The sequence below is a fragment of the Atopobiaceae bacterium genome, from assembly GCA_022483015.1.
Taxonomy (GTDB): Bacteria; Actinomycetota; Coriobacteriia; order Coriobacteriales; family Atopobiaceae; genus JALCUE01.
Genome location: JAKVOB010000001.1, coordinates 1,266,210 through 1,496,895 on the forward strand (window position 1 = coordinate 1,266,210; position 230,686 = coordinate 1,496,895).

The window sequence follows — 230,686 nt, forward strand, 5'->3', positions numbered from 1 at the left end:
AGACGCTTGCCAGTGCCCTTCTGCGCCGCGAGGGCGGCCGTGAGCTGGTCTTGCGTTATGGCTCCTGCGTCGACGAGCAGGTCGCCGAGACGTGTGTGCTTCATGGCGTGTCTCCTACAATCGTGATGTGTCTGAGGGCGTGTAGGTGTAGGTGTAGCTCTTGGTGAGCGTGGGGTCGACCGTGCTCGCGATGGTGAACGTGACCTTGACCGTGTCGGGTGCCGTGCCGTCGACGGCGGTGGAGGGTGAGAACTCCAACTTGGCTGAGGTGACCTGGCACTCGGTATAGGCGCCGGCGTTCAGGAGGTCGCAGGTGACCTCCTTGCCCGTGGAGAGGCTGATCCCCTTGAGGGCGAGCACGCTCACGGTGCGCGTGGTGCCGTCCTCCTCGGTGACCGAGACGTCATGGGTCGTGAGGTCGGGGTCGACGAGCGTCTGGCCCAGGAAGTCCATCCGGTACGAGGGCTCGCCGTCGTAGGTCATGCCCTTGGCGAAGTGGGCGGGGTCCTGGATCGAGGCGTCGAGGGAGTCTGCGAGCGAGGTGGACTCCGAGATGAACGACGACTCGCGGAAGACGTGCATACCGACGTTCACACCTGCGACGACCACCGAGGTGAGCATGACCACGATGAGCAGCGCCGCCAGGGACTCGATGAGGGTGAAGCCCGCATGCGCGCGTGCGCGAAGACGGGGCCGTGCGCCCGTGTGCGTTCCTCTCGAGTCCATGGTGCCGCCCCCTCTCGTATGGTCCGTCCTAGTTGGCCTCGTACCCAACGACGTCGCTTCCACCATAGAAGGTGGCCGAATGGTCGTCCGAGCCGAGCCTCACGGTGCCGGTCGTGCCGGTGCCGCTCAGCGACTCGGCCGCGGCGCGCTCGTCGGAGCGGGCGGTCGCTGCCTGCTTTGCCTGGCGGTCTATGGTGATGGCCGAGGTGGTGGCCGTGAGCAGCAGGGTCACCGAGAGGGTCACCACGAGGATGCCCACGAGGGTCTCCACGATCGACTCTCCCGAGGTATGGGCCAAGCGAAGTGCCAGACGACGTATCGTCGCGTGTAGGCGTGTCATGACGTCACCCCCCAGGTCACGGTGTACGGATAGGAGATGACGCTCCAGGTGCCGGTGGCAGGGTCCACGGTGATGCCGGTCTCGCTCGTGGCGCTTATCGTCTGCGAGAGGGAGTAGGCATAGTCAGACGTGTCGACGAGCGCGGTGCTCAAGGTGATGTTGTAGCGCTCGTCCATGCGATAGGTCACGCGGGCGGTGGGCAGTGCCTCGCCGCTGTTGGGGTTGGTCCCGGTGACGTCGAGGTAGATCGAGCCGTCGGTGCCTGCGCCCGAGGTGTTGAGCTTCACGGCACTGGCCAGCAGCTCCACCTTCTTGGTGGCGTCGGACTCGGTGCCGGTGCAGGGGACCTTGCTGGTGCCCTCCCCGCAGGTGAAGGTGCAGGTGCCGTCCTGCGCCACGCTCATCTCGAGGGTGGAGAGGTCTGGGTCGATGGCTGTGGTGCTGCCGGTCGCCTTCACGAAGGTGTCGTGCGCAAGTCGCGAGGCGGACGAGACGGCCTGGTAGGCCTGGGTGTCATCGGAGCGTTGGCTGCTGCGCTCGGCCGTGGCCGAGGCGAGGTTCACGATGACGGCGGCGATCATGGTGCAGATGAGCATGAACACGAGGGCGATGATGATCGAGGCACCTCGCTCGTCCGCGAGGCGCCGGCCCACCCGTGCGTGTATGTCATGGAGGCGCATCACAGCGTGAACCAATCCGTCGTGGCCGAGAAGGAAGACGCGTTGTAATAGTAGTACGTGCTCTCCTTGATGTAGACGCTCACGGTGCCGACTGCATAGTGCTTGGTGGCTGCGTCGTAGACGAGCACGCGGGCGGGTGTAGTCACGGCGGCGGGATAGGTGGGAAGTTTCGCGCCACAGATGACGAGGAAGTTGTCGCTGGTGGAGTTCGGTGTGGTTCCGAAGAGTGGGCCATCCGGATAGAGGTCGCTCGTCGAGTAGGTGTTCTTGGCAATGTAGACGCTGAACGAGAAGGCGCTGGGGTCATATCCGCGATCCGCAAGGCTCTGTTGGAGCCACAAGGTGGCATTGGCGTTGCCTCCCTTGGCGGGAGCCTCCGAGTCACAGTAGCGGTCGTTGTCCATCTTCTTGCTGTTGTCCTTGCAGTGGTTATTGACGTACTGCCAGAATGACGTGCATTTCGTGCCGTTGACCGTGCGGTCTGCCAGACTCGTGTCTGAGAGCATGGGATTCTGGCCGGAGACATCGCTTGCAGGCACGGCTGCATAGGTGGCCTTGTAGACGAGGGAGCCGGTAGCGTCCGTGGTCGCGTCGCCCCAGCCCTCGAAGAGGTGATAGGTGGTGCCGAGCGTGCCGGTGGTGGCGTAGTCGGCCAGGTGGTCGGCTGCGTTCTGCGAGGCGGCACCCGATATGGTGGTGAAGAGGGCCCTGGCCTGTGAGGCGGTCAGCGTCGTGCTGGGGGAGATGACGGTGCTCGCCAGGGCCTTCCCGTCGTCGCGGACCCAGCTGACCTGGCGGGGCCAGTTGCCGTAGTGCTCGCCCAGGCCGCAGGTGTCGGCGAACGGGAAGGTGGAACCCTTGAGCGAGGCGGCGTAGGGGTGGCTGTTGCTGGCGCTGATGCCGCCCGTGGCGAGCTGTGCCCAGGTGGAGGAGGTCGGGTTGTTCGCGGCCGTGAGCGTGTCGTTGTAGCCTGTGGCGGCGAGGTAGGTGCAGTTGGACAGACTGGCATAGCTGCTCTTGCTACCCACGAAGCCGCCATTGGTCGCACGGACGGTGCCATCGGCATCGAGTACCTGCCCGTAGCTCATGGAGTCAGAGACGGTGTAGTTCGACAGGGCCCCTACGAAGCCACCTGTGTTGGAGGTGCCATAGGTATCCCCTGTGGCATAGCACGACGAGACTGAGAAGTAGCTGCTCGAGCCAATCAAGCCTCCGACGTTGGCATAGCCCTGGACCGAGCCGGAGGCATAGCAGCTCGTGGCGCCGCCACTGGAGGCTGATCCTATGAGACCACCGAAGAACGAGGTGCTGGTCGTGATTCCTGCGTAGGGCATCACGTCATCGGCGGAGAAGCAACGGGTGAGGCTTGTATAGCTTGCTGCGCTACCTATGAGCCCACCTACATGGGAGGAACCCGTGACGACGGGTGCTGCGTCATCGATGTTCGAGGACGTGGCTACACCATATGCAGAGCAGTCCGTGAGCGTCGTCGAGGAGCTGTCACCTATGAGTCCGCCGGCCCGCTGCTTGGTGGCGCTGACGTCTACCCCTGCCGAACAATTCCGTATCGTCAGGGTGCTGGCGCTTCCGATGAGCCCTCCCACATAGTTCATGCCTGTCACTGGGAAGGAACCGTAACGATAGAGCCCGTCTGAGTCGGTCTTTGTGACGCCAACGGAGCAGTCGCTGAAGGTTATTCTCTCTGCCTCTCCTGCAAGCCCGCCGACGTAGTCACCTGTGGCTGCGGTGGATGTGTCGGTGACGGTGCAGGTGGCGACAGAGCCTGCGGAGCCGTCAATTCGGCCGAGCATACCTCCTGTGTAGGTCGTGCCTGAGACGGATGTGTCTGCAACCGAGCAGGTATCAAGCTCTACGCTGCAGTAGCCGATGAGGCCGGCAGTGTAGTAGCCGCTGCCTGTGACTGTGGAGCCCTTGACGGAGCAGCGGGTAAGATTTCCTCCGCTGCTCTCGACCTTGCCTACGAGGCCACCGGCATAGGCATAGGACCTCGAGGTTCCCGTGACGGTCATCCCCGTGACCGAGGAGTCTGTGGGGCTCTTGGCCGCATCACCTGCGAGGCCGCCCACATAGGACAGGCCAGTGGTGGACCCACCTGAGACGGTGCAGTTGGCAACCTTGTCTGCAGAGCTGGTGATGCGTCCGGCGATACCCCCGACGTAGGTGTAGCCAGAGGTGGAGACGTCGGTGCTCGAGCAACCGGTGAGCGTTACCTCCGAGTCACCTACGACGCCGCCGACATAGGAGGAGGTGCCCTTGACCGTGAGACCCGAGACAGAGCAACCAGAGATGGTGGAGGCCGAGGTGGTGACGCGGCCTGCGATGCCAGCGACGTCACCATATCCTGAGACGGTCAGGTTGGTGGCAGAGCAGTTCAGCAGAGAACCGCTGGTATAGCCGACGAGGCCGCCGACATAGGTATAGGAGCTGTTCACGCTTCCGCCGGTGACCGAGCAGGACTCGATGGTGCCGCCGCGGCTGTCCGCGCTGCCTACGAGGGCGCCCGTGTTATAGGCACCGTAGACCGTGGGGTTCACCAGCGTGACGCCCTTGAAGCCGATCCTGGCTGTCTTGAACAGGCCCGTGTAGCTGGCAGGAGAGGCGGGATTGCCGATAGGCATGTTTCTAATCGAGGTACCAGCCTCGGCCGTGAAGGTGTTGGAGCTGCTGCTGTCGAGGTTGCTCTCGAGCGTGATCGGGTCGAAGTACCCCTTGCCTGTGGTCCCGGAGGAGGGGTCGGTGTAGGAGCCCGAGAGTGGGTTCACGGCCTTGCCGTCGACGCGGCTCTGGACCGAGACGGATGATGGGTCGAGGCTGCTCCAGTCCCAGTCGATGGTACCCGTCTGGGTCACGGAGGAATAGTTGGTATAGCCCCAGAGCATCGTGGACGTGCCGCTGCGCAGGTTGTCGAGGTGACGGAGGGCCGATACCGCGACCGAAGAGCCCGCGTTGGTGGCGTTGTCGAAGAGCGAGTTGCAGGTCATGTCGCTCGACTCGCGGGTGTCACCGTCGTAGGTCACGGTCACCTTGACGGTGAGGTCGGTCCCCGGTGCGATCGAAGCGCCTGATCCGCTGCCGTTGCGCTGGTAGAGGTCAGAGAAGCTCATCCCGTCGCGCAGGCTGTCGAGCACGAGGTCGCACTCGTTGGTGCCGATGCCGCTTATCTTGTCGGAGCCGAGGTCCGTGCCGGACCAGGTGTGCGTCCAGGTGGTGGTGCCCCAGCTGGTGTTCTCGCCCGAGACCGTCATCGTGATGGAGAGCTTGGTCAGGTCGAGCTTGGTCGTGTCGATGCCCGAGACGCTCGCGTAGAGCTCCTCGCCGTTCACGACCGAGAAGGACACGCTGTCGAGCGGGCCAGCAGGCTCGGAGGGCCAGTTGCCGTAGTGCGAGCCGAGCCCGCAGGTATCTGCGAACGGGAAGGCCTGGCCCTTGAGCGAGGCGGCGTAGGGATGGCTGTCATCGGCGGTGATGGGGGCGTCCGCGGTGAGGGTGGCCCAGCTCGAGCCGGAGGGGTTGCCCGCGGCCGTGAGCGTGTCGTTGTAGCCCTTGCCGGTCAGGTAGGTGCAGCCAGAGATAGTGGCGGCATTGCTCTTGGTGCCGACGAGGCCACCGTTGGCAGTGCTCACGGTGCCGTCGACAGCGAGTACCTTGCCATAGGAGATGGAGTCGGTGATGGGGGACTGCGCTCTGCCGATGAGGCCGCCTACTTCGGATGCCCCATAGACGTCACCGGTGGCGTAGCAGGATGAGACGCTTCCGTATCCGTAGAGCCAGCCGATGAGCCCACCGACATGGGCTCCACCGCTTACTGTGCCCGAGGCATAGCAGTTGGTGAAGATGGTGTTGCCGCCCTGGTAGTAGAGGGCACGTCCGACGAGGCCACCATAGAACTCGTTGCTTGTGCTGCCGTTCTTGTTGGCCACATTCTCTGCGGCGAAGCAGTCGGTGATATGACCGTCATATTGGATGGTTCCGATGAGCCCTCCCACGCCTTGGTTACCCTCGACGGTGGGGGTGGCGTCATCAACGGCGTCCGTAGTGGCCGTGCCGTGGGCCGAGCATCGCGTGTACGTGGCCCCGGTGGTGCTGCCTACCAAGCCTCCCACCCAGGTGCTGCCCGAGACGTCGACGCCGGCCGTGCAGTCTATGGCTGTGTTGCTATGGCCGAGGAAGCCCACGAGGCCGCCCACGTTGATGCCGGTGGAGGTCACGGCATAGTCGTCGTAGAGGTAGGTCCCGTTGTCATCGGTCTTGGTCACGGTGCTGGAGCAGTTGGTGAGTGTCGCGCTTGCTCCCTCGTCGATCTGTCCGACGACGCCGCCGACGCTCTGGCCACCTTGGTTGGTGATGGATACGTTGGTGGTCGTGCAGTCGGTGAGGTCGGAGTGCGCCCATCCAGCGATGCCGCCGATGAAGTTGCCAGCAGAGGTGATGGATGAGTCCGAGGCCGAGCAGCCTGTGACAGTACCGGTCTGTATCTGCCCTGCTATGCCACCGACCAATCCCCCCGTTGCGGTGATGGTCGAGTTTGAGATCGAGCAGTCCGTGGCGCTAGAGCGTTGCCAACCGACAAGGCCTCCGACATAGTTGCCCTTTCCGGTTATGGCCGAACTAGCGATGGTGCACCTGGTGAGGGTTGCGTCCGCTTGGGAGGCGTTTCCCAGAAGACCACCAACGGCGGTGGTACCCCCTATGGTCGTATTGGTAATCGAGCAGCCCGTGAATGGGGCTGTCGACCCCGTGTTGACGAGGCCCACGAGCCCACCGGAGCTATCTGCTCCGTTGATGGTCGAGTCAGAGACCGAGCACTTGGTGAACGAGGCCGTGGTACCGCCGGGGACGTTGCCCACGAGCGTGGCGACGTGGCTACTGCCATAGGCCGTCGCCTTCGTGATGGTGACATTGGTGAAGCTAGTTTGGGCTGTCTTGAAGATGCCGACATCAGCAAAGCTCTTCGTCCCGATCACGAGGTTGCTGATGGCGTACGGCTTGTTGGCGTTCGCCGCATCGAGCTGCGTGTAGAAGGACGTGTTGCTCGTGCTGTTGAAGCCGTCTGTCAGTGTGATGGGGGTGAAGTAGCCTATGCCCGCCTTCTGCGTGACGGGGTCGACGAACCCGGCCGAGAGTGGGTTCACCGCCGTGTAGGTGGTGGTGCCTGCCGCTGTGGTGGCGGTGCGGCTCTGCACGGAGACCACGGCCGCGTTCTGGACGTCGGCGCCCGCCGAGTTGGTGGTGCGGTAGGAGTCCCAGTCCCAGTCGATGTCGCCCGACTGGATGACGTGCGCGAAGGCGTTGCCGCTGGCATCGTCCTTCCACCGCACGGAACCGCCGGTGGTGAGCGCCTCCTTGCGCAGGTTGTTGAGGTGACGCAGGTTCGAGATCTGGATGGTGCTGCCGAGCGTGGAATCATAGCTACGCGACCCATAGAGCGAGTTGATGCCCTTGATGCTGCCCCGGTCGACCTTGTTGCCCTGGTAGGTGATGGTGGCATGCACCGTGATGTCGGCGCCAGGCAGGATGGAGGCCCCGGTGTTGCCGGTGGACGTGCCGCCGTCACCCGTGCCCGAGTAGAGGTTGGCGAAGCTCATCTTCGTGCCGCTCGAGTCCGTGCGCATGCTGTCGAGGATGATGTCAAGCTCGTCGGCGTTCGTGCTCCAGGCCCCGGAGCTCTGGAGGTCGGACCCTGTATAGGTCTTCTCCCATGTGGTGGTGCCGCCGGCGGTGTTCTCTCCCGTTATCTCAAGCTCAAGTGAAAGTTGAGATGTGTCGACCTTGGTCGCGTCGAACCCTGTCAGGTGCACATAGAGCTCCTCGGAGTTCACCACGTCCACGGTGAGGTCCTTGAAGGGGCCGCCAAGGCCGTTGGTCGTGTACTGCATGCGGCCGCCGTGGTAGTAGCCGATCTCGGCATCGGAGCGGTCGGTGGTGCCGCCTCGGCAGGAGAGCGCCTCGCAGTCGGCCCAGGTGAGGCCGGTCTTCTCGGAGTAGAAGACACCGTAGACCTCGCCCGTGTAGGGGGAGACCTCCACGACCCAGCTGCCGGTGAGCTTGTTGGTGATGCCCGAGGCATCGTCTCCCAGCAGGGTGTCCTGCATGACCTGGTCGGTCGAGAGCAGGTAGTAGATGGTGGGGGAGTCCGTGGTGTTGTCGCCGGTGGTCCCGGCGGGGTAGTCAGCGGGTACCGTGGTCTCGAGCTGGCCGGTCTTGGCGACCTGCTCGGACACGGAGTCGACGGTGGAGGTGCTCGAATCGACCAGGCGGCCCGACGTGTTGAGGTCGGTGAGGCGGCTCTGGACCGAGAGGTAGATCGACTTGGCCGTGCCGTCGAGCTGGGTCATGTGGAGGCTCTTGGTGAGCTGCCCGAAGGCCGGGCCCACGATGGCGGCCATGATGGCGAGGACCGCAACAGCGCCAAGGAGCTCCATCATCGTGAAGCCCCCGTGGGTGTTACGTCCTATGTCGCGCCTGTGCCTCATCCGTCCGTCCCTCCGGGGTCGGAATCGTCATCGGCCGTGTCTCCTTTAGTTTTACCCATAAGTCGGTCCAAGTCGAGAGGGACGGCCACGGGGTCCTCGCAGATGTCGTCGTCCACGGGGGTCAGCGCCCCGTGTGCCGAGAGGATCATGGTGTCGGTGTAGAGGCGGTAGCGGTTCTTGCCGGCCGTCTTCGCCTCGTAGAGCGCGGCGTCGGCCCGGGCCACGAGGTCGTCGAGCTCGATGTCGGTGTCGTGGGAGCGCACGAGGCCGATGCCGATGCAGCAGTCTATCTGGGGCACGCCCTCGATCCGCAGGCGGTTGACCTTGTCGAGGACGGTCGCGGCCTTGCCGATGGCGTGCGTGGCGTCTCCCACGCCCACCAGGTAGACCACGAACTCGTCGCCGCCGAAGCGCGCGACGATGTCACCCGAGCGGAAGCTGCTCTTGATGCAGGCAGCGACCATCTTCAGGGCCTTGTCGCCGAAGAGGTGGCCGACCGAGTCGTTGATGGTCTTGAAGTTGTCGATGTCGATCATGAGGACGGCGTCCACGCGGGTGGGCCGGCGGCGCTGCAGGGAACGACGCATGAGCTGGAGCCCGGTCTGCTTGTTGAGGAGGCCTGTGAGCCCGTCCGTCTCGGCGATGTGGCGCAGCGCCTCCTGCTCCTCGAACTCGTTGCTGACGTCCTCGGCACGTGCGACCACGCGGGTGACCGCACCTCCCTCGTCGGCCACGCTGATGCTCTTCATGCGGTACCAGCGCCAGCCGCTCCGATGGTAGTCGGCCTGGAAGTTGAACGAGAGCGTACCGGGCGTGACGAGCGAGCGGCTGAGCATGCGCGTGAACAGCGCCAGGCTGTTGGGATGCACCGTGCGCGTGACCCAGCAGCCGTCCGAGCTGTTCAGGGTGCTTTCCGAGAAGTCGTCGATGTTCTCCTCGATGGGGGTCTTGCCCGGCTGCATGTAGTTGACCACCAGGTGGTCAGAGGGCACGTCGAGGTCGAGGGTCACGAGGTCGCTCGACTCGCTGAGGAGGCGATAGCGCTCGAAGAGCCAACGCTCGCGCTGCTTGGCCTCGACCTCCTCGGTGGCATCGACCAACGCGGCATAGCACAGGGTGCGGTCGCCGTCGGGCACGATGCTGGTGTAGACGTCGAGCCAGATGGGGGAGCCGTCCTTGCGCTTGGCGAGGATGCGGTGGCAGGCATGGTCGTACTCCTCGGGCGTGAGGGGTCCGATCGACTCCGTGAGGGTGCCCATGAAGAAGCGGGCGTCTCCCTTGGCCACCGCGTCGTCGTGGTCGACGTGCGTGTAGCCGAGCATCTCGATGCCCACGTCGTTCATGAACAGCGGGTGCGGCTTGTCCGTGATCTCGTAGACGGCGACGCCGAGGGGCACGTTCGAGACGATGTCCTCGAGCCGCCCGTTGGTGTTCTCGAGGGCGAGCCCCGCCTTGGTCTTCTCGTCGACGTCGATGAGGGTCACGACGGTGCGTGCGGGCGAGCCGTCCTCGCCCATGATCTGGGTGCGCTCGATCGTGGTCCACCGGAACGTCCCGTCGGTCATGCGAAGGCGGAGCAGGGTGGAGGGCCTCTGGTCGCCGGCCTTAATGTCGTCGACGAACCGGGCATAGGCCGGGGCGTCGTCGGGATGTATGTAGGAGGCGCCGGTCCTGCTGGCAAAGACGACGTCGGGGTCCACCTGACTTATGGCATAGCGGGAGTAGGCTGCCGATGCCGAGAAGGACCCGGTCGCATGGTTCCACTCGATGACGGCTGCCCCAGTCTGCTCCACGACGATGCGGTACTTCTCGCGGTCCTCGCTCTCGAGCGTGAGGCGGTTGTTGTCGGCGAGGGCGCGCCGGGCCTTGACCTCCTCGGTGATGTTGCGGCTGCAGGCGAGCCAGCGGTCCTCGTCGATCTGGAAGCTCGTCGTGCGGAACCACTCGTCGCGCCCGGCATAGTGCACCGGGTAGTCGACGCTGACGGGCTGGCTCGAGCTCTTCGGCCGTGTAGTGAAGCGCTCGAGCAGCTTGGCGGTCTTCTCGTCGGGGGAGGCGCCCATCCAGGTCTTGACGGCGTTCACGAGGTCATAGCTCGTGCCGATGCTCGAGGGGTTCTGCTTGGCCGCCACTACCGTGGAGGTGCCCTTGGCATAGTCCATCTCTGACACGGAGTCATAGATGGAGAAGACGGTCCTGCTGAAGTCGCGGAACTTGCGCTCGTAGGAGGACTGGCCGAGGTCGGTCGATGCGACACCCGAGCCCATCTCGGTGGCGCAGAGGAGCGTCCCCTCCTGGTGATCGAGCACGACGGGGCAGGCCTGCACGAGCAGCGGACCCGTGGGCGAGGCATCGCTCTGGACGGCGAGGGGGACGGTGGTGCCGAATTTTGTGAGGTCGTCCATCGGACAGACCTCACATGGGGTGGTGCGGCCGAAGAGTGCCTGGTAGCAGATGTCGCCGACGAACACCCCATGCCTCTGCCTCAAGGCCGTGTTGGCGTAGAGCAGGCGGTGGGACTGGGGCTCGACCACGTAGAAGAGGTCGGTGCTGCGGTCGAGCGTCGCCAGGTAGTCCTCGTCGAGCTCCTGGCGCGAGTGCTCCATGTGCTCGTGCACGAGGACCAGCTCGAGCACGAGCGCCGCGAAGTCGAGGCGCGACAGGTCGTCTGCGGTCCAGTCGCGTGCCGACCGGCAGTCGAAGCCTATGCAGCCGCTCGTCTCCTGACCTGTGTGCTGGGGATAGAGCACGTATGCCTGCTCCCCGTGCATGGTGTTGGTGTTCGACTCCCCGTGCCTGTCATGCGAGGCATCGTCGCAGACGATGCGGGCACCCTGGTCTGCAAGGGAGGAGAGCTGCTGGGGGAAGTTCTCCACGGCGCCGGCCGCGCTGACGCTCTGCGGGGTCGGGTCGGCGGTCGGGTCGACCCACTCGTGGATGCTCGAGATGTGCATGGTGGCGGGCACGGCATCGACGATCCAGGCACGCGTGAGACCGAGTTCCTGACCGACCGCCTCGAGGGCATGCGCGAGCATGTCCTCTGCCGTCGCCGAGCGGGCGAAGAGGAGCAGGAGGCGCTCGGCGAGCGAGCGGCTGGGGGTCTCGATGGGAGGCCTCGAGGCCTCGATGCGCGGTGCGTCGGCAAGCGAGGCCGCATCGCTCGCGCAGAGCAGGAAGAGGTCGGGCTTCATGCGCATGATCGTGCTGATGTAGGTCTTGATGCCGCCCTCCGGCAGGATGGTGCGGAAGGTGAGGCAGCGTGCGTCCTCGATGCTGCCGTCGACCACGCCTGCGATGACCTGCCCCAGCTGCTCAGCATCATCGGGATGGACGTAGCGCTCGATCCAGGCGCCGGCATTCCTGCCGAGCGCGAAGGGCTCCCCCATGTCCGCGAGCCCGCTGCTGTCCGACCTGAGGGCGACTGCCGTGTCAGTGACCCAGTTGTATTCGATGAGCTCCTGCAGGCCGTTGAGGGAGGCATCGGGCTTGGCGATCGTGTCGTGCCTGGTCGAGGTGATGTCGGTGAAGACGCACTGGACCACATGGTGCCCGTCGAGCGAGGTCGCGGACTGCATCTGGTTGTGGACCCATCCCATCGAGCCGTCTGCGCGGATCATGCGCTGGTCGAAGGCCACGACGGAGTCCTCGTGGTAGGCCTGCTCCACGCTCTCGCGGAAGAGGTGCGCGTCCTTGCCCATGATCTCTGTGAGGGATTCCGGCATCGCCAGGTGCCGCCTGAGCCAGTCGGCATCCGGCCAGCCGCCCATCTTCCAGGCTGCCTGGTTGCACATGATGAGGTCGAACGCGCCATCCTCGTTGGGGAGGAGCTCGATGATGCCGCAGGGCACGGAGTCGAACATGTGCTCGAGGAAGGTACCCTGGCGCTCGAGCTTGTCGGTCTGCTTCTTGAGTGCCTGCTCGTTGGCCACCTGTTGGTCTATGTCGAGGTAGATGTTCGCGACCTCGGTCGCCCCCTGGCCTGTGTGCGTGGCCCGGCCGGTGATCTGCAGCCACTGCCATCCACCACCCTTGAGCATGTGGCGGCAGCGGACGGTGTGGAGGTGCTCGGGGTCCTTGAGGACCTCCTCGATGTAGGTGGAGAAGGCCTCCTGGTCGTCGGGGTGGAAGGCCTGGGTGATGTCATCCGAGAAGCGCTCCCGGTACTCGTCGGTGGTGAAGCCGAACATGCCTGCGGTCGAGACGCTGAAGAACGTCTCGCTCGTCGTCGTGCCGTCATGGTCGAAGTAGGCGATGCCGCCGGGGAGCGTGGACATCACGAAGGTGAGGTCCTGCGAGAGCTTGGTGTTCTTCTCGAGAAGCACCGTCTGCTCGGTGATGTTGTCTATCGAGAGGTAGTAGATGTGCTGGTTCATGTTGTGCGAGAGGTAGCGGACCCACACGCGGAGCCAGACGGGGTCGCCTCCGGTGCGCAGGGGCATGACCTTGATCTTGCATGCTGCCTGGTCGCCGCTGGCACGGGTGGCTTCGAGCGCGTCCCTGAGGGTGGCGCGGCTCTCGGGCTCGACCGCGCCGAACAGGTGGAGCGCGTGGCCGGCGAACTCGTCCGCGGTGGTGCCCAAGGTCTCGTAGAAGCGGTCGTTGGTGCGGAGCACCTCGAGGTTGTCGCCGTCGTCCTCGACGATGGCCGCCCCGCCCACGAAGCTGTTGAACAGGAGCGTCGACTGGGTGGATGCGTCGAGGAAGTCGGCGGCGCCCTTGATGTCGATCGAGGTGTCGATGGCGGTGGTGCGGTCGATGTCGGGAAGCGTGCGGGGGAGCTTCTCGAAGTCTGCCACCGGGACGGGCTTCGAGAAGAGGAAGCCCTGCATGAGGGTGCAGCCGATGCTCTTGAGGAACTCCGCCTGCTCCTTGGTCTCGACACCCTCGGCCAGGACGCGTGCCTTGAGCCAATGCGCCATGCGCACCACGGAGCCCAGGATGGAGCCGCCGCGACTGCTGGTGTGGCTCTCCATCACGAAGCCGCGGTCGAGCTTGAGGCAGCTCACGCGCACGTCCTTGAGCATGTTGAGCGACGAGAAGCCGCTGCCGAAGTCATCCATCTCCATGGAGAAGCCCCGGTCGTGGAACTCGTTCACGATGCTCACGAGGTGGCCTGGGTCGTCCATGTAGGCGGACTCGGTGATCTCGAGGTGGAGGAGGTCGCGCGGTATCCCGTATTTGTCGGTGAGGTCGCAGATCGTGTCGACGAGGTGCTCGTCGTAGCAGTCGTAGCGCGAGATGTTGACCGAGATGGGCAGGTCGGGCCTGCCCTCGGTGCGCCAACGGGCCAGGAGCATGCAGGTCTGCTCCCACATGTACTTGTCGAGGTGGGTGATGAAGCCGTTGCGCTCGAAGATGGGGATGAAGTCGTTGGGCGGCACGATCCCCTTCTTGGGGTGCTTCCACCTCACGAGCGCCTCGGCGCCGCTCATCTCGCCACGGACGTAGTCGTACTGGGGCTGGAGGTAGACCAGGAACTCCCCGCGGTCGAGGGCGCCGGCCATCTCGCTCACGACCTCCTGCTCGTGGATGAGCCCGGCGCGCATGGAGTCGTCATAAACGGCGTAGCGATGGGAGTAGTCGGACTTGACCGAGCGGAGCGCCAGGAGGGCGCGGTCGCACATGAGCTCGGCGTCGATGTCGACGTCGTCGACCATGTAGATGCCGGCACGCGGCGAGAACGAGAAGGTCGCCTGGTGGGAGGCCAGGCTCTTGGTGACGAGGTTGATGAAGGGCTTGGCATCGAAGTCCTCCGATGGCAGGCAGAAGGCGAAGTTGTCGGCCTCGAGCCTGCCGGCCACGCAGAGCTCCTCGTCGTAGCGGCGCGAGACGATGAGTCCCATGGTGCGCAGGAGCCGGTCGCCCTCGTGGGTGCCGAAGACGTCGTTGTAGACCTTGAAGCGGTCGATGTCCCAGCGCACGATGCAGAAGTGCACGTCGGGATGGGCCCGCACGAGCTCGGTCGTCGACTCATAGAACCCGCTGGCGTTGAGCAGCCCCGTCTTGCCGTCGATGCGCGTGGCCTTGATGCGTCGGGCCTGCTGGGCGAGGCGGGCCTCGTAGAGGCGGTTCTTCTCGGAGACGCGCACGAGCTCCGCGCGGGCGATGGTGTTGCGCACGCGGCGGAGAAGCACCTGCGTGTTGAAGGGCTTGCTCACGAGGTCGGCTGCGCCGAGGTCGAGGGCATGGATCTGGTCGGCCTCGTCCTCGCTCGACGTGATCACGACGACGGGGATGCCGGCGAGCCGCTCGTTGTCCTGCATCTTGGCGAGGACCCCGAATCCGTCGAGTTCGGGCATCATGATGTCGAGAAGCACGCAGGCGACGTCGTCATGGACCTTGAGCTGGTCGAGGACCTCGCGGCCGTTCTTCGCGAGCAGCACGTCATACTCGCTCGAGAAGATCTTCTCGAGCAGGGCACGGTTGGCGAACGTGTCGTCAGCGATGAGGATGGTGCTGCGGTCGGAGGTCCCTGGCATCATGCCCCCTTGTCCTCGGACGCGGCCCTGATGGCGGCGACGGCGCGCCGATAGGCGTCGGCGAAGGCATCGAAGAGCCTGGTCACGTCCGCATCCTGGGGGGTGCGGACCGCACGGGGGCGCAGGAGGTCGGCAAGCTCCGCGGAGGCGAGGTAGAGGTCGTGCATGTCGGTGTTGCCCGAGGAACCCTTGACCTCGTGCACCACCGCGAAGAGGGCGTCGAGGTCGTGGGAGTCATAGGCAGCCTGTGCGCGGTCGAGGGCATCCTCCTTGAGGAACTCGGCGAGGACCTCCTCGTAGAGCGCGGAGTCCCCGAGGAAGCGCTCGACGCCGTGGGCATAGTCGATGCCACCCTGTTCGAGAAGAATCGTGTCCATCGTGGAACCCCCTTGCGCCGCCGTGTGTCCAGGAAGGGCCAACCTCTGGTATGCAAGTCAGATTCTATCCGCGATGGCCCGTCGCAAACATGGCGGGGCCGGTCTTTTGGGGGAGGAGTCCCTTTGGGCTGGTAGACGGTCGGATGGCTTGGGGTGTGAGGGGCATGCGGCCCTGTGCCTGCAGGTGCATGTGGGTGCGGGCGGGTCGTTCCTCTCCACAGATGGGAGGACGCCGCTTGTCTGGGGGCGCATCCGTGCTATCATGACACCCGTTGTGACCGCGAGGTCACTCCCAAGCGGGCCGGAACGCGAGGCCCCACCTGCACGGCGCCATTCGGCTGCTGTCTGGTCAGACAAAGGAACAGCAGCCCCTCAGGGCTCCTCCTCGACTCTTGCCGGATGTCTGCCATGTGCGACGTCCGGTTTTTTCATGCGGCGCGAAGGCGTCGCCGAGAGAGGAAGGTGTCCAAGATAGCAAAGCCCGAAGGTCCCCGTATCAATGGGGAGATCACAGCACGCACCTGCCGCCTGATCGGTGTCGATGGGTCCCAGCTGGGGCTCTTTGGCATCCATGACGCACAGCGCGTGGCCGATGACCAGGACCTCGACCTTGTCGAGATCGCGCCGAACGCAGACCCTCCCGTCTGCAAGGTCATGGACTACGGCAAGTACAGGTACGAGCAGGCTCAGAAGGCCAAGCAGGCCCGCAAGAACCAGGTCAAGGTCGAGATCAAGGAAATGAAGTTCCGACCCAAGATCGACGTCGGTGACTACGAGACCAAGAAGGGCCACGTCCTGCGCTTCCTCAGGAAGGGCGCCCGCGTCAAGGTCACGATCATGTTCCGTGGCCGCGAGATGGCTCATCCCGAGCAGGGTCTGAACGTGCTCGAGCGCCTGGCCAAGGACCTCGAGCCCTATGCAACCGTGGAATCCCAGCCCAAGATGGAGGGTCGCAACATGCACATGCTGATGGCCCCCATAAAGGGTGCCTTCGATGATGAGAAGGCGCCTGAGGGCGAGGACAAGGATACGAAGGAGAACTAGCATGCCCAAGATGAAGACGCACAAGGGTACGGCCAAGCGCTTCCGCCGCACCGGCACCGGCAAGATTATGCGTGCCAAGGCGTTCAAGAGCCACATCCTCACCAAGAAGAGCCCCAAGCGCATCCGTGGCTTCCGCCAGGAGACGACCTTGGCCCATTCCGACGAGAAGGTCATCTCTTCCCGTCTCGGCAAGTAGCGCGCAAGAGCGCCATATCCGCACATTCCTAGGAGTTGATTTCTCATGGCACGAGTCAAGCGCGCAGTCGCAGCTAAGAAGAAGCGTCGCACCGTCGTCGAGCGTTCGAAGGGGTACTACGGCACCAGCTCTCGTACGTATCGCGGCATGAAGGAGCAGGTCCAGCACTCGCTCCAGTACCAGTATCGTGACCGTCGCAACAAGAAGCGCGACATCCGCAAGCTCTGGATCCAGCGCATCAATGCTGCCGCCCGCGTGAACGGCATGAGCTACTCGACCTTCATGCACGGCCTGAAGCTTGCCGGCGTCGAGCTCGACCGCAAGGTCCTCTCGCAGATCGCCTACGAGGACCCCTCGAGCTTCGCCGACCTCGCCAAGGTCGCGCAGAAGGCGGTCGACGAGGCCAAGTAGCCTCCGTCACCAAGGGACGTCATGTCAGGGGGCCGCGCATCGAGAGGTGCGTGGCCCCCTTCTCGTGCGTGGGGTGCCAGGGTCGATACGCGCAGGCAACGCAGGCAGGCGGGCATGTTGCCTGGCGATGGTGACCGGCGGGGCCCGTCAGGTCCGGTGCCAGGGTCGATATGCGCAGGCAACGCAGGTTGGCTGGCACGTTGCCTGGCAATGGTGACCGAGAAGGACGTCCTGGCGGCTAGTTCTTGTCGCCGTGGTCTGAAGGGCTCCCGTGGAGTCGCTCGTGCAGCTCCTCGCGATGCTCCTCCCTGCGCTCCTCGGCCGCGCGCTCCTCGGTCTTGAAGGCCGGGTCGGTGGGCGTCACCAGGACGTCGTCGCCGGTCTTCGGGGTCGTAGTGATGGCGCAGCACCGGCTCGAACAGGTGGAGCTTGAGGGCGAAGCAGGCCGACGCCGCCACGAGGAAGCCGAAGATGGCGATGCGTGGCCAGACCTCGACCTGCGTCATCACCACGGCACCGCCGCAGAGCATGGCCGTCCAGAGGTACATCAGGATGACGGCCTGGCGCTGGTCGAACCCCTCATGGATGAGCCGATGGTGGATGTGGCCCTTGTCGGCCTGGCTCACCGCGATGCCGGCCCGTCGGCGCCTGATGATGGCCGAGAAGGTGTCGATGATGGGGATGCCTGCGATGAGCAGCGGCAATATTATGGTGGTGAGACCGGCCACGCGCGTCACGTTGAGCAGCGAGATGGTGCCGAGCGAGAAGCCCAGCAGGAGCGACCCGGAGTCTCCCAGGAATATCGATGCCGGATGGAAGTTGTAGGGGAGGAACCCGAGCGCGGCCCCGGCCAGGGCGACGGAGAGCGCGGCCGCGTCGAGGCGGCCGGCCATGATGGCGAGCGCGAACATCGTGACGCTCGAGATGGCGGTGATGCCGGTGGCCAGCCCGTCGAGGCCGTCGATGAGGTTGATGATGTTCACGTAGGCCACGAGGTAGACGATCGTGATGGGGTAGGCGAGCCAGCCCAGCACGACCTCGCCCGGGCCGAAGGGGTTCACGATGTTGCCGATGACGAGGCCACCCGAGGTGGCGATGGCGGCGGCCGCGACCTGCCCCAGGAGCTTGGGCAGGGGCTTGAGCTGGATGACGTCATCGATGGCGCCGGTCATGAAGATGACGGCGAACGCCAGGGCGAGCCGATAGTAGTCGATGGTCATGCGCGGCGAGGGCACGAGCACGACCGGCCACCTGAGCTGGGTCGTCCCGTAGTATTGGACGGCGACGGCGGCGATGAGCCCCAGGAAGACGGCGATGCCGCCCATACGGGGGACCGGGTCCTTGTTGATGCGTCGCTTGCTGGGATAGTCGACGGCGTCGAGCCGGATGGCGATGCGCCTGGCGAGGGGGGTGCATGCGCACGACACGGCGAGGGCCGTGCCGAACAGGCATACGTAGGGCACCCACCAGTCCACCAAGGCCTTATCCCTCCAGGAGTCGGATCGGGCACGGGGTGCGACTGCACCGGGGCTGCGACCTCCCTATGATACCCGAAGCTCGGGCTGCGTCGGGGCCGGTCGCACATCGGCCACAAGGATGTGGGTCCTTCTCGTCTGGCGGGTTGACGATGGCCACCGTGCCCTCGGAGGGTAAGCTAGTCCTTAGTGCTTAGTCCTTGCATGCCATGGGCGGCTGGCCCAGCGGGTCAGGCTGCCATGTGAGAGGGAGGAACCATGCTTGATGTCGTGGTGGTGGGCGCTGGCATCTCCGGATGCGCGGTCGCTCGTGAGCTTGCGCGCTCGCAGCTCTCGGTCGAGGTCCTCGAGGCCGGTAACGACGTGGCCTTCGGGGCCTCGCGTACCAACAGCGGCATCGTCCACGGTGGGTTCGACCCCGAGCCTGGGACGGCCAAGGCGGCCTATAACGTGCGCGGCATGCGTCTCATCCCGCATCTCGCCACGGAGCTCGGCTTCAGATATCGCAACAACGGGTCGCTCGTCGTCGCCTTCGATGATGCAGGGCTTGCCACCGTGGACGACCTCGTGGCGCGCGGGCGTCGCAACGGCGTGTACGACGTCTCCGCCATCGGCGCTGCCGAGCTCCGCGAGCTCGAGCCTAACGTGAATCCCGCCGCGCGAGGTGCGCTCCTCTGCGGTTGCTCGGGCATCTGTGACCCCTTCGGGATGTGCGTCGCCTTTGCCGAGAATGCCGTCACCAACGGCGTGCGCTTCCGGTTCGACGCGCCCGTGGCAAGCGTCGCGCGTCGTGCGGGCACGAGCGCCACTGCCGGGTGGGACGTCACCCTCGAGGGGGGCGAGGTCATCTCGGCGCGTGCGGTCGTGAACGCTGCGGGGGTCTTCGCCTGCGACCTCCATAACCAGGTCTCGGCGGACAAGCTCGAGAGCCGCCCGCGTGCGGGCGAATACGTGCTCCTCAGCCGCGACTCGGGGACGACCTTCTCGCACACGATGTTCAGGACGCCCGGGCCGGCCGGCAAGGGCGTGCTCGTGAGCCCTACGATCGAGGGCAACCTCATCGTCGGCCCCGACGCGGTCGACCGCACCGACCCCCGCGACACCTCGACCAACCCCGATGGGCTTGCCTGGGTCCGCGAGCAGGCGAGCGACCTCTGGCCTGGCTTCAACGGCCGCGACGTCATCGTGAACTTCTGCGGTGTGCGTCCGAGCGGGGCCGACGGTGACTTCGTCATCGGCGAGCCGGCGGACGCGCCGGGGTTCTTCGACATGGCCGCCATAGACTCGCCGGGGCTCACCTCGGCACCTGCCATCGCGCGCGAGGTCGCAAGTGCCGTGGCCGACCTGCTGCATGCGAAGCCCAATGCCTCCTTCGACGGCCATAGGGACCAGCCACTCCGCTTCATCGAGATGAGCGAGCAGGAGCGTGCTCGCGCCATCAAGGCCGACCCCCGCTTCGGCCACATCGTGTGCCGTTGCGAGCAGGTCAGCGAGGCCGAGGTCCTCGCGGCCATACATGCCCCTATCCCCGCGACCACGATCGTCGGCATAAAGCGCAGGTGCAGGGCTGGTACGGGCAAGTGCCAAGGCGGTTTCTGCGAGCCTCTCGTGGCCGAGCTCGTGAGCCGGGAGTGTGGCATTCCTCTAACTCAAGTTCAACTTGAGGGTGAGGGTTCGCAGATTGCACCATATGCGAGAGGGGAGGTGCGCCCATGAGCGCCACACAGGGAGCGAGCGCATCCGCACAGGTACGAGATCGCAAGGCGTCCGAGGTGGACGTGCTCGTGATAGGTGGAGGGGCCGCCGGCACCGCGGCCGCGGCCGCTGCTGCGGCAGCGGGGTCCGACGTCCTTCTCGTCGAACGCGAGGGTCACCTCGGCGGCATCCTCGAACAGTGCATCCACAACGGCTTCGGGCTCCATCGCTTCGGAGAGGAGCTCACCGGGCCCGAGTACGCCGCCCGTGACGTCGACAGGGTCATGGCGTCCGAGCGCGTGCAGGTCCTTCTCGACACGTCCGTGCTCGCGGTGACGCCGCAGAGGCGGCTGGGCGTGCGGCTCTGCGACGTCACGCTGGTAGGTCCTGACATCGGGCAGGTGCACGTGCGGGCCCGCTCGGTGGTCTTCGCGTGCGGTTGTCGCGAGCGCTCTCGTGGGGCCATCAACATCGCCGGCACCAGGCCTGCGGGCGTCTTCACGGCAGGTGCGGCCCAGCGGCTCAGCAACTGCGACGGGGTGCTCGTGGGCAAGCGCGTGGTCATCCTCGGGTCGGGCGACATCGGCCTCATCATGGCGCGCCGCATGACCTGGTCGGGCGCCAAGGTCCTCATGGTGTGCGAGCTTGCGGCCGAGCCGGGGGGCCTGAGGCGCAACATCGCCCAGTGCCTGGATGACTATGACATCCCGCTGCACCTCTCCACCACGGTGACGCGTGTCTTCGGTCACGACCGGCTCAGTGCCGTCGAGCTCGCTGACGTCGACCCGACGACGATGCAGCTCGTGCCGGGCACCAGGCGCCGTGTCGAGTGCGACTGCCTGCTGCTCTCGGTGGGGCTCATCCCCGAGAATGCCATCGCCGACGCCGCCGGCTGCCAGATCGACCGTGCCACGAGCGGTCCGTGCGTGGACGAGCATCTCGAGACGACCTGCCCGGGCGTCTTCGTGTGTGGCAACGAGCTTCACGTCCATGACCTCGTGGACTTCGTCTCGGAGGAGGGCGAGGCCGCGGGCAATGCGGCCGCGGCCTATGCCGCCCGCATCCGAGACGAGCAGGCCGTGGCTGCTGCCACACCGGCCTCGGGTACGCGTGACCTCGAGGCTGCAGCGGAGGTCGAGCCTTCCGGTATCTCCGTACTGCGTGACGAGAACGTTGGCTCGATAACCCCGCAGCGTATCGTCTCGACGGATGATGCCGTGACGCTGAGGCTCAGGGTGAGGAGTAGGGTCAGGGGGGCCGCCATCGAGGTCCGTAGCGGCGGGCATCTCGTGAAGCGGGTCCCGAGGCGGGTGGTCGTGCCGTCCGAGATGCAGACGGTGCGCCTCTCTGCCAAGGACCTCGCGGGCGTGTCCGGCTCGCTCGAGGTGAGCTGCATCTCGGTGCCGGGTGCCGATCGTGCGCCCGCTGCTGGTGCGACTGCACGACCGCCTGTGAAGAAGGCGGCGCCCGCACATGAGGACGGCCTCGACGAGAAGGAGGGTGGCACCCTTGACTGACGAGAAGAACACCACCGCAGAGGCCGATGTGGCCGATGCTATCCCAGATGTCGCAGATGGCCAGGCCGAGACCAGGGAGTTCACCTGCGTGCAGTGCCCCATGGGTTGCCCGCTCACGGTGACGCTCGTCGATGGCAAGGTCACGGGCGTGACGGGCAACACGTGCCCTCGCGGCAAGGCCTATGGCGAGCATGAGGCCGTGGCACCCGAGCGTACGGTGACGTCGCTGGTGGGTGCCGAGGGCAGCACGAGGCCGGTGAGCGTGAAGACGTCGGCACCCGTGCCCAAGGGCCGCATCGGTGACGTCCTCACGGCCATCGAGCACACGGTGGCGCCTGCCAAGGTGGCCATCGGTGACGTGGTGATTACCGACGTCGCCGGTACGGGCGTCGACGTGGTGGTCACGCGTGCGAGCGACTGGGCCGGCGGAGGCCTGTAGATCCGGGGCCTCGGCCCCGGCCCTGCTCACGGGTCACTGTCGCCAGGCAACGTGCCCGCCCGCCTGCGTTGCCTGCCCCGGGTGACCCTGGCACCGGCCTCGGCCCCGCTCGCGGGTCACTGTCGCCAGGCAACGTGCCCGCCCGCCTGCGTTGCCTGCCCCGGGTGACCCTGGCCCCGGCCTCGGTCCCGCTCGCGGGTCACTGTCGCCAGGCAACGTGTCCGCCCGCCTGCGTTGCCTGCCCCGGGTGACCCTGGCTACAGGGCGTGAGGTTCTGATGTTCTTCTCGTCGCGCACTTTAGGGTGCTGCTCCCGTTCTTGAGGCTTCCACCAGGCCTCCTGACACACCTTGTCATCTTTTTGACAGTCCGGTATGACTCCCTGTTGGTTTTCGCTGTCACACTCTGCCTTCATCAACCACCGGGGAGGCGGACGAAGATGAACGCAGACAAGGAGCTCGCACGGCTGTTGCACGAGGCGTGGGGAGAAGAGCGCCTCGCCGTGGCCATGGACAGACGTCTCGGTCGTGCGGTCAGACGACGCGTCTCGCAAGGTCGCCTCGTGATGCCGCTCAGGGGCCTGTTCTATGCGCGCGCGGATTGGGAGCGACTCGGAAGCGTCGAGCGTACGCTGTTCCTTGCTCGCGCGTTCCACGTGGCCTACGGCCCTTCGATGTTCTGCGATGTCACCGCTGCGACTGCGTATGGCATCGAAGTCACGTACAGGCTCCTGGGGGATCTCCATGTGTGCATGAGCAGGACGTCGACCAGGAGCAATCGATGCGGTGTCAGGTTCCATTGCGTGGATGGTGACGACCCATGCGACGTCGACAAGGGCCTTCGCGTGACCTCGCCCGCGCGCACCGTCGTGGACTGCGCGCGCCGCTTGGGGATCCCAGAAGGCGTGGTCATCGCGGACTCGGCCTTGCATAAGGGGATCGTGACACGCGATGAGCTCGACCTTCAGCTGATGAGGATGAGGCGATCCACGGGGATTGGGAATGCCCGCGAGGTCGTCCGACTCTCGAATGGCCTCGCCGAGAGCGGGGGAGAGACGCTCGCCCGGCTTCTCTTCGAGCGGCTTGGGTATGCAGCTCCTGAGCTTCAGGTCGTGGTGACCAGTCCCATGAACGGCGAGACCTATCGGGTGGACTTCTGCTGGACCCTGCCGGACGGCTCGCTGGTACTTGGCGAGCTCGACGGGCATGAGAAGCACGTCAACCCCGACATGACCCATGGGGAGACGCCCGTCGAGGTACTTGAGCGGGAACGTCTGCGCGAGTCGTACCTTACGGCGACGGGTGCACGCGTCATGCGCTTCTCGTATGCGGACCTTCTCGATGAGCGGCATATGAGGACCCTGCTCGATGCGTTCGAGATACCGAGAAGAACGGATTCCTAGCGTCTCGCACCGCAGGATGGGATGGCTTGCATGGCCGTCCGGTGGTCCCGGCCCCACTCGCGGGTCGCTGTCGCCAGGCAACGTGTCTGCCAGCCTGCGTTGCCTGCCCCGGGTGACCCTGGTACCGACCTCGGCCTCGCTCGCGGGTCACTGTCGCCAGGCAACGTGCCTGCCCGCCTGCGTTGCCTGCCCCGGGTGACCCTGGTACCGGCCCCAGCCTGCCGGGCTATCCCCTCTGCCAGCAGGTCCATCCCTTCCATGTTCCCGCTTGGGAGAGGCAAGTCAAGACTGGTTTTGCCAAACGGCGTACGTATAGTTGAGGTGCGGCCCTCGTGGTACAAACTGGGTGAACCGACAAGTATTACTAGGGAGTCCAGATCTCGCACCTAGTACAGGTATCCTCCGTTGCTGAGGAAGCTGGAACGGCCGAGGAGGACACCCACCTTATGAAGGTGGGTTCATTATCGTCTCCACGGGGGCCGCACCGTTCATCGTTGACTTTTTGCGGCCGTCCTGTAAGAATAGCGGCTGCACTAACGCACCTGGGGATGTAGCTCAGCTGGGAGAGCGCGGCGTTCGCAACGCCGAGGCCGAGGGTTCGAACCCCTTCATCTCCACCAGGGAACCTATAGGTCCGGATGCCTCGGCGTCCGGACCTTTTTCTGTGGCCGACGTCGGGCGTCCATCGGACGTCTGCAAGACGGGATCCGGGCGTCCACCATGTAGCCTTCAGGTGGTCGCCAGGAGGGGCCGCACGGGGCGATTTCTTGTATATGCATCGCATCAAAGGAGCCATCACCATGGTTGAACAGAAATGCAACAACCATCATGACAATATATCCCCAGATCCGCTCGCTCCCGGGATCGTCCCGGCGGTCCCTCGTGGCCCGCGCCCCGACGCGTCCTCGCCTGCCTCCGTCGTGGCCCCGTCCGCACTCGATGCCTGCCGGTTGTGCCCCCGTCGCTGCGGTGCGGCCCGCACCTCGGGCGCGCGGGGGGTCTGCGGCGCGACCTCGACCCTGCGTGTGGCCCGTGCCGCCCTGCACTTCTGGGAGGAGCCTCCCATCTCGGGCGATGCTGGATCGGGCGCCGTGTTCTTCTCGGGCTGCCCCTTGCGTTGCGTCTTCTGCCAGAACCATGACATCTCGTCGGGCGGGTTCGGCCTCGACGTGAGCGTCTCGCGCCTCGCGGCCATCATGCTCGAGCTCGAGGACCAGGGCGCGCTCAACATCAACCTCGTCACACCGCTGCACTATGCGCCGCAGGTCCGCAAGGCCGTGCTCGCCGCGCGCGACGCGGGCCTCGACCTGCCCATAGTCTGCAACACCTCGGGCTATGAGTTGCCCGAGGTCATCCATGCCATGGCCGACGTCGTCGACGTCTGGCTCACCGACTTCAAGTATGCCGACGCGGCCCTCGCCGCACGCCTCTCGGCGGCGCCCGACTATCTGGGCGTGGCGTCCGCGGCCCTCGCGGCCATGTGCTCCTGCGTGGACGAGGCCGGTGGCCGTGCGCTCGACGAGGACGGCCGCATGCTCCGTGGCGTCATCGTGCGTCACCTCGTGCTCCCGGGTCAGGCCGACGACTCGTGCGCCGTGCTCGACCGGGTCTGGGAACTCACGGACGGCGCTGTCGACCTGTCCGTGATGAACCAGTACACCCCCAACGACGACTGTCGTGCGGCGCATGGAGACCTTGCGCGCGCCGTGACGGACGCCGAGTACGAGCGCGTGCTCACCTATGCCGACGACCTGGGGTTCGAGCACGTCTGGTGGCAGCAGGGCGGCACCGTGTCAGAGAGCTTCGTGCCCGAGTTCGACGCGACGGGCGTGGCCGGCCCTGACCTGGGCACCCGCTAGGCAGGTCCCATGCGCCATGGCGTCGGGGCCGTGCCTCCCCGGCCCGTCGAGAAGGCACGACCTGGGCTGGGGGAGGGATGTGCTTCTCGCCTGGTATGGCTTGCGTGGGGCAGGCTGGGTATCATCAATGGCGACATCGACTGATGGGCGGCGCCGCGCCGCCCCGCGAGGAGACGAGACATGGCAGACGAACCTCAGCAGGATGGGTCGCTCACGCCCGAGGAGCGCAGCGAGCTCGAGAACCTCCGTGCCGAGAAGGCCGCGCGCGAGCAGCAGGCGGCTGACGCCGCGGCCCGTGCCGAGCTCGAGCACCTTCGCGCCGAGAAGGCCCGTGACTCCGAGCAGACGGAGCGCGACGAGCGGTCGATGGAGCGCCAGCAGAAGGCGGCCCGTGCGATGGAGCCCGACGACGACCTGCGTATGCCCCTGGCCCAGAAGGTCGTCCTGGCCGTGGCATTCGTGATCCTGGCCGCGGGCATCTACTACATCATCACCAAGTAACCCCTCGATCCTGGCCCCGTGGGTCACTGTCGCCAGGCAACGCCCGTCCCGACCCACGTTGCCTGCCCAGGGTGACCCTGGTAGGCCCCCGGCACGGCCCTGTGGGTCACTGTCGCCAGGCAACGCCCATCCCGACCCACGTTGCCTGCCCAGGGTGACCCTGGCACGGCTGGCCCCGCTGGCCGCATGCCACCCTCGGTCCATGCGTCGCACCTGGTAACGTGCTAACCTTAGCCAGATTGTGCAGCTGGCCACCACACGCACCTACGAGAGGGCGCCACACATGTCTCTCACCGATCGCACCATCCCCACAGATGTCGCGCTCAACACCGACCTCTACGAGCTCACCATGGCCCAGGGCTTCTGGGAGTCCGGCCTCGTCGACACCCAGGCCTGCTTCAACGTCTTCTTCCGCGAGAACCCCTTCGGTGGCGGCTATGCCGTGGCAGCCGGCACCGGCCAGATCGCCGACCTCGTCGAGAACTTCACGTTCGACGCCGACGCCATCACCTACCTTGCCTCCCTCGAGGCCCCCGGTGGCGGCGCCATGTTCAAGCAGGGATTCCTTGACTACCTGTCTGCCTTCCGTGCCGACCTGGACGTGTGGGCCGTGCCCGAGGGCGACGTCGTCTTCCCCCGCGAGCCGCTCGTCCGCGTCACCGGTCCGGCCATCGCCTGCCAGCTCGTCGAGACGGCCCTGCTCAACCTCGTGAACTTCCAGACGCTCGTCGCCACCAAGACCGCCCGGGTGGTCCAGGCGGCCGAGGGCCACATGGTGTCCGACTTCGGCCTGCGTCGTGCCCAGGGCCCGGATGGCGGCCTCGCCGTCGCGCGCGCCTCCTATATCGGCGGTGCCACGTCCACCTCGAACTGCCTCGCCGGCAAGATCTACGGCATCCCGGTCTTCGGCACGCATGCCCACTCCTGGGTCATGGCGTTCCCCACCGAGCTCGAGGCCTTCCGTGCCTTCGCCAAGTCGAGCCCCAAGAACTGCGTCCTTCTCGTCGACACGTACGACGTGCGCCGAGGCCTTGCCAACGCCATCACGGTGGCCCACGAGATGGAGGCTGCCGGCGAGCGCCTCGCGGCCATTCGCATCGACTCGGGCGACCTCGCCAAGCTCTCGAAGCTCGCCCGCAGGATGTTCGACGACGCCGGCCTGCCCTACGTGAAGGTCTCGGTCTCGAACGACCTCGACGAGTACACCATCCAGTCGCTCTTCGCCCAAGGTGCGCCCATCGACTCGTTCGGCGTGGGCACCAAGCTCGCGACGTGCGACCCACAGCCCTCGCTCGGCGGCGTCTACAAGCTCTCGGCCACGCGTGCCGCTGGCGACACCGCATGGACGCCCGTGATCAAGCTCTCCGAGATGTCCTACAAGCGCACCATCCCCGGCGTGCAGCACGTGCTCCGCTACACCGACGAGGCCGGCTGCCCCGTGGGCGACCGCATCGTGGACGACTCCGTCGTCGAGAGGGGATCCACCACCGTGGTGGACGTCCTCGACCCGGTGGCCACGTATGACCTGGCAGGTGCCACCCCGCACGAGCTCATGGTGCAGGTCGTGGCCGCCGGTACCGGCACGCCGACCGGTCACGAGCCGCTCGACGACGCCAAGGCCCGCTGCCGCGACTCCCTCATGCATCTCGACCCTGCGGTGCGCCGCTTCCTGAACCCGCAGATCTACCCGGTGGGCATGGACGAGGGCCTGGCGCGCCTGCGCTCTGACCTTGCCCGAGAGGAACGTGCCAGCTCCGGACGTCCCATGCACGCGTAGCGCCCGTCCCGCCGCGACCCGCTCGCACCCTGCGCGAACGCAGCGCTCCGGTGAGCCTTCCAACCTTACCAAGCCCGATCAACGCCCCGCTTCACCCGAAAGGAAACCCCATGTCCCAGACCATCGAGAACCTCGTCCGTCAGGCCGTCGCCGCCGCCCAGTCGGCAGGGGACCTCCCGGCCTTCGAGGTGACCGACTGCGGTGTCGAGCGCCCTGCCGACACGAGCCATGGCGAGTGGACCTCGACGGTGGCCCTGCGCTCGGCAAAGCTGGCCCACATGGCACCCCATGCCATCGCGGAGGCCGTCTGTGCCCATATGCCTGCCGACCCGGCCATCGACGCGGTCGAGGTGGCGGGTCCTGGCTTCGTGAACTTCCACCTGTCACATGCCGCCACCAACGAGGTCTTCGCCACGGTGCGTGAGCAGGGGATGGACTTCGGCCGCTCCGACGTGGGCCATGGCCAGAAGGTCCAGGTCGAGTTCGTCTCGGCCAACCCGGTGGGTCCCATGCACGTGGGCCACGGGCGCTGGGCGGCCTTGGGTGACTCGCTCGCCCGCGTGATGGAACATGCCAACTACGACGTCGAGCGTGAGTACTACGTCAACGACCATGGCAGCCAGATGGACGTCTTCGGCTCGTCGGTGGGCATGCGCTACCTGCAGCTCGCCCGCCTCATGGCAGACGGGGCCGACCTCGACCACGCGCGCGATGCCCTGGCCGCCGACCGCGAGGCCTACGTGGCCGACGAGGAGGACCTGGCGCCCCAGACCCACCCGCTCATGGACGACTTCATGGCCGAGCTGGGTGGCAACTCCTATGGCGGCACCTACATCATCGACCTCGCCCGCGACTTCATGGCAAGCGACGGCACCCGCTGGGTCGACGTCCCGTCCGAGGAGCGCACGGCCGAGTTCCGCGAGCGCGGCTACCGTGCCATGCTCGCCGACATCAAGGCCACCTGCCACGACGTGCGCTGCGACTTCGACGTGTGGTTCTCGGAGCGCAGCCTCTACCAGAAGGACGACTCCGGCACCAGCCCCGTCGAGCGGGCCTTCGCCAAGCTCGACGCCGAGGGCTACCTCTACAAGAAGGACGGCGCGCTGTGGTTCCGCTCCACGGACTTCGGCGACGACAAGGACCGCGTGCTCGTGAAGGAGAACGGCGACTACACCTACTTCGCGAGCGACGTCGCCTACCACTGGAACAAGTTCCAGCGCGTGGACCACGTGATCGACGTCTGGGGTGCCGACCACCATGGCTATGTGGCCCGCGTCGCGGCCGTCTGCGCGGCCCTCGGTTGCGATGGCGAGTTCGAGGTCCTGCTCGGCCAGCTCGTGAACCTGCTGCGCAACGGCGAGCCGGTGCGCATGTCCAAGCGCAAGGGGACCATGGTGACCTTCCGCGAGCTCATCGACGAGGTGGGTGCTGACGCGGTCCGTTACACGCTCATCTCGAAGTCCGCCAACCAGACGATCGACTTCGACATCGAGGCCGTCAAGCAGGCCTCGAGCGCCAACCCCGTCTACTACGTGCAGTATGCCCATGCCCGCATCTGCTCGATCCTGCGGCGTGCTGCCGGCGTCACGGCCGACGAGGCTGACGATCTGGGCATGGACGAGGTCGCGCACCGCGCTGTCGGCACGGACGTGGACCTGGCCCTGCTCGCGCACCCCACCGAGGCCAACCTGGCGCGCAAGCTCTCGGAGTTCCCCGAGCTCGTCTCGGCCTGCGCCCGTGACCGCGCCCCCTTCAGGCTCACGCACTATGCCGAGGAGCTTGCCAGCGACTTCCATGGCTTCTATACCGAGTGCCAGGTGCTTCCCAGCGAGGGCCGTCCGGTCGAGAGGAACGTCTCGCAGGCGCGCCTCGCGGCATGCGATGCCGTGCGCATCACGCTCGCCCTCACGCTCTCGCTCATCGGTGTCTCCGCCCCGACCCAGATGTGAGGTCCTCCCTCCGCGTGGCCTCGTCCGCGCGGAGGGGAGCGATGGGCCGGCGATGATATGAGTGGTGATTCTCGCATGCATTTAGAAGGCTTTTAGTGTACCTTCTCCTGTGTATGTTTTACTCGGGTCCGTGCCATCATCGGTTCAATCGAGCAACCAAGCCGCTCCTCTCTGTACGCTCGGGGTATCGGTGGGCGAATCGGGCTTTGCGGGGATGCACATGGCCTGCCGCCCCAAGCCATCTCTCCTCGCGCCGAGGGACGGAATTGAAGAGAGCGTTGAAGTATGTGGAGGCAATATGAATCTTAAGGAGTACCTTTCGGTACGTCGTGCATATAACAAGGTCCGTCAGGCGGCGCCGTCGGCGACCCGTCTGACGTTCGAGGAGATGGCGATCCTCTGCCACCTCGATGACCAGGATGCTCCCGTCTGCACCTCAGACATCGCGACCTACCAGTCGGTCCTTCGTCCCACGATGACACATCGCACCAACCACCTGGCCTCCCTCGGCCTCATCAGTCGTGAGGCCGGCACCGAGGACCGGCGCAACGTCTGCTGCTCCATCTCGGCCAAGGGCCGCAAGGCCATGCTCGAGAACCTGGGCGCCACCTGCGACCAGATCCCCCTGGGCCAGCCGCTCTGCCGCGCTGGTGCCGACCGCATGGTCAGGTACTTCGATGCCATGGGTGAGGTGTTCTGTGACGCCGGCGAGCTCATTCTCATCGCCGTCGACTCCTCGGTCGAGCGCGCGTGCACCATCACCGAGCTCCTGAAGGAGCTTGGGCTACTCCAGCCCACGATCTCCATGTCCGTCCATGCCCTCGAGGCGCGCGGCCTGGTGTGCCGCGAGGTCTACAGCGAGACGTCACGTCGGTCGCTCGTGAAGCTCACCGACGAGGGCACGCGTGTCGCGCGGGACTTCGAGGATGAGATCCTTGCCGTGATCGTCCGCCGTCCGCGCGGGACGAGCGAGGTCCAGCGATAGGGCCCCTCGGCCATCCGCCCGCCACACATCTCACCGACCTCACTGCTCCCCGTGCCCTGGTGCGGGGAGCAGTGCTATAGTTACGTGGTCGCCCGGCACATGAGCTCGGGCATAATTCGTGTGATACCTTCACATCCCGCAGATTCCCTCCTATGGGGCCCTATGCCTCAGGAGACTCATGTGAGCGGGCCAATCAGGAGGAACAAGACATGCCAGACAAGACCGACGCAGACGCGTCTGCCGTATCTGCCGAACCCAAGCCCCGCGCACCTCGCAAACGTGCCACGACCACCAGGGCCGCCACCAAGGCCACCCCTGCAAAGTCCGCGGCCAAGAAGGCATCCGTCTCGTCCGAGGACGCGGCTCCTGTCGCAAAGCGTGCGCCTCGCAAGCGGGCCACGGCCGCGAAGGCGGCGTCCGATGCCGACGCAGGCACGCCTGTGACCAAGAGGAAGCCTGCCACGAGGACCAAGGCCGCGTCCGCCACGGCCGAGAAGCCCACGGCAGCGAAGAGGCCTGCTCCCAAGAAGGACCCTGCCGCCGTTGCCGAGTCCGTGCCAGACCAGCCCGTCGCCCCCAAGCGCCGTCCGGGACGTCCCCGCAAGCATCCGCTGCCCGAGCCCGACGCCATGACCAAGGCCACGCAGGAGGCTACGCACGCCACGGCCCAGCCACTGCTCGCACCGAGCGCCACCCTGGCCGAGGCTGACTCGCGTCACACCAGGCATCCGGGTGATCAGGGCCAACAGAACCAGAACAACCAGAACAACCAGAACAACCAGAACAACCAGAACAACCAGAACAACCAGAACAACCAGAACAACCAGAACAACCAGAACAACCAGAACAACCAGAACAACCAGGGTCGCAGGTATCGCAACCACCAGGGCAACAACCAGGGTGGCAACGGCTACAACAACTCCAACCAGGGTCGTAACAACAACGGCTACAACAACGGTGGCAACCAGAACAACAACCACCGCAACAACGGCTATAACAACCAGAACAACAACCAGGGCAACGGACGCCGTCACAACCGTCACAACAACAACCAGAACCAGCCCGCCGCCCCGTCGCTCGCGCGCGAGGAGCTCGAGGCCATGAAGGTGGCCGAGCTTCGCTCCAAGGCTGCCGAGCTCAACGTCCCCTACGTCGGCGTGAAGAAGGCCCCTCTCGTCGAGGCGGTCTATGAGGCCGCCGCGAAGGCCGAGGGCTTCCGCACGGTCCATGGCATCCTCGAGATCGTGAACGATGGCTACGGCTTCGTGCGCACCGGCAACTACATGGCCGGCGACGACGACGCCTTCGTGCCCCAGCAGATGATCAAGCAGCTGGGCCTGCGTGCTGGCGACGACGTCGAGGGCACGGTCCGACCCAGCCGTCCCAACGACAAGTACCCCGCGGTCTCGAAGGTCACGGCCGTCGAGGGGGAGGCACCCGACAACCTCAAGGGCCGTCCGCGCTTCCGTGACCTCACGCCTGTCTATCCGGACGAGTGTCTCGTGATGGAGCATGGCAAGGAGTCCATCACCGGCCGTGCCATCGACCTGGTCTCACCCATCGGCAAGGGCCAGCGTGGCTTGATCGTGAGCCCGCCCAAGGCCGGCAAGACCACCGTGCTCAAGAAGGTCTGCGAGTCCATCGCGGCCAACAATCCCGAGGTGCATCTCATCTGCCTCCTGGTGGACGAGCGCCCCGAGGAGGTCACCGACATGCAGCGCTCCATCCATGGCGACGTGGTGGCCTCCACGTTCGACATGCCTGCCGAGAACCACACGGCGGTCTCGGAGCTCGTGATCGAGCGCGCGAAGCGCCTGGTCGAGAAGGGCCAGGACGTGGTCGTGGTCCTCGACTCCATCACGCGTCTGGCGCGTGCCTACAACCTGGCACAGCCCGCGAGCGGCCGTATCCTCTCGGGCGGCGTCGACGCCTCGGCGCTCTATCCGCCCAAGCGCTTCCTGGGCGCGGCCCGCAACATCGAGAACGGCGGCTCGCTCACCATCCTCGCCAGCGCCCTGGTCGACACTGGCTCAAAGATGGACGAGGTCATCTTCGAGGAGTTCAAGGGCACCGGCAACATGGAGCTCAAGCTCGACCGCGACCTGGCCGACAAGCGCATCTTCCCGGCCATCGACCCGGTGGCCTCGGGCACCCGCAACGAGGAGCTGCTCCTCGACCCGGCGCTGCGCCCGTTCATCTGGGGCATCCGTCGCGTGCTCGCCAACATGAACAACACCGAGCGCGCGGAGGCGTCGCTCATCAAGGGGCTGCGCCAGACCAAGTCCAACGAGGAGTTCCTCATCAGGTCTGCCAAGAAGGCCCAGCAGACGGACTATCCGGACGCCGTCTAAGCGCCGCACCGGCCACGAACGTCAATGAGGAGGGGCGCGGCGGGATGTCTCCCGTCGCGCCCCTCTGCCGTCTCCGGTCGGGTTGCTATGTACGTCCCTAGCTGATGCGTTGCGTGACCCAGTTGCCCACGAAGCGCTGGGTGTCCATGACCATGCGGGTGGGCAGCACCTTGGCGGCCAGGTTCACGAGCTTCATGTCGACCGAGGGGATGCAGGTGTCGAAGCCCAGGACGGCGGCGTGGATGGCCTTCTCGACCACGCGCTGGGGGCTCTCGAAGCCGATCCAGGTCATGTGCGAGAGCGCGTCGGCATCGCCGGGGCGGTCGAGGAACTCGGTGTTCATGAACTTGGGGCAGACGGCCGTGACGTGGATGCCGGCGTCTCCCAGCTCCATGTCGAGCGAGCGGGACAGGTCCAGCACGAAGCGCTTGGAGGCCGAGTAGACGGCGAGTCCCGGCTGGGGCACGAGGGCGGCCACGGAGGCCATGTTGATGATGCGGCTGCCGGCGTGCATGTGGAGCAGGCATCGGTAGCACATCTCCACCACGGCCAGACAGTTGAGCTTGACCATGCCGGCGTTGCCCTTGGCGCCGATGGTGCCGAGGTCCCCGAACTTGCCGAAGCCGGCGGCGTTCACGAGCCATTGCACGTTGATCTCGTCGTCCTCGGCCAAGGCCTCGTCGATGACGTCGAAGGAGGCGCCGTCGGTGAGGTCGAGCGCGAAGGTGCGCACAGGGGTGGTGCACTCGGAGGCGAGGGCCTCCAGGCGGTCGGCACGGCGGGCGATGGCCCAGATCTCGTCGAGCGGACCTCCCGCGCGTGCGTCGAGCTGGCGGCAGAACTCACGGCCGATACCCGAGGAGGCCCCGGTCACGATGGCGATGTTTCTCATGTGCGCTCCAAACAGGCGAACTTGCGGCATGGGTGCCTTTGTCTATGGGTTCCTTCCCAAAAAGGGGACCGACTACCAGCACGCAGGAGGTTTCTTGGCGAGGAGGGGAGTGTTCCTATGGTTCTGTCAAGCGAGGATGACCGCGTCGGACCGGCTCCTCGCGGCATGACTGTCCGGCCCTCCCGCGGGAGGGCATGCGAACCAACCTTGGCACGCCGTGTGGCTATGCCCTGGGGACGTACGGCCTCACGTCCCGCATGACCGCGTAGATGACCTTCACCCGCTTCCTCGCGAGCGCCTTCACGGCGGCCTTGTAGGGCATTCCCCTGTCACGGCACCGCTCGTAGTACTCACGGAAGTAGCCGGAGCTCCTCGTGAGGCTCGAGCACGAGAACACCAGCAGGTTCTTGAGCTGCCTGTTGCCCTGCCTCGATGCGGCCACCGAGTCGAGCGACGTGCCCGACTGCCTGTTCCTAGGCGCAAGGCCGCAGTAGCTCGCGAGGTGGTCGTGGTCGGGGAAGTCCGCGATGTCGACCGTGAGCACGAGCTGCGCCGCCGTCCTGGGGCCGACTCCTGGCACGGTGAGCAGGCAGCGGTAGGTCTCGTCGTCGCCGACCTCGTCCTCTATCAGCGCCGCGAGCGCAGCCACCCCCTCCGTGTCCTCGCGTATCCTCCTCGCGAGCATGGGAATGATGGTGGCCTCGGCCGCGACTTGGGTCTCGGTCGGCCTCGTGGAGAGGGAGAGCGAGCCCCAGAGCCTCCCCGCCGCGTCTGCGGGGGCCTTCGTCGTGCAGGCCCGGTACCTGCGCCGTCCCGCGTCCGCGACCTGCCAGGGCCCGCCGAGGCGCTCCAGCACCGTGACGCACCACGGTGCCGTGGGGTCGAGCTCGCGCTCGAAGGACGGGCACGACTCGAGTAGGAGGGCCCGCAGCCCGTTCACCTGGTGCGTGCGGTCGCGCAGCAGGTCGGACCTCTGGGCCTCGAGCCTCCTGGCGCCCTCGAGCGCGTCCTCCTCTGGGACGGGCAGCAGCGCCTGCGGCACGCTCGTCGGGCTCGGCATCCCCCGGGAACAGCGAGGACGCCCTGTTGGCGGCTATGCCGGGCAGGTAGGCAACGTCCATGCCAGCCGCCCTCGCGCGCCTTATCACCGTCGTCCCGATGTTGCGCCTCTGGTCGACGACCACGAGGGTACGGCCTAGCGCGGCGGCCCTCGCCAAGACGGCGTCCAACTCGGCCTCCAGGTTGTCCGTCGGGACGTTGAACCCGACCATCCCGTCCGACGTGAGCGCGCATGCCCTGTGCGAGAGCTTGCCCACGTCCACGCCGATGAAGACGTCGTACACACCCGATGCGTCCATGATGCTATCCTCCAACCGTGTCGGCTGGTCGGACGCGCGCTTCCCGGACACCCACATTACCGAGCCCAGGCCCCTCGGGGTCGGGCATGTTCCTATCAGTCGCGGCGGCGCGCGGCACCCCGGCGGTGGCAACACCCCCCGGGCCTTCGCGAGAGGCAGGGGACTAGGGCCATCCGTCGGGGGCCGGCCAGCGGCCCCTCTGGGCCACCATGGACTCTAGGCCCAGACACGGGCCAAGGGCTCAAGACGACCGCAGAAGGAACCAACACGGACTGTAATGGGGGTCGGCTCGAAGACCCTGACAGGCATCATCGCCTGAGCCCTCGCGCCGTCCTCGCCGCCTGCCTGCTGGCCTGCTTCGCCCTGCTGCTCGTGGTCAAGTACTCGGGCTTCGCGGTGGATAACCTCAACAAGGTGCTCTCCTACCTTGGGGCCGCCGCCGTCACCAACCCCGTCTCCCTGGTGGCCCCGGTGGGGATCTCGTTCTACACGTTCCAGGCCATGGGCTACGTCATCGATGTCTACCGGGGCACGTCCCCCGCCGAGCGCGACATCGTGCGCTATGCCTGCTATGCGTCGTTCTTCCCCACTATCACGTCCGGCCCCATCCAGCGCTCGACGGTGCTGCTGGCGGACCTGCGCGACGGGTTCCCCACACGCAGGCTCTGGGACTACGACCGCATCGTCTCCGGCCTCGTCACCATCCTCTGGGGCGTCTTCCTCAAGCTCGTCCTGGCGGACCGCCTCGGCATCCTGGTGGACAAGGTCTTCGGCAGCTGGTGGATGTACGGGTCGGTCGAGACCGTCCTGGCCGCCGTGGCCTACTCCTTCCAGATCCTCACCGACTTCGCCGGCTACTCGGAGATCGCCCTGGGGTCGGCCCGCATCCTGGGCTTCGAGCTGCCCGAGAACTTCCACGTGCCCTACCTCGCCACCTCCATCCAGGACTTCTGGCGCAGGTGGCACATCTCGCTGTCCACGTGGTTCCGCGACTACCTCTACTTCCCGCTGGGAGGCAGCAGGTGCTCGGCGGCCAGGCGCTACCTCAACGTGCTCGTGGTCTTCGTGACCTGTGGCATCTGGCATGGCGTTGGCTGGCACTACGTGGTCTGGGGGCTCCTGCATGGTGCGCTCCAGGACATAGGCATAGCCACCAGGCCCGCCAAGGAGAGGCTCTTCGGGCGCATCGGGGCTCGCACTGATACCTCGAGTTGGCACATCGGCAAGGTGCTCGTGACCTTCGCCCTCGTGACCGTCTGCTGGGTCTTCTTCAGGGCCGAGAGTCTGGGCATGGCCGTCCATATGCTGTGGCGCGTGGTCTCGCGCCTGGACCCCTGGGTGCTCTTCGACGGGTCCCTGCTCGAGCTGGGGCTCACCCAGACCGACGTCAACGTGCTCCTCTTCGGCCTGGCGGTGCTCGCTGTGGTGGGCCTCCTGCATGACCGGAGGGACCTCGACTTCGCAGCGCTGCTGGCGCCCCAGTCGATGTGGTTCAGGTGGGCGGTGCTTCTCGTCCTCGTCGTGTGCGTCTTCGTCTTCGGGGAGTACAGGCCCAACGTGACGTCGGCGTCGTTCATCTATGCGGGATTCTAGGAGGGGAGGGGACATGGGGCTTGGACGCAGGTGGAGGAACGCAGGCCGCACGGTCGCCTTCCTGGTGCTGGTCGCGGCGGTGCTCGTGGGGATCAACGGGGTGCTGGCCGTGGCACCGATGGGCGAACGGAATAACGGGCACGAAGCATTGACCTCGCAGACGACCGATTCCGACGTGATGGCATTCGGCTCGTCGCACTGTTGCAATCAGATCGATACGGGTGCCATATGGGACGAGGCAGGTATAGCCTCCTTCGATGACGGTACGCCGGGACAGACCATCATGGACACCTACTACCGGATGAGGGAGGCGTTCTCGTCCCAGGTACCCCGCGTGGCCTTGGTCGATGTCTGCTATGCGAACGAGGCGGTCCAATACACGAGCACGCACTACTTTGATCACATGCTTCGGAACAAGGGCGAGTTGAGTTGGGCCGATCGTTGGGAGTCTCTACAAAGCCAGGCGGGACTGAGCACGTCCAATCGTCTTGATTACCAGCTCCTGTTCCCTGTCTATCACTCCATGGTCGATCAGTTGACATCGTCCTCCTTCCTGCGCTACGGGAGGACCGATAGCGCTACTTGGAAGGGCTACCAGGGAAACTATGGGCCCTCTACTGCATACGACGCTCCAAGCGGTCTGTCTGACGTCCCCTCGTCGACCCTTGATGAGGGCACACTCTACTATTTCGAGCAGATCATCTCGCTTTGTGAGGAGAAGGGTGTCAGCCTCGTTTTCGTGAACGCGCCCCTGCCTACGACTGGTGTGGCACGGCAGGCGAAGATGAATGCGGTCGAGACCCTCGCAGAGACGTACGACATTCCCTTCCTGGACTATGGCACCTCTGGCTGGGACAAGATCGGCATCGACGCTGCAAGTGACTTCGAGAGCACCGCTCATCTGAGGTATGGCGGTGCCGCCAAGTGGTCGCGCTTCCTTGCCTCCTATCTCAGGACGAACTATGACCTGCCGGACCGCAGGGGAGATGCCGCCTACTCGTCCTGGCAGGATGACGCTGACTTCATCCGGCAGAAGGCTTCCGACCAGGATCTGAGGAACGAGCAGTCGCTTGCGGCATCGGTTGCTGCCTCGACGGACACCGACCTCACCACGGCATACGTCCTGCGTGGGAGCTTCCGTGACACGTCCGGCTGGGCATCCGCGCACGACGCGCTCGAGGCAGCCGGCGTCGACGTGGACCAGTACTCGGGGGACTGCTGCTTCGTGGCGAGCGGAGGCAAGGTCGTGTTCTCCTCGGGAGGAAGCTCCTTCGAATGGCATGCCGACGTGGGCTCCTCCACGATCATGGCCAGGAGGTCCTCGGGCGGCGCGGCGAAGCTCTCGCTGCCCTTCAAGGACTACGCATCCGCGGCCAATGGTGTGACCGTGCTCTCGTATGACGGCCTCGCTGACGAGGTTGTGGGCGCCTACTCCTGGACCACGTCGTACGACGAGAAGGCCACGGTCGCGGTGGGGTAGGGGCGTCTCATCCCCCCTCCTCTGTTCCTTTGCCGAAGCATGGCCTTTGGCGACGGTGCCGCCTGTCACAGCCGCTATCCTGAATACCGTATGCATCCACGGAGAAAGGTCTCCCACATGAAGGGCATCATCCTTGCTGGTGGCTCGGGCACGCGCCTGTACCCGCTCACCACCGTGACCTCAAAGCAGCTGCTCCCGGTCTATGACAAGCCCATGATCTACTATCCGCTGTCCTGCCTCATGATGGCGGGCATCCGCGACATCCTGATCATCTCCACCCCGCATGACCTGCCCAACTTCCGCACCCTCCTGGGCGACGGCAGCCGCTTCGGCATCAACCTCTCGTATGCGGAGCAGCCCAGCCCCGACGGTCTCGCACAGGCGTTCATCATCGGCGAGGACTTCATCGCCGGCGAGTCGTGCGCCCTCGTCCTCGGTGACAACATCTTCTATGGCAACGGCCTGCGCACGCAGCTCAAGCAGGCGGTCGCCCGCACCCAGGGCGCAACGGTCTTCGGCTATCACGTCGACGATCCCGAGCGCTACGGCGTGGTGGAGTTCGACGAGCACTTCAACGCCGTCTCCATCGAGGAGAAGCCCGAGCATCCCAAGTCGAACTACGCCGTCACGGGCCTGTACTTCTATGACTCGCGCGTCTGCGAGTTCGCCAAGAGGGTCAAGCCATCCGCTCGCGGCGAGCTCGAGATCACCTCGCTCAACCAGATGTACCTCGAGGAGGGCTCGCTTGACGTGGTCACGCTGGGCCGCGGCTTCGCATGGCTCGACACGGGCACCATGGAGTCGCTCTACGCCGCTGCCGACTTCGTGCGCGCCGTCGAGCTCTCGCAGGCGATGCCCATCTCCGTCCCCGAAGAGATCGCGTTCGAGAACTCGTGGATCACGCGTGATGAGGTCGCCGAGGCGGCCAAGACCTATGGCAAGAGCCCCTATGGCCGTCACCTGGCCGAGGTAGCATCCAACCGCATCGCAGGAGAGGGAGTCGCTCGATGAGCAGCACCACCGCTAACGTCACCACCAACACCGCCAAGCCCGTGAGGCGCCTGCTCATCACGGGCAGCCATGGTCAGCTGGGGACCGAGCTCCAGACCATCATCGCCGCCGGCAAGTCTGACATCGGCCCGATCGACGCGTCGTGGGCCAGCTGCGAGGTCGTGCCCACGGACTACGAGGAGCTCGACATTACCGATTCCGCCGCCGTGGAGGCTTATCTGGCAGCCGGTCACTTCGACGCCTGCGTGAACTGCGCTGCCGCCACCAACGTGGACGGCTGCGAGTCCGACGAGGCCTTCGCCCATAGGCTCAATGCCGAGGCGCCCGGCAACCTCGCCCGCGCCTGTGCCGCCCACGACGTGGTCCTCGTGCACGTCTCCACCGACTACGTGCTCTCGGGCACGGACCCCGAGCCCCAGGACGAGTCGGCCGTCCCTGCCCCCAACACTGCGTACGGCCGTACCAAGCTCGACGGCGAGAAGGCCGTCACCGCTGCGTGCCCGCGCTCGTTCATCTGCCGCACCGCCTGGCTCTATGGTGCCAACGGCAAGAACTTCGTCCGCACGATGGTGGGCCTCGGCCGCACGCACGACGAGGTCACCGTCGTCTCTGACCAGCACGGCAGCCCCACCAACGCCAACGACCTCGCCTACGAGATCCTGGCGCTCCTCGGTACCACCAACTACGGCCTCTACCACGTCACGGCCAAGGGCCAGTGCTCGTGGGCTGACTTCGCCCAGGCCATCATGGACAAGGCCGGCCTCGCCTGCCACGTGAGGCCCTGCACCACCGCCGAGTACGCCGCTCCCGCACCGCGCCCCGCCTGGTCGGTCCTCGACAACCGGCACCTGCGCGAGACCATCGGCGACTCCATGCGTCCCTGGGAGGCCGAGCTCGACTCCTTCCTGGCGCAGAACCTCGACCGGCTGTAGGTTCACTCGCCCGTACCAACCCGTCCCCATATGAGTCCAAGGAGCATCGAAGCATGACAGCACAGCCCATCACGTCCGGTAACTTCACCTTCACGCCCACGTCCATCGCCGGCGTCACCATCGTCGACGCCAAGGCCTACGGCGACCCCCGCGGCTACTTCATGGAGACCTACAAGCGTCCCGACTTCGTGGCTGGTGGCATCACCTGCGACTTCGTCCAGGATAACCAGTCCTCCTCGTCCAAGGGGGTCCTTCGTGGCCTTCACTTCCAGATCGACCATCCGCAGGCCAAGCTCGTCCGCGTCTTCGAGGGCGAGGTCTTCGACGTCGCCGTCGACCTCCGTCCCGGCAGCGAGACCTTCGGCAAGTGGGAGGGCGTCGTCCTCTCTGGTGACAACCACCGCCAGTTCTTCCTCCCGCGCGGCTTCGCCCATGGCTTCTATGTCATGAGCGACTCCGCCGTCTTCGCCTACAAGTGCGACGACGTCTATCACCCCGGCGACGAGGGCGGCCTCATGTGGGACGATGCCACCATCGGCGTCGAGTGGCCCCATATGGACGAGGCACCGCTCCTCTCCGAGAAGGACAAGGTCCATCCGTCGTTCACGGACTGGCGCGCAAGCCAGGGCCTGTAGGGCAGGGACTGCAAGGCGGGATACCGCTGTCCCTGGTCATCTCTCGGCCGCGATGGCGCGAGCCGCCTGCCGATGCATGCTACAGACAGTCGCGAGCGATGATCACTGCGGCCCCGGATGCTGCGGCCACTGCTGCGGTTGCGATGATGCCGGCATTGCCATCGGCAGTGTTTGGCGTCCTGCCTGAGCTGTTTATGGGAATCGCCTCTGCAGCCCCAGCATCCCCGCTGGCGGCGCCTGACGCTGACCCGCCTGGCGTCGACTCACTGGGGCCTCCCGTCTCTGAGGGAACGACAGGGAACACATACCCGCAGAGGGGGCAGGTGCCGCCCTCGCGCGTGCAGGCCTCGCTCTGCTTCATGTCGAGGTCGAGGCAGATGTGCGTATGGGTCCCATCGCCCACGGGCAGGTAGAAGTCCGTATGGGCATGGCTCTGACAGACCATGCGTATCGCCTGGAGGGAGCTCGCGCCCTCTGTATACAGGTACAGGCAGTCAAGCGTCTCTCCGACGACGGGCGTTCCCAGCACGTCTGCGTCGCTCAGGTCGATAAGCCCAGCATCCGTTCGCACGGAGTCGCCGTATACCTCCTCGACCACGAGGCCACGGGCCAGCGTACGTGACGCGGACGCCTCCGGTGCGTCGACCTCCAGGAAGCTCGTGGCCTGCAGCTGGTGGTCTGCCGCCCGGTAATAGACGCGCACGTATGACCCGACGCCGGGGGCGTCGCAGCCGGCGTCGAGCACGAACGTGTAAGAGGTCCCCTCATCCGTGAGGTCGTCGACGACGAACGTCACCCGGTCGCCCTCGACGGCCTGTACGGTGCCGCGGGCGCTGCGGATCCTCTCGGGCGCGTCCGGGATGGTCAGGCTCGAGACCGTATAGGTGAGGAGCCCGTCATCCTCGAGGCTGGAGACGAGGTAGTCAACGGTGATGCCTGCCGTGGCGTCGCACAGGGAGCCGAGGCTTCCCGTCGTGATGGTTGCGTTGTCGCAGGAGAGGTAGCACAGCTGGGCATCATCGTCCCGGCGCAACGTGAACCGAGGTGCGTCGCCGGTCGTGTCCACGCTCACGACCGTACCGGTCGTCGTCCGCCAGAGGAGCCCCTCGACCAGGGCCCGGACGTAGAGGGCGGTCTCGCTCGTGTCCGGGACGCCCGTCACGTCGATGGCGAACTCCTGCACGATGCCCCCGAGCCTGGTCACAAGGTTGGTGAGGCTTGAGCGCTGTGCATCCGTCAGACCCCTATAGAAGGCCCGATGGGTGTCGAGGTCGGCATCCTTGCCGCATACCAGCTCAAAGAGCTGTGCGAGGGCGTCCCTCAAGATCTTCTGGCAGTCGGTCTCCTGGGAGCCGGGCATGAGACGGCTCTTCGTGGTGTTGGTCTCCTTGAAGAAGGTGCGGGCGGCCTCCTGGTAGGTGACGAGTGCGGAGAGCGCTTGGTCAAGCGCGGTACAGCAGGCGTTCCCCGCATCGCCGTAGGTATCGGCCAGGGCCTGCCGCACGGCATCGAGCTGGGGGGTCAACACCTTGGAGACCAGGACGGTGCGCCGGCCTCCCTCGCAGATCCACGAGGTGTCCTCGCTGGTGAGGTAGGTGCGGAACATGACGCGATCGAACCAGTCGCCGACGCCGGTGTAGGTCTGCGGGTCGGGGTTATCCGTCGAGAAGGGGTCGTCCTGTCCCGCCTCATACACGAATGGGTCTCCTGACCAGCCCTTGGCCTGGAAGGCAAGGTCGAGGAAGTCGATGAGGGCACGTGCGGTCTCGCGAAGCCCCAAGGAGTTGAAGTTCCAACAGGTGCTCTGCACGTCGCCAAAGCTGCCGTTGGTGTAGGAGAGTGCATCTTGCAGCGTCCCCGTCTTCGCGACCAGGTCTGTACGCAGGTCTCCCTCGGCGCGGTCCGTGTCGACCGTGGAATACAGGTCGTACGGCTTGTGGTTGTCATCGCCAAAGAGGGAGCTGCTGGTCTGCATGGTGTAGTTCTCGAACGCCATGATGCTGCCAAAGGTGACGGCCCCCTCGGGGTCTTCCGCCGTCTGCTCGTGATAGGCACGGCAGGTGTGTCCCGGGCACCATGAGTCGGCGATGGTATGGCAGATCATGCCCAGGGTCCTCACGCGGAGCTGCCGGGAGGTGAGCCCCTTGGTGGCCAAGGTGCCGGAGTTATAGGGGTCCGCCTCTGCGACGGTGTCGAGCTGGTTCGTGAGCGTGGCGTCGTATTGGTTGTTCGAGTCGAAGATGCTGCGGCATGACGGGTCGCTGGGAGGCTCCCCCGTGCCTAGGGCGTAGGTATATGCCGACTCCAGCCACTGCATGACGAAGTCCTTCGTCTTCTGGGCTCCGTAGTAGGTGGCCCCGTCAGCGTTGGTGAACAGCATCGAATGAAGGAAGCCCACACGGTCGGGGGTGGTGAACTGTATGAGCGACTTGAGCGTCTTTCCTTGGCTGACGGTCTGGTCATAGGTCTGCGACATATGGTCTGCGACGTCATAGGCGCTTTGATAGTCGGGGTCGGTCGTGCCGCGCCAATAGGGGATGCCGCCCCCAAGTTCGGTCGCTGAATACGCAGCAAAATAGTCATATACGTCATTGGCGGGATAGTCATTCCAGAACGCTCCCGTGCGAAGGTACTTCTTGTTCTCCTGGAAGTAGTCCTCCGGCGAGAAGGAGGCCCCAGGATAGCTGTCGTTATAGGGGTTGAGCAACGTGGCGGGCAGCGACCCCTGTGCGTTGGCACGTCGCTGCAGGACGGCGGCATAGGCGGCTTGCGTGATGTCCTCATGGACGGGGTTCTGGCCCAGGAGGTTGGTGGAGGCCCAGGCATGTGCCTCCTCGGCAGGGGAGAGTATGACACCTGCCGCCGCAAGGCCCAGCCCGGCGAGGAATGTCCTCCGACTGAAGGCGATCCGAAGAGAGGGCAGCGATGCGTCGGGGTTGTCCATGGCCTGCTCCTTAGGTCGACATAGTGCCAGGTGTCGATTGCGTCCAAGCATGACGTAAGGTCGGTGCGGGCAATGCAGCATACCGTCAGGCTGAATACTACCACGCAGCAGATCGGCCGTTCTGACCGACGGCCTCCGTTGTCTTCATAGATTTGGTCGCGCCGCGCGCTTCTGCCGTATGCTATATGCAGTAGTGACCATTCATCTGATTCTCAGGGGAGCACATCATGTCGAACAAGACCTACCTCGTGACCGGCGGTGCCGGCTTCATCGGTTCCAACTTCGTGCTCCGCATGCTCGCCGAGCATCCGGACTGCCGCGTGGTGAACGTCGACAAGCTCACCTATGCCGGCAACCTCGAGAACCTCTCCTCGGTCGAGTCCGACCCGCGCTACACCTTCGTGCAGGCCGACATCTGCGACCGCGCGGCCATGGACAAGGTCTTCTCGGACTACGACCCCGACTTCGTGGTCAACTTCGCCGCCGAGAGCCATGTGGACCGCTCGATCTCGAACCCCGAGATCTTCGCCGAGACCAACGTGGGTGGCGCGGTCACCATGCTGAACGCCGCCAAGGCCGCCTGGCAGCTCGATGACGGCTCGTTCAAGGAGGGCAGGCGCTTCCTGCAGGTCTCCACGGACGAGGTCTATGGCACCCTCTCGCTCGACCGACCTGACACGTTCTTCCGTGAGGACACGCCCCTCTCGCCCCACTCGCCCTACTCGGCTTCCAAGGCATCGGCCGACTTCTTCACCCATGCCTACCACGACACCTACGGCATGCCCTGCCTGGTCACGCGCTGCTCCAACAACTACGGCCCGTACCAGTTCCCCGAGAAGCTCATCCCGCTCATGATCAACAACGCCCTGCACCACGAGAAGCTCCCCGTGTACGGCGATGGCCTCAACGTCCGTGACTGGCTCTATGTGGACGACCACTGCAAGGCCATCGACCTCGTGCTGCAGAAGGGCCGGCTGGGGGAGTCCTACAACGTGGGCGGCCACAACGAGATGGCCAACATCGACATCGTCAGGATCATCATCCGCGAGGTCGCCAAGGCCACGGGCGATGCCGCCATCACCGAGGACCTCATCGAGCACGTCACGGACCGCAAGGGCCATGACCGTCGCTATGCCATCGCCCCCGACAAGATCCACTCAGAGCTGGGGTGGCTTCCCGAGACGTGCTTCGCGGATGGCATCGTCAAGACCATCGACTGGTACCTTGCCCACGAGGAGTGGATGGCCCACGTCACGAGTGGTGCCTACCAGGACTACTACACCAGGATGTACGCTGGTAGGTAGTCGTTCCTTCCGTCAGTAACCAGGAGATTGGTCCCATGGCAAACACATCGCGTGGCGGACGCCACTTCGCAAACGACGGTGCGGCCCCTTCGGCCGGCCGTTCGGCGAGTCCATACGCCACATCGCGCGAGACCTCGTCCAGCGCCTATGCCAGCGAGCTCGATCGCGTGAAGTCGCGTGGCCATGGAGGGTCCGAGGTCCGGTTCAAGGAGCCCAAGAGGCGCCATCATGTATGGCCTGTCGTACTCGTGGTCATCCTCGTGCTCCTGGGGGTCGTCGGGTTCTCGGGCCTCCAGCTCTATGAGTCCGTCAAGGTCGTGAAGGCCGACGCCACCGTGGCGATCCAGGACGTCTCCACGATGAAGGACAAGGTCCTGGCCGGCAACACGGACGAGGCACAGACGGCGGCCGATGACATAGTGGCCAAGTCGGCCGAGATGAAGAAGGAGACCTCGGGCGTGCTCTGGGCTCTCGCCGAGCATGTGCCGGTCTATGGCTCTGACGTCAAGGCGGCCCGCGAGCTGGTGGACGTGCTCGATGACGTCGCCCAGAACGCCGTGGCCCCCGTCTCCGACCAGCTTCCGAGCCTCAACGTCAAGAACATCGTGGGCGACGACGGCAGCATCGACGTCGCCTCGTTGCAGGACGTCGCGACGGTGCTGGGGGAGGTAGAGCCGGTCATCTCACGTAACGCCGCGACGGTCGACGCGCTCCCCGAGACCCATGTCGACCAGCTCACGAAGGCCGTGGACAAGGTCAAGGAGCTCTTCCCCAAGGCGGAGTCCCTGCTGAGCTCGGCCAACCAGGTTGCCCCCTACCTACCTCAGATGCTCGGTGGCAATGGCCAGACGCGCACCTACCTCATCGTGGCGCAGAACAACGCCGAGATCCGTGCCACAGGCGGCTTCCCGGGGTCATGGGGAACGCTCAGCGTGACCGACGGAAAGATGACCTTGGGTGACTTCGCCTCCATCCAGACCACGAGCGTTACCGCCGACCAGCAGCCTTCCATCACTGACGAGGAGGAGGCCCTCTTCGGCACGGGTCTGAAGCAGAGCCCCGGCAACTCCAACTACACCCCGGACTTCACGCGTGCCGCCCAGCTCATGAGCGAGTACTGGCAGATTCGGGGTGGCTCCTCCGTCGATGGCGTGGTCGCGATCGACCCGGTGTTCCTCCAGAACGTCCTCAAGCTCGTGGGAGGGTTCACGGCCGCGGACGGCAGCACCGTGGACGGCACCAACGCGGCTCGCGTGCTCCTCTCCGATACCTATTGGAACCTGCCCGTCGACGAGCAGGACGCCTTCTTCGCCTCCGTGGCCGGCCAGTCGTTCAAGCAGTTCTTCTCGAACATCGGGAAGGTGAGCATCAAGAGCCTCGCGACCACGCTCAAGTCCTCGATCTCAGACCATAGGATCCAGGTCTGGATGGCCGACGACACGGAGGAGGCCGCGCTCGAGGGCCTGGGCATCACGGGATCGATCTCCACCGATGTGACGAAGCCGGTGCTCGGCGTGTACCTCGATGACGAGACCTGGTCCAAGATCTGCTGGTATCTCTCGACGACCACCCAGGTGGGCGCTGCGACCGCCAATGCGGACGGCACCAGGTCCTATCAGGTCACGACGACGCTCGCCAACTCGTTCACCACGAACATCGCCTCGACGGCCCCAGCCTATGTCTATGGCTACAACACGCTCAAGCGCGACCGTACCGACATGATCACGCACGTCTACCTCTATGCCCCGGCCGGTGGGTCGATCTCGAACGTCTCGGCCAGTGGAGGGTGGACGTTCACGGAGGGGTCCATCTCGGGCCTCGACGTGTGGTCCTCGCTCGTCCAGACCGAGGGGGGAGACTCGACCACCATCACCTACACCGTGACGACCCCTGCCACGGCAACGACCGACCTCACGGTACGCACCACGCCTGACTGCGAGGCGGCACAGTAGGGCTCTCCGCTCCTGCTGGGGAGGGGTGGGTGCCATGTGCGCTAACCGCGCAACGCTCCCAATCGCTCCATCATGTGCGTCCCGAACGCCCAACTAGCGCTATGATGAGGGGCGTGAGTGGTCCTATGTGTTCCATCGACTATGGAGGTATCACATGCTCGTCAACGCAACCGACATGCTTCAGAAGGCCGAGGCCGGCCATTATGGTGTTGGCGCCTTCAACACCAACAACCTTGAGTGGGCAGACGCCATCCTGAACGCCGCCGAGGAGGAGCAGTCCCCGGTCATCATCCAGTGCACCAGCGGTGCCTCCAAGTGGCAGACCAGCTTCAAGATGGTCTCAGAGATCGTCCACACCCTCGTCGAGACCAAGGGCATCACCGTCCCCGTGGCCATGCACCTCGACCATGGTACCTACGAGGACTGCTTCAAGTGCATCGACGCAGGCTTCACCTCCATCATGTATGACGGCTCTCACGAGGAGAGCTTCCAGATCAACCTCGACCACACCAAGGAGCTCGTGAAGCTTGCCCACAGCAAGGGCATCTCCATCGAGGCCGAGGTCGGCGGCATCGGCGGCACCGAGGACGGCGTCACCGCACAGGGTGAGATCGCCAATCCCGACGAGTGCAAGCAGATCGCGGACCTGGGCGTCGACTTCCTCGCCTGCGGCATCGGCAACATCCACGGCCTGTACCCCGCCAACTGGGCTGGCCTGTCCTTCGACGCCCTCGCAGCCATCAAGGCCAAGACGGGCACCCTGCCCCTCGTGCTCCACGGCGGCACCGGCATCCCCGTCGACCAGGTCAAGAAGGCCATCTCCCTGGGCATCTGCAAGGTCAACGTCAACACCGACCTCCAGGTCGTCTTCGCCGAGGCCACGCGCAAGTACATCGAGTCCGGTGCCGACCAGCAGGGCAAGGGCTATGACCCCCGCAAGCTCATGAAGCCCGGCCGCGAGGCAATCACGACCCGCACCAAGGAGCTCATCGAGGAGTTCGGCTCCAACGGCAAGGGCTGGAACTAGTCGCAAGGTCGCTTCGAGTCAGTCGCTTAATGAGGGGGTCGGCCATATGGCCGGCCCCCTTTGTGTTGAGGAAAACCTGCGAGAGGCCAACCCTGGAGCAACCCTCAAGGCGTATGGAGAGAGCAAGGTCATTCCGTCACATCCCTTACAGGTTATTTGCCAATCGTGCTCGGGGCTGGGTATCATATGCGTATCGGCGTTGGCTCGCCGTTGCCATAACCGCACCCGTATCGAAAGAGAGCCCCGTGAGCCGAACCAACCTCATCCGAGCAACGCTGTTCGCCCTCCTGGCACTTGTCCTGGGGCTGTGCGCCGTACCTCGCGAGGCCTCGGCAGACACGTCCGCAGAGCTGCAGAGCCAGCTCGATGCGGCCAACACCCAGCTCGACACCCTCAATGCCCAGCTCGAGCAGACCAGCGAGCAGGTCAATGACGCCCAGTACCAACTCGACCAGAAGCAGTCCGAGATAGACGCCACGACCACTCAGCTCAACGACACCCAGACGCAGATCGACCAGACCGAGGCCGACATCACCAAGAAGCAGGCCGACCTCGATGCCGCGCAGGAGGTCCTCTCCAAGCGCATCTCGGCGACGTACAAGTCCGGTGGCGAGGACAGCCTGCTCTCCGTCGTGCTGGACTCCTCCAGCCTCGAGGAGCTCATCAACAACGTCTACTATGCCGGCAAGATCAGCCAGTCCGACCAGGACATCATCCAGCAGGTGAAGGACCTCAAGGCCCAGCTGGAGGACCAGAAGGCCCAGCTGGAGGACCAGAAGGCCCAGCAGCAGTCCCTTCTCGACCAACAGAACCAGCAGAAGGCCGACCTCGAGACCCAGAAGGCCGCCCTGGACTCCCAGAAGGCCACCTTCGAGCAGCAGCAGGCCGAGCAGCAGAGCTATGTCAGCAGCCTGAGCCAGCAGGTCCAGGACAAGATCACCGAGGAGCGCGAGGCGGCCGCCGCGGCAGCCCGTGCGCAGGCCCAGTCCTCGTACACCTACACCCCTGGTACCAGCACCTACACGGGCGGGGCCCTCACCGACTCGCAGCGCAGCGCGATCCTCTCGGCAGCCTACTCTCAGCTTGGTGTGAGCTATGTATGGGCTGCGTGCAGTCCCGGGTCCGCCTTCGACTGCTCCGGGTTCACCATGTACTGTTACGGGCAGGCAGGCATCTCGCTGCCTCACAGCTCCAGCGCGCAGCGCAGCATGTTCAACCAGACGTCGATCTCGAACCTGCAGGCTGGTGACCTCGTCTTCTGGACCGGTCACGTGGCCATCTACGCAGGAGACGGCCAGATCATCGAGGCCGTGGAGCCCGTGGTCCACAAGGGCGCCATCTGGGACGGCGGCAGGCTCATCGGCGGCGGGTACCTTGGATAGGAAGAGGGGGAGAGTCCGTTTGGGTCTCTTTGGTGCACAGAGGGTCGACCATGTGACCGGACGCCTCACGAGGGCGCTCGTGGCGGGTGCCGCGTGTGCGGCCCTCGTCTGCGGCGTCATAGGCGTGGCTCCGACCGTCGCCCGGGCTGACGAGACCTCAGACCTCCAGGCCCAGCTCGACACGGCGAGCGCACACCTCGACGACATCTACGCACAGGCCGAGGAGGCCTCGGAGGCGCTCAATGACACCCAGGTGCAGCTCGACCAGACCAACTCAGACATCGAGCAGACGCAGAGCGACATCCAGACCGAGCAGGCCAACCTCTCCTCGGCCCAGTCCACGCTCTCGGATCGTGTGAGGTCGAACTACAAGACCGGCGGCACCAACCTGCTCTCGATCGTCCTTGGCTCCTCAGACTTCACCGACCTCGTCAGCCGCGTCTACTACGCCTCGAAGGTGAGCGAGTCCGATGCCCAGGCCATCCAGCAGGTGCGCGACGCGCAGACCGCGCTCGACGCCAAGCAGGCCGACCTCCAGACGCAGCAGTCGCAGCAGCAGGCCCTGGCCGACCAGCAGCAGTCCGACATGGACACGCTCTCTGCCCAGGCCTCCGAGGCCGAGACCTACGTGAGCAGCCTCAGCCAGGAGGTCCAGGACAAGCTCGCCGAGCAGCAGGCCGCCCAGGCCGCCGCAGCGCAGGCACAGGCCGATGCCGACGCCCAGAGCGCTGCCTCGGCAGCGGCGGAGGCGGGCACCGATGACGCTACCGACGACTCCGGCACCACCGACTCGGGCAGTGATGCGAACGACGGTGGCTCTGACTCCGGTAGCTCGAACTCCGGTAGCTCGAACTCTGGCGGCTCAGGCTCCGGCAGCTCGAACTCGGGCGGCTCGGGCTCCGGCAGCTCCAACTCGGGCGGTGGCTCGGGCAGTTCGAACTCCAGTGCTCGTTCGACTGTGGTCGATGCTGCCTACTCGATGGTCGGCGGTACCTATGTTTATACCGCCTATGACCCATCCTCGAGGACCTTCGACTGCTCCGGCTTGGTCACCTATTGCCTGGCCTGTGCCGGGATCTCTGGTCAGCATTACTCAGGTTGGTATGGTGCGCGCTGCAACGAGTCGATTTCTGAGGCCCAGCCTGGTGATGTGGTGTGGCGTAGTGGCCATGTGGGCATCTACGTCGGGAATGGCAAGACCATCGAGGCCATGAGCCCTTCCATGGGGATCACGTTCGGTAGGCTCTCCTCGTTCTCGGCGGCCTATAGCCCGTACTAATGCCCGCTTGAGCAATCGAGCCCATCCCTTTGATCTGGAGCCTTAGCACATGCAGCGTTGGTCCTCGTTCGGGCGTCTCCTCGGTAGCCACATGGCCTTCATCGCACCGTTCTGCGTGGCTGCGGGCGTCCTGTTCCCGGACGTCTTCGGTGGGCTCGAGACCGTGGTGCCGGCCCTCTTCGCGTTCATGACGTTCCAGGGCTCGCTCAACAACACCTTCCGCCAGGTGGTCGACACCTTCAGGCACCCCGCCCAGCTCCTCGTGATCCTGGGCGTCACGAGCGTCGCCATGCCCGTGGTGGCGCGCCTGCTCGCAGGGCTGCTCTTCGGCAACGACATGAGCCTGGTCACGGGTATCGTGCTCGAGTACTCCATCCCCGTGGCCGTGGTGAGCTTCATGTGGGTCGGCATGTTCGGCGGCAACACCGCCCTGGGCCTCTCGTGCGTCCTCGTCTCGACGGTGATCGCACCTCTCACCATCCCTGCGATGCTCCAGCTGCTCCTGGGCGAGTCCGTCCAGATCGACACGGTGGGCATGATGGTCGACATGCTCTTCATGATCGCCCTGCCGGCGCTTGCCGGCATGCTCGTGAACGACCTCACGCACGGATGGGGGAGCAAGCGCCTCTCGCCGGCCATCTCCCCGGCATGCAAGGTGCTGCTCATGATCATCATCACGGCCAACTCCACCGAGATCTCGGACTACATGCGCAACCTCACCCCGGAGCTCGTCGCCGTGGCGCTCTTCTGCCTCGTCTTCGCGAGCTGCGGGTTCCTCGTGGGCCTGGTGATCGCGAGGGCCTGGCACCTCTCGCTTCCCACCACGGTCACGATGTGCTTCGACTGCGGTCTGCGCAACATCTCGTCAGGTGCCGTCATAGCGGCGGCCTACTTTCCGGGGGAGGCCATGTTCCCCGTGATGATGGGGACCCTCTTCCAGCAGATCCTCGCCGCGACCTTCGGGCAGGGGATGCAGAGGGTCGTGGCCGAGGACCGTGCGCGGACGGACGCCATGGTCGAGAGGGGCCTGTCTGCCTCGGGTCATGACGACGACTGACCATCCCCGGTTGCGTATGCCATGGCACGCCTGGTAGTATCTGACCCATCGCATGCGGATGGCATGCTTGGGCGGTGCCAGGAGGATGGGCCTATGTGCTCAATGGGACGAGGTAAGGCAGGGACGCGCGAGGACTAGCTCGCACGCCCTGTCTGATATGTGGGCGGCCGTGGGTCCTTCTCCCATGGCCTTGCGCCCATAGCCCCGTTTCATCCCCGTTCCTCACCTCCTTGGAGCTCCCGATGTCCCTCATAGCTTCCACGCGCAGCTCCCTGCGTGCCCTCACACCAGCCGAGCGCCGGCTCGTCATCGCCCGCTTCTGCCAGCGTATGGCCGGCGACTCGTCCTATTTCATCGGCATCCTCGGCCTTGCCACCTACACCTTGGCCGCGGATGCCACCCAGGTCTCGATGCTCATGCTCGTGCTCAACACGATGGTCGTCGTGGGCAACCTTGCCGGCGGGGTCATCGTGGACCGCATCGGCCCACGGCGGTGCGCGTTGGCAGCCCTCGCCCTGGGGGTCGTGGTGGCCGTGGGCATCCAGTTCGTGGAGCCCTCCTTCGCGATGATCCTCGTGGTGGCGGTCTTCCTCGGGGGCGCCGTCGGCCTCCAGGAGACGGCCTTCCGGAGCTTCCCTCCCTACCTCGTCGAGGGCGAGGACAAGCTCCATCGCACCAACGGCCTGGTCGAGCTCGCGACCAACGTCTCGGTGGTGGCAGGTCCTGCCATAGGCGGCCTCATCACGATGTTCCTCCCGGTGGTGCGGGTGTTCCTCTTCTACATCGTCGCCTCCGTGGCGGCCATGGCCGTCATCTCTGGCGTGCACGAGCGCTATCAGCCCGTCGTGCAGGAAGAGGAGGGCGAGCCCGGCAACGGCCACTTCATGGCCGACCTCGTCGAGGGCGTCCGCGTGACCTTCTCGAGCAGCTTCCTGCGCACGCTCTTCGTGATGGGCTTCCTGGGCTACTTCGCCTTCGGCGCCTTCGACAGCCTCGAGTCGCTCTACTACCGTGATGTGCTCTGCGTGAGCGCCGACTGGATGGGCTGGCTCACGGCGGTGATGGGGGTGGGCTGCGTGGTCGGCTCGCTCGTGATGCTGCGCCTGCCCGAGCGTGCCCTGAGCCTCAGGAGTGTGGTCGTCGCCCTGTTCGTGGTGGGCACCGGTTGCATGCTCTATGTGGGCACGCCGTGGCTCGCCTGTGCCGTGGCAGGTCAGGCAATCTGTGGCCTGGGCTTCGGTGTCCTGGAGCCGTTGCAGCTCACGCTGGTGCAGCGCGACACGAGCCTCACCCATATGGGGCGCGTGATGGCGACCATGCGCACGGGATTCCAGGGGGCCGGCATCCTGCCCCTTCTCGTGGCGCCGTCGCTTGCCGACGCCTTCGGTGTGCAGGCCGTCCTGTTGGGGGCCTCGACCTTCGTCGCGTGCGTGGCCGTGGGCTTCGGGGCCTGGCTCTGGGCGCGCGGCCGTTGGTCGTGATGACGGTCGATGCTCGCATCGCGGCACCTTCTGGGTGCCCAAAGGGTGCCGGCATGCGAGTGCCGACGGGGGAGCGGTGCCGCGTCACGCCGTGAGGAACCTCTGCGTCAGGTCGAGGCCCATCGACTCCGCCTCGATGCGGGCGACCTCACGGATCGTCGCGGCCGAGAGGAGCTCCTCGCGTGCGATGGGCCGAGAGGGACGCGCGGGCTTGACGCCCCTCCTGCTCGGGGTGGTGCGGGCGGCGACGGCGCTGGTGAGAAGGTCTGCGAACATGGTGGGTTCCTCTCGTCGGGTAGGTCCTCTTCTTGTTGACCCAATGTTCGCAGGACCGCACCGGCGCATCCATCGAAGTGGCTTACGTCTGGCTTACGCCTTCGTCACCCTGGCTTGCGTGACGTGGCATCGGGGCGTCGCCTGCCTATGTCACATGCCTGTGACGGGCGCGGCTCCCAAGCTCTCCTGCGTGGCCCTCTTGCCGTAGAATGGTGCGGATTGCGACGCCGGGCATGTCCCGGCATGTGACATGCCGCCTTGCAGGGCAAACCGTGCGGGCGGCTGATTCCAGAGAGGCAAGGAGGCCCCATGGCGCTCAGCCAAGATGACGTCCGCGGAATCGCGGACTATGCCAGGATCGCCCTATCGGACGACGAGGTCGAGGAGATGACCACGTACCTCAACAGTGCCGTGGACATGCTCGACCCCATCCTCAAGTACGACCTCGAGGGCGTGGAGCCCACCTACCATCCCATCGGTGACCTCTCCAACGTCATGCGTCCCGACGTGGCCGCCCATGGCCTCGACACGGCCGACGCGCTGGCTGCGGCCGCCTCGACGCGCGAGAGGACCTTCCGCGTGCCCTCCATCCTCGGGGACGGGGGTGCTGCCTGATGGCGAACTTCGACCAGCTTCCCGCAGCACGGATCGCCGCCGGCGTGGCCGACGGCAGCTTCACGGCAACCGAGGTCGCCCAGGCCTCGCTCGCCGCCATCGAGGCGCGCGACGGGGACGTCGCGGCCTTCCTCCAGGTGGCACCTGAGCTCGCCCTCGCGGCCGCCAAGGCCACCGACGAGGCCCGGGCTGCCGGCAGGCCCGTGGGCCCGCTCGCAGGCGTCCCCGTGGCCGTGAAGGACAACATGAACCTCAAGGGCACACGCACCACATGTGCCTCCAAGATGCTCGAGGGTTACGAGTCTGCCTATACCGCCACATGCGTCCAGCGCCTCATCGATGCCGGCGCCACCCCCATGGGCAAGGCCAACATGGACGAGTTCGCCTTCGGCTCCTCGACCGAGACGAGCCACTTCCATCGCACCAACAACCCCTGGGACATCGAGCGCGTGCCCGGTGGCTCCTCGGGCGGCAGCGCCGCGTCGGTCGCCTCTGGCGAGGTCACCATCTCACTGGGGTCTGACACCGGCGGCTCGATCCGCCAGCCGGCGAGCCTCTGTGGCGTCGTGGGCATGAAGCCGACCTACGGGGCGGTCTCGCGCTACGGCGTGGTGGCCTTCGGCAGCTCGCTCGACCAGGTCGGGCCCTTCGGGCGTCATGTGGCCGACGTGGCGCTGGCCATGAACGCGCTCGTGGCCGGAGGCCATGACCCGCACGACTGCACGAGCCAGGACGAGCCCGTCGACTTCCTCGAGCACCTCGAGGACGACATCGCCGGTACCAAGGTGGGCATCATCCCCGGCCTCATGGAGGCCGAGGGCCTCACGCCCGAGGTCCGTGCCGCCGTCCACTCCGCGGCCAAGGCCCTCGAGGACCAGGGGGCCGAGCTCGTGGAGGTGGAGCTCCCGCACCTGGACGCCTCCATCGCGGCCTACTACGTCATCGGCCCCTGCGAGGCCTTCTCGAACCTGGCTCGCTTCGACGGGGTGCGCTATGGCTATCAGGAGCCGGGGTGTGCCACCCTGGACGAGCAGAGCTCCAAGAGTCGTGCGGTGGGCTTCGGCCCTGAGTCCAAGCGCCGTCAGCTCCTGGGTGCCTACCTGCTCTCGGCCGGCGTCTACGAGAAGTACTACTACCCGGCCCAGCAGGTCCGTACGCTCATCACGGCTGACTATGCCGCCGCCTACGAGAAGGTCGACGTCATCCTCATGCCCGCGAGCCCGAGGTCGGCCTTCAAGTTCGGCGAGATATCGGACCCGACCGAGATGTACCTCTCGGACATGTTCACCATCTCGAGCAACATCGCCGGCAACGGCAGCATCTCGGTGCCGCTGGGGCTGGGGCGCGACACGCACCTGCCCGTCTCGGCGCAGCTCGTGGGGCCCTCGTTCCAGGACCGTCACCTGCTCACGTTCGCCCGCGCCCTCGAGCGCGGCTTCGACTGCGAGGGCACCGTCGCGCCTGACTTCGCGGGAAGGGGAGGTGACCTGGCATGAGGAAGCTTGCCGACGTGCTCCAGGACTGGGAGGCCGTGATCGGCCTCGAGGTCCACTGCGAGCTCACCACGCTCGAGACCAAGATGTTCTGCTCGTGCCCCAACACGCACGATGCCGAGCCCAACACCAACGTGTGCCCGGTGTGCCTGGGATATCCCGGTGCCCTGCCGGTGCCCAACAAGGCCGCCATCGAGTCCATCGTGAAGGCGGGGCTTGCCACCAACTGCGAGATCCAGAAGCACTCGATGTTCTATCGCAAGCACTACTTCTATCCCGACATGGCCAAGAACTTCCAGACCACGCAGGGCCCGGTCGCCTTCTGCATGTATGGCCACCTCGACCTCGAGGTCTCAGGCGAGGGCGCGGCCGAGCGTCCCGACGACTCGGCCCATGTGGCCAAGGCCGCTGATGGTTCCTACGTCACGCCCGTCCGCATCCTGCGCATCCACATGGAGGAGGACGCCGCCAAGATGAACCACCTCGGTGGCGAGGAGGGGCGCATCACCGCGGCGACCGAGTCGCTCATCGACTACAACCGCTGCGGCACGCCCCTGACCGAGCTCGTGACCGAGCCCGACCTGCGCACTCCCGAGGAGGCTCGCCTCTTCATGGAGAAGCTCCGTCGCATCTATCTGACGCTGGGCATCTCTGACTGTTCGATGGAGCATGGCTCCATGCGCTGCGACGGCAACGTGAGCCTGCGTCGTCGCGGCGAGACCAAGCTGGGGACCAAGACGGAGCTCAAGAACATCAACTCCTTCAAGAGCCTCCATGACGGCCTCGAGTACGAGATCTGCCGTCAGGCGGAGGTCCTCGAGGAGGGTGGCATCGTCTACCAGGAGACGCGTCACTGGGAGCCCTCGCGCAAGCGCACCGTGGTCATGCGCGTGAAGGAGACCGCCGACGACTACCGGCTCTTCCCAGACCCCGACCTCGCCCCCTATGACCTCACTGACGACTTCATCGAGCATTGCCGGGCCGAGCTGCCCGAGCTCCCCGACGCCAAGCGAGACCGCTACATGGACACGTTCGGCCTCAAGGCCGACGATGCCGCGCAGATCGCGGGCGACCCTGACACGGCCGCGTTCTTCGAGGAGGCCATGTCCGCGGTGGGCGCACCCGAGGGGAAGGCCATCAAGAAGGCCGCGAGGACCGTGGCCAACGTCATGGTCAACGACCTCACGGGCTACCTCAACGCCTCGGGCATCGGCATCGCCGAGACCCGCATCACCCCCGCGCAGGTGGCGAGCCTGTCCAAGCTCCTCTCGTCCGATGCCTTGAGCTCGGCCCAGGGCCGCGAGGTATTCGGCCTCATGGCGGAGTCCGGCGAGGACCCCGAGAAGATCGTGGACGCTCGCGGCATGCGTCAGGTGTCCGACACCGCCGCGCTCGAGCCCATCGTGGACGAGGTCCTGGCGCGTTGCACCGAGCAGGTCCAGCAGTATGCCGACGGCAACAAGAAGGTCGTGGGCTTCCTGGTAGGGCAGTGCATGAAGGCCTCGAAGGGCAGCGGCAACCCCAAGCTCTTCAACCAGCTCCTCACGAGCAAGCTCGAGGGATAGTGCGACAGGAGCCACGTCCCCTGTCCGACTGATGAAAGAAGGACGCCCCGCCTGCCTGTGCAGACGGGGCGTCCTGTGCCATGGCGTCCTTCGCTACTTGATGTTCTCGGCGTCGAGGCGCAGCTCGAGGGCCTCCTGGTGGGTGGCCGACGAGAGCGCCGTCTCACGCGTGATGCGCCCGGCCTGGGCAAGGTCGAACAGGCTCTGGTCCATGGTGCGCATGCCCTCGCTGCCCTGAGCTCGCGATGACGGAGTCGATCTGGTAGGTCTTCTCCTCGCGCACGAGGTTGCGCGTGGCCGTGTTGGCGTACATGATCTCGAAGGCAGGGACGATCCCGCCGTCGGTGGTGCGGACGAGCTGCTGGCAGACCACGGCCTGGAGGACCATGGAGAGCTGGATGCGAATCTGGCGCTGCTGCGAGGGCGGGAACGCGTCGACGATGCGGTCGACGGTGGCGCTCGCGCTCGTGGTGTGCAGGGTCGAGAAGACCAGCTGGGCCATCTCGGCTGCCGTGGTCGCGGCACTGATGGTCACGGCGTCGCGCATCTCACCGAGCAGGATCACGTCGGGGGACTCGCGCATGGCCGAGCGCAGGGCTTCCGAGTAGGTGGCCACGTCGGTGGGGACCTCGCGCTGGGTCACGATGCAGGTGCCATGATGGTGCACGTACTCGATGGGGTCCTCCATGGTGATGACATGGCCCTGACGGGTGTGGTTGATGCGGTCGATGAGGCAGGCCAGGGTGGTGGTCTTGCCGGCACCGGCGGGTCCCGTCACGAGCACGAGGCCCTTGGGGAGGTCGGCCACGCGCAGGACCTCCTCGGGGATGCCGAGCTTGGTCGCATCGGGGAGGCCGAACGGGATGATGCGGATCACGCAGCTCCACGAGCCGCGCTGCCGCAGGACGTTGGCACGGAAGCGGCCGACGCCAGCGAGGGCGAACGAGAAGTCCTCGTCATGGTTGCCGTTGGCCTCGAGGCGGGCGAAGTCCTGACCTGCGAGCTCGTAGAGGTCCTGGACGAGCTGGCGGGTGTCGGCCGGGGTGTAGGCCGGGGTGTCGGACCTCACCTGGGTACCGTTCGCGAGGTAGGTGAGAGGAAGGCCTGCCTCGATGAAGATGTCGGAGGCCTTCTCGTCGATCATGTGCTGCAAGAGCTCCTCAAGTTTCATGCTGACTCCTCAGTCATTCGACGAGCCGGACCATAGGGTCCCGCCGCCATCCGTCTGTTCCTGTGCCGTCGTGAGCTTCCATGCCGTGATGTCGTAGTTCGCATCCTCGCCGATCTCCACCTCTACGTCCAAGGTCCTCCCGTGCTCGGTGGAAAACGTCGCCTGCACCCCGTCGTCGGTCACCTGGGCCGTGACGGTCACGCCGTCAGCGGCGTCCTGGGCATCCGCGATGAGGGAGGGGAGGGCCGATGTGGTGGCGGCAAGGGCTGCCGACCTGCTCGTGGTCCCGCTTGCCCTGACCGTGCCGAGCGTCTCGTCGAGGCTCGCCAGGAAGGTCTGCGCGCTCGTCTCGGCAAGGTAACCCTCGGTTGTGGAGGTCTGCTCGCGGGTGGTCATGGCATGCGATGCCTGCACGGTGGTGGTGGTGAGGACGGTCATGACCGCGAGGCTGATGACGATGATGAGGGTGAGCAGGCTGATGGGGCCGACCCTGAGCGAGCGCCGCTCCGTGGTTTCCATGGGTGCCTCCTCGTTGAGGGTCATTGCGCGACGCCCCCGCTCACGTAGCGCGAGGTGGTCAGGTTCCAGGCCTCGCCCGACTCGTCGGTGACCGTGATGTCGGCTTGGTAGAGGGTGCCCTGGTCGGTCTGTTCGGGGGTGACGTCGCAGGTCACCTGGTAGTCACCGCTCTGGGTGGTCCCCTCGGAGCCAGTCGGGTCGGCCGAGAAGGTCTCGGCCTGGTTGGTGGCGAGGTGCATGGCCTCCTCGAGGCGGAGGTCACTTGCCGAGAGGGTGGTCACCCTCACCAGGATCTGGACGAAGATGGCCGAGCATGCGAGGAAGAACCCAAAGAGCACCAGGACCTCGACCAGGAACGCGGCATTGGTGTGGTGCGGGCTCGGGGATGAGACCGGACGGGTCTTCTGATGGTCGAGCGCATCGGAGAGGTTCATCAGCGGTCACTTCCCTCGAGGCTGCGTAGGGCGACGTCGCTCGTGCCGGTGTCCGTCGTGATGCTGAGCAACCCGTTGGAGTACGTGAACGAGAAGGTCGACGACGAGACGAGCTCGGTGGCCTTCGCAGGTGTGTAAGCGCTGCCGGCCAACGCATACTCCTCCACGACCTTGCCGCCGCTCAGGTAGATGCGCGTCTCGTAGGTGCCGGTGTCGAGGTGCTCGAGAAGCACGAGCGAGCGGCCCTCAGGGCCTTGCCCTGCCGCGAGCGCATCGCTGGCATCCGTCGTGCGCACGATGTTGGTGACGAGGTTGTTGGTGAGACGTACGTTCGAGGCCTGGGTGGTGGTGGCGCTCGTGGAGCGGTAGCCGGCGACTGCCATGAAGATCGCAAGGAGGAGGAACACCACGAAGAAGACGAAGATGAGGACCATTCCAAGGTTGCCGTGCTCTGACTCATCCGTGTCGCGGCGGTCTGCGATGGCTTCCATGAGGTCTGCTGAGTGTGTGGTCATCGTGGCACCACCACTATGCTCGGGGTGACGTTGGCTGCGTAGCACTCGTAGGTGACGATGTAGTCGGTGGTGTTGACCTGGAGGCCATAGGCACCCTCGAGGTAGGAGAGCGAGGTGGGGTAGGACCCCTCGACCGCGCAGCATTGCTGTGCGGTGGTGAGAATCGCGTTCCTAAGCGAGGCTGCCCCCTGCTCGCGAGCGGTGTCACGTGCGGCGCGGTAGGCGAAGCCGCAGATGGCCACGATCAACACGACCGCGAGGACGCTCAGGATGGCACCCCTGCGTCGGCGTGAGATCGTCTCTTTGGTGACCTCGTGATACATGGCCCTATCCTATCGAACCCATGATGCCGATGAGCGGCAGCATGACGGATATGAGGGATGCGGCCACGGCCACCGTGAGGCAGGCCGCGAGGACCGGCTCGACCTTGTCGACGGCCTTGTCGATCTGGTTCACCGCGTCGCTGAAGAAGGTGTGTGACAGGCTGTCGAGGACAGCATCGAGGTCGCCCGACCGAGCGCCGAGCTTGACCATGCGGGCATACAGGGGCTCGAAGACGCGGGCCTCCGCGAGGGCCTGGGCGAGGCTGCGCGGGTTGTCGATGTCGATCATCGACGTGTGTGCCTTCTCTACGGAAGCACGCAGCTTGGGATGGGTCACGGTGGCCAGGGCCTTGGTGAGCGCGTCCTCGTCGGCCACGTTGGTGGCGACGTTGGTGGCGAGTGCCATGGTGAAGCGGCTGAGCGCCAGCTGGTAGAGGGCGTCTGCCGTGGGCGGGAAGCGTTCGAACATGCCGATGACCCGCTCGCGTCCGCGCTCTGAGCGGGTCATGAACGAGATGGCGAGTACGAAGATGGTGCATGCGAGGGTCACGCCGAAGGCGATCCAGCCAATCGTGATGGAGAGCTGGACCGAGCCGAACGACCCGCTCGTGAGGCTGCCTGACATGCTGTCGTAGGCGTTCACGAACACCGGGAGGATCCAGCCGACGGTGAAGGCGAGGATGACGCACATGATGCAGAGGAGCGCTGCCGGATAGTTGATGCTTGCCCGGATGCGCTGGAAGATCTTGTCCTCCTCGTCGTAGTAGGCCTCGAGGTCGCGCATGACGTTCTCAAGGCGGCCCGTGGCCTCGCCGATCTGCGTGAGGTCGCAGGCGAAGTCAGGGAAGGCCTTGCTCGCACGCATGGCTTCCGAGAGGTTCTTGCCTGCCGCGACGTCGCGGTACAGGTGGGCGCATATGCCCCCGAATCGGGTGTCCTCGCGGTCCTCGGCAAGCATGTGGCAGGCCTCGTCGGTCTGGACGCCTGCGGAGAGCATGATGGCGATGCTGCCACAGAATGCGCTGACACCGCTGCTTTCGAGCAAGGTAGCTGACATCTCGGTATCCTCGTCCCTCTCGTCGCGTACACGGCGTGAATTCCTCGGTACGTCCCTCAGTAGGTGAACCTGTCCGTATAGGTCTTGCCGTCGCCGACATAGCCGGTGTTGTCCTGCGCTGCCGCGAAGGTGAGGTCCACCCGCGACCACGTGCCATTCTCTATGGTTACCTCGGAGCTGGTCCAACTGCCATCAATGTATACCATTATCCATGCGTGGTAGATATTATTCGGCGAAACGTAGCCTGTGACCACCTTGCATGGTATGCCGAGGCTCCTCAGCATGGCCGCGCCCAGCGACGCGTAGTCGAAGCAGATGCCCTTGCCCGACGAGAGCGTCTCGTCGGGGTCAGGGATGTAGCCGGTGGAGTCTGCGAGCTGTGCGGCCTTGTCGGTGTCGTAGGTGACGTTCTGGGTGATGTAGTCGAACACGTCCCTCACCACGTCCCCCTCGTTCGTGGCGCCTTGCGTCACCTCGGCGGCCTTGGCCACGCAGGCGGAGTCGGCCGAGTAGTCGCAGTAGACGTTGGGCCGTAGGTAGGGCGCGAACTCCGAGGAGAGCGTGACGTCGGTCGTGGTCGCGTTGACCTCGACGTAGTTGTTGCCGCTCGTGTTGCGCATGACACGGAAGGTGTAGGTGCCGTCACCCATGTTGAGGGGGACCTCGATGGGGGTCCCATCCTGGGGAAGGTCGTAGTTGTAGGTCTCGTCACCCGAGGTCACGGTGAACTTGAGGCGGACCGTGCTGGTGGCGGAGGCTCCCACCACGCCATCGGCCACGCTCGAGACGTCGATGAGCGAGTCGTTGGCCGAGACGGCCCCGTCCGCCGAGAAGTCCGTCTCTGAGATGGAGGCAGGCTTGGTCCAGGTGGGGCCAGAGGTCTCCTCCTTGGTGGCGGAGGATCCGCAGGCGGCAAGGACGCATCCCACGCCTGCGACGATGAGTGCGAGGAGCATGAGGCGGAGCGCCCGTGGGGGAGCGTCGTGCCTGCGCCATTCCATGAGCGACCTCCCCTCGCGTCCCTGGGCGGGTGCGGGAGGTGGATTCCTCCCATCGGACCCATGGTAAGGGGTCCGCCTCCCCAGTAAGGCGTTCCTACCCGCTGATGGTGCCGCACACACGGGGAAGGGTACCGCTCGCGGTGGCGTCACCGCGGTTTTTGGTTCTCGGTCGAGTGCGCGTCGCCGCGTGCTATGCTCTGATGCGTCACGAGGGTATAACCAAAACATACCAAGTCATACCAGAAACGAAGCAGGACATGTCAGAGAAGATGACCCCGGTGGTCGCAAAGGTGCTCCCCTCCGAGAAGGAGCGCTTCTACGCCGCGACATCACAGATCGGCACCACACCCTCTAACGCCATTCGCATGTTCATCTCGGCCTTCAACAAGGCCGGTACCTTCCCGTTCGAGATGCTCCCGCCGGATGCGTGCGGTGCGTCGGCAGACGGAAGGGCCCCCGCACGCGAGGCGTGACGGAGGTCCCTGGGAGGTCGTTGACGTGCGAGAGCGGCTAGTGCTTCTCGGGTGCGGCAGGAGACGGTCCTGACCCGTCCTCGACCTTGGTGACGGCCGTGCCGCGACGGTGGCAGGCCACCAGTATGTAGACGCAGCCGACCACGGCCGAGGTGATGGTGCCGGCCAGGATCGCGCACTTGGCGGCCAAGATCTCCTCGGGGTCGGTGAAGGCGAGGCCCGAGATGAGGATCGACATCGTGAAGCCCATGCCGCCCATGAGGCCCACGCCCACGATCTGCTTCCAGTCGACGCCCTTGGGGAGCTTGGCGAAGCCCACGGCTACGAGCACGGCCGTCATCCCGATGATGCCGATGGGCTTGCCGAGGAACGCCCCGAGGTAGACGCCCCGCGTGACGGGGTCGGCAAGGAGGCCCCCGAGGTCCACACCCGCAAGGCAGACCTGCGCGTTCACGAAGGCGAATATGGGCAGTATCACGAAGTTCACCGGCACGGAGATGGCCCGCTCCACACGCTGGAGGGGCGGGGTCACATGGTGCATGACGCGTTCGACCCGTGCGGCGCCTTCGGTCACCTGGTGCTGCCCGAGGATGTGCATCTCGTCGTCATAGGCATCGTCCATCTCGTGGGCGCGCTCCGAGAGCCAGCGACGGAGGTTGCCTAGGTGGAGGTCTGACTGGACGGGGAGCGCGAAGGCCAGGATGACCCCGGCGAGCGTCGCATGGATTCCCGAGTTGAGCATGCAGGCCCAGAGCACGAGTCCCACCACGAGGTAGGCGCGGGCCTTGTAGACGCGGGCGTGGTTGAGGCCGAACAGCACGGCCGTGCAGGCCACCGAGGCCAGGACCCATGGCACGCTGGGCGACTGTCCATAGAAGAGTGCGAGCACGATGATCGCCAGCACGTCGTCGGCGATGGCCAACGTCGAGAAGAACACCTTGGTGGCAGGGGCCACATGGTCCCCTAGCAGGCTCATGACGCCGAGCGCGAAGGCGATGTCGGTGGCCATGGGGATGGCCCAGCCGCCGGCCGAGGTCCCCCCGATGTTGATGAGCGCATAGATGATGCAGGGTCCCATCACGCCGCCGACGGCCGCAAGGATGGGAAGCGCCGCCTGACGGGGGACGCGAAGCTGGCCCACGGTCATCTCATACTTGAGCTCGATGCCTACCAGCAGGAAGAAGATGGCCATGAGGAAGTCGTTCACGAAGTCCTCGAAGCTCAGCGAGAGGGTGAGCGGCCCCAGGACGATCCCCACGGGTTGCTCGATGACGGCGCGGACGGTCTCGTAGGCGGGGGAGTTCGCCACCACGATGGCGGCTATGGCTGCGATGACCATGGCCGCGGCGGCGATGGTCCCGTTCGAGGTGATGCGCTCGCGTGCGGTGCGCCGGGCGACGAGCCGCGCCGTCGCCGGCTCGGCGATGATGTGCGTGGGGACCTTGGCTGCCGTCGCCGCGGCGCTCACCGCGCTCGCGGTGGTGTTGGCGGGCGCACCCCCCGTGCCGATGGTGTCGGCGACCGTCATGTCCTTCTCGGCTGCCCGGGACCTGAGCTCGGCGACCTCGGCCTCGCGTGCGGCCAGCCTATGTTCGGCCCTGAGGGCCCGGTAGCGCTCCTCGGCCTCGCGCGCGGTCAGCGCATCCGTTCCGGATGTCTTGCTATCCATGTCCACGATGGCTGCTTCCATTGCCGTCTCCCTTCTCTCTGATGTCGCAGACCACTCTAGATGGGACATGAGAAGTCTTCGTTGAAGATGGCTTGCGTCGCGTTTACATTCAGTTTTCGTTTTGGTAAACAGGCCCATTGCGATTCAATCTCGAAACAATCGGGCGTGATGGTACGGGTCGACGGCGGGGATGGACGCGGCGAGCGTCGCCAAGTCAAGCCCTTGTCGGCAACCGGATGGATCCACGTGGCACCCGGCTTGTCGTCGCCGCGATCGGGGTCGTGTCCGATACACGGGCCTCGTGCACCAAGAGGAGGAAAGAGAGAGGGGAAGCATATGTATAGCTCTGCTGACGTCACCTGGACGCTCATCGCGGCATTCCTGGTGTTCTTCATGCAGGCCGGCTTCGCGTTGTGCGAGGCCGGACTCACCCGTGCCAAGAACACGGGCAACATCCTGATGAAGAACCTCATGGACTTCTGCATCGGCACACCCTGCTACTGGCTCGTGGGATTCGGCATCATGTTCGGGGGCACGTCCTCGCTGATCGGTGCCTTCGACCCCTTCATCCTGGGCGACTACTCGAGCGTGACGCCGCTGCCCACGCTCGTCTATGTCCTGTTCCAGACGGTGTTCTGCGCCACCGCGGCCACCATCGTCTCGGGGTCCATGGCCGAACGCACCAACTTCAAGGCCTACCTGCTCTACTCGGCTGCGATCTCGCTGGTGGTCTATCCCATCTCGGGCCACTGGATCTGGGGTGGCGGATGGCTCTCTGAGCTCGGCTTCCATGACTTCGCCGGCTCGACCTGCGTCCACTTCGTCGGCGGCATCACGGCTTGCCTGGGCGCCTACCTGCTTGGGCCCCGTATCGGCAAGTATGACAAGGAGGGCCACCCCCGCGCCATCCTCGGTCACAACATGACCTCCATGGCCCTGGGTGTCTTCATCCTCTGGTTCGCATGGTTCGGCTTCAACGGTGGCTCCACGGTCTCCATGACCGGCGACGACACCATGGTCTCGGCTGGCCTCATCTGCTTCAACACCAACCTGGCTGCCGCACTTGCCGCGCTTGCGGCCCTGCTCACCACCTGGATCCGCTACGGCAAGCCTGACGTGTCGCTGACCTTCAACGCCGTGCTCGCCGGACTTGTGGCCATCACTGCAGGCTGCGATGCGGTCGATCCGTTCGGTGCGGCTGCCATCGGCATCATCGCCGGTGTCCTGTGCACCTTCTCGGTCGAGTTCTTCGACAAGGTCGTCAAGATCGACGACCCTGTGGGTGCCGTCTCGGTGCACTGCGTCAACGGTGCCTGGGGCACCATCGCCACCGGCCTGTTCGCGACCGAGAATGGTCTGTTCTATACCGGTGACCCATCGTTCCTCGGCGTGCAGTGCCTGGGTGTCGTCTCTGTCGCCGCCTACGTGCTCGTCGTGATGTTCATCGTCTTCAAGGTCATCGACAAGACGGTCGGCCTGCGTGTCTCCGCACAGGTTGAGATCGAGGGCCTCGACATCCATGAGCACGGTCTGCCGAGCGCCTATGCGGGCTTTGCCATCACTGACAACACCTACGTTGACTGTCGACCTCCCCAATGAGGGCGTCGACCTCGGTGAGGCCGACATCGCCAAGGCAAGCGCGGCACAGGTCGCGGCCTCGGTGCCGGTGAGCCAGTCCGCGAGCGTCCTGCCCACGGGCGCCGCTGCCATCCATCACGTGGCGATCGTCGCGCAGGAGTCCAAGTTCGAGGCGCTCAAGTGCGCGCTCAACGACCTTGGCTGCACGGGCATGACCCTGACGCAGGTCATGGGTTGCGGCGAGCAGAAGGGTGCCCCCGAGACCTATCGTGGCGTCCCTGTCGAGGCGACGCTCCTGCCCAAGATCAAGGTCGACGTGGTCGTGGCCAAGGTCCCGGTCGACAGCGTGATCGAGACTGCCAAGAAGGTCCTCTACACCGGGCATATCGGTGACGGCAAGATCTTCGTCTATGATGTCGCGCACGTGGTCAAGGTCCGTACTGGCGAGGAGGATTACGCCGCGCTCCAGGACGAGGCGTAAGCTCCTGGCGCGCAAACAGGTGACTCAGCTTCCCCTGTGACCCGTTCGTGCAAGAAAGGCGCTGGGGCCGGCCATGGCATGGCCGGCCCCAGCGCCTCTTTCATGGGATGAATCCCGGGCGTTGCGACTTCGGGCCCCGATTCCCGTGGAGGGGGTGGCACAGAATCGAAGAAAGACATCGTTCGTCTGGGACACTGCCGGCAGCGGCGGCGACCTTCGCATGACGGCAGGCAATCTACCTGGCATCGCAAAATATCAAATAGTCATATAACATGTGATGCCTCTTCGCAACGATGGCTAAGTTCGATTATGTGCCATCGCCTCATGTCGCATCCTTACAAGGGCCCCCGGCCGTCCATGCCCGACACGGGTCTGCTCGCCGATTCGTCCTGGCTCGCAGCCGGTACGTGAGCCTGTCATAGGTATCCTCTTGCCATGAGAATCTGCCTCTCACATGACACTGCCCTTGAGGTCCTTCGGATGCCTGGCGCTGCCGAGTGCCTGTCTGCTGCCGAGGTCCGCTCTGGCTCGTTGACAGGGTGTACGGCGAACGCGCGCGAGATCGGGTCCTCGGCGCTCATGGGGGAGCCCTGTGGCCTCCAGGTCTCCCTGACCACGGATCCCATCCTCGCACTCTCGCGTCTGCCCCTGCCCATTCACGTCGTGGTGCCCGAGAGGGCGAGGCGCCGCTACTCGGATGGGGTCGTCTGCCACGTCTGCCAGGGTGCCATTCCCTCCGGGGGTCTCGTCGAGCTCATGCCCAGGGTGTTCGTGACATCCCCCGCGCTCACCTTCCTGCAGGTGGCGCCCACCCTCTCGGTGACGCGTGCTGCTAGGCTGGCCTTCGAGCCGGCTGGCACATATGCGTTGGGCGCCTCGACCCAGGATCGCGACTGCCTCTATGGCCAGACGCCCCTCTCGTGCGTGGCGGACCTCCGTTCGACCGTGGGGTCGCTCCCGGCAGGAACCCGTGGCCGCTCCCATGCGCTTCGCGCCCTCCGGTTCGCCTTGGACGGCGCGGCGTCGCCCCGCGAGGCTGACCTGGTGCTCCTGCTCTGTCTCCCGCACTCCCTCGGTGGTCATGGCCTGCCCTTCCCCGAGCTGAACCATCGCATCGACCTCGACCCGAGGGCACGCTCCATCGCCCGTAGGTCGTATTGCGTGGCCGACCTGTTCTGGGAGGAGGCAGGCATCGATGTCGAATACCACGGGGCCGATTTCCATACGGGACTCTCGAGGCTCGAGTCGGACACGGGGCGTCAGGCGGCGCTCGAGAGCATGGGCATCAAGGTCATAGGCGTCTCGAACGCCCAGCTCGAGGACCCCTCTGCCCTCGATGGAATCGCCAGCATGCTCGCGCAGCGCCTGTGCCTTCGGCTCAGGGGGACGCGGTATGACCTGGATGAGCGTCGACGTCGCCTTCGCTGGGACCTCCTAGGCGTGTAGGCCTGTCCGACGGTATACTCTGATGCGGTATGCCAGAGGTGGGATGGGGGAGCCGGAGTGGCCGAGAAGAACGTGCGGGGCGCGCGGGTGCGCCGCCTCTTCATGATTCACCCCGACGTCTGGGCAATCGTGGCGGCGGCCATCCTGGGGCTCTCATGGTCGGCGGGAGCCACCTATGAGGCCTCGGTCGAGGCGGGGTCGCCAGGAATCACGGATGCGCTTCCTGTGGTGCTTGCGGGTCTGCTCATCGCTGTTCCTGCGTACTTCCTCATCGCACTTCTCTTCCACTGGCTCGACGTCCGCGAGGTGCACATCGCCAACAGGGAGTCTGCGCGAGGTGTGTCATGGGGCACGCGCCATGTGGACCCCGAGAGGGGCCTCGGCGTCGTCCCCGCCCCGTTCCCACCGGCCCGGGCGGTGCTGACCGGTGCGCTTGTGCTACTCGTCCTGTGGATCCCCTACCTCGTGATTCGTTTTCCGGGCAACCTCGACCAGGACACCCTCTGGCAGCTGCTCGAGCACGCGGGCTACGCCACGGCCTCTGACCATCATCCATGGTTCGACACGATGGTCATCGGACTCTTCTGGGACCTAGGCGACCTGCTGGGGTCGCATCTCTGGTCGCTCCTTCTCTGCGCCATCTCCCAGATGGTCCTCACCGCGCTGTCCATGGGCGTCATGCTGTGGTACATCCGCGATGTCATCGGAGCCCCGCGGGGCTTCGTGCGCGGTTGCACGTTGTTCCTGGGCCTGCTGCCGTTCGTGCCCCTGACCTTGCTCACGATGGGCAAGGACTCGCTCTTCGGCTGGACGTATGTGCTGTTCTTCGTGGCCGTGGTCGAGTGTGCCCGCACGCGTGGCGCTGCCCTCCGCAGTCGCAGGTTCCTCGTGTCCGTGATCGTGGTGACCCTGCTCACCATGCTCACCAAGAAGACGAGTCTGCTGGTGGACGTGGGCACGCTGCTCGTGGTCGCACTCTGGTGCAAGGGGTCGCGCGCCCGCGTGCTCGCCTGGGCCGCAGTCCCGGTCATCCTCTATCTGGTGTGGTCGAACCTCCTGCTGGGCGCCATGGGGGTGGCCAAAGGCGACCTCCGGGACGTCATGTCCATTCCGTCGCAGCAGGTGGCGACCGTCGTGGCCGAGCATGGTGACGAGCTCTCCGACGCCGACCTCACGACCATCGAGAAGTGCTGGGGTGACCCCTCCGCGTTTGCCACGGCGCTTGTGCCCACGCGCGCCGACGCCACCAAGAACTGCTGGAAGGACGATGCCTCCATGTCCGACAAGGCGGCAGGCATCTCCCTCTGGCTCAGTCTGGGCCTCCGCTATCCCGGCTCGTACGCGAACGCCCTCCTCGGTCTGACCTGTCAGGTCTGGGCCCCCGTGGTGCAGTGGCCGGTCGTCGATGACACCTCGGCCGAGACGGGCCTGTATGTGATCGACAACGTGCCCGGGGACGTCTCGGGCTATCAGGAGTACTTCGACAGCTCCTGGTGGCTGCCGCGTCTCACGGCGGACGAGGTCTCCTCGCTCATGGGCGGGGCCACGCACCCTGCCTTCGCCGAGACGCTCTCGGCTGGGTTCGACACCGTCTACAACGCGTTCCTCTCGGTGTTCCCGCAGGCGTTCTCGAAGGCCCCGTATGCGCTCTGGGCACCGCTCATCGTGATGGCCTGGTGCCTCAGGCGTAGGCGCTGGGGCCTGGCCGCCGCGCTCATGGCCTCGGTCCTCACCCTGGCCTCTATCATCGTGTCACCTCTCGCGCTGCCGCGCTACCTGGTGCCAGCGGTCTTCACCGCGCCCCTCGTCCTCGGTCTCGTGTTCACCACGGGGGCCGACACCGACGAGCGTGCCCTGGTCCATGTCGACGAGGAACTCGCATGATGGGCTCCGACGACCTCCGTCGCCTCCTCAAGGCCGTGGCCGTCGCGATCGTCGTGGCCGTGGCCCTCGAGCTCACGCTCTTCAACATCAACCATTGGCGTTCGCTTGCGGCGGGCGCAGGCACGGAGGTCACGCTCGAGGCGTCCGCGGCCTCCCTCTCCTCGGCGGACGACACGCTCACCTTCGATGGCATCGACCAGGCGGTCTCGACCGTCACGGTGACCTTCGGTGCCGACCAGCCCCAGGACACGGCAGTGAGCGCCACCTATTCCATCACCGACGACGGCACCTCGGCGGCCTATGTGCTGCCGGTCACGGAGCTGCTCCCCTCGAACGAGCGGAGCCTCACCTCGGTGATCGACCCCTATGGCGACCTCCGCTCGCTCACCATATCCATCAAGGCCGACTCCTACCCGGTGCACATCGCCTCCGTGATCCTGAACCGGCCTGTGCCCCTCTCGGTCGATCCCCTCCGCATGCTCGTGGTGGCGCTCGTCATCGTGGGCGTCTGGCTGCTCCGACCCCATGGTCTGCTCGCCCGCACGTCGGCAGCCGCCGCTCCTGCCCGCCGCATCCGCATCGCCGTGCTCGTCTGCGCGCTCGTCGTGATAGGGGCGACCACCAACTACGGCTCGGATGACCAGAATCGCCCCTGGTACTGGGCCTACGCTCAGGACGAGTACACAGAGCTCGCGCACTCCCTCACGCAAGGCAGGCTCTACCTCGACGAGGAGCCGCCGGACTGGTTGGTCCAGATGGAGGACCCCTACGACCCGGCCGCCCGCACGCAGGCGGAGGCCCAGACCGGCATCTCGTTCAAGCATGACGCCGCCTATCATGACGGCCACTACTACGTCTACTTCGGCGTGGTCCCCGAGGTCGTGCTCTTCCTGCCGTTCTGCGTGCTGACGGGGCTCGACCTGCCCAACTCGGCGGCCGTGGGGCTTGCCGTGCTCGCCTTCGCGGGCGCCGTGTGGACGCTCCTCTCGCAGCTGGTGCGCACGCGCTTCACGCATGCGAGCCTGCAGACGTTCGTCCTCGTGTTCCTAGGGGTGCTGGCGTGCTCGGGCATCGTCTATTCCTGTGGGAGGCCCTGCTTCTACAACATCCCCGTGACCTGTGGGCTCGCCTTCGCGATGTGGGGTCTCGTCGCCTGGCACCATGCGGTGACGGCCGAGAGGCACAAGGGTGCCTTCTATGCCCTTGGTGCCCTGCTCATGGCCCTCGTGGCGGGTTGTCGACCCCAGGTCCTCGTGGTGGGGCTCCTGGCCTTGCCGCTCCTGTGGCGGGCCGTGCGCCGCGAGGCCGGGACCCCTGGCGGGGGAGGGGGTCGGCTGGCCGCTGCGTCTGCCCCTGATGCCGCTTCCATCGAGGCTCCGCCTTGCGTCGCGGACACCATCAAGGTCTCGTCCGGTCGCGTCTGGCTCGTGCGGGTGGCGCAGCTCGGCATCCCGGTCGTGGTCGTGGTCGGTGCGCTCCTCTGGTACAACGTGGCCCGGTTCGGCTCGCCCCTCGACTTCGGGAGCGCCTACAACCTTGCCGACGATAACCTGACGCTGCGGGGCCATGACGTGATCCGCGCCCTCGAAGGTGCCTTCTACCTGCTCTTCCAGCCGTCCGTGATCACATCGACCTTCCCGTTCCTGCAGGCGCAGGCGGTGTCGGCGACCTATGGGGGACTCACGATCTCGGAGCCCGTCCTCGGCGGCATCGTGGCCACGGCACCCTTCGCGCTCGTGGCACCCGTCCTGCTCCTCGAGCGCCGCTGCCCCCGCCGAGAGGCGCTCCTCGCCGGGGCCCTCGTGGTCCTTGCCGTCGTGGTCTGCCTCTTCGACGTGGAGGGCGCGGGCATACTCACGCGCTATGTGCAGGACTTCGGGGTGCTGCTCGGTCTGGCGTCGGCACTCATGGTGCTGGCTCGTGGCGAGGGCGCGGCCCCGTCGCGGCTCTTCGGCCTGGGGCTCCTGCTGGTCGTCGTGGCCTGCCTGGCCATGGTGGTCCTTGCGCGGTGCGGCATGATGACCGACGCCGCCGGTGCCGAGGGCGCGCGGGTAGACGACTGGCTCTGGGAGCGCATCCGCCTGGCCTTCATGTTCTGGGCGTGAGCCTCACCGGAGTACCTTTCCGCGCTGGTATAATTCGACTCGTTTTCAGACGCCTGTCATGACGGGTCATCCAAAGGAGACCTATGTCTCGTTTCAAGCTCGCCAACGTCCTGCTCGAGGACACCTCCCAGTTCCATGAGGCTCCTCTGCTGTACTGCCGCTCGGCTGCCTCGGTGGTCTATCTGCCGGACGCAGGGGAGTGGCTCCTCCGCGGACCTGGCGAGTTCGACTTCACCACCTTCTTCAATGCCCTCTCGGTCCGGAAGTGGGAGACCTATACGGTGGCCTCGGACTTCCATCTCCACCTCGAGCTCAGGGGTGATGCCTGCACCGTGTGCCAGACGACTGCCGACTCCCTGAGCCACTATTCCGAGAAGGTCGCAGGCTCGTCCGTGGACCTTGGACCCTCTGACGTCTGGCAGGAGCTTGACCTCGACATCATGGTCGACGACCTCGACGTCCTCGAGGGGTTCGCCATCGATAGCGAGGGTGGCGTCTCGATCCGTAACGGTTACTACTGGGCTGACGTGGCACCCGAGGACGTGCGTCCCGTGGAACTGGCACTCGCGACCACGACCTTCAGGAAGGAGGGGTTCATCACCAGGAACATCTCCCTGGTGAGCGAGAAGATCCTCGGGTCATCCGAGCCCGTCTCCGATCACTTCCACATGCACGTGGTCGACAACGGTCGCACCTTGGACCAGGCGTCCCTCGAGGTCCCCGGCATCTCCATCCATCCCAATGACAACGTGGGCGGTTCCGGTGGCTTCGCACGCGGCATGATCTGTGCCATGGAGCAGGAGCCCAAGGCCACGCACGTGCTTCTCATGGATGACGACGTGGAGGTCTCCCCGGAGAGCATCATCCGCACGTACAACCTCCTCGCAATCGTCAACGATGGCTACGCCGAGGCCTTCGTGAGCGGTGCCATGATGAGCTATGACGAGCCGGACCTGTTCTGTGAGGACCTCGGCTACATGACGCCCCAGGGCGTCTACCGTCCCGTCAAGCCCTCGGGCCATATGGGATACCTCCACGATTACCTCCAGGTCGAGTCCCATGCCATCTCTGCCGACGACCCCGTGGTCCAGTCCCAGGCCTACGCCTCCTGGTGGTATTGCTGCATCCCCATCGCGACCATCGAGCGCGAGGGGCTCCCGCTGCCCCTCTTCGTCCGTTCCGACGACATGGAATACAGCCTTCGCTGCAAGCCTAGGTTCATCACCATGGGTGGCATCTGCATCTGGCATATGGCCTTCCGGATGCGCTACAACGCGGCCGTCGAGCGCTACCAGTGCATGCGGAATGGGCTCATCGCCCAGTCGACGACCGGTGCTGCCCCGCTCAGCGACTTCCTCGTCGAGCTGGAGCACAACGTCCGCATCGAGCTCATGAAGTTCGACTATGCCGATGCGGCGCTCGTGCTCGATGCCTTCGAGGACTACATGAGGGGTCCTGGCTACTTCTCCGCGAAGGGAGTGGGCGAGAGCCGCTTCATGGATGCGAACAGCAACAAGGAGCAGCTCGTCCCCTTGGCTGACCTCGATGTCCCCGAGGGGGTCGACCTCGCCTTTCTCACCTCGGACAGGATTGAGGGGGACGTGCCCTTTGAGGGAGACAGGGGAAACTACCTCTTCCGGCGCCGCTTCATGCGGATCTTCCGGGAGACGCTCAACGGCCAGCTCGGGAACATGGCCGCGAACGATGCGGGGCCCGTCATCATCGAGGCTGCGGGCTGGTCGTACCTCAGGGGCAAGATCTGTGGCTCCACCACCATCGTCGCGGTCGACGCTCCGACCAAGAGGGGAGTCGTGAGGCACAAGGACCCCGAGCGCTGTCGGGAGGTCTGGGACCGCTTCCGGAGCGACCTCGAACGCTACGACCGCGACAAGGACAGGATCCGTGCCGAGTATGCGGCGGCCAGGGCCAGACTCACCTCGGTGGCCTTCTGGAAGGGGTACCTGGGCATCGACTAGGTGGTGCCTGGCTTACTCGAGGCAGGCTGCCATGCGGGTCCCATCTGGGTGGCATGGCCTGACTCGTGTTACCAACTCGCTACCGATTCTATGCCGACGCTTGACAGGACTTCCTGCCACGCCTAGGTTTGATGCACGGCAAATCCGGTTTGATGCCATTTCATGCATCATGGTTCACGTGATCCCTCTACGGGAAAGGGCGGCATTCGTTGGTGAAGAGGCGCAACAGCCGCCAGGAGGCTATCCGCAGGATCGTCCGTGACAAGTCCATACGCACCCAGCGCGCCCTCGTCGTCGAGCTCGAGGATGCTGGGTTCTCGTGCACCCAGGCCACGGTCTCACGTGACATCTCCGACATGGGACTCCGCAAGCTCCCCGAGGGAGTCTACGTGCTTGCCGAGGACCTGCATCTCCAGCGGATGATCTCCGACCTCGTGTGCGACGTCAACCGTGCCGACAACCTCATCCTCGTGAAGGCCCAGCCAGGTACTGCCCCAGGCATTGCCGCCGCAATAGATGCGGCTGATCTTCCCCAGGTCGTCGGCTCAATCGCCGGCAACGACACCATCATGGTGGTCGCGGCGGATGGTCAGGGGGGAACTGCGATAGAGGCCCTCATCAACAAGCTTCGTTGCGTCCGATGATGGCGGCCGCCTGGTGATCCTGCCGGGCGTCCGCGCCTTCGGATTCTTCCCGCCTGGTCCTTTGTCCGGGCGGTCCCGCGCATGCGGGAGATAGACACGACGGACGGCATGTCCATCGCGTAGTCCATGACGTGGGCCAAGGCCCACACAGACGAAGGGATTCACCATGAGCGAGCAAGCCATCACCGGAACCGACTACAAGGGCAAGGTCGTCCTGGCCTACTCTGGCGGCGTCGACACGTCCGTCATCATCCCGTACCTCAAGCATCACGGCTACGACGTCATCGCCTGCCTGGGCAGCCTCGGCCAGCCCGGCTCGTCCGACATGGACGGCCTCGTCCAGAAGGCCGCCGACATGGGTGCCGTCTCGGCCCATGCCATCGACATGCGCGACGAGTTCTGCGAGGGCCCCTGCGTCGAGGCCATCAAGGCGAACGGCCTCTACGAGAACCAGTACCCGCTGCTCTCCGCCCTCTCCCGTCCGGTCATCTGCAAGAACCTGGTGGACATCGCCCACAAGGAGGGCGCCGTCGCCATCGCCCATGGCTGCACCGGCAAGGGCAACGACCAGGTCCGCTTCGAGTTCGAGTGCAAGGCGCTCGACCCCACGCTCGACGTCCTGGGCCCCGTCCGCACCTGGGAGTTCACGACGCGTCAGTCCGAGATCGACTACTGCGCCGAGCACGGCATCCAGATCGACGTGACCAAGTCCTCCCCCTATTCCATCGACGAGAACTGCTGGGGCCGTGCCATCGAGTGTGGCGTCCTCGAGAACCCCTGGAACGAGCCGCCCGTTGACGCCTGGGTCATGACGGCCGAGCAGGAGGACGCACCTGACAAGCGTACCGACGTCGTCATCTCGTTCGAGGCCGGCAAGCCCGTGGCCATCGACGGCGAGAGGATGACCATGCTCCAGATCATCCTCAAGATGAACGAGGTCGCCGGTGGCAACGGCTACGGCCGCCTCGACATGATCGAGGACCGGCTCGTGGGCCTCAAGAGCCGCGAGTGCTACGAGCAGCCCGCCGCCCTCTCGCTCATCAAGGCCCACAAGGCCCTCGAGATGCTGTGCCTGCCTGGCGACCTCCTTGCCGAGAAGCTCAAGCTCGAGCACGACTGGGCCAAGCAGGTCTACACCGGCCTGTACTTCTCGCCGCTCAAGGATGCCTGCGACGCCTTCTTCGACAAGACGCAGGAGACCGTCACCGGTGACGTGCGCCTGCGCTTCTACAAGGGCTGCTGCCGCGTCTCGGGCGTCCGCTCCGAGAACGCGCTCTACGACTTCGGCCTCGCCACCTATGACGAGGGCGACACCTTCGACCGCTCCACGGCCAAGGGCTTCATGGACCTCTATGGCCTGCCCAACACGGTCTGGTCACGCCGCGAGCATGGCATTCTCGATACCGCCATGCCTGAGTCGAGCTATACCGAGTAGGGCCGAGGGCGCCGCGCGGCGCCTCTGCGCTACCATGTAACGGACGCGGGCTCGGCGGCCATGTGCCGTCGGGCCCTTCTCCATTCAGCCGATTCCGTGAGGAGAGCCATGAGCGAGCAGGACGAGAAGAACCCCACGACCGAGCCCAAGCCCCTCTGGGGAGGGCGCTTCTCGGAGGCCCCCTCGGGCGAGCTCGAGCGGTTCGGTGCCTCGCTGACCTTCGACAAGCGCCTCTGGCGTGAGGACATCGCGGGGTCCAAGGCGCATGCCGCCATGCTCGCGAGGCAGGGGGTCATCTCGCAGGAGGACGCGGACGCCATCCGTGGCGGCCTCGACGACATCGCGGCCCAGATCGAGGCCGGCACCTTCACCTTCGACGTCGACCGTGACGAGGACATCCACATGGCCATCGAGCGCGTCCTGACCGAGCGGATAGGCGCTGCTGGCGGCAGACTCCATACCGGTCGGTCGCGCAACGACCAGAGCGCGCTCGACCTGCACCTGGGATGCAAGCGTTTCGCGGGCGAGCTCACGGTCGCCCTCGTCGACCTCGAGGGTGCCCTGCTCGAGCGTGCCGAGGACGAGATGGGCACCATCATGCCGGGCTACACCCACATGCAGCCGGCACAGCCCGTGCTCCTCTCGCATCACCTGCTGGCCTATGTCTGGATGTTCTCGCGTGACGTCACCCGGATGCACGCAGCCGCCGATGCCGCCGACGAGTCGCCCCTGGGTGCCGCCGCACTCGCCGGTACCACCTACCCCCTCGACCGCGCCTCGGTCGCGTCCGACCTCGGCCTGGCGCGCGTGTCGCCCAACTCGATGGACGCGGTCTCGAACCGTGACTATGTCGCGGACCTCATCTATGCCTGTTCCGTGGCACAGATGCACCTGTCGCGCCTCTGCGAGGAGCTCGTGCTCTGGAGCTCGGCCGAGTTCGGCTTCGTCGAGATGGACGATGCCCACTCCACGGGGTCGTCCATCATGCCGCAGAAGAAGAACCCGGACTTCGCCGAGCTGGTACGTGGCAAGTCCGGTCGCGTGCTCGGTGACCTGGTGAGCCTGCTCACCACGCTGAAGGGGCTTCCCCTCACCTATGACAAGGACCTCCAGGAGGACAAGGAACCCGTCTTCGACGCGGTGGACACCCTGCTGGGCTCGCTCCACGCCGTCACAGGGATGGTCTCGACGCTGCGCTTCGACGAGGAACGCATGAGGGCGGCCTCGCACGAGGGGTACATGGCTGCCACCGACCTCGCTGACTACCTCGTGGGCAAGGGCCTACCCTTCAGGCAGGCGCATGCCGTGGTGGGCCGCATCGTGGGAGATTGCGTGCGCGAGCATGTCACGCTCCAGGAGCTCACCGCGGACGAGCTCCGGAGCTACTCGCCGCTCTTCGGTGACGACGCCCCGGAGGCCGTGGACATCGAGCGGGTCGTCGCGCGCCGATGCACCTACGGCGGGACAGGACACGATGCGGTGGCGGCACAGCTCGGCGAGGCCAAGGCCATGGTCTCACGGCAGCGGGAGTCCTGCGAGGCCTAACCATCCGATCCTACGAGAAGGGCCGCGCGCCTGCCGAGGTTGCTGGCAGGCGCGCGGCCCTTCACCGTCATGATGGCCCATCTACTCCTGGGCGTTCGCGTCCGTCGCTGCCGCTGGGCTTTGGGCGGTGGGACTCGTCGCCGTAGGGCTTGCGGCGGCCTGGCTCGCAGCTGCCGGGCTCGCCGACTGCGTCGACGTGGTCGTGGCAGAGGAGCTCGACGAGGACGAGCTGCTACTGCTTGATGATGATGACGACGAGCTGCTCGAGGAGTTCTTCGATGATGACGAGGAGCTGCTGCTCGATGACCCTGAGCTCCCTCCCGAGAAGGACCACTCCGAGCTGCTCTTGTATGTGGGCGTGGCCGCGGTGGGGAACTCCTCGCGGGCCGTGCCTGAGAGGGTCGCGTTGATGTAGCGCATGAAGATGGGTACGGCCGTCTGGTAGGGGTGCCCGTTCGACCCGTTGATCGTGATGGTGTCCTCCTCGGTGTAGCCGCACCAGACGGCAACGGCGATCTGCGGCGTATACCCGCAGAACCAGAGGTCACGATAGTCCTCGGTCGTGCCGGTCTTGCCAGCGCAGGGCTGGTCGACCTTCAGGGAGACGGTGGAGCTCGCGGCTGTGCCCGAGGTGACGACCCCCTCGAGGACGTCGGTCACGGCAGCGGCCACCGAGGAGTCGATCGCCTGGGTGGGCTCGTCGGTGTGCTCATAGACGACGTTGCCGTTCCGGTCCTCGATCTTGGTGACGGCCACCGCGTCGCGCTGGACCCCTCCGGAGGCGAGCGTCGCATAGGCCTCGGCCATCTGGATGGGGGGCACGCCAACCGTGCCGAGCGTGATGGACGGATAGCTCGGCAGGTCGACGCTGATGCCCATGGCCTTTGCGGTGCTGACGATGCTGTCCGCCCCGATGGCCTCGGCGACCTGTGCATAGCCGGTGTTGCTTGACACCTCGGTCGCGCGTCTCAACGTGATGGTGCCGTAGCTCGTGTTGCCGTAGTTCTGCACCTTCCATGAGGAGGTGATCTGCTGGGGTGAGTTGCAGTTGAGGTAGATGTTGGGGTTCATGCCCTGCGAGATGGCCGCGGTGAGCGTGAAGGCCTTGAAGCTCGAACCTGGCTGTCTTCGCGCCTGTGTCGCGAGGTTGAACTGGTTGGTGCTGTAGTCCTTGCCACCCACCATGGCCTTGATGTAGCCCGTGGATGGGTCGATGGCGACGAGCGCGGCGTCGAGTCGGTCGTTGCCGAGGCTGTCGAGCTGGGTCGTGACGGCGTCCTCGGCGGCTGCCTGGCAGTCGGGGTCTATCGTCGTATAGACCTTGAGGCCGCCCTGGAAGACCGTGTCGTTGGAGAAGTCCTCCTGGAGGATGGTCTTCACGTAGTCGGTGAAGTAGGGGTAGGTCCCTTGGCTGCTCATGACGGACGAGCCGAGGTTCAAGGTGATGGGCTCGGCTTGGGCCTCGTCATGTTCCTCCTGGGTGATGTCGCCTGCCGAGAGCATGCGGTCGAGGACCGTGTTCCTCCTCTGCAGGCAGAGGTCGTAGTTGACCGTGGGGTCATAGGTGGATGGCGAGTTGGGGATGCCGATCAGGGTGGCGGCCTCGGCAAGCGTGAGGTCGCTCGCGCTCTTGTTGAAGTAGGTGATGCTCGCGGCCTCGATGCCGTAGGCGGAGTGGCCATAGTAGATGGTGTTGAGGTACATCATCAGGATCTGGTCCTTGGAGTAGGTCTTCTCCATCTGGATGGCGATGTAGGCCTCCCGGACCTTGCGCTTGAGGGTCTGGTCGAACTGCTCGTCCTTGAGGACGGTGTTCCTCACCAGCTGTTGGGTGATCGTGGAGGCGCCCTCCGACCCACCGGTGATCTGTACCACGACGGCGCGCAGGATGCCCTGGATGTCGACCCCGTTGTGCTGGTAGAAACGCACGTCCTCGGTGTCGACGGTGCCCTTGAGCACATAACTCGAGACCTGGTCCTCCGTGACGGACTTTCGGTTCTCGAGGTAGAACTCGGCGATGGTGTTGCCCTTGGCGTCATAGACCTCCGTGGGCTCGGCCACCAGGTAGGCATCGGCCGACGAGTAGTCGGGGAGGTCCTGGAGCCAGGAGTCGACGAGGCTCCCCATCGAGAACGCAAGGGCGATGATGCCAAGCACGATGAACCCGACCACGCCCGCGGCGCCGAATCCTATGATGTGGGTCTTCGCGTGCCGGTGCGCGCGACGGTTCCTGATGCTCATGGGGCCTCCTTGAGAGTCCCGACCATTATTGACCAAACGGCCCGGCCGGGGAGGCCGGGATTGCGTCTGGGGCCCATTTGGGACAAGTGCGTACGCCACGTTCACAACCCTTGCAGTCTTGCGGTCCTTCTCGGGTGCGCGTCATTCGTGCCCTACACTGGTTGTATGGTGGTCCGAGAGGACCGATGCGAGTCGAGGGGGAGCAGGCATATGGCGCTGAGCCAGACGAGGGAATCGGCTGAAAGGACCGTGAGGCGGCGCAGGTGGGAGCCCATGACCATGGTGGCCGTCGGCTCGGTCGCCGCACTCGTGGTCACGCTGGTGCCCCTGCTGGTCATCTCGGCCTATAACCACTCATATGCGGATGACTGGCACTATGGCGTATGGGCCCACCTCTCCCTCCAGGAGACGGGCGGCAACATCCTCGTCGCCATCGGGGTCGCGGCGGAGCAGGTCGGCAAGGCATGGATGGAGTGGCAGGGCACCTACTCGGCGATCTTCCTCATGGCACTCGAACCCAGCGTCTTCGGCGAGCAGTGGTATGTCCTGGCCGCCCCGATCGTCATCGGCTGCCTGGTCGCAGGGACGTTCTACTTCGCGCGCGTCCTCCTGGTCGACTATCTGCATGCCCCCCGGAGCATCTGGGTCTCGGTCTCGTGTGCCATCCTGGTGGTCACGCTCCTGCTCCAGCCCAGCCCGGTCGAGGGCCTCTACTGGTTTAACTCGGCCGTCTATTACACCGTCTACCATGCGGCCCTCCTCGTCCTCATCGGCGTGCTCCTGAAGGTCGTGCACCCGGCGCGCCAGGGGCGCTGCCGCGGGCTGGATGCATGGGCCTGCGTGCTTGCCGTCTTCATCGCCGGTGGCAACTTCGTGGACGCCCTCGTGGCCCTCGAGTTCGGGGTGGCCCTGCTCGCTTGGCTGCTCCATATGCGCAGCCGTAGGTCCGTCGACGTGTTCCCGGCGTTTGCCGGCCTCGTGCTCGGGGTGACGGTCTCGATGGTGGCGCCGGGCAACTCGGTCCGCCAGCAGACGCAGTTCCCTGATGCGGGCGCGGGCGTCGTCGACACCATCGTCAAGTCCTTCTGGGCGGCGTTCACCTATCTCTCCGAGTGGACCCAGGCGCTCGTGGTCCTTGCCGCGCTCTTCGTGCTGCCGCTCGCCGTGCGGGCCGTCTCGGGTCGTGCGGCCTCTGGCCTGCGCTACCCACTCCCGGGCCTGGTGAGCGTCGTCTCCCTCGCGGTCCTCGGCACGAGCTTCACGCCCACGTTCTGGTCGATGGGGACGGTGGGGCCGGGGCGTGTCCAGAACGCGCGGTTCGACCTCTTCGTCATCCTCGTGATGGTCAACCTCTTCTGGTGGTGCGGGTGGGTGGTCCGTCATAGGCGCGAGCTCGCGGAGGGCCCCGTCATGGTCGTCTGCCCGCCGCCTGTCCCGCGTGCCGATGCCTGCGTCCTCTCGGCCAGGAATGCCGCTCGGGCCTGCGGGCTCGTGGCGCTCGTCTTCGTGCTCGTGGTGTGCGCCCTCTCCACCGACGAGAAGTCTGGCGAGACCCTCACGTCCGTCTCGGCGGCCCGCTCCCTCATGAGCGGTCAGGCCGTCGAGTATGACCGGCAGGTCACGGCTCGCCTCGACCAGCTCCAGACCGCCTCCGAGGCGGAGGACGCGGCTGACGCCGAGGTGGACGTGACGTTCTACACCGATGCGCCGAAGGTCCTCTTCATGGGCGACGTGCGTGACAACATGGGCAACTACATAAACTACCGGCTCGCGCAATGGTACGGCCTGAAGTCGGTCATAGGGGTCCATGCCACCGCGACGGCCACGGGCTCCTCCTCGTGAGGGCATCCCTGAGGTCGCTCGGTCGAGTCGGCGACGTCCTTGCGCAGGTGCTGCTCTGCGTCCTGCTCATGATCGCCGGCTTCCTGGTGGTGCTTTCGGCCACGACCACCGTCTGGCTCCTCGAGAGCACGGATGGTCAGCTCACGCAGAACATGGGCATCTTCACCGTGGCCTCTCCCTCGAGCTGGCTCCTCCTGCTTGGGGGGATCGCCGGGCTCGTCTGCGTGTTCGGCCTGCTGCGCCTGGTCTGGTGTGGCTCGTCGCTGCTCGACGGCCGCGCCGCTGTGGCAGTCGTGCTGGTGGTGGCCCTTGGCCTGCAGGTCCTGTGGGTCTGCCTGGTCCGCACGGGGTTCTGTGACTGGGGAGACGTCTGGATGGTCTCGGCCTTCGCCAAGCGGGCGGCGAGCGACGGGCTCGCTTCGCTCGACACGGGCGTCTGGCGTGACATCCTCCATGACCCGCGTCTGTACTTCGGGTGCTACCCCTTCCAGTGCGGCCTCTTCTATTACTACCTCTGGGCGTTCCAGACCTTCGGGGAGGCCTGGCATCTCGTCATGCAGCTCCTGAACATCGTGGCCAACGAGGTCTCGGCACTCGCGCTCATAGGCCTGGGCCGCGTGCTCGTGTCCGACGTGCGCGCGCGGCGGCTCCTGCTGGCGCTGGTGGCGCTGTGCCTTCCCCTCTGGTGGCTGTGTGCCTTCGTCTACGGTAACGCCATCGGGATGGCCTTCGGCCTCGTGTTCCTCCTGATGCAGGCCCTGGCGCTCAAGGCACGGGGGACCAGGCGCATCGCATGGGCCTCGGCCTCGGTGGCCCCGCTCTGCGTCTGCCTCGTCTTCAAGTCGACGTTCGTGCTCTTCGGGATCGGGGCGCTCATATGCTGGGTCGTGGCTGCCGTGCGGGAGCATGGTCTTGGCGCCGTGGGTGGTCTCGCCTGCAGCATCGCCGTCCTTCTCGTCGCTGATGCGGTGTCGGGACTTCCCGCCGCCGCCTTCACGGCCGACACGGGCATCGACACCTCGAACGGCATGACGACCCTCAACCATCTCGAGCTCGGCCTACGCGACGACATGCACGAGTTCACGACCACCTATGACGACGGGGTGGCCACGGTGAGCCCAGGAGGGTGGAGCTCGCACGCCAACGACGTGTGGGAGGCCACGGGCGGGGACGCGGATGCGCAGGATGCCACGGCGAGCGAATGCCTCTCTGACGATGCCGCGCGTCTCACCTCGAGCCCCTCGTACTTCGCCTGGTTCTTCTGGAGCAAGCTGGCAAGCCTCTGGAGCGAGCCTACCTACCAGTCGCTCTACTACTCGTCCATGTGCGAGCATCCGGAGGGCGGCCGCTTCAATCCGGTGGACACCTCGGCCCCCCTGGGCGTGCTCTGCGAGGGTTCGACCTTCGTGCTCGACGGATGGCAGCTCCTGGTCTATGCGGGGGCCCTCGTCTGCCTCCTGGGGATGTGGCGGGGGCTTCGTTCGGCGCGCGCTGTCGAGCGCCAGGAGGGCGAGCCTGCGGCCGGCCTTGCCCGCGATGGGGCCGGGCCTCGTGCGGCACTCGCGGCCCTTCCCAGCGAGCAACTGCTCCTTCCCTCCTGCTTCTTCACCGGGTTCGGCTGCTACCTGCTCTGGGAGGCCAAGAGCGTCTATGCGTTCCCGTTCGTGCTGGTCCTGCTCCCTCTGGCGGCGATGGGGCTGGCCTCGGTCATGGGCCGCCTCGATGGGCGCGACCGGTCGGCCGGTTGGGTATCATGGGTCCGCGGACATCTCTCGAGGAGGGCAAGCTGATGGAAACCATGAAACGGGATGCGACCGATGCTGGCAGGTCTGACGCCCCCGTGCTCTATGTGGTCGTCCCTTGCTATGACGAGGAGGAGGTCCTTCCCGAGACCGCGCGGCGCCTCTCCGAGAAGGTCCATGCGCTCGAGGGGGCCGGGAAGGTCTCGCCCCGGAGCCGCGTCCTCTTCGTCGACGACGGCTCCAAGGACGCCACCTGGCGCCTCATCACCGGCTTCCACGACGACCCCGCCAACGGACAGCTCTTCTCGGGCATCTCGTTCGCCCACAACAGGGGACACCAGAATGCCCTCTACGCCGGTCTCATGTGCGCCCTCGAGCGCGGCTGCGATGCCGCCGTATCGCTCGATGCCGACCTCCAGGACGACGTCGACGCCATCGACGGCATGGTGGACGAGCACCTTGCGGGCGCGGACATCGTCTACGGCGTGAGGAACAACCGGGACACCGACACCGGCTTCAAGCGCCGCACCGCAGAGATGTTCTATGGGCTCATGCGCTGGCTCGGTGCGGAGACCGTCTCGGACTCGGCCGACTACCGTCTCATGGATGCGCGTGCCCTCGAGGCGCTCTCGCAGTACGGCGAGGTCAACCTGTTTCTGCGCGGCATCGTGCCCTCGCTCGGCTTCCGGACCGCCAAGGTCTACTACCGACGCGGTGCGCGCTTCGCGGGGGAGTCCAAGTATCCGCTCTCCAAGATGGTCGCCTTTGCCGTCGAGGGCATCACGTCCTTCTCGATCAAACCCATCCGCATGGTCACGGCACTGGGGGCCATCGCGGTGGGCATCTCCATCCTGGTCCTCATATACGCCCTCGTGAGCATGGTGATGGGCCATGTCGTCTCGGGCTGGACGAGCCTCATCGTCTCGGTCTGGCTCGTGGGCGGCCTTGTCATGCTCTCGCTCGGCGTGGTCGGCGAGTACGTGGGGCGGATCTATCTGGAGTGCAAGCATCGCCCGCGCTATATCGTCGCGGAGGAGCTCGACTGATGCCTCACGGCATGTGATTGCGCTACCCTGTGAACATACCAACGACTCCCTAGGGGGACAGATTCTTGCTTTCCGTCGATGAACAGATGCGAGTCATCAGCTCGGGCGCTGCCCAGATCATTCCCGAGGCCGAGCTCAGGAAGAAGCTCGCCAAGGGCACCCCGCTCACCATCAAGCTGGGGGTCGACCCCACGAGCCCTGACCTCCACCTGGGACATGCCGTGCCCCTGCGCAAGATGCGCCAGTTCCAGGACCTGGGGCACCAGGTCTGTCTCATCATCGGCAACGGGACGGCGCTCATCGGTGACCCGTCCGGTAAGAACACGACGCGTCCGCAACTCACGCAGGAGCAGGTCGAGGCCAACGCCGCCACCTATGTGAGCCAGGCCATGAAGATCCTCGACCCCGAGAAGACCCGGATCGTGCACAACGGTGACTGGATCCTCTCGCTCGACCTCAAGGGCCTGCTCGAGCTCTGCAGCAAGTTCACGGTGGCCCGCATCCTCGAGCGTGACGACTTCACGAAGCGCTACCAGAGCCAGACCCCCATCGCCCTGCACGAGTTCCTCTATCCCGTGATGCAGGCCTACGACTCCGTCATGGTGCATGCCGACGTCGAGATGGGTGGTACCGACCAACTCTTCAACCTGCTCGCAGGCCGTGAGCTCATGGGCAAGATGGACATGGAGCCCCAGGTGGCGCTCACCATGCCCCTGCTCGAGGGCACGGACGGCACGCGCAAGATGTCCAAGAGCTACGGGAACTACGTGGGTCTCACCGACGAGCCGTCAGACATGTTCGGCAAGCTCATGTCCATCCCGGACGCGATGATCGGCAAGTACTACCGGCTCGCCTCGACGCTCCCCGTCGAGGAGGTCGACCGGATCGATGCGGCCCTGGCCGACGGTTCCGCCGATCCCTACGAGCTCAAGCACGCTCTCGCTCGCAACATCTGCGACCTCTATCACGGCGAGGGCACCGGTGCCGAGGCCGAGGAGGCCTTCATGCGCCAGTTCAAGGAGCATGAGACCCCCGACGACATCCCCGAGTTCGCCGCGGACCTCACGGCTGGCGATGACGGCACCGTCTACCTGGCAAAGCTCCTGTCCGAGGCTGGGCTCGCCAAGTCGGCGGGCGAGGGCAGGCGGCTCATCGACGGCGGCGGAGTGAAGGTCAACGGCGAGAAGGTCGCTCCCAAGGCCTACAACGTCGACCCTGCGGGTCTCGACGGTGCCACCATCCAGGTAGGCAAGCGCAAGTTCGTCAGGCTCGTGTAGGGATGCCCTGTCCGTCTGACGCGGAGCCCGGCACCATGATGCCCGAGCTCCTGGCTCCTGCAGGAGGCCCTGGGCCGTTCATGGCCGCGCTTGCGGCCGGGGCGGACGCCATCTACTGCGGCCTCGGCAATGACCTCAACGCACGCAGGGGGGCCCATAACTTCGACGACGAGTCCTTCTCGGCGGCCTGTCGCGCAGCCCATCTCGCGGGCGCCCGGGTCTATGTGACGGTGAACGTGGTCGTGCGCGGCGATGAGCTCGAGGCGGCGCTCGCACTCGTGAGGAGGGCGGCCACGCTCGGCGCCGATGCGTTCATCATCCAGGACTGGGGTCTGCTCGCGGCTGTCCGTGCGACATGGTCCGAGCTCGAGTGCCACGTGTCCACGCAAGCAAACGTACATGACGCTCGTGGCGTCGCCTGGTGCCGTGACACCTTCGGCGTCCGACGCGTCACCCTCTCGAGGGAGCTCTCGCTGAAGGAGGTCGGGACGATCTCACGCGAGGGGGTCGAGCTCGAGGTCTTTGGCCATGGCGCCCTCTGCTACTGCTACTCCGGCGTATGCCTGCTCTCGAGCATGGCGGGGGGACGTTCGGCGAACCGGGGCCTCTGCGCGCAGCCATGCCGCCTCCCCTACGACCTGGTCGACGAGCGCGGCGAGGTCGTGGCCGCTCCCGGACGTACGCGCCCCCTCTGTCCCAAGGATGCCTGCACCATCGATGACCTCGCGGACATGGCCGCCTCGGGCGTGGGGTCGCTCAAGGTCGAAGGGCGCATGAAGGCCCCTGACTACGTCTACTCCGTCATATCGACCTATCGGGCGACGCTCGACGAGCTGGCATGCGGCCGCGTGCCGTCAGCCGTCGAGAGGGACGAGCGGGCCCGTACCCTCAAGCGGTCGTTCAACCGCGACTTCACCGATGCATACCTGCATGGTCGCTCTGGTGACGAGCTCATGAGCTATGCCCGGTCGAACAACCGCGGCCAGCTCGTGGGCGAGGTGCTCGAGTCGGGCGTGGTCCCTCGTGGGTTCGTACGGCCCAAGGACCGCCAGGCGCGCCCCGACGCCACTGCGCGCATCAGGCTCTCCCAACCAGTGGGGGAGGGCGACCTGCTCGAGCTCCGCGAGGATGCCGACCCCGATGCCTTCCTCACCTGCAAGGCACCCAAGGATGCTGCCGCTGGCGAGGTCCTGCAGGTCATCGTGGCCCGCCCGATGCCCAGGGGGTGCCCCGTCCGCGCGATCAGGAGCGCGGGGGCGCTGGCCGCTGCCGATGCCGCCCTCAAGCAGGAGGTCCCGCGCAGGCGTCCGGTGCGGGTGCGCATCGTCGCGCGCCTGGGACAGCCGTTCGGCGTCGAGGTCACGGCCCTTCCCGGGCGTCGCGATGCCGGTCCTGTGACGTCATCGGCCGAGGGCCTCGTGGTCGAGGCGGCACGCACGAGAGCGGTCACCCGTGAGGACCTGGTGGAACATGTGGGGCGCATGGGCTCGACCCCCTTCGAGGCGGTCGGCTTCGAGGTCGAGATGGACGAGGGCTGCGGCATGTCCTTCTCGGCCGTGCACAAGGTGCGTGCCCAGGCATGTGACGCGCTCGAGGAGGCGCTGCTCGCGCCGTACGAGGCTCGAGCGAAGGCCCTTGCCGCCGTGCCGGAGGCCCTTGGCGGTGTGGTCGTCTCGGTCGAGGGGGGCCGTCCGACCGGTGCGACTGCGGGCCCGGACACCTTCGATGCCGTGGAGGTGTGTGCGCTCGTGACGACGCCCGCCGCGGTCGAGGCCACGGCCTCTGCTGGTGCCACGCGCATCTACGTGCCCGTTGACGAGCTTGCCGAAGGCGTCTGGCCTGATGGCTGCATCCCCCTGCTCGACGAGGTCTGCCGCGAGCCCGACCACGCACGTCTCGACCGCTGGGTACGTCCTGGCCTGGCCTGTGCCGCCGGCAACGTGAGCGAGCTCTCCCTTGCGCACGAACGGGGTGCGCTCTGCGAGGTACGTGGCTGCATACCCGTGCACAATGCGGTCTGCCTCGCGACCCTTGAAGGCGCCGGCGCGACGGGCGTCTGGCTCTCTCCTGAGCTCACCCTGGCAGAGATCGCGTGCCTCGCGCCGCATGCCGCCGTCCCGGTCGGTCTGGTGGTCTCGGGTCGCCCACGCGTCATGACGAGCGAGCACTGCGTGTTCCAGGCCGCCGATGCCTGCATTCATGACTGCGCCCACTGTGCCCTGCGCTCGCGGCGTCTGTCGCTCCGTGGGCGTGACGGTCGCCTGCTGCCGGTGCGAGGCGACCTCGAGGGCCGCTCTCGCATCTACGACGCCTACCCGCTTGACGTGACGCCCCAGGTGGGCGAGCTCGTCTCGGCGGGGGTCTCGCGCCTTGCGGTCGATGCGACGCTCCTCGACGAGCGTGAGGCGGCCTCGGCCGTGGAGCGGCTGGTGCGCGCGCTTGCGGCCGCGAGGCAGGGAAGGCACCCGGCCCCGCGCGCCCAGGGAGCCACCTCGGGGCACCTCTTCATGGGCATCGGGTGAGACGCCCCTTCTTGACGGCTCCGTTCCCTCGTGCTGGCAAAGGGTATCATGTGGCAGGCGAAGATGGTATTCAGTCTGTTATGAGGTAGCTCATGGTCTTCAGCTCCCTGTCGTTCCTCTGCGTGTTCCTGCCTATGACGTTTCTCGCCTATCTCGCCATGCCGGGGATGCGCTCCAAGAACGCCCTGCTCATCATCGCGAGCATCGTGTTCTACGCCTATGGCGAGCCGGTCTATGTCCTGCTGCTCGTGGCGAGCACTGTCGTGAACTATGCGTTCGGCATGGTCATCGGCCCCGTCGGCGTGGGCAGACATCGGAAGGCCCTTCTCGTCATGGCGGTGGTCGCGAACCTCGGGGCGCTCGCGGTGTTCAAGTACGCGGGCATGCTCGTGGAGACGTTCGATGCGCTCACGGGGCTCTCTGTCCCGGACCCCTCCATCGCCCTCCCGCTCGGCATCTCCTTCTACACGTTCCAGGCCCTCTCGTATGTGATCGACGTCTATCGTGGCGACGTGGAGCCCCAGCGCTCCTACCCCCATGTCCTGCTCTATGTGGCCTTCTTCCCGCAGCTCGTTGCCGGCCCTATCGTCAAGTACCATGACATCGAGCAGCAGATCTCCTTGCGCTCGCTTGACGTGGACGAGGTGGCGCGTGGGTTCAGGCGCTTCTGCGTCGGCCTGGGCAAGAAGGTGCTCATAGCAAATGCCATGGGATCGGTCGCCGACGCGCTCTTCTCCCAGTCGCCGGATGCCCTGAACGCCCCGGCGGCCTGGCTCGCGGCGGTCGCCTACCTCATGCAGATCTACTTCGACTTCTCGGCGTACTCCGACATGGCCATCGGCCTCGGCCACATGTTCGGGTTCACCTTCAAGGAGAACTTCGACTACCCATACGTCTCGTGCTCGATAAAGGAGTTCTGGCGTCGCTGGCATATCAGCCTTTCCACCTGGTTCAAGGAATATCTCTACATCCCCCTTGGCGGCAACAGGAAAGGGAGGCTGCGCACGGGCCTCAACAAGGTCGTCGTCTTCTTCCTCTGTGGCCTCTGGCATGGCGCAAGCTGGACCTTCGTGGTGTGGGGTCTCATACACGGAGGCTTCTCCCTGCTCGAGGAGGTCCTTCCGTCCCGACGCCTCCCGAGGGCGCTCGGCCATGTGTACGTGCTTCTCGTCGTCACGCTCGCCTTCGTCGTGTTCCGTTGCGACACGCTCTCGCAGGCTGGTGCCGTCATCGTCCAGATGTTCACGGCGTGGGACCTCACGAGCTCGTCGATGGTCATCCTCATGGACAAGCTCACCCCGCTCTTCATCTGCACCTTCGTCGTCGCCATGCTGGCCTGCACCCCACTCAGGGGTCGCATCTCGTCCTGGCTCTCGACCCGCCCCAGGCTGGCTCCCCGGGCACGTTTCCTCTCGTATGTCGGCGCGTTGCTCCTGCTGGGCCTCTGCCTCGTGAGCCTTTCGAGTGGAACGTATAATCCATTCATCTATTTCAGGTTCTAGGGGTGATGCGGGGTGCATGAGAGGAACAGGTCGACGATAGGTTCCACCCGGCCCGAGGCGGGTGCTTCGAGGCGCCGTCGTATCGGGCCATGCATGTTCGTCGCGGCTGGGATCCTGATCCTTGCCATACCGTTCGTATGCATGTCCTTCGCGATGACGACGACCTCCGCCGAGAAGAAGGACCTTGCCGCCTGGCCTTCTCTCACCTCCGACGATGGCTCTCCTAACCTCGAGTACCTCTCCGAGGCAGGGGACTGGTTCGATGACCACTTCGCATTCAGGAACGAGCTCGTCGACCTCGATGCGACCATCAAGAAGACGCTCTTCGGCACGTCAGCGACGGACAACGTGGTCGTCGGGGACGGCGGCTGGCTCTATTATGCGGGCACGCTCAAGGACTATCAGTGCACGCATCTCATGACAGACCATGGCATCAGGAACGCGGCCCACAACCTGTCCCTGGCCCAAGAGTATGTCGAGTCGCAGGGCTCGAGCCTCATCGTGGTCGTGCCTCCCGACAAGAGCACCCTCTACCCACAGAACATGCCCTACTACGAGGTCGCCGGGGAGGGGCAGTCCAACCTCGACCGCCTCGTGCCTGCCCTGTCGGCGGAGGGCGTGAGCTACGTCGACCTCTCGTCGGCGCTCTCGGCAGCGGGTGGGACGCTCTACTTCGAGCGCGACTCGCACTGGACGAATGCCGGCGCCCTCGTTGCCTACAACGCCATCCTCGATGCTGCCGGGACGTCCCATGAGACCTATGCGAACGCGGCAAAGGGCACGGACGACACCCATGTCGGAGACATAGATGAGATGCTGACGCCGCTTTCGGCGACGGCGGAGTCGCAACCCTCCTGGGAGGCGGCGAGCGACTGGAGTTACACCAACGATGCCTCTGACGTCACGGACGGGTTCATCACCACGTCCTCGGACGTGAGGGGCGCCAACGGCAGGCTACTCATGTTCCGTGATTCCTTCGGCAACGCATTGCTTCCGTTCATGGCGGCGAACTACGCCGACGCCACCTTCAGCAAGCGGGTTCCCTATGACATCGCAGGCGGCATGGAGGACGAGCCTGACCTTGTGGTCATCGAGCGCACGGAACGTCATCTCTCCTCGTTCGCTTCGGATCCTGCATATGTTCCGGCACCTGAGCGCCAGGGCCTGTCGGTCCTGCGGACGGTCTGCTCGGAGACGACGTTGGACGTCTCGCAGAACGGTCCGTACTACGTCCTGCAGGGTACCTATGACGATGCATGCGAGGCCTACGGCGAGAACGTGTATCTCCGCCTGACGTCCCCCGATGGTACCTCGAGGACCTATGAGGCATATCGCGTCTCGACCGGAGACGAGACCGCCGGGGATGCCGATTCGGCCTCGAGTGCCACGGGGGCGGAGGAGAAGACCGACGATGGGTATAGGGCATACCTTTCAAGTGATGTGCTAGAATCAACAGAGAATCTGAAAGTTGATGTACTCATCGGTTCAGGAACATCTCTGACCTGCATCTATGATGTCACGCTCTAGTCTGGGGAGTAGCGAATATGCATACTGTCGCAAGGAACGTCCTCGCTGTGGGAATCTCGGGATGCATGGTCCTCGGAGGGGCTGCCTTCCTTGGAGGGTGCTCATCCACAACGGGCGCCTCAACCGAGCAGGCGGCAACGACCGTAGAGGACACACGTCCCTGCATAGGCACGGAGGCCGATGGGTCCCTCGACGTCATCATCACGAATGGCCTCGGTGCGGATGTCACGGCGTTGAGCGTGAAGGCTTCGACTGACGAGGCCTATCCGGTCTCGATGATCGCATCTGGGGTCTCGTATGCGGCAGGGGAGGAGGACCATCTCTACTATGCCCCTGCCTCCACTGACACGTCAGTCACCTACGATCTATCCCTCACGCTGGCGGATGGCACGGTCGACACCTTCGAGGCCGTGCCGCTTGCGCAGGTGGCCTCGATGACGTTCCTCACGGATGCCGACACCGGCGTCGCCTATGTCGACTATGAGGCCACTGACGGCACGTCTGCCTCGACCAAGGATGCTGCGGTGGCAAAGAAGCAGGCCGCGGACGCGGCGGCTGCCCAAGCGCAGGCCGACGCGGAGGCACAGGCTGCGGCTGAGTCCCAGGCTGCGGCTGACGCCCAGGCCGAGGCCGATGCGGAGGCCGAGCAGGCGGCACAGGCTGCGAAGTCCAAGTCCTCCTCGGGGTCGAGCTCGTCAAGCTCCTCGGGCTCAAAGTCTACTGGCTCCAGTTCCTCGGGGTCGAGCTCATCTGGATCATCAAGCAGCGCCCCTTCGCAGTCCGAGGACCAGTGCGCTCCAGATGTGGTTCTCAAATAGCTGGTAGGACGCGAATGAGAGCTAACGGATAGAGATAATGGGCAAGATGGGGGAACAATGAAGAACGTCGTATCGAATTCCTGGTCGAGGAGGGGTGTCGGGCTCTCGCTTCTCATGGCAGCCGCTCTGGTCCTGGCCCCGGTCTCGGCATATGCCACGACCGAGAAGGACGAGCCAGCAGCCCTTGCGTCGACCCAGAGCACGTCTGCCGTCTTGACGCAGGCTACGGTCACAACCGGTACGTCGGATGTGGCCACCACACCCGACACGGCAACCACCCCGACCACGCCGGACGCCACCACGCCCGACACCCCGACCACGCCGGACGCCACCACGCCCGACACCGCGACCACGCCGGACGCCACCACACCTGACGAGGCGACGACGCCTGACGCCGATGCCACCACGCCGACCACCCCCGACAAGGCGACGACCCCTGACGCCACCACGGCCGACAAGGCCACCACGTCGGAGAAGGCCACTACCCCCGACAAGGCCACCACCCAGGCGACCACCACCGAGGCCACCACCGTCACCACGCAGGCGTACAGGGACCAGTGGGTCCAGGAGGGCTCGCGCTGGTACTACTACGACGCCTCCGGCTCCCGTGCCTCCGGCTGGGTCGTCAACTCCACCTTCAAGACCTACGGCCTCCAGCGCTACTGGCTCGACACCACGACCAAGGCCCTCGCGTCCTCCGAGCTGGTCAAGGCCTCCGAGGCCGGGTACTGGGCCTACGCCACCAGGTACGGCTACGTCGTGCGCGGCCGCTACACGGAGGGCGGCGTCACCTACCTGGCAGACAACGACGGCAGGCTCGAGTCGCCCGGCTGGCACGTGAGCTCCGCCTACGGCCAGGGCCTCCAGCGCTACTACGTGGACTCGACCAAGCACGGCTGCACCGACGGCTACTCGGCCGACGGCTACGCCCACTACACCACCTCCGCCGGCTACGTCCTGCGCGGCCACCTCACCTCGGGCACCGTCACCTACCTGGCGGACAACGACGGCCGCCTGGCGACCTCCGAGGGCTGGCACGTGAGCTCCGCCTACGGCCAGGGCCTCCAGCGCTACTACGTGACCGCCGCCAAGCACGGCTGCGTCACCGGCTACTCCACGGCAGGCTGGGCCCACTACACCACCCCCGCGGGCTACGTCCTGCGCGGTGCCGCGACCTGCGCCGACGGCGCGAGGCGCATCGCCGACAACGACGGCCGCGTCCAGGCCTCCGGCTGGCTCGTGACGTCCGCCTTCGGCCAGGGGCTCCAGCGCTACTGGCTCTCCGGCGGCTCCGTGGCCGCCTCCAGGCTCGTCTCGCCCTCCGAGGGCGCGGGGTACTGGGCCTACGCCACCTCCGCCGGCTACGTCCTGCGCGGCCACCTCACCTCCGGCACCGTCACCTACCTGGCCGACAACGACGGCCGCCTGGCGACCTCCGAGGGCTGGCACGTGAGCTCCGCCTACGGCCAGGGCCTCCAGCGCTACTACGTGACCGCCGCCAAGCACGGCTGCGTCACCGGCTACTCCGCGGCAGGCTGGGCCCACTACACGACCTCCGCGGGCTACGTCCTGCGCGGCCACCTCACCTCGGGCACCGTCACCTACCTGGCCGACAACGACGGCCGCCTGGCGACCTCCGAGGGCTGGCACGTGAGCTCCGCCTACGGCCAGGGCCTCCAGCGCTACTACGTGACCGCCGCCAAGCACGGCTGCGTCACCGGCTACTCCGCGGCAGGCTGGGCCCACTACACCACCCCCGCGGGATACGTGGCCCGCGGCGCGTACGACACGGGCGCCGGCAGGGTCTACGTCGCGAACAACGACGGGCGCCTCGCCTGGGGCACGCGCACCGGCTGGGTCGTTCAGAACTACGGCTCCGGCCTCCAGCGCTACTACGTGAGCGCCTCCGACCACGGCGCGTGCTCCGGCTTCTTCTCGGTGGCCGGCTACGGCCGCTGCTTCGGCGTCGGCGGCGCAGGCTACGTCATGCGCGGCAAGATGGGCTGGGGCTCCACCGTGCTCCTGGCCGACAACGAGGGCAAGCTGGCGACCCAGTCGGGCTGGCTCGTGACCGGCGCCTACGACGGGGGCACGCCGCAGCGCTACTACATGGTCAACGCCTGGAGCGACTACAAGGGCGCAAGGACCGGCTGGTTCACCGTGAGCGGCTCGAACTTCTACGGTACCGGCTCGGGCTATGTACTTCGTAACTCGAGGTTCATCCGTGACGGGTACGTCACCGTTGCTGACAACGATGGCAAGGTGGCTCGTGCGACCTTGTCGGGTAATGACGACCTCGACAGGAAGCTTGCAAACATCATCGCCAACTCGACCGGCTTCAGCCTCTGGAACTGCTATTCATACGTCAGGGACTCATTCTCCTACACGGTCGAGAATGAGTATCCAGGCGGCTCTTGGCAGAGCTGGTCGATTCCCTATGCCATCGAGATGATCAACAACAGGTCAGGAAACTGCTATCGGTGGGCCTCTGTCATGTGCTGGCTTGCTAGGGCCTGCGGCTACGATGCCCACGCCGTCTCCGGCCAGGTCCTTGGTAGTAGCGGTTGGGCCGCTCATGGGTGGACTGAGATAAATGAGGGCGGTTCGTCCTATCTCTACGATCCGGAGATGGCGCATTTTCATCCCGGCTACAGTTTCTACAGGACCACTCTTGATGGGGCGCCACTCTACTATCGGCACATCTAGCCGTTCGTGGTCGTCAGGTCTTTGGCATGACATGCGAGGGCTGCCTTCGGGCGGCCCTCGCATGGGGTTCTTTCGTAGCAATCCCAAGCCGCTCGGATGACGGATGACGTCCTAGTCGGTTCACAGGTAACGATCAGGGGGTGACAAGGCTCCCATATTGGGTACCATGTGACCCGAGAAGAACTCGGCGCTCGTATGCGCCCTACCGAAAGGACGTTCCATGCCAGACGAGACCAACACCCCTGATGAGGTCGTTTCAGATGCGCCCGTCAAGGTCGACGAGCACCTGCTCGCGCGTGTGATCGATGCGGTCCGCCCGAGCCTTCAGGCTGATGGTGGCGATGTCACGCTCGTGGGCGTGGACGAGCAGGGTGTCGTCTCCGTTGAGCTCTCGGGTGCCTGCGCAGGGTGCCCTATGAGCCAGATGACCCTCTCGATGGGCATCGAGCGTGTGCTCAAGGAGCATGTGCCGGGCGTCACGCGCGTGCAGGCCTTGGCATAGGCTCGAGGAATCGAGGGGGTAGGTCACATGGTTCTCTCAGACCACGACATCAAGGCGGAGATCGCCTTGGGTCGTCTTGTCATAGACCCATACGATGAGACTAACGTCCAGCCTGCGTCGGTCGACGTCAGGCTCGGGGGAAACTTCCGTATCTTCCGGGGTGCCGCCACTGCTTACATCGACCCGCTCGACATGCAGCCGAACCTGACGGAGGCCATCGACGTGGAGCAGGGCGGTACCTTCATGCTCCAGCCGGGCCAGTTCGCCCTCGGTACCACGTTGGAGCGCATCGTCATCCCCGATGACATCCTCGGCAAGCTCGAAGGCAAGTCGACGCTGGGACGCCTCGGCCTCATGATTCATTCCACCGCCGGCTATGTCGACCCCGGCTGGGACGGCGAGCTCACCCTCGAGCTCTCCAACGTCGCCACCCTTCCCATCATGCTGCACCCTGGCATGCGCATCGGGCAGATGTCCTTCGAGCGTATGACCTCGCCGGTCGACCACCCCTATGGTTCGAAGGAGCTGGGGAGCCACTATCAGGGCCAGCGCGGTGCCACCGCCTCCAGGGCCCTGTCCGAGTAGCGGCGTATGACCCTCAACGACATCTATCAGTCCTTGGACCCCGTGGCCTTCACCGTGGGTCCTCTCTCGGTGCGTTGGTACGGCATCGGATACCTCCTGGGCTTCGTGGTGGGCGGGCTCCTCATCTGGCGCATCTCACGGCGCTGGAAGCTCGACATCACGCCTGACGACATTCTCTCCATCGTCATCGGCCTTGCCTTCGGCGTCATCATCGGCGCGCGGCTCGGCTACGTGCTCTTCTATGGCGACGGCTACTACCTGGCGCATCCTCTCGAGGTGTTCGCCACCTATGACGGAGGGATGAGCTTCCATGGGGGGCTCGTCGGAGCCGTCGTCGGTGGTTCGATCGCCTGCCGTTCCCTGCACATCTCCATCCCGACGGTCTGCGACCTCGGGGTCATCGCGGCGTGTCCGGGGATCTTCTTCGTGCGGTGCGCCAACTTCGTGAACGGCGAGCTCTGGGGAAAGCCTTGCAACCTTCCCTGGGCCGTCTGCTTCGAGTCGGGAGGCGGCATCCCGCGTCACCCCTCGCAACTCTATGAGGCACTTCTCGAGGGTGTCGTCATGTTCGTCGTGCTCTATGCGCTCTCGCGTAAGGCGCCTCCGCGCCCCCAGGGTACCTTCTTCGGTACGTTCATCCTGCTCTACGGGGTGTTCCGCATACTCATCGAGTTCGTGCGCGTCCCTGATGCGCAGCTCGGCTACCTTTGGGGTCCCATCACCATGGGACAGGTGCTGAGCCTGCCGCTCGTGGTGATAGGTGCCGTCGTCCTGGTGTGGGCGCAGAGGACCAAGCGACCCCAGATAGGTCACGTCGCTGCGAAGGCTGCCTAGCGTCCTTCGGTGGGGTGTGCCGGATATGCTCGCCCAGTCCCTTCGACGGGCGGTCTCGTGTTGATGTGCGGCTGCCTGCCAAAAGGGGGACCCGCAGGCAGCCCTCATCAGGCGCTGCGGGTCCCACTTTTGGCAGGTCATGTCCCTCGGGCCTCGAGGCCATGATGCGCGGGCCTGGCCCATGTGTCGGCTATCGACCCTATTCCTCGTCGAACGAGAGGAACGGTACCTCCTCGGCCTCGATGGGCTCGTCACCGCACGCGTCGCCGTCAAGATCCTCGTCCGTGTCTGCCTCGACGTCCTCGGAGTCGTCGTCGTCATCGCCATAGACGCCGAACGCCTCTGCCACGTCACGCCCGGGTGCCGTGGGAAGCGCGGAGAGGATCGAGCAGAGGCCATCCTCGGACGGGACGATCTTCTGCCACTGCACGAGGAGCGCCTTGGTGGGCGCGGCCTCGAGCTCGACCAGGGAGTCGAGGTAGACCTCGCCGGCGCCATCGAGGAGGTCCGAGTTCGCGCGGAGCTCGCGCATCATCCGTGCGAAGGCATCCATGGCGTCCTCGGGGGAGGGGGCCTCGACCACGGCCGGCATGAGGCAGTAGTTCTCGGCATCGTCCTTGTCGTCGTTGTAGCTGAAGTTACCGAGGTACAGCATGTGTTGCCTCCTGTCGACAGGCGGCATCCCGTGACGCCGCCACTTGTAGGCAATCTACCCTACTTCGCGTGGTCCTGCCCGCCCCGCTCGGCGTCTGGCGTCTGGGACGTCCCGCTTGCCTTGTCGGCGCGCGTGGCAATGCGATGTGCCATGGCGCGGCGTGCCGATGCGTGGGCGAGGAAGTCGGTTGACGAGAGGGACGTCCCGCCCTGGTCGGCCTCGTCGCGCAGCCTATGGAAGACCTCGCTGGTGGTATGGGCCGAGTGGACATGGTCGTGGAGGATGGTCGTCATGTGCGAGGGCTCGTGGGTGATCTGCTCCATCGCCTCGACAGGATGGGCCGATGACACCACGCGGAAGAGCGATGTGACCACGGAACCACCAGCACCGTGCAGGCGCCGGCCATGACAAGGACGGACGCCATGTCATCGCTCATGGCGCCCGACTCGGTGGCGACGCTCGTGATGGCGACGATGAGGGGCAGGGCCATGGAACAGTAGATCGAGCACGAGAGGCGCTCAGCGACGGTGAGGCCCCTCGTCTCGGGGCAGAGCCTGAGCGATATGCCCACCGGTAGGGCCCTTACCAGCAGGAGCAGCCCCATGAACCCTACGAGTAGCAGCGGGTTGGCAAAGGCCGCCGTGAGGTCGACGGACGCACCAGAGACGAAGAAGAAGACGGGAACCAGGAAGCCGTAGGCTATGGCGTCGAGCTTGGTCTCAAGGACGTGGTCTCCCTCGGGCGCGGCATGTCGGAGGATGAAGCCGGCTGCGAAGGCACCGAGCACCACGTCAAGGTCGAACAGCGCCGAGATCGCGACGAGGGTCACGAGCAAGGCTACCGTGACGCGCACCGTCGCCTGCGAGACCGTCTCGGCGTTGTCGCGCAGGAACGCCAGGACCTTCGATCCGGTCCTTCTCGCCCGGTCGGGCATCTTCGCGATGCGAAGGCAGATGAGCAGGAAGGCCCCGAGGATGACCGCGGTGAGCCACCACGACCGTGAGGAGAGCAGGAAGGCCATGGCGATGACGGGAAGCAGCTCGCCTATGGCCCCGTAGACGGTGACGGCCTCGCCTACGGGGGTGCCGGTGAGGGCGCGGTCGCGCATGATGGGCGCAAGGGTGCCGTAGGCCGTGGTGGTCATCGCGATGGCGAAGGCGAGCGTGCCGACGTCCGTGAGGCCCGAGAGGGGCAGGAAGGGCGTGATGAGGAGTGCGGCTGCGAGCGAGACTGCCCAAGCCAGGCAGGCGTGCCTGCCCATGGGCCCGGTGAGCTGCTGCGGGTCGAGCTCGTAGCCTGCCATGAGGAAGAGGAAGGCCATGCCGAGCTGGGAGAGCATCTGGATCGACGGGGCGTCCGTGCTCACGATGCCGACGCCCATGGGCCCGAGGATGGCCCCGGCAAACACCAGGAACACGACCTCGGGAACGGGTCGTCCGGGGATGAGGCTCGCCAGATAGGGACATGCGAGGCAGACGAGCAGGATGAGTGCAAGGTCGAGAAGCTGCGCGGCCATGGTCGGAAGCCTTCCTCGGGGGTGCGGGCATGCTGTGTGATGATACCCATGCCAAGGGCAAACGTTGACGCTGCTGGTACCATAGGCCAAGTTGTGACCACGCGTCCGAGGAGTCCCATGCAAGCCGTGAGCCAAGAGCACATAGCCGTCCTGATACCCTGCTACAACGAGGCGCTCACGGTGGGCAAGGTCGTTGATGACTTCCGCGCCGAGCTGCCGGAGGCCGACATCTACGTCTACGACAACAACTCGTCGGATGACACCGCCTCCATCGCACGCGAGCATGGGGCCATCGTGCGCTCCGAGCCCCGCCAAGGCAAGGGCAACGTGGTGCGTCAGATGTTCCGTGACATCGATGCCGACTACTACGTCATGGTCGACGGGGACGACACCTATCCGGCCGACGAGGTGACGAACCTCCTGCAACCGCTCGAGGACGGAACGGCCGATACCGTGGTGGGCGACCGCCTCTCGAACGGCACCTATGGCAAAGAGAACGACCGCGCGTTCCACGGCTTCGGCAACAACCTCGTACGATGGCTCATCGGCGTGCTCTATGGCATGGAGCTCACCGATGTGATGACGGGCTACCGTGCGTTCAACAAGGTGTTCGTGAAGACGCTCCCCGTTCTCTCGCCGGCCTTCGAGATCGAGACGGAGCTCTCCATCCATGCCATCGACAAGCGCTGGCGCATCGCCCAGGTGCCCATCGACTACCGGGACCGTCCCGAGGGGTCGGTCTCCAAGCTCAACACCTTCTCGGATGGCCTCAAGGTCCTCGGCATGATCGCGACGCTCTTCAAGGACTACAAGCCGCTCGGCTTCTTCAGCCTGCTCGCGGCCATCTTCCTGGTCATTGGACTCATTGTGGGCATCCCTGTCGTCGTGGAGTTCAACGTGACCCATCTCGTGCCGCGACTTCCCACCGCCATCGTGGCCGTGGCACTCGTGGGGCTCGCGTGCCTGCTCTTCATGTGCGGGCTCATCCTCGACACCGTGGTCAAGGGCCACAGGCGTGAGTGGGAGCTCGAGGTCACGGCAGAGTACGAGCGTGAGCATGCCCGGCGGTAATCACCCTTTCACTTTGGCGTGAATTCGCGTATCGTATTGAGGGTTTCGCGATGCTGACGCATCGTGATCGTAGACTCGTCGTGCGGGGCAGGGCGCCTCACACGCAGCAGTGAGGAGACATGCATGTCCGGACACTCCAAGTGGGCAACCACCAAGCACAAGAAGGCAGCCATCGACGCCAAGCGTTCGTCGCTGTTCTCCAAGCTCTCGCGTAACATCACCGTCGCGGCCCGCGTCGGCGGGGACCCGCTCCCCGAGAACAATGCCGCGCTCTCTGCCGCGGTCGCGCGTGCCCGCATGGTCTCCATGCCGAACGCCAAGATCAAGGCTGCCATCGACAAGGCCTTCGGTGCCGGTGCTGACGCAGCCGTCTACGAGACCTTCTCGTATGAGGGCTATGGCCCGGCAGGCGTGGCCATCTACGTCGACTGCCTGTCCGACAACCGTAACCGCACGGCGGCCGATGTCCGTTCCGCCTTCACGCATGCCAACGGCAACCTCGGCACGTCCGGCTCGGTGGCCTTCCAGTTCGAGCGCAAGGGCTCGGTCGCCGTCGAGAAGGAGAAGTGTCCCGACGAGGACGAGTTCATGATGGCCGTGGCCGAGGCCGGCGGCGAGGACTACGAGGACGCCGGCGACGACTGGTGCGTCTGGTGCGACATGACCGCCATGAACGACGTCGTCGCAGGTCTCGAGAAGCAGGGTATCGAGGTCAAGGGCTCCGAGCTCACGATGGTGCCCACCACCCCTACCGATGTCACGCCGTCGGACGCCAAGAAGGTGCAGCGCCTCATCGACCGTCTCGAGGAGCTCGAGGACGTCCAGAACGTCTATAGCACCATGAACATGACCGACGAGGTCGTCGCCGCCCTCGAGGAGGACGAGTAGACCCTGACCTCATGGTCCTACCCGCTCGCTTGGCAGGACTCATGACCGGCGCAAGGGGTATCCTCTAACCAGTCGAAGATGTGCCCGGGGCTTCGGCTCCGGGCACTTTGCAAGAGGGGGTCATCGTGGGAGGATTCAAGCGCTTTCTGCTCGTCGTCTTCGCGCTTGCGGGAGGCATCGCCTTGGCTGCGCTGCTGTTGCCTTGGCTGGGCCCGTGGACGCGTCAGGCCACGGCGCTCCTGGCCATCGACTGGTATGACTACGTCATAGAGGTCTGTTGCCTCATCCTCGGCATAGGGCTCGTGGTCTCGCTGCTCAGAGGCATCTTCTCGCGCAGGGCCGACTCCATCGTGGTCACGTCCGTGGATGGGGGAGAGGTCACGGTCTCACGTGATGCCATCGCCTCGCAGGCGGTCCACATCATCGAGGAGGACGGCAGCTGCCTGGCCGACGACGTCCGCGTGAGCGCCAAGCGTTCGGGCAAGGTCCGTGTCAGTGTTCGCGTGCTTCCCCATCAGACGGTCGACGTCACCACCAAGGGCCCTCAGCTCCATCAGGCCCTCATGGAGGGACTTGCCGCCCTCTGCGCCGACAAGCTCAAGAGCGTCGACCTCGAGTTCATAGAGCCACAGACGCCGACCGACCCCCACGAGGACCAGTCGGACATGGTCGCGGCACCCGCAGACGAGGACCACGAGCCCATGGCCGATTACGTCGAGGAGCCCCAGCAGGAGCCTTCCCCCTCGGCATCCTCCAAGCTCGACCTCGACCGACTCGAGTCCTTCGCGGCTGGCGGCGCACCATCACCTGATGACTCCGGGGACATCACCGTCCCACTCCGTGACGAGAGGAGCGAGTAGACATGGCACAGGACTCTTCCAAGAAGGCGGCCGGCTCGCAAGGACGTTCGCCCAAGGCGACCGTCGACACCGAGGCGAAGGCCGCGTCCCAGGCTCAGGACGCGAAGGCGCGCAAGGATGCCGACGCTGGCAGCCAGCAGCAGGGAGCCTCATCTCGCGACCAGGGCAAGGCCGCTCGTGAGACGATGGAGCGGACCGGTCATGCGGTCACCTCGTGGTTCGAGGAGATGTTCCCCGGCCATGGCAACGCGGTGCTCTTCGCCCTCATCGGCCTGTTGGCGGCCATCCTGCTGTTCGCCATCGGGTTCTGGCAGACCCTGCTCGTGGTCATCCTCGTGGTGGCCGGGGTCGCGTTCGGCCAGTACCTCGACGGTGACCCGACGATCATCAACTGGTTCAAGGGACTCGCTGACGGCGGGACCAAGTCCAACCGCAAGTAGCCTGTGACCATTCGAGGAGTGCATATGAGCGATACCAAGAAGACCGATACCAAGCAGACTGACCTGCCGGATGATGACGCTGCCAAGAAGTCTGCCACCCCTTCGGACGAAGCTGATGCCGAGGAGCTGACGGATGCTGAGGGCCACGGCATCGTGAGCTACGACGACGATGACGACCTCGAGGGAGAGGACTCCCTCACCTTCTCGAACGGTGTGATCGAGAAGATCGTGGCGCTCGCCGTCCGTGACGTGCCCGGTGTCCTCGGCATGCGCGGCAGCTTCTTCAATCGCGTGCAGGAGACCTTCGGTGCCTCCAACCCAGCCAAGGGCGTGAGCGTCGAGGTCATGCCGGACAACTCGGTCAAGGTCAACATCTCCGTGCTCATCGAGTACGGCACCTATGCGCCGCAGGTGTTCGAGGACGTGAAGCGCGCCGTGGTCAAGCAGGTCGCCGGCATGACGGGGCTCGAGGTCAAAGGTGTGAACCTTCGCATCGAGGACGTGCTCACGGCTGACGAGTTCAAGGGCGCCGAGCGCGCGGAGCGCGAGGAGGTCGCGGCGGCTGCTGCCGCTGCCGCGGGGGACTCGTCTGCGGATGCCGACGAGGGCAAGACCGCAGAAGCAGCCGAGTAGGCACCTCGCATGGGCCTGAGGACGCAGCTCGCGACCGGATCGGGGCGCCTTGTGCGTTGGGGCCTGCGCTCGGTGGCGCATAGGGCCGGCTCGCAGCTTCCCGGACGCTTGGCCGTCTCGCTCGATCCCCACGTCATCGGTGAGCTCTCCTCTGGCATCCTGCAGGGGTCTGTCGTGGTGTGCGGCACCAATGGCAAGACCACGACCAACAACGTCCTTGCGGCGGCCATGGAGGCCTCCGGGCGGAGCGTCGCCTGCAACCGTGACGGGGCCAACATGGTCCCGGGAGTGGCGGGGGCCCTCCTCGACGGTGCCGTCGACATGGCCGCCATCGAGGCCGACGAGCTCTCCACCATCCATATCCTCCCTGAGCTCAAGCCTCGTTACCTGGTGCTCCTGAACCTCTTCCGCGACCAGCTCGACCGGGCCGGGGAGATCGACCACGTGCAGGACACCATCGTGGCGGCCTTGGCTGCGAGTCCGCAGACGGTTCTGGTGACCTGCGGCGACGACCCGCTCTGCATGGGCGTGGCCTATCGGGCCGCCGAGGCGGGAACCAAGGTCATCGCCTTCGGCATAGCCGAGGACCTGCATCTGCCTGCAGACCGTGTGCCTGAGGCTCGCTTCTGCCAGAGGTGCGGGGCTGAGCTCACCTACGAGTACCGACAGTATGCGCAGCTCGGTGCGTTCTCGTGCCCGGCGTGCGACTTCGCACGTCCCCGGCTCGACTATGCGGCGACGGAGGTCACCGTTGGCCGCGAGGGGGTCGCCTTCGACGTGTCAGGTCCCGGCCTCCCGGCTCCCCTGCGCGTCACGGCGGACTTCGGTGGCGTCTACATGGTCTACAACCTGCTCGCGGCCCTTGTCGCAGCGCATCTCATGGGGGTGGCCCCGGACGCGTTCCAACGTGCCCTCGACGGTTACCACCCTGCCAACGGCCGTCTGCAGCGGTTCCGTGTCGATGGTCGCGAGGTTGTGCTCAACCTTGCCAAGAACCCGACGGGCTTCAACCAGAACATCTCGCTGCTCCTGGCAGACGATCGTCCCAAGGCGGCGTTCTTCGTGGTCAACGACCACGACAACGACGGCAACGACATCTCGTGGATCTGGGACGTCGACTTCGAGCGGTTCGCCGCGGAGCCTGACCTCATGGTGATCGCCGGCGGCATCCGGGCCAACGACGTGCAGGTCCGCATGAAGTATGCGGGCATCACGGCCCCTCTCGCCGGCTCGGTGGCCGATGCGCTCGCCATGGTGGCGGACCTGCCTCGCGACCGCCCGCTCTATGTGCTCACCAACTACTCCGCGCTCTGGTCCGCCAAGGCCGAGCTCGAGCGAATGGGGGAGCGCCTATGAGCGCACGCACGGTCCGCATCGCGCATCTCTACCCGGAGCTCCTGAACCTCTACGGCGACGGCGGCAACATCCTCGTGCTCAAGAGCCGTCTCGCCTGGCGAGGCCTCGGCTGCGAGGTCCACGAGGTGGCCATCGACGACACGCCGAGCTTCACGGACGTCGACCTCGTCTTCATCGGCGGTGGCTCCGACCGCGAGCAACGCATCGTCTGCGAGCACCTGCTGCGCCAGCGCTCCGAGCTCGCGGCCTTCGTCGAGGACGGCGGCGTGCTCGCGGCCGTCTGCGGCGGCTACCAGCTCCTGGGCGAGTCCTACCTCATGGGGGACGAGAAGATCGCTGGTCTGGGCCTCGTCGACCTCTATACCGACCGGGGCGACCCCCGCCTCATCGGCAACGTCTGCGTGGAGAGCCGCATCTCGCCGCAGCCTATCGTAGGCTTCGAGAACCACGGGGGACGGACGCACCTGGGCCCAGGTGTGGAGCCCCTGGGCCGCGTGCTCTCCGGCTTCGGCAACGATGGCGTGTCTGGCGAGGAGGGGTGCCTCTACAAGAACGTCGTGGGCACCTATGTTCATGGGCCGCTCCTGCCCAAGAACCCCGGGGTAGCTGACTACCTGCTCTCGCATGCGCTCGAACGGCGCTATGGCACGGGCTCGCTCGAGCCGCTCGACGATGCCGCGGAGCTTGCGGCCAATGACTACATGCGCGAGCGCCTGCTCGGCCCCCGGGCCTGACCGAAGCCCCTTCGGTCAGTGCTACCTTTCAGGGAGCGCCGCTACACTGAGTGGACCCGTCGTCCATCAGGAGAGGCATGGCATGCCCAGCGAGCGTCATTCGAGGTGCGTGACAGGTTCGGCCGCGGCATCGACCGGACCGATCCGGTCCTGGCGATGCTGGATGTCCAGGCACCTCGATGCCCTCATCATCATCTCCGCCGTGGTCCTGCGGATATGTCTCACGGCCAGGATGGGCGTGGGCTGCTCGCTGCATGACACCGGCTCCTATGACGGGCTGGGCACCGCCGGCTTCGGCGCGGGACACCTTGGCTACGTCGAGTACCTCTTCGAGTACCATGCGCTGCCTGACTTCGACCCCACCACGGTCATGAGCTTCTACAACCCGCCGTTCTACTACATCGTCTCGGCCCTGGTGATGGGGCTGCTCTGGTCCTGCGGCCTTCCGGCAAACATCGTGGGGAAGGCACCCACGATCGTGACGTGCGTCGCCATGTGCGCTTGCGTGGTGGTCTTCTGGAAGCTCCTCCGGGAGCTCGAGGTCTCGGACCGCGTGCGTCACGTCCTCCTCGCGCTCGCGGCCTTCTATCCGGCGGGCATCTGGCTCTCGTTCACGGCGACCAACGACGCGCTCTGCATCCTGCTCTGCCTGCTGGCCGTGCTCCTCGTCGTGATGTGGCGCAGGCGTGCCGATGACGAGGGGGCCGATGGGCAGCCCCGCCTGTGGCGACGCTCCTCATGGCTCGTCGTGGGCGCAGGCCTCTCGTTCGGTCTGGCGTGTGCCACCAAGCTCTCGGCGGCGATGCTGGCGCCCGCCATCGCCGTGGTCTTCCTCCTGCGCATATGGGAGCTGCGAGCTGGTGGCCGTTGGAAGGCACTCGTCGCTCCCTATGCCTGCTTCCTGCTCGTGGCGGTGCCTCTGGCACTGGCGTTCCCCCTCTACAACCTCAAGACGTATGACATCCCCATCTCGTACGTCCAGGACTATGCGGACGACCCCGTGTTCGGCGACGAGGTGACCCTGGCCGACCGCATCGGGCTGCCGAGCGTCTCGCAGCTCTCGTCGTCACACTTCGATTCCAAGGACATCTCTGCCGAGCAGAACATCTGGGCCCAGACCCTCAAGAGCTCCCTGTTCGACGAGTACTACGTCACTGGCCAAGGGCTCTCTGGCCCGCTCATGCAGGTGCTCACCTGGGTGTCGGTCGCCTTGGGCATCGTGCTTGCCGTGCTCGCCTGCGTCGGTCTCTTCGCACGGCATGTGATGCCGCCTTGGCAACGTCTCCTCATCGGTCTGGGCGCTGCGTTCGTCTTCGTCTCGTACCTGAGGTTCTGCTTCCTCTTCCCGCATGCCTACACCCAGAGCTTCCGTTATATCGTGGTGGCATGGCTGCTGATGCTTGCTGCGGCCGCGAAGGGGCTCGACCATGTCATGTCCCCGGCGACTTCCGCGTCCGCGGGACACCTTTCGGCATCCGTCACCTCCCGAAAGGTCGCTAGGCCGTTGATGGCCGTGCTCACCTGTCTTGTCGTAGTCACGGTGATTCTGTCGGCTGCCCTCTACGTGTTCTGGGTGGTATAGAATCGGTTCCGTTGTGTTTCGCATGTGTTGCAATCAATCGGGTTTCCAGGTCTCTCGAAGGGCTCCTCTCATGTCAAAGCAGAAGGTTGTCATCATCGGTGGTGGCCCCGCCGGGCTCACCGCGGCTCGCGAGCTGCTCCGTGACGGAGGCGAGGAGACCTATGACGTCACGCTCCTCGAGGAGACCGAGGTATTCGGTGGCATCTCCCGCACGGTGAATGCCAACGGCAACCGCATGGACATCGGGGGGCACCGGTTCTTCTCGAAGGATGACGGCATCATGGACTGGTGGAGGCAGATCCTGCCGCTGCAGGGCGTCGCCTCGTACGATGACAAGAAGCTCGGACGCGAGCACGAGCTCGAGCCCGGCGGCCCTGACCCCGCCACCACGGACGAGGTCATGCTCAAGCGTCACCGCATCTCGCGCATCTACTGGAACCACCACTTCTTCGACTACCCGGTGAGCTTCAAGCCTGCCACGTTCAAGAACATGGGCCTTTCGCAGACCATGAAGGTCGGTACCTCCTACCTGGGTGCCTGTGCCCACAAGCTTCCCGAGGACAACCTCGAGAACTTCTACATCAACCGCTTCGGCCGCACCCTCTACTCCATGTTCTTCGAGGGCTACACCGAGAAGCTCTGGGGCCGTCACCCGAGTGAGATCTCCGCCGACTGGGGCGCCCAGCGTGTCAAGGGCGTCTCGATCATGGCCCTCGTCAAGAACGCCTTCAGCAAGCTCGTCCCCAAGAAGGACGACGGCGAGGTCGAGACGAGCCTCATCGAGGAGTTCTGGTATCCCAAGTACGGCCCCGGCCAGCTCTGGGAGACGGTCGAGAAGATCGACGAGGACGAGGGCTGCACGGTCATCCGCGACGCGAAGGTGACCAAGGTCGAGACCGCCGACGGCAAGGTCTCCTCGGTCGTCTATGTGGACCAGGCCGGTACCGAGCATGAGCTCGCGGCGGACACGTTCATCTCGTCCATGCCCCTGAAGGACCTTGTCGTCGCCTTTGATGATGGTGCCAAGGCGCAGGGCGCCGAGCCGGTCCCCACCGACATCCGCGCCATCTCCGATGGCCTGCCGTATCGCGACTTCGTGACGGTCGGGCTCCTGGTCGACCACCTCAAGCTCAAGAACGAGACCGACATCCCCACGTTGGGCAACCCCCCGATCGTGCCCGACTGCTGGATCTACGTGCAGGACTCCTCGGTCAAGGTCGGTCGTCTCCAGATCTTCAACAACTGGTCGCCGTACCTCGTGGCTGACCCTGACAACACCGTGTGGATGGGCCTCGAGTACTTCTGCGACGAGGGCGACGACTTCTGGTGCATGTCCGAGGAGGACACCGTGGCGCAGGCCATCTCCGAGCTCACCGAGATGGGCATCATCAACGGGCCGGAGGATGTGCACGCCTCGCACCGCGAGCGCGTCAAGAAGGCCTATCCTGCCTACTTCGACACCTACTTCCAGATCGACAAGCTCATCAACTGGCTCGACGACAAGGGCAACCTCTTCTGCGTCGGTCGCAACGGCCAGCATCGCTACAACAACATGGACCACTCCATGGCCACTGCCATGGAGGCCGTCGACGACATCAAGGCCGGCAAGACCGACAAGGCCAACGTGTGGTCGGTCAACACCGAGGAGTCCTACCACGAGGCCAAGTAGCCTCTGGTGGTGTGGTGAGGGGGTCCTATGAGACTCTTCTCCAGGAGGGAGGCCTTGGCCCTTGTCGGGACCGGGGCCTCTGCCGTCCTTGTCGGCTGCGCCTCCGACGCATCGGCACCGTCTGGTGCCGATGACGTGACGTACGCCGCCACGACGTCCGCCTCTGTGCCGCAACCTACCCCTGCTGAGGCCCTGCTCGCTCGTATGACGCTCGAGCAGAAGGTGGCCCAGCTCTTCCTCGTCACGCCCGAGCAACTCACCGGGGTCGAGACGGCCACGGTCTGTGGGGACCTCACCCGCTCGGCCCTGGCGGCCACGCCTGTGGGCGGCCTCTGCTACTTCGGACAGAACATCACCGGTGACCAACAGCTCCGCGACATGCTCTCGGACACCTTGGCGGCCTCGAAGGCCTCGGGGGCAGGTGTGCCGGCGTTCCTCACGGTGGACGAGGAAGGTGGGCCGCTCGTGGCGCGCGTGGCCAAGTCCGGCTGCTTCGATGTCGCGACCTTCCCGAGCATGGCCCGGATCGGGGCCACGGGCGACACCTCGAAGGCCGCCGAGGTGGGCACGACCATCGGCGGCTACCTCCATGACATCGGCTTCAACGTCGACTTCGCGCCTGATGCCGACGTGCTCACCAACCCTGACAACAAGGTCATCGGGTCGCGCTCGTTCGGGAGCGACCCTGACCTCGTCGCCTCGATGGTCTCGGCTGAGGTCACAGCCTTCCTGCCCACCCAGGTACTGCCCTGCGTCAAGCATTTCCCGGGTCATGGCAACACGGCGGGCGACTCCCATACGGGTGCCGTCACCACCGACCGCACCATGGCCGACCTTGAGTCGTGCGAGCTGAGGCCCTTCTCGGCGGCCGTGGCAGCAGGTTGTCCCCTTGTCATGGTGGGGCATATCTCGACACCCAACGCGACCTCGGACGGGCTCCCTGCATCGCTCTCGCATGAGATGGTCTCGGGCGTCCTCCGCGGCACGCTCGGCTTCACGGGTGTGGTCGTGTCAGATTCGTTCTCGATGGGTGCCATCACCAAGACCTACGATGCCGCGACGGCGGCCGTCGACTTTCTCTCCGCAGGAGGGGACATGGTCCTCATGCCCGAGGACCTCTCGAGCGCCTACCAAGGGGTCCTCTCGGCCGTGAGCGCGGGCACCCTCGACGAGGACCGTATCGACGAGTCGGTGGGCAGGATCCTGGCTGCCAAGGAGTCGGTCGGGCTTCTGGTCTAGGCCGGAAGCCTCCTCATGGGGGAGCGCCGGCAGTGCTACACTCAGCCTCGCACGAAGGGGAGCTGGCGCACGCCGGCTGAGAGAGGTCCCAAGGCGGGCCTGACCCTCATACCTGATCTGGGTAATGCCAGCGAAGGGACTCACTCGTACGTGCATCGAGGGTCCCACGTAGGCGCGGGGCCCTCTGTCTTTGGCCCTGCGCGGGAAGCGAGGGTTCATGGAGTGTTCCGTTGCGATTCAGGTGCTGCCGATGGACGCGGCATCGGACGACGAGGTCTGCCGGGTGGTGGATGCCGTCATCGCCTACATCAAGACGGCTGACGTCAGCCTCTTCGTAGGCCCGTTCGAGAGCGCCATCGAGGGCGACTACGACACCTGCATGGAGGTGCTCAAGAACTGCCAGCTCGTGGCTGCCAAGGCCGGCTGCGGATCCATGATGTGCTATGCCAAGATCGACTACCGTCCCAACGGCACGGTCATGACGACCGAGCACAAGGTGGGCAAGTATCACGAGGGCGAGGAGCTCTTCTCGTCCGAGGATGCGGCGTAGGCCCCGTGTCCCACGCACACGATAGCAACGTACCTGCCTCGCGCGCGGCCCGATGGCTCCCACCCACCCTCACGGTGGTGGGTGTCATCCTCGTGTGGCAGCTGGTCTGCTCTGTGGGCCTCGTGCCCTCCTACCTGCTGCCGAGCCCCGTCGAGGTCGTCGAGGCGCTCGTGGGCGATGCCCCGTTGCTCGCATACCATGCCACCTCCACCATCACCGAGGCCCTTCTCGGACTGGTGCTGGGCGTGGCCGTGGGGTTTGCCGTGGCCGTGATCATGGACCGCTTCGAGGGGGTCTACCGGGCTCTGAGCCCGCTCGTGACCATCTCGCAGACGGTCCCCACCGTGGCCATCGCGCCCCTGCTGGTGCTGTGGTTCGGCTACGGGATCCTGCCGAAGGTGCTTCTCGTCGTGCTCACCACGTTCTTTCCCATCACGGTGGCGCTCACGGGGGGCTTCCGCTCCGTCGACCCGGACGCCATCGACCTCATGCGCACCATGGGGGCGAGCCGCTGGCAGGTCTTCTGGTACGCCAAGCTGCCGGCGAGCGCGGAGCAGTTCTTCAGTGGCCTGCGCATCAGCGCGACCTATGCCATCGTGGGCGCGGTCATCGCCGAGTGGCTCGGTGGCTTCAACGGCCTCGGCGTCTACATGACGCGCGTGCGCAAGTCCTACTCATACGACAAGATGTTCGCCGTGATCATCTTGATCTCGGCGCTTTCGCTTGCGCTCATGGGCCTCGTCGGCCTGCTCGAGCGCGTGCTTATGCCCTGGAAGAGGGCAGAGAGGAAATCACAATGAGCGTTTCTCACATGGACATGAGCCGTCGGCAGTTCCTCCGCACGGCAGGGCTCGGAGCCGTGGCCCTGGCAGGCCTCGGCATCTCCGGCTGCAGCACCTCCGCCTCGGCCTCGAGTGCCACGACCGCTGCCACGACCGGCGAGCTCACGCAGCTCTCGTTCGTGCTCGACTACACCCCCAACACCAACCACACCGGCATCTACGTGGCACAGTCCAAGGGCTACTTCGCTGACGAGGGCCTCTCGGTCGAGGTCGTGCAGCCCCCCGAGGACGGCGCCGACGCCATCGTGGGCACGGGCCAGGCCCAGGTCGGCATGAGTTATCAGGACACCATGGCCAACTACCTCGGCTCGTCCGACCCACTGCCGGTCACGGCCGTTGCCGCCGTCATCCAGCACAACACCAGCGGCATCATGAGCCGTGCCGGTGAGGGCATCACGCATCCGGCGGGCATGATGGACAAGCGCTATGCCACGTGGGACCAGGACGTCGAGAAGGCCATCATCAAGAGCGTGGTCACGACCGACGGCGGGGATTTCTCGCGCGTGAGTCTCGTCCCCTGCAACTCCACCGACGAGGTCAGCGGCCTCAAGGCCGACGAGTTCGACGACATCTGGGTCTACGAGGCCTGGGCCGTCCAGAACGCCAAGGTGCAGGGCTTCGACTACGACTACTTCGCCTTCAAGGACATCGACGCCCGCTTCGACTATTACACGCCCGTGGTCATCGCCAACGACGACTTCCTCAAGGACAGCCCCGACACCGCGAAGGCGTTCCTGCGCGCTGTCAGGAAGGGCTACGAGTACGCCGAGGAGAACCCCGACGACGCCGCCCAGATCCTGTGTGCCGCGGCGCCCGAGGTGGATGCCGACCTCGCCAAGGCGAGCCAGGAGTACCTGGCCGACAAGTACACGGCCGAGGCAAGCAGCTGGGGTGTCATCGACCCGGACCGCTGGAACTCCTTCTACCAGTGGCTCGGCCAGGAGAGCCTCACCGAGGTCGCCATCCCGGACGGGACGGGCTTCTCGATGGACTACCTGGCATAGGGGAGGTCACGATGGGGGAGCGGCAGACTGTGACTGCGGGTGCGCAGACGCCCGTGCTCGACGTGGAGAAGGTCACGCTCTCCTGGGAGGGCTCGCCGGTGGTCGAGGACGTCTCCTTGACGGTGGCCGCCGGCGAGCTCGTGTGCCTGGTAGGGTCGTTCGGGCTGCGGCAAGACCACGCTCTTCCACGGGGTTGCCGGCCTCACCGAGCCCGATGCCGGTCGTGTCCTCCTCCATGGCGAGGATGTCACGGGGCACCCCGGGCACATCAGCTACATGTTGCAGAAGGACCTGCTCCTGCCTCAGCGCACGATCCTCGACAACGCCTGCCTGCCGTTGCTCGTCTCTGGCATGGCGAAGGCCGAGGCACGGTCGCGGGCCGCCGACCTGTTCGTCCGGTTCGGCCTCGAGGGCTGCGAGCGCCAGTACCCCTGCCAGCTCTCGGGTGGGATGCGGCAACGTGCGGCCCTCCTGCGCACCTATCTCATGGATGACGAGATGGTCCTTCTCGACGAGCCCTTCAGCGCCCTTGACGCCATCACCCGCGTCGACCTCCGTGGCTGGTTCCTGCACATGATGGGCGAGCTCGGGCTTTCCGTCCTGCTCGTGACGCACGACGTCGACGAGGCCGTCTCGATGGCCGACCGCATCATCGTGATGAGGGGCCGGCCGTCGGCGGGGGAGCCGAGCCGCCTGGTTGGGGAGGTACGCGTGCCCTGCGCTCGCGACGAGCGCGAGGGCTTCGAGCTCACGGACGGGTTCCTCTCGACCAAGCGAGAGGTGCTCGCGCTGCTGGGGTAGGCTGCGTGACGCCGTCCTCGCCTCTTCCAAGGCGGTTCTTCCCATGGATTCGTTTCAGCGAGCGGTGTCGGGCCGTGCTCATGCCATATGGTGAGAGAGCAGCTTGTCTGGGGTACGGAGCCGGCAGGTCTGCAGCATCTGTCGGCCGACCAAGGAGTGCCCGTGTCTCTGCCCTCTCACCAGGTTCGTCCGTTGTCAGTCATGGCCGTGGCCATGATGGTGTCAGTGACCCTGCTCTGCCTCCCGTCGGGTGCCCGTGCCGACGAAGCCTCGGACCTTTCGGCCCAGGAGAGCAGCAACTCGTCCCAGATTGCCGAGCAGCAGGCCAAGGCCACGCAGCTCGCTGACGAGTCCGACCAGCTCTCCGCCCAGATGCAAGACCTCGAGGCGAAGGCGACCGATACGGCAAACAAGCTCCAGGAGGCCCAGCAGCACGTCTCTGACCTCGTGAGCTACCAGTACAAGACCTCCAACGACGCCGACCTCCTCTCCATCCTGACGAGCAGCAGCACCTTCGACGAGCTCATCAGCCGGGTCACCTACTACTCGAAGGTCACCGACTCCCTCACGGATGCCGTCGACGAGGTCAAGGCCGAGCAGGCGGACCTCGACTCCCAGAAGCAGCAGCTGACCGACCTCTATACGCAGAACCAGCAGAACCAGGACGAGGCGACGCAGCTCGTCTCGCAGCTCACCTCCGAGAACGCCCAGATCGACTCGCGCCTCTCGGACATCGCCGCCCAGCAGGTGGCACAGCAGACGGCTGAGGAGCAGGCCCAGCAGGCTGCGGCCCAGGTGCAGAGTGACTCCTCGGCAGACGCTGCGGAACCTGCCGGTGACTCCGGTTCCACCTCGGCCGGCTCTACCGACGAGGGCGGGTCGTCCTCGGGCGGAACGAGCGACGGGGGAGGCTCCTCATCGGGCGGTCAGACCGACTCCTCGTGGAGCACGGGTCTCGCCAGCGGGTACGACCCTGACGAGGCAGGGACCTCCACTGCGACGGGCATCCCGTTCGACTGGACCACGCGTACCGTGGCCATTCCCATGCGCTGGAGTAACTTCTCGAGCTACTTCTATCGCTACGTCGAGATCAGCTACGGCGGTACCACCATCACGGCGCAGGTCACCGACTGCGGTGGCCTTCCTGGCCGTGCCCTCGACCTGTCGCCTGCCTGCCAGCGTGCCTTCGGTGCGAGCTCCTCCGATGACTGGGGCGTCCGCACGGTCTCCTATCGCTTCCTGTAGGCTCCATCACAGCCTCTGCCTCATGACGAGGGCCCTGCGGGGCCCTCGTGTCATATGTGGGTCACTTCGGGCAGGCAACCTGGTTGGGACACAGCGTTGCCTGGCCCTGGTGACCCGCGAGACGCCATCAGCAGGGCCTCGGTGTCACTCTGGGCAGGCAACGTCGGGCCGACACGGGGTTGCCTGCCCAGAGTGACACACCTTCGAGAGGAACCTGTCGGCGTCTGGGGACAGCTTCCTCGAGGGGTTCGCATCTGCATGGCATGGGCGTCATCCGCGAAGAAAAAAGGACGCCGTGCATATGCACAGCGTCCTGTCTAATACATGGTGGACCGTCAGGGATTCGAACCCTGGACCTTGGGATTAAGAGTCCCCTGCTCTACCAGCTGAGCTAACGATCCGTATTCGACTGTATGGGGTGGGTGAAGGGTCTCGAACCCTCGACCTACGGAGCCACGGTCCGTCGCTCTACCAACTGAGCTACACCCACCGTTTCGCCACCCCTTGAAGCAGCTTGTCTATAGTAGCAAATGAGTCGCCTGATGCAAGGGACAATCTCAAATCGTTGGGTACTTCTTGGATACGAATCGACATCATCGCTGGTAGACAGTGTCATGACGCAAATGGTGCTCTGCGGGCGTGCGCCTACTTGGTCGAGATGCTCCTGAACTCGTAGGCATGGCTGTGCTTGGAGATCGACCACTCGAAGGGCACGCCGTCGTCGAGGAACCCCACCTGCTCGACCTCGAGCAGGGGTTCTATGGGTCCCACCTCGAGACGCTCCTGCTCCTGCGGTGTGGGGAGTGATGCCCTGACGATGCGGTGGGCGCTCGAGATCTTGAGGCCGAGGTCCTTCTCGATGTACGTATAGATGGATGTCTCGACGTTCTTGCGCCGGAGGTCCGGTATCACGTCGATGGGCATATAGGTGTACTCGATGCAGTGGATGACGCCCTCGGCCGCTCGTGTGCGGCAGACGTGGTAGGCGAACGTGTCCTCGTCCATCCCGAGGGCTCGTGCGACGTCCTCAGGCGGACAGACCACCGAGAAGTCATACACCTTCGTCTCGACGGTCTCGCCGAGAGAACCGTGCTCTCCGGTGAATCCCTGCATCTGGCTCGACATCTCCCAGCGGGCGGCCTCGGCGGTGCCATGGGTCACGTTCTTGACGAACGAGCCCGAACCACGCCTGCGCGAGATGAGCCCCGCCTGCTCGAGCTCGTCCATGGCCTTCTTGATGGTGATCTTGCTCACGTCATAGCGCTCGCAGAGCTGGGTGACGGTCGGGAGCTGCGAGTTTGCCGCAAAGGTGCCGTCCTCGATCTTGAGCTTCAGGTCGTTGACGACGGACTCGTACTTGAGCATCTGAGACCTCTTTGCCTCGGTAGGGTATTTGCTGTTGTTTCTGTTCCCAATATACCGTTCATTCTATCGCTCCGACCGTTCGCGGAAATCGGGCCTATGTGGGAACGAAAACGCGATAGATTACCAACTGAACATGTACGGGAAAGAAATTAGACATATCCAATAGCCGATGAGCTTCGTTCTGGCACGTCGGCCCGAGCAAGGAAAGAGAGGGACCATGGCACAGATCAAGCTTCCAGACGACTTCTTCTTCGGGGCCGCGATGTCCGGACCTCAGACGGAGGGCGCCTGGCAGGCCGACGGCCGTGTCGAGAGCCTCTGGGACACCTGGTCGAACGAGCGCATCGAGGACTTCCACAACCGCGTGGGCTCCTATGCCGGGAATGACTTCACCCGTCGCTATGCGGAGGACTTCAAGCTCCTGGCCTCCATGGGCCTCTCGTCGGTGCGTACGTCCATCCAGTGGAGCCGCCTGCTCGATGCCGACGGCAACGTGAACCCCGCCGGCGAGGAGTACTACCACAAGGTGTTCGCCGCTGCCAAGGACGCAGGCATCGAGCTCTTCGTGAACCTGTACCACTTCGACATGCCCACGTACCTCTTCCGCCGCGGCGGGTGGGAGTCGAGGCAGGTCGTCGAGGCCTACGCGGACTACGCGGCCAAGGCGTTCGCTGCCTTCGGCAAGGAGATCCGCTGCTGGTTCACGTTCAACGAGCCAATCGTCGAGCCGGACATGCGTTACACCATGGGCGAGTGGTACCCGTTCATCAAGAACTACACGCGCGCCCGCAGCGTCCAGTACAACATCAGCGTCGCCCACTCCTTGGGCGTCCGTGCCTTCCGTGCGGCCAAGGCCGCCGGCCAGATGCTCCCCGACGCTCGCATCGGCCTCATCAACTGCTTCACGCCGCCCTATACCAAGGAGAACCCCTCCAAGGGTGACCTCGAGGCGGTACGCATGACCGACGGTGTCAACAACCGCTGGTGGCTCGACCTCGTCACCGAGGGCAAGCTTCCCGCTGACGTGCTCGAGACGCTCTCGTCGCGTGGCATCGAGCTTCCGATCCGTCCCGAGGACGAGCGCATCCTCGCTGACGGCAAGGTCGACTGGCTCGGCTGCAACTACTATCATCCCGAGCGCGTCCAGGCTCCTGCGCACGACACCGACCCCGAGTCCGGCTGCCCCTGCTTCGCCGACCCTTACGAGTGGCCCGAGGCCAAGATGAACAAGAGCCGTGGCTGGGAGATCTACCCCCAGGGCATCTACGACTTCGGCATGATGGTCAAGCGCGACTATCCCGACCTCGAGTGGTTCGTGTCCGAGAATGGCATGGGCGTCGAGCGCGAGGACCTCAAGAAGGACGCCTCCGGGCAGATCCAGGACGACTACCGCATCGACTTCGTCCAGCAGCATCTCTACTGGATCGCAAAGGCAGTCCAGGACGGTGCCAAGTGCCGTGGGTACCACTACTGGGCCGTCATCGACAACTGGTCTTGGGCGCACGCGTTCAAGAACCGCTACGGGTTTATCGAGGTGGACCTCGAGGACGATTACAACCGTCGTCCGAAGAAGTCAGCCTCGTGGCTGAGGCACGTCATTGCAACGCACGTCATCGAAGGAGAGGAGAACTAGCATGGCTGATCAGGACACAGCCCCTGCCGAGGAGAAGGAATCGTTCCTCGACAAGTTCGCTGAGGTTTCTGCCAAGGTAGGAAATGAGGTGCACCTGCGGTCACTCCGCGACGCATTCGCCACCGTCATGCCGATCTACATTCTCGCGGGCATCGCGGTCCTCATCAACAACGTCGTCTTCCCGCTCTTCTGGGCATCTGACAGCGCCGAGCTCGCGACTGCGCAGTACTGGGGAAGTGCCGTCACGCAGGGCACCCTCAACGTGGCTGCCATCATCCTCACGGGCCTCATCGGCTACTGCTTCGCCAAGAACAAGCGCTTCGCGAACCCGATCTCCTGCGTCGTCATCTGCATCGCCTCGATGGTGATCATGTTCCCGCACACCATCACCGCGACGCTGGGGTCGACGCTCGTCGCCACCAACGCCAGCGACTCCACCGCCGCATCGATCAGCGTCGCGCTCTCTGACATCACGGCATCCCTGCCTGATGGCTACGCGTTCACGAGCGCCCAGGTCTCCGGTGCCTTCTCGACCACCAACACCGGTGCCAACGGCCTGTTCGGCGCCATCATCATCGGCCTGCTCGCGACCTCGCTCTTCGTGAAGCTCTCGGGCATCGAGAAGCTCAAGGTCAACCTCGGCGAGGGCGTGCCTCCCGCGGTCGCCGACTCGTTCAACGTCATGTTCCCTATGCTGCTCACGCTCTCGATCTTCGCCTTCGTTGCCGCACTTCTCAACGGCTTCTTCGCGACCGACCTCATGACGCTCATCTCCACGGGTATCTCGAACCCGCTGAAGGGCCTCATGAACGCTGGCCCCTGGGCAGTCGTCGTCATCTACACCCTCGCAAACCTGCTCTTCTGCCTGGGCATCCACCAGTCCACGATCTCGGGCGTGCTTGCTGAGCCCATCCTCACCATCCTCATCGTCGACAACATGGCCACCTATGCGGCTGGCGGAACCATTCCCGTCGACCACTACATGAACATGCAGATCGTGAACACCTTCGCCCTCATCGGCGGTTCGGGCTGCACGTTGATGCTGCTGGCTGACACGTTCATCTTCTCCAAGAACAAGGCTTCCAAGAACATCGCCAAGCTGGCAGTGCTCCCCGGTATCTTCAACATCAACGAGCCTGTCATCTACGGTTACCCCATCGTGTACAACCTGCCCCTCATGATCCCGTTCGTGCTCGTGCCTGATATCTTCATCGCCGCCACCTATGGCCTCACCTGCGCCGGCCTCATCGCCCCCTGCGTGGTCATGGTCCCCTGGACGACCCCGGTCTTCGTCTCTGGTTTCCTTGCCACCGCGGGCGACGTCCGTGCCGTCATCTGGCAGGTCGTGGAGTTCGCGCTCGGCATGGTCATCTACTTCCCGTTCATGAAGGTCAGCGAGAGGGTCCAGGCCAAGGAGGCCGAGAAGGACCTCGCCGAGGAGAGCACTCCTGCGGCTGCCTAGTACCATCCCTTACCTCCTAGCTGGCGTCCTTCACGGACCGTTGTACGTCAGCTGAGTTTCTCCCGAGGGTCCGGGGCTCGTCTGATGCGAGTCCCGGACCCGATGCGGAATGGGTAAGATGAGCTTGAACCGTGACTCCCATCCAGAAAGGAACGTGGCCGCTACGAAGAAGATCCTACTTGCGTGCAACGCTGGTATGTCCACCAGCCTCCTGGTTCAGAAGATGCAGGCGGAGGCCAAGGCCGAGGGCCTCGACTACGAGATCGCCGCCTATCCGTTGGCGCAGGCGCTTGACCATGTGTCCGAGGCCAACGTCCTCATGCTCGGGCCCCAGATCAAGTACGCGCTCGACGAGGCCAAGGAGGCCGCAGGCGACGTGCCCGTGACCGTCATCGCCATGGCTGACTACGGTCGTATGAACGCGAAGAAGGTCCTGGCTGACGCCACGGCCATCATGGGGGAGTAGACATGGCGACTGAGGAAGAGCTCAACGACCAGACCATGACCTGCTTCCAGATCGTGGCCTTTGTGGGAGACGCCAAGTCGAGCTACATCGAGGCCATCAACAAGGCCCACGATGGCGATTTCGAGGAGGCCGCCAAGCTCGTCGAGAAGGGCAACGCGAGCTACCTCGAGGGCCATAATGCCCATACCTCGATGATTCAGAAGGACGCGTCCGGCGAGAAGCCCGCGCAGTTCCAGCTCATCCTCCTCCATGCCGAGGACCAGATGATGTCTGCGGAGACCTTCAAGGTCATCGCGGAGGACCTCATCGAGGTCTACAAGAAGATGGAGGAGAAGGCCTAGGCCTTCGTCCCTATGGACGTACACAGACCCGCCTGCCCATTTGGGCGGGCGGGTCTGTCCTTTGGCGTCCGATCGGTCGTGCGGGGTCTAGTCGTTGTTGATGTCGTAGTAGGTGTACCGGCTTCCCACATGCCGGCAGATCGACCATTCGAGCAGTTGCCCGTTCTCGAGGTAGACGGTCTGGTTCACCTCGAGCAGCGGCTCGTCCTTGTCAATCTGGAGGTGCTCGGTCTCCTTTGGGGTCGGCATGACCGCTCGGATCGAGCGGTGGGCGCTGTAGGGCCTCGAACCGAGCGCCTGCCTCACATAGGAGTAGATCGAACCACGCGCGTCACGGATGGTGAGGCCGGGGAGGGTGGCGATGGGAATCCTCACGTATTGGATCTCCTGCGGGACGCCATCGGCGAGCCTCGTCCTCACGATGTGGTAGACGAAGCTGTGCGGGTCGATGCGGAGGTGCTCGGCCGCCTCGTCGCCGGCCTCGACGACCTCGAACTCCTGGACGAGGGTGGTCACCTCGATGCCCGTGTCCTCGTAACCTCCCGTGAACCCAGCCAGCGTGCGGGACATGTCCTGGAGCGGCTGCACGTCCTGTTCGAACTCGATGTTCTTGACGAAGGTCCCCGACCCGCGCCGCTTCACGACGAGGCCGCGGGTGACGAGGATGTCCATCGCACGCTTGATGGTGATCTTGCTGACCCCATACTCCTCGCAGAGGTCCGGGATGATGGGCAGCCTCTCGTTGGGGTGATACTCGCCGCTCGCGATCTTGTCCTGCAGGTCGCGGGCGACCCGCTCGTATTTGACCACATGTCCTCCTCAGGTGAGGTGAAGCCATTCGACGTGCGTCCATGGCGTGCCCATTGCATGTGGGTACCAGTATCATCCATGGGGCGGCTTCGTACTGGTTCTTTTCCGAGAACGGCAGCGCCGGGCGGCGTGTGCGATAGAATGTGCTCGTGACTCAGGGTCATGCCGCGCCCATAGCTCAGTTGGATAGAGCAGTGGACTTCTAATCCGAAGGTCGTAGGTTCGAATCCTACTGGGCGCACCAGGTAATTGCGAGGTCGGTCGCTTGCGGCCGGCCTCTGTTCTTCTCGCTCTGGGTCGGGGCAGGACACTCGTGCCGGGGGAGGGCCTTCGTCGTCCCCGCTCACTCGGTGCGGTCGAGAAGGGCCTCGAGCTCCTCACGGAAGTGACGGCGGTCGCGGTCGGTGAAGGGTGCCGGCCCCTTGGTGCGGCCGCCCTGCCGTCGGACCTTCTTCTCCTCGTGGCGGATCTCGAGGTCGAAGTCGATGGTGACGGGGTCATAGACGCGGCCTCGCACCCCTATGGCCGAGGCGTTCCTCCCCAGTACCATGCCAGCGAGACCGATGTCCTGCGTCACGACCACGTCGTGAGGGGAGAGACGCTCCACGATGGCGAAGTCGGCCGAGTCGGCGCCCACGCTCACGTCGAGGGTGTCCGCCCAGAAGCCGTGCCGCGCATGGGCCTCGTCACGCGGGTCGTCGGTACGGATGTGAGCCGCCAGGTTCTGCGTGGTGTTGCCGGCTATCACGACGGGTATGCCGCGCTTGCGTGCGATGGCCATGACCTCGCCGGTGACGGGGCAGGCGTCGGCGTCTATGAAGATGGTCCGTGACATCATGTCCCCCTGGTCCTCCGGTCATGCCCTACGGGATGGTTCCTCCCGAGTGTAGCGTGACTCGTGTGTTTCGCCTCCCTTTCGATACGGCCACGTTTCAGTAAGATGGCCCCTCCACGTCATCCGGCACGCTCGTTGCGGTAGAATCTCAACGTAAGCACAGTCATGAGAAGGGGATTCAATGAGTGACTTCGTAAGCGCGTCGAACGTGTTCCTAGACAATCCTGCGACCACGTCCGACGAGGCCCTTGCGTTCCTGTCCGATGAGGCAGTGAAGCTTGGCGCGGGCAGCGATTCCGCCGCCATCCTGAAGGCCTTCAAGGCTCGCGAGCAAGAGGGTTCCACGGGCATGATGGGTGGCTTCGCCATCCCGCATGCCAAGTCTGCCGCCATCACCGACGCGGCCGTCGAGGTCGTCAAGTTCTCCGGTGACGTCGCCTGGAAGACCATGGACGACAAGCCCGTCCGCGTGGCCATCGCCCTGCTCATCCCCGACAACGAGGCCGGGACCACGCATCTCAAGCTCCTCTCCAAGGTCGCGGTCATGCTCATGCACGAGGACTTCTGCAAGTCCGTGCTCTCGAGCACGGACCCCGCCCAGATTGCCCAGATCATCAACGACGGGCTTGACAAGTAGCACTCCCGCCCAGGCGGCCTTCGGGCCGTCGGTCGGCCAGATGGGCCATCGCCCGGGCGCCCACCAGCGACGCTCGGGCTTTTCATGGCATCAGAACGCACATGCGTCATACTGAACACAAACGGCAATCCATGAAGGGAGACCACGTTGATCTACACCGTTACCTTCAACCCTGCCATCGACTATGTCATGCACCCACTCACGCTTGACATGGGCTTCACCAACAGGTCCTCGTCCGAGGAGCTCTACTGCGGTGGCAACGGCATCAACATCGCCTACATCCTGAACGAGCTCGACGTCGACAACGTCGCCCTGGGCTTCATCGGCGGCTTCACCGGCGACTACATGCTCAAGACCCTCCAGCAGCAGGGCATCACCACGAGCTTCATCACCTTGGACGAGGGCTTCACGCGCATCAACGTCAAGATGAACGGCGTCGTGATGACCATGTGCAACGGCATGGGTCCCAAGATCCCGATCGAGAAGGTCAACGAGCTGTTCCATCGCCTCGACCGCATCGACAAGGGCGACGTGCTCGTGCTCACGGGCTCCATCCCCAGCTGCCTGCCCGATGACATGTATGACATCATCATGACGCGTCTCGCGGGCCGTGGCATCAAGTTCGTGGTCGACGCCGCCGGTGACCTGCTCCTCCAGTCGCTCGCCGCCAAGCCGTTCCTCATCAAGCCCAACAACCATGAGCTCGGCCGCATCTTCGACGTGCATCCCGAGACTCCCGAGGACTGCCTGCCCTATGCCCGCAAGCTCCATGACCAAGGTGCCCAGAACGTCATCGTGTCCTGTGGCAAGTGGGGCAGCGCCCTCATCGACGAGGATGGCAAGGAGCATATCGTCCCCGTTCCCAAGTGCCGGCTCGTCAACGCGACGGGTGCCGGTGACTCCATGGTCGGCGGCTTCCTCGCGAAGGCGACCCAGGGTGCCGACTACGAGACGGCCCTGAGGTTCGCGAGCGCCTGCGGCAGCGCCACGGCCGCGTCCAGCGGCATCGCCAAGCGCTCCACGATCGACAAGTTCTCCGTGTCGCTCAACAAGCGCATGAAGGAGGAGGCCGCGGCGAAGGCGGCAGATCAAAAGGCCCCCGCGAAGAAGCCGGCAGCCAAGACGAAGGCCGAAGACGCGGCAGACTAGGCGGATTCGGCTGTTCGTCTGTAACTTGGCGTTCAGATGCCGAGAAGTCGCTGGTTTCCCCTCGCACTATTGCTACACTACGCGTTGAGTAAAAAGGGTAAAACCTAGACGCTCGGATAGCACGTCGTCCCATTCGCAGGCAAGGCCTCGAGGCCTGCCACAAAGAACCAGGAGCATGCAATGGTTTCCAAGACTGTCACCCTCACCAACCCCCAGGGCCTTCACATGCGTCCGGCCGGAACGTTCGCCTCGGCCATGGGCAAGTTCGCCAGCAACGTCACCATCGTCACCGGTGGCAAGGACGTCAACGGGAAGAGCCCCATGGCCCTCATGGCTGCGGGCATCGGCTGCGGCACCGAGATCGAGATCAAGTGCGATGGTGCTGACGAGCAGGAGGCCCTCGACTCCGCCGTCCAGCTCGTCGAGAGCGGCATCGGCGAGTGACATTGCTCTAAGCTCGCCCCGAGCAGTCGTGTCTCGGTTGCTGAGTCCGTGCATAGACGAGCGCTTGGGGGCACATCGCATCAGATGCGTGTGCCCCCTCTGCGTGGGCGCCCCAGGCGCCATCCCGAATGGAGGAGCTTCATGTACGAAGGCGTAAACGCATCAGACGGCATCGGCATCGGCATCGCATCCGTCGCAGTCGAGCCGGACCTGTCCTACACCCCGCATGCCCCGGAGGACGCCGAGCAGGAGAAGGCCCGCTACCAGGCCGCCCTCGACGCCTTCTGCGAGAAGACCAAGACTCAGGCCGAGCGTATGAAGGTCACGGTCGGCGAGAAGGAATCCGAGATCATGAGCGGTCACATCACGATGGCGACCGACCCGTTCATGGTCTCCGAGATCAACGACCGCATCGAGAAGCACGAGTGTTCCGAGCAGGCGCTGGACGAGGTCTGCGACATGTTCTACTCGATGTTCGATGCCTCCGACGAGATCATCATCCGCGAGCGCTGCGCCGACGTCCAGGACCTCCGCAGCGGGATCAAGGCGAAGCTCCTCGGCAAGGAGGTCATCGACCTCTCCACGCTGCCCGTGAACACGATTGTCGTGGTCTCGGACCTCACACCGTCCATGACGGCCACGATCGACAAGGAGAACGTCGCCGGCATCGTCACCGAGACGGGCGGGCGCACGTCGCACTCCGCCATCATCGCGCGTGCCCTCGAGATCCCCGCGGTCCTCTCGGTCCCCGACGCCTGCAAGGTCATCAACAACGGCGACACCGTCGTGGTGAACGGCACCAAGGGCACTGTGCACACCAACCCCTCCAAGGCCGAGCTCTCCGCCTACCAGGCCGCCGCTGAGGCCGCGGCCGAGGCCAAGGCCGCGCTCGAGGCCTATCGTGGCAAGCCCACCTGCACCGCCGACGGCATCGACAAGCTGCTCGTCGCCAACATCGGCAACCCTGACGACGCCACCGGCGCCGCCGAGCACGATGCCGAGGGCGTCGGCCTGTTCCGCTCCGAGTTCCTCTTCATGGACGCCAAGGAGCTCCCGAGTGAGGACGACCAGTTCGCCGCCTACCAGAAGGTCGCCCTTCGCATGAAGGACAAGCCGGTCATCATCCGCACGCTCGACGTGGGTGGCGACAAGGAGATCCCGTACCTCAACCTCCAGAAGGAGGACAACCCCTTCATGGGGTTCCGTGCCGTCCGCTACTGCCTTAACAACCCTGAGCAGTACAAGGTCCAGCTCCGTGCCCTCCTGCGCGCCAGCGCCTTCGGTGACGTCAAGATCATGCTGCCGCTCGTCACCTGCCTTGACGAGGTTCGCGAGGCCAAGGCGCTCGTCGAGGAGTGCAAGGGCGAGCTCCGTCGCGAGGGAGTCCAGTTCAACGAGGACATCGAGGTGGGCACCATGATCGAGACGCCTGCCGCCTCCCTCATCGCCGATGACCTCGCCAAGGAGTGCTCGTTCTTCTCGATCGGCACCAACGACCTCATCGGGTACACCATGTGCGCCGACCGTGGCAACGACCGCGTCCGCTACCTCTATAGCGTCTACAACCCCGCGGTCCTGCGCTCCATCCAGCGCATCGTCACCTGTGGCAACGATGCGGGCATCATGGTGGGCATGTGCGGCGAGGCTGCGGCAGACCCGCTGCTCATCCCCATGCTCATCAGCTTCGGCCTGGGTGAGTTCTCGGTCTCGGCACCCTCGATCCTGCGCACGCGCAAGATCATCTCGCAGTGGACCAAGGATGAGGCCGACCAGCTGGCGTGGGACGTCATGCAGCTCAAGACCGCCGAGGAGGTCCAGGAGGCCCTGACCAAGGCCGCCAAGTAGACCCTCGTAGCATCTCGGGTCAGGTCATAGGCCGCCGTGCTCGTCTCGCTCGCGTCCTCGCGCCAGGATATGGTGCAAGCGGACGTCGACGAGACGGGTGCGGCGGCCTTCTCGTCCGGCACCCGTATGGGTCGTCATGAGGCCGAGAGCGTACAAATTTGTGCGAGAGGGCTCCCGACCTGATGCAACCACCTGTGGCATGCAATTATCCGGCCGTTATCTGTGCGCTCTCAGGAAGTCGCGCTATAGGCGAACGAGGCCGGCACGATCACGTCGAGGGCAGTGGGGACGCTTCGCACGTCGAAGTGGGTGTTGACGAGCTCCTCGCCGTCGGCCTGGCAGGGCGGCTCCTCGTCGAAGTCTAGGACGGCGTGGCGGACCTGCCCGAACTCGAGGACGTCGGACCCGGTGTGCTGCCCGAAGCGGGCGCGCGCGAAGAGCGAGAGCGTGGTGGCCACGGAAGGCGTGCGCACCGAGCGACAGACGTCGAGAAGGCCGTCCGTGGGGTCGGCCGAAGGGCAGACGTCGAACCCGCCACCATAGGTGGGACCCACCTGCAGGGCGAAGACCACCGAGGCCCCATCGACCGGTGTGCCGTCGAAGGTCCCGTGGTAGGCGTAGTCGCGCAGGTTCTGGGTGAAGATGCGGATGCCCTCGTTCACATAGAGGCGCGCCCCGTGCGTGCCGCCCTCGGTACGCGAGGACATGGTGCCGATGGCGATGGCGGCGTCGAGCCCGAACGAGAGGGTCTGGCAGTAGTAGGTGCCGTTTACGAGGCCGAGGTCGAGCGAGCGGGGTCGGCCCTTGAGGAGCTGACCGAGGCTGGCCTCGGGGGCATCGCGCTCTATGTGGAGGGTGCGCGCGAAGTCGTTGCCTGAGCCCAGGGGGATGATGCCCAGTCGGGGCCGAAGCTTGGGACCGATCTTCATGAGGCCGTTCACGACCTCATGGATGACGCCGTCCCCTCCGAGGGCGACCACCGTCGAGAAGCCCGTGGCGGCGCGCGCCATCTCCGTGGCATGCCCCGGCCCGTCGGTGAGCCTGACCTCGAAGCCGTCTGTGGCCGCCTCGTAGGTGTCGAGGAACCTCCGGACGAACTCGGCGCCCTGGGCGCCACGCCCGTTGCGGGCGGCAGGGTTGGCGATGACCAAGGTACGACCGAGCTTGGATGTCGACATCTCGCACCTCTCGAGGCATGGGGTCATGACCCGCTCATTCTACCCCTCGTGGGCATGGGGGAGCCATGTCCACGTCCGGGAGGCGATGCCTTTGGCCGTGCGAGCGTATGAGGTCGGCAACCCTGGCACGGCGTTTGGTCGCCGGGCGCGGCATGGTCGGGCTCTCGGTCTCGGCATAAGAGGGCAGCCAGAGGTCCGTGAGGCCCTCTGGCTGCCAAGATGCGATGGAGCGGCGGACGGGACTTGAACCCGCAACAATCAGCTTGGAAGGCTGAGGCTCTACCAATTGAACTACCGCCGCGTGGTCGGGGTGACTGGATTCGAACCAGCGACCCTCTGCTCCCAAAGCAGATGCGCTACCAAGCTGCGCTACACCCCGGAGCCGCCGCACAAGTATAGGCGAGCGTGCGCCTCTCGGCAAACGTGGTTCGCGATATCCTCGCATGTCCAACGTGTTACAGAGTTAACCTGCTCCGTTTTCATATATGTGTCCAACCTGTATCCTCAGATGCGAAAATGCCAGCACCCGCGGGGAGTCCGAGGGCATGCGGCCTGTCGAGAGGAGTGTCACGTGAGCTACTGCCAGGACGTGAAGGATGATCTCAAGGGGCGCTACGCCCATCAGCACGAGTTCGTGCAGGCTGCTGGCGAGGTGCTTGACACCATCGAGCCCGCCGTGAGGAGCCATCCCGAGTTCGAGGATGCCGCCCTTCTCGAGCGGCTGGTGGAACCCGAGCGCACCATCATGTTCCGTGTGCCTTGGGTGGACGACGAGGGCCGCGTGCGCGTGAACCGTGGCTACCGCATCGAGTTCAACAGCGCGATCGGTCCCTACAAGGGCGGCCTGCGCTTCCATCCCTCGGTGAACATCTCGATCCTCAAGTTCCTGGGCTTCGAGCAGATCTTCAAGAACTCGCTCACAGGCCTTCCCATCGGCGGTGGCAAGGGCGGCTCCGACTTCGACCCCAAGGGCAAGTCCGACCGCGAGGTCATGGCATTCTGCCAGAGCTTCATGACCGAGCTCTGCCGTCACATCGGCGCAGACACCGACGTCCCTGCCGGTGACATCGGCGTGGGCGGCCGTGAGATCGGCTATATGTACGGTCAGTACAAGCGCATCCGCAACGAGTACACGGGCGTGCTCACGGGCAAGGGCCTCACGTGGGGCGGCAGCCTCGGCCGCACCGAGGCCACGGGCCATGGCGCCGTCTACTTCGCCGAGAACGTCCTCAAGGCCAAGGGCGAGACGTTCGAGGGCAAGAAGGTCGACGTCTCCGGTTCCGGCAACGTCGCGATCTATGCCGTCCAGAAGGCCGCAGAGCTGGGCGCGTTGGTCCAGACCGTCAGCGACTCCACGGGCTGGGTCTATGACCCTGACGGCATCGACCTCGACGCCCTCCGCCAGATCAAGGAGGTGCGCCGCGGCCGCGTGAAGGAATACGTGACCGATCACCCCAAGGCCGTCTATCACGAGGGCAAGGGAGTCTGGACGGTGCCGTGCGACGTCGCCATGCCATGCGCCACGCAGAACGAGCTCAACCTCAAGGATGCCCAGGGCCTCATCAAGGGTGGCTGCACGGTCGTGTGCGAGGGCGCCAACATGCCCACCATGCGTGACGCCACCCAGGCGCTCATCGACGCGGGCGTGGCCTTCTGCCCGGGCAAGGCTGCCAACGCCGGCGGCGTGGCGGTCTCTGCGCTCGAGATGGCCCAGGACGCGCAGCACATCTCGTGGTCCTACGAGCGTGTGGACGAGATGACCAAGGACATCATGGCCAACATCTACACGCAGTCCGCGAACGCTGCCGAGGAGTGCGGACATCCCGGCAACCTCGTCGTGGGCGCCAATGTGGCCGGCTTCCTCAAGGTGGCCGACGCCATGATGGCCCAGGGCATCGTCTAGGCGAGAGACGCAGGCCTTCTTCGACACCGAGGGGGCACCTGGCGCTGGCCGGGTGCCCCCTCCTTGCATCTACCGGGTGGGTCGAGGACCTCGTGTGACGTGCGTGGGCCCGCATCGCCCGTGCATCTCGACCCTGAATCCCTTGTTTGGGGCACACAGGTTATTTAGAGTGGACCAGGATGGTCCTACTTCATGTTCCTACCAACCTAGGAGAGCCCGTCCCATGTGGCTTCAGTTCGCCCTTGCATGCGCGGTCTTCGGTCTCATCCTGGTCGTGCCTGGATGCCTCCTGCTCCGTGCCTTTGGGATGCCTCGCGTATGGGCTCTCTGCATCTCGCCCGTCGTCTCGGCCGGTCTCATCTGTGTCGTGTGCCAGGTCCTCTCGTGGGCGCATGTCGCAGCCTCCCCACTCACGGTGGTGCTCCCTCTGGTCCTTGCCACTGCCGCTGCGGCCTGTGTCAGCCGGAGGCGCGTGAGGTCGTTGGAGCTGCCTGAGCTCGCCTGGTGGGTCCCCTGCGCGTTCGTCGGACTTGGGGTGGCTCTGGGACTGTTCTATTGGGTGAGGAGTATCGGAGAGCCGGACGCCATCATGCAGGCATGGGACCTCGGAGCCCATGTCAACATCATCAGGGCCTTCCTCGACTCCGGCAGCTTCTCGTCGCTGGACACCTCAGCCTACCTGACCACGGCGGATGCGGCCATCAGGCCTGCCTCCGATGTCGGTTTCTATCCGTCGGCGTGGCATGCGCTCTGCGCGCTGACCATCCAGGTGACGGGCGCGGGCACGGCTGTCGTCATCAACGCCTCTCTGTTCGTCCTCTCGTTCATGGTGTTCCCGCTCGCCATGGCTGCCCTTCTCGGGTTCATCTTCAAGGGGGACACCAGGCGCATGGTGCTCGGTGGTGTCGCGTCCGTCTCCTTCGTCTCCTTCCCTTGGGACCTTCTAGCCTTCGGGCCCATCTATCCCTTCGAGTCCGCCTTGTCATGCATGCCTTCCTCGGCTGTCCTCTTCATGTGCGTCGCGAGGGCGGATGCCTCCAGCCGCGAGCGTCTCCGCATGATGTGCCCGTTCCTCGTCTCCTTGGTCGGTCTCGCTCTCCTCCAGACGTCCCTGCTGTTCACGCTGGGGGTCTTCGTTGCCTTCTACTGCGTCGATGGCGTGTGGCGCGCGTCCGGCGAGAGGGGCTTCGACCTCAGGGTGCGTCTGCTTGCCAGTCTGGGATTGCTCCTCCTCATCGGCATCATATGGGTCGTCTGCAATGGGCTGCCGTTCATGGGCCCTATCGTGGAGAACAACTGGCCCCGCTTCGCCAGTTCCGTCCAAGAGCTTGTCAACATCTTCACCCAGACGTACACCCTTGGGTTCATCTTCGAGATATCGGCCCAGGTCCTGCTCGGCATCCTCGTGCTCGTCGGCCTCCTGCGTGCCCTTCGCTCGTCGCGTTTCCGATGGGTCGCATGCACCTATCTGTTCCTCTGCCTGATCTGCTTCGTGGGGGCGACGAGCGAGGGTACCCTCAAGCATCTGCTGGCAGGGTTCTGGTACTGTGACCCGATGCGTCTGGCGGCCATGGCGTCGGTGGCGGCCATACCGCTCGCCGTGTTGGGCATGGACCTGGTGGTCGAGGTGGTTCAGACCTTCGTCCGGAGTTACGGGGAGTCCCACGGCAAAGAGCCGTGGGACCTGGCGGCCCTGGTCGCTTGCGTCGCCGTCTTCCTGGTCATCAACTTCATGCCGAGCGTCAACTGGCCAGGTCTTCACAACGCCTCCGAGGAGTCGACCGGCACCCTCCATACGACGTTCGGTGACTATCGCTCCGCGGTCGCGTCGGCCACGGCAGATGGCTATCCGCTCACCTCCGAGGAGAGGGACTTCCTCGACGAGGTCAAGGCGACGGTCGAGCCCGACGCCCTCGTCGTGAACGACCCCACCGATGGGAGCTCGCTTGCCTATGGGTATGACGGCTTGCGTACGTACTACCGGATGTTCAGAGGATTCGATGAGGAGGCAACTGAACAGAGCCGCATCATCATGGGTGGCCTCGTCGACGTGGCGTCTGACGAGAAGGTTCGCCAGGCCGTGGTCGACGTCGATGCCCGCTACGTCCTTCTCCTCGACTCGACCGGATCGGACGTGTCGTTCATCAACTTCCTCGGTGAGTACGACCCCACCATGTTCCGAGGGGTCAACTCCATCACTGACGAGACGCCTGGGTTCGAGAAGGTCCTCGAGAGGGGCAACATGCGTCTCTATCGCATCACGGTGTAGTCGCATGCGCCGTGGGGGCATCTGATGTCATCGGTCCCACTCTCCCGTCCGACCTTCCCTTTTGCTACCATGGGCACCTGTCACACCATGCGGGCGTGGCGGAACTGGTAGACGCGCTGGATTTAGGTTCCAGTGGGGGAGACCCCGTGAAGGTCCGAGTCCTTTCGCCCGCACCATCACCTCATACGGCACCGACCTTTGTGGTCGGTGTCGCTTCTTCTTACGCGCGCTGCCGAACGTGCCAAAGTGTGCGAGAATAACCCCCGTCTGTGAATCGAGCATGCTGCCTGACGGCACGGCTCGTCATGTAACGCGTAGTCTAGCCATCAGGAGGAACGTTGAAGATCACTGTCACCGCCGAGGAGCCCAAGGACAACAAGGTCGCAGCCAAGGTCGAGGTCGCGAAGGCCGACGTCAACAAGGCCGTCGAGAAGGCCTACAAGGACATCTCCCACAAGTACAACTTCCAGGGCTTCCGCAAGGGCCATACGCCCCGCCCCGTCATCGACTCCATGGTCGGCCGTGACGCCGTCCTGGCCGATGCCACCAACGCCCTCATCAACGACGCCGAGCCCCTGATGCTCGACGAGCTCGACCTCGTCCCCGTGGCCGACGTCGACTACGGCGAGGACGTCGCCACCGTCGTCGAGGGTGAGCCCTTCGTCATCGCGGCGACCATCGAGGTCCGTCCGACCTGCGAGCTCGACTCCTACGACGCCCCCTCCATCGAGATGCCTCCCGAGGAGGTCACCGACGCCGAGGTCGACGAGCAGCTCGACGTGCTCAAGGGCTATCACACGACCTTCGAGGACATCAAGGAGGACCGCGGCGTCCAGAAGGGCGACGTCGTCCAGGCTGACATCGAGGCCGTCAAGAACGCCGACCAGCTTGCCGGCACCAACCGCATGTTCGTCATCGGCGAGTCCGCGTTCCCCGGGGAGTTCGACGACGCCGTCTGCGGCATGAAGGCCGGTGACGAGAAGGAGGTGTCCTTCTCGACGGCAGAGAAGAAGGCCGACGAGGCCGACGATGCGGCGGAGACCGAGGACGCCAAGGACGACGACGCGAACGAGGTCACCGTCAAGGTGAAGGTCACCGCCATCAAGGAGCGTGTCGTCCCCGAGATCGACGACGAGCTCGCCAAGAAGGCCTTCGGCTTCGACACCGTCGCCGACCTCAAGGATGCCGTCAAGTCCGAGATCGCCGACGACAAGAAGCGCAACCTCCCCGGTCTCAAGGAGGACCGTGTCGTCGAGGCCATCGAGAAGCACCTCACCCTCGAGGAGGTCCCCGAGAACTATGTCAACCAGGTCTTCCGTGAGATCGGCCAGACCGTGCTCCAGCGCCTGCAGCAGCAGGGCATGACGCTCGACTCCTACCTCCAGATGAACCACATCAACTCCAGCGAGTTCTTCGCTGACCTCCAGGCCCAGGCCACCGAGCGTGCCCGCCAGTCGCTCGCGCTCGACGCGCTTGCGCAGCACCTCGGCCTCGAGGCCACCGACGAGGACCTGACCGACGAGTTCAAGGGCGCCGGCTCCGACGACCCCAAGGCCGCCATCGAGTCCTTCCGCAAGGACGGCCGCCTGCCCGCCGTCCGCGAGTCAATCAAGCGCACCAAGGCCGTCGACTGGCTGATCGAGAACGTCGACGTGTCCCTCGTCGACGAGGTCGCCAAGCGTCGTGCCGAGAAGGACGCCGCGGATGATGCTTCCGACAAGAAGGATGATGCCGCGGCAGACGCAGAGTAGCTTTGGGTATAGGCCCAAGGTTCACAAACGTCGTACCGCAAGGAGACACCATGCCTGCACCAATGACCAACATCCCGCTCGTTCCCTATGTCGTCGAACAGACGCCGAGGGGGGAGCGCAGCTATGACATCTACTCACGGCTGCTCAACGACCGCATCGTCTTCCTGGGCGAGGAGGTCACGCGCGACTCTGCCAACCTCGTGATCGCCCAGCTCCTGCACCTCGAGAGCCAGGATCCCGAGAAGGACATCTCGCTCTACGTGGACTCGCCTGGTGGTGACGTCTATGCGGGCCTCGGCATCATCGACACGATGAACTACATCAAGCCTGACATCTCCACCATCTGCGTGGGAATGGCCGCCTCGATGGGCTCGCTCATCTTGGCCGCCGGCACCAAGGGCAAGCGCTACTCGCTTCCCAACTCGATGATCCTGATCCATCAGCCCTCCTCGGGCGTCCAGGGCCAGGAGACCGAGATCCAGATCGTGGCCAAGGAGACCCTGCGCATCCGTGAGCACATGAACGAGCTCCTGAGCGGCTATACGGGCCAGCCCATCGAGACCATCCAGGCCGACACCGAGCGCGACAACTACATGACCGCGCAGCAGGCTGCCGACTATGGTCTTGTCGACAAGGTCATTGCCGGTCGCGACGACGCGGGTACACCCGAGGCCAAGGAGGTCTGATGAGCTCGGACATCGGCGACGGCGGGAGCTTCCCGCCCGACGAGGAAGACATACGCTGCTCCTTCTGCGGCAAGAGCCGTGACCAGGTTCGCAAGCTTATCCAGGGCCCCAATGGCGTCTACATCTGCGATGAGTGCGTCGCTGCCTGTGGCGACATCATCACGGAGGCCGAGGACGACGAGGGCGCCCTCGACGTAGAGGCGGAGCCACTCATCAAGAACCTGCCCACGCCTCACGAGATCTACGACGAGCTGTCGCAGTACGTCATGGGCCAGGAGGATGCCAAGCGCGCGATGAGCGTGGCGGTCTATAACCACTACCGTCGCGTGACCTGTGGCGCTGCCGGTGGGGACATGCCTGGCGCGGTTCCGCCCGATGACGTCGATGGCCTCGATGACGTCGAGCTTGCCAAGAGCAACATCCTGCTTCTGGGGCCTACGGGCACCGGCAAGACGCTCCTGGCGCAGACCCTGGCGCGCTTCCTCGAGGTCCCCTTTGCCATCGCGGACGCCACCACCTTGACCGAGGCGGGCTATGTGGGTGAGGATGTCGAGAACATCCTGCTCAAGCTCATCACCGCGGCCGATGGTGACGTCGAGCGTGCTCAGGTTGGCATCGTCTATATCGATGAGATCGACAAGATCGCTCGCAAGGCCGAGAACCTCTCGATCACCCGTGACGTCTCGGGCGAGGGCGTGCAGCAAGCTCTCCTCAAGATTCTCGAGGGCACGCAGGCGAGCGTCCCTCCTCAGGGCGGGCGCAAGCACCCCCAGCAGGAGCTCATCCACATCGATACGACCAACATCCTCTTCATCTGTGGCGGCGCCTTCGTGGGCCTCGACAAGATCGTGGCCGAGCGCGTGGGCAAGGGTGGCATTGGGTTCAACTCCGAGCTCGCCACCAAGGAGAAGAACTCCGAGGATGAGCTCATGGGTCAGGTGCTTCCGCAGGACCTGCACAAGTTCGGCATGATTCCCGAGTTCGTGGGACGTATCCCTGTCATCTGTTCCACGCGCCAGCTTGACGAGGACGACCTGGTCGAGATCCTGACCAAGCCGAGGAACGCCATCGTCAAGCAGTATGTGCGCATGTTCCAGATCGAGGGTGTCGAGCTGGAGTTCACAGACGAGGCCCTTAGGGGCATCGCGCATCTTGCGTTGGAGCGCGGCACGGGCGCGCGTGGTCTCAGGGCCATCTGCGAGAGCTGCCTTCAGGAGACCATGTTCGACCTCCCAAGTGACGCGAACGTCACGAAGGTCGTCGTCACCGAGGATGCCGTCGATGGCTCCGAGCAACCCATGCGCCTGAAGGCTGGGAAGTCTTCCAAGGCGCAGCATACGAAGCGCGCGAGCTAGAACGTCCTTGCTCCGGGAAAGATGAGCGCCCTGCCCATTTCTTGGGCGGGGCGCTTCGCTTTGACTCGGTATGTGGGCCATTGCTGTCGACATGCGTGCTGATGTGCGAAGAGCAAAAACCTTAAAGGTTGCTTTGGCTATACTGGATAACGTATGAAATCTTAAATCGCTCATCTGGGGGCCCTATGCTTCGCCGTCCAATCGTTGTGGCTTGTCTTGTCTCCTCAATCCTCCTAGCTCCTTGCAATGCCTGGGCTGCGGAGGTGACGGTCCAAGAGACCCCGGCTGTGCAGTCGACGAACGCGGCCATCTCAGAGGAAGCTTCTGCGGCCTCGCCGAATACCGCGCTCGCAGATACGACCGACACGGCCGAGAAGGGCCAGCAGGCCATCTCGGCCACCACCCCGGATGCGGCCACCACGCCTGACAGTGCCACCACCCCGACCACGCCGGACGCCACCACGCCTGACGAGGCGACGACGCCTGACGCCGATGCCACCACGCCGACCACCCCCGACACGGCGACCACCCCGACCACGCCGGACGCCACCACGCCTGACGAGGCGACGACGCCTGACGCCGATGCCACCACGCCGACCACCCCCGACACGGCGACGACCCCCGACGCCACCACGGCCGACAAGGCCACCACCCCCGACAAGGCCGCCGCGCTCGCCGACGCCACCACTGACGCCACGACGGCGGCCACCACCCAGGCCGCGGCCCACCGTCACCACGCAGGCGTACAGGGACCAGTGGGTCCAGGAGGGCTCGCGCTGGTACTACTACGACGCCTCCGGCTCCCGTGCCTCCGGCTGGGTCGTCAACTCCACCTTCAAGACCTACGGCCTCCAGCGCTACTGGCTCGACACCACGACCAAGGCCCTCGCGTCCTCCGAGCTGGTCAAGGCCTCCGAGGCCGGGTACTGGGCCTACGCCACCAGGTACGGCTACGTCGTGCGCGGCCGCTACACGGAGGGCGGCGTCACCTACCTGGCAGACAACGACGGCAGGCTCGAGTCGCCCGGCTGGCACGTGAGCTCCGCCTACGGCCAGGGCCTCCAGCGCTACTACGTGGACTCGACCAAGCACGGCTGCACCGACGGCTACTCGGCCGACGGCTACGCCCACTACACCACCTCCGCCGGCTACGTCCTGCGCGGCCACCTCACCTCGGGCACCGTCACCTACCTGGCAGACAACGACGGCCGCCTGGCGACCTCCGAGGGCTGGCACGTGAGCACCGCCTACGGCCAGGGCCTCCAGCGCTACTACGTGACCGCCGCCTCCCACGGCTGCGTCACCGGCTACTCCACGGCGGGCTGGGCCCACTACACCACCCCCGCCGGCTACGTCCTGCGCGGCCACCTCACCTCCGGCACCGTCACCTACCTGGCGGACAACGACGGCCGCCTGGCGACCTCCGAGGGCTGGCTCGTGAGCTCCGCCTACGGCCAGGGCCTCCAGCGCTACTACGTGACCGCCGCCAAGCACGGCTGCGTCACCGGCTACTCCACGGCGGGCTGGGCCCACTACACGACCCCCGCCGGCTACGTCCTGCGCGGGCACCTCACCTCGGGCACCGTCACCTACCTGGCCGACAACGACGGCCGCCTGGCGACCTCCGAGGGCTGGCACGTGAGCTCCGCCTACGGCCAGGGCCTCCAGCGCTACTACGTGACCGCCGCCAAGCACGGCTGCGTCACCGGCTACTCCGCGGCAGGCTGGGCCCACTACACGACCTCCGCGGGCTACGTCCTGCGCGGCCACCTCACCTCCGGCACCGTCACCTACCTGGCCGACAACGACGGCCGCCTGGCGACCTCCGAGGGCTGGCACGTGAGCTCCGCCTACGGCCAGGGCCTCCAGCGCTACTACGTGACCGCCGCCAAGCACGGCTGCGTCACCGGTCTTTCCACTGCGGGCTATGGTCATTACACAACTAGCGAGGGCTACGTCCTGCGGGGCAAGTATGGTTGGAACGGCTACGGGCTTCTCGCTGATAACGACGGCAGGCTTGAGACTACCTCCGGCTGGGTAGTGACTGGGAAGTACGATGGCGGCACGCTGCAGCGCTACTACATGGTGAATGCCTCGGGGAACATCAAGGGATCGAAACTCGGGTACTTCACGGTGGGGTCTACTCCGTACTACGGGCTCTACGATGCCCTCTATGTCTCTCGCAACGGGACCTTCTACGGGAACGGTCATGTGTACCAGACCAACAATGACGGGGTCGGTACGCTTGCGCCTCGTTCTTATGTCATCTCGTACTATGTGAATTGGGCCCTGGGCATCGCCTCTGATGATTCCCATGGGTATGACCAAGAAAATCGTTGGGGTCCTGACTATGACTGCTCCTCGCTGGTCATCTCCGCCCTTGATGCCGCTGGTATCGACACGAATGGGGCGACCTATACCGGTAACATGCGGTCGTGCCTGACGGCTGCCGGCTTCGTCTGGCTCAGCGCGGGTACGTCTCTCCAATATGGGGACATCCTGCTCAACGAGTGCCGCCACACGGCGATATATATCCAAGACGGGATGATCGTGCAGGCAAGCGGCAACGAGAACGGCGGAGTTACCGGCGGTAAGACGGGCGACCAGACAGGCAGGGAGATTCTGACGCGAACCTACTACAGCTATCCCTGGGATGGCATCCTCCGCTACGTTGCTTGATCCTTCGTAGCTGAGCGTATGGAGGGCGACGGGGCCCATGCCGCCTCCTTTGACGGCCAGGTAAGGGGGAGATGGTCTATGAGAAAGACTTCGAGGTCAATGGTTGTGCTCGCAATCATGTCGACTCTCATCGTGGCGCTTCCTCTAACGGCTTCTGCTGAAGAAGCGACTCTTGAACCATTAAGTATCACGACATTAGATGAGTCTGCAGTGAGCGGGAGCGAAGCTCACGAATCTCAAGGCTGTGCTTTGAGCGATGGCACAACGGCACGTGTTGCTACGCCCATCTCCTCTACGCCCACCTCGGCCACCATCCCGGATGCAGCCACCACGCCCGACACCGATGCCACCGACTCCACGACGTCCGACACGGCGACCACGCCGGGCACGACCGATGCCACGACGTCCGACACGGCAACGACCCCTGACGCCACCACGCCAGACGGAGCGACGACGCCCGACGATGCCACCACGGCGACGACGCCTGACACGGCCGACGAGCCCGCCACGGCCACGACGGCCACCACCCAGGTGACCACCACCGAGGCCGCGACCACCACACAGGCGGCCACCACCCAGGCCGCGACCACCACCGTCATCACGCAGGCGTACAGGGACCAGTGGGTCCAGGAGGGCTCGCGCTGGTACTACTACGACGCCTCCGGCTCCCGTGCCTCCGGCTGGGTCGTCAACTCCACCTTCAAGACCTACGGCCTCCAGCGCTACTGGCTCGACACCACGACCAAGGCCCTCGCGTCCTCCGAGCTGGTCAAGGCCTCCGAGGCCGGGTACTGGGCCTACGCCACCAGGTACGGCTACGTCGTGCGCGGCCGCTACACGGAGGGCGGCGTCACCTACCTGGCAGACAACGACGGCAGGCTCGAGTCGCCCGGCTGGCACGTGAGCTCCGCCTACGGCCAGGGCCTCCAGCGCTACTACGTGGACTCGACCAAGCACGGCTGCACCGACGGCTACTCGGCCGACGGCTACGCCCACTACACCACCTCCGCCGGCTACGTCCTGCGCGGCCACCTCACCTCGGGCACCGTCACCTACCTGGCAGACAACGACGGCCGCCTGGCGACCTCCGAGGGCTGGCACGTGAGCACCGCCTACGGCCAGGGCCTCCAGCGCTACTACGTGACCGCCGCCAAGCACGGCTGCGTCACCGGCTACTCCACGGCAGGCTGGGCCCACTACACCACCCCCGCGGGCTACGTCCTGCGCGGTGCCGCGACCTGCGCCGACGGCGCGAGGCGCATCGCCGACAACGACGGCCGCGTCCAGGCCTCCGGCTGGCTCGTGACGTCCGCCTTCGGCCAGGGGCTCCAGCGCTACTGGCTCTCCGGCGGCTCCGTGGCCGCCTCCAGGCTCGTCTCGCCCTCCGAGGGCGCGGGGTACTGGGCCTACGCCACCTCCGCCGGCTACGTCCTGCGCGGCCACCTCACCTCCGGCACCGTCACCTACCTGGCCGACAACGACGGCCGCCTGGCGACCTCCGAGGGCTGGCACGTGAGCTCCGCCTACGGCCAGGGCCTCCAGCGCTACTACGTGACCGCCGCCAAGCACGGCTGCGTCACCGGCTACTCCGCGGCAGGCTGGGCCCACTACACGACCTCCGCGGGCTACGTCCTGCGCGGCCACCTCACCTCGGGCACCGTCACCTACCTGGCCGACAACGACGGCCGCCTGGCGACCTCCGAGGGCTGGCACGTGAGCTCCGCCTACGGCCAGGGCCTCCAGCGCTACTACGTGACCGCCGCCAAGCACGGCTGCGTCACCGGCTACTCCGCGGCAGGCTGGGCCCACTACACGACCTCCGCGGGCTACGTCCTGCGCGGCCACCTCACCTCGGGCACCGTCACCTACCTGGCCGACAACGACGGCCGCCTGGCGACCTCCGAGGGCTGGCACGTGAGCTCCGCCTACGGCCAGGGCCTCCAGCGCTACTACGTGAGCGCCGCCAAGCACGGCTGCGTCACCGGCTACTCCGCGGCGGGCTGGGCCCACTACACCACCCCCGCGGGATATGTGGCCCGCGGCGCGTACGACACGGGCGCCGGCAGGGTCTACGTCGCGAACAACGACGGGCGCCTCGCCTGGGGCACGAGCACCGGCTGGGTCGTTCAGAACTACGGCTCCGGCCTCCAGCGCTACTACGTGAGCGCCTCCGACCACGGCGCGTGCTCCGGCTTCTTCTCGGTGGCCGGCTACGGCCGCTGCTTCGGCGTCGGCGGCGCGGGCTACGTCATGCGCGGCAAGATGGGCTGGGGCTCCACCGTGCTCCTGGCCGACAACGAGGGCAAGCTGGCGACCCAGTCGGGCTGGCTCGTGACCGGCGCCTACGACGGGGGCACGCTGCAGCGCTACTACATGGTCAACGCCTGGAGCGACTACAAGGGCGCAAGGACGGGACTCTTCTCGGTGGGATCGAGCCAGTACTATGGTCGCAAAGACACTGGATATGTCGTGCGTGGTCTCTACATAGATGCTAACCAGAGGTTCTGGATGGCAGACAACGACGGGCGGATCAGCTCGCTTGACTCGCTCATGTCCCTGATCAACCAGTGCTCTTGTAACGGTGGGCTCACCACGTTCGGGGATACCTCCGGATGGTCGATCTCAGGCGACCTCGCGAACCGTCTCTGGTCGGCATTGCACCTGTTCTGGGACTCTGGCCAGTCGGCCAGCTTCGTCCTCATGGACCTGACGACCGGTGCCGGGTGTTCCTATGACCCCTCTGCGTCAAGGTATGCTGCGAGCTGCTTCAAGGCGGCATACATCGCCTACATCTGCCAGGACCTTCTCGACACTGGCCGGGTCAGTCAGAACGACGTTGCAGACCTGATGGAGCGCACGGCCGTGTGGTCTGACAACGATGCCTATCTTGCGTTGCGAGGCCGCTTCGGGAGCGATGGGGTCACGAGTTGGCTCAACTCCGCTGGGATCTACGGGTATGGTTCGATCGCATACCCATGGACGAACGCGCGTGACCTTGCGCGGATCTGGACCAAGATCGGCACCTATCTCATGTCCGGATCAGGCCATTCGGGGTTCTGCCGTCAGATCCTCGACCATGGGTACTTCTCGGAGATCCATGCCACGTTAGGTGGGTCCTCGACGACCTACTCAAAGCCTGGCTGGTACCCTCCCTCAAGCCTCACGGCCTATAACGACTCGGGAATCATCATCAGCAATGGGCGGCCCTATCTCATGACCGTCATGACGACGGCCAACTGTAACTCGGATGCGTGGAAGCTCGATAGGCTCATCGGGGTCCTCAGTGACATCCATTCCCAGATGGCGTAACAGCTGGCGTCTGGGAGTCACGCACGGTCCTTACGAGACGCGAACGGCATTCCGGACGCATTCCCACGAGGCGGCGAACGTGTCCCATCCCACCCAGTACGCCGTGCCCGTCCCGGGGTCTGCCACGAGGAAGCTCGGACCGTCTGGGTCGTATCCCACGAGCGTCACCGCATGCTCTCCCATGAGGGAGGGGCCAAACCAATCGTCGACCCTCCAGGTGGGGGAGAAGCCCCCGCTTACCCAGACGATGCAGGGGTCCCCGGCCTCGAGCGCACCGATGAGGTCCTCCTCGGTGCAACCCGTGATGTCGGTGCAGGAGCCGTCCGTATAGGCATTCGTCCAGTCTGCGACGGCCGATGCCATCATGCCGTCGAAGGCCTCGGAGTCCTTCCAAGGGTCTCCCACATACCCGTGGTAGGGGTTGCCGTCGTCCGCATAGGGCATGGTGTCGATGAAGTCGAGGAACGACCAACCTTCGAGGTGGCCCTTCGCGCGCAGTGCCATGTAGGCCGCTGCCGCCTCGCAGCCCATCGCGGCACCCTCCTCGTTCTGGTCCACGAGCGGGCAGGAGATCTCGACGTGCGACCCCTGCCCTGCGGCGTCGCACGTCGTGGCCATGGTCGATGTGGGCTCTTCCGCCTGGCTCTGTGAGGTGCTCGTCTGATTTGCAGACCAGAGGGCGAGGGCCCCTCCTGCGATGATGACTACCGTGCAGGTGGCAACCAGGGCGGGTCGCTTGGAGACGTGTGCCATGGCCCCGAGTCCCCCTCCTGTCTGGCGCATCGTCCGACCCTGCGCCGCACTGCCTGCGTTGAATGGTATCCTCACTACGTGTGCGCCGCATGATGCCCATGTGGCGGCCCGGGTCACGTGCATTCAAGGGAAAGGCTCCACCGTGGAAGAGATGCCCAAGCAGTACGATCCGGCTCAGACCGAGCCGGTCATGATCAAGCGTTGGATCGACGCCGGATGCTATCGGCGCAGCAAGGGCGTCGGCGACTGCACCGTCGTCATCCCGCCTCCCAACGTCACCGGCATGCTTCACATGGGCCACGCCCTCGATGACACCATCCAGGACACCTTCATCCGCTACAACCGCATGCGCGGCCGCTCCACCCGCTGGATCCTTGGCACCGACCATGCCGGCATCGCCACGCAGACCAAGGTCGACAAGAAGCTCAAGAGCGAGGGCATCTCCCGCCTCGAGCTCGGCCGTGACAAGTTCATCGACGCCTGCTGGGACTGGCGGCGTGAGTACGGCGGCATCATCGTGGAGCAGATCAAGCGCATGGGCTGCTCCGTCGACTTCGAGGACGAGAAGTTCACGCTGTCGCCAGAGTACGCCAAGGCCGTCCGCAAGGTCTTCTGCGACTGGTACCATGCCGGCCTCATCTACCGTGGCAAGCGCATCGTCAACTGGTGCCCCAGCTGCACCACCGCCATCTCCGACGACGAGGCCGAGTACCGCGACGAGGACTCCCACCTCTGGCACCTGCGCTACCCGCTCGACGAGCCGGTCGATGGCATGACCTACATCACCGTCGCGACCACCCGTCCCGAGACGATGCTTGGCGACACGGGTGTCGCCGTCTCACCGAGCGACCCCACCAAGGCCGAGTTCGTCGGTCACAACGTCATCCTGCCCATCGTCGACCGGCCCATCCCGATCTTCTCGGACTGGCACGTCGACAAGGACTTCGGCAGCGGGTTCGTCAAGGTCACCCCGGCGCACGATCCCAACGACTATGCCATGGGCCAGGCGCACGACCTGCCGCAGATCAACATCTTCGACGAGCACGCGCATGTGGTCGAAGGCTACGGCGAGTTCTCCGGCATGGACCGCGACGAGGCCCGTACCGCCATCGTCGACTGGTTCGAGAGCCACGGCCTCCTCGACCACATCGAGGACCTCAACCACTCCGTGATGCACTGCTACCGCTGCGACGCGGCGCTCGAGCCCTGGCTCTCGGAGCAGTGGTTCGTGGCCGTCGACAAGCTCAAGGGACCTGCCACCAAGGTCGTCGAGGACGGCGAGGTCACCTTCCACCCCGATCGCTGGCGCCAGACCTATCTCACCTGGATGGAGAACCTCAAGGATTGGTGCATCTCGCGCCAGCTCTGGTGGGGTCACCGCATCCCGGTCTTCTACTGCGACGACTGCGGCTGGGAGGACGCGTCGATGGACGACGTCGACACCTGCCCCAAGTGCGGCGGCCATCATGTGCACCAGGACGAGAACGTGCTCGACACGTGGTTCTCGAGCCAGCTCTGGACCTTCGCCACGCAGGGATGGCCCGACCACCCCGAGGAGCTCGAAGGCCATCATCCCACCAAGGCCCTCGTCACCGCCCGCGACATCATCGCGCTCTGGGTCGCTCGCATGATCATGAGCTCCCTCTACTTCACCAAGCAGGTCCCCTTCGATGACGTGGTCATCTACGCCACGATCCTCGCCAAGGATGGCAGCCGCATGTCCAAGAGCAAGGGCAACGGCGTCGACCCCATGAAGCTCATCGACACCTACGGTGCCGATGCCATGCGCCACAACCTGCTCACGCTCATCACCACCAACCAGGACGTGCGCTTCGATGCCATCACCGAGAAGGACGGCACCGTCGCGAGCCCCCGCACCGACGCGGCCAAGTCGTTCGTCACCAAGATCTGGAACGCGAGCCGGTTCGTCCTCATGAACATGGACGGCTACACCCCCGGACCCGCCAAGGCCACCACACCCGAGGACGCCTGGATGCTCTCCCGCCTGGCCAAGGCATGCCGCACCGTTACCGACGACCTCGAGGGCTATGACTTCGGCGACGTCGCGCGTAGCCTCCAGTCGTTCTTCTGGAACGAGGTCTGTGACTGGTACATCGAGCTCTGCAAGGGACGGCTTCTGGATGGTACTGCGGCCGAGAAGCTCCAGGTCCAGCGCAACCTCATGTACGTGCTCGACGTGTCCTTGCGCATGCTGCACCCCGAGATGCCTTGTGTCACCGAGGCCATCTGGGACACCATGCCCGCGAGTGGGCTCGACGAGGAGTCCCACGAGGGCCGCTTCCTCATGGAGGCCTCATGGCCTGACCCTGACGATCTCGCCGGTTTCATCGACGAGACATCCGAGCATGACTTCGAGCTCGCAAAGCAGCTCGTCATGCAGGTCCGCTCCGCTCGCGCTCACTATCGGGTGAGCCCCAAGGTCGACCTCGACGTGGCCGTGAAGGCTCCCGCGGCGGACGTGGAGCGGCTCGAGGGCCAGCGCGACTTCGTCCGTAACGTCGGGCATGTCGGCGAGCTCACGCTGGGCACCGATACGCCCAAGCCAGCTGGTTCGGTGAGCCTGGTCGATGGCGACCACGAGACCTTCGTGGTCTTCGGTGACCTCGTGGACCTCGGTGCCGAGTCCAAGCGGCTCCAGAAGGAGCTCGCCACAGCGCAGAAGGACCTCAGCGGGGTCGAGCGCACACTTGCCAACCAGGGCTTCCTCGCAAAGGCGGCGCCCGAGGTCGTGGAGGCCAAGCACGCCCGTGCCGCGGAGCTCACGGCTGGCATCGAGCGTCTCCAGGCACAGATTGCCGACCTTGGCTAGTCAGGCGGTAGCACCTGCGCCGGACCGGGTCGCACTGGTGGCCTAAGGAGACCTCGATGGAGCTTGGGATCCCAGGTGAGCCTTCCCGGGCCGTGGCTGGCGTCACGGTCGGGGAGGGCTCGCTTTGTGCGCGCAAGGCCCAGCTCCGTCGTCGGTATCGCCAGCTCCGGTCGGCGATACCACCTGATGACCGTGCCCTCGCCGACGAGGCCATAGCAGCCCGTGTAGTGGCATCGCCCGCCTTCGAGCGTGCGGACCTGCTCCTTACCTATCTCTCCTTTGGTGCGGAGGTCGAGACGCGAGGCATCATCGAGCGTTCCTGGGCAGATGGCAAGACGGTCGCCATCCCCCGGTGCGTTGTCCACACACGGCTCATGACCTGGCACCGCATCGATACGTTCGATGGGCTGTCCAAGAGCTCCTTGGGCGTGGAGGAGCCTGCAGACGACGAAGCCACCCTCGTGGACCCTGCTTCCGACGGCCTCGTCGCCCTAGCGCTCGTGCCAGGTCTTGCCTTTGATGCCCATGGCTTCCGTCTGGGCTATGGGGGCGGCTTCTATGACACCTTCCTTGCTGGGTTCGATGGGGTCTCGATGGGCCTCTGCCGTGAGGTGCAGCTCGTGGACGACCTCGCTGCCCTCGGCGTCGTCGACGTCCATGACCTACCCGTCAGCCTTGTGGTGACCGATTGAGGTCTGCTCGGGTGGCAGAAAATCGAGGTTAGCCATTCCTCCTGGCTTACCATTTCTAAAGAGAAAAATGTTGATATCACATCGTCCCTGCTAGCGGACTCGGGCCTTGATCAACCATATGAGAACTCGTACCAGTGGCGCATGCCGTCGATGTCTAACCTCAAATCTGTGCCATCACATGTTCTGCCGACCGCCTCGCTGACGGCGTAACCCCTCGGTTCGTGGAGATGGCTTGGGCCTTCCGTCCAGGGGCAGCAGGTCCCTCATGGGATATCTTGCCAATCGGTCACGGTGCCTTCTAGTGCGGGTGCTTTGGGATGTGACAGTCATATCCCGTCCGTCGACCTCGTGGTGGATGGGCCGGAAGGACATTCGTATCAAGGCTACCGTTGGGTGCAGGCACGGCGGCGACGCCTGATCAGGAGCGTCCCCGTACCGGCTGCGCCCGCGATTGCGCAGGTGCCAATGACGATTGGTGACGTGGCCCTGTCGCTGGTGTCCGGTAATGCCACATGAGCGGTCACCACGCTCGTCACGGTCACGTCCGTGGTGGCAGCTGTCGTCGAGGCTGGAACCACGGTCTGTGGCTGCGGCTCAGGTATCACTGCCTCCCATTTGGCATGAAGGATGAGGTCACCGGTCACTGGTGTGTCGAAGTCGTAGGTCTCGGTGCATGCGCTGTCGACATACCAGCCCTCGAAGGTGCACCCGGATGCCGACGGATCGTCTGGTCTGGTGGCCGTGAGCCCCTTGCCTACCACCTCGGTATCCGGCGCCGTGCCGACGCCGTTCATGTCGAAGGTCACGTCATAGTCGATCAGCCAGCTGTCCAACAGACCGCTCAGCTCCGTCTGCTCATCGGTCGTGAGGTCGCTCATCCGAACGCTGTGGTTCTTGGCTGGCGCGACGTAGCGATGGACGTTGGGGTTGCTCGTGTCAGGGATGCGTACGGCATACCAGGGATCGGTACCTCCGTAGAGCATCACCACGTGCGCCGTTGTGGTCTTGGACCAGTCGATGAGCTTGTCATGCATGTCATCGGAGTACTTCAACGTGGCTCGCTGCTCGGCGGTGAGCATCACCTTCTGAAGCAGGCCGTCCTCCATCTCGGGGGTGACGGAGAGCTCATAGTCCTTCTCGTCGACGGTGGGATCTAAGGCCTTGGCCTCATCATAGGCATCCTTGAGTCCTTGGCGCAGGTATGAGAAGTCAAGGTAGTTCTCGCCCAGCTGTGTCGATGCCTGAACGTAGTAGGGGAAGAACGGACCCTCCTTCGCGTACGCGTACAAAGGGCTGTACTGCATCAGAGCCCAGATGTCGTCGACCTTCTTCTGTGGGTCCGTCTCCTGCAGGGTGATCTTGATCGTGTCGAAGTCCTGGTAGTACTGCCATTCCGTGGCGGAGAAGTCCAGTACGCGCATGTCGAAGATGACGTTGTCGTCTGCCCCGAAGGTATATCCGGCTTCCGCGGCTTCCTCCTTCTGCCTCTCCACCAACGTCGTCCGGTTCTTGATGCACTCGACCTGGAACTGCAGGACCAGGTCACGGTCTTCCTCGGCCTCTTCCGCAGACATGCCGGTGTCGCCGATGGTCTCATTGACGTTGCGGTAGAAGCGCTGGTCCTGCGTGCCATCGCACAGGGGGGCCACATAGGAGACGAAGGCATCTGCGTCATTGGGATACAGAGATGCCTGTACATTGGTCGCATAGCCGCCCTTGCTGGCACCCGTGAACACGCGCTTGCCGGAAAGCACCTGGCTGATCTTGCCGATGATGGCATGGAAGTCCTGCGCGGCGTTCTCGTCGGTCAGGTATTCCCAGAGGTCCGTCGAGGTGTTGGACAGGCCCGCAGGTGTTGATTGCCCGAAGAAGCGGTACTCGAGATTGATGAGGTTCGCGTCATAGGTCTTGCAGAGCTCGTCGCGGTCGTCGTATGCAAGGTAGCCGGGGTACAGGGTGTCGAAGAGCATATAGCCGCCCGTCTCATAGACGTTCACGTTCGTATCGCCCTGATAGCCCACCTCGATGCGCTGCTGGAAGGTGCCCAGCCCGGGGTTGTCCCAGTCGATGGGTTGTTCGATGGTGACCAGGTACTTTTCCTTGAAGGGAAGGGTGCCATCCGCCAAGGGTACCTGCTCTATCGGCGTGACGCTGGTCACGCCTTCGATGGCGGACAGACGCTGCTGCAGGGAGGACTCCTGGGCCTCTTCTGCGACTGCCACGGTGGGCTGCAACTCGGGAAGGTCCACGACCCCGGGGACGGGTACGATGCCCAACCCGAGCATGAGCGTGAGCAGCACAAGGAACGCGGGCCATGTTCTTGTGGTCTTCTGGTGACTGCCTATATCTCGCATATCCCCACCCACATCCCCTCAAGAAGCCGTCGCGCTCGTCTTAGGAAGTCCTTCTACTATACCGTGTTGACGCGGCATACGGACAGGTGACGCTCAGGTACGACGCTGCCATGCGGGAGGGAATCGCTGAAGAAACGTTCCCGAACCGCCCTGATCCCTCGGTGCCGTACTATAGCGGGAAGCTTCTGGTGTCATGGCAGCGCTCGGCCAGGGTGCTCTGCAACCTCCCTGCGTGGATGCCATCGTCCGGTCCAAGCTGTCAGCACCTTCTGGGAGGATGCAGATGAACGAAGCGTTGACTGCCATGAGCTGTGATGACTTCGTCGATGCCGTCGCGGCTCGGCAACCCGCTCCAAGTGGCGGCGGGGCCGCTGCCCTGGTAGGCGCGCTCGGTGTCGCCCTCGGGTCCATGGCTGCTGAGTTCACGCGTGGCAAGCGACGCTATGCGGCCTACGAGGCCGATCTCACGAGGATGCTGGACGAGGTGGAAGGCATCAGGGCCACGCTCCTTGACCTCGTCGACTCCGATGCGGCCGGGGTCATCGCCCTCACGCAGGCCTATGCCATCCCCAAGGATGATCCGGCTCGCCCCGCGGCGCTCGAGCGAGCGACCAGGGGCGCCATATCGGCACCCCTCGAGATGATGCGGCAGGTTTGCCAGGCCATCGCCACCCTCGAGGAGCTGGGCGAGAAGGGCTCGCGCCTGCTCCTCTCGGACGTGGGCTGCGGGGCGCTCCTGTGCCGCGGGGCGCTCGAGGCGGCAAGCCTCAACGTCTTCGTGAACACGAGGGACCTCGCCGACCGCGAGCTTGCCGGCACGACGGAGGCCGAGTGCGACCAGATGCTGGCTGAGTGGTGCCCCCGTGCCGAGGCTCTTGCCGTGCAGGTCATGAACGATGTTCGGGGAGGGGAGTGACCATGGCCGAGCTACTCAAAGGTGCTCCGGTGGCGGCTGCGCTCACCGAGCGGCTGATGCTGCGCGCGGTGGCGCTCAAGGCGGAGGGCGTGGTCCCCAAGCTCGCGATCGTCCGGGTGGGAGAGCGTCCTGACGACCTCTCCTATGAGCGCGGTGCCTGCAAGCGCTGCGAGAAGGTCGGCATCGAGGTCGAGCGGATCGTGCTTGCCGCCGACTGCTCGCAGACCGACCTCATGGCTGCCGTCTCCCGCGTGAACGGGGACGCCTCCATCCATGGCTGCCTCATGCTCCGCCCACTCCCGGCCCCGCTCGACGAGCAGGCCGCCTGCGCGGCGCTCGACCCTGCCAAGGACGTCGATTGCATCACGCCAGGCTCGTTGTATGGGGTGCTCACGAGCCGACCTCGTGGGTTCGCACCTTGCACGGCGGAGGCCGTGATGGCGCTGCTCGACCACTATGGCTGTGCGCTGGATGGGACCGACGTCACCGTCATCGGACGTTCCCTTGTCATCGGCAAGCCGGTCTCGTGTATGCTCCAGGCGGCGAACGCCACCGTCACGATGTGCCATACGCACACGCGCGACCTTGCCGAGAAGTGCCGTCGTGCGCAGGTGCTCGTGGTCGCTGTCGGCCATGCCCGCATGGTGGGCGCGGATTACTGTCGTGCCGGGACAGGCCGTGGTGGACGTCGGCATCAACTGGGACGCGGGTGTCGGGGCCCTCGTCGGCGACGTGGACTTCGATGCGGTCGAACCCATCGTGTCCGCCATCACCCCGGTCCCCGGTGGTATCGGCTCGGTCACGACGGCCATCCTGGCCAAGCACGTGGTCGAGGCCGCCGAGAGGTCCCAGGCGTAGGGTCGCGCCAGGAGTGCCGTGCCATTCTCGGCATCCCAACGATACCGGTTTGTAACATGCGACCCCGCAGGCGTGTCGGTGCTGCTACCATCGACTCAACTGTCCCTGGCCGAGGGGGCGCGTGAGCGGGAGGGGAGCCATGCATACCGAGTTTCTCATGGGCAACGAGGCCATGGCCTTGGGAGCCCTGGCGGCGGGGGTGAGGGTCGTGGCGGGATACCCCGGTACGCCCTCCACCGAGGTGCTCGAGACCATTGCCAAGCGTCGGCGCGATGACGTCTACGTGGAGTGGTCGGTCAACGAGAAGTCGGGCCTCGAGGTCGCGGCAGGGGCAGCCTACGCCGGTGCCCGCTCGCTCGTGACCATGAAGCAGGTGGGGCTCAACGTCGCCTCCGATCCGCTCATGAGTCTGGAGTACATAGGCGTCAAGGGCGGCATGGTCGTGCTTGTGGCCGACGATCCCGGTCCCATCTCGTCGCAGACCGAGCAGGACACGCGCACCTTCGCGGCCTACTCCAAGATTCCCGTGCTCGACCCCTCCGGCGTCGACGAGGCCTATCACATGATGCAGGAGGCCTTCGAGCTCTCGGAGCGGCTGGGCTCGCCGGTGATCCTTCGGCCGACCACGCGTGTCGACCATGGATATGAGTCCATCGAGGTGGCAGATGAGGCTGAGTGGAAGGCGTGCTCCCCTGAGGGCTTCGTGAAGGACCCCTCCCGCTGGGTCATCTTCCCGCGACTCTCCGTCAGGAACCATGCCGCCATCGAGGCGAGGAACGCCAACCTGGCAGACGAGCTCTCGAGTGACCCGGCCAACCTCATCGAGCCGGCAAGCGACCCCACCTCGCGCATCGGCATCGCCACGCAGGGCGTGAGCTATGGCTACGTCCATGAGGCGCTCGACGGGGCGGCCACGTCCCCGCGCATCCTGCGAGTCGCCACGCCCTTCCCGTTCCCCGAGAGGCGCGCGCTCGAGTTCCTTGACGGGCTCGACGAGGTGCTCTGCGTGGAGGAGCTCGATCCGGTGATCGAGCGAGGTCTCATCGCGGCCTGCGGCCGGCACCATCTGGACGTGCGCATCCGTGGCAAGCTCACGGGAGACATCCAACCCTCGGGCGAGAACAGCGTCGCGTCCGTCGGCAAGGCGCTCGCAGGCTTCCTGGGGGATGCCTCGCTGGCTGGTGCCTCGCCGACGCTTCCGGACGATGCGCCCCAGCTTCCCGTGCGGCCCCCCGTGCTCTGCGCCGGCTGCCCGCACCGTGCGAGCTTCTATGCCGTCAAGTGCGCCATGGCGGGTGCCAAGACCATCTACTGCGGTGACATCGGCTGCTACACCTTGGGCAACGCCCACCCCCTCGACATGTGCGACACGTGCCTGTGCATGGGTGCCGGCGTGAACATCGCCCAAGGTGTCACCCGTGTGGAGCCCGACACCAAGGCGTTCGCCTTCGTAGGTGACTCCACCTTCTTTGCGAGCGGCATCACCGGCGTGGTCAACGCCTTCTACAACCAGGCCGACATGACGCTCGTGGTTCTTGACAACTCGACCACCGCCATGACGGGCCACCAGCCTCATCCCGGCACCGGCAAGACCATGATGGGCGAGGTCGTCCAGAAGGTCTCCATCGAGGCGGTCCTGCGTGGCATCGGCCTCACCTGCGTGGAGACGGTGAACCCGCTCGACCACGACCTTGCGGTCGAGACGGTCAGGCGGGTTGCGGCCGAACCTGGCGTGAAGGCCATCATCTTCAAGAGTCCGTGCGTGATGCTTGCCAAGCCAAAGGCCAAGAGCACGGTCGACCCTGAGAAGTGCATCGGCTGCAAGCGCTGCGTGAGCCAGCTGGGCTGTCCGGCGCTCGTGCCGCAACCGGACGGCAAGGTCGCCATCGACGCGACCCAGTGCACCGGCTGCACGCTCTGCGAGCAGGTCTGCCCGGTCCATGCCATCAGCGGAGGGGAGCGCATATGAGCACCGACGTGATTCTCTGCGGTGTCGGAGGCCAGGGTACGGTCCTGGCATCCAAGCTCATGGCCACGGCTGCCATGGACGAAGGCATGCCCGTCAAGACGGCCGAGACCATCGGCATGGCACAGCGCGGCGGCTCGGTCTTCTCGCACGTGCGCATCGGCGAGGGGGCGCCCACGTCGCTTGTGGGCCCGGGACGCGCCGACCTCATCATCGCCTTCGAGCCTGCCGAGGCCGTGCGGCAGCTTCCGTATCTCAAGTCCGGCGGCACCGTCGTGGTGAGCGACCGGCCGATCGTGCCGGTCTCCGCCTCCACCGGAGGCCCCGCCTATGACCTGGAGGCGCTTCTCGGCTACCTGAAGGCTCATGTGGAGCACCTCGTCGTCGTGGATGCCGCGGCGGCCGCGGCGTCGCTCGGCTCGGCGAAGTGCCTGAACGTGGTCCTGCTCGGGGCTGCCGCCCATTCGGGCGCCCTGGGCCTCACGCCGGCGGCCGTCGAGCGGGCCGTGCGCGAGCTCGTGCCTCCCAAGTACCTCGACCTCAACATCCGTGCGCTCGCCCATACCGCCTAGGAACCCTGCAGAAAGGTCACCATCGTGCAGATCTCCGACTCACAGCTCGAGCTCGTCAACCGACAGATCGAGCGGCTTCGCGCCTCCAACAACTTCTACGGCACCAGGCTCAAGGAGGCGGGCGTTACCGGCTGCGACTCCGTCGAGGACTTCTGCCGCCTGCCCTTCTCGCAGAAGCAGGACCTGCGCGACGCCTACCCGCTGGGCCTTGCCGCCGTCCCCGAGGAGAAGATCGTCCGCATCCACTCGAGCTCGGGCACCACGGGTACGCCCGTGATCGTGCCCTACACCGCCAAGGATGTCGACGACTGGGCCATCCAGTTCGCGCGCTGCTACGAGATGGCGGGCATCAACGACAGGGACCGCATCCAGATAACCCCCGGCTACGGTCTCTGGACGGCGGGTATCGGCTTCCAGGCCGGTGCAGAGAAGCTCGGCGCCATGGCCATCCCCATGGGTCCCGGCAACACCGAGAAGCAACTGCAGTTCATGGTCGACATGCAGTCCACGGTGATCTGTGCCACGTCGAGCTATGCGCTCCTCCTGGCCGAGAAGGTGAACGAGCTGGGAATCCGCGACAAGATCGCTCTCAGGCACGGCGTCATCGGCTCCGAGCGCTGGGGTGCCAAGATCCGCGAGCGCATCATCGACGGCCTGGGGATCGACCTGTTCGACATCTACGGCCTCACCGAGGTCTATGGCCCCGGCATCGGCATCAGCTGTCAGTACAACCAGGGCATGCACATCTGGGACGACTACGTCTACCTCGAGATCGTCGACCCCGAGACAGGCGAGGACGTACCGGACGGCGAGTGGGGAGAGATCTGCATCACAACCCTCGTGAAGGAGGGGGCGCCCCTCATCCGCTTCCGTACGCACGACCTGTCGCGCATCGTGCCGGGCGCGTGCCCCTGTGGCTCGCCCTACCCTCGCATCGACACCATCAAGGGGCGTTCCGACGACATGTTCAAGATTCACGGCGTCAACGTCTTCCCCCGCCAGGTCGAGGAGATCCTGGCGCTGTTCCCGCAGCTGTCGAGCGAGTACCAGATCCGTCTCTCGCACCTCGAGGGCCGGGACACCATGCGCATCTACGTGGAGACCGACGGCACGCAGGACTTCTCGGACGTGGCCGAGGCCGTCGCCGAGGAGACGCGCAACCGCATCGGCTTCACCCCGCTCGTGAAGGTGGTCGAGCTCGGCGTGCTGCCTCGAAGCGAGAAGAAGACCAAGCGCGTGTTCGACGAGCGTTACGACTAGGGGAGTGGCCAGCTTGAGGTATGAGGTCCCGTTCGAGGTCGGTGCGATGACGTACGAGGAGTCGCTCGAGTGCCTGCACTCGGCGCTCCGCTTCGGCATCTGCCCGATGCTCGAGAGCGTCGAGGACATGCTGGCCGAGCTGGGCCATCCCGACGCATGCTTCCGCATCGTGCAGGTGGCCGGCACCAACGGCAAGACCTCCACGGCGCGCTATGCGGCGGCGGTCCTAGGTGGCGAGGGGATGCGTTGTGCGCTCTATACCTCGCCCGAGCTCGTGGACTACACCGAGCGCATGGAGGTGGCCGGACGCCCCGTCTCGCGCGAGTCCTTCGCGGCGGGCATCGCGGCCGCCTCGGCGGCAGGGGAGCGCGTGAACGCGTGCCGCGTCGAGGCAGGCGAGCGACCCTATGACATAACGGAGTTCGACCTGCTCACCGTGGGTGCCATGGTCGTCTTTGCCATGGCTGGCGTGGATGCCGCCGTGCTCGAGTGCGGTATGGGCGGCCGATGGGATGCCACGAGCGCCACAGCGCCCGAGGCCGTGGCCGTGACGGGCGTCGGGCTCGACCACATGCGCATCCTGGGTGACACGCTCGAGAAGATCGCGGGCGAGAAGGCCGCCATCATCAAGCGCGGCCGCTCGTGCGTGCTGGGCGTGGGTACCGCGACGCCCGACAGCGTGGAGGACGTGTTCCTGGACCAATGCGCGCGCGAGTGCGTGACACCCTGCCTGCTGCGTCCCGAGAACCTGGCAGACGCGGCCGGCGAGCTCCATCCTGGTGTGCCGCGGTCCCACGCGGACCTGCCACATGCAAGCTATGCCATCACGCACGCGCCCTCCTCGCTGGGTGATTCGCTCGTCCTCGACGTCACCACGCCGAGAAGGACCTATGCGCAGCTCGCCTGCGTGAAGCCTTCTTACCAGGCGGCAAACGTGGCCTGCGCGGTGGCGCTCGCGGAGGCCTTCCTCGGGCGTGCGCTCGATGCGGGGGCGCTCGCCAGGAGCGTGGCCGCGTGTCCCACGCCGGGGCGCTTCGACGTGCGCTCCGCCGCAGGCGAGCCGCTCGTCATGGTGGATGCGGCGCATAACCCGCAGTCCATCCAGACCTTCCTGGCTAGCCTTGCCGCGATCGAGCCCGATGCTGCCGCCCGGCCGCAGCTGCTCTGTGCGGTCCTCGCCGACAAGGACGTCGCGGGCATCGTGCACCTCCTCGCGCACGAGTTTCCCCGTGTGTCGGTATGCCGCACGGACTCGCCAAGGGCCATCGCTCCCGACGAGCTGGCGGACCTCTTCCGCGCCGAGGGCGTGGAGCCCGAGCACCTATGGGCAGACGCCCCCGAGGCCGTGGCCTCCCTTTCCGGGCAGTCCTATGTGGCCGTGGGATCCATCACCCTCGCTGGCGCCGTCGCGGGATGCCTGCGAGGTGCCCATGTCTGATGCAGACGAGAGGCCATGCTGCCCGCGGTGCGGATCGACCGATGTGGCACAGGTCGTCTATGAGCCTACGAGCTGGGGAGACGACCTGGGGAGGCGGCTTGCCGCCGGCGAGGTCGTGCTGGGCGAGATCTGCCGCTGCAACGGTGACGCCGCCTGGCAGTGCAACGACTGCGGGCTGAGGTTCGGCCACGACGGGGGACCTGCGGTCGGTGCTGGGGGAGAGCTCTAGGCCGAGGCTGGCTCCCATGGTCGAAAACCGCAGGCAACGCATGCTGGCTGCCGCGTTGCACGACGAATCCGACCCGCGACCCTCCCCAGACCTGCCCCTACGACAGCGCGAACGTGAGCACGAAGGTCGCGAGGAACACCGCCGAGGTGACCCACATGAGCGGTCCGACCTCGCGTACCCGGCCGACGCAGGTCATGATCAGGCAGTACGAGATGAACCCCAGGGCGATGCCGTCGGGGATCGAGTAGGTGAGTGGGATCGCGACGATGGTGAGGAACGACGGGAAGGCGACCGTCATATCGCCCCAGGCGATCTTGGAGACGTCGCACATCACCAGGAAGCCGACCACGACCAGGGCCCCGCAGGTCGCTGCCTCGGGCACCATTCCCACCACGGGCGAGAAGAACGCGCAGGCAAGGAAGAGCGCTGCCACGAAGACGTTCGAGAGACCCGTCCGCGCACCGGCCGCGGCGCCCGAGGCCGACTCCACATAGGAGGTCACGGACGAGGCGCCGATGAAGCCGCCCACGGCCGCGGCGACGGAGTCCACCGTGAGCAGGGTCCTGAGGTCGAGCACGTCGCCCTTCTCGTCGACGAAGTCGCCCCTCTGCCCTACGGCGAGCACGACTCCCATGGTGTCGAAGAAGTCGCTGATGAGCATGCTGAGCACGAAGAGCAGCAGCATGGGTTGGGCAAAAACCTGCAGGATGGCCATGGTTCCTTGGGGCGTGACCTGGAACGGTGCCGCGAACGCGCTCAGGTCCAGCGAGAAGGTCCACTCACTGGGCAGCTTGGTCACGCCGAGGGGGATGCCGATGAGCGTCGCCACGAGTATCGAGATGATGAAGTCGCCGCGCACGTGGCGCGCATGGAGCACCACGGCCAGTGCCAGCGAGACGAGCGCCACGAGGGCGGTCGGCTCGGCGAGGTCTCCCATGGTCACGAAGGTCGACTCGCTCGCGACCACGATGCCGCCGCCCTTGAGACCGATGAAGGCAAGGAGGAGCCCGAGTCCGATGCTGATGGCGCGGCGCAGGTCCACGGGGATGGCCTTGAGTATCGCCTCGCGCACGCCGAAGGCGACCAGCACCAGGATGAGCAGCCCCTCGAGCATGACGCAGGCCATGCCCACACGCCAGTCGACGCCCTGCCCCAGGCAGATTCCATATACCAGCACGGTGCTGGTGCTGAGTCCCGACGCGAGTGCGAGGGGTCGGTTGGCTATGAGGCCCATGGCAAGGGTCATGAGGGCGGCACCGAGGCAAGTCGCGGTCAATGCTGCCGAGAAGGGCATCCCAGCCGAGGCGAGCATGGTCGGGTTGATCGTGACGATGTAGACCATGGTGAGGAAGGTGGTGAGTCCGCCCATGGCCTCGGTGGCCACGGAGGAACCACGAGCCTCGACCTTGAAGAGGCGCTCGGTCATGGAGGTGCCGCTATGGTCGGTCACGTGGGCTCCTCTCGTCGGGGCAACGCAACTCCCATGATAGGCGAGCCCAGCGCCGAGGCCCCGGGGTTTGGGGGAGCGGTCGATGGGCGGTACCCTGATCCCCGGGGTCACTATCGCCAGGCAACGTGCATGCTTGCTCGCGTTGCCTGCCCGAAGTGACCCGCGAGGGGCCCGCAGCAGACCTCTCAGGTCACTATCGCCAGGCAACGTGCGTGTCCGCTCGCGTTGCCTGCCCAAAGTGACCTGCCAGCAGCTCGCCGTCCACCCTCGACTCCGGCCTACTATGGTGATTTGCGCCCAGCCCTATCTCAGGTATGGTGCCTACCCCATGTTTTGCTACAATCGCTCAGGACTGCCGTTGTGCACGTATGGCTGTCCGGCATCTATGGTCGACCAAAAGGAGAGCCACCCCGTATGTCAGATCTTCTCGACCAACTCATCACGCCCGAGGTCCGTATGGTGCTCTACCTCATGCTCGCCTGCGTGGTCATGCTCTACGTCCTCTCCATCGTCTATGTCATCCGCGACGCCCAGCGCAGGGGTGCCGAGCCCTGGTGGCTCTGGGGCATCATCTCGGTGGTGCCGATCGTCGGCCTCCTGGCCTACGTCATCCTGCGTCCCAGCTCCTACCTCGTGGACCGCGAGGAGCAGGACCTCGACATCGCCCTCCGTGAGCACCAGCTCTCGCACTACGGCATCTGCCCCAAGTGCGGCACCCCCATCGACAAGGACTTCGTGGTGTGCCCGGTGTGCAACACCCAGGTGCGCAACGTATGCCCCACGTGCCATCGCCCCTTGAACGCGGACTGGAAGGTCTGCCCGTATTGTCGAACTAGGATCCTCTAGGCGCACGCAGCGAGCCTGTGGCCACACGGTCGCGGGCGACAGCGATGCGCACGACCGCTCGCACGCCATCTGGCGGGCGAGCGGTTCTCATGTCACGACCAACCCTGATGGCTCGTACGAGCAGTGAGGAAGCAACGATGAAGGTTCTCTACAACGATGGCTCGGTCAAGGACTGCCCCGAGGACGAGGAGGTCCATGTCATCCGCCACACGGCGGCCCACGTGCTGGCCCAGGCCGTGAAGCGTCTCTATCCCGAGGCCGACTTCGGCTATGGCCCTGCCACCGACAACGGCTTCTACTACGACATCGACCTCGGCGACACCAAGCTCACCGATGACGACCTCGCTCGCATCGAGGACGAGATGCACAGGATCGCGAAGGAGAACCTCAAGGTCACGACCTTCGAGCTCCCACGCGACGAGGCCATCAAGCTCATGCAGGAGCGCGGCGAGAAGTACAAGGTCGAGCACATCGGCGACCTGGCCGAGGATGCCCGAATCACGTTCTACCAGCAGGGCGACTACATCGACATGTGCATCGGGCCCCACCTCACCTACACCAAGGGCCTCAAGGCCTTCAAGATCACCGGCCAGTCCGGCGCCTACTGGAAGGGCGACAAGGCCAACAAGATGCTCACCCGCATCAACGGCATCGCCTTCCGCAACAAGGCCGACCTCGAGGCCCACATGACGCTCCTCGAGGAGGCGGCCAAGCGAGACCATCGCAAGATCGGTCGCGAGATGGGCCTGTTCATGTTCTCCGACGAGGGCCCGGGATTCCCGTTCTTCCTCCCCAACGGCATGCTCGTGCGCAACGCCCTCATGGACTACTGGCGCGAGGTGCACCATGCCGCCGACTACGACGAGATCTCGACGCCGGTCATCCTGAACCGCGAGCTCTGGGAGACGAGCGGCCACTGGGACCACTATCACGACAACATGTACTTCACCAAGATCGATGACGAGGACTATGCCATCAAGCCCATGAACTGCCCGGGCTCGGTGCTGGTCTACAAGAGCGAGCCGAGGAGCTACCACGACCTGCCGTTGCGCTATGCCGAGTGCGGCCTGGTGCACCGTCACGAGATGCGTGGCGCCCTCCATGGCCTGTTCCGCGTCCGCTGCTTCACGCAGGACGATGCCCACCTCTACATCACGCGTGACCAGATCGCCGAGGAGGTCGTCAACGTCGCTCACCTCATCATGAGCGTGTATGACAAGTTCGGCTTCCCGTACCATGTGGAGCTCTCCACGCGTCCTGACGACTCCATGGGCTCCGACGAGGACTGGGAGGCCGCGACCGAGGGCCTCAAGGGTGCCCTCGACAAGCTTGGGATGGACTACGTCGTGAACGAGGGAGACGGCGCCTTCTACGGTCCCAAGATCGACTTCCACCTCGAGGACTGCCTGGGACGTACCTGGCAGTGCGGCACCATCCAGCTCGACTTCCAGATGCCGCAGAACTTCGACCTCACCTACACGGCGGCCGACGGCTCCAAGCAGCGCCCCATCATGATCCACCGCGTGGTGCTCGGCTCGGTCGAGCGCTTCCTTGGCATCCTCATCGAGCACTACGCCGGCAAGTTCCCCACCTGGCTCGCTCCCTGCCAGGTCAAGGTCCTTCCCGTCTCGGCCAAGTCCATGGACTACGCCCGCGAGGTCACGGACAGGCTCAAGGCTGCCAAGGTGCGCGTGGTCCTCGACGAGCGTGACGAGAAGATCGGTTACAAGATCCGCGACGCACGTGGCGTGGACCGCGTGCCTTATATGCTCATCCTCGGCGAGAAGGAAGCCGAGGCTGGCATCGTCTCGGTGCGTGACCGCTCCAACGAGACCCACCAGTCGTCGCTCGACGACTTCCTGGCCTCGCTCACCGCAGAGATCGCGGAGCGTCGCTGCTAGCGATGGCGCGACTGTCTCACATGAATGACGCGTCGACGACGCCCGAGGCCACCTGTGCTGCGGGCGTCGCTCGCCTCCTGGGCGCGGGCCGTGCCTGGCTCGTGGACCTGTCCGGGGTCGACGAGGCCGTGCGCGCCGCCGGCCTCGATGCTGCCCTGCTCCTACCGGTGCTCGGTGTGGCGCCGGACGGCGCCCGTGTCGACGTCACCGACCTGCCCGCACGTTCCGAGGCCTCCCACGCCAAGGGGGAGCCTCTGGTGGTCGACGTCTCTTCGGTCGGCCTCTCGGGCTGCGTGGCCTGCGCTCATGGGGCCGACGTGGCGGTCTGCGCCCTTGACGGTGGGGGAGTGGCCATCGGCCTCTCGCGGGACGCGCTGCGTGCGGAGGTCTCGCGCGACATCGTGTGGCACCTCAATGACCTTCCGCAGCTCCGCCTCTTGGAGACCGATCTCGAGCGCTCATGCCGGTGCCATCGTGACGGCTCGGACGTCGCGGCGGTGGTCGCGCGCTACCTGTCGTGTCACCCGGCGGTGGCGGCCGTGTCCTACCCGGGACTGCCGGCGGACCCCTCCTTCCCGGTGGCGTCGAGGGTGCTCGCCCATGGGTTCGGGCCTCTCGTGCTCTATCGGCTGGCCGTTGCGCCAGATGCGGGCATGACCATGCTCGACTGTGCCGGCGACAGCCAAAAAGCCCTCATCGAGGCCCTCGAGTCACGGATCGCACATACTTCGCAGTAGATCGTCGCCGGGCGACAGGCCCCATACCTGGGTCTCGCCGTAGTTGCAAAGAGTACTTAGCAAAAGTTGTCCCTTTCTGGATGTACATCTTCGAGGAAGCTGCTCTCACAGGCGAAAATTGTTGCGACAACAGTAAACAGTTGTTGCCATGTGGTTAGAATTGGACGCAACGAGAGGCTCGCGCCACAGGTGCGTCCCTCCCTGCTCGCTGGTTCTTCTCGCACGCCCATGGCCTTGTCATGCCCGTGCGTGGGAAATAGCTCGTCAGGTTACGCTCGACCAATCGGTTCAACCGAGTGAAGTGGAGGCTGGAATGGCGAAGGCGGCTACAAAGACGAAGGCGACCAAGCCCGAGGCAGAGGGTACGGTCATCACCGACGTCGACGCGCTGGAGAAGCGCATCCAGGAGATGCGCAGCGCCCAGGCGGAGTTCGCGACGTTCACACAGGAGCAGGTCGACAAGATCTTCTTCGCGGCGGCCATGGCTGCCAACAAGCAGCGCATCCCCCTGGCGAAGCTCGCCGTCGAGGAGACGGGCATGGGTGTGGTGGAAGACAAGGTCATCAAGAACCACTACGCCGCCGAGGAGTTCTACAACAAGTACAAGAACATGAAGACCTGCGGCGTCGTCGAGGAGGACAAGGCGTACGGCTACAAGGTCATCGCCGAGCCCATGGGCGTCGTGGCGGCGGTCATCCCCACCACCAACCCGACCTCCACGGCCATCTTCAAGTGTCTCATGTGCCTCAAGACCAGGAACGCCATCATCATCAGCCCGCACCCCCGTGCCAAGGCATCGACCATCGCTGCGGCCAACGTCGTGCGCGAGGCCGCCGAGGCGGCTGGCTGCCCCAAGGGCATCATCGACTGGGTCCCGTCACCCACGCTCGACCTGACGGCCGGCCTCATGCACGATGCCGATATCATCCTGGCCACCGGTGGCCCCGGCATGGTCAACGCCGCCTACTCCTCGGGCAAGCCTGCCCTGGGTGTCGGCCCTGGCAACACGCCTGCCATCATCGATGACACGGCTGACGTCCGCCTGGCCGTCAACTCGATCATCCACTCCAAGACCTTCGACAACGGCATGATCTGCGCGTCCGAGCAGTCCGTGACCATCGTGGGCGACAAGACCTACAAGGCCGCACGCGCGGAGTTCGCAGCCCGTGGCTGCTACTTCCTCAAGGGCGACGAGCTCGACAAGGTCCGGAAGACCATCATCATCAACGGCTCGGTCAACGCCAAGATCGTGGGCCAGTCCGCCTACACCATCGCCAAGATGGCCGGCGTCGACGTCCCCGTGAAGACCAAGATTCTGATCGGCGAGGTCACGAGCGTCGATCCCTCCGAGGAGTTCGCGCACGAGAAGCTCAGCCCCGTCCTGGCCATGTACAAGGCCAAGGACTTCGAGGACGCCCTCGCCAAGGCCGAGCGCCTCGTGGCAGACGGCGGCTACGGCCACACGTCCTCGCTCTACATCGACGTCAACGAGACCGAGAAGATGGCCGAGCACGCCGAGCGCATGAAGACGTGCCGTATCCTCATCAACACCCCCTCCTCGCAGGGCGGCATCGGCGACCTCTACAACTTCAAGCTCGCCCCCGCGCTCACGCTGGGCTGCGGCAGCTGGGGCGGCAACTCCGTCTCCGGCAACGTCGGTCCGCAGAACCTGCTGAACTACAAGTCCGTGGCTGAGAGGCGGGAGAACATGCTCTGGTTCCGTACCCCCGATAAGGTGTACTTCAAGAAGGGCTGCATGCCCGTTGCCCTCGACGAGCTCGGTTCGGTCATGGGCAAGAAGCGCTGCTTCATCGTGACGGACCAGTTCCTCTACAAGTCTGGCTTCTCCAAGTCCATCGAGGACAAGCTCGACGAGATGGGCATCGTCCACTCCTGCTTCTGGGACGTCGCCCCTGACCCCACGCTGCAGTGCGCCCGTCGCGGCGAGGAGCAGATGCGCGCCTTCGAGCCCGACTGCATCATCGCCCTCGGTGGCGGCTCCGCCATGGACTGCGGCAAGATCATGTGGATGATGTACGAGCACCCCGAGTGCAAGTTCGAGGACATGGCCATGGACTTCATGGACATCCGCAAGCGCGTCTACACGTTCCCCAAGATGGGCGAGAAGGCCTACTTCATCGCCATCCCGACCTCCTCGGGCACCGGCTCCGAGTGCACGCCGTTCGCCATCATCACCGATGCCGACACGGGCACCAAGTGGCCCATCACCGACTACGCCCTCATGCCGAACATGGCCATCGTCGACGTCGACAACATGATGACCCAGCCCAAGGGCCTCACCGCCGCTTCCGGCGTGGACGTCCTCACGCACGCCCTCGAGGCCTATGTCTCGATCATGGCATCCGACTTCACCGACGCCATCGCCATCAAGGCCATGCAGCTGGTCTTCGCCAACCTGCCCTCGGCCTATGACAACGGCGCGCATGACCCCAAGGCCCGCGAGGGCATGGCCGACGCGAGCTGCCTGGCCGGCATGGCCTTCGCCAACGCGTTCCTCGGCCTCAACCACTCGCTGGCCCACAAGCTCGGCGCCTTCCACCACATTCCCCACGGTGTCGCCAACGCCATCATCCTCACCCGCGTCATGCGCTACAACGCGGCCGACCGTCCCACCAAGATGGGCACCTTCTCGCAGTACGGCTATCCCCATGCCAAGGCCCGCTATGCAGAGGCCGCGCGTGCCTGCGGCGTCACTGGCAAGGACGACAACGAGGTCTTCGAGAAGTTCCTGGCCAAGATCGACGAGCTCAACGAGCATGTCGGCATCCCCAAGACCATCAAGGACTTCGGCATCGACGAGAAGGACTTCCTCGACACGCTCGATGACATGACCGAGCAGGCCTTCAACGACCAGTGCACCGGCGCGAACCCCCGCTACCCGCTCATCAGCGAGATGAAGGAGCTCTACCTCGACGCCTACTATGGTCGCGAGCCCAGGAGCTACGAGGACGAGTAGTCCGTCTGCCGCATAGTCGCCGGGGGCGCGCCTGCGCCCCCGGCATACGATACCAAGGGAGTGAACATGATCATCTCCGACAAGAAGGTGGAGCTGGCACGCCGCGGCAACAAGGTGGTCTACGACGACGGCGACCGCATCATCAAGGTCTTCAACGACACCAAGCCTGCCTCTGACGTGTTCAACGAGGCGCTCAACTTCGCGCGCGTCGAGGAGTCCGGCATCGCTACGCCCAAGATCCTCGAGGTCTCGAAGGCACCTGAGGGCTGGGCCCTCGCGACCGAGAAGGTCCCGGGCTGCACGCTGGCCTCCAAGATGGAGACCGACGGCTTCGAGGCACACCTCGAGGAGTTCGTCGACCTCCAGCTGAGCATCCATGCCCACAAGAGCCCGCTGCTGCCCCGCCAGAAGGACAAGTACGCCCGCATGATCGAGGGTCTCGACAGCATCGATGCCTCCACGCGCTACGAGCTGCAGATGCGCCTCGACGGCATGAAGGCCCACGACAAGGTCTGCCATGGCGACTACAACCCCACCAACGTCATCGTGGGTGACGACGGCAAGCTCTACGTCTGCGACTGGGCGCATGCCACCCAGGGCAACGCCAGCGCCGATGCGGCCATGTCCTACCTGCTGCTCGCGATTGACGACGAGGACAAGGCCAAGGCCTACCTCGACATGTACTGCACCAAGTCCGACACGCCTCGCCAGCTCGTGCACCAGTGGCTCTCCATCGTCGCTGCCTCCGAGCTCGCCCGTCACCGCAAGGTCAACGAGGAGTTCCTCATGCGGTGGATCGACGTGGCCGACTACCAGTAGGCCAGGCGCACGCGTCTGCTCTGCGGACCCGTCCCTCCGGGGGCGGGTCCGTCCTTCTCTGTAAGGCCTGTATACTGGGACGGACGTCCGCTCGTACCATCTACCGAGGGAGAGACCCATGAGGTCGCATGTCGCGACACATACCCGCATCCTTGCCATCCTGCTCGTCGCCGTCCTGGCGCTTGTCCCCGTGCTTGCGACCACGGGATGCCGTTCGCAGAAGGACGAGGAGGCGGACATCTCCTCGCAGGTCGATGCCTCTCTCGATGCCCTCGGGACTGCGGACGAGGCCACGATCGAGGACATGCTCGGCGATGACCTGGTGAGCGAGCTCCAGGGCTATGGGGTCTCGGCCTCTGACCTCTACCATGCCCTGCTCAAGCACTTCTCCTACACGGACGATGGTGTCACCGTCGACGGCGACACGGCCACCGTGACGCTCACGTCCACCAACGTCGACTTCGACTCGGTGGCCACGGCCTGGAACGAGGAGGTCACGGCCTACGCCAGCTCCGACGAGGGCGCCCAGGTCTACACCAACGGTGGGCAGAGCGGTTTCATGAAGGTGTGCCTCCAGAAGCTGATGGACCGTCTGAACGCTGACGACGCACCCCTCAAGACCAGCGATGCGACAGTCACCCTCACGCGGGGGTCTGACGGCACGTGGAACGTCTCCGACCAGTCTGCGCTCGAAGGCGTGCTCCTGGGAGGGTCGAGCATCTCGTCGATCTCCGGCGATGCGAGCTAGTCGATGATCCTGAGGTAGGTCTCGAACGAGAAGGGCACCCCTTCGTCCGTGACCCCTCCTGGATGCGTCTCCTCGAGCTCCCAGCCGGGGATCTTGGTGAGGTCAGGGAAGAAGGCGTCGGCTGGGCGGGTGCAGCGGTTGCGCGTGACGAAGACGCGCTCGCAGTAGGGGAGGAAGGTGCGGTAGACGGCCTCGCCGCCGATGACCCACACGTCCTCGTCCTGTGCCGTCATCCTGAGTGCGTCGCGGACGCCATGCGCCAGCTCGAATCCCTCGCGAGGCGTGGCCTCGTCACGGGTGAGCACGATGTTGCGGCGGTTCTTGAGGGGACGCGCGCCGGGAAGCCCCTCCTGGGTCTTCCTGCCCATGATGCAGGTCCCGCCAGTGGTGAGGCTCACGAAGTGGCGCATGTCGTCGTGGTTCGCCACGAGCAGCTGGCCCTTGTGGCCGATTCCCCAGTCATCGCAGGTGGCGACGACGGCGTTCATGTGTTGCGACACGTAATCAATCCCCTCGAGGTTCCGTCTGACGCATCCCTTTATACGCTCGCAGGCCCAGCTCGGCAAATCGGTGGGAGGGATGTCGTGCCAACATCGGGCTATACCGCGATGGGGATGCCCTTCACCTGCGGCCCGTGCTGGTAGTCCTCCACGATGAGGTCGTCCGTCGTGAAGTCGTAGAAGTCGTGCACGTCAGGATCGAGGCGTACCGTGGGTGCCGGGAGGTGCGGGCGGGAGATGAGCTCGCGCACGATGTCGACGTGGCGGTCGTAGATGTGGGCGTCCGATATCACGTGGAGGAGCTCGCCGGCGATCATGCCCTCCACCTGGGCCACCATCATGAGCAGGATGGCGTACTGGCAGACGTTCCAGTTGTTGGCCGCGAGCACGTCCTGGCTTCGCTGCATGAGGAGCATGTTGAGCGTCGGGCGGTCCTGTCCTGGGTCCTGGGTGACGTTGTACGTCACGCTGTAGGCGCAGGGGTAGAGGTGCATCTCGTGGAGGTCCGCGAAGGTGTACATGTTGGTCATGATGCGGCGCGAGTAGGGCGTGTGCTCGAGGTCATAGAGCACACGGTCCATCTGGTCGAAGTCGCCCTCGGGATAGTGCGAGCGCTGGGCGATCTGGTAGCCGTAGGCCTTGCCGATGCTTCCGGTCTCGTCGGCCCACTCGTCCCAGATGTGGCTGTTGAGGTCATGCACGTCGTTGGACTTCCGCTGGTAGATCCAGAGGATCTCGTCCATGCAGCTCTTGAGGGCCGTGCGACGTAGTGTGAGCGCAGGGAACTCCTCGCGAAGGTCGTAGCGGTTGGTGACGCCGAACCGCTTGATGGTGTAGGCAGGGGTGCCGTCCTCCCAATGGGGGCGGACCTTCTGGCCCTCGGTGGTGGTGCCATGGTCGATGATGTCATGGCACATGTCGCAGAACAGGTCGTCAGCCTTGCTCATGGCGCTTCCCATCTGATCGAGGCGTTATTGATGCCGCCTATTTCTGTGCCGAGAGGGACAGGGCCTCGACGAGCGCCTCGCCGGATGCGGTGGCGTCGGTGTTCGTCTGCTCGTCGGCGGTGTAGAGGTCTCCGACGGTCTTGCCGTCAGGGGACTGCGTCATGGCGATGATGCTCGAGATGGTGGCCCAGCGGTCGACGGCCTTCTCTTGCGCGTCCGTGAGGCTGGTCGTGATGGCACTCGCGTATGAGCCGGAGACGTTGCTCGGGACCTGGATGGCCTTGAGGTCGGCGGTGGCCTGCTCGGCGACCTGTGCGGCCGATGCCAGCTCGCTGTTCACGGTGTCGGTGTCGTCGCCGGCCTTCGCCGCGGCGTTGAGGTGGCTCGCGACGGCGGTGTCAGCCTCGTCGTCGACCGAGACGAGCGACCTCACGTAGGTCGACACGTTGGAGGTGGCGCCGGAGTAGTCGGTGGCCGCGACCTCGCTCGAGATGTCATAGGTATAGAGGTAGAGGTCGTAGTAGAGCGCGTTCTCCTGCGTGAGGGACTCCTTGGTCACGTCGGCACCCTGGCCTGTGCTCGAGTCACCGCCGAGAAGGTCCTCGAGCGAGCCGGTGTCCGGTTCGGACTCAGATCCATAGCCATAGCCATAGCCGTCGCCATAGTCGTTGCTCGAGCTGCTGCCGTACTCGCTGCCGAGCATCGCGCCGAAGACCGCCGAGACGCAGCTCGAGATGCCCGAGGCGAGCAGCAGGCAGGCGGCGATGACGGCGACCACGATGACGTAGGCGGCATAGCCGCTCCTGTTGTGCTCGGAGTCGGTGGTGGCGCTGGCGGTCTCGATGACCTCCTCCTGGGCGTCAGGGGAGTCGGGCTGGCCAGCGGTAGGCTGGCCCTGGGGGTTCGTGGGGATGTTCTCGTCCATCAATGAGGTCCTCTCTCGGGCGATGTGCTGCCCTGATTCTAGCCGACTCGTCGTGGGTACGTGTGAAGCATCGGAGACGTGCGCTTCTTCGGGAGCCTGACGAGCATCTGAAATTGATTGGTACCAGCGGTCGGTTCTTCTCGGTGAGCGGTAGTCTACGGTTTTCTGGTCATGTCCCTCGAGGGGTTCGGCTAACATGCAATGCGTTGCAAGGCTGTTACTCCTCGGAGGCACCACTTGCGCAGGTCGTCGGTTCTCGTCGTCTGCTGCGCTGGGTCTCGGAGGTTTTTTCATGCGCATCGTCAAGAAGATCAACAACAACGTGGCGCTCGCGCAGGATGCGTCGGGCGAGGACGTCATCGTCTTCGGCAAGGGCATCGGCTTCCCGGCCGTGCCCTATGACCTCGATGACGAGACACGTGTCGAGCGGACCTTCTTTGACGTCGACGAGTCCGTGGCCTCTGCGGTCCAAGGCGTCCGCGATGACGTCCTCCTGGCCTCCTCCGACATCGTGGACCTGGCACGGATGGAGCTCGGCAAGCTCAACGGCAACATCGTCTTCACGCTTGCCGACCACCTCCAGTTCGCCACCGAGCGCACCACGCAGGACATCCAGATCGATAACCCGCTCTCGTGCGAGGTCGCCTACGTCTACCCCCGCGAGACCGAGCTGGGTACCAAGGCCCTGGGCATCTTCAAGAGCCGCACCGGCGTGGAGCTTCCCAAGAGCGAGGCCTGCTCGATCGCCCTGCATATCGTGAACGCCGAGGCAGACGAGGGCAGCACCGGGGACATGCACCTCGTGATGGAGAGCGCCCGCATCATCGAGAAGGTCACGACCATCCTCGAGCACGAGCTCGGCCTCGAGCTCGACCGCTCCTCCTACGCCTACGTCCGCTTCGTGGCGCACCTGCGCTACCTGCTGGGGCGCCTCATGAACGACGAGCCCATGCAGACCAAGAACAGGTCGCTCTTCACGCAGGCCGCCAAGGACTTCCCTGTTGCCTACCGCTGTGCCTATGCCATCGAGAAGCACCTCGAGGCCGAGCATGGCTGGCATTGCTCCGACGAGGAGCTGCTCTACCTCATGATGCACGTCAACCGCCTGGCTGCTGCCTCGTCGCCGCAGCCCTAGTACCTGGTCTTGCGCGTCCCAGGCGCCGGGACGCACCAGATAGCACGACCTCATGCACCTCACCACAGAAGAAGCACCTCACCAAGGGAGGAAACGATGGCTGGAAAGTACGATGCGCTCGCGCGCACCATCATCCAGAACGTCGGCGGCAAGGAGAACATCATCTCCGTCGCCCACTGCATCACCCGTCTTCGCTTCAAGCTCAAGGACGAGAGCAAGGCCAACACCGACATCCTCGAGCAGACGCAAGGCGTCATCAAGGTCATGGTCACCAACGGCCAGTACCAGGTCGTCGTGGGCCAGGCCGTGGACAACATCTATGACGCCGTCCTCGCGGTGGGTCACATCACCCCGGGAGGCACCGTCGACGTCGACGGCAACCCTGTCGATGACGACGGCGGCTCCGGCGAGAAGAAGGGCATCGCTGCGAAGCTGATCGACATCATCTCCGGCATCATTGCCCCCACGCTCGGCATGCTCTCTGCCGCAGGCATCCTCAAGGGCATCTGCGCCCTCTGCACCTTCATGGGCTGGCTCTCCACCACCGACGGCGCCTACATGATCATGTACGCCATGGGCGACGGCTTCTTCTACTTCCTTCCTATCGTTCTCGGCTACACCGCCGCAAAGAAGTTCAAGTGCTCCGAGTTCGTCGGCATGGGCATCGGCATCGCCCTCGTCTATCCCACGATGGTCGCCCTGACGTCCTCGGGCAACGCCTTGGGAAGCCTCTTCGCGGGCACCATCTTCGAGATGGACTATTACACCACCTTCTTCGGCATCCCCGTGATCATGCCGGCCTCGGGCTACACGAGCTCCGTCGTGCCAGTCATCCTGGCCGTGTGGTTCGCGGCTAAGGTCGAGCATTGGTTCAAGCCCCACTGCCCCGACGCCGTGCGCCTGTTCCTGCTCCCGCTCGTCACGCTCTTCGTCACCGTCGTCGTGACCTATCTCGTCATCGGCCCGGTCGCCTCGCTTGCCTGCTCGCTCATCTCGGCCTTCTTCCAGGCCATCATCAGCATTCCCACCATCGGTCCCGCACTCATGGGTGCCTGCGTGGGTGCGTTCTGGCAGGTCTTCGTCATCTTCGGATTCCACTGGGCGCTCGTGCCTATCGCCATGCTCAACTTCACCAACCTCGGCTATGACACGATCCTCGCAGCCTCGTGGGTCTGCTCGTTCGCCCAGATCTTCGCCGTGCTCGCCGTGATGCTGCGCACCAAGGACAAGCACCTCAAGGAGGTCTGCCTGCCCGCGTTCATCACCGGTCTCTTCGGTGTGACCGAGCCTTCCATCTACGGTGTCACGCTGCCCAAGAAGACCCCGTTCATCATGAGCTGCATCGGTTCCGCCATCGGCGGTGCCGTCGACATCATGCTGGGCGGCCGTCAGTTCTCCATGGGTGGCATGAGCTTCTTCACCCTCCCCGTGATGATCGACCCCAGCGAGGGCGGCGTGGGCATCCAGCCCGTCATCGCCGCACTCATCGGTGCCGCCGTCGCCCTCTCCATCACCTTCGTTCTGACCTGGATCACCTACAAGGACGATCCCAAGGTCATCGAGAAGGCAAAGGAAGAGGAGCTCCAGGCCGCGTAGCGTGCCTGCCGCCCCTTCCGGGCGCGACGTGCGGGAAGCCTACCCCCGCGCGCCGCGCCACGAAGGTGCAGCGGGCCATGCGACGGGGCACATGCCATCCGCGATGTGCCATCCGACCGTGACCGTGGCCAAGAGGCACCAGACACAACAGCGCACTTCAACAAGGAGGACCATATGGACAGCACGTTTCCCAAGGGGTTCTATTGGGGAGGCGCCACCGCCGCCAACCAGTTCGAGGGAGCCTGGGACGTCGACGGACGCGGGCCTTCCGTGGACGATCACTTCACGGGTGGCAGCTTCGAGCGCCCTCGCGAGATCACGCGCGACATCCGCCCCGACGTGCTCTATCCCAACCATGATGGCATCGACTTCTACCATCACTACCATGAGGACCTCGGCCTGTTCGCCGAGATGGGCTTCAACATGTTCCGCATGTCCATCTCGTGGAGCCGCATCTTCCCCAACGGGGATGACGCGGAGCCTAACGAGGCCGGGCTTGCCTTCTACGACAGGGTCTTCGACCGCTGTCATGAGCTGGGCATCGAGCCTCTGGTGACCCTCTCGCACTACGAGATGCCCTACCACCTGGTGGATGAGTACGACGGCTGGTCCTCGCGCGACCTCATCGGCTTCTTCGAGCGCTACTGCCAGGTCGTGCTCGACCGCTATCACGACAAGGTCACCCACTGGCTCACCTTCAACGAGATCAACTGCGGCGTCATGGACATGGGCGCCATGATGGAGACGGGCATCATCCAGGGCTTCGAGGGCCCGGCGAGTGACATCCGTACCACGGCCCAGCAGCGGTTCCAGGCGCTCCATCACCAGTTCGTGGCAAGCGGCCGCGTGGTGCGCTACGCCCATGACCACTACCCCGAGCTCAAGATGGGCAACATGGACTGCTTCATCCTGTCGTACCCGGCCACGTGCGACCCGGCCGACGTCCTCGCCAACCAGGCCCAGATGCGCACCGCCAACTGGTTCTGCTCGGACGTCCAGGTGCGAGGCGCGTACCCCTCCTATGCCGCGCGGCTCTTTGCCGAGAATGACGTGCACCTGGCCATGGAGCCCGGCGACCTCGATGACATCGCGGCCGGCAAGGTCGACTTCTACACCTTCTCGTACTACATGAGCACCACCACCGGCACGCATGACGACTTCGCCGAGACTGCCGGCAACATGACCTTCGGCGGCGAGAACCCCTACCTCGAGAAGACCGATTGGGGCTGGCAGATCGACCCGGCAGGTCTCCGGTATGCCCTCAACGAGATCTACGACCGCTATCAGATCCCGCTCATGGTGGTGGAGAACGGCATGGGTGCCAAGGACGTGGTCGAGGCCGACGGCTCCGTCCATGACCAGTACCGCATCGACTACCTCAAGAAGCATGTGCGCGCGATGGGGGAGGCCATCGCCGATGGCGTCGACCTCATCGGCTATACCTGGTGGGGACCGATCGACCTGGTGTCTGCCGGCACCGGCGAGATGCGCAAGCGCTACGGTTTCATCTATGTCGACAAGCACGACGACGGTACGGGGAGCTACGAGCGCAGCCGCAAGGACTCGTTCTACGCGTACCAGAGGATCATCAGGTCGAATGGCGAGGAAGGCCTGGAGTAGCGCCTCGGCGCCGCTCCTGTGAGGAAAGGGGACTGCAATGGGTCTGTTCGACAGGTTCAAGAAGGAGAGCGTACCTGACCCCATCACGACGCACGTCGGCACCGACGAGGTGGCCGCCCCGGTCCCGGGGCGCGCGATCGCCCTCGCCGACGTGCCCGACCCCGTCTTCGCGGGTGGGGTCCTGGGGCAAGGCCTCGGCATCTGGCCGAGCGATGGCATCTGCTACGCCCCGGTGGCCGGTACCGTCACGGCCACCACGGCGACCAACCATGCGGTGGGCCTCACCACGGCAGACGGCATCGAGGTGCTGATCCATATCGGAGTCGACACCGTCGACATGAAGGGCGAGGGCTTCAAGCGGTTCGTCGAGAAGGACGACGTCGTCGCGGCGGGGTCACCGCTCGTGAGCTTCGACGTCGACAAGATCAAGGCGGCCGGCCATGACGAGGTCGTGATCTGCGTGGTCTCGAACACGCCGGAGTTCGCCTCGGTCGAGGCACTGGCGTCCGGCGAGGTCGAGGCCGGGTCTCCCGCCATCAAGGTGACCAGGAAGTAGCATGCGCGAGCTCACACATCACATCGACGACCGGCTGGGCTTCCATGCCCAGCCGGTCGTCCGTCTCGCGCAGGAGTGCGCCCGCTGGTCGTCCGTCGTCGCCGTATCGGTCGAGGGCGGCTCCCATGAGGCCCTCGGCACGGACCCCATGGCGCTTCTCGCCCTTGACGCGAGCTGTGGGGACGTCCTCCATGTGGGCGTCGAGGGGGCTGACGAGGACGAGGCTGCCGCGGCTGTCGCGGCCGTCCTGGAGGGCCTGTAGGCGCGGCCCGGACCCATCCGTCGCACGGCATCCCGGGGCCCTCGGGTATCATCGACCCCAAGGGGGGGTCCTGATGTCGCTCTGCCTGCTCATATCGCCCGCCAAGCGCATGGCCGAGCCTGACACGCTCGCGCCACGCTCCGTGCCAGCCTGCGTCGCGGACGCCGAGCGGCTGGTAGGTGCCCTACGCGCGCTCGATGCCGACGAGCTGCAGCGGCTCTGGCACGTCTCGGACGCCTTGGCCCACGAGAACCTCGACCGGCTCGAGGCGCTGGACGTCACCGGCGCGACTGCCGGGCTCGTGCCGGCCGCGCTCTCCTTCGAGGGCATCCAATACCAGCATCTCGCTGCCGGCGTCATGGACGAGGCGGAGCTCGACTGGCTCCAGGGACACCTGCGCATCCTCTCGGGGCTCTATGGGGTGCTGCGGCCCCTCGACGGCATCAGGCCCTATCGGCTCGAGATGGGGGCCAGGCTGGCCATGCCGGCCCCTGCACACGGATGTCCCACGCCAGGCCCAACCAAGGACCTCTACGGCTTCTGGGGGCCGGTCCCTCTCGACGTCATGGCGCACGAGGTGGCGATGCCCACCTTGGTGAACATCGCGTCCAAGGAGTATGCGCGCGCCGTCGTCCCCTGGGCCAGGGAGGCGGGCATACCGGTGCTGACGTGCCTGTTCGGCGACGTGCGCGAGGCAGACGGACACCTGGTCCAGCGTGCGACCGAGGCCAAGGCGGCGCGCGGCACCTTCGTGCGATGGTGTGCCGAGCAGCGGGTGGCCGACGTGGGCGACCTGACGTCCTTCTCGGAGCGGGGCTATGCGCTCGACGAGGGCCGCTCGGACGCGGGCACCCTCGTCTTCGTGCGCGACGTCATCCCGGCGCCGTGGTGGCTCTATGTCCTCAGGTGCGCGGACGGCAGCCTCTACACCGGCATCGCCACCGACGTGGAGCGGCGCCTCGCCGCCCACAACTCGGGCCGCGGAGCCAAGTACACGCGCAGCCATGGCCCCTGCGAGGTCGTCTACCGTGAGCCCTGCACGGACAAGTCGACCGCACTCAGGCGCGAGCTCGAGGTCAAGGGTCTCTCCCGCGCGCAGAAGCTCAGGCTCGTGGCAGGCGCCTAGGCCATCTCTCGTCCGTCTGCCGTCGCTCCCGTCGACCCCGTCCTGTCACATGTGCGTGCTATGCTCGGCTGCATCAGTCGTAACCATGCCATCGTGAAAGGTGAGCCCATGCCCTGCACAACGCTGCTCGTAGGAAAGCGCGCCAGCTATGACGGGTCCACGATCGTCGCTCGCAACGAGGACTCGGAGGCTGGCCAGTTCAACCCCAAGTGCCTCCGCGTCATCGAGCCTGCCGACCAGCCGCGCCACTACCGCTCGGTCCTCTCGCACCTCGAGCTCGACCTGCCGTCAGACCCCATGCGCTACACGTCGCTCCCCGACGCCTCGACCGCACGTGGCGTCTGGGGCGAGGCGGGCATCAACACCTGCGACGTCTCGATGAGCGCGACCGAGACCCTGACCACCAACGAGCGCGTCCTGGGGGCCGACCCCCTGGTGGAGCTCACCTGCGCCACAGGGACCCCGGGCGAGGACTCCTCCCAGCCCGAGCGCGCCGGTGGCCTCGGCGAGGAGGACCTGCTCACCGTGGTGCTGCCCTACATCCACAGCGCCCGCGAGGGCGTGGCCAGGCTGGGCGCCCTGCTCGAGGAGTACGGCACCTACGAGTCCAACGGCATCGCCTTCTCGGACGTCGACGAGGTCTGGTGGCTCGAGACCGTGGGCGGTCACCACTGGATCGCGCGCCGGGTACCCGACGACTGCTACGTCACGGCCCCCAACCAGCTTGGCATCGACTCGTTCGACCTCACGGACGCCCTGGGCGAGGCGACCGACCACCTCTGCTCGCCCGACCTCGTCGAGTTCGTCGAGAAGAACCACCTCGACCTCGGGCTGGGCGACCCGCGCGTCGACGGTCACCGCATCCTCGACGCCCGCGCCGCCTTCGGCTCGGCCTCGGATGCCGACCATGTCTACAACACGCCGCGCGCCTGGGCGATGCAGCGCTTCCTGAACCCCCATGCCGAGCCGTGGGACGTGCCTGACCAGGGCCTCGACCCTGACTCCGATGACATCCCGTGGTGCCGCGTGCCCGAGCGCAAGGTCACCATCGAGGACGTGCGCTACACCCTTGCCCTCCATTACCAGGGCACGCCGTACGACCCCTTCGGCCGCGGCGGCGACGAGGTGACCCGCCACCTGCTCAGGCCCATCGGGATCAACCGTAACGGGCAGCTCTCCGTCGCGCAGATCAGGCCCGACGCGCCTGACGCCTGCCGTTCCGTGCAGTGGGTCGCCTATGGCTGCAACGTCTTCAACGCCCTCGTCCCTCTCTATGCCAACGTCGACCGCGCGCCGGCCTACCTCGCCGTCACACCTCCCACGCCCACCACGACCAGCCACTACTGGGCCAACCGCATCATCGCGGCGCTCGCGAGCCCCCACTTCCATGACTGCGAGGCACACGTCGAGCGCTACCAGCAGCGGGTGGGTTCGCAGGGCCATGCCATCCTGAACCGCACCGACGCCCATGTGGCCGAGGCCGGCCTTGCCTATGCCGATGCGCCCGAGACCTTGGCCGGGGCCAACGACGAGGCCGCGCACATGCTCGAGGCGGAGACCAACGACCTCCTCGCGCACGTGCTCTACGAGTCGAGTTGTGACATGGGGAACGCCTTCTCGCGCTCCGACATGTAGCCGTCGCGGACGGCAAGAGGGGAGGCCTCGTATGAACGGGACGATGCTCCAGGGTTTCTCGTGGTACCTGCCGAGTGACGGCAGGCACTGGAAGCGGCTGGCCAAGATGGCGCCGGGCTTCACGCACGTCGGCATCACGGCGGTCTGGATGCCCCCTGCCTATAAGGGGCAGGGCGGCAAGGACGACGTGGGCTACGGGGTATATGACACCTATGACCTGGGAGAGTTCGACCAGAAGGGCACCGTCGCCACCAAGTATGGCACCAAGGCGGAGCTCCTGGCGGCCGTAGGTGCCCTCCACAAGGCGGGCATCGAGGCCATCGGCGACGTCGTGCTCAACCATCGCATGGGTGCAGACGAGTGCGAGCAGGTCGAGGCCGAGGAGGTCAACCCCAACAACCGCGAGGAGGAGACGAGCGGCCCCGAGACCATCACGGCCTGGACCAGGTTCACCTTCCCAGGGCGGCATGGCACCTACAGCGACTTCACCTGGGACTGGAACTGCTTCCACGGCACGGACTACGACGAGGCCACCAAGCGGAGCTCGATCTGGCTCTTCCAGGGCAAGCACTGGGACGACGAGGTCACCCACAAGGAGAACGGCAACTTCGACTACCTCATGGGCGACGACGTCGACCTGCTCTATCCGCCCGTCTACGACGAGCTCGTGCGCTGGGGCGTGTGGTATGTCGAGACCTGCGGCCTGGACGGCGTGCGCCTGGATGCCCTGAAGCACATGAGCCGCGAGTTCTACCTGCGCTGGCTCGCGGACGTGCGCGCCGCCACCAAGCGCGAGCTCTTCTGCGTGGGCGAGTACTGGACGCCCGACCTGGGCGACCTCCAGGCCTACCTCGGCTCCGAGGAGGTCATGAGCCTGTTCGACGTGCCGCTTCACTACAAGCTCTTCATGGCCTCGAGCTCGCAGGGTTCGCAGGACCTGGCCCACATCTTCGACGGCACCATCGTGTCGGCCGACCCGGTCCATGCCGTCACCTTCGTCGAGAACCACGACACGCAGCCCAACCAGGCGCTGGCCTCGACCGTCGAGGGCTGGTTCAAGCCTTCGGCCTACGCACTCATACTCCTGCGCGAGGCGGGCTATCCCTGCGTGTTCTATGGTGACCTCTTCGGCATGCCCAACGACGGCGGCATCCCCGCCGTCAAGGAGCTGCCGCTGCTCATGGAGTGCCGCCGCAGCTTCGCCTATGGCACGCAGCGCGACTACCTCGACGATGCCGACCTCATCGGCTGGACGCGTGCTGGCGACCCCTCGCAGGCACCGGCGGACGTGGCCAAGCTCCCAGGCGGCGTGGCCGTGGTGCTGTCCGATCGCAACGACGGCGCCAAGCACATGTGCGTGGGGGAGGGGCACGTGGGCGAGACCTGGCGCTGCGTGATCGGCGCCGAGGCCGACGTGACCATCGGCGAGGACGGCTGTGCCGACTTCGACGCAGGTCCGGGGAGCCTCTCCGTCTACCTGCCCGCGCCTGCGGCCGATGCCCTCGAGCACGACCGCATCCTGACCAGGAGGCCGCCCGCCTCGGCGTGACGGTTCCTCTCGGCATCCCCCATAAGGCCCTGCACCCTTACAAAAGCGCAAGCCAGACGTAAGCCCTGCGTTCGTGTGTCGCAGGGTGCGCTGGCCCATGATTGTCCTTGTCGGAGGCACCCGTCAGGAGGACGGGCCGAGAAGGACCTCATGGTCCGGCTTGCGAAGGGGCTTCCGCCGAGGATGGGAGCGGGTCATGGGAATCGGCAAGAAGGTATTCGTGGGGGTGGCCTGCGTGGTCGTGGCCATGGCGTGTGCCATCGTGATACCGCGCGTGGCGGCTGCCGCGATGTCCAAGTCCTACTACGTGCAGGTCTCGGGACAGGGGATCGAGAGCGAGGTGCCCGAGGCCGGCGAGTGCTACTACACCTATGCGCTCACCGCAGCCGATGCCAGCGGCTCGACCACGCAGGTCGAGGTCCAGTCGATGCTCGGCAACGGTCCCTTCAGGGACGGCGCCTGGCTCTGTGTCCAGGTGCAGCAGGACGGCACCGTGAGGAGCTTCTCGGAGGTCGACAAGGCTGACGTCCCCGCGCCTGCGCTGTCGGCGCTGGGGGCCTGACGATCGATGGGGCCCGCAGGCCGCGACCTCTTGCCCTGCGGGCTCGTCCGCTCTAACTGGTATGGTATTGATACCGTATCCATTAAGCTGCCGTTTACCGACGTATCTCACCACTCGTAGCGCCATGGGAACCTTACTGGTTTGGTGTGGCATCATACACACCGTTGTGCGGTGTGCTACCGTGCGGCCTTGAGTATGTCCATTGCTGGCACAGATGGGGGATTCCATGGCAGAGCTGAACGCATCCACACGCATCGGGGCACTCGAGGCCGGCGGCACCAAGATGGTGCTTGCGGTGGGCAAGGCCGATGGCACGGTCATCGAGCAGGAGTCCATGCCCACGACCCAGCCCGAGACGGTCGTCCCTCGCATGGCCGAGTGGTTCGCGGCCCATGACGTGGAGGCCCTGGGCATCGGCTCGTTCGGTCCCACCGGTGTGAACCCGTCGAGCCCTGACTATGGCTTCGTGCTCGACACCCCCAAGCCTGGCTGGGCTGGCTATGACTTCCTCGGCACCATGCAGGGACGCCTCGGGATCCCTGTGGGCTATGACATCGACGTCAACGTGGCCTGCCTGGGCGAGCTCACCTATGGCTGCGCCCGTGGGCTCGACGTGGTGGTCTACCTCACGGTCGGCACGGGCATCGGTGCCGGTGTGGCCGTGAACGGCGAGCTGCTCCACGGTATGCTCCACCCCGAGGCTGGCCATATCCTCCTGCAGATGGACCCGTCCGACCCGGGCGAGTGCGTCTGCCCCTTCCATGACCGCTGCTTCGAGGGCCTGGCGTCGGGCCCCTCCATCGAGGCCCGCTGGGGTGCCCCTGCCAAGGAGCTCGACGGTCGCGACGAGGTCTGGAACCTCGAGGCCGACTACATCGCCCAGGCGCTCTGCGACTACGTGCTCTGCTACTCTCCCCAGCGCATCATCCTGGGCGGTGGCGTCATGCACCAGGAGCAGGTGTTCCCCCTCGTGCGCGAGAAGCTCGCGGACTACCTTGCCGGCTATATCAAGACGCCCGAGCTCGAGCACATGGACACCTACGTCGTGCCCAACAGCCTGCACGAGAAGCAGGGCATCATGGGCTGCCTCGAGCTGGGTCGCCGCGCCCTCGAAGGGTAGGTCCTGTCTCGACGGGCTTTCCACTTTATGAAGCATCGGTTACGCCCATGGCACGGATTGGGTGCAGACATTATCCTTGTACCGTCATGATGGATGGAGCCGTGCTGCTGCATGCCGTCTCGTCGCATCCGGCCGGAGGGGGACCATGTCTGCGTATTACACGATGACGATCGTCCTCTGCCTGCTCTCGATGCTGATCATGATGCTCGTGGTCTGGAGCGGGGACGCCATCTCCTCCCTCGTGCGCCACCGCTTCATCATCCTGTTCGGTGTGGTCGCGCTCGCGGCCGTGGCTGAGTGGGGCGGCGTGCAGCTCGAGGGCACGGGGAGCTCGACGGTCCTCGTCCATGGGCTCATCAAGGCGACGGAGCTCTCGTGCGTCCCCATGCTCGGTCCCCTTGCCGCGGGCATCCTCGGGAGCGGCACGAAGGCGTCGAAGGCGCGCATGAGGGCCGTCTGCCTGGCGCTCGCGGCCAATGCCGCGCTCGAGTTCCTCTCGGTCCCGTTTGGCCTGACGTTCGTCGTGGATGCCCAGAGCGTCTATTCCCATGCCGGATTCTACTGGGTCTATGAGCTCGCCTGTCTTGCGAGCATGGCCTATCTTGTCGTCGCCTCGGCGAAGGTGTCCACCATGTACCAGGGCTGCGACAACAACCTCCTGCTCTTCATCATGGTGCTGATACTGGTGGGGCTTGGCGCCCAGACGCTCGACTCGTCCGTACGGGTCGACTGGATCTGCCTCCCCATGGCAGCGATGCTCTTCTACATCTACTACGTCAACATCATCCTCGAGACCGACTCGCTCACGATGCTGCTCAACCGCCGGAGCTACGACTCCACCATCACCCAGACCGACGAGCCGCTCGCCCTGCTCATCTTCGACGTGGACAACTTCAAGCGGATCAACGACGACTACGGCCATGCCGTGGGCGACGACTGCCTCCGCCAGGTGGGCTCCCTGCTGCGGGGCGCCTATGCCGAGCACGGGCGATGCTATCGCATCGGAGGCGACGAGTTCTGCGTGGTCATGCGTCACGACCTCGACAAGGTCGATGCCCTGAGCTCGACCTTCTTCAACTCCCTCACGGACGTGCGGAAGGACAAGGACTGGATGCCGTGGGTCTCGATGGGTAAGTGCGACTACGACCCTGCCACCGACGACATCGCCACCGTGATCGAGCAGGCCGACCGGATGATGTATCGCTTCAAGGCCCGCTACAACGAGTCGCTCAGGTAGGACCTAGCCTCTGCCTGCTGCTTCATCGAACCTTCACCGACCTCCCCGTGCTTCTCGCCTGCGTCGTGATTCTGTCCCGACCCTGCCCCATGATACGAACAGATGTTCTATCATCAGAGGCGAGGAGGGGGTGGCGATGCGCGCGATCATCCACAGTGACATGAACGCCTTCTATGCCAGCGTGGAGCAGGCAGAGCACCCCGAGCTCCGGGGTCGTCCCGTCATCGTGGGCGGGGACGAGCAGAGCCGTCACGGCATCGTGCTCACGGCAAGCTACGAGGCCAAGGCCGCGGGCGTCACCACGGCGTCGACCCTGTGGCAGGCGCGTGCCGCCTGTCCCGAGGCCGTCGTGGTGCCGCCCCACTACGAGCTCTACCATCGCTACAGCCGTCTGGCGCGGCACATCTACTATGACTACACGGACCTGGTGGAGCCCTTCGGCCCCGACGAGGCCTGGCTCGACGTCACGGACTCGGCGCACCTGTTCGGGGGCGACGCCACGCTCGTGGCGCGTGAGATCTCGGAGCGGGTGCGCAGCGAGCTCGGCCTTGGGGTCTCGGTGGGGGTCTCGTGGAACAAGGTCTTCGCCAAGTTCGGCTCGGACCATGACAAGCCCAACGGCTACCTCGAGGTCCTCCCGGCAAATGCCATGGACGTGGTCTGGCCGCGTCCGGTGTCCGAGCTCATCTACGTGGGGCCGGCCACCACGGCCAAGCTCGCCCGCATCGGTGTCGCCACCATAGGGGACCTCGCCCGCTGTGACGCCGCCCTCGTGCGGCGCTGCCTGGGCAAGGTTGGAGGCGTGCTCCAGGGGTTCGCCCGCGGCATGGACGCCACCCCGGTGCGGCCGCTCGACCTTGCCAGCTGCGACGTGGACCGTGCGGTCAAGAGCGTGGGCAACGGCATCACCATGCCGTTCGACGTGGAGGATGCCACCTGCGCCCGTCAGGTGGTGTGGCTCATGGGCGAGTCGGTGGCCCAGCGGGTGCGTGCGCTCGGCCTCGAGGCACGTTGCGTGTCCGTCTCGGCGCGTGATGCCGCCACGCTCGCCCATCGCAGCCGCCAGTGCCGCCTCGCCCGGCCCAGCAACGTCACCTCCGAGCTCTGCGGCACCATGGCCCGTCTCATGGACGAGGGCTGGGATGTCGCCGACACGCCGGTGCGGGCCCTGTCCGTGCGGGCGAGCGGTCTCGTGCCGGCGCTCACGGGGCCGGTGCAGCTCGACCTCTGGGGGAGCGAGGAGGCCCGCCTCAAGGCTCAGGCGCTCGATGCCAGCATCGACGCCCTGCGCGCCCGCTTCGGCAACCATGCCGTGCGACGCGGCGTGGAGCTTGCCGACGAGCGTCTGGCAGGGCTCGACCCGGAGCGTGACAACACCACCCATCCCGTCTCGTTCTTCGCATGAGGTGGGCAGGAGGGCATGCGGCGCATGTCGGTCGTGCCGTGCGCACGTGGTCGCGGCAGGGAGGTGGGCACGCATGAGGGACATCGTCTCGCGCGAGAAGCGCTATGTGGAGGTCGAGAGCGTGACCGACCCTGACGGTCGCGTGCGCCCCACGGCCGTGGTGTGGGACGACGGCATCCGCTACGAGGTCGACCGTGTGCTCGACGTGCGGCAGGCATGCTCGCTCAAGACGGGTGGCACGGGCATGCGCTATACCATACGGGTAGGGGGGCGCTCGACCTACCTCTGGTTCGAGGGGCCGCGCTGGTTCGTCGAGGCAAAGGTGGCGGAGATGCCCTAGGATCCTGTCGGCCTGCGGCGAGGCCGCGGGCGCCGGGGCATCGGCGGCCTTCGCGCATGCATCCATCCGAGAGGAGCGCACATGATCGAGGTCTGGCATGGGTCGGTGGTGGACGCCCAGGTGGACGCCATCGTGAACGCTGCCAATCACACGCTGCTCGGGGGCGGCGGCGTCGACGGGGCCATCCACCGTGCGGCAGGTCCGGCGCTGCTCGAGGAGTGCCGCGGCCTGGGAGGATGCGAGACGGGCGATGCCAAGCTCACGGGTGCCTATGGCATCAGCCAGGCGCGGCACGTCATCCATGCGGTGGGCCCGGTGTGGTCTGCTGCGTCGGCTGCGGAATGTGCCTCTCGGCTGCGTGGGTGCTATACGCGTTCGTGCGACCTGGCGCTTGCGGCGGGCGACGCCTCGATCGCCTTCCCGGCCATATCATGCGGCGTCTATGGTTACCCGTTCGACGACGCGTTCCAGGTGGCGCTTGCGGCCGTGCGACCCTATGCCGAACGCCTCGAGCGTATCGTGCTGGCCATGTTCCTGGACCGAGAGTTCCAGGATGCCGTCGCCATCGCCCGCGAGCTGGGGCCGGTGGAGCGCATGGACGCGCGGACGGTCAGGCTGGGGTAGGCCGTCGGACTGCGGTCGGGTTGGGCCGGGAGGGCGCTTGCGGGTCACTCTCGCCAGGCAACGTGCCTGCTTGTACGCGTTGCCTGCCCTGGGTGACCCCGGCATCGCTCCCAGGCCACTCTGCGGGTCACTCTCGCCAGGCAACGTGATCGTCGCCCTGCGTTGCCTGCCCTAAGTGACCCTGGCGCGTGTCGCCGGCGCGCCAGTACTTACGAGCTCGCGACGGTGCAGCCGGCAATCACGTGCTGCGTGGCGGTGCCCTGCGAGGTGGTGCCGGCCACACGTCCCACCAGGGTGACCGTGCCCAACCCGTCGCCGGCGGCGGCCATGGCCTCCCGTATGGCCTGGGCGGTGTCCTCGCCCATGGTGGCCTGCACGAACGTCGTGCCTGAGGGCGACGTGAGCGAGCAGCGGTAGGTGTCGCTGTCGGCCGCGCGCAGCGTGAGCACATCGAGCTCCACGCTCACCCAGCTTCCGGTGGCAGGCCAGGTGCCGTCCGCGTCGAGCGAGACGGGCTCGGTGGGGGAGCCTTCCGCGTCCTTGGTGGGGGTGATGGCATCAGCCGCGGCTGCGGCACCGACCACCGAGGTACCGTCGGTCTTGGCGGCCTCCGTGACCGACGACTGTGCCGTGGCGGGGACCTGGTTGCCGCTGAGCGAGGTCGAGGTGCTGGTGGACGAGCTGTTCGAGAGGCCGCGGAATCCCACGGCCATCCCCAGGCTCAGGGCGATGAGCAGCAAGGCCACATAGACCTGGTTGCTCATGTGCCTCGTGCCGTTGTCGTCCTCGCCGTCCGCCATGCTGCCTCCCGTGCTGCCGCGCCGCATCGTGCCTTGCTGTATGTCTGCCCATCTTCGCACGTTCCATGCGGGGACGCTCGTCGGGCGGTGGCATCTGCAACAGATCCGAAGCCTTCGCATCCGAGAGGGACGTCCTGCTTCCGACGTCTGCCAAGAGGTGCGATCCGCCGACCTGCGGTGCCAGCGCGCGCCATCATGCCTGGGCCCACTTCTGACAACCAATCTCAGAAACCTGTCACTTTAGCCTGCTGCAGCGGCATCGCGCGCCTATACTGCAAGGTCACATGGCAACCTATCCAGACACATACGAATCCGCCCGCATGACGGCCGCCCTTCAGGCGGCACTGCCTGTCATGCTCGGGTATGTGGCCATCGGCATCCCCTGCGGCATCCTCGAGGACCAGATCGGCGTGGGACCGCTCCTCGCCTTCGTCGTGAGCATGACGTTCTACTCGGGGGCCGGGCAGTTCATGGTCTGCAACATGGTGCTGGCAGGCCAGCCGCTCCTCACCATCGCGGCGTCGGTCAGCCTGGTGAGCACACGCCAGGTGCTCTACTCGGCAGCGTTCTCGCCGTACTTCTCGCATACGCGGCGCTGGCTCGCCACGCTCTTCTCGGCCACCGTGACCGACGAGAGCTTCGGCGTGAACCTCGGGCGCTTCGCCGCCGACGCCTCCTGGACGCCGGCACATGCCACGCTGGTGAACCTCCTCTGCATGACGAGCTGGGGCGTGTCCAACGCGCTGGGCTCGCTCGTGGGGAGCGTCGTGGGCGTGCCTGTGGCGGTGGCGTCGTTCGCGATGACGGCCATCTTCATCTGCCTGGCGGCCACCCAGCCGCACACGCCCGTGACGGCCGTGGTCATGGTCGCCGCGGCGTTGGGCGTCGTGGTGTGCAAGTGCGCGGGCCTGGCCGGTGCCGGCATCCTGGTGGGCGCCGTGGTAGGCGTGGCCGCGGGGCTCGTGGCAGGGGAGGTGGGCAGACGATGAGCGCATCGGAGCTGCTCGGCCTCTATGGGTGCGTGCTCGTGGTCATCCTGGCATGCCGGTGCGTGCCGCTGCTGGCGCTGCGTGGCCGTGCCCTGTCGCCTCGTGTCAGCGAGGCCCTGGGCCTCATCCCGGCAGCGGCCTTCGCGGCGCTGGTCGCCAACGACCTCCTCACGCCCGGCATGTTCGATGCTGGCCTGTGGCCGGCGGCGCTGCCTCTGGTGGCGGCTGGCATCGTGGTGGTCGTGGCGCTCAGGACGAGGTCGCTGCTGTGGTGTGCCGTGGTGGGCGTGGTCGCCTACATGGCCCTGATGGCGCTGTAGGGGCTGGCTACGGCAGGCTCGCCGCACGTGCCTCGCGTAGCGGCTTCCGCCCGCGATCAGGTATCCGCTCCCTCCTGCGCGCTACCATGGGTCCCATCAAGACTCTGACCAGGAGGCGAGTCATGCCGGACCAACCCGAGCCCCATATCATCCATAACCAGGTCACGGACCAGCTCCGCGCCCGTGTGAGCGTCCGTGCGTTCACGGACCGTCCGGTGGACGACACCGTGCGCGCGAGCGTCCTCGACGCGGGCACGCAAGCCCCCACGGCGGGCGACCAGCAGCTCTACACCATCATCGACGTACACGACCAGGCCGAGAAGGACACCTTGTCCAGGCTCTGCGACAATCAACCCTTCATCGCACACGCGCCGATGGTGCTCATCCTCGTGGCCGACTGTCACAAGTGGCCAGCGACCTACGAGGTGGCCGGCGCGTGTCCGCGCCAGCCCGGCGTGGGCGACCTGATGCTTGCCGTGGAGGACGCGGCGATCGCCGCGCAGAACGTCGTCACGGCAGCGTGGTCGTATGGGCTGGGCTCCTGCTACGTCGGGGACGTTATGGAGCGCTGCGACGAGATGCGCGACCTGCTGCACCTGCCCGAGCATACGTTCCCGGCCGTGATGCTGGTGCTGGGGTATCCCACGGCCCAGCAGCAGGCACGGCCCAAGCCCGCACGCGCCCCGATGGGTGCGATCGTGTGCCGTGACGCCTATCGCGAGCCGGACGAGGCGGTGTGCCGCGAGCTCGTCTCGCGTCGTGTGCCGATGGGGACGACCTTCGAGGACTGGGTCTCGGCCTTCCACGAGCGCAAGTACGACTCGACCTTCGCGCGCGAGATGACGAGGTCTGTGGGGGAGTACCTGGAGGCGTTCGACGCGGCGGGTGCCGAGAAGGTATAGATGGCTTTACACGCACGACATCCGTAAATGCCAAAGCGCGGCAGTGTCTTCCTGCTGTATGGAGGTGGCCATGGCAACGAAGACGGTCGCGCTCCGCATAGACGAGAACCTCGCGACACTCGACAAGAGCAAGAGGGAGCTGGAGGCCAGCGAGCACGCCTCGGTCGATTGATGACTTGCCGTCCGTCGTGGGACCTGATGGGGCCAACCCATCGGCGATGAATTCCTCGATTGACATCTATGGATATGAAAGGGCGGCGGGGGACCTCGCTCGGGTCAGGCGTCCACGAGCTAGGGCAGTACTCGCTCGTATACTGTCTGAGCAAAGCATTTCCACGGTGAAGGGAACCACGTTGGCCAATGGCAACCGCAACGCTTCGAGCAACGTCCTGCTCGTGGTCGTTCTCGTGTGCATCGGGCTCTGCCTGTTCTGGCGGTTGCTCTGGTGGCTCTTCCTGAACCCGCTCGTCATCTTTGGCATGGTCGCCGCCGTCGTCGCGGCGGTCGTGCTCCTCTCGTACCGTACCGCGCGTAGCCTGGGCGACGTGTTCTCCGATGTCGTGCACGGCCGCCCTGCCATGCGTTACTTCCCGGACGCCTCCCTTGAGCTCGTCACACACTTCCAGTCCCCCGTGACGCACATCGGCCTCTACGAGAGGAAGGTCGAGTACGTGCGTGGCAATATCCATCTCGACCGGGCGGACGAGCATGGGGTCGATGGACCCGTTCGTGCGGATATGAGCAGTCGCACCACCATCCCCATCCGTTGCATCACGCAGGACAGCATCAGGCGCAGTGGCCTCTTCTCTAAGGTGACGCTCGTGACGGCGGGTGGCTCGAGCACGTTCAGCCTGCGCAGCAACGATGCTGATACCCTCAAGGCCTGGCTCGACGAGAAGCGCGGGCTCAACTGAGGGCCATGCTCAGCCTCTCGTCTGACGGCATCTCTGACGATCAAGAGGCCTGCGAGACGGCGCGCCCCTCGTCGGCGGTATGCGCTGCGATCTCGAGGGCGATGGCAGGCTAGGGGAGTATGGCGGCTCCAGATAGTGCACATTATTCTGTACAGATTAAGGGTACGATAACTGTACAGAAAGCATTGCTTCCAAGGAGGACTCCCATGCCGCTCACCGCGAGCTTCACCGACGTCCGTCGTGACCTCACCACCATCACCAACAAGGTCATGGAGGACCATGTCTCCGTGACCGTCTTCAAGCACAACAAGCCCGCCTTCAAGATTGTCCCGATCGACGAGCCGGAAGCCGTCCAGAGCGACTACGTGAAGGCCGCGATGGAAGCCGATGACGAGTACTTCGATATGTTTGAAAGGCTTGCTAAATGAGCCGGCGCCGCGGGGCGCTTAGCATCGATGAAGCCCTTGCCATCCATTCGTTCGAGATAGAGCGCCATGGCGGCCTGGATGGGGTCCGCGACGAGACGCTTCTTGCGGCAGCCGTAGCACGACCTTGGCAGACGTTCGGTGGTGCAGAGCTCTACCCGACCATTGAGGAGAAGGCTGCACGTCTCGGCTTTGAGGTTGTGACCCAGCATCCCTTTTGCGATGGCAACAAGCGAACCGGCGCAGCTCTCGTCATTGCTTTCCTTCGAGGGAACGGGATTCGCTTCAAACCACGGGCGGATGACTTCTATGACATGATCATGGGCGTGGCCGATGGCTCCCTGGGGTATGAGGACCTTCTCGGCTTCGTGAGGGAGAGCTGCTCGTCGTAGGAAGCGCGGGCTGCGGACCATCGCCCGATCATTCAGCCTTTGCCTATCCCAAGGTCCTTCTCGCGCGTCTCATATGCCTTCGCCGACCGTATCTGCCTGCGCTGATACCGTCTGGCAAAAAGCTGAACATTCATCAATATATTTGACCTTCCCATGCTAGAATCGGTGGCAATGCCGCGAGGGAAGGGGCTCTCTTGAACAATGCCACGCGAAGGTTTTCCGCACCGTTGATCGTCTCCATCCTGCTGGGCCTGATCCTCTGCCTGTGCATGGCGCCCCAGGCGCATGCCGAGGGTACCAAGGATCTCGTCGCCAACGGGGGCTACCGTCCCTACACCGAGCGCTATAACGCCCTCACCCAGGGCGAGAACCGCCTCTCGGTGATGCACGTCTACCTCAAGCAGGGCGAGACCGCCTACTTCGGCACGTCCGTCTCGACTGCCAAGCTCTATGAGGTCGCGGACAACAAGAACTCCGGCTACCTCTTCAGCAACGCCGAGATGGGCACGAGCTTCTCTGACTCCGAGCTCACCTACCTCAACACCGCTGACGTCTACGTGGCCAAGGGCAACTACTCGTCTGTGACCGACGCGCTGCCGTATGCCAATGGGACGCTGAACTCGGACGTCACCCTGATCGACCTGCCTGACGCCTCTACCAGCACCACCCCCGGCTACATCTACGACTCCACGCAGGAGGCGGGCGGCGTCGACGTCTCGGGCACCGGTACCGGCTACAAGGTCAGCTCCACCAACGGCCTCACCCCGGTGGGCTCGGTGGCCGCCAGTGCCAAGACCGACGCCAATGCCTTCACGGCCCCCTCGGACGGCGTCTACACCGTGGTGTTCTTCTCGTCGGGACACACGCGCCAGGATCCGGTCAAGACGCTCGCAAGCAACACGACCCCCTTCGCGCAGACCCAGCGTGGCGGCACCGTGGCCTCGTGGGACATCTCGGTCTATGACAACGGGACGCTCCAGACCGGCCGCGTCTTCACGAGCACCCTCTTCCTCAACATGGGCGGCAACGTCCTGGGCGGCAACGACTCGCTCGACTCCACGGTCTACGCGGTCACCAACGACGGCTACAAGTACAAGGTCGACTTCAACGGCATGGACCCGTACGGGTTCATGTTCTTCGCCAACAACCGAGGCCTTCTCACCACGTCGACCAACTCGTCGCTCTACCACGGTGTCAGGTCGAATAACAACCAGCTCTCGGACATCGTGAACCACGACGTCACGCTCAACAAGGAGCCCTCTGACTCCACGCTCGACGAGACGTACAACCTCTTCTACGAGAGCCCGTCCTCGGATGCCCTCACGGCTCTGGGAATCTCCGACCCGTCGAGCGGGCAAGGCGGCGTCTCGGACCTCAAGTTCACCGGTACCGACGACTCCACGGCCAACGAGGGCTACGTGGGCAAGGGTGGCACGTTCAGCTTCACCGCCGACGCCAACACGAGCGCCACGTCATACCAGATCGAGCTCGACTTCTCCTCGACGGGCGGTGGCACCGTGGTGCTGTCGAACGCCCTCAAGAAGGGTACGACCAACACCATCACCTGGGACGGCAAGGACGCCAATGGCAACTACGTCCCGGCGGGCACGTACCAGACGCTCAACGGCAAGCTCAAGCTCAAGGGCGGCGAGGTCCACTTCCCGCTGCTCGACGTGGAGCAGAACCATGCCGGCATCAAGATCGGCCGCATCAACGGCACCGGTGCCTCGGAGTCGAGCCCTGACTACACGGTCTACTTCAACAACTCGTCCTCCAACGCGGGCGACACCACCAGCCCCTGGACGCTCTCCAAGAACTGGGAGGTCGGCAACCAGACCGATGCCACGGCAGGCGTGAGCTCCGAGAATGGCGCCATGGCGTTCACCAACACCAACACCAAGAACAGTGCCAAGGGCATGAACCTCGTCGGAGACGGCGACCAGTGCGCGCTGGACGTGTGGGCCTACTACAACCGCACGGTCGACGAGTCGAACTTCTCGTTCAAGCTCGTGGACACCACGTTCACGGTGACCAAGGCCTGGGACCGCGGCACCGAGACGAACCCGAAGTCAGTGACCATGACGCTCATGGATTCCGACGGCAACGAGGTCACGACCGACGCGACGGGGACGGCCATCCTGAACCCGGTCACCTATGACACGACGACCTCTGCCACCTACACCTGGGAGCACCTCGACGCGACCAAGACCTATCACGTGGTCGAGACGGCTATCGACAGCTATACGACGGCCTATGGGAACGTGACCGGTAGCGCGACCGACGGCTACGCCCAGACGGTCACGAACACGCTGAAGCCCACCAGCCTCACCATCAACAAGGTCTGGGACATGAACGGTTCCAACGAGGCTCATCCTACGTCGGTCGACGTGCATGTGTATACGGATTCCGCCAGGACGCAGGAGATCACAGGTTCGCCGTTCACCCTGAACGAGACGAACAACTGGACGATTACGATCTCTGACCTCGACCCGATGCTCACCTACTACGTCTATGAGGATCCGGTCACCGGCTACAGTACCTACGGGGATGGTCAGGCGAGCGGCAACGCAAACGATGGCTACACGTCCACCATCGCCAACACCTTCAACTCCGGTGACTACATGTCCGTGGCCGTCTACAAGATCTGGAAGGGCGACGGCACGTACAGCGCCTATCAGCCGTCCTCGGTCAAGATGACGCTGCTGAAGGACGGCCAGCCGGTCACGACTGACGCGCTCGGCAACACGATCACGAACCCGGTCACCCTCAATGCGGCGAACAGCTGGTACTACGTCTGGCCTGCGCTCCTTGCCAAGGACACGAGCTCGACAGGATATACGGTCTCGGAGACCGATGCCAACGGCAATCCGCTCCAGGGCTATACCTCCACGTTCGACGGTGCCTCCTTCGGGCACAACTTCGGGTTCCTGGGAATGAGCAACGAGTACAAGACGACCACGTTCACGGTGAACAAGAGCTGGGACAACGGAGTCGATGCCAACGCGCCGACCTCGGTGACGATGCAGCTGCAGCAGTCGGTCGACGGAGGCACGACCTACACCGACTATGGCTCAGCGGTCGACCTGGACGAGGCCGGCACCTGGAAGCACCAGTGGACGGACCTGCCCACCTACACTGCCGAGAACAAGCAGATCCTCTATCGTGCGGTCGAGACGTCCGTGACCGGATACACCGCTGCTGATGGCGGGGTCACCGGGTCGGCGGCTGACGGCTACACCCAGACCTTCACCAACACCTATGGCTACACCAACCTGACCGTCAACAAGACGTGGGACCACGGCACGCAGCCGCAGGCCGAGTGGCCGAGCAGTGCGGTGTACACGCTCTACAACGGCACCACCGCCATCGACTCCTGCACGCTGAGCGACGCCAACTCCTGGACCTACACATTCGAGGGCCTTCCGCGTGATGGCTCCTTCTCGCTGGTCGAGAGCTCCGTGGACGGCTACGCCACGACCGGTGGCACCGTCACCGGCAACGCGACCGATGGCTACACCGCATCCTTCAAGAACACCTACACGCCGACCACGTTCACGGCCACCAAGGTCTGGGACCACGGCACGCAGGCCCAGGCCGACTGGCCGGGATCGGTCACGCTGCAGCTCTATGCCGACGGCGTGGCCACGGGCGCACCGGTGACCCTCACCAGCGCGGATGCCGACGTGAGCGGCAACTGGGTCTACACGTGGACCGACCTCGACCCCTCCGCGAACTACACGGTGAGCGAGACCGCCGTCGATGGCTACGGCACGACCGTGGGCGACGTGACGGGGACGGCTGCCGACGGCTATGCCGCGACGATCACCAACACCTTCGATCCCACCACCGTGACCGTCACCAAGACCTGGGACCACGGCACGCAGGACAAGGCTGACTGGCCTGCCTCCGTGACCGTCCACCTGTACAAGAACGGGACCGAGATCGCCAGCTTCGCGCTGAACGAGGCGAACGGCTGGAAGCACACCTTCACCGGACTCGCATCGGGCGCGACCTACACCGTGACCGAGGACGACGTCACCGGATACACCGGCAAGGTCGGTACCATGACCGGGTCGGACGCGGACGGCTGGACGGTGGACGTGAGCAACACCTATGACGCGCCGCCTGCGACCACGACGCCTGCGACCACGACGCCTGCGACCACGACGCCCGAGACCCCCGCGGCCACCTCACCTGCCACCACGCCGGACAACCCGGCGGCGACGCCGGTGAGCGACGAGGCCACCACGCCTCGCACGGGTGACACGACCACGTCTGCCGCGGCAATCATGCTGGTCGCGCTCCTTGGCGTGGGCTGCCTGGCGGCGTGCGTCTGGTACCGCAGGAAGGCCTAGCACGGCGTCGAGCCGCGCTCGATGAGAACGTCCTTGCCACCCCGTGCCGCCTCCTCGCGTCACGGGGTGGCGTGCGTCCGAGGGTGCTTGCCGGAGGTGGGTCGTCGCGTCGAGGGGATCGCGCCACAGAAAACTCCCCGCCGGAATCTGGGTTCCGACGGGGAGTGGCTGTGCCCGGGTCTTCCCCGGGCGGCGCGTCTTTTGACGCTCCTGAGTGACTCTCTTCTACCCGCGGGGGAGGTTCTGTTTCGCATCGCCCACGTGCCTACCGAATACCGCCCGAGACCTACCGCTCGCCCTCGGGCCACGAGGGGATGGTTCCTCTCGCCGTGTGTCAGAGCTCCATCGCGAGCTGGTAGGCGTCCCAGATGGCGCCCATGATGTTGTGGACGTGGCGCGAGTCGCCGATGTCATAGGTGATGACGTCCTCGCGGGACAGCTCGTCATAGAGCCGGGTGTCGGCGCGGTAGCCCACGGCGAGCAGCGTCGTGTCGGCAGGTATCTCGTGGTTGCCGCCTGGTGTGCTCACCACCACCGAGGCCTCCTTGACCTCGCTCGCCGTGGACGACTCGTAGAGCGTGACGTGGTGGAAGGCAAGCTCGTCCTTGAGCATGTCGTAGTTGGCGAAGCACATACCCTCGCCCCCACCCAGGATCTGGGACGTTGCCTCGACGATGGCGACCTCGTGGCCCTGCTCGGCGAGCCAGAGCGCGGTCTCGCATCCTACCAGCCCGCCGCCCACGATGCAGACGCGGTTGCCGGGCGTGACCTTGCCGGTGAGCACGTCGTCTGCCAGAACGGGGAGGCCCTTGCCGCCCAGGTCGACCTGGATCGGCGTGGCGCCGCTCGCCACCACCACGACGTCGGCGTGCGCGGCAAGGATGTTCTTGCGAGTGGCCTCCTGGCCGAGGTGGACGTCCACGGGGAGCTTGTCGAGCTGGCGCGTGTACCAGGCGACCAGCGCCCGGTCATCGGACTTGAAGTCGGGCGCCGAGCCCACGCACACGTTACCGCCCAGATGGTCGGACTTCTCCCAGAGCGTGACCTTGTGGCCGCGGATGGCCAAGGCGCGGGCGGCCTCCATGCCGGCAACGCCGCCACCTACCACGAGGACCTTGCGTGGGGTCGCGGTGGGCGTGAGGGCGAAGTCGCGCTCGCGGCCGCAGGCGGGGTTCACGGCACACGAGAGGGGTTGGCCCTCGGCGAGGCGGGCGAGGCAGCCCTGTTGGCACGACAGGCAGGGGCGGATGTCAGCCTCGTCGCCGACCTTCACCTTGTTGGCCCAGTCGGGGTCGGCCAGGAGTGGGCGGCCCAGGCCGATGAGGTCGCAGTCTCGTCCGATGGAGTCGGCCGCCATGTCGGGATCGTCCATGCGGCCGGCGCAGATGATGGGGGCCTTGATGCCGTTCTCCTTCATCGCACGAGCGAACTCGCGGTACATCCCCTTCTGGAAGTACATGGGCGGGTGGTTCCAGTACCAGGAGTCATAGGTGCCGGCGTCCACGTTGAACATGTCATAGCCGGCCTGCTCGAGGATGTGCGCAGCCTCCAGGCCCTCCTCGAGGTCCTTGCCCTTCTCGTCGAAGTCCTCGCCGGGAAGCGCTCCGTGGCGAATCGCCTTCACGAAGCTCTTGAGGCTGTAGCGCAGCGAGACGGGGTAATCATCGCCACATGCGGCGTGGATGCCCTGGACGATCTCGATGGCGGGGCGCAGGCGGTTCTCGAGGGAGCCGCCGTACTCGTCGCCGCGCTCGTTGTAGAGGCCGATGGCGAACTGGTCGAGGAGGTAGCCCTCGTGCACGGCATGGACCTCGACGCCGTCGAAGCCGGCGTGCTGTGCCGATGCCGCACAGGCGACCATGTCGCGGATGAGCTTGTGGATCTCGTCTGCGGTCATTCCCTGCTGGTGGATGCTGGGGTCCCAGCGGTTCTCCTGGTCGGAGGGGGCATAGAACCGCTTGGCCATGGGCGGGATGACGACGCGGCCGAAGCCGGCCGATATCTGCAGGAACATCACGGAGTCGAAGGCGTGGATGCGCCCGATCATCTCGTGGGTGGTCTTGGCGAACCACACCGGGTCATAGGCCGCGCAGGGGACCGAGAAGTCGTGCATCTCGTCGTAGTTGGCCAGCGTGACGCCGCTCATGACGAGGCCGGTGCCGCCGCGGGCGCGCTCGACGTAGTAGTCCTGCGCGCGCTGGGTGAAGCCGCCGCGGGAGTCTGACATGCAGACCATGCCGAGCGGTGCCATCGAGATGCGGTTCTTCACGGTGAGCGAGCCTATCCTGATGGGCTCGAAGAGCTTGGAGCGGTCGTGCGGGGCGGGGCTTGCGTCGCGTGCGTGGTCGTGCTTGCCGGCGTGGTCGTGCTTCGAGGTGTGGTCGTGATCGTGCTTGCTGCCGTGCTTTGACATGCTGCTCCCATCGCCGTGACGATACGGACAATGAGGGTTCTACCCAGTGGGGGAGGGTCGTGTCGGCGGGCATGGGTTGCCCATGCGTCGTGGCGGAGTGCGCGTATGGTGCGCCATCGCATGGTCCCGCCTGTCCTGCTCGCCGCTTTTGCCTTGCCCGTGCCCGTTGGCCACACATCCCCTCGCATCACATCCCCATCCGCGCTACCCTGTATCGCAGTTCAACAACGTCGAGAGGAACCACCATGCGCGTCCTGCTCATCAACGGCAGCCCCCATCCTCGTGGCTGCACCTACACCGCACTCCGTGCCGTCGCCTGCGCCATCGAGGAGAACGGCGTCTCCACCGAGATCTACCAGATCGGCACCAAGCCCGTCTCGGGATGCCTTGGCTGCGGTCAGTGCTCCAAGCTGCACCATTGCGTGATCGACGACAACGTCAACGAGGTCGTTGCCCGCATGCGCGAGGCGGACGGCCTCGTCATCGGCTCGCCGGTCCACTATGCCAGCCCGTCGGGCGCCATCGAGAGCTTCTGCGACCGCCTGTTCACCGCGACCCCGAAGGACCTTCTCCGCCACAAGCCCTGTGCCGTCGTGGCCAGCGCCCGTCGCGCCGGTACCTCGGCCACGCTCGACGCGCTCGCCAAGTACCCCACGATCTGCGAGATGCCACTCGTCTCGTCCAAGTACTGGAACGAGGTCCATGGCGCCACGCCCGCCGACGTCGAGAAGGACGAGGAGGGCATGCAGACCATGCAGGTCCTGGGCGCCAACATGGCCTACGTCCTCAAGTGCCGTCGTGCCGCCGAGCAGGCCGGCATCGAGGCCCCCGTGCCGCCCGAGAACCGCGTCATGACCAACTTCATCAGGTAGGCTTCCGCGCCCTCCTGGAGGACCCCGCGATCGTGGCCGGCACCCTGCGAACCTGCGGGGTGCCGGCCTCTTGGCGTCACCGCTGCCATGCGCCCCGCCGGTCCCTCCGTGTCCACTCGCTTTCAGAAAGCGTTTCACGTCGTGTCACGCGCATGACGATGTCTGCCGGCATCTTCAGCTACCCAAACATGTCCTAGACTGGCCCTATGCAGAGGCCCAGGACACAGCCAACGACTCATCAGCCGGACGCCACCCAGCAGGGGAGTGCCCGCTAGATGTCCTTCTACTCCGACCCCAGCTTCTTCTTCCTCCTCGCTGCTGTCGTGGCGGGGGCCGTCGTGCTGGGATTGCTCGAGCGCCCGCTCGGCCGCTATGGCCTGGTCGTCTCACTCGCCATGCTCGTCTGCCTCTTCTCGGACGACTGGTCAGGCCTCGTCCTGGCGCTTGCCTCCGTGGCCCTGGGATATGTCGCCACCCGTCTCGTGCTGGCCCGCTGCTCGAGCGAGCGCGGCCTCACCGCACCCGTGCGCCTCCTTGGCCTTGCTGCGGCCATCGGCCCGCTCGTGGTCTATAAGGTCACGACGGCGGCTGCCGCCCCCTTGGGCGGCTTCATCGGCATCTCGTACATGACGTTCAAGATCACGCAGGTCCTCCTCGAGGTGGAGGACGGCCTCATCACCGACCTCCCCTTCCTCGACTACGTCGGCTTCCTCGTCTTCTTCCCGGTCTTCACCTCAGGCCCCATCGACCGCTCGCGCCGCTTCATGGCAGACGCCCACAAGGCACGTCCGCGTGCCGAGTACCTCGATCTTCTCGGCCGAGGCATCGTGCAGCTCCTGGTGGGCGCGGCGATGCAGATGGTGCTCGCGACGCTTGCCAGGCAGTACTACCAGCCGGCGGCGATCGACCTCACCAAGGATCTCGGACCGCAGCTGCAGACCGCCTTCGTGACCGCCTGGGCCTACGCGGGCTTCCTCTACTTCGACTTCGCCGGCTACTCCCTCATGGCGCAGGGGGCCTCTCGCGCGCTCGGCATCGACACGCCGGCCAACTTCCGCCTCCCGTTCCTCTCGTGCTCGATGGAGGAGTTCTGGGACCGCTGGCACATCACGCTCTCGCATTGGCTGCGCGACTACGTCTTCATGCGCCTCGAGCGCTCGCTCACGCGGCACCGAATCCCCAGGAAGCGGGACACCCGCGCCGCCGTCGGCCTCATCGCCGACATGTGCCTCATGGGGGCCTGGCATGGCATCGCGCCGCAGTACCTCCTCTACGGGCTGTACCACGGACTCCTCCTTGCCGGCGAGACGCTCATGCGACGTCGCTGGCATTTCTACAAGGTCCACCATGCCGACCTGCCCGTGCGGGTCGTATGCTGGTTCGTGACCATCAACCTGGTGGTCATCGGATTCACGCTCTTCTCCGGTCAGGCGTTCACGTTCCTAGGAGGAATTCATGGCTGACGCATCCGAGGTCAAGGACAGGCTGCTTGACGATCTGGCGGACATCTGTGCTGACGAGGGGGTCCGCGACGACCTCGACGAGGACCTCTTCACCGCAGGGCTGCTCGACTCCATGGGGGCCATCGAGCTGCTCGTGGCCATCGAGGAGGACTTCGGCGTCAAGATCGCTCCGACGGCCGTCCCGCGCGACCAGATGAACACCGCCAACAAGATCATCGCCCAGGTCGCGAGCCGTCTCTAGCCCATGTCTGACGAACCTGCCACAGACCACGTGACGCCCGCCGAGAAGGACGTGCCTGTCGCGAACGCGTCGCCCGCCGCCGGCGAGGCCTCGTCTGTCGACCCTATGCTGTCTCGCCGGGCCTTCCTGCGGCTCGCTGGCCTGGGTGTGGGCGCGCTCGCCGTGGGAGGCGGCCTGGCCGCCGCGGACTCGGCCGTGCCCGCGGCCTCTGCGGTGGGTCCACGCCTCTACGACTACGCCTTCGTCCGCGACAAGTTCAAGAGTCCGGCCTTCGCGCTCGCGAACCGTCAGGCCGACTCGATCCTCTCGTTCGGCTCGTCCGAGTTCCGCACCTACGTCTCGACGGTTCCCCAGATGCCGCGCGCGGTCTTCGGCGACCACGACTGCGGCCTCGACATGTGGGTCATAGGGGAGGGCTATAACCAGAGCCTCTGGCACTCGATCGCCTTCGGGGCCTACGCCGGCGCGCTCGACGACACCGACCCTGGCGGCATCTACGCCGACGGCTCGCGGAAGGCCGTCTTCATCGTCTCGCCCCAGTGGTTCTACGAGGGAGGGGTGCCCGCCAACGCCTCGCGCTCGCTCTTCTCGTACAACCTCTGGCACGGCTTCTGCGCCAACCCGCGCGTCTCGGCCGACTCGGTCGCCTACGCACGGCAGCGCCTGCTCGACCTCGGCGTCGACTCCACGAAGGTGTGGGCTGGCACGCACAACATGGTCACGGACGCCCTGAACGACGTCTACCTCCAGGCCAAGGAGGACTACGACGTCCGGAAGCTCCTGGTGGACGTCCGCGCGTCGAAGGGCGACGAGATGCCTTCCGCCAAGGTGGGCGCCACGGGGTGCGAGGGAACGCCCGACTGGGACGCCCTGTGGCAGCAGGCGTTGGTCGACGGCGAGGCACATTGCACCACCAACTCCTTCTACATCGACGACGAGGTCTGGAACCGCGAGGACGCCAAGCCCTACTCGGCCGGCACGCTCAGGAACTACCTGTCCAAGCGCACGTTCCTCAAGGCCCCGACCGAGGACGCCGACCTCGACCATGCGCTCACCGTGGCGAGCGAGGTGGGCCTCGAGCTGCTGGTGGTCCTTCTTCCCGTGGGCGGCCCGTGGTACGACTACGAGGGCTTTCCCAACGACGACCGCGACCAGCGCTACGAGCTCGTGCGCGACACGGTCTCGGCGCACGGGACGCAGCTCTGCGACCTCTCGGGCTACGAGTACGAGCCGTTCTTCACCTGCGACGGCACGCACCTGGGCTGGACCGGATGGGTGGCTGCCGAGAAGGCCATCTACGAGTTCGCGAAGGGGGCATGACATGGCCGAGAAGAACCTCCGGGCTAGGAAGGCCTCCCAAGCTGTGCCCGCGGGCACGACGTCGCCTGCGGGTGGGACGACCCCGGCAGCTACGACGGCGGCTGCGGGTGCCGGTCGGCTTTCGCGGCTCCGCACGTGGGCACGGACGTTCGCGGCCTCGCCTGCCGCCGCGTTCCTGGTCGGCCTGGTGGTGGTCTGCGCGGTCGCGCTTCTCGTCTGGTGGTTCGTGATGGACTCGGGCATCGGAGCCCCTGCCGGCTTCGTCTACCAGGAGTACTGAGGCCAGGGTCCTTGCCATGCGCGGTGTTGGCTGCGTAGCTGGCTGGACGGTGTGGCGGCGCGACGTCTTGCGCCATCGGTCGCATCTTGCGTGCCATCGTCCGCGCTGCGCTTTCAGCTCACCAGCAACTCGCTTTCAGGCTCCGCTATCCCTTGTACAGGTCTCGTAAGGCCTTGCCATCCGTGCCTCGGACCTCCTCTGACAGTGCCATACCTATCCCATGGAACATGCCGTTCGGGGGCTGCCTCGCCGCAATCTCCGCAAGGAACGAGGTCACCATGGATTCGTCGAGAAACGCCCTGCTCGCTGCAGTCGAGGAGCAGGCCCATCGCACGCCGGACGCGATCGCCTGGGAGACGAGCGATGGCGACCTCCTCACCTATGGCGAGCTGTGGGATGCCTCTGACGACCTGGCATGCAAGCTGCGCGACATCCCGGCCCCGGACGAGGACGTCGTGGTCTACGGCAACAAGAGCCCCCTCATGGTCTGTGCCTTCCTGGCCTGCCTCAAGTCGGGGCATGCCTATGTCCCTACCGACTCCGGCGTCCCGGACGCCCGCGTGGCAAACATCCTCGGCCAGCTCCATGCCACCTGCGTCATAGCGGTGGACCCCCTCTCGGTCGAGGCCACCCAGGACCGGCCCGGCATGCGGCTCGTCGGTCCCTCCGAGCTCCGCGACTCGCTCTCCGCGGCACGCAGCGCCAGCCCCGCGCGACCGCGTCGTAGGCTGGGAGGTCACCGGTGCGGCCACCCAGTACGTCATCTTCACGTCGGGCTCGACGGGCGCCCCCAAGGGCGTCGAGGTCTCGGCCGATGACGTCGCCAACTTCATGCCGTGGGACCGGTCGCTCTTCGCAGGCGCGACCCATCCCGCGACCTTCGTGAACCAGGCGCTCCTCTCGTTCGACCTGTCGGTCACCGAGCTCGTGGCCGCCCTCTCGACCGGCTCGCGCGTCTTCTCGCTCACCACGCCCTGCCAGCACGACCTCTCTCTGTGCTTCAAGCGCCTGGCGGCCTCGGGTGCCACCTGCTGGGTGTCGACGCCCTCGTTCGTGACGATGTGCCTGGCGGACCCCTCGTTCGGCCCCGACCTCATGCCAGACCTCACGCACTTCTTCTTCTGTGGCGAGGCGCTCGTGCCTGCCGTGGCTCGCGAGCTCCTCGACCGCTTCCCGGGCGCACACGTGGTGAACGCCTACGGTCCTACCGAATCGACCGTGGCGGTCTCGTCCGTCGAGGTCACGCCCCAGATGGCTGCCGCAGACGAGCTCCCGGTGGGCGTCCCCCGCAAGGGCACGCGCATCCTCGTGTGCGACCCGGCGACCGGCAAGGTCATGGTTCCCGGTGCGCAGGGCGAGATCGTGATCTGTGGTGACACCGTCGCCACCGGCTACTACGGGGAGCCTGACAAGACCCGCGCCGTCTTCGGCACCAGGCAGGTCGATGGCACGACCATGCGCACCTACCGCACCGGCGACCTCGGCCATGTGGACGAGAAGGGCATGCTGTGGTGTGCCGGCCGCATCGACGGTCAGGTCAAGGTCAACGGCTATCGCATCGAGCTGGGCGAGGTGGAGTCGGCCCTCACGGACGCCCCTGAGGTCAAGCTCGCCTGCGTCGTGGTCCGTCGCCGCCGTGTGTCGTCGTGCCTCGAGGCGCACGTGGAGCTCGTGGGCGACCATGGGACCGATGACGTGGCCCGTCTCGCCCGTGACCTCAGGTGCCGCCTGGCCGGCAGGCTGCCCGCCTACATGGTCCCCCGACGCATCGTGGTCGAGCCTGAGGTGGCGCTCACGCCCAACGGCAAGATCGACCGGAAGGTCTACCAGGCTCCCGCAGCCGAGACGTCCCGCAGGTCCTCGCACGCTCCGCACGTCTCGCGCCCCGCTCCCGTAGCCGCAGCGCTCGCTCCGCGATTCAATGCCTAAGCTCGCCTCCGCTTGCCCTAGCATCTGCTATGGACAATCGCCGGGGATGGTCCCCGGCTCGTGAAGCGAGGAGGAACCGTGGCAAATCGCATCGTGCTCAACACCATCTCCTATCACGGAGAGGGCGCCATCGACGAGATCTCAGGTGAGATCGAGAGGCGTGGCCATACAAAGGCCTTCGTCTGCTCTGACCCTGACCTCGTGAAGTTCGGTGTCACGGACAAGGTCACGCAGAAGCTCGACGCGGCCGGCATCCCGTGGTCGCTCTACTCCGAGATCAAGCCCAACCCGACCATCAAGAACGTCCAGGACGGCGTCGCGGCCTTCCAGGCGTCCAGCGCCGACTGCATCGTGGCCATCGGCGGTGGCTCGTCCATGGACACGGCCAAGGGCATCGGCATCATCGCCACCAACCCCGAGTTCGCCGACGTGCGCTCGCTCGAGGGCGTGGCCCCCACCAAGAACCATGCCGTCTTCACCATCGCCGTCCCCACCACGGCGGGCACCGCGGCCGAGGTCACCATCAACTATGTGATCACCGACCCTGAGAGGCGCCGCAAGTTCGTCTGCGTCGACACCAACGACATCCCCGAGGTCGCTTGCGTCGACCCGGCCATGATGGCGAGCATGCCCGTGGGCCTCACGGCATCGACCGGCATGGACGCGCTCACGCACGCCATCGAGGGCTACACCACCAAGGCCGCCTGGCAGATCCCCGACATGTTCCACCTCGAGGCCATCCGTCTCATCTCCGAGAACCTGCGTGACGCCGTCGCCGAGGCCAAGTCCGGCACGCCCGGCACCGGCCGCGAGGCCATGGCCCTTGGCCAGTACATCGCCTGGCATGGGCTTCTCCAACGTCGGTCTGGGCATCGCCCACTCCATGGCCCACTGCCTGGGAGCTAACTACGATACGCCCCACGGCGTGGCCTGCGCGATGATGCTCCCCAACGTCATGGAGTACAACGCCCCGGTCTGCGCGTCGCGCATGCGTGACGTCGCCGTCGCCATGGGCGTCGAGGGCGCCAAGGACATGACCCCCGAGGCCGGTGCCGCCGCTGCGGTGGCAGCCGTCCGCCAGCTCGGCGAGGACGTGGGCATCCCCAAGGTGGTCGACGCCCTCAAGGAGGACGACCTCGACCGTCTCGCGACCGACACCCTGGCCGACGCCTGCTGCCCAGGCAACCCCCGCGACGCGACCGCCGACGACGTCAAGGACCTGTTCCGCAAGGTCATGAGGTAATTCTCCCGTAAGCGGGTCGTCTCGTACCCGTCATGAGGGGGCGGTTCCACATCCGTGGGGCCGCCCCTTCGCTATACTGGCGATAGCTCATACGACCAGAGGGGCGGCCAGGCCGCCCGAGAGGGGACTCATCTATGAAGGGCATCATCCTTGCCGGCGGCTACGGAACCCGACTCCAGCCCATCACGCTTGCTACTTCGAAGCAGCTGCTTCCCATCTATGACAAGCCGATGATCTACTACCCGCTGTCCACGCTCATGATGGCCGGCATCCGCGACATCCTCATCATCTCGCGTCCCGAGGACCAGGCGAGCTTCAAGCGCCTCTTCGGCGACGGCAGCCAGCTCGGGCTCACTATCAGCTATGCCGAGCAGACCGAGGCTGGCGGAATCGCGCAGGCCTTCCTCATCGGCGAGAAGTTCATCGACGGCGACGCCTGCGCCCTCATCTACGGCAGCAACCTCTTCTATGGCCGCGGGTTCACCAAGCAGCTCGAGGAGGCAGCCGCCCGCCCCGAGGGCGCCACCGTCTTCGGCTGCCATGTCGAGCATCCCGAGCAGTACGGCATCGTCGAGGTCGGGGAGGGCGGCAAGGCCGTCTCCATCGAGGAGAAGCCCGACGTCCCCAAGTCCAACCTCGCCGTCACGGGCCTGTTCTTCTATGACTCCCACGTGTGCGAGTATGCCCACGAGCTGGAGCCCTCTGCCCGCGGCGAGCTCGAGATCACGGACCTCAACCAAATCTACCTCCAGAAGAGCGAGCTCAACGTCGCCGAGCTCGGGCGCAGCTTCGCCTGGTTCAGCATGGAGACGGCCGACGGCGTCTTCGACGCGAGCGAGTACATCCGCGTGGTCCAGAAGAACACCGGCGTGAAGGTGGCCTGCATCGAGGAGATCGCGTACAACCAGGGCTGGATCCGTCGTGCGCAGCTGCTCGCGCTCTCCGAGAAGCTCAACCAGACCGAGTACGGCCGCTACATCGAGCGCATAGCCCTCTCGAGCCGCTAGAGCTCCGGGAAGGCCTGCTCGTCAGCATCCGGGAAGAGGTCCTCCCCGCAGTTACCGTCGCCATAGCGGGCCATCTGGTCTACCACGAGGCGGTTGGCTGCGGGGAGGACGTGCGTCTCGTAGCTCGTGACGGCGTCCGCCACCACGTCCCCGTCGATTTGGAGCGGTATGGCCGCCGATGAGGTGATATGGACGTCGGCCCCCTTGAAGCTCTCGATGTGGGGGCGTCCCGCGACCTTGCCAGAGCGGTCGACGAGCCCTCTCACCAGTGGCTTGAGCAGCTGTACGGATAGGTCGGCCTCGAGCACGATCACGTCGAGCAGACCGTCGTCCATCACGCAGTCGGGCACGATCTCGATGTCTGCCTGGATCATCGCGTTGTTCGCCACGAGGCAGGCGATGCCCTGTCTGACCTCGGTCCGCCCGTCGATGTCGATCGTGAAGGTGAGGACCGGGGGGTTGAGGTTGTTGAAGGCCGCCATGAAGTAGGCTGCCTCTCCCATGGCCCGCTTGTTGGGGATCGCCGCCTGCATGAGCTCGGCGTCATAGCCGGTGCCGCACATGAGCGAGAAGCCCTTCGTGTGCGGTTGCCCGTCCGCGTCTGTCCAAGAGGTCTCGCCGAGGTCGGTGGTGGCGCAGCGGCCGGCGCGGCAGGCACGGGCAAGCGCCGCGGGCTCGAGGGCGCATCCGAGGTTGGCGAACATGAGGTTGGCCGTCCCCGAGGGGAAGATGCACGTCCGCACGTTGCGGCCGCGCAGGGCATAGAGTATGGCGGCCACGGTGCCGTCGCCTCCCGATACCACGACCACGTCGTAGCCCTCGGCATCCCTCGTGACCTCGTCAGGCGAGAACCCGTCGCCCACGGCCCTCAGGAGCACCTCGTCACCGTGGCGCACGAGCGAGCGCTCGAACTCGAAGACGGCGTCGGAGCCGAACCCCGAGTCGAGGTTGTGGATGATGAGGCACCGCATGCGCATCCTCCGTAAGGTGGGTCCCGTGCGAACCGGCGCACGGGTGTACGGCTATCATTGGTCGTGGCCCGAGGGCCACGTACGTCACTGCACATCCTAACCGTTTGGCCCCAGGCCGAGCGACCCAAAGGGGCATGCGTGTTCATATCCACTGCCGACGACCTCTCAGCCTTCTGCGAGCGGGCCGCCACGTCAAAGGTCCTGGCCGTCGATACCGAGTTCCTCCGCGAGCGCACGTACTACCCTAAGCTGTGCCTGCTCCAGATGGCCGCGGGAGACGACATCGTCGCCGTCGACCCCCTGACGCTCACCGACCTCGCGCCCGTCGCCGACCTGTTCCGTGACACCTCGATCACCAAGGTCATCCACGCCTGCTCGCAGGACCTCGAGGTCCTCTACCAGACCATGGGCTGCGTGCCGCAGCCGGTCTTCGACACCCAGGTGGCCGCCGCGTTCCTGGGCTTCCGCACGCAGCTGGGCTACGGCCCGCTCGTGGAGGCCTACACCGGGGTCCACCTCGCCAAGGCCGAGTCGCTCACCGACTGGTCCAAGCGCCCGCTCGATGCCGAGCAGCTGAGCTATGCCGAGGACGACGTCCGCTACCTGCCACAGATCTACGACCGGATGATGTGCGACCTGGTCGAGAAGAACCGCCTCTCGTGGCTCCAACCCGAGCTGGCCAGCGTCTGCGACCCGTCACACTACGCCCATGACCCGCGTGAGGCCTACAAGCATGTCAAGCGCGTGACCTCCCTCACACGGCGTCAGCTCGCCGTCTGCCGTGAGGTCGCGGGCTGGCGAGAGGCACGCGCCCAGGACCGTGACATCCCGCGCAAGTGGGTCATGACTGACGAGGTGGTGCTCGAGCTCAGCAAGCGCGGTCCCAAGGACGCGGCCCGTCTCCACAAGATTCGTGGGACCGAGCAGGTCTCGGGGCGCGACGCGACCGCCATCGTGGATGCCGTCCGCACGGGGCTGTCGTGCCCCTCCGAGGAGTGCCCGCGCCTTCCCAAGCGGAGTCGTCCGGCACCCGAGCTCGAGAGCGTGGTCGACCTCATGTACGCCCTGGTGCGCGTGGTCTCCGAGAAGAGCGGCGTGGCCACCCCGCTCATCGCCACCAGGGACGACCTGGTCTCGTTCGCGCAGGACCGCTCCTCGGGTCGCCTGGCGGAAGGCTGGCGGCACGAGCTCGTGGGCTCGCAGCTCGAGCGCCTGCTCGACGGGCAGGTCGGCCTCACCGTGAAGGCGGGGCGCATCGAGGTCCTGTAGCATCCGCACGGGCCGACGCCTGCCGCTCACGGTTGGGTACAAGCTAGGACAAGCCGCGACCATCTGATTGCGCATGCTCGGGAAGGGGTTCCATGTACTACGGCTACGGATACGGCATGAACTGGAGCTACATCGCCCTCGTTGTGGTGTCGCTCGTCCTCGGGCTCATCACGCAGGCCTACATCAAGCGCACCTATGCCACCTGGTCGAAGGTCCCCACCTCGACGGGCGAGACGGGCGCCACCGTGGCACGGCGCATGCTCGACACCGAGGGCGCCTCCGCCGTCGGCATCACCTCGGTCGCGGGGCACCTCACCGACTTCTATGACCCACGTGACAACATGCTGCACCTCTCGCCTGAGAACCAGTCAGGCGGCTCGGTCGCGTCGGTGGCCGTGGCCTGCCATGAGGCTGGCCACGCCGTCCAGACGGCGCGCGGGTTCGTTCCTGGCAAGATTCGCACTGCGCTCGTCCCGGTGGTCAACTTCACCTCGAACATCTGGATGGTCGTGTTCCTCATCGGCATCTTCATGAACATGGCCGGCTTCACCACGCTCGCCATCATCCTGTTCGCCTTCACGGTCATCTTCCAGCTGGTAACGCTCCCGGTCGAGATCGATGCCAGCCGCCGTGCCGTGGCCTTCGTCGGCAGCTCGGCGGGGCTCGACCCCACGGCCGAGCGCGGCGCCAAGAAGGTCCTTACGGCGGCCGCCCTCACCTATGTGGCAGCAGCCCTCGTCTCTGTGCTGCAGCTTCTCTATCTCATCGGTCAGTCGGACAGGCGCTAGCATGGCCTGGTCCAAGCAGGACGAGCAGGGCGAGAGGGGCGCGCACGGCCCGCAGGCCCTCTCCGTCTCGGAGGCGGTCGCCACGGCCAAGGGGGCGGTGGCAGGGCTCGGCACCTTCGTCGTGATGGGCGAGGTCACCGGCTTCCGTGGTCCCAATGCACGCTCGGGCCACTGCTACTTCCAGGTGAAGGACGACTCCTCCTCCATGGACTGCATCGTCTGGAGGGGCGTCGCCGCGCACATGGGCTTCGAGCTGCGTGACGGCCTCAAGATTCAGGTCACCGGCGCGTTCGACGTCTATGCCGGAAGCGGTCGCCTCTCGTTCGTCGCCAAGCACGTCGAGGTGGCAGGGGAGGGGCTCCTGCGGCAGCAGGTCGCCGAGCTCGCTCGACGCCTCGAGCGCGAGGGTCTCATGGATCAGGGCCGCAAGCGCGCCATCCCTCGGTTCTGCACCCGCGTGGGCGTGGTCACGTCCCTCTCGGGCAGCGTGATCGAGGACGTCAAGCGCACCCTGGCTCGCAGGAACCCCCTGGTCGAGCTCGAGGTCGCCGGCTGCTCGGTCCAAGGTCCGGGGGCTGCGGCCTCCGTCGAGCAGGCCTTGGCCGTCGCCGAGGCCACCGCTCCCGACTGCATCCTCCTCGTGCGCGGGGGCGGCTCGTTCGAGGACCTCATGACCTTCAACGACGAGGGCCTGGCCCGCGCCGTCGCCCGCTGCGCGGTGCCCGTGGTCTGTGGCATAGGACATGAGCCTGACGTCTCGATCTGCGACATGGTCTGCGACCGCCGCTGCTCCACCCCCACGGCTGCCGCCGAGTCCGTGGCACCTGCGCTCGACGAGGTCGAGGCCGCCATCGCCGACCGGTCGGGCCGCCTCGTCTCGGCCCTCCAGGGCCTCTGTCAGCGCGACGTGCTCAAGGTCGAGGCCTCCGCCGATGCGCTCACGCGTGCCATGGACGCACGCCTCACCCGCGAGCGTGCGACCGTTGACGCCTTCGCGACGCACCGCTGCCTGTCAGACCCTGCCTTCGTCCTCGAGGGACGCGAGAACGACCTTCTCGCCCTCGAGCAGCGCCTGCATGATGCCATTCCGCGCAGCATGGCTCGCAGGGCTGCCGAGGTCGACGCAGCGGGTCGGCGCCTCACGTCGCTCGGCTCGCGACTCCTCGACCCGTACGAGGCCACCCTCGCCAGGTCGGCGGCCACGCTCGAGGCGCTCTCGCCCCTGCGTGTGCTGGGGCGTGGCTATGCCATCGCGCGGGACGCCCGGGGGCACGTGCTCTCGCATGCCGACCCATCGCTCGTCGGCCAGGACGTGACCGTCATGCTTGGTGACGGCACCCTCACGGCCAACGTCACCGCGGCAGATGCCGGGGGCGACCCCTCGAAGTAACCCATGGACGGCCCCACTGCCGCCCGCCATATCCGTCAGATACGTCGGGGCCGAGGCCCCAGGAGGAGAGGAAGCATCATGGCCGACGAACCACGTCCGGTGAAGGACCTCACGTTCAAGGAGGCCTCGGTCGAGCTCGAGCAGATCGTGCGTGCCCTCGAGGCGGGGGACCTCGAGCTCGAGGAGTCGCTCACGCGCTACCAGCGCGGGGTCGAGCTGCTCGCGAGCCTCAAGGAGCGCCTGGCCGATGCCGACCAGAAGGTGAAGGTGCTTCTCGACCAGACCGGGACCACCGCCACGGACACCACCGCGGCCCCGGCGACGGCGTTCATCGACGACTAACGAGCATGCGCCGGCCCACCGGCCGGGGAGGGAGCACCATGTCAGACTGCATCTTCTGCAAGATCGCCAACCACGAGATACCCTCGACCATCGTCTTCGAGGACGATGACGTCGTGGCGTTCAAGGACCTGAACCCCCAGGCGCCGGTCCACGTGCTCGTGGTGCCCAAGCACCACTATGACAACATCATCGATGACGTCCCCGCCCCGGTGCTCGCCGCCATGGTCCATGCCGTGGGCGTCGTGGCGCACGACACCGGCATCGACCAGACCGGCTTCCGCGTGATCGCGAACACGGGGGATGCCGCCGGCCAGACGGTCCACCACCTCCACATGCACGTGCTGGGTGGCTGTGACCTCGGCGAGGGCCTCGTTCCTGTGCCGGCAGAGGAGGCCTAGCATGGTCCCTGACACCGCCTCCGAGCGCGCCGCCGCGCTCCACAACGCCGGTTACAACTGCGCACAGGCCGTCGCCTGCTCCTTCGCCGATGACCTCGGCGTGGACGAGCGGACGATCTTCCGCGCCTGCGAGGGCCTGGGCCTGGGCATGGGCGGGACCGCCTGCACCTGCGGCGCCGTCTCCGGCGCCTGCGTGGCGGTGGGGCTCGCCACCTCCGACGGCGACCTCGACGACCCGCGGACCAAGCGTGACAGCTACGCGCTCTCCCGGCAGGTCACGGAGCGCTTCGGCCAGAGGAACGGCTCCACCACCTGCTGCGAGCTCAAGGGCATGACAGGCGGACCCATGCTGCGGACCTGCGACGGCTGCGTGCGCGACGCGGCGGCTATCGCGGCGGAGCTGCTTGGCAGCGAGGTCCCTGGGCAGGACGCCTGACGCTCGCCGAAGAGTCGACGCGTCATGCGCGCACGGACGTATGATGATGCGGGCGTCGCGGCTCCCCGCGCGCCTATCACTGGTGAATCGCACCCATGAGGGGTGCCATCGAGAGGAGTCACATGAACGTACTGGTCATCAATGCTGGCAGCTCTTCGCTCAAGTACCAGCTGCTCGACGTGGACACACGCGAGGTCTTCGCCAAGGGCAACTGCGAGCGCATCGGACTCGACGGTGCCTTCGTGGGCCACGAGGAGCAGGGCGCCAAGAAGGTCAAGACCATGATGGCGCTGCCCAACCACAAGGTCGCCGCCAAGTACGTGCTCGACCTGCTCGACGGCCTCGGCCTCAAGATCGACGGCATCGGCCACCGCATCGTGCAAGGCGGCTGGTACTTCCCCGACTCTGCCATCGTGACCGATGAGACGCTCGGCTGGGTCCGTGAGGTCGCCCCGCTGGCGCCGCTCCACAACTACGCCGAGGCCGACGTCATCGACTACTGCCGCGAGCGTATGCCCCAGATCGGCAACATCGTGGTCTGCGACACCTCGTTCCACCTGCAGATCCCCGAGGAGGCCCATCGCTACGCCCTTCCGCGTGACGTCGTGGACAAGCTGCACATCCGCAAGTACGGCGCGCACGGCACCTCGCACCGCTACATCTGGCGCGAGACCGACGCCTTCACCAACCACCAGGTCCACAAGCTCGTGAGCTGCCACATCGGCTCCGGCGCGTCGCTGTCGGCCATCAAGGACGGTCACGACATGGATACCACCATGGGCCTCACCCCGCTCGACGGCCTCGTCATGGGTACGCGCTGCGGCAGCATCGACCCGGCCACGGTGGTCTACCTCCAGCGCGAGGGCGGCTACTCGGCCGACGCCGTCGACGACATGATGAACAAGCAGTCCGGCCTCCTTGCCCTGTCAGGCCGTTCGAGCGACATGCGCGACGTCCAGGCCGGCGTCGACGAGGGCGACGAGAACTGCCAGGTCGCCTTCGACTGCTTCACCTACCGCGCCTCCCTGCTCGTGGCCGAGATGGCACAGGCCATGCAGGGCTTCGACACCATGGCCTTCTCGGCTGGCGTCGGCGAGAACGCCGCCTCTGTCCGTGCTGACATCTGCCGCCGCCTGGGCTGGCTCGGCGTCAAGATCGACGACGAGAAGAACGAGGTCCACTCGGGAGAGACGCGCGACATCTCCGCGGCCGACTCCAAGATCCGCGTCCTCATCGTCCCGACCGACGAGGAGTACATGATCGCCCTCGACGTCAAGCGCCTGCTCGGATAGCATGGCCGCTACCTCCTCAGGAGAAGCACCCTCGCGCCGGCATGTCGTCCCTCCCCGGGATGCCATGCCGGCCGAGCCTTGGCTCGCCTGGGCCCGAGAGCTCCAGGCCATAGCCCAGGCCGGCCTCTACTACACGAAGGACGTCTTCGACCGCGAGCGCTTCGAGCGCGTGCGCGAGCTTGCCTGCGAGTGCATGGGCGAGCTGTCTGCTGAGCCGATCGAGCAGGTCCGGGGCCTGTTCGCCAACGAGGACGGCTACCAGACGCCCAAGATGGACACGCGTGCCGCCATCCCCGACGAGGAGGGACGCCTCTGTCTCGTCCACGAGCGGGGAGGGGGGTGGTCGCTGCCCGGCGGTTGGGTCGACCAGGGGCAGACGGTCTTCTCCAACACCGTCAAGGAGGCACGCGAGGAGGCCGGCCTCCTGGTCGAGCCGGTGCGCCTCGTCGCCATCCAGGAGCACAACCTGCACAACCCTCACCCATGCGCCTGGGGGATCATGAAGCACTTCGTGCTCTGCCGAAACCTCGGCGGCGAGTTCGTCCCCAACGACGAGACGGTCGAGCGCGGGTTCTTCTCGGCTGACGAGCTACCCGAGCTCTTCGAGTCGAAGAACACGGCCGACCAACTCGCGCTCTGCTTCGACTGCCTCGAGGTCACGCGGGCCGGGGGAGCCTGGGACCCGTCGGTCGACTGACGAGAGCAGGTCCGGCAGCCATGTGCACGCGTGGATGTGTGGGCAATCAGGCATGTATGGTCATATAAGAAAACATGTATGATATTGGCAACGCAGGAGCATCTACCGAAAGGGGACTTGCCATGTCCGACCTCATCTTCCTCACACCCGTCTTCCACGAGAAGATCTGGGGAGGTCGCAAGCTCGAGACCGTGTACGGCTATGACATCCCCGACGGGGCCATCGGCGAGTGCTGGGCCATCAGCGCGCACCCCCATGGTGACTGCGTCGTGGCGGAGGGGGAGTATGCGGGCAAGCACCTCTCCGAGCTCTGGGAGGAGCACCGCGAGCTCTTCGGCAACCTCGAGGGTGACCGCTTCCCGCTGCTCATCAAGATCATCGATGCCGCCGGCGACCTCTCCATCCAGGTGCATCCCGACGACGAGTACGCCCGTGTGCACGAGAACGGCAGCCTGGGCAAGCGCGAGTGCTGGTACGTTCTCGACGCCGACCCCGGTACCACGATCGTGATCGGCCAGAAGGCCCATGACAAGGCCGAGTTCGCAAAGATGGTGGCCGAGGGTCGCTGGTCCGACCTGCTGAACGAGGTCCCGTGCCATACCGGTGACTTCTTCCAGATCGATCCCGGCACGATCCATGCCATCAAGGGCGGCACCCTCATCCTCGAGAGCCAGCAGTCGAGCGACGTCACCTACCGCGTCTATGACTATGACCGCGTGCAGGCGGACGGCACCAAGCGGCCGCTGCACGTGCGGCAGTCCGAGGACGTCGTGGACTACTCCATGGTGGCGCCTGAGTCCGGCAAGATCACCAATCCCGAGGTCGATGGCATCACCAACCTCGTCACCTGCAAGAACTACGCCGTCGACCGCGTGCGTGTGGACGGGTCCAAGACCTTGGCCGCGCCTGCGACCTTCCTGGACGTGAGCGTCATCGAGGGTTCCGGATCGGTGTGCGGGCACGAGGTGCACAAGGGTACCCACCTGGTGGTGCCTGCTGGCGTCGCGCCTGCGTTCGAGGGCACCATGACCCTCATCACGAGCAGGCCGTAGGGCTGGGTCGCAAGCGGCGGCATTTCGATACGTAAGGCAGGAAGCCGACGGGTCGCAGGTCTGACCCGTCGGCTTCCTTGTGCTGCGGTGCGCCTGAGGGCCGTCCGCCTAGAGCAGCGTGATCGCGAAGGCGCGCACGTCGGTGGCGCCGGGCTCGAGCATCGTGACGTCCTGCTTGTGCTCCATCACGTCGTCCTCGTCCGTGCGCGTGGCCGTGCCGCTCCAGGGCTCGAGGGCCACGAACGGCGCGTCGCCGGCGGCCGACCAGATGCCGATGTAGTCGAAGCCCGGGAACTCGATCCTGACGCCACGGTCGGACGTGGTGTCGCGCAGGGTGACGGTGCGCTCGGGCACGTCCTCGAGCACGATGGCGTCGTTGGCGAACAGCTCGTGGGTCACGGGCAGCACGTCCTTCTCGGTGAGGAGCGTGGTGGTGTGGTCGTAGTCGAGCAGGCCGCCATCGGCGATGACGGGGGTGGAGCAGCTCCAAGGCTCCTCGAAGGCCAGCTCGTAGTCATCGAAGGAGCCGTCGCTGCCGGGCATGGGCACGTTGAACGCCGGGTGCCCACCCACCGAGAAGGGCATGGTCTCGTCTCCGGTGTTGGTCACCGAGAAGCGCTGCTCGAGGCAGTCGTCCTCGATGACGGTGTAGGTCATCTCGAGGCGGAAGGGATAGGGGTAGGCGGCGAGCGTCTCGTCCGTGCTCTCGAAGCAGAAGGTGACGGAGTCGGGCGAGGAGGTCTTGACCGTGTGCTCGTTGATGCGTGCGAGGCCGTGGCGCGGCATGGTGCAGGTGCCAGCCGCGGATGCTGCGGTGTCTCCCCTGAGCGAGCCGACGATGGGGAACAGGACGGGCGCGTGCTTGCCCCATACGGCGGGGTCGGCCTGCCAGAGGTACTCATGTCCGTCGAGCGTGAGGCTCGAGAGCTGCGCGCCCATCGAGTCGATGCTCGCCGTCATCCGTCCGCGTGCGATGCGTGTCTGCATGGTCTTCCTTTCGCTACGGGCGCGTTCCCCCTCGCAACCCACCTGTGGCGACCTCGGCCGCCAGGACGTCCGTCACGTCCTGTCCCTATCATGCCCCAAGTCGCACGGAACCGCGGCGCGGCTAGGCGAGTTTCCGGGGATGCGGGTGCGGACGATGGGCCATGCCCGCTGAGATGCCGACAGACGGCCTTCTGTGTCACCACGCCCTGCCTGTCGTGCCGCCCGGCTGGACGCAGTGGCCTCGCTCGTAGGCCAGGCGTGCTACCCCTGTGTCTCTCTACAGGTCCTTCACGAGCTGCCAGCGGAATTGCCGTCTCGGATATGTCCGCTACCGCTCACCAGAAGCACGTCCGTTCCGCTTGCCCTGAGGGATACACTCTGCTCCGCATGCGAACTTGCCGGGCGCGTCAGCTCCTGGCAGGGTCGTGACGGCGTCGACGAGAGGGGAGCGCACATGGAGCAGGTCAGGTTCGCCACCATAGGCACCTCTATGATCACGGGGCTCATGATCGATGCCCTGAAGGTCTCGCAGCGAGCTACCTACCTCGGATCCTTCTCGCGTGATCCCGAGCATGCCCGCGCCTATACGGCCGAGCACGGCGGGGTCCAGCCCTTCTCGTCGCTCGATGCCATCGCGCACTGCCCCGACGTCGACGCGGTGTATGTCGCGAGTCCCAACGCGCTCCATGCCGCCCAGGCCATCCAGATGGTCGAGGCCGGCAAGCATGTGCTGGTCGAGAAGCCCTTCGCGTCGAACCGTCGCGAGGCGCTGTCGGTCTTCGAGGCCGCCCGAGCCTCGGGCGTCCACGTGATGGAGGCCATGCGTACCCTCCACGACCCCGCGTTCCGGGCCGTCAGGGAGGCCCTCCCGCGCCTCGGCACGACCCGCTCGGCCTGCATCCGCTACGGCAAGCGCTCCAGTCGCTATGACGAGTACCTCGCCGGGCGCCACACCAACATCTTCGATGCCTCCATGGCCACCGGTGCCCTCATGGACCTCGGCGTCTACTGCGTCGAGCCCATGGTCGAGCTCTTCGGCATCCCCAACGACATCAGGTGCTTCTCGACCAAGCTCGCCGGCGGCATCGATGCGGCCGGCGGCATCCTGGCAGACTATGACGACCTCGTCTGCGAGCTCGCCTACTCCAAGATCACCAACGACCTCGTGCCAAGCCAGGTCCAGGGGGAGGCGGCCACGCTCGTCGTGGACCACATGAACGCCCCCACCTCCGCCATCATCACCCGTCTGGACGGCACCAGCGAGGACGTCTCGCTCGGCGCCGGCTGTGACGGACCATCCCCTTCCGTCATGGCGCACGAGGTCGACGACTTCTGTGCTGCCATTGCGGGGGAGCTCGACATATTGCATTACCAGAAGGTCACGCTTGCGAGCCTCGCTATCATGGACGAGGCACGCTATCAGTGTGGGATCTCGTTTCCGGCCGACGAGGAGGACTGATCTAATGGCACGTCTGCATGTCATGGAGAGAAGCGAAGCGCAGGAGGTGATGGACGGCCTTCACGAGGCGCTCGGGCGCAGGCTCTCGGTGAGCTCGCTGGCACCGTGCCCCGTGGAGTTCACAGCCGCCTACATCGGGATGTGCGCTACGCAGAGCTGCGGCAAGTGCACGCCCTGTCGCGTCGGCCTGGGGGTGCTCCAGGACCTGCTCAACGACGTCCTCGAGAACCGCGCCGACGCGCACACGCTCGAGCTCATCGAGCGCACTGCCGAGAGCATCTACCTCTCGGCAGACTGCGCGATCGGCTACGAGGCCGGCCAGATGGCGCTCACCGCCATCCGCGGCTTCCATGACGACTTCGAGCATCATGTCAAGAACCATGCCTGCGGCTTCACGCAGAGCCAGCTGGTGCCCTGCGTGTCCGGCTGCCCGGCGGGTGTCGACATACCCGGCTACATCAGCCTGGTGGAGGCCGGCCGCTACACCGACGCCGTCCGCCTCATCCGGAAGGACAATCCGCTGCCGGTGGTCTGCGGCCTCGTGTGCGAGCACCCCTGCGAGATGCACTGCCGCCGTGGCATGGTCGACGATCCCATGAACATCCGCGGGCTCAAGCGCTTTGCCTGCGAGCACATGGAGCATGACTACAAGCCCAACATCCAGGATCCCACCGGCAAGCGCATCGCCGTGGTGGGCGGCGGCCCCGCCGGCCTCTCGGCGGCCTACTACCTTACCCTCATGGGCCACAAGGTCACGGTCTTCGAGGCACGAAAGCACCTCGGCGGCATGCTGCGCTATGGCATCCCCGCCTATCGCCTTCCCCGCGAGGACCTCGACGCCGAGATCCAGTGGATCCTCGACTGCGGCATCGACGTCCAGTTGGAGCACCCGGTCGACCCGGACGAGCTCGCCCGCCTGCGTGCCGACTACGACTCCGTCTACTTCGCCATCGGCGCCCACACTGACCACAAGCTCGGCCTCGACGGTGAGAACGCTGACGGCGTCGTCTCGGCCGTGCAGATGCTGCGTGCCATCGGCGATGGCGACAACCCCGACCTCACCGGCAAGCGTGTCTGCGTCATCGGGGGCGGCAACGTCGCCATGGACGTCTCGCGCTCGGCCGTCCGTTGTGGCGCCTCCAAGGTCTCGATCCTATACCGTCGACGCATCGCGGACATGACGGCCCAGGACGCCGAGATCGCCGGCGCGCAGGCCGAGGGCTGCGAGGTCCTCGAGCTCCATGCGCCCCTCTCGATCCAGGTCGACGCCTCGGGCAAGGTCACGGGCGTCGTCACCCAGCCTCAGATCATCGGCGGCCCCCAGCGTGGGCGTCCGGCTCCGCGTGCTGCCGAGGCCGAGGTCGAGGTCATCCCCTGCGACCGCGTGATCGTGGCCGTCGGCCAGGTCATCGACTCGGCCCCGTTCGAGGCTGCGGGCATCCCCTGCAAGCGTGGCAAGGTCGTGACCGACGCCGGAGGTGCCGTGCCCGGACAGGACGGCCTCTTCTCCGGCGGCGACTGCCAGACCGGTCCGGCCACCGTCATACGTGCCATCAACGCCGGTAAGGTCGCGGCCTCCAACATCGACCATCACCTCGGCTTCGAGCATGTGATCACGCTTGACGTCGACCTGCCGCCCGTGCAGTTCAAGGGCAAGACGCTGTGCGCCAGGTGCGAGATGACCGAGCGCGAGGCCTCCGAGCGCGTCGCTGACTTCGACAACGTCGAGAACGGCCTCACGCCCGAGGAAGCCCACCAGGAGGCGTCGAGGTGCCTGAGGTGCGACCACTTCGGGTACGGCGCGTTCAGGGGAGGGAGGATCGAGCAATGGTAGACAAGAAGGAGAGCACCATGGTGACCCTCACCATCGATGGCAAGGACGTCACGGTGCCGGAGCACACCACGATCCTCGATGCGGCCGTCAAGGCCGGCATCAGGATCCCGACGCTGTGCTACCTGCGCGACCTCAACGAGATCGGCGCCTGCCGCGTCTGCATCGTCGAGGTCGAGGGCATCGACCAGCTCGTGGCCTCATGCAACAACTACGTGCTCGACGGCATGGTCGTGCACACCAACAGCCCCAAGGTCCGTGCGGCCAGGAAGACCAACGTCGAGTTCATCCTCTCGCAGCACGACTCCGAGTGCACGAGCTGCGTGCGCTCCGGCAACTGCACGCTCCAGACTCTGGCCAACGACCTCGGTATCTTCGAGCTCCCGTACAAGAAGCACCTGCCCCACGAGCCGTGGGACCAGTCGTTCCCGCTCATCCGCAACAACGACAAGTGCATCAAGTGCCTGCGTTGCATCCAGGTGTGCGAGAAGGTCCAGGCCACGGGCATCTGGGACATCGCCAACCGCGCGAGCCACGCCAACGTCAACGTCGCAGGCGGCGTGCCCATCGACCAGACCGACTGCGCCCTCTGCGGCCAGTGCATCACGCACTGCCCCACGGGCGCGCTCCGCGAGCGCGACGACACCGACCGCGTCTTCGACGCGCTGGCTGACCCCGACAAGGTCGTCCTGGTGCAGATCGCCCCGTCCGTGCGTGCCGCCTGGGGCGAGCCCCTCGGCCTCACCCACGAGCAGGCCACGGTCAAGCGCCTGGTGGCGGCCCTGCGTCCCATGGGCTTCGACTACATCTTCGACACGGACTTCTCGGCCGACCTCACCATCATGGAAGAGGCCAGCGAGTTCTTGGCCCGCGTGGGCGAGGCTGCCGACGACCCCTCGGTCAAGTTCCCGATGTTCACCTCGTGCTGCCCGGGCTGGGTGCGCTTCGTGAAGTCGCATCACCCCGAGCTGCTCGACCAGATCTCGACCTCCAAGAGCCCCCAGGGCATGTTCGGCGCCATCGCCAAGAGCTACTACGCCGAGCTCATGGGCATCGACCCCCACAAGATCTTCTCGGTGTCCATCATGCCGTGCCTCGCCAAGAAGGCCGAGTGCGACATTCCCGTGCTGAACGACGCCTGCGGAGACCCCGACGTGGACTGCGTCCTCACCGTGCGCGAGGTCGACCGTATGATCCGCGCCGAGCACGTGGACGTGTGCAACCTCGAGGAGGCCGAGTTCGACAGCCCCCTGGGCATCGGTACCGGCGCCGGCGTCATCTTCGGTGCCACCGGCGGCGTCATGGAGGCCGCGCTCAGGAGCGCCTACCACTTCGTCACCGGTGACGACCCCGACCCCGACGCCTTCTCTGACGTCCGCGGGCTCGACGGCTGGAAGGAGTCCACGTTCGACCTGGCGGGAACCACCCTCCATGTGGCCGTGGCGAGCGGTCTGGGCAATGCCGAGCGGCTCATCGAGGCCCTCGAGGCCGGCGAGGTCTCCTATGACTTCGTCGAGATCATGGCCTGCCCCGGCGGCTGCGCGGGCGGCGGTGGCCAGCCCATCCACGACGGCGAGGAGCTCGCCGGCGTCCGTGGCGACGTCCTCTGGGGGCTCGACAAGGTCTCTGACCTTCGCATGAGCTACCAGAACCCCTCCATCCAGGCCTGCTACAGGGACTTCCTCGACAAGCCCCTCTCGGAGCGTGCCGAGAAGCTCCTGCATACCGACCAGTTCGCCTGGCTCATGCCCGGCGAGCCCGACCAGCGTGGCAAGGAGGGCGAGTAGCGCCTGATGCGACGTGACCACCCCATCAGAAGGTTCTGCCTCGCCGCCATCGTGAGCTGTCTCGTGGTGGGCGTCCTGGCCCTTATGGGCTGCGGAGGGTCCTCCTCCGACACGGCGTCCACCACGCAGGCGGCCACCACGGCTGAGGCCTCCACGAACTCCGGCACCACGGTGCGCGTGGCCTCGCTCAAGGGGCCCACGTCCGTGGGGCTCGTCTCGTTCATGGAGAAGGCCAAGGCAGGGCAGTGTGCCAACGACTACCAGTTCACCATCTCTGGCACGGCCGACGAGATCGTCCCCAAGGTCATCTCTGGTGACGTCGACATCGCGCTCGTCCCTGCCAACGTGGCCTCGGTGCTCTCCAACAAGACGGACGGTGACATCTCGATCATCGACATCAACACGCTGGGCGTCCTCTCCGTCGTGACGGGTGACTCGTCGATCAAGGACTTCTCCGACCTCGCGGGGCACACCGTCTACATGACGGGCAAGGGTTCCACGCCCGAGTACGTCATGGAGTACCTGCTCGACCAGGCGGGCATCGCCGACCAGGTCACGCTCGAGTTCAAGAGCGAGGCCACCGAGGTCTCGAGCGCGCTCGCGGCCGACCCCTCGGCCATAGGCGTGCTCCCCGAGCCCTACACCACGGCTGTCACCACCAAGAACTCTCAGCTCAAGTCCGTCATCAGCCTCACTGACGTCTGGGATGACGTCACGGGTGGCTCGAGCCAGCTCGTCACGGGCGTGACCATCGTGCGCAACGAGTTCCTGACGGCGCACCCCGACGTGGTCCAGGACTTCATCACGGAGCAGTCTGCCTCGGTCGACGCCGTGAACGCCGACCCTGCGGGCTCCGCCCAGGGCGTGGTCGACGCGGGCATCGTCGACAGCGTGGAGGTCGCCGAGAAGGCCATCCCCAACTGTCAGCTCGTCTGCATCACCGGCGCCAAGATGTCCAAGGCGCTCGGCGGCTACTACAACGTGCTCTACTCGGCTGACCCGTCCTCCGTGGGCGGCTCGGTCCCCACCGAGAACATGTACTACCTCGGATAGCATGGCATCCGAAACACAAGGTGGCGTGACACCAGGCGGGGACGTGCCAAGGCGCGCCCCCGCTCGTGCCATCGCGCGCAAGGTCGGTGTCGTCGCCTTCTGGCTCGTGGTGTGGGAGGCGGCATCGCTCGTGGTGGGATCTCCGCTCATCCTGGCCGGACCCCTTGACACGGCGGTCGCGCTCGGCGGCATCCTCACGGGCGGTCGGCTCCTGGGTGTGGTGGGCTTCTCGTTCGTGCGCATCGTGGGCGGCTTCCTTGTCGCCTTCGTAGGTGGGCTCCTGCTCGGGGCCCTCTCGGCACGTCATGACCTCCTCCGCGAGCTCCTGAGCCCCCTCATGTCGATGCTCAAGTCCACGCCGGTCGTGTGTCTGGTGGTACTTCTCCTCATCTGGTTCGGGTCGGCCAACGTGTCGGCCGTGGCGGTCGCCCTCGTGGTGCTGCCTGCCATCTGGTTCACGGTGGTCGAGGCCGTTGGCCACCTCGACAGGGACGAGGCGGACATGCTCGACGTCTTCCACGTGCACGGCCTACGTCGTCTTGCCGCCTCGTCGTGGCGCCAGATCCTGCCCTACCTGGACTCGATCTGCCGGACGGTCGTCGGCATGAGCTGGAAGGCCGGTGTTGCGGCCGAGCTCATCGGCATTCCCATGGGCAGCATGGGCGAGAGGATCTACCAGTCCAAGCTCCTGCTCGAGACGGCCGACCTCTTCGCCTGGACGGCCGTCATCATCGCGCTGGCCTTCCTCTGCGAGAAGGGCTTCCTGTGGCTGCTGCGAAGGTCCGGCTCCTGGGCGCTCGCCTGGTCGGTGCGCCCCTCAACCCACGTCGTGCATCCGTCCTGTGCGTCAGAGTCCCTTGCCGCGCGTGATGCCGACCTGGGACATGACGGGGTCGGCGTCCTGCGCGGCCTCACGAGGGAGTTCCCGCGTGGCAGCAGGACATGCCTGCTCGACGTCTCCGGCGCCGGCAAGTCCACGCTGCTGAGGGCACTTGCGGGCGTCGACGAACCGATTGCGGGGACCGTGGAGGTACCCGGGCGTACGGGGCTCTCGTTCCAGGGGACCTGCCTCATCGACGAGCTCTCCGCACGGGGAAACGTCGCGCTCGTGGCAGGTCGTGAGGTCTCGGCGGCTGACATCGCGGCGCTGCTCGGCGAGCTGCTCCCGGCGGAGGTGCTGGACCGGCCGGTGAGGGAGCTCTCGGGAGGTCAGCGGCAGCGCGTGGAGCTGGTACGTGCGATGGCCTGGCCTTCCTCGGCGGTGCTTCTCGACGAGCCCTTCGCTGGCCTTGATGTCGATATGCACTGGCGGGCGGCAGGGTTCGTGGACACCCATCTTGGCGGACGCACCCTTGTGGTGGCGACCCATGACAACGGCGATGCCATGGCGCTCAGGGCGCGGGTGGCGGTGCCGCTTGCGCCGGGCGCGCGCCCGGGAATCAAGTGACCCAGGCTAGGCGTGGCGCGCCAGCAGCTCGACCTGCTCGGCGGTGACGTCGAGGACCTGCTGGGCCACCTCGGCGGCCTCGTCGGAGGCATCCATGCAGGCGGTGAGGGTGCAGGTGCCGCCGAACGTGTGGGCGCTCAGCTGGAAGGTGGGCCATGGCCTGGTCGCCGTGGCCACCAGCATATCGGTGACCTTGGTCTGGCCGAAGTCGACCTGGGCCTCGCGGGTCACGCCGAGGTTGGTGTATGAGAGGGCGTCAGGCATGCCGGCGTTCTCGAAGATGCCGCGCATGGCGTCGTAGGGCAGCGCTTTGACGGCCTCGAGCATCAGTGGGTCCCTGAGGCCGGCATCGCTGGCCTTCGCCACGCGCATCTGGCGCGAGACAGCGGCGATGGTGGCCATGAGGGGTTCGCGCACATAGGAGCTCACGCGGCACGAGAGCGACCCGGTGAGGTTACAGACGCCGCAGGTCTGGCCGGCCCGCGCGTAGCGCCTGAGGTCGATGGGGCAGGGGAGTACGACTGAGTCAGAGCCCACCGCCGAGCACAACGTGCGGCCGTATGCCGCAAGCAGGAGGTCGTTCGCGGTGGCACCGACAGCGGCCACCGTGGCACATGCTTGCTCGAAGTCGGCCGCGGCTATGTCCCTGCGGGCGAGTCTGGGGCAGGCAGACCCTGAGGCGGCGGGCATGACGAGGTCAGGGTCGGCCTTCGGGGCGCGAGGGTCATGTGCGAGGACGCGGGCCAGATGCGTCGCCGGGATGTTGCGGGTGATCTGCAGGAGGCCTCGCGTGGCGGGGACGGTGAGGCTGGGCGCGGCGTCGGATCCGGTGTCCTCGCCGGTCGCGCGCGCATAGGCTGACGACAGCAGGGAGAGCACCTGGCGGAAGCCCCCGAAGTCACAGAGCATATGATGGGCGCAGACGACCAGCGTGTCCGGGCCCGTCGGACGACGGACCACGGTGACGCGAAGCTGCGGGGCCACCATCGGGTTGAGGTGTGCGAGGAGCGCCGTGCGGACGGTCTTGTCGTAGGCATCGTCGTCGCAGGTCAGGAGTCGGAGGATGCGCACCGAGGCATCGTCGAATGTGCGCCAGCAGTTGGCGCGCGCATCGAAGGCACCCGCCGCGGCGGGGACGGCCGTGACGACGTGGGCGCAGGCCTCCTTGAGGGCCGCGAGGTTGAGGCGCCCGTCCAGGGCGAGCGCGCATCGCACGAGGGCCTCCTGGCGCTCGTCGAAGTAGCGCTGGATGGTGTCGAGCGGCTGAAGGGGGACGATGGCGCCCTGGTCCTGGGTCATGTCGATGCCTTCCCTCTGGTGGAGCGGGTCACGTTCCTGAAGCACCATACCCCATGTCGATGGACGGGTGATGTGGCGGAGGTGCCGCGTCGATCCGGGGCGACGCCGTGTGCGATGCGGGCTGGCGGCGGTGACATGCCTGCACGGTCGGTGGTGCTCGCCAGGCCAGCCCGATGTCGTTCGTGGGCGCCTTGCGACCCCTGCCTCCTGGCAGCGGGTGGCCGCCTGCGTCGTGCTAGGCTATGACCTGCTACTCAACCCTGTTTCTCTCGCGAAGGGATCTTCCCATGACCTGCACGTGCCGTCGCCTCCGCACGGCCCCGTTGTTCGCGATCGCATGCGCCTGCGTCTGCTGCCTGGTCGCCCTCGCGGGGTGCTCGACCGCCTCGGCCTCCTCGTCGTCCACGGCCTCCGCGGCCTCCACCGGCTCCGGCTCGGCCACGACGTCCTCCTCCTCTTCCTGTGCCACCGCGGCCGTCGGCGATGCCAAGTACTCGACGGGTCTCCATCACGCCACCATCGAGGTCGAGGGTTACGGCACCATACAGGTCGAGCTCAACGCCAGCATCGCTCCTATCACCGTCTCGAACTTCGCCCGCCTCGTCGACGAGGGCTTCTACGACGGACTCACGTTCCATCGTGTGATCTCGGGCTTCATGATCCAGGGCGGGGACCCCAAGGGCAACGGCACCGGTGGCTCTGACCAGTGCATCAAGGGTGAGTTCTCGAAGAACGGCGTGGTGAACACCCTGTCGCACACGCGTGGGACCATCTCGATGGCGCGCTCGACCAACTACAACTCGGCAAGCTCGCAGTTCTTCATCATGCAGGCCGACAACACCTCGCTCGACGGCCAGTACGCCGCCTTCGGCCATGTGACCTCGGGCATGGACGTGGTGGACGCCATCTGTGCCAACGTCCCCACGACCGACTCGAACGGGACCGTCGCTGCCGAGAACCAGCCCAAGATCACCTCGATCACGATGGTCGACTAGTCGGTCGAGGGCCGCAGGCAACGTCCGCACTTCCCACGTCGCACGACGCATCCGACCCGAGATGCGTCGTGCGTCCTCATGTGAGCCACCGCTTGCGGACAAGTCTGCTTCGTGTCGGTGCGCTCGGGTATAAGCGACAAAGTGTGCGATGTGGGGCATATCCTCATCGCAAGAGCTCAACGCATACCGCGCCTGACACGGGAGGCATCATGACCCTCGATATTCTTCGTGCTGCTGGCATCGACTGCCCGCCAGAGAAGCTCCACGCCGACCTTACGGCCGCCGAGCTGGTGGAATGGGCGCTCAAGAGGGGAGAGGGCGAGCTCGCCGTCAATGGCTCGCTCTGCGTGACCACCGGCGAACGTACGGGCCGTTCGCCCAACGACCGCTTCGTGGTCGATGACCCCGCCATCCATGACCGTGTTGCCTGGGGGCCGGTCAACGTCCCGATCGACCGCGCGCACTTCTCGTCCATCCGCGACCGAGCGGCAGGTCGCCTCTCCGACCGCAACCTCTTCGTGGTCCGTGCCATGGCAGGCGCCGACCGCGCGCACTCGCGCAAGGTCATGGTCGTCTGCGAGCTGGCGAGCCAGGCGCTCTTCGCCCATCAGATGCTCATCCGTCCCACGGCCGCGGAGCTAGCGGACTACGGTCAGCCTGACATCCTCGTCCTGGCAGCCCCGGGGCTTCACACCGACCCCGAGCGCGACGCCGTCCATTCCGACGCGGCGGTCATCCTCGACCTTGCTCGCGGCCAGATCGTGGTGGCGGGCACGGCCTACTCCGGCGAGATCAAGAAGGGCGTCTTCTCGTTCATGAACTGGCTGCTCCCCGTCGAGGACGACGTGCTTCCCATGCACTGCTCGGCCAACATGGACCAGGCCACGGGCGAGACGGCCGTCCTGTTCGGGCTCTCGGGCACCGGCAAGACGACACTGTCGGCAGACCCCTTCCGTGACCTCATCGGCGATGACGAGCATGGCTGGTCCGACAAGGGCGTCTTCAACATCGAGGGCGGCTGCTACGCCAAGACCATCGACCTCGACGCTGCGGCCGAGCCTCAGATCTACAACGCCATCAGCTTCGGTTCCATGTGCGAGAACGTCGTCATCGACTCGCATACGCGCCGGCCCGACTACACGGATGGCTCGCTCACCGAGAACACGCGCGTGGCCTATCCCGTGGAGCACATCGACAAGGTCAACGTGAGAGGAACCGGCCAGGTCCCATCGGTGGTGCTGTTCCTTGCCTGTGACGCCTTCGGCGTGCTGCCCCCCATCTCGCGCCTCTCGCGCGATGGCGCCATGTATCACTTCCTCATGGGGTTCACCAGCAAGGTCGCCGGCACCGAGCAGGGCGTGAAGACGCCACAGCCCACGTTCTCCGCCCTCTTCGGCGAGCCGTTCATGCCGCTTGACCCCATGGAGTACGCCCGCATGCTGGGTGACCGCATCGACCGTTACCACACGCGCGTCTATCTGGTGAACACCGGCTGGTCAGGGGGTCCCTATGGGGTCGGCAGCCGCATCAAGCTCAAGGTCACGCGTGCCCTCGTCACGGCCGCGCTCGCCAACTCGATCGGCGACGGAGGCTGGTGGCATGACGACCGCCTCAACCTCGACGTCCCGCGTGACTGCCCGTTCGTGAAGCATGCGATGCTCGATCCCAAGAGCACCTGGAAGGATCCCGAGGCCTACAAGGCGGCGGCGCTTACCCTGGCCGAGATGTTCGAGGAGCATCGCAAGGACCGCTATCCCGACCTGGACGCGGATGTGATCGCGGCAGGGCCGAGCGTCTCGTAAGGGTGGGGTGGAGAAGGCACTTTGCGGTAAAGCCCTGTGCCATAGCGTGAATGCATGAAGAGGCCCCCGACACCACGTAGGTGTCGGGGGCCTCTTGTGCAGGACGTTGGGTATCGAGCCTACTCGGCAGCCGCGGCCATCTGGGCCTGGACGGCGGTGATGGCGATGACGCCCACGATGTCGGTGGCAGAGCAGCCGCGCGAGAGGTCGTTGACCGGCTTGGCGATGCCCTGGAGCAGCGGGCCATAGGCCTCTGCCTTGCCAAGGCGCTGGACGAGCTTGTAGCCGATGTTGCCCGCGTCGAGGTTGGGGAACACGAGGACGTTGGCCTGGCCGGCAACCTTGGAGTCCGGTGCCTTGAGGGAGGCGACCTCGGGGATGAGGGCGGCGTCAAGCTGCAGCTCGCCGTCACAGGCAAGCTCGGGGGCCTTCTCGTTCACGGCCGCGGCAGCGTTGCGGACCTTCTCGACGTACTCACCCTTGGCAGAGCCCTTGGTGGAGTACGAGAGCATGGCGACCTTGGCCTCGGTGCCCATGAAGGCCTTCCAGGTGGCTCCGCATGAGATGGCGATCTCTGAGAGCTGGTCTGCGTCGGGGTACTCGTTGAGGCCGATGTCAGAGAAGAGGAACGTGCCGTTCTGGCCCATCTCGCAGTCGGGTACGCAGACCATCATGAAGCCCGAGACGAGCTTGGTGCCCGGGGCCGTCTTGATGATCTGGAGTGCGGGGCGCAGCGTGTTGGCCGTGGAGTGGCAGGCGCCTGAGACCAGGCCGTCGGCATCACCCATCTTGACCATCATCATGCCGAAGTAGGTGTTGTCATCCACGGTCTCGCGAGCCTGCTCGATGGTCATGCCCTTCTTGGCACGGAGCTCGGCGAGCTTGGCGGCGTAGGCCTCGTGCTTGTCGGAGGCCTTGGGGTCTACGACGGTGGCGCCGGGCACGTCGATGGTGGCCGGGTCGCCCAGGATCACGAGGTCGGCAAGGCCCTCCTCGATGACGGCCTTGGCTGCGGCGATGGTACGGGGGTCCTCGCCCTCGGGCAGTACGATCGTCTTCTTGTCGGCGGCCGCTGCCTTCTTCATACGGTCTAGAAAGTCGCTCATGAACGCTCCTTCTCCTTGTGCGTTTCGTACCTTATGGTGCCAAGCACATCCAGTATAAGGGCGCGTGATAGAATCGGTACCGAGATCGAGTCGTGCACGCACCGCGTACACCTCGATTTCTTCGTGTTATGGGAAGGTCGGTCGCGGGGTGGCACGTCGCATGCCGAGGTCGGCAGAGCTGTTCGAGAGGATATAGATGACGCTCCAGAGTGGTCTGCCCCAGGATTTCAATGCCGAGAACTACGACATGCTCGTGGTCGGTGCAGGTTACGCAGGCGCCGTCTGCGCGAGGAGCCTTGCCGAGGCCTGTGGCTGGCATGTGGCCGTGCTCGAGCGTCGCGACCACGTCGCGGGCAACGCCTATGACTTCTATGACAAGGACGGCATCCTCGTCCACAAGTATGGTCCGCACATCTATCACACCGAGAACGATCGGGTGCACCAGTTCCTCTCGCGCTTCACGGAGTGGACCGACTACCAGCACAAGGTCCTCGCCAACATCCACGGCACCCTGATGCCGGTCCCGTTCAACCATGCCTCGCTGAAGCTCGCCTTCGGGCCTGAGCGCGGCGAGCGCCTCTATGCCAAGCTCGTGGCGACCTTCGGTGAGAACAAGAAGGTCCCCATCATGGAGCTTCGCGAGAAGAACGACGCCGACCTCGCAGAGGTGGCCGACTACGTCTACGAGAACGTCTTCCTGCACTACACCATGAAGCAGTGGGGCAAGACGCCTGACCAGATCGATCCCTCCATCACCGGCCGTGTCCCCGTGTTCGTGGGCGACGACGACCGGTACTTCCCCAAGGCCCCGCACCAGGGCATGCCTGCCGACGGCTATACCAAGCTCTTCGACCGTCTGCTCGACCATGACCTCATCGACGTGTTCTGTGACGTCGATGCTCGCGACATCCTCGAGGTCACGCCTTCGTATGCCATGGTCTCGGGCAAGCCCTACGGCGGCGAGATCGTCTATACGGGCCCGCTCGACGAGCTCTTCGGGCTCGACCTCGGCGGCCTGCCGTATCGCACGCTCGACATGCGGTTCGAGACGCTCGACCAGGACCAGTTCCAGCCCGTGGGCACGGTCAACTACACCACGAGCGAGGACTTCACCCGCATCACCGAGTTCAAGAACATGACCGGCCAGGTCGTCCCCGGCAAGACCGTCATCATGCGCGAGTATCCCAAGGCCTACGAGCCAGGCAGCGGCGAGACCCCGTACTACGCCATCCTCGAGGATGGGTCGCGTGCCCTCTACAAGCGCTACCTCGATCGCGTCGAGGGCGTCTCGAACTTCCATCCGGTGGGACGCCTCGCCGAGTACCGCTACTACGACATGGACGGCGTGGTGGCATCCGCCCTCGACCTGTCCGACGAGCTCGTGGCCGCGCACTCCTAGGCCTGCCCGCCCCAACCCGCACGAAGGAGGGGAGCCATCCCCATGAGCAAGACCATCACGTTCGGCGTTCCCTGCTACAACTCCGCCGAGTACATGGACACGTGCATCTCCTCGATCATCGACGGCTCGGACGCCGCCGATGACGTCCAGCTCATCATCGTCGATGACGGCTCCACCAAGGACGACACGTTTGCCAAGGCGCAGGAGTGGGAGACCCGCTATCCCACCATCGTGAAGGCGGTCCATCAGGAGAACGGCGGTCATGGCATCGCGGTCCTGAAGGCCCTCTCCCTCGCCGAGGGAACCTACTTCAAGATCGTGGACTCCGACGACTGGCTCGATGCCGCCGCCCTGAAGGAGCTTCTCGCGAACCTTCGCGGCTTCGTGAACCATGACGTGCGCATCGACCTCGTGATCTCCAACTACGTCTACGAGCATGTGGAGGACGCTCGTCAGACCTTCGTGGACTACCGGTTCGCGCTGAAGCCTGACAAGATTCTCACCTGGCATGACATCGGTCACTTCACCATGAGCCAGAACCTGCTCATGCACTCGCTGTGCTACCGCACCGACATCCTGCAGGCGGGCGGCATCCCCATGCCTGCCCACACCTTCTACGTGGACAACATCTACGCCTACGTGCCGCTCCCGCGCTGCAAGACGCTCTACTACCTCGACATAGACCTGTACCGCTACTTCATCGGCCGCGAGGACCAGTCTGTGAACGAGAAGGTCATGGCAAGTCGCATCGACCAGCAGATCCGCATCACGCGCATCATGATGCACGCCTATCACCTGTACGACGACATCGACTCGTTCCACCTCCGCAGTTACATGGTGGGGTACTTCACGATGATGATGGCACTGTGCTCGATCTTCTCGCGCCTCTCCGACAAGCCGAACGCCATGGCCGAGTGCAAGGCGCTCTGGGACGAGCTCCGGGAGTACGACAGCAGGATGTACCGGCGTGCGAGCAAGGGCGTCCTCGGCCTCTCGACCAACCTACCCACCAAGACGGGCGAGAAGGTCACCATCGGCCTGTACCGCTTCGCCCAGAAGCTCGTGAAGTTCAACTGACCACGCTCGCAACTGTCTGCATGCCTGGACCGAGCGTCCGGCGTGCGGCTCGTATCGGAGGCATCCGCACCTTGGCTTTCAAGAGACCGGCAACCGTCGCCCTCGGATCGGGCAACGTCTACCGTGACCACGGCACCTCTGCCACGAGCTCGGCGGAGCTCGGCCTTGCCCTGGACGACGTGGTCATCCTCTTCGCCAGCGACGAGTGGTACGTGCCCTATCTCTCGGTGGCCCTCGAGTCGATCGTGGAGCATACCGACCCGGCCCGTAACTACGACGTCGTGATCCTCTCGACCAACATCACCCCGGTGAGCATGAGGACCCTCTGTGACCAGGTGGAGCGCGACAACTTCCACATCGGTTTCCTTGACGCCCCCACGGCGATGGGAGATGTCGAGCTGCCCTGCCGCGGCCACTTCAGGAAGGAGACCTACTACCGCCTCATGGCGCCTGAGATGCTGCCAGACGTGAGCAAGGCCATCTACCTCGATAGCGACCTTGTCGCTCTGACCGACGTGGCCGCCCTGTTCGACACGGACGTCGATGGCTACCTGCTCGCGGCGACCCGTGACGCCGACACGGCCGGGCAGTGCGACGGATACGATTGCACGGTCAAGGCCTATCTTGAGGGGCAGGTCGGCCTCGACGACACGCATACCTACTTCCAGGCGGGCGTGCTCCTGCTCAACCTCGAGGAGTTCAGGCGTCGCACCACGTCAGACGAGCTCGTTGGCCTCGCCACGGAGCATACCTGGAAGTGGCTCGACCAGGACGTCCTCAACCACGTGGCGCGCAACGGCGGCTATCGTGCGGTCGACATGCGCTGGAACGTGCTCGTGGACTGGGAAGGGCTGCGTCGTACCCACATCATCGGCGCCGCAGCCCCCGAGGTCCGTGCCGCCTACGAGAAGGCTCGCCTCGATCCGCTCATCGTGCACTATGCGGGCACGGACGACCGTCCCTGGGTCAACCCCAAGATGGACATGGCCGAGTACTTCTGGGACTATGCCTCGAGGTGCCCCTATCATGACGAGATCCTGCAGCGGCTCCACCAATCCCGGCACACCTTGCACGGATGGCTCCATCGCTTCCCGGCCTTCTTCATGTTCAAGTTCGGCATGCCGATCGTCGACTGGTGCCTGCCTCCGGGAAGGCGCAGGCGTGCCTGGTTCATCCTGAAGTTCTACCATTTCGGTGGTTACACGGGCTAGATGTCCCGATCTTGAACCGGCGTGTGCTGGGGTGCCACGAAGTGGTCCACGACCTCGGCGATGACGCCCTCGTCGCAGGTGGCCGAGCAGACGTAGTCGCAGCTCGGGGCGACGTCCGGCGTGACGTTGGCAGCCCCCACCCCAAGTCCCGCCGCGCGGATCATGGCGAGGTCGTTCACGGAGTCGCCGCAGCCTATGCACTCGTCCAGGCCGATGCCGAGCAGGCCTGCAAGGTGCGCGAGCCCGGAGCCCTTGTCGACGCCCTTGGGACAGAACTCGATGTAGCGGTTCGACGAGTAGACCACGGTCGTGCTCTCGACGAGGTGCTCGGCGCCATATCGTGCGGGATCGCGGCCGACCTCGTGCAGGAAGCCGAAGTCGTCTGACTGGATGAGGCACTTGGCGATCGGCTCATTCGCCAGGAAGTCGACGTCGTCCTCTGGGAAGTCCTCCACGAGCATGCGTCCGGCGAGGAAGTCGCGCTCGGAGGCGTTCATCCGCGAGCACCATACCGGTCCGTTGAGGACATAGGCATGGAAGCACAGGTCCAGTCGCCGCGAGAGTTCGAAGGCCTCCTCGAGCAGGTCGAAGGGCATGGTCGCGCTCGTGAGGACCCTGCCCGTGCCCGCCTCGGTGATGCAGCCCCCGTTGTATGAGATGACATGCGAAGGTGCGAGCCCTGCGCTCGTGAGCCCTTCGAGGGTCATCATGACCGAGTCGAACCCACGCCCGCTCGCCGGGACGAACTCCACCCCGAGGTCTGCCAGCCTTCGTACCGCCTCGAGGTTGGCCGCCGGGATGGTGTGGTCGTGGGCGAGGAACGTCTCGTCCATGTCACTTGCGACGAGCTTGTACATGGGACTCCTTAGGAGGCTGATGTGGGGCAGGGCGATGCGAGGGGAACGGGTGTGGTCGTCAGTCGGCGGCTCCGGGGAGGCCGAAGGCCCCCTCGGCTGTGGCAGCGCCGCGTGCGATCGCCTGCTCGAGGGCACGGCAGGCGAGCGTCCCCACGACGTCGACGGGCGCGATCAACGTCCCCTTGGCCATCACGAAGACGGTATCGCCGTCGTTGGTGGTATGCGTGGGCTTTATGGCATGTGCATAGGCGTCGGCCGCCATCTGGGCGACCTTCGTCGCCTGGGCCTTGGTGAGCGATGCATTCACGATGACGCACGAGATGGTGGTATTGGTTCGCGAGAGGGGCATGGTCGCCGCCGCGTCGAGGAGGAGCCGGGACTCGCTCACGACCTCGCGTGAGGCCGCGTCGGCGCGAAGGCCCGCGATCCAGGCACCGGTGTCGGGGTCGCAGACGTTCCCGCAGGCGTTCACGGCGGCGATCGCGGCGCAGGTGAGCTCGCCAGCGTGCTCGACGCAGGCCCCCAGCCCTGACTTCATGGCACGCTCGGGGCCGGCCAGCTTGCCGACGGTGCATCCGGCTCCTGCGCCCACGTTGCCGCAGACCACATGTCGTCCGTCGCCGTCGATTGCCGAGGTCACGGCTGCCGCGCCGTCCTTCGCAGTAGGGCGCACGGAGGGATCCCCGCAGGCGAGGTCGAACAGGCAGGCAGAGCTCACGATGGGGACGCGCCCCACGCCCACGTCGAGGCCGATCCCGCGTCGTTCGAGCTCGTCGGCCACTCCGCATGACGTCGCAAGGCCGAAGGCGGAGCCTCCCGAGAGCACGACGGCGTCGAGCACGTCCACCGTCTCCTCCGGGCGGAGCAGGTCGGTCTCGCGCGTGGCCGGGGCACCTCCGCGCACGTCGACGGCACCTGTGGCCCCCTCGGGACAGACGATGCAGGTGCAGCCCGTCCCGGCGGCCGCGTGGGTGACCTGGCCCACATAGAACCCCTCGAGCTCCGAGATGTCGACGATCTCATGCATGACGTGTTCCTCCCTGTCGTACTCGCTTATCGTTCCGGTGCGTCCGTCTCGGCGCCCAGGGCGTCCATCTCACGTACCAGGCGCGCGATGGGAAGGCCCACCACGTTGTAGTAGTCACCGTCGATCTTGCGGACCAGGAGGCGGCCTGCCCCCTGGATACCATAGGCGCCGGCCTTGTCGGCTGGCTCGCCCGTCCGCACATAACCGGCGATGAGGTCGTCGTCGAGGTCATAGAACGCGACCTCTGTGGTCTCCACGAAGTCGCGCTCGCGTGTGTCGGCGGAGCGTGCGGGATCGGCCGTGCGGAGCAGGCAGACCCCGGTCGAGACCTCGTGGGTACGGCCGGACAGGGCCCTCAGCATGGCCTGCGCCTCGGCTCCGTCGGCCGGCTTTCCCAGTGAACGACCGTCGAGCTCGACGGTGGTGTCGGCTGCGATGACGAGCTCGCCAGGTGTGGCCTGGGACGCGACGGCATGGGCCTTGGCGCAGGCGAGCCTGTCGACGAGCTGCTTGGGCGTCTCTCCCGTGCGCGGGGTCTCGTCGATGTCCGCAGGGATGACGCGTGCGTCGTAGCCTGCCTCGAAGAGGAGCTCGATGCGACGAGGCGATGAGGAGGCGAGGATCATCGGCCCTGCTCCGGTCCGAGGGCGAGCCCGGCGCGGACCTTGTCCACCGCGCTGGCGCCGCCGATGGCACGCACGATCTCGAGCGAGAAGGGCAGGGCCCACCCCATGCCCGAGGCCGTGATGAGGTTACCGTCCACGTAGACGCCCTCCTCAGCGGGGCGCACGCCTGCAGGGAAGTCCTTGTCGCAGCAGGGGAAGCACGTCGCCCTGCGGCCTTCGAGAAGCCCGAGCTCGGCCAGGATCGAGGGCGCAGCACAGATCGCCGCGACATGCCCGTGGTCCATGAATCGGGCGAGAAGGTCACAGACGCGCTGCTGTGCGCGGAGGTTGGGCGTGCCGGGGATGCCACCGGGGCACACGACCCAGTCGCAGGCGTCGAAGTCGTAGTCGTCAATGAGCACGTCGGCCACCACGGGCACCTGCTGGGAGCTCGTGACCGTGAGGCTCCTCATGCACGAGACGTCGGCGACGTCCACGCCGGCCCGCCTCAGCACGTCGGTCACCGTGAGGGCCTCGATCGTCTCGAAGCCGTCTGCCAACAGAACCGCTGCCTTGGTCATGATGACCATCCTTTCACATAGGTGACGCCGGTGCATGAAGCCATTGGGTCAGTGCTGGGCCCTCGCGAGGATCGTGACGCACTCCACGTGGAAGGTCTGGGGGAAGAGGTCCACCGGGGTGAGAGAGACGGGCTCGAAGGTGCCTGCCTCGCGGAAGCGTGCGAGGTCGCGCGCGAGCGTTGCCGGGTCGCACGAGACATAGGCGATGGCGCGTGCGCCTGTTGCCGAGAGCTGCTCCACCACATGGGGCGCCAGGCCGGCACGGGGCGGGTCGACCACGATGACGTCGGCATCCTCGTCAGGGAACTCGCGGTCGGCGTCGCCGCCCACGGCATCGACGTTGTCGAGACCCGAGGACTCGAGGTTACGTCTCAGGTCGCGGACCGCAGGGCCATAGCTCTCGACGGCGGCCACGTACGAGCAGCGTCGTGCCAAGGGTAGCGTGAAGGTGCCCGCTCCTGAGTAGAGGTCCATCGCGACGTCGTCATCGGCGGGTGCCAGCCCCTCGAGCACGAGCTCGACGAGCCTCTCGGCACCCTTCGTGTTGACCTGGAAGAACGATGGGGCCGAGAGGCGCATGTCCTCGCCGAGGACGCGCTCGTGCCAGGAGCCGGTGCCGGAGAGGCGCTCGACGCCGGCGATGCGGCGGGCCTTCTCGGGCCCTCGCGTCATGACCCGTACGACGGAGGTCGCCTTCACGGGTGCGAGGACGCGCGACGCCTGCCCGCGCGGGAATGCGCCGGAGGGGCCCCAGAGGGCGACCTCGACGTCACCGGTGGCATCCGAGGCCCGGATCCCCACGCGGTCGAGGGCGAGGTCGTGGCTCCCCGCCAGATAGGCGAGGGACCCCGAGACGGACTTGACCAGCTTGGAGTGGCTGTGCGAGAGGAGCGGGCAGGTCGTGACCTTGACGATGGAGTCGCTCGCGGCCGCATGCATGCCGACGAGGGCCCTACCGCCGCGGCGTTGGAAGGCGAGCTCCACCTTGTTGCGGTAGCCCCAGGCAGGTCCGGGGTCCTCGATGGGGCGCAGGACCTGGTCGACGAGCTCCTGCGGCAGGTGCCCGGTCCTCGTGAGGGCGTCCTCGACGTTGGCCTGCTTGGCCGCGAGCTGTGCGGGGCGCGCGAGGGATGCCCACGGGCAGCCGCCACAGACCGCGGAGAGTGGGCATGCGCTGGTGACACGGTCGGGGGACGGCTGCACGACGGAGTCCACCCGTGCGCGCGAGAAGCTCTTCCCGTCGCTCGTGATGGTGGCGTCGACGACGTCCCCTGCCAAGCCGCCCGAGACGAAGACGGTCTTGCCCCCGTCGGTATGGGCGATGGCATCGCAGCCATAGGTCATGCGTTCGCAGGTGAGCCTCACTATTCCTGGCCCTCGTGATCGTCATGCCTCTTGGCCTTGCCGAAGAGGAGGGTCTTGAAGCCGAGCCCGATGAGGGCGAACGCGGTATAGAAGCGTCCGTGCTGGCGCTTGACGAGCGTGGGGGCAGGTTCGGGCTGAGGTGCGGTCGCCTGGCCATTCGCGTCGTCCTTGGCCGGTGCTGACTCTATGACATGGGCCTCGACTGGTGTGGCAGCTACGTCGGCAGGTGTTGCAGGGCT

The 230,686-nt window shown here is 65.6% G+C and carries 186 protein-coding genes, 7 tRNA genes, 6 pseudogenes and 1 riboswitch (2 of these 200 only partly in view); of the genes and pseudogenes, 148 read left to right on the plus strand and 51 right to left on the minus strand.

Annotated features, from left to right (window positions below; genetic code table 11):
- The 7 genes in view from LKE50_05390 to LKE50_05420 are tightly spaced (at most 28 nt apart) and all read right to left on the minus strand, a layout consistent with a single transcriptional unit that may run on beyond the window.
- Nucleotides 1-104, minus strand: partial view of a GspE/PulE family protein gene (locus LKE50_05390; protein ID MCH3968042.1) — the 5' end (the start) only. Its footprint begins 1,591 nt before the window's first position; the window shows 104 of its 1,695 coding nt (coding positions 1-104); the start codon lies at nt 102-104; its stop codon lies off the left edge, out of view.
- A 10-nt stretch (nt 105-114) separates the two neighbouring features.
- Nucleotides 115-726, minus strand: coding sequence for a type II secretion system GspH family protein (locus tag LKE50_05395; protein ID MCH3968043.1), 612 nt, complete (start codon nt 724-726; stop codon nt 115-117).
- Between the two features lie 28 nt (nt 727-754).
- Nucleotides 755-1,066: a hypothetical protein gene (locus LKE50_05400; protein ID MCH3968044.1), complete on the minus strand. Its 312-nt coding sequence runs from the start codon at nt 1,064-1,066 to the stop codon at nt 755-757.
- The gene (locus LKE50_05405) at nt 1,063-1,749 is read right to left on the minus strand and encodes a hypothetical protein (protein ID MCH3968045.1); all 687 of its coding nucleotides are present in this window, start codon (nt 1,747-1,749) and stop codon (nt 1,063-1,065) included. The genes LKE50_05400 and LKE50_05405 overlap by 4 nt, the downstream gene beginning before the upstream one ends.
- Nucleotides 1,746-8,240, minus strand: a complete 6,495-nt coding sequence (locus LKE50_05410) for a hypothetical protein (protein MCH3968046.1) — start codon at nt 8,238-8,240, stop codon at nt 1,746-1,748. The genes LKE50_05405 and LKE50_05410 overlap by 4 nt, the downstream gene beginning before the upstream one ends.
- The gene (locus LKE50_05415) at nt 8,237-14,722 is read right to left on the minus strand and encodes an EAL domain-containing protein (GenBank protein MCH3968047.1); all 6,486 of its coding nucleotides are present in this window, start codon (nt 14,720-14,722) and stop codon (nt 8,237-8,239) included. Before LKE50_05415 ends, LKE50_05410 begins: the two co-directional genes overlap by 4 nt.
- Nucleotides 14,719-15,096, minus strand: a complete 378-nt coding sequence (locus LKE50_05420) for an Hpt domain-containing protein (protein ID MCH3968048.1) — start codon at nt 15,094-15,096, stop codon at nt 14,719-14,721. Before LKE50_05420 ends, LKE50_05415 begins: the two co-directional genes overlap by 4 nt.
- A 408-nt stretch (nt 15,097-15,504) precedes the next feature.
- Between LKE50_05420 and infC the strand changes: the two genes are divergently transcribed.
- From infC to rplT, 3 genes are read left to right on the plus strand one after another with little or no spacing between them, the layout of a single operon-like run.
- Nucleotides 15,505-16,140 carry a translation initiation factor IF-3 gene (gene infC, locus LKE50_05425; GenBank protein MCH3968049.1) on the plus strand — a complete coding sequence of 212 codons (636 nt, stop codon included), beginning with the start codon at nt 15,505-15,507 and terminating at the stop codon, nt 16,138-16,140.
- Nucleotide 16,141: 1 nt separating this feature from the next.
- Nucleotides 16,142-16,336: a 50S ribosomal protein L35 gene (rpmI, locus tag LKE50_05430; protein MCH3968050.1), complete on the plus strand. Its 195-nt coding sequence runs from the start codon at nt 16,142-16,144 to the stop codon at nt 16,334-16,336.
- Nucleotides 16,337-16,381: 45 nt separating this feature from the next.
- Nucleotides 16,382-16,747, plus strand: a complete 366-nt coding sequence (rplT, locus tag LKE50_05435; protein ID MCH3968051.1) for a 50S ribosomal protein L20 — start codon at nt 16,382-16,384, stop codon at nt 16,745-16,747.
- A 238-nt stretch (nt 16,748-16,985) separates the two neighbouring features.
- Here the strand turns inward: rplT and LKE50_05440 are convergent.
- Nucleotides 16,986-18,222: pseudogene (locus LKE50_05440) on the minus strand (undecaprenyl/decaprenyl-phosphate alpha-N-acetylglucosaminyl 1-phosphate transferase).
- A 258-nt stretch (nt 18,223-18,480) separates the two neighbouring features.
- Between LKE50_05440 and LKE50_05445 the strand changes: the two are divergent.
- From LKE50_05445 to rho, 11 genes are all read left to right on the plus strand, one after another.
- Nucleotides 18,481-19,938: an NAD(P)/FAD-dependent oxidoreductase gene (locus LKE50_05445; protein ID MCH3968052.1), complete on the plus strand. Its 1,458-nt coding sequence runs from the start codon at nt 18,481-18,483 to the stop codon at nt 19,936-19,938.
- The gene (locus LKE50_05450) at nt 19,935-21,434 is read left to right on the plus strand and encodes an NAD(P)/FAD-dependent oxidoreductase (protein MCH3968053.1); all 1,500 of its coding nucleotides are present in this window, start codon (nt 19,935-19,937) and stop codon (nt 21,432-21,434) included. The genes LKE50_05445 and LKE50_05450 overlap by 4 nt, the downstream gene beginning before the upstream one ends.
- Nucleotides 21,427-21,873, plus strand: coding sequence for a DUF1667 domain-containing protein (locus tag LKE50_05455; protein MCH3968054.1), 447 nt, complete (start codon nt 21,427-21,429; stop codon nt 21,871-21,873). Before LKE50_05450 ends, LKE50_05455 begins: the two co-directional genes overlap by 8 nt.
- A 438-nt stretch (nt 21,874-22,311) precedes the next feature.
- Entirely contained in the window at nt 22,312-23,274 is a 963-nt protein-coding gene (locus LKE50_05460; GenBank protein ID MCH3968055.1) for a hypothetical protein, read from the plus strand.
- Nucleotides 23,275-23,818: 544 nt separating this feature from the next.
- Nucleotides 23,819-23,894, plus strand: a tRNA-Ala gene (locus LKE50_05465).
- 180 nt (nt 23,895-24,074) lie between these two features.
- Nucleotides 24,075-25,133, plus strand: coding sequence for a radical SAM protein (locus LKE50_05470; GenBank protein MCH3968056.1), 1,059 nt, complete (start codon nt 24,075-24,077; stop codon nt 25,131-25,133).
- A 180-nt stretch (nt 25,134-25,313) separates the two neighbouring features.
- On the plus strand, nt 25,314-25,634 hold the full coding sequence (locus LKE50_05475) for a hypothetical protein (GenBank protein MCH3968057.1): 321 nt from the start codon (nt 25,314-25,316) through the stop codon (nt 25,632-25,634).
- Between the two features lie 283 nt (nt 25,635-25,917).
- The gene (locus LKE50_05480) at nt 25,918-27,411 is read left to right on the plus strand and encodes a nicotinate phosphoribosyltransferase (GenBank protein ID MCH3968058.1); all 1,494 of its coding nucleotides are present in this window, start codon (nt 25,918-25,920) and stop codon (nt 27,409-27,411) included.
- A 110-nt stretch (nt 27,412-27,521) separates the two neighbouring features.
- Entirely contained in the window at nt 27,522-29,360 is a 1,839-nt protein-coding gene (gene argS / locus LKE50_05485) for an arginine--tRNA ligase (GenBank protein MCH3968059.1), read from the plus strand.
- A gap of 298 nt (nt 29,361-29,658) precedes the next feature.
- Nucleotides 29,659-30,345: a MarR family transcriptional regulator gene (locus LKE50_05490; protein MCH3968060.1), complete on the plus strand. Its 687-nt coding sequence runs from the start codon at nt 29,659-29,661 to the stop codon at nt 30,343-30,345.
- 209 nt (nt 30,346-30,554) lie between these two features.
- Complete coding sequence (rho, locus tag LKE50_05495) at nt 30,555-32,696, plus strand: transcription termination factor Rho (protein ID MCH3968061.1); 2,142 nt, start codon at nt 30,555-30,557, stop codon at nt 32,694-32,696.
- 97 nt (nt 32,697-32,793) lie between these two features.
- Here the strand turns inward: rho and LKE50_05500 are convergent, their stop codons facing one another.
- The 3 genes and pseudogenes from LKE50_05500 to LKE50_05510 all read right to left on the minus strand — a co-directional run bounded on the left by LKE50_05500 (nt 32,794) and on the right by LKE50_05510 (nt 34,859).
- Complete coding sequence (locus LKE50_05500) at nt 32,794-33,588, minus strand: SDR family NAD(P)-dependent oxidoreductase (protein MCH3968062.1); 795 nt, start codon at nt 33,586-33,588, stop codon at nt 32,794-32,796.
- 223 nt (nt 33,589-33,811) lie between these two features.
- A complete protein-coding gene (locus LKE50_05505; GenBank protein MCH3968063.1) occupies nt 33,812-34,648 on the minus strand; it encodes a transposase in 837 nt (278 codons plus the stop codon).
- A gap of 43 nt (nt 34,649-34,691) precedes the next feature.
- Nucleotides 34,692-34,859: pseudogene (locus LKE50_05510) on the minus strand (hypothetical protein).
- A gap of 483 nt (nt 34,860-35,342) precedes the next feature.
- Here LKE50_05510 and LKE50_05515 point away from each other — a divergent pair.
- The 5 genes from LKE50_05515 (at nt 35,343) to rfbC (ending at nt 40,597) form a co-directional block, all read left to right on the plus strand.
- A complete protein-coding gene (locus LKE50_05515; GenBank protein MCH3968064.1) occupies nt 35,343-36,539 on the plus strand; it encodes a hypothetical protein in 1,197 nt (398 codons plus the stop codon).
- Between the two features lie 13 nt (nt 36,540-36,552).
- Nucleotides 36,553-38,019: a hypothetical protein gene (locus tag LKE50_05520; GenBank protein MCH3968065.1), complete on the plus strand. Its 1,467-nt coding sequence runs from the start codon at nt 36,553-36,555 to the stop codon at nt 38,017-38,019.
- Between the two features lie 117 nt (nt 38,020-38,136).
- The gene (gene rfbA, locus LKE50_05525) at nt 38,137-39,030 is read left to right on the plus strand and encodes a glucose-1-phosphate thymidylyltransferase RfbA (GenBank protein ID MCH3968066.1); all 894 of its coding nucleotides are present in this window, start codon (nt 38,137-38,139) and stop codon (nt 39,028-39,030) included.
- The gene (gene rfbD, locus LKE50_05530) at nt 39,027-39,962 is read left to right on the plus strand and encodes a dTDP-4-dehydrorhamnose reductase (protein ID MCH3968067.1); all 936 of its coding nucleotides are present in this window, start codon (nt 39,027-39,029) and stop codon (nt 39,960-39,962) included. The genes rfbA (LKE50_05525) and rfbD overlap by 4 nt, the downstream gene beginning before the upstream one ends.
- 53 nt (nt 39,963-40,015) lie before the next feature.
- Complete coding sequence (gene rfbC / locus LKE50_05535) at nt 40,016-40,597, plus strand: dTDP-4-dehydrorhamnose 3,5-epimerase (protein ID MCH3968068.1); 582 nt, start codon at nt 40,016-40,018, stop codon at nt 40,595-40,597.
- A gap of 79 nt (nt 40,598-40,676) precedes the next feature.
- Here the strand turns inward: rfbC and LKE50_05540 are convergent, their stop codons facing one another.
- Nucleotides 40,677-43,541, minus strand: a complete 2,865-nt coding sequence (locus LKE50_05540; GenBank protein MCH3968069.1) for a hypothetical protein — start codon at nt 43,539-43,541, stop codon at nt 40,677-40,679.
- A gap of 227 nt (nt 43,542-43,768) precedes the next feature.
- Between LKE50_05540 and rfbB the strand changes: the two genes are divergently transcribed.
- The 7 genes from rfbB (at nt 43,769) to LKE50_05575 (ending at nt 53,023) form a co-directional block, all read left to right on the plus strand.
- On the plus strand, nt 43,769-44,845 hold the full coding sequence (gene rfbB, locus LKE50_05545; GenBank protein ID MCH3968070.1) for a dTDP-glucose 4,6-dehydratase: 1,077 nt from the start codon (nt 43,769-43,771) through the stop codon (nt 44,843-44,845).
- 35 nt (nt 44,846-44,880) lie between these two features.
- Entirely contained in the window at nt 44,881-46,797 is a 1,917-nt protein-coding gene (locus LKE50_05550; GenBank protein MCH3968071.1) for a DUF4012 domain-containing protein, read from the plus strand.
- 154 nt (nt 46,798-46,951) lie between these two features.
- On the plus strand, nt 46,952-47,824 hold the full coding sequence (fba, locus tag LKE50_05555) for a class II fructose-1,6-bisphosphate aldolase (protein MCH3968072.1): 873 nt from the start codon (nt 46,952-46,954) through the stop codon (nt 47,822-47,824).
- 245 nt (nt 47,825-48,069) lie between these two features.
- Nucleotides 48,070-49,206, plus strand: coding sequence for an NlpC/P60 family protein (locus LKE50_05560; protein ID MCH3968073.1), 1,137 nt, complete (start codon nt 48,070-48,072; stop codon nt 49,204-49,206).
- Between the two features lie 19 nt (nt 49,207-49,225).
- Complete coding sequence (locus LKE50_05565) at nt 49,226-50,485, plus strand: NlpC/P60 family protein (GenBank protein ID MCH3968074.1); 1,260 nt, start codon at nt 49,226-49,228, stop codon at nt 50,483-50,485.
- A 49-nt stretch (nt 50,486-50,534) separates the two neighbouring features.
- Nucleotides 50,535-51,542 carry a bile acid:sodium symporter family protein gene (locus LKE50_05570; GenBank protein MCH3968075.1) on the plus strand — a complete coding sequence of 336 codons (1,008 nt, stop codon included), beginning with the start codon at nt 50,535-50,537 and terminating at the stop codon, nt 51,540-51,542.
- Nucleotides 51,543-51,784: 242 nt separating this feature from the next.
- Nucleotides 51,785-53,023 (plus strand): MFS transporter, encoded by a 1,239-nt coding sequence (locus LKE50_05575; protein ID MCH3968076.1) that lies wholly within the window; start codon nt 51,785-51,787, stop codon nt 53,021-53,023.
- Nucleotides 53,024-53,107: 84 nt separating this feature from the next.
- Here LKE50_05575 and LKE50_05580 read toward each other — a convergent pair whose 3' ends face one another.
- A complete protein-coding gene (locus LKE50_05580; GenBank protein ID MCH3968077.1) occupies nt 53,108-53,299 on the minus strand; it encodes a hypothetical protein in 192 nt (63 codons plus the stop codon).
- A gap of 309 nt (nt 53,300-53,608) precedes the next feature.
- Between LKE50_05580 and gatC the strand changes: the two genes are divergently transcribed.
- The 3 genes from gatC to gatB are packed head-to-tail and all read left to right on the plus strand — an operon-like array spanning nt 53,609 to nt 56,972.
- Nucleotides 53,609-53,914, plus strand: coding sequence for an Asp-tRNA(Asn)/Glu-tRNA(Gln) amidotransferase subunit GatC (gatC, locus tag LKE50_05585; protein MCH3968078.1), 306 nt, complete (start codon nt 53,609-53,611; stop codon nt 53,912-53,914).
- Nucleotides 53,914-55,410 (plus strand): Asp-tRNA(Asn)/Glu-tRNA(Gln) amidotransferase subunit GatA, encoded by a 1,497-nt coding sequence (gatA, locus tag LKE50_05590; GenBank protein ID MCH3968079.1) that lies wholly within the window; start codon nt 53,914-53,916, stop codon nt 55,408-55,410. The genes gatC and gatA overlap by 1 nt, the downstream gene beginning before the upstream one ends.
- Nucleotides 55,407-56,972, plus strand: coding sequence for an Asp-tRNA(Asn)/Glu-tRNA(Gln) amidotransferase subunit GatB (gatB, locus tag LKE50_05595; protein ID MCH3968080.1), 1,566 nt, complete (start codon nt 55,407-55,409; stop codon nt 56,970-56,972). The genes gatA and gatB overlap by 4 nt, the downstream gene beginning before the upstream one ends.
- A 163-nt stretch (nt 56,973-57,135) precedes the next feature.
- Here gatB and LKE50_05600 read toward each other — a convergent pair whose 3' ends face one another.
- From LKE50_05600 to LKE50_05630, 7 genes are read right to left on the minus strand one after another with little or no spacing between them, the layout of a single operon-like run.
- Complete coding sequence (locus LKE50_05600; GenBank protein ID MCH3968081.1) at nt 57,136-58,143, minus strand: PilT/PilU family type 4a pilus ATPase; 1,008 nt, start codon at nt 58,141-58,143, stop codon at nt 57,136-57,138.
- Between the two features lie 9 nt (nt 58,144-58,152).
- Nucleotides 58,153-58,662 carry a hypothetical protein gene (locus LKE50_05605; GenBank protein ID MCH3968082.1) on the minus strand — a complete coding sequence of 170 codons (510 nt, stop codon included), beginning with the start codon at nt 58,660-58,662 and terminating at the stop codon, nt 58,153-58,155.
- Between the two features lie 20 nt (nt 58,663-58,682).
- Nucleotides 58,683-59,096, minus strand: coding sequence for a hypothetical protein (locus LKE50_05610; GenBank protein ID MCH3968083.1), 414 nt, complete (start codon nt 59,094-59,096; stop codon nt 58,683-58,685).
- On the minus strand, nt 59,096-59,611 hold the full coding sequence (locus tag LKE50_05615) for a DUF4860 domain-containing protein (GenBank protein ID MCH3968084.1): 516 nt from the start codon (nt 59,609-59,611) through the stop codon (nt 59,096-59,098). Before LKE50_05615 ends, LKE50_05610 begins: the two co-directional genes overlap by 1 nt.
- Entirely contained in the window at nt 59,608-59,934 is a 327-nt protein-coding gene (locus LKE50_05620) for a hypothetical protein (protein ID MCH3968085.1), read from the minus strand. The genes LKE50_05615 and LKE50_05620 overlap by 4 nt, the downstream gene beginning before the upstream one ends.
- A 4-nt stretch (nt 59,935-59,938) precedes the next feature.
- Complete coding sequence (locus tag LKE50_05625; GenBank protein MCH3968086.1) at nt 59,939-60,991, minus strand: type II secretion system F family protein; 1,053 nt, start codon at nt 60,989-60,991, stop codon at nt 59,939-59,941.
- Nucleotides 60,992-61,047: 56 nt separating this feature from the next.
- On the minus strand, nt 61,048-61,992 hold the full coding sequence (locus LKE50_05630; GenBank protein ID MCH3968087.1) for a transglutaminase-like domain-containing protein: 945 nt from the start codon (nt 61,990-61,992) through the stop codon (nt 61,048-61,050).
- Between the two features lie 257 nt (nt 61,993-62,249).
- Between LKE50_05630 and LKE50_05635 the strand changes: the two genes are divergently transcribed.
- The gene (locus LKE50_05635; GenBank protein ID MCH3968088.1) at nt 62,250-62,465 is read left to right on the plus strand and encodes a type II toxin-antitoxin system RelB/DinJ family antitoxin; all 216 of its coding nucleotides are present in this window, start codon (nt 62,250-62,252) and stop codon (nt 62,463-62,465) included.
- A 37-nt stretch (nt 62,466-62,502) separates the two neighbouring features.
- Here LKE50_05635 and nhaA read toward each other — a convergent pair whose 3' ends face one another.
- Nucleotides 62,503-64,155, minus strand: coding sequence for a Na+/H+ antiporter NhaA (gene nhaA, locus LKE50_05640; GenBank protein MCH3968089.1), 1,653 nt, complete (start codon nt 64,153-64,155; stop codon nt 62,503-62,505).
- Between the two features lie 315 nt (nt 64,156-64,470).
- Here nhaA and LKE50_05645 point away from each other — a divergent pair, with 315 nt between their 5' ends.
- The 9 genes from LKE50_05645 (at nt 64,471) to argH (ending at nt 77,228) form a co-directional block, all read left to right on the plus strand.
- Nucleotides 64,471-65,733, plus strand: a complete 1,263-nt coding sequence (locus tag LKE50_05645; protein ID MCH3968090.1) for an ammonium transporter — start codon at nt 64,471-64,473, stop codon at nt 65,731-65,733.
- Nucleotides 65,711-66,193 carry a P-II family nitrogen regulator gene (locus LKE50_05650; protein MCH3968091.1) on the plus strand — a complete coding sequence of 161 codons (483 nt, stop codon included), beginning with the start codon at nt 65,711-65,713 and terminating at the stop codon, nt 66,191-66,193. Before LKE50_05645 ends, LKE50_05650 begins: the two co-directional genes overlap by 23 nt.
- Nucleotides 66,194-66,628: 435 nt before the next feature.
- Nucleotides 66,629-67,639 carry a hypothetical protein gene (locus LKE50_05655; protein ID MCH3968092.1) on the plus strand — a complete coding sequence of 337 codons (1,011 nt, stop codon included), beginning with the start codon at nt 66,629-66,631 and terminating at the stop codon, nt 67,637-67,639.
- A gap of 57 nt (nt 67,640-67,696) precedes the next feature.
- Nucleotides 67,697-69,523, plus strand: coding sequence for a DUF6020 family protein (locus LKE50_05660; GenBank protein ID MCH3968093.1), 1,827 nt, complete (start codon nt 67,697-67,699; stop codon nt 69,521-69,523).
- Nucleotides 69,520-71,628, plus strand: a complete 2,109-nt coding sequence (locus tag LKE50_05665) for a hypothetical protein (protein MCH3968094.1) — start codon at nt 69,520-69,522, stop codon at nt 71,626-71,628. Before LKE50_05660 ends, LKE50_05665 begins: the two co-directional genes overlap by 4 nt.
- A gap of 83 nt (nt 71,629-71,711) precedes the next feature.
- Nucleotides 71,712-73,604 carry a glycosyltransferase family 2 protein gene (locus LKE50_05670; GenBank protein MCH3968095.1) on the plus strand — a complete coding sequence of 631 codons (1,893 nt, stop codon included), beginning with the start codon at nt 71,712-71,714 and terminating at the stop codon, nt 73,602-73,604.
- 209 nt (nt 73,605-73,813) lie between these two features.
- Nucleotides 73,814-74,248: an ArgR family transcriptional regulator gene (locus LKE50_05675; GenBank protein MCH3968096.1), complete on the plus strand. Its 435-nt coding sequence runs from the start codon at nt 73,814-73,816 to the stop codon at nt 74,246-74,248.
- Nucleotides 74,249-74,414: 166 nt separating this feature from the next.
- Nucleotides 74,415-75,683: an argininosuccinate synthase gene (locus LKE50_05680; GenBank protein ID MCH3968097.1), complete on the plus strand. Its 1,269-nt coding sequence runs from the start codon at nt 74,415-74,417 to the stop codon at nt 75,681-75,683.
- 108 nt (nt 75,684-75,791) lie between these two features.
- Entirely contained in the window at nt 75,792-77,228 is a 1,437-nt protein-coding gene (gene argH / locus LKE50_05685) for an argininosuccinate lyase (GenBank protein MCH3968098.1), read from the plus strand.
- An 81-nt stretch (nt 77,229-77,309) separates the two neighbouring features.
- Here argH and LKE50_05690 read toward each other — a convergent pair whose 3' ends face one another.
- Nucleotides 77,310-79,469, minus strand: a complete 2,160-nt coding sequence (locus LKE50_05690) for a PBP1A family penicillin-binding protein (protein MCH3968099.1) — start codon at nt 79,467-79,469, stop codon at nt 77,310-77,312.
- Between the two features lie 210 nt (nt 79,470-79,679).
- Between LKE50_05690 and LKE50_05695 the strand changes: the two genes are divergently transcribed.
- The 12 genes from LKE50_05695 to lgt all read left to right on the plus strand — a co-directional run bounded on the left by LKE50_05695 (nt 79,680) and on the right by lgt (nt 96,372).
- Nucleotides 79,680-81,311 carry a hypothetical protein gene (locus tag LKE50_05695; protein MCH3968100.1) on the plus strand — a complete coding sequence of 544 codons (1,632 nt, stop codon included), beginning with the start codon at nt 79,680-79,682 and terminating at the stop codon, nt 81,309-81,311.
- Nucleotides 81,308-83,101: a hypothetical protein gene (locus LKE50_05700; protein MCH3968101.1), complete on the plus strand. Its 1,794-nt coding sequence runs from the start codon at nt 81,308-81,310 to the stop codon at nt 83,099-83,101. The genes LKE50_05695 and LKE50_05700 overlap by 4 nt, the downstream gene beginning before the upstream one ends.
- Nucleotides 83,101-84,099 (plus strand): glycosyltransferase family 2 protein, encoded by a 999-nt coding sequence (locus tag LKE50_05705; GenBank protein MCH3968102.1) that lies wholly within the window; start codon nt 83,101-83,103, stop codon nt 84,097-84,099. The genes LKE50_05700 and LKE50_05705 overlap by 1 nt, the downstream gene beginning before the upstream one ends.
- A 65-nt stretch (nt 84,100-84,164) precedes the next feature.
- Entirely contained in the window at nt 84,165-85,376 is a 1,212-nt protein-coding gene (gene tyrS / locus LKE50_05710) for a tyrosine--tRNA ligase (GenBank protein MCH3968103.1), read from the plus strand.
- Nucleotides 85,377-85,414: 38 nt separating this feature from the next.
- On the plus strand, nt 85,415-87,898 hold the full coding sequence (locus LKE50_05715) for a U32 family peptidase (GenBank protein ID MCH3968104.1): 2,484 nt from the start codon (nt 85,415-85,417) through the stop codon (nt 87,896-87,898).
- Between the two features lie 92 nt (nt 87,899-87,990).
- Nucleotides 87,991-89,400 (plus strand): hypothetical protein, encoded by a 1,410-nt coding sequence (locus LKE50_05720; protein ID MCH3968105.1) that lies wholly within the window; start codon nt 87,991-87,993, stop codon nt 89,398-89,400.
- 93 nt (nt 89,401-89,493) lie between these two features.
- On the plus strand, nt 89,494-90,927 hold the full coding sequence (locus LKE50_05725; GenBank protein ID MCH3968106.1) for a hypothetical protein: 1,434 nt from the start codon (nt 89,494-89,496) through the stop codon (nt 90,925-90,927).
- Between the two features lie 17 nt (nt 90,928-90,944).
- Nucleotides 90,945-91,745 carry a hypothetical protein gene (locus tag LKE50_05730; GenBank protein ID MCH3968107.1) on the plus strand — a complete coding sequence of 267 codons (801 nt, stop codon included), beginning with the start codon at nt 90,945-90,947 and terminating at the stop codon, nt 91,743-91,745.
- Between the two features lie 2,109 nt (nt 91,746-93,854).
- Nucleotides 93,855-94,451, plus strand: a complete 597-nt coding sequence (locus LKE50_05735; GenBank protein MCH3968108.1) for a transglutaminase-like domain-containing protein — start codon at nt 93,855-93,857, stop codon at nt 94,449-94,451.
- 220 nt (nt 94,452-94,671) lie between these two features.
- Nucleotides 94,672-94,953 (plus strand): NifU family protein, encoded by a 282-nt coding sequence (locus tag LKE50_05740; protein MCH3968109.1) that lies wholly within the window; start codon nt 94,672-94,674, stop codon nt 94,951-94,953.
- Nucleotides 94,954-94,980: 27 nt separating this feature from the next.
- A complete protein-coding gene (gene dcd / locus LKE50_05745; GenBank protein MCH3968110.1) occupies nt 94,981-95,538 on the plus strand; it encodes a dCTP deaminase in 558 nt (185 codons plus the stop codon).
- Nucleotides 95,539-95,544: 6 nt separating this feature from the next.
- Nucleotides 95,545-96,372, plus strand: a complete 828-nt coding sequence (gene lgt / locus LKE50_05750; GenBank protein MCH3968111.1) for a prolipoprotein diacylglyceryl transferase — start codon at nt 95,545-95,547, stop codon at nt 96,370-96,372.
- Between the two features lie 199 nt (nt 96,373-96,571).
- Here the strand turns inward: lgt and LKE50_05755 are convergent, their stop codons facing one another.
- From LKE50_05755 to LKE50_05765, 3 genes are read right to left on the minus strand one after another with little or no spacing between them, the layout of a single operon-like run.
- A complete protein-coding gene (locus tag LKE50_05755) occupies nt 96,572-97,027 on the minus strand; it encodes a hypothetical protein (protein ID MCH3968112.1) in 456 nt (151 codons plus the stop codon).
- A gap of 59 nt (nt 97,028-97,086) precedes the next feature.
- Nucleotides 97,087-97,350 (minus strand): hypothetical protein, encoded by a 264-nt coding sequence (locus LKE50_05760; protein ID MCH3968113.1) that lies wholly within the window; start codon nt 97,348-97,350, stop codon nt 97,087-97,089.
- Nucleotides 97,317-98,543 carry a cation:proton antiporter gene (locus LKE50_05765; protein MCH3968114.1) on the minus strand — a complete coding sequence of 409 codons (1,227 nt, stop codon included), beginning with the start codon at nt 98,541-98,543 and terminating at the stop codon, nt 97,317-97,319. Before LKE50_05765 ends, LKE50_05760 begins: the two co-directional genes overlap by 34 nt.
- Nucleotides 98,544-98,669: 126 nt before the next feature.
- On the opposite strand from LKE50_05765, the gene LKE50_05770 reads away from it, so the two are divergent.
- The 15 genes and pseudogenes from LKE50_05770 (at nt 98,670) to LKE50_05840 (ending at nt 113,457) form a co-directional block, all read left to right on the plus strand.
- On the plus strand, nt 98,670-99,614 hold the full coding sequence (locus LKE50_05770) for a glycosyltransferase family 2 protein (GenBank protein ID MCH3968115.1): 945 nt from the start codon (nt 98,670-98,672) through the stop codon (nt 99,612-99,614).
- Between the two features lie 123 nt (nt 99,615-99,737).
- On the plus strand, nt 99,738-100,502 hold the full coding sequence (locus LKE50_05775; GenBank protein ID MCH3968116.1) for a YebC/PmpR family DNA-binding transcriptional regulator: 765 nt from the start codon (nt 99,738-99,740) through the stop codon (nt 100,500-100,502).
- Between the two features lie 125 nt (nt 100,503-100,627).
- Nucleotides 100,628-101,362, plus strand: a complete 735-nt coding sequence (gene amaP, locus LKE50_05780; GenBank protein ID MCH3968117.1) for an alkaline shock response membrane anchor protein AmaP — start codon at nt 100,628-100,630, stop codon at nt 101,360-101,362.
- Between the two features lie 2 nt (nt 101,363-101,364).
- A complete protein-coding gene (locus LKE50_05785; GenBank protein MCH3968118.1) occupies nt 101,365-101,802 on the plus strand; it encodes a DUF2273 domain-containing protein in 438 nt (145 codons plus the stop codon).
- Between the two features lie 24 nt (nt 101,803-101,826).
- Nucleotides 101,827-102,435, plus strand: a complete 609-nt coding sequence (locus LKE50_05790) for an Asp23/Gls24 family envelope stress response protein (GenBank protein MCH3968119.1) — start codon at nt 101,827-101,829, stop codon at nt 102,433-102,435.
- A gap of 9 nt (nt 102,436-102,444) precedes the next feature.
- Nucleotides 102,445-103,791, plus strand: coding sequence for a MurT ligase domain-containing protein (locus LKE50_05795; protein ID MCH3968120.1), 1,347 nt, complete (start codon nt 102,445-102,447; stop codon nt 103,789-103,791).
- Nucleotides 103,788-104,525, plus strand: a complete 738-nt coding sequence (locus LKE50_05800; GenBank protein MCH3968121.1) for a glutamine amidotransferase — start codon at nt 103,788-103,790, stop codon at nt 104,523-104,525. Before LKE50_05795 ends, LKE50_05800 begins: the two co-directional genes overlap by 4 nt.
- 163 nt (nt 104,526-104,688) lie before the next feature.
- Entirely contained in the window at nt 104,689-106,107 is a 1,419-nt protein-coding gene (locus tag LKE50_05805) for a phospholipid carrier-dependent glycosyltransferase (protein ID MCH3968122.1), read from the plus strand.
- 70 nt (nt 106,108-106,177) lie between these two features.
- A complete protein-coding gene (locus LKE50_05810) occupies nt 106,178-107,776 on the plus strand; it encodes an NAD(P)/FAD-dependent oxidoreductase (GenBank protein ID MCH3968123.1) in 1,599 nt (532 codons plus the stop codon).
- A 27-nt stretch (nt 107,777-107,803) separates the two neighbouring features.
- Nucleotides 107,804-109,015 (plus strand): glycoside hydrolase family 3 protein, encoded by a 1,212-nt coding sequence (locus tag LKE50_05815; protein ID MCH3968124.1) that lies wholly within the window; start codon nt 107,804-107,806, stop codon nt 109,013-109,015.
- Between the two features lie 45 nt (nt 109,016-109,060).
- A riboswitch (TPP riboswitch) is annotated at nt 109,061-109,172 on the plus strand.
- 60 nt (nt 109,173-109,232) lie between these two features.
- The gene (locus LKE50_05820; protein ID MCH3968125.1) at nt 109,233-109,565 is read left to right on the plus strand and encodes a thiamine-binding protein; all 333 of its coding nucleotides are present in this window, start codon (nt 109,233-109,235) and stop codon (nt 109,563-109,565) included.
- A 5-nt stretch (nt 109,566-109,570) separates the two neighbouring features.
- Complete coding sequence (locus LKE50_05825) at nt 109,571-110,365, plus strand: ABC transporter permease (protein ID MCH3968126.1); 795 nt, start codon at nt 109,571-109,573, stop codon at nt 110,363-110,365.
- On the plus strand, nt 110,362-111,411 hold the full coding sequence (locus tag LKE50_05830) for an ABC transporter substrate-binding protein (GenBank protein MCH3968127.1): 1,050 nt from the start codon (nt 110,362-110,364) through the stop codon (nt 111,409-111,411). The genes LKE50_05825 and LKE50_05830 overlap by 4 nt, the downstream gene beginning before the upstream one ends.
- Nucleotides 111,412-111,627: 216 nt before the next feature.
- Nucleotides 111,628-112,212 (plus strand): annotated as a pseudogene (locus LKE50_05835) (ATP-binding cassette domain-containing protein).
- Nucleotides 112,213-112,374: 162 nt separating this feature from the next.
- Complete coding sequence (locus LKE50_05840; protein MCH3968128.1) at nt 112,375-113,457, plus strand: hypothetical protein; 1,083 nt, start codon at nt 112,375-112,377, stop codon at nt 113,455-113,457.
- 325 nt (nt 113,458-113,782) lie between these two features.
- Here LKE50_05840 and LKE50_05845 read toward each other — a convergent pair.
- The 3 genes from LKE50_05845 to LKE50_05855 form a co-directional block, all read right to left on the minus strand.
- Nucleotides 113,783-113,858 (minus strand) — tRNA-Lys (locus LKE50_05845).
- 13 nt (nt 113,859-113,871) lie between these two features.
- Nucleotides 113,872-113,947, minus strand: a tRNA-His gene (locus tag LKE50_05850).
- Nucleotides 113,948-114,102: 155 nt separating this feature from the next.
- Nucleotides 114,103-114,822 (minus strand): GntR family transcriptional regulator, encoded by a 720-nt coding sequence (locus LKE50_05855; protein ID MCH3968129.1) that lies wholly within the window; start codon nt 114,820-114,822, stop codon nt 114,103-114,105.
- A 217-nt stretch (nt 114,823-115,039) separates the two neighbouring features.
- Here LKE50_05855 and LKE50_05860 point away from each other — a divergent pair, with 217 nt between their 5' ends.
- The 4 genes from LKE50_05860 to LKE50_05875 all read left to right on the plus strand — a co-directional run bounded on the left by LKE50_05860 (nt 115,040) and on the right by LKE50_05875 (nt 118,724).
- Entirely contained in the window at nt 115,040-116,455 is a 1,416-nt protein-coding gene (locus tag LKE50_05860; protein ID MCH3968130.1) for a glycoside hydrolase family 1 protein, read from the plus strand.
- A 1-nt stretch (nt 116,456) separates the two neighbouring features.
- Entirely contained in the window at nt 116,457-117,917 is a 1,461-nt protein-coding gene (locus LKE50_05865; GenBank protein MCH3968131.1) for a PTS transporter subunit EIIC, read from the plus strand.
- Between the two features lie 154 nt (nt 117,918-118,071).
- On the plus strand, nt 118,072-118,383 hold the full coding sequence (locus tag LKE50_05870; GenBank protein ID MCH3968132.1) for a PTS sugar transporter subunit IIB: 312 nt from the start codon (nt 118,072-118,074) through the stop codon (nt 118,381-118,383).
- A 2-nt stretch (nt 118,384-118,385) separates the two neighbouring features.
- Nucleotides 118,386-118,724, plus strand: a complete 339-nt coding sequence (locus LKE50_05875) for a PTS lactose/cellobiose transporter subunit IIA (GenBank protein ID MCH3968133.1) — start codon at nt 118,386-118,388, stop codon at nt 118,722-118,724.
- An 87-nt stretch (nt 118,725-118,811) separates the two neighbouring features.
- Here the strand turns inward: LKE50_05875 and LKE50_05880 are convergent, their stop codons facing one another.
- Nucleotides 118,812-119,534 carry a GntR family transcriptional regulator gene (locus tag LKE50_05880; GenBank protein MCH3968134.1) on the minus strand — a complete coding sequence of 241 codons (723 nt, stop codon included), beginning with the start codon at nt 119,532-119,534 and terminating at the stop codon, nt 118,812-118,814.
- 167 nt (nt 119,535-119,701) lie between these two features.
- On the opposite strand from LKE50_05880, the gene LKE50_05885 reads away from it, so the two are divergent.
- Nucleotides 119,702-119,778, plus strand: a tRNA-Arg gene (locus LKE50_05885).
- A gap of 99 nt (nt 119,779-119,877) precedes the next feature.
- Here LKE50_05885 and LKE50_05890 read toward each other — a convergent pair.
- Nucleotides 119,878-120,369: a DUF188 domain-containing protein gene (locus LKE50_05890; GenBank protein ID MCH3968135.1), complete on the minus strand. Its 492-nt coding sequence runs from the start codon at nt 120,367-120,369 to the stop codon at nt 119,878-119,880.
- Nucleotides 120,370-120,550: 181 nt separating this feature from the next.
- On the opposite strand from LKE50_05890, the gene LKE50_05895 reads away from it, so the two are divergent.
- The 4 genes from LKE50_05895 (at nt 120,551) to ptsP (ending at nt 124,444) form a co-directional block, all read left to right on the plus strand.
- On the plus strand, nt 120,551-121,006 hold the full coding sequence (locus LKE50_05895; protein ID MCH3968136.1) for a PTS sugar transporter subunit IIA: 456 nt from the start codon (nt 120,551-120,553) through the stop codon (nt 121,004-121,006).
- Between the two features lie 147 nt (nt 121,007-121,153).
- On the plus strand, nt 121,154-122,155 hold the full coding sequence (pfkB, locus tag LKE50_05900; GenBank protein ID MCH3968137.1) for a 1-phosphofructokinase: 1,002 nt from the start codon (nt 121,154-121,156) through the stop codon (nt 122,153-122,155).
- Nucleotides 122,156-122,335: 180 nt separating this feature from the next.
- Complete coding sequence (locus LKE50_05905) at nt 122,336-122,599, plus strand: HPr family phosphocarrier protein (protein ID MCH3968138.1); 264 nt, start codon at nt 122,336-122,338, stop codon at nt 122,597-122,599.
- A 141-nt stretch (nt 122,600-122,740) separates the two neighbouring features.
- The gene (gene ptsP / locus LKE50_05910) at nt 122,741-124,444 is read left to right on the plus strand and encodes a phosphoenolpyruvate--protein phosphotransferase (protein ID MCH3968139.1); all 1,704 of its coding nucleotides are present in this window, start codon (nt 122,741-122,743) and stop codon (nt 124,442-124,444) included.
- Nucleotides 124,445-124,674: 230 nt separating this feature from the next.
- Here ptsP and LKE50_05915 read toward each other — a convergent pair whose 3' ends face one another.
- The 3 genes from LKE50_05915 to LKE50_05925 all read right to left on the minus strand — a co-directional run bounded on the left by LKE50_05915 (nt 124,675) and on the right by LKE50_05925 (nt 126,001).
- Nucleotides 124,675-125,622, minus strand: coding sequence for a diacylglycerol kinase family lipid kinase (locus LKE50_05915; protein MCH3968140.1), 948 nt, complete (start codon nt 125,620-125,622; stop codon nt 124,675-124,677).
- A gap of 225 nt (nt 125,623-125,847) precedes the next feature.
- A tRNA-Gly gene (locus LKE50_05920) sits at nt 125,848-125,923 on the minus strand.
- 1 nt (nt 125,924) lies between these two features.
- Nucleotides 125,925-126,001, minus strand: a tRNA-Pro gene (locus LKE50_05925).
- 192 nt (nt 126,002-126,193) lie between these two features.
- Here LKE50_05925 and gdhA point away from each other — a divergent pair.
- The 9 genes and pseudogenes from gdhA to LKE50_05970 all read left to right on the plus strand — a co-directional run bounded on the left by gdhA (nt 126,194) and on the right by LKE50_05970 (nt 139,574).
- Complete coding sequence (gene gdhA, locus LKE50_05930; GenBank protein ID MCH3968141.1) at nt 126,194-127,525, plus strand: NADP-specific glutamate dehydrogenase; 1,332 nt, start codon at nt 126,194-126,196, stop codon at nt 127,523-127,525.
- A 223-nt stretch (nt 127,526-127,748) separates the two neighbouring features.
- A complete protein-coding gene (locus LKE50_05935; GenBank protein MCH3968142.1) occupies nt 127,749-129,794 on the plus strand; it encodes a hypothetical protein in 2,046 nt (681 codons plus the stop codon).
- Nucleotides 129,795-129,883: 89 nt separating this feature from the next.
- Nucleotides 129,884-129,970: transfer RNA gene (locus LKE50_05940), tRNA-Leu, on the plus strand.
- A gap of 162 nt (nt 129,971-130,132) precedes the next feature.
- Complete coding sequence (tig, locus tag LKE50_05945; protein MCH3968143.1) at nt 130,133-131,545, plus strand: trigger factor; 1,413 nt, start codon at nt 130,133-130,135, stop codon at nt 131,543-131,545.
- Nucleotides 131,546-131,607: 62 nt separating this feature from the next.
- Nucleotides 131,608-132,231 carry an ATP-dependent Clp protease proteolytic subunit gene (locus LKE50_05950; protein ID MCH3968144.1) on the plus strand — a complete coding sequence of 208 codons (624 nt, stop codon included), beginning with the start codon at nt 131,608-131,610 and terminating at the stop codon, nt 132,229-132,231.
- Entirely contained in the window at nt 132,231-133,586 is a 1,356-nt protein-coding gene (gene clpX / locus LKE50_05955; protein ID MCH3968145.1) for an ATP-dependent Clp protease ATP-binding subunit ClpX, read from the plus strand. The genes LKE50_05950 and clpX overlap by 1 nt, the downstream gene beginning before the upstream one ends.
- Nucleotides 133,587-134,168: 582 nt before the next feature.
- Complete coding sequence (locus tag LKE50_05960) at nt 134,169-136,265, plus strand: NlpC/P60 family protein (protein MCH3968146.1); 2,097 nt, start codon at nt 134,169-134,171, stop codon at nt 136,263-136,265.
- 502 nt (nt 136,266-136,767) lie between these two features.
- A pseudogene (locus LKE50_05965) lies at nt 136,768-136,965 on the plus strand (hypothetical protein).
- Nucleotides 136,966-139,112: 2,147 nt separating this feature from the next.
- Nucleotides 139,113-139,574, plus strand: a complete 462-nt coding sequence (locus tag LKE50_05970; GenBank protein MCH3968147.1) for a class A beta-lactamase-related serine hydrolase — start codon at nt 139,113-139,115, stop codon at nt 139,572-139,574.
- Nucleotides 139,575-139,604: 30 nt separating this feature from the next.
- Here LKE50_05970 and LKE50_05975 read toward each other — a convergent pair whose 3' ends face one another.
- The gene (locus tag LKE50_05975; protein ID MCH3968148.1) at nt 139,605-140,327 is read right to left on the minus strand and encodes a C39 family peptidase; all 723 of its coding nucleotides are present in this window, start codon (nt 140,325-140,327) and stop codon (nt 139,605-139,607) included.
- Nucleotides 140,328-140,469: 142 nt separating this feature from the next.
- On the opposite strand from LKE50_05975, the gene LKE50_05980 reads away from it, so the two are divergent.
- Nucleotides 140,470-143,157: a valine--tRNA ligase gene (locus LKE50_05980; GenBank protein ID MCH3968149.1), complete on the plus strand. Its 2,688-nt coding sequence runs from the start codon at nt 140,470-140,472 to the stop codon at nt 143,155-143,157.
- A gap of 56 nt (nt 143,158-143,213) precedes the next feature.
- The gene (locus LKE50_05985; protein ID MCH3968150.1) at nt 143,214-143,849 is read left to right on the plus strand and encodes a 5-formyltetrahydrofolate cyclo-ligase; all 636 of its coding nucleotides are present in this window, start codon (nt 143,214-143,216) and stop codon (nt 143,847-143,849) included.
- 383 nt (nt 143,850-144,232) lie between these two features.
- On the opposite strand, the gene LKE50_05990 is transcribed toward LKE50_05985, so the two are convergent.
- The gene (locus tag LKE50_05990; GenBank protein ID MCH3968151.1) at nt 144,233-146,203 is read right to left on the minus strand and encodes an InlB B-repeat-containing protein; all 1,971 of its coding nucleotides are present in this window, start codon (nt 146,201-146,203) and stop codon (nt 144,233-144,235) included.
- A gap of 283 nt (nt 146,204-146,486) precedes the next feature.
- On the opposite strand from LKE50_05990, the gene LKE50_05995 reads away from it, so the two are divergent.
- The 7 genes and pseudogenes from LKE50_05995 to LKE50_06025 all read left to right on the plus strand — a co-directional run bounded on the left by LKE50_05995 (nt 146,487) and on the right by LKE50_06025 (nt 153,442).
- Entirely contained in the window at nt 146,487-147,119 is a 633-nt protein-coding gene (locus LKE50_05995) for a cyclodeaminase/cyclohydrolase family protein (protein MCH3968152.1), read from the plus strand.
- A gap of 2 nt (nt 147,120-147,121) precedes the next feature.
- Nucleotides 147,122-147,977 (plus strand): annotated as a pseudogene (locus LKE50_06000) (bifunctional 5,10-methylene-tetrahydrofolate dehydrogenase/5,10-methylene-tetrahydrofolate cyclohydrolase).
- Nucleotides 147,978-148,116: 139 nt separating this feature from the next.
- Nucleotides 148,117-149,946, plus strand: coding sequence for an indolepyruvate ferredoxin oxidoreductase subunit alpha (gene iorA / locus LKE50_06005; protein ID MCH3968153.1), 1,830 nt, complete (start codon nt 148,117-148,119; stop codon nt 149,944-149,946).
- Entirely contained in the window at nt 149,943-150,515 is a 573-nt protein-coding gene (locus LKE50_06010) for an indolepyruvate oxidoreductase subunit beta (GenBank protein MCH3968154.1), read from the plus strand. Before iorA ends, LKE50_06010 begins: the two co-directional genes overlap by 4 nt.
- Before the next feature lie 24 nt (nt 150,516-150,539).
- On the plus strand, nt 150,540-151,775 hold the full coding sequence (locus LKE50_06015) for a phenylacetate--CoA ligase (protein ID MCH3968155.1): 1,236 nt from the start codon (nt 150,540-150,542) through the stop codon (nt 151,773-151,775).
- A gap of 13 nt (nt 151,776-151,788) precedes the next feature.
- A complete protein-coding gene (locus LKE50_06020) occupies nt 151,789-153,213 on the plus strand; it encodes a bifunctional folylpolyglutamate synthase/dihydrofolate synthase (GenBank protein ID MCH3968156.1) in 1,425 nt (474 codons plus the stop codon).
- Nucleotides 153,206-153,442 (plus strand): hypothetical protein, encoded by a 237-nt coding sequence (locus LKE50_06025; GenBank protein ID MCH3968157.1) that lies wholly within the window; start codon nt 153,206-153,208, stop codon nt 153,440-153,442. The genes LKE50_06020 and LKE50_06025 overlap by 8 nt, the downstream gene beginning before the upstream one ends.
- A gap of 97 nt (nt 153,443-153,539) precedes the next feature.
- Here LKE50_06025 and LKE50_06030 read toward each other — a convergent pair whose 3' ends face one another.
- Nucleotides 153,540-154,892, minus strand: a complete 1,353-nt coding sequence (locus tag LKE50_06030) for an NCS2 family permease (protein MCH3968158.1) — start codon at nt 154,890-154,892, stop codon at nt 153,540-153,542.
- A gap of 414 nt (nt 154,893-155,306) precedes the next feature.
- On the opposite strand from LKE50_06030, the gene LKE50_06035 reads away from it, so the two are divergent.
- The 6 genes from LKE50_06035 (at nt 155,307) to LKE50_06060 (ending at nt 162,920) form a co-directional block, all read left to right on the plus strand.
- The gene (locus LKE50_06035) at nt 155,307-155,738 is read left to right on the plus strand and encodes a zinc ribbon domain-containing protein (protein ID MCH3968159.1); all 432 of its coding nucleotides are present in this window, start codon (nt 155,307-155,309) and stop codon (nt 155,736-155,738) included.
- Nucleotides 155,739-155,875: 137 nt separating this feature from the next.
- On the plus strand, nt 155,876-157,639 hold the full coding sequence (gene thrS / locus LKE50_06040) for a threonine--tRNA ligase (GenBank protein ID MCH3968160.1): 1,764 nt from the start codon (nt 155,876-155,878) through the stop codon (nt 157,637-157,639).
- A 20-nt stretch (nt 157,640-157,659) separates the two neighbouring features.
- The gene (locus LKE50_06045) at nt 157,660-158,376 is read left to right on the plus strand and encodes a PLP-dependent transferase (protein ID MCH3968161.1); all 717 of its coding nucleotides are present in this window, start codon (nt 157,660-157,662) and stop codon (nt 158,374-158,376) included.
- Nucleotides 158,377-158,689: 313 nt separating this feature from the next.
- Nucleotides 158,690-161,353: a bifunctional acetaldehyde-CoA/alcohol dehydrogenase gene (adhE, locus tag LKE50_06050; protein ID MCH3968162.1), complete on the plus strand. Its 2,664-nt coding sequence runs from the start codon at nt 158,690-158,692 to the stop codon at nt 161,351-161,353.
- 66 nt (nt 161,354-161,419) lie between these two features.
- Nucleotides 161,420-162,172, plus strand: coding sequence for an aminoglycoside phosphotransferase family protein (locus LKE50_06055; protein ID MCH3968163.1), 753 nt, complete (start codon nt 161,420-161,422; stop codon nt 162,170-162,172).
- A 118-nt stretch (nt 162,173-162,290) separates the two neighbouring features.
- The gene (locus LKE50_06060; protein MCH3968164.1) at nt 162,291-162,920 is read left to right on the plus strand and encodes a hypothetical protein; all 630 of its coding nucleotides are present in this window, start codon (nt 162,291-162,293) and stop codon (nt 162,918-162,920) included.
- On the opposite strand, the gene LKE50_06065 is transcribed toward LKE50_06060, so the two are convergent.
- The 3 genes from LKE50_06065 to LKE50_06075 all read right to left on the minus strand — a co-directional run bounded on the left by LKE50_06065 (nt 162,917) and on the right by LKE50_06075 (nt 165,292).
- Nucleotides 162,917-163,420, minus strand: a complete 504-nt coding sequence (locus LKE50_06065; GenBank protein MCH3968165.1) for a dihydrofolate reductase — start codon at nt 163,418-163,420, stop codon at nt 162,917-162,919. The two genes, LKE50_06060 and LKE50_06065, sit on opposite strands and share 4 nt — an antisense overlap.
- Before the next feature lie 98 nt (nt 163,421-163,518).
- Nucleotides 163,519-164,367, minus strand: coding sequence for a thymidylate synthase (thyA, locus tag LKE50_06070; GenBank protein ID MCH3968166.1), 849 nt, complete (start codon nt 164,365-164,367; stop codon nt 163,519-163,521).
- A gap of 37 nt (nt 164,368-164,404) precedes the next feature.
- A complete protein-coding gene (locus LKE50_06075; protein MCH3968167.1) occupies nt 164,405-165,292 on the minus strand; it encodes a hypothetical protein in 888 nt (295 codons plus the stop codon).
- 292 nt (nt 165,293-165,584) lie between these two features.
- On the opposite strand from LKE50_06075, the gene LKE50_06080 reads away from it, so the two are divergent.
- The 14 genes from LKE50_06080 (at nt 165,585) to LKE50_06145 (ending at nt 180,059) form a co-directional block, all read left to right on the plus strand.
- The gene (locus LKE50_06080) at nt 165,585-166,427 is read left to right on the plus strand and encodes a PRD domain-containing protein (GenBank protein MCH3968168.1); all 843 of its coding nucleotides are present in this window, start codon (nt 165,585-165,587) and stop codon (nt 166,425-166,427) included.
- A gap of 96 nt (nt 166,428-166,523) precedes the next feature.
- Nucleotides 166,524-168,023, plus strand: a complete 1,500-nt coding sequence (locus LKE50_06085) for a PTS transporter subunit EIIC (GenBank protein MCH3968169.1) — start codon at nt 166,524-166,526, stop codon at nt 168,021-168,023.
- Nucleotides 168,024-168,197: 174 nt separating this feature from the next.
- On the plus strand, nt 168,198-169,643 hold the full coding sequence (locus LKE50_06090) for a glycoside hydrolase family 1 protein (GenBank protein MCH3968170.1): 1,446 nt from the start codon (nt 168,198-168,200) through the stop codon (nt 169,641-169,643).
- Between the two features lie 37 nt (nt 169,644-169,680).
- Complete coding sequence (locus LKE50_06095; protein MCH3968171.1) at nt 169,681-170,199, plus strand: glucose PTS transporter subunit IIA; 519 nt, start codon at nt 169,681-169,683, stop codon at nt 170,197-170,199.
- Between the two features lies 1 nt (nt 170,200).
- Complete coding sequence (locus LKE50_06100; protein MCH3968172.1) at nt 170,201-170,461, plus strand: HPr family phosphocarrier protein; 261 nt, start codon at nt 170,201-170,203, stop codon at nt 170,459-170,461.
- A gap of 73 nt (nt 170,462-170,534) precedes the next feature.
- Nucleotides 170,535-171,587, plus strand: a complete 1,053-nt coding sequence (gene yaaA, locus LKE50_06105) for a peroxide stress protein YaaA (protein MCH3968173.1) — start codon at nt 170,535-170,537, stop codon at nt 171,585-171,587.
- A 108-nt stretch (nt 171,588-171,695) separates the two neighbouring features.
- On the plus strand, nt 171,696-173,222 hold the full coding sequence (locus tag LKE50_06110) for a C69 family dipeptidase (GenBank protein ID MCH3968174.1): 1,527 nt from the start codon (nt 171,696-171,698) through the stop codon (nt 173,220-173,222).
- Nucleotides 173,223-173,253: 31 nt separating this feature from the next.
- The gene (locus tag LKE50_06115) at nt 173,254-174,771 is read left to right on the plus strand and encodes an alpha-amylase (GenBank protein MCH3968175.1); all 1,518 of its coding nucleotides are present in this window, start codon (nt 173,254-173,256) and stop codon (nt 174,769-174,771) included.
- Between the two features lie 196 nt (nt 174,772-174,967).
- Nucleotides 174,968-175,333 (plus strand): YxeA family protein, encoded by a 366-nt coding sequence (locus LKE50_06120; protein MCH3968176.1) that lies wholly within the window; start codon nt 174,968-174,970, stop codon nt 175,331-175,333.
- Between the two features lie 226 nt (nt 175,334-175,559).
- Nucleotides 175,560-176,453, plus strand: coding sequence for an ROK family protein (locus LKE50_06125; GenBank protein MCH3968177.1), 894 nt, complete (start codon nt 175,560-175,562; stop codon nt 176,451-176,453).
- A gap of 145 nt (nt 176,454-176,598) precedes the next feature.
- A complete protein-coding gene (locus LKE50_06130) occupies nt 176,599-177,690 on the plus strand; it encodes a GGDEF domain-containing protein (GenBank protein MCH3968178.1) in 1,092 nt (363 codons plus the stop codon).
- Between the two features lie 136 nt (nt 177,691-177,826).
- Nucleotides 177,827-179,095: a DNA polymerase IV gene (locus LKE50_06135; protein MCH3968179.1), complete on the plus strand. Its 1,269-nt coding sequence runs from the start codon at nt 177,827-177,829 to the stop codon at nt 179,093-179,095.
- A 73-nt stretch (nt 179,096-179,168) separates the two neighbouring features.
- A complete protein-coding gene (locus tag LKE50_06140) occupies nt 179,169-179,435 on the plus strand; it encodes a hypothetical protein (GenBank protein ID MCH3968180.1) in 267 nt (88 codons plus the stop codon).
- A gap of 81 nt (nt 179,436-179,516) precedes the next feature.
- Complete coding sequence (locus LKE50_06145) at nt 179,517-180,059, plus strand: macro domain-containing protein (GenBank protein MCH3968181.1); 543 nt, start codon at nt 179,517-179,519, stop codon at nt 180,057-180,059.
- 209 nt (nt 180,060-180,268) lie between these two features.
- Here the strand turns inward: LKE50_06145 and LKE50_06150 are convergent, their stop codons facing one another.
- A complete protein-coding gene (locus LKE50_06150; GenBank protein ID MCH3968182.1) occupies nt 180,269-180,859 on the minus strand; it encodes a hypothetical protein in 591 nt (196 codons plus the stop codon).
- A 284-nt stretch (nt 180,860-181,143) separates the two neighbouring features.
- Between LKE50_06150 and LKE50_06155 the strand changes: the two genes are divergently transcribed.
- From LKE50_06155 to LKE50_06185, 7 genes are all read left to right on the plus strand, one after another.
- Nucleotides 181,144-181,848, plus strand: coding sequence for an AzlC family ABC transporter permease (locus LKE50_06155; protein ID MCH3968183.1), 705 nt, complete (start codon nt 181,144-181,146; stop codon nt 181,846-181,848).
- The gene (locus tag LKE50_06160) at nt 181,845-182,168 is read left to right on the plus strand and encodes an AzlD domain-containing protein (protein ID MCH3968184.1); all 324 of its coding nucleotides are present in this window, start codon (nt 181,845-181,847) and stop codon (nt 182,166-182,168) included. Before LKE50_06155 ends, LKE50_06160 begins: the two co-directional genes overlap by 4 nt.
- 122 nt (nt 182,169-182,290) lie before the next feature.
- Entirely contained in the window at nt 182,291-183,070 is a 780-nt protein-coding gene (locus LKE50_06165; protein ID MCH3968185.1) for a nitroreductase family protein, read from the plus strand.
- Between the two features lie 353 nt (nt 183,071-183,423).
- Nucleotides 183,424-183,984, plus strand: a complete 561-nt coding sequence (locus LKE50_06170; GenBank protein MCH3968186.1) for a hypothetical protein — start codon at nt 183,424-183,426, stop codon at nt 183,982-183,984.
- A gap of 206 nt (nt 183,985-184,190) precedes the next feature.
- Nucleotides 184,191-184,412, plus strand: a complete 222-nt coding sequence (locus LKE50_06175; protein MCH3968187.1) for a type II toxin-antitoxin system Phd/YefM family antitoxin — start codon at nt 184,191-184,193, stop codon at nt 184,410-184,412.
- Nucleotides 184,409-184,801, plus strand: coding sequence for a type II toxin-antitoxin system death-on-curing family toxin (locus tag LKE50_06180; GenBank protein MCH3968188.1), 393 nt, complete (start codon nt 184,409-184,411; stop codon nt 184,799-184,801). Before LKE50_06175 ends, LKE50_06180 begins: the two co-directional genes overlap by 4 nt.
- A gap of 227 nt (nt 184,802-185,028) precedes the next feature.
- Nucleotides 185,029-189,156, plus strand: a complete 4,128-nt coding sequence (locus LKE50_06185; protein MCH3968189.1) for a Cna B-type domain-containing protein — start codon at nt 185,029-185,031, stop codon at nt 189,154-189,156.
- A gap of 334 nt (nt 189,157-189,490) precedes the next feature.
- On the opposite strand, the gene LKE50_06190 is transcribed toward LKE50_06185, so the two are convergent.
- Complete coding sequence (locus LKE50_06190) at nt 189,491-191,569, minus strand: FAD-dependent oxidoreductase (GenBank protein ID MCH3968190.1); 2,079 nt, start codon at nt 191,567-191,569, stop codon at nt 189,491-189,493.
- A 245-nt stretch (nt 191,570-191,814) separates the two neighbouring features.
- Between LKE50_06190 and LKE50_06195 the strand changes: the two genes are divergently transcribed.
- The 9 genes and pseudogenes from LKE50_06195 to rfbA (LKE50_06235) all read left to right on the plus strand — a co-directional run bounded on the left by LKE50_06195 (nt 191,815) and on the right by rfbA (LKE50_06235) (nt 199,924).
- Entirely contained in the window at nt 191,815-192,441 is a 627-nt protein-coding gene (locus LKE50_06195) for a flavodoxin family protein (GenBank protein ID MCH3968191.1), read from the plus strand.
- Nucleotides 192,442-192,716: 275 nt separating this feature from the next.
- Nucleotides 192,717-193,904, plus strand: coding sequence for a D-alanyl-lipoteichoic acid biosynthesis protein DltB (gene dltB, locus LKE50_06200; GenBank protein ID MCH3968192.1), 1,188 nt, complete (start codon nt 192,717-192,719; stop codon nt 193,902-193,904).
- Nucleotides 193,897-194,145 (plus strand): D-alanine--poly(phosphoribitol) ligase subunit DltC, encoded by a 249-nt coding sequence (gene dltC / locus LKE50_06205; GenBank protein MCH3968193.1) that lies wholly within the window; start codon nt 193,897-193,899, stop codon nt 194,143-194,145. The genes dltB and dltC overlap by 8 nt, the downstream gene beginning before the upstream one ends.
- Before the next feature lie 3 nt (nt 194,146-194,148).
- Complete coding sequence (gene dltD / locus LKE50_06210; protein ID MCH3968194.1) at nt 194,149-195,465, plus strand: D-alanyl-lipoteichoic acid biosynthesis protein DltD; 1,317 nt, start codon at nt 194,149-194,151, stop codon at nt 195,463-195,465.
- Nucleotide 195,466: 1 nt separating this feature from the next.
- Nucleotides 195,467-195,745, plus strand: a complete 279-nt coding sequence (locus LKE50_06215) for a hypothetical protein (protein MCH3968195.1) — start codon at nt 195,467-195,469, stop codon at nt 195,743-195,745.
- A 278-nt stretch (nt 195,746-196,023) separates the two neighbouring features.
- Nucleotides 196,024-196,563: an AMP-binding protein gene (locus LKE50_06220; GenBank protein MCH3968196.1), complete on the plus strand. Its 540-nt coding sequence runs from the start codon at nt 196,024-196,026 to the stop codon at nt 196,561-196,563.
- Nucleotides 196,508-197,674, plus strand: a complete 1,167-nt coding sequence (locus tag LKE50_06225; protein ID MCH3968197.1) for an AMP-binding protein — start codon at nt 196,508-196,510, stop codon at nt 197,672-197,674. The genes LKE50_06220 and LKE50_06225 overlap by 56 nt, the downstream gene beginning before the upstream one ends.
- 93 nt (nt 197,675-197,767) lie before the next feature.
- Nucleotides 197,768-198,917, plus strand: a pseudogene (gene fucO / locus LKE50_06230) (lactaldehyde reductase).
- A 134-nt stretch (nt 198,918-199,051) separates the two neighbouring features.
- Nucleotides 199,052-199,924, plus strand: a complete 873-nt coding sequence (gene rfbA / locus LKE50_06235; protein MCH3968198.1) for a glucose-1-phosphate thymidylyltransferase RfbA — start codon at nt 199,052-199,054, stop codon at nt 199,922-199,924.
- Here rfbA (LKE50_06235) and LKE50_06240 read toward each other — a convergent pair.
- Nucleotides 199,921-200,895, minus strand: coding sequence for a diacylglycerol kinase (locus LKE50_06240; protein ID MCH3968199.1), 975 nt, complete (start codon nt 200,893-200,895; stop codon nt 199,921-199,923). The genes rfbA (LKE50_06235) and LKE50_06240 overlap by 4 nt on opposite strands.
- 138 nt (nt 200,896-201,033) lie before the next feature.
- Between LKE50_06240 and rnd the strand changes: the two genes are divergently transcribed.
- From rnd to LKE50_06285, 9 genes are all read left to right on the plus strand, one after another.
- Nucleotides 201,034-202,164, plus strand: a complete 1,131-nt coding sequence (gene rnd / locus LKE50_06245; GenBank protein MCH3968200.1) for a ribonuclease D — start codon at nt 201,034-201,036, stop codon at nt 202,162-202,164.
- Nucleotides 202,165-202,256: 92 nt separating this feature from the next.
- Nucleotides 202,257-202,952 carry a zinc metallopeptidase gene (locus LKE50_06250; GenBank protein MCH3968201.1) on the plus strand — a complete coding sequence of 232 codons (696 nt, stop codon included), beginning with the start codon at nt 202,257-202,259 and terminating at the stop codon, nt 202,950-202,952.
- 1 nt (nt 202,953) lies between these two features.
- Nucleotides 202,954-204,342, plus strand: coding sequence for an exodeoxyribonuclease VII large subunit (gene xseA, locus LKE50_06255; GenBank protein MCH3968202.1), 1,389 nt, complete (start codon nt 202,954-202,956; stop codon nt 204,340-204,342).
- A 78-nt stretch (nt 204,343-204,420) separates the two neighbouring features.
- On the plus strand, nt 204,421-204,684 hold the full coding sequence (gene xseB, locus LKE50_06260) for an exodeoxyribonuclease VII small subunit (GenBank protein ID MCH3968203.1): 264 nt from the start codon (nt 204,421-204,423) through the stop codon (nt 204,682-204,684).
- A gap of 38 nt (nt 204,685-204,722) precedes the next feature.
- A complete protein-coding gene (locus LKE50_06265; GenBank protein ID MCH3968204.1) occupies nt 204,723-205,082 on the plus strand; it encodes a histidine triad nucleotide-binding protein in 360 nt (119 codons plus the stop codon).
- 1 nt (nt 205,083) lies between these two features.
- Complete coding sequence (locus LKE50_06270; GenBank protein ID MCH3968205.1) at nt 205,084-205,518, plus strand: C-GCAxxG-C-C family protein; 435 nt, start codon at nt 205,084-205,086, stop codon at nt 205,516-205,518.
- Nucleotides 205,519-205,640: 122 nt separating this feature from the next.
- Nucleotides 205,641-206,810 (plus strand): acetate kinase, encoded by a 1,170-nt coding sequence (locus tag LKE50_06275; GenBank protein MCH3968206.1) that lies wholly within the window; start codon nt 205,641-205,643, stop codon nt 206,808-206,810.
- A gap of 64 nt (nt 206,811-206,874) precedes the next feature.
- Complete coding sequence (locus LKE50_06280) at nt 206,875-207,507, plus strand: NUDIX hydrolase N-terminal domain-containing protein (protein MCH3968207.1); 633 nt, start codon at nt 206,875-206,877, stop codon at nt 207,505-207,507.
- Between the two features lie 122 nt (nt 207,508-207,629).
- Nucleotides 207,630-208,559 carry a class I mannose-6-phosphate isomerase gene (locus tag LKE50_06285; GenBank protein MCH3968208.1) on the plus strand — a complete coding sequence of 310 codons (930 nt, stop codon included), beginning with the start codon at nt 207,630-207,632 and terminating at the stop codon, nt 208,557-208,559.
- Between the two features lie 108 nt (nt 208,560-208,667).
- On the opposite strand, the gene LKE50_06290 is transcribed toward LKE50_06285, so the two are convergent.
- Nucleotides 208,668-209,546 (minus strand): aldose 1-epimerase family protein, encoded by an 879-nt coding sequence (locus tag LKE50_06290; protein MCH3968209.1) that lies wholly within the window; start codon nt 209,544-209,546, stop codon nt 208,668-208,670.
- 454 nt (nt 209,547-210,000) lie between these two features.
- Between LKE50_06290 and LKE50_06295 the strand changes: the two genes are divergently transcribed.
- From LKE50_06295 to LKE50_06315, 5 genes are read left to right on the plus strand one after another with little or no spacing between them, the layout of a single operon-like run.
- A complete protein-coding gene (locus LKE50_06295; protein MCH3968210.1) occupies nt 210,001-211,005 on the plus strand; it encodes a Gfo/Idh/MocA family oxidoreductase in 1,005 nt (334 codons plus the stop codon).
- A gap of 4 nt (nt 211,006-211,009) precedes the next feature.
- A complete protein-coding gene (locus LKE50_06300; protein ID MCH3968211.1) occupies nt 211,010-212,839 on the plus strand; it encodes an NAD(P)-binding protein in 1,830 nt (609 codons plus the stop codon).
- Nucleotides 212,833-214,623: a [FeFe] hydrogenase, group A gene (locus LKE50_06305; protein ID MCH3968212.1), complete on the plus strand. Its 1,791-nt coding sequence runs from the start codon at nt 212,833-212,835 to the stop codon at nt 214,621-214,623. Before LKE50_06300 ends, LKE50_06305 begins: the two co-directional genes overlap by 7 nt.
- Nucleotides 214,624-214,629: 6 nt before the next feature.
- Complete coding sequence (locus LKE50_06310; GenBank protein ID MCH3968213.1) at nt 214,630-215,676, plus strand: ABC transporter substrate-binding protein; 1,047 nt, start codon at nt 214,630-214,632, stop codon at nt 215,674-215,676.
- Between the two features lie 43 nt (nt 215,677-215,719).
- A complete protein-coding gene (locus LKE50_06315) occupies nt 215,720-217,123 on the plus strand; it encodes an ATP-binding cassette domain-containing protein (protein ID MCH3968214.1) in 1,404 nt (467 codons plus the stop codon).
- 6 nt (nt 217,124-217,129) lie between these two features.
- On the opposite strand, the gene LKE50_06320 is transcribed toward LKE50_06315, so the two are convergent.
- Nucleotides 217,130-218,422 (minus strand): hypothetical protein, encoded by a 1,293-nt coding sequence (locus LKE50_06320; protein ID MCH3968215.1) that lies wholly within the window; start codon nt 218,420-218,422, stop codon nt 217,130-217,132.
- Nucleotides 218,423-218,709: 287 nt separating this feature from the next.
- Here LKE50_06320 and LKE50_06325 point away from each other — a divergent pair, with 287 nt between their 5' ends.
- Nucleotides 218,710-219,417 carry a peptidylprolyl isomerase gene (locus tag LKE50_06325; GenBank protein MCH3968216.1) on the plus strand — a complete coding sequence of 236 codons (708 nt, stop codon included), beginning with the start codon at nt 218,710-218,712 and terminating at the stop codon, nt 219,415-219,417.
- Nucleotides 219,418-219,626: 209 nt separating this feature from the next.
- The gene (pckA, locus tag LKE50_06330; protein MCH3968217.1) at nt 219,627-221,219 is read left to right on the plus strand and encodes a phosphoenolpyruvate carboxykinase (ATP); all 1,593 of its coding nucleotides are present in this window, start codon (nt 219,627-219,629) and stop codon (nt 221,217-221,219) included.
- Between the two features lie 119 nt (nt 221,220-221,338).
- Here pckA and pta read toward each other — a convergent pair whose 3' ends face one another.
- Entirely contained in the window at nt 221,339-222,325 is a 987-nt protein-coding gene (gene pta / locus LKE50_06335; protein ID MCH3968218.1) for a phosphate acetyltransferase, read from the minus strand.
- 196 nt (nt 222,326-222,521) lie between these two features.
- Here pta and glf point away from each other — a divergent pair, with 196 nt between their 5' ends.
- The 3 genes from glf (at nt 222,522) to LKE50_06350 (ending at nt 226,012) form a co-directional block, all read left to right on the plus strand.
- The gene (gene glf, locus LKE50_06340; protein MCH3968219.1) at nt 222,522-223,724 is read left to right on the plus strand and encodes a UDP-galactopyranose mutase; all 1,203 of its coding nucleotides are present in this window, start codon (nt 222,522-222,524) and stop codon (nt 223,722-223,724) included.
- Nucleotides 223,725-223,766: 42 nt separating this feature from the next.
- Complete coding sequence (locus LKE50_06345) at nt 223,767-224,801, plus strand: glycosyltransferase family 2 protein (GenBank protein ID MCH3968220.1); 1,035 nt, start codon at nt 223,767-223,769, stop codon at nt 224,799-224,801.
- A 71-nt stretch (nt 224,802-224,872) separates the two neighbouring features.
- Nucleotides 224,873-226,012 carry a glycosyltransferase family 8 protein gene (locus LKE50_06350; protein ID MCH3968221.1) on the plus strand — a complete coding sequence of 380 codons (1,140 nt, stop codon included), beginning with the start codon at nt 224,873-224,875 and terminating at the stop codon, nt 226,010-226,012.
- Here the strand turns inward: LKE50_06350 and LKE50_06355 are convergent.
- The 6 genes in view from LKE50_06355 to ppk1 are tightly spaced (at most 58 nt apart) and all read right to left on the minus strand, a layout consistent with a single transcriptional unit that may run on beyond the window.
- Nucleotides 226,009-226,869, minus strand: coding sequence for an HAD-IIB family hydrolase (locus LKE50_06355; protein ID MCH3968222.1), 861 nt, complete (start codon nt 226,867-226,869; stop codon nt 226,009-226,011). The two genes, LKE50_06350 and LKE50_06355, sit on opposite strands and share 4 nt — an antisense overlap.
- Before the next feature lie 58 nt (nt 226,870-226,927).
- Nucleotides 226,928-227,896 (minus strand): P1 family peptidase, encoded by a 969-nt coding sequence (locus LKE50_06360; protein ID MCH3968223.1) that lies wholly within the window; start codon nt 227,894-227,896, stop codon nt 226,928-226,930.
- Between the two features lie 26 nt (nt 227,897-227,922).
- On the minus strand, nt 227,923-228,522 hold the full coding sequence (locus LKE50_06365) for a Maf family protein (GenBank protein ID MCH3968224.1): 600 nt from the start codon (nt 228,520-228,522) through the stop codon (nt 227,923-227,925).
- Entirely contained in the window at nt 228,519-229,082 is a 564-nt protein-coding gene (locus LKE50_06370; protein ID MCH3968225.1) for a DJ-1/PfpI family protein, read from the minus strand. Before LKE50_06370 ends, LKE50_06365 begins: the two co-directional genes overlap by 4 nt.
- A gap of 48 nt (nt 229,083-229,130) precedes the next feature.
- Nucleotides 229,131-230,447, minus strand: a complete 1,317-nt coding sequence (gene rlmD / locus LKE50_06375) for a 23S rRNA (uracil(1939)-C(5))-methyltransferase RlmD (protein ID MCH3968226.1) — start codon at nt 230,445-230,447, stop codon at nt 229,131-229,133.
- Nucleotides 230,447-230,686, minus strand: the 3' end of a protein-coding gene (ppk1, locus tag LKE50_06380) for a polyphosphate kinase 1 (GenBank protein MCH3968227.1). The gene runs 2,697 nt beyond the window's last position; only the last 240 of its 2,937 coding nucleotides appear in the window; its start codon lies beyond the right edge, outside the window; its stop codon occupies nt 230,447-230,449. The genes rlmD and ppk1 overlap by 1 nt, the downstream gene beginning before the upstream one ends.

Bases quoted from the DNA above. Each gene is read 5' to 3' on its own strand.
- ptsP (MCH3968139.1), top strand. From the start codon at position 122,741: ATGTACGAAGGCGTAAACGCATCAGACGGCATCGGCATCGGCATCGCA.
- LKE50_06275 (MCH3968206.1), top strand. From the start codon at position 205,641: ATGAACGTACTGGTCATCAATGCTGGCAGCTCTTCGCTCAAGTACCAG.
- LKE50_06305 (MCH3968212.1), top strand. From the start codon at position 212,833: ATGGTAGACAAGAAGGAGAGCACCATGGTGACCCTCACCATCGATGGC.
- rfbA (MCH3968066.1), top strand. From the start codon at position 38,137: ATGAAGGGCATCATCCTTGCTGGTGGCTCGGGCACGCGCCTGTACCCG.
- LKE50_06060 (MCH3968164.1), top strand. From the start codon at position 162,291: ATGAGGTCGCATGTCGCGACACATACCCGCATCCTTGCCATCCTGCTC.
- LKE50_05500 (MCH3968062.1), bottom strand. From the start codon at position 33,588: ATGAGAAACATCGCCATCGTGACCGGGGCCTCCTCGGGTATCGGCCGT.
- LKE50_05830 (MCH3968127.1), top strand. From the start codon at position 110,362: ATGAGCGTTTCTCACATGGACATGAGCCGTCGGCAGTTCCTCCGCACG.
- LKE50_06300 (MCH3968211.1), top strand. From the start codon at position 211,010: ATGGCACGTCTGCATGTCATGGAGAGAAGCGAAGCGCAGGAGGTGATG.
- xseA (MCH3968202.1), top strand. From the start codon at position 202,954: ATGGCCTGGTCCAAGCAGGACGAGCAGGGCGAGAGGGGCGCGCACGGC.
- LKE50_05755 (MCH3968112.1), bottom strand. From the start codon at position 97,027: ATGCTGTACCTCGGTAACTTCAGCTACAACGACGACAAGGACGATGCC.
- LKE50_06010 (MCH3968154.1), top strand. From the start codon at position 149,943: ATGAGCACCGACGTGATTCTCTGCGGTGTCGGAGGCCAGGGTACGGTC.
- LKE50_06175 (MCH3968187.1), top strand. From the start codon at position 184,191: ATGCCGCTCACCGCGAGCTTCACCGACGTCCGTCGTGACCTCACCACC.
- LKE50_05960 (MCH3968146.1), top strand. From the start codon at position 134,169: ATGCCACCACGCCGACCACCCCCGACACGGCGACGACCCCCGACGCCA.
- LKE50_06165 (MCH3968185.1), top strand. From the start codon at position 182,291: ATGCCGGACCAACCCGAGCCCCATATCATCCATAACCAGGTCACGGAC.
- LKE50_06280 (MCH3968207.1), top strand. From the start codon at position 206,875: ATGCCGGCCGAGCCTTGGCTCGCCTGGGCCCGAGAGCTCCAGGCCATA.
- rfbC (MCH3968068.1), top strand. From the start codon at position 40,016: ATGACAGCACAGCCCATCACGTCCGGTAACTTCACCTTCACGCCCACG.
- LKE50_06055 (MCH3968163.1), top strand. From the start codon at position 161,420: ATGATCATCTCCGACAAGAAGGTGGAGCTGGCACGCCGCGGCAACAAG.
- LKE50_05550 (MCH3968071.1), top strand. From the start codon at position 44,881: ATGGCAAACACATCGCGTGGCGGACGCCACTTCGCAAACGACGGTGCG.
- LKE50_06095 (MCH3968171.1), top strand. From the start codon at position 169,681: ATGGGTCTGTTCGACAGGTTCAAGAAGGAGAGCGTACCTGACCCCATC.
- gatC (MCH3968078.1), top strand. From the start codon at position 53,609: ATGGCGCTCAGCCAAGATGACGTCCGCGGAATCGCGGACTATGCCAGG.
- LKE50_05985 (MCH3968150.1), top strand. From the start codon at position 143,214: ATGGAGCTTGGGATCCCAGGTGAGCCTTCCCGGGCCGTGGCTGGCGTC.
- LKE50_05705 (MCH3968102.1), top strand. From the start codon at position 83,101: ATGGAAACCATGAAACGGGATGCGACCGATGCTGGCAGGTCTGACGCC.
- LKE50_06295 (MCH3968210.1), top strand. From the start codon at position 210,001: ATGGAGCAGGTCAGGTTCGCCACCATAGGCACCTCTATGATCACGGGG.
- adhE (MCH3968162.1), top strand. From the start codon at position 158,690: ATGGCGAAGGCGGCTACAAAGACGAAGGCGACCAAGCCCGAGGCAGAG.
- LKE50_05450 (MCH3968053.1), top strand. From the start codon at position 19,935: ATGAGCGCCACACAGGGAGCGAGCGCATCCGCACAGGTACGAGATCGC.
- xseB (MCH3968203.1), top strand. From the start codon at position 204,421: ATGGCCGACGAACCACGTCCGGTGAAGGACCTCACGTTCAAGGAGGCC.
- LKE50_05810 (MCH3968123.1), top strand. From the start codon at position 106,178: ATGTCAAAGCAGAAGGTTGTCATCATCGGTGGTGGCCCCGCCGGGCTC.
- LKE50_06365 (MCH3968224.1), bottom strand. From the start codon at position 228,522: ATGATCCTCGCCTCCTCATCGCCTCGTCGCATCGAGCTCCTCTTCGAG.
- LKE50_05725 (MCH3968106.1), top strand. From the start codon at position 89,494: ATGTTCGTCGCGGCTGGGATCCTGATCCTTGCCATACCGTTCGTATGC.
- LKE50_06180 (MCH3968188.1), top strand. From the start codon at position 184,409: ATGAGCCGGCGCCGCGGGGCGCTTAGCATCGATGAAGCCCTTGCCATC.
- LKE50_06240 (MCH3968199.1), bottom strand. From the start codon at position 200,895: ATGCGGTGCCTCATCATCCACAACCTCGACTCGGGGTTCGGCTCCGAC.
- LKE50_05820 (MCH3968125.1), top strand. From the start codon at position 109,233: ATGGAGTGTTCCGTTGCGATTCAGGTGCTGCCGATGGACGCGGCATCG.
- LKE50_05460 (MCH3968055.1), top strand. From the start codon at position 22,312: ATGAACGCAGACAAGGAGCTCGCACGGCTGTTGCACGAGGCGTGGGGA.
- LKE50_06220 (MCH3968196.1), top strand. From the start codon at position 196,024: ATGGATTCGTCGAGAAACGCCCTGCTCGCTGCAGTCGAGGAGCAGGCC.
- LKE50_06145 (MCH3968181.1), top strand. From the start codon at position 179,517: ATGATCGAGGTCTGGCATGGGTCGGTGGTGGACGCCCAGGTGGACGCC.
- LKE50_05735 (MCH3968108.1), top strand. From the start codon at position 93,855: ATGGTCAACGCCTGGAGCGACTACAAGGGCGCAAGGACCGGCTGGTTC.
- LKE50_06265 (MCH3968204.1), top strand. From the start codon at position 204,723: ATGTCAGACTGCATCTTCTGCAAGATCGCCAACCACGAGATACCCTCG.
- thrS (MCH3968160.1), top strand. From the start codon at position 155,876: ATGAAGGTTCTCTACAACGATGGCTCGGTCAAGGACTGCCCCGAGGAC.
- LKE50_06035 (MCH3968159.1), top strand. From the start codon at position 155,307: ATGTCAGATCTTCTCGACCAACTCATCACGCCCGAGGTCCGTATGGTG.
- LKE50_05420 (MCH3968048.1), bottom strand. From the start codon at position 15,096: ATGGACACGATTCTTCTCGAACAGGGTGGCATCGACTATGCCCACGGC.
- LKE50_05765 (MCH3968114.1), bottom strand. From the start codon at position 98,543: ATGGCCGCGCAGCTTCTCGACCTTGCACTCATCCTGCTCGTCTGCCTC.
- rplT (MCH3968051.1), top strand. From the start codon at position 16,382: ATGGCACGAGTCAAGCGCGCAGTCGCAGCTAAGAAGAAGCGTCGCACC.
- iorA (MCH3968153.1), top strand. From the start codon at position 148,117: ATGCATACCGAGTTTCTCATGGGCAACGAGGCCATGGCCTTGGGAGCC.
- LKE50_05875 (MCH3968133.1), top strand. From the start codon at position 118,386: ATGGCGACTGAGGAAGAGCTCAACGACCAGACCATGACCTGCTTCCAG.
- LKE50_05695 (MCH3968100.1), top strand. From the start codon at position 79,680: ATGGCGCTGAGCCAGACGAGGGAATCGGCTGAAAGGACCGTGAGGCGG.
- LKE50_06195 (MCH3968191.1), top strand. From the start codon at position 191,815: ATGCGCGTCCTGCTCATCAACGGCAGCCCCCATCCTCGTGGCTGCACC.
- LKE50_05860 (MCH3968130.1), top strand. From the start codon at position 115,040: ATGGCACAGATCAAGCTTCCAGACGACTTCTTCTTCGGGGCCGCGATG.
- LKE50_05775 (MCH3968116.1), top strand. From the start codon at position 99,738: ATGTCCGGACACTCCAAGTGGGCAACCACCAAGCACAAGAAGGCAGCC.
- dltC (MCH3968193.1), top strand. From the start codon at position 193,897: ATGGCTGACGCATCCGAGGTCAAGGACAGGCTGCTTGACGATCTGGCG.
- LKE50_06285 (MCH3968208.1), top strand. From the start codon at position 207,630: ATGTCCGACCTCATCTTCCTCACACCCGTCTTCCACGAGAAGATCTGG.
- LKE50_06355 (MCH3968222.1), bottom strand. From the start codon at position 226,869: ATGTACAAGCTCGTCGCAAGTGACATGGACGAGACGTTCCTCGCCCAC.
- LKE50_05935 (MCH3968142.1), top strand. From the start codon at position 127,749: ATGTGGCTTCAGTTCGCCCTTGCATGCGCGGTCTTCGGTCTCATCCTG.
- LKE50_06190 (MCH3968190.1), bottom strand. From the start codon at position 191,569: ATGTCAAAGCACGGCAGCAAGCACGATCACGACCACACCTCGAAGCAC.
- LKE50_05950 (MCH3968144.1), top strand. From the start codon at position 131,608: ATGACCAACATCCCGCTCGTTCCCTATGTCGTCGAACAGACGCCGAGG.
- LKE50_05970 (MCH3968147.1), top strand. From the start codon at position 139,113: ATGGAGCGCACGGCCGTGTGGTCTGACAACGATGCCTATCTTGCGTTG.
- LKE50_06160 (MCH3968184.1), top strand. From the start codon at position 181,845: ATGAGCGCATCGGAGCTGCTCGGCCTCTATGGGTGCGTGCTCGTGGTC.
- LKE50_06025 (MCH3968157.1), top strand. From the start codon at position 153,206: ATGTCTGATGCAGACGAGAGGCCATGCTGCCCGCGGTGCGGATCGACC.
- LKE50_05680 (MCH3968097.1), top strand. From the start codon at position 74,415: ATGAGCGAGCAAGCCATCACCGGAACCGACTACAAGGGCAAGGTCGTC.
- LKE50_05715 (MCH3968104.1), top strand. From the start codon at position 85,415: ATGCCCGAGCTCCTGGCTCCTGCAGGAGGCCCTGGGCCGTTCATGGCC.
- LKE50_06360 (MCH3968223.1), bottom strand. From the start codon at position 227,896: ATGCATGAGATCGTCGACATCTCGGAGCTCGAGGGGTTCTATGTGGGC.
- LKE50_06125 (MCH3968177.1), top strand. From the start codon at position 175,560: ATGGCAGAGCTGAACGCATCCACACGCATCGGGGCACTCGAGGCCGGC.
- LKE50_06135 (MCH3968179.1), top strand. From the start codon at position 177,827: ATGCGCGCGATCATCCACAGTGACATGAACGCCTTCTATGCCAGCGTG.
- LKE50_06290 (MCH3968209.1), bottom strand. From the start codon at position 209,546: ATGCAGACACGCATCGCACGCGGACGGATGACGGCGAGCATCGACTCG.
- LKE50_06345 (MCH3968220.1), top strand. From the start codon at position 223,767: ATGAGCAAGACCATCACGTTCGGCGTTCCCTGCTACAACTCCGCCGAG.
- LKE50_05795 (MCH3968120.1), top strand. From the start codon at position 102,445: ATGGGCCTGAGGACGCAGCTCGCGACCGGATCGGGGCGCCTTGTGCGT.
- LKE50_05470 (MCH3968056.1), top strand. From the start codon at position 24,075: ATGGTTGAACAGAAATGCAACAACCATCATGACAATATATCCCCAGAT.
- gatB (MCH3968080.1), top strand. From the start codon at position 55,407: ATGAGGAAGCTTGCCGACGTGCTCCAGGACTGGGAGGCCGTGATCGGC.
- LKE50_06270 (MCH3968205.1), top strand. From the start codon at position 205,084: ATGGTCCCTGACACCGCCTCCGAGCGCGCCGCCGCGCTCCACAACGCC.
- dcd (MCH3968110.1), top strand. From the start codon at position 94,981: ATGGTTCTCTCAGACCACGACATCAAGGCGGAGATCGCCTTGGGTCGT.
- LKE50_05865 (MCH3968131.1), top strand. From the start codon at position 116,457: ATGGCTGATCAGGACACAGCCCCTGCCGAGGAGAAGGAATCGTTCCTC.
- LKE50_05655 (MCH3968092.1), top strand. From the start codon at position 66,629: ATGAGAATCTGCCTCTCACATGACACTGCCCTTGAGGTCCTTCGGATG.
- yaaA (MCH3968173.1), top strand. From the start codon at position 170,535: ATGTCGCTCTGCCTGCTCATATCGCCCGCCAAGCGCATGGCCGAGCCT.
- LKE50_05540 (MCH3968069.1), bottom strand. From the start codon at position 43,541: ATGGACAACCCCGACGCATCGCTGCCCTCTCTTCGGATCGCCTTCAGT.
- LKE50_05800 (MCH3968121.1), top strand. From the start codon at position 103,788: ATGAGCGCACGCACGGTCCGCATCGCGCATCTCTACCCGGAGCTCCTG.
- LKE50_05760 (MCH3968113.1), bottom strand. From the start codon at position 97,350: ATGGAGCAGATCACCCACGAGCCCTCGCACATGACGACCATCCTCCAC.
- LKE50_05720 (MCH3968105.1), top strand. From the start codon at position 87,991: ATGGTCTTCAGCTCCCTGTCGTTCCTCTGCGTGTTCCTGCCTATGACG.
- pta (MCH3968218.1), bottom strand. From the start codon at position 222,325: ATGAGCGACTTTCTAGACCGTATGAAGAAGGCAGCGGCCGCCGACAAG.
- LKE50_06075 (MCH3968167.1), bottom strand. From the start codon at position 165,292: ATGGACGAGAACATCCCCACGAACCCCCAGGGCCAGCCTACCGCTGGC.
- LKE50_05620 (MCH3968085.1), bottom strand. From the start codon at position 59,934: ATGTATCACGAGGTCACCAAAGAGACGATCTCACGCCGACGCAGGGGT.
- LKE50_05480 (MCH3968058.1), top strand. From the start codon at position 25,918: ATGTCTCTCACCGATCGCACCATCCCCACAGATGTCGCGCTCAACACC.
- LKE50_05490 (MCH3968060.1), top strand. From the start codon at position 29,659: ATGAATCTTAAGGAGTACCTTTCGGTACGTCGTGCATATAACAAGGTC.
- gatA (MCH3968079.1), top strand. From the start codon at position 53,914: ATGGCGAACTTCGACCAGCTTCCCGCAGCACGGATCGCCGCCGGCGTG.
- LKE50_05890 (MCH3968135.1), bottom strand. From the start codon at position 120,369: ATGTCACGGACCATCTTCATAGACGCCGACGCCTGCCCCGTCACCGGC.
- glf (MCH3968219.1), top strand. From the start codon at position 222,522: ATGACGCTCCAGAGTGGTCTGCCCCAGGATTTCAATGCCGAGAACTAC.
- LKE50_05395 (MCH3968043.1), bottom strand. From the start codon at position 726: ATGGACTCGAGAGGAACGCACACGGGCGCACGGCCCCGTCTTCGCGCA.
- LKE50_05505 (MCH3968063.1), bottom strand. From the start codon at position 34,648: ATGCCGAGCCCGACGAGCGTGCCGCAGGCGCTGCTGCCCGTCCCAGAG.
- pckA (MCH3968217.1), top strand. From the start codon at position 219,627: ATGACCCTCGATATTCTTCGTGCTGCTGGCATCGACTGCCCGCCAGAG.
- argS (MCH3968059.1), top strand. From the start codon at position 27,522: ATGTCCCAGACCATCGAGAACCTCGTCCGTCAGGCCGTCGCCGCCGCC.
- rfbA (MCH3968198.1), top strand. From the start codon at position 199,052: ATGAAGGGCATCATCCTTGCCGGCGGCTACGGAACCCGACTCCAGCCC.
- LKE50_06110 (MCH3968174.1), top strand. From the start codon at position 171,696: ATGCCCTGCACAACGCTGCTCGTAGGAAAGCGCGCCAGCTATGACGGG.
- LKE50_05905 (MCH3968138.1), top strand. From the start codon at position 122,336: ATGGTTTCCAAGACTGTCACCCTCACCAACCCCCAGGGCCTTCACATG.
- LKE50_05975 (MCH3968148.1), bottom strand. From the start codon at position 140,327: ATGGCACACGTCTCCAAGCGACCCGCCCTGGTTGCCACCTGCACGGTA.
- LKE50_06140 (MCH3968180.1), top strand. From the start codon at position 179,169: ATGAGGGACATCGTCTCGCGCGAGAAGCGCTATGTGGAGGTCGAGAGC.
- LKE50_05665 (MCH3968094.1), top strand. From the start codon at position 69,520: ATGATGGGCTCCGACGACCTCCGTCGCCTCCTCAAGGCCGTGGCCGTC.
- nhaA (MCH3968089.1), bottom strand. From the start codon at position 64,155: ATGGAAGCAGCCATCGTGGACATGGATAGCAAGACATCCGGAACGGAT.
- LKE50_05790 (MCH3968119.1), top strand. From the start codon at position 101,827: ATGAGCGATACCAAGAAGACCGATACCAAGCAGACTGACCTGCCGGAT.
- LKE50_05445 (MCH3968052.1), top strand. From the start codon at position 18,481: ATGCTTGATGTCGTGGTGGTGGGCGCTGGCATCTCCGGATGCGCGGTC.
- LKE50_06370 (MCH3968225.1), bottom strand. From the start codon at position 229,082: ATGACCAAGGCAGCGGTTCTGTTGGCAGACGGCTTCGAGACGATCGAG.
- LKE50_06325 (MCH3968216.1), top strand. From the start codon at position 218,710: ATGACCTGCACGTGCCGTCGCCTCCGCACGGCCCCGTTGTTCGCGATC.
- LKE50_05410 (MCH3968046.1), bottom strand. From the start codon at position 8,240: ATGAGGCACAGGCGCGACATAGGACGTAACACCCACGGGGGCTTCACG.
- LKE50_05400 (MCH3968044.1), bottom strand. From the start codon at position 1,066: ATGACACGCCTACACGCGACGATACGTCGTCTGGCACTTCGCTTGGCC.
- LKE50_06250 (MCH3968201.1), top strand. From the start codon at position 202,257: ATGTACTACGGCTACGGATACGGCATGAACTGGAGCTACATCGCCCTC.
- LKE50_06215 (MCH3968195.1), top strand. From the start codon at position 195,467: ATGGCCGAGAAGAACCTCCGGGCTAGGAAGGCCTCCCAAGCTGTGCCC.
- LKE50_05855 (MCH3968129.1), bottom strand. From the start codon at position 114,822: ATGCTCAAGTACGAGTCCGTCGTCAACGACCTGAAGCTCAAGATCGAG.
- LKE50_05670 (MCH3968095.1), top strand. From the start codon at position 71,712: ATGTCTCGTTTCAAGCTCGCCAACGTCCTGCTCGAGGACACCTCCCAG.
- LKE50_06120 (MCH3968176.1), top strand. From the start codon at position 174,968: ATGGGAATCGGCAAGAAGGTATTCGTGGGGGTGGCCTGCGTGGTCGTG.
- LKE50_05635 (MCH3968088.1), top strand. From the start codon at position 62,250: ATGTCAGAGAAGATGACCCCGGTGGTCGCAAAGGTGCTCCCCTCCGAG.
- LKE50_05815 (MCH3968124.1), top strand. From the start codon at position 107,804: ATGAGACTCTTCTCCAGGAGGGAGGCCTTGGCCCTTGTCGGGACCGGG.
- LKE50_06130 (MCH3968178.1), top strand. From the start codon at position 176,599: ATGTCTGCGTATTACACGATGACGATCGTCCTCTGCCTGCTCTCGATG.
- LKE50_05805 (MCH3968122.1), top strand. From the start codon at position 104,689: ATGTCCAGGCACCTCGATGCCCTCATCATCATCTCCGCCGTGGTCCTG.
- LKE50_06045 (MCH3968161.1), top strand. From the start codon at position 157,660: ATGAATGACGCGTCGACGACGCCCGAGGCCACCTGTGCTGCGGGCGTC.
- infC (MCH3968049.1), top strand. From the start codon at position 15,505: ATGTGCGACGTCCGGTTTTTTCATGCGGCGCGAAGGCGTCGCCGAGAG.
- LKE50_05610 (MCH3968083.1), bottom strand. From the start codon at position 59,096: ATGAACCTCTCCGATGCGCTCGACCATCAGAAGACCCGTCCGGTCTCA.
- LKE50_05605 (MCH3968082.1), bottom strand. From the start codon at position 58,662: ATGGAAACCACGGAGCGGCGCTCGCTCAGGGTCGGCCCCATCAGCCTG.
- LKE50_05995 (MCH3968152.1), top strand. From the start codon at position 146,487: ATGAACGAAGCGTTGACTGCCATGAGCTGTGATGACTTCGTCGATGCC.
- LKE50_05740 (MCH3968109.1), top strand. From the start codon at position 94,672: ATGCCAGACGAGACCAACACCCCTGATGAGGTCGTTTCAGATGCGCCC.
- rpmI (MCH3968050.1), top strand. From the start codon at position 16,142: ATGCCCAAGATGAAGACGCACAAGGGTACGGCCAAGCGCTTCCGCCGC.
- LKE50_05895 (MCH3968136.1), top strand. From the start codon at position 120,551: ATGAGTGACTTCGTAAGCGCGTCGAACGTGTTCCTAGACAATCCTGCG.
- argH (MCH3968098.1), top strand. From the start codon at position 75,792: ATGAGCGAGCAGGACGAGAAGAACCCCACGACCGAGCCCAAGCCCCTC.
- LKE50_05625 (MCH3968086.1), bottom strand. From the start codon at position 60,991: ATGTCAGCTACCTTGCTCGAAAGCAGCGGTGTCAGCGCATTCTGTGGC.
- LKE50_06100 (MCH3968172.1), top strand. From the start codon at position 170,201: ATGCGCGAGCTCACACATCACATCGACGACCGGCTGGGCTTCCATGCC.
- LKE50_06155 (MCH3968183.1), top strand. From the start codon at position 181,144: ATGGCAACCTATCCAGACACATACGAATCCGCCCGCATGACGGCCGCC.
- rho (MCH3968061.1), top strand. From the start codon at position 30,555: ATGCCAGACAAGACCGACGCAGACGCGTCTGCCGTATCTGCCGAACCC.
- dltB (MCH3968192.1), top strand. From the start codon at position 192,717: ATGTCCTTCTACTCCGACCCCAGCTTCTTCTTCCTCCTCGCTGCTGTC.
- LKE50_05570 (MCH3968075.1), top strand. From the start codon at position 50,535: ATGCAGCGTTGGTCCTCGTTCGGGCGTCTCCTCGGTAGCCACATGGCC.
- clpX (MCH3968145.1), top strand. From the start codon at position 132,231: ATGAGCTCGGACATCGGCGACGGCGGGAGCTTCCCGCCCGACGAGGAA.
- LKE50_06320 (MCH3968215.1), bottom strand. From the start codon at position 218,422: ATGACCCAGGACCAGGGCGCCATCGTCCCCCTTCAGCCGCTCGACACC.
- LKE50_06085 (MCH3968169.1), top strand. From the start codon at position 166,524: ATGGCTGGAAAGTACGATGCGCTCGCGCGCACCATCATCCAGAACGTC.
- LKE50_06115 (MCH3968175.1), top strand. From the start codon at position 173,254: ATGAACGGGACGATGCTCCAGGGTTTCTCGTGGTACCTGCCGAGTGAC.
- LKE50_05600 (MCH3968081.1), bottom strand. From the start codon at position 58,143: ATGAAACTTGAGGAGCTCTTGCAGCACATGATCGACGAGAAGGCCTCC.
- LKE50_05575 (MCH3968076.1), top strand. From the start codon at position 51,785: ATGTCCCTCATAGCTTCCACGCGCAGCTCCCTGCGTGCCCTCACACCA.
- LKE50_05915 (MCH3968140.1), bottom strand. From the start codon at position 125,622: ATGTCGACATCCAAGCTCGGTCGTACCTTGGTCATCGCCAACCCTGCC.
- LKE50_06090 (MCH3968170.1), top strand. From the start codon at position 168,198: ATGGACAGCACGTTTCCCAAGGGGTTCTATTGGGGAGGCGCCACCGCC.
- rfbD (MCH3968067.1), top strand. From the start codon at position 39,027: ATGAGCAGCACCACCGCTAACGTCACCACCAACACCGCCAAGCCCGTG.
- LKE50_06310 (MCH3968213.1), top strand. From the start codon at position 214,630: ATGCGACGTGACCACCCCATCAGAAGGTTCTGCCTCGCCGCCATCGTG.
- LKE50_05990 (MCH3968151.1), bottom strand. From the start codon at position 146,203: ATGCGAGATATAGGCAGTCACCAGAAGACCACAAGAACATGGCCCGCG.
- LKE50_05645 (MCH3968090.1), top strand. From the start codon at position 64,471: ATGTATAGCTCTGCTGACGTCACCTGGACGCTCATCGCGGCATTCCTG.
- LKE50_05785 (MCH3968118.1), top strand. From the start codon at position 101,365: ATGGCACAGGACTCTTCCAAGAAGGCGGCCGGCTCGCAAGGACGTTCG.
- LKE50_06150 (MCH3968182.1), bottom strand. From the start codon at position 180,859: ATGGCGGACGGCGAGGACGACAACGGCACGAGGCACATGAGCAACCAG.
- thyA (MCH3968166.1), bottom strand. From the start codon at position 164,367: ATGAGCAAGGCTGACGACCTGTTCTGCGACATGTGCCATGACATCATC.
- LKE50_05690 (MCH3968099.1), bottom strand. From the start codon at position 79,469: ATGAGCATCAGGAACCGTCGCGCGCACCGGCACGCGAAGACCCACATC.
- lgt (MCH3968111.1), top strand. From the start codon at position 95,545: ATGACCCTCAACGACATCTATCAGTCCTTGGACCCCGTGGCCTTCACC.
- fba (MCH3968072.1), top strand. From the start codon at position 46,952: ATGCTCGTCAACGCAACCGACATGCTTCAGAAGGCCGAGGCCGGCCAT.
- LKE50_06080 (MCH3968168.1), top strand. From the start codon at position 165,585: ATGCGCATCGTCAAGAAGATCAACAACAACGTGGCGCTCGCGCAGGAT.
- LKE50_05580 (MCH3968077.1), bottom strand. From the start codon at position 53,299: ATGTTCGCAGACCTTCTCACCAGCGCCGTCGCCGCCCGCACCACCCCG.
- LKE50_05615 (MCH3968084.1), bottom strand. From the start codon at position 59,611: ATGACCACACACTCAGCAGACCTCATGGAAGCCATCGCAGACCGCCGC.
- LKE50_05630 (MCH3968087.1), bottom strand. From the start codon at position 61,992: ATGGAATGGCGCAGGCACGACGCTCCCCCACGGGCGCTCCGCCTCATG.
- LKE50_05475 (MCH3968057.1), top strand. From the start codon at position 25,314: ATGGCAGACGAACCTCAGCAGGATGGGTCGCTCACGCCCGAGGAGCGC.
- rfbB (MCH3968070.1), top strand. From the start codon at position 43,769: ATGTCGAACAAGACCTACCTCGTGACCGGCGGTGCCGGCTTCATCGGT.
- LKE50_05730 (MCH3968107.1), top strand. From the start codon at position 90,945: ATGCATACTGTCGCAAGGAACGTCCTCGCTGTGGGAATCTCGGGATGC.
- LKE50_05520 (MCH3968065.1), top strand. From the start codon at position 36,553: ATGGGGCTTGGACGCAGGTGGAGGAACGCAGGCCGCACGGTCGCCTTC.
- dltD (MCH3968194.1), top strand. From the start codon at position 194,149: ATGTCTGACGAACCTGCCACAGACCACGTGACGCCCGCCGAGAAGGAC.
- LKE50_05415 (MCH3968047.1), bottom strand. From the start codon at position 14,722: ATGATGCCAGGGACCTCCGACCGCAGCACCATCCTCATCGCTGACGAC.